The sequence below is a fragment of the Alishewanella sp. HL-SH06 genome (assembly GCF_052656265.1).
In genome coordinates this window covers 197,501-428,186 of sequence record NZ_CP199752.1, presented here as the reverse complement: position 1 = coordinate 428,186, position 230,686 = coordinate 197,501, and the positions used below count along the sequence as shown (strand labels likewise).

Here is a 230,686-nt window from a genome sequence, read left to right as displayed (position 1 = left end):
TCGCGTAATTGGCGTGTCTAAGGTTGTACGCGACATTTCGAAACAGAAAGCCGCCGAAGCGAAGATCCAACAACTTAACGCAGATTTAGAAACACAGGTTGAGCAGCGAACCGCTGATTTGGCCAAAATTAATTTACTCTTTAAAAATGTGCTGTCGGCAGCCTCTGAATTTGCCATTATTGCTACCGATACCTCAGGAGAAATTCAACTATTCAACCATGGCGCTGAGCGCTTATTAGGGTATCAAGCGTCTGAAGTGATCGGCCAAACCACACCTTTATTGTTTCATGATCAAACCGAAATTGCCTCACATGCTACCGCACTATCTAAGATCCACAATACCCATATTAGTGGCTTTCAAACGTTAATTTACACCTCTAATCTTACCGGTGTAGATAAAGGCGAATGGCATTATATTCGTAAAGATGGCCAACGCTTTCCGATCACCATGGTGGTTACCACCATGCGTAACGTGCAAGCTCAAGTTGTCGGCTATCTCTGTATTTCAACGGATATTACTCAACAAAAACAACAACAAGCCGCTTTGCTATCAATTCAAAAGCAATTATTGTCAAAAACTGAACAACTGACGCTGGCCTATGAAGTTGCCCAACTCGGCATTTGGGAATGGTCTATCAGCGATGATGTGCTGCAATGGAATGACAAGATGTATCAGCTATACGAGCAACCCATCACTTTACGCGAACAAGGCTTAAATTATGCACATTGGGAGTCTCGGGTGCATCCAGAAGATCGCGCTTTCACTCTCTCCAGCCTACACAATGCCGTTGCCGGTATTGGTGAATATACCCTGACCTTTCGACTGATTTTACCCAGTGGAAAAACTCGCTACATTCAAGCAGGTGCCTATGTACAGCGCGATGAAAAAGGACGGGCCATTAGAGTCATTGGCGTAAACAGTGATATCACTGCTACACATGAGTTAGAACAATACTTACGAGAGTCTAAAGCCGCTGCAGAAGATGCCAATGCAGCCAAATCGTTATTTTTAGCCAATATGAGCCATGAAATTCGTACCCCGATGAACGCCATATTGGGTATGCTGCAACTGATGAAAACCACCGAACTTTCCATGCAGCAAGATGATTATACCAGTAATGCGCAGATTGCCGCCGAGTCGCTACTGCATTTAATCAATGACATCCTCGATTACTCAAAAATTGAAGCAGGTAAATTAGAATTAGAACAGCATCCTTTTAATCTGGATGAATTGATGCGGGAGTTAGCCGTGGTTCTGGCGCATAACCTCGCGACTAAAACAGTAGAATTGCTGTTCGATATCGATCCCGAACTTCCACAATGGATTATTGGCGACAAACTTCGACTACAACAGATCCTGATTAACCTAGCGAGTAATGCCATTAAATTTACTCACCAGGGTGAAGTCATCATTCAGTTACAACAAGTTCATGCACAAGATCGTGCCTGCCGGATCCGCTTTAGTGTAATCGATACGGGTATCGGTATAAGTCCGGCCCAGCAACAGCGCATCTTTGATGGTTTTACTCAGGCTGAAGCGTCTACCACACGTCAATATGGTGGTAGTGGCTTGGGCTTAGTGATCAGTAAAAATATGGTGCAGATGATGGGCGGGGAATTACAGCTTAAAAGTGCTTTAGGTGAAGGTAGCCACTTTTGGTTTGACATTGACTTAGCGCTAGATACCGACAGAGCCTTAGCTGAAGCAACAACGTTTGAAAAAGATACCAACATTTTAATTATTGATGACAACCCTTCAGCTCTGACGCTCTTAAGCCAAGCGGTCAGTCAGCATGGTGCCAAGGTGCTAACCGCGGCATCGTTAATAGCCGCAAAGGCTGAGCTGACAGGCTGCTATGCCCAGCAGCAAAGCATACAGGCGCTACTGCTGGATTACCCTCTACCCGACTTGAGCGAACTCAGCACATTAAAACAACTCAACACATCTACTGACCACGCCTTGCCGCCGATTATTATGCTGGTAACGGCAAAGGGCCGTGAAGCCCTTTGCACCCTACCGCAAGACCGTCAGATACCCTACGCCGCCATGCTCACGAAACCCGTTACCCCCAAGCAATTAGTTGAACTGATCGCGAGCGTGCTTGCCGGTAAACAACCTGCGCTGAACACACGAGTGAAGCCATCAAAACGCACAAAACAGCTCAAAGGGCTGCGGCTCTTGCTAGTCGAAGATAATGAAATTAACCAGTTCGTGGCCAAAGAATTACTGCAAAACGAAGGCGCCATAGTGGATATTGCGACAGGCGGGCTCGAAGGGGTAAATGCAGTGTTACAAAGCAGCACACCAGAACAAGGCTATGATGCGGTCTTAATGGATGTGCAGATGCCTAACATAGATGGTCTTGAAGCCACTCGGCGCATTCGCGCCGATGGCCGTTTTTCTGATTTACCCATAATCGCAATGACCGCCAATGTGTATGCCGCTGATCAAGCCGCTTGCTTGCAAGCCGGTATGAATGCGCACCTGACCAAGCCCTTTGATATTGATGCCGTCATTAGCACATTACTTCAGTATACGGGCCGAAGCCCAGCAGCGGCAAACAGCAACAACCTAAACAAACTGCCAATTAACCGCCATAAACGTATCGTTATGGAACAAGCAATAAACAGCGCAGAGGCAGATCTGCCAAGCCAGCCTCGCATCATAAAAACGCGTGCCAACTTGCTGCAACGTTTTGCCGATAATGAACAGTTTTTTCAGAGGATCTTGCAAAGTTTCGAATCAAACCTAGCACAGCAATTAATAGACTTGCAGCGAGCCATTACACAGCAAGACTGGGCCCAGATGCTAGCCATTGTGCATACACTAAAAGGCACTTCTGGTACTGTGGGGTTAACCGATCTGCACCAGCTACTTTGTCAGCTGGAACACAACCTAAAGCAGGCCAGCGTGCATGCCGAAGACGTTGCAACCTTTACTATGCTCACTAGTGAACTTGAGCAGCAAATCCGAACTGCCGCTGCTAACGAGTTAAGCATCATTCATCAGCTATTCGCCGAGTAAGATAGTCTTTGCGCATCAAAAGCGTCTAATAAAAAACTTTGCTGTGGATGCATCAATTCACGATGGGTGGTGATAAAGTAAAAGTTCTCATACACCTCTGGCAGCATCAGGTATTTCTCTAAACTGCCATTTTTTAATTCATCTTTTACTACCACCTCGGGGATCACCGACAAGGCGCCACTGTCGCGCGTTAACAGCCGCAGCATCGCCATATCATCTGCCTCTGCTACGACATCGGGTTGCAACTGGTATTGTGCGGCCAAGGCATCAAAGGCAGTGCGGATCGGGCTATGCACTGGTGGTAACACCCAGCGCTGTTGTTGATAGGCTGCCAAGTTTTCGGGTAAGGCTTTACCCGGCGGGCCAATCACTGCCACCGGTTGTCGTGCCAACAAACGACACTGCCACAGTTGATTATCGGTTCCTTGCACCGCAATATTGCTTAATACTAGGTCTAATTGATGTGCGGCCAGTGCATTCAGTAACGCCGTTTGATTCATCGAAAACAAGCTGTAACGCACATTAGAAGACAACAGCAAGGGCGCGATAAAGCTTTCAATAAAGTTTCGCGACATCGTGGCTAAAGTGCCAATGCGCAGAGGGTTGTGTTGCGGTTGCATGCCTTTCAGCAGCAATTGCTCCAGCTCCTCGCCACGGCTAAAAATATCTTCGGCATATTTTAAGGTTTGATAGCCGCTGTCGGTTAACACTAAGCGCCGCCCCTGCCGCGAGAACAGTTGTACCTGCATGCTTTGTTCAAATTGCTTGATTTGTGCCGACAAGGCCGACTGCGAAATATGCAAGCGCTGCGCGGTTTCGGTCAAGTTACCACCACGGGCCACCTGCCAAAAATAATAGAGATGATGGTAATTCAGTCGGCTCATAGTTCTCTTTTAGTGAACAATTTCTAACTTAATATGTATTTTACTTATATTAGTGCATTTCGCAAAATAGCACCACGTTTAATCAGCCTAGGTGTGGCATGCAAACATTATTTCATTTAACCTCTTTAAAGCTGGTACTGCTCTCACTGGTTGTCTTACTGGGTATTGTCATTTGGCGTTACAGCGCCACCGCTTTATATGGTGAAGCCGAAAAAGCACGTTTTATGCGCGCGCTAACCGCAACGCTAGCAGCCGTGATGGTTACGCTACTGAGTAATCATCTGGTGCTATTCTGGCTCGGTTGGGTCGCCATCAGTTTAAGCGTTCAACAATTACTGCTGTTTTATCCCGAGCGGCCACGAGCACAACTGGCTGCGCATAAAAAAGCCCTTAGCGCACGCTTGGGTGAGTTGCTGTTAGCCCTCGCTATGCTATTACTGTATTTAGAGTTTGATACCGCTAGCATCAACGAACTGCTCCTGCAGCTTAGTCAAACGTCTGAAGCCTCAGCCATGCTGCACAGCGCCGCACTCTTGCTGGTAGCAGTAGCCTTACTAAAGTGCGCTCAACTGCCGTTACATGGCTGGCTGATCCAAGTGGTAGAAGCACCAACGCCAGTGTCGGCTCTGCTGCATGCCGGTATTATTAATCTTGGCGGTATCTTGCTGTTATTGTTTGCGCCATTACTCAGCCTGAGCCCTTTAGCCACGGCAGTATTACTGTTTGCCGCGCTAATCAGTACCTTTTTAGCCGCGCTGATAATGACCACTCGCGTTAGCATCAAGGTACGTTTAGCGTGGTCAACCGTGGCGCAAATGGGTTTAATGCTGGTGGAGATTGCACTGGGTTTGTATTCCCTAGCGCTACTGCATCTGCTGGCGCATTCCTGTTACAAAGCCTATTCCTTTTTACACAGTGGCAATGCTGTGAATCATTACCTTGCCGCGCAATTGGCTGATCAGATAGAGCCCAGCGCTAAACACTGGTTTGCCGCTATAATACTGGCAGCCTTGCTCACTGGGCTAACCCATTTCATTGTGCCACTCGCCAGCTTAGCCAGTAGCGTGCTGTTAATCCTCGCCATTACCGTGTTGTTGCTGCCCTCGCTTAGCCGTGCCGATAGCCATCGCCTACAACGTTGCTTGTTAGCCAGCAGCTATGCTCTGGGTTTACTGACACTGTATCTGCTGGGTAAAACCTGCCTCTCTGCAGTTATGCCGACACCGCAAGGGAGCACATTTGTCGCTGATGTGCTAAGCAGCTTGGTATTTATCATCTTGTTTGTGGTGGCCGTTCTATTGCGTTATCACGCCAGCCAACCGGCGCTAAATCAGCTGTTTATTTGGCTGAATGCCGGTGGTTATTTGGATGAATGGGCAACCCGGTTAACCCTTAAAATTTGGCCTTACAAAGCAACAACGCCACAATCGAAAACCGCCTCATCGCAACTAAAGGAGCCATTATGAGTGCGCTGCAAAGCAACGTGGATATTACGCTGGAACAGACTGAACGTTTACTCGCGGCTGCCGCCCGTCAGATTGCACCACAGTGGCCATTAGATCAAATGATCGCGGTTAACCCTTGGTGGCCGAAACGCGCCACGGCCTTTACTGCCGTCTGTGCCGAACAACAGCTATTGGCTGGCACATCTTGCCTAATGCCGGCTGATTGGTATCTGGCACAGTGGCAGCAGCAAATTATGCCGAACCACTTACAGCAGGCACTGTTAGAAGCAGGCTTATCATTCAGCCATGAACAAGCCCTTGCTGGCATGTCGCAGCCCACTGAATTAAGCCAGTGGCAAAGCCTGCCCACACTGTTAGCAGCCCAAAAAAAAGCCACTTCAAGCTTGCCTTGGCCGCAGTTAATTCAACAACAGTTAAGCCAATTTCTGGCGCTCTATTACCAATATCCCGAGCGCTTTAATGCCGATGCCAGCAGCCCCGATCATGCCTATCACAGTTGGCTCAGTGTGGTGCGCCAAGACAAAGGCTTGCAGGTGCTCACCGGGCAAGGTTTAACGGCGTTATTTGTGGCATTGCCGGATTCACCCAAAGCATTATTGCAGCAATTAAGCCACTGGTTTGCAACGTGGCTACCGACTACACAAGCTCAACAAGCTTATTTCGAAAGTTTGTTACAAAGCCTGTCTGGCTGGGCCGGCTGGCAAGCATGGCTCGATTGGCAACAGGCTTTGCAAGGCCAGCAAGGCCAACATGCTGTTTGCCAACTGCTTTATATGTTATTGGGGTGGGATTGGGTGTTATGGCAACACAGCAAACAGCATAACCCGCAGCATCAATCGCTGCTACAAGCACTGCAGCAACAAGCGCAACACTATGCCAAAACGTTAGCACAGACCGAACGCTTATTGCATCTTCGCCAAGTATGGCAACGCGCACTGGAGCTAAGTGTGCAACAACCTCTGCTGCGCCAACTGCAGCAACAGCAAACGGTTGCAACTGAGCCAGCACAGCCCTTACTGCAAGCGGCTTTTTGTATCGATGTAAGGTCTGAGCCAATGCGCCGCGCGCTGGAGCAACAACATAAGCAAATCCAAACTCTCGGTTTTGCTGGCTTTTTCGGCCTGCCTATCGCTTTTAAAGCCACAGACAGTGCCCTTAGTCGGCCACAATTACCGGGGTTGTTAGCCCCTGCGTTACAAGTCACACAAATTCGTGCCAACACACCTACCCTATCACGCCAACCTGACTTGGGCTGGAAACAAAGCTTTGATCTCGCCTCCTCTAGCTTAGGCATGGTAGAAGCGGCTGGCGCGACTAAGCTACTGAGTTTAATCAAACGGGCATTTCTGCGCACCGCAGCACCGCATGCCATTAATAAGCACCTTACCGACAGCCAGTGGCAATTAAGTCAAGCCGACCAACCACTGAGCATCAGCGAGCAAGCACAATTAGCCGCTGACATTTTAACCGCCATGGGCTTACAGCATAATTTGGCGCCCACTGTATTGCTGTTTGGACATGGCAGCGACAGTTGCAATAACCCACATGCTGCTGCCTTAGATTGCGGCGCCTGTGGCGGCCAAACCGGTGAAGTCAACGTCAAAGTGTTAGCGCAAATGCTGAACGATGCGGCAGTACGTACCGCTTTAGCGTCTGAGCAGAATATTGACATCCCTGCTGACACCCAGTTTTATGCCGCGATGCACCATACTACCTCAGACGAGCTGGAAGTATACCGTGCGCCTGAGCAAGCACATTGGCTGCCATGGCTAGCCAAGGCAACTCAACAAGCCCGGCAACAGCGCGCGCCGCAATTTGGATTGAATGGTCAAAGCGATCAGGCGCTAGCGCGCTTTTTCAAACTGCGCACCCGTGACTGGGCACAAGTTCGCCCTGAATGGGGCTTAGCCAATAATGCCGCTTTTATCGTGGCACCACGCAGCCTCACCAAGAACCTCGATTTACAAGGTCGCTGCTTTTTGCATGATTACGATGCGGCACAGGACAGCAATTTTAGTTTATTGCATACCATTATGACGGCACCGATGGTGGTGACTAACTGGATTAACTTACAATATTACGCCTCAGTGGTTGCTCCAGAAAAATACGGCAGCGGTAACAAGTTATTGCATAATGTTGTGGCAGGCCATGTTGGTGTTTTTGAAGGTAACGGCGGTGACTTACGCACTGGCTTAGCCTGGCAATCAGTGCATGATGGTAAAAAATTGATGCACCAACCGGTTCGCTTAAGTGTAGTAATCGCTGCGCCAAAAGACGCCATCGCCAATATTATCCAGAGCGCTCCCGATGTGGCAGCCTTGGTCAATCAGCAATGGTTGTGGCTTTATCAACTGGACAAAGACGGCAGCGTGCACCAGTGGCAGCAGCAAGGCTGGCAAGAGACCCCGCTATGAGTGAAACCGTTGCCATAGCCACATTGCACGGTAAAGGGGCAATTATCCGCCCCATACTGGCCGAACTGGGCTGGCAGGTGCAAGAGCTAAACAGTTTTGATACAGATAGCTTAGGCACCTTTGCCAACGAGCGGGCACGCTTTATGTCACCGGTTGAATGCACCCTACGCAAAGCCGCTATTGCTGCCGATCTCAGTGGTTGCGCTATCGGTCTTGGCAGCGAAGGCAGTTTTTCCGCTGGCCCCTTTGGCCTAGGTACCTTTAACCAAGAACTGATTAGCGCGGTAAACATTGAGGCAGGCTGGGTTGTTACCGGGCGATTTTATGGCCCAAGTGCTGTGCAGCAGTGGACGATATCGGATCACACCGCACTACAGCAGGCGCTAAAACAGCTGCCTGCCGATCAACGTTTGTTGATCCAACAACAGCAACAGATCAGTAAAGGCTTAACATTGGCAGAAGCAGAACAACAAGCCAGACTGCTGTTAGCCAACGACGCGCTACAACTTAGTTATGATTTGCGTGCGCATTGTTGCCCAGAGCGCCAGCAACATATTGCCCATGCAGCCCGCGACTTGCTGCAGCGCTTAAAGCAACATTGCCCTGTGTGTGCCACCCCCGGTTTTTGGCCAGATCACGCCTTACCGGGTTTGCCATGCGAAGACTGTGGTGCCCCTAGCAGCTTAACGCGGCTGCGACGAGCCAGCTGCCAACGCTGTCAGCATACCGAAAGCTACCCGGTCGCAAAATCGTTTGCTGCCGCTCAATATTGTCAGATATGTAACCCATGAACACACTACGATTAAACGCCCAACAGGGCCAAGATATTGCCACCGCCGCTGATTTATTACAACAGGGTAAGTTAGTGGCCGTGCCAACAGAAACCGTCTATGGTTTAGCCGCCGATGCCAGTAACCCTAGCGCGGTAGCTGGCATTTTTACTGCCAAGGGCCGCCCAGCCAATCACCCGTTAATTGTGCATCTGCATGCGAAAACAGCACTAGGTGAGTGGGCAAAAGATATTCCCGCGGCTGCCTGGCAGCTGGCCGAGGCTTTTTGGCCAGGGCCATTAACCCTGTTATTGCCCAAAGCCGATCACGTTAGCCCAGTGATTACCGGTGGCCTAAATAGTATTGGTCTGCGAATGCCGGCACACCCGGCCTTGTTACAAGTATTGCAACTAAACCAACTGGCCGTTGCAGCGCCTTCGGCTAACCGTTATAAAAAGCTGAGCCCGACCAGTGCCGAGCAAGTACTTGCCGGGTTAAATGGCCGTATTGATGCGGTATTGGATGGCGGTGAATGTGAGCATGGTGTGGAGTCAACCATTGTCGATTTAACCGGCGAGCAAATCCGCATTGTGCGCGCAGGCCCCATCACGGCCTCGCAACTGCAAGCTGTACTTAAAACAACTGTACTGCAACCGCAGCAACATCAGATGCAAGTGCCCGGCAATGTTGATGCGCATTATCAACCGAATACGCCACTGCGCTGCTTAGATAGCGCACAACTGCATGCGTTGTTGTTAGAACAGCCAAGCAATATTGCGGTGCTGCATCTCAACGCTTTACCGACAGCACAAGCAGGAATTATCTGCAAACAGATGCCAACCGACGCTGCCGGCTACGCCAGCCAGCTCTATCGCCAGTTATACCAAGCCGATAAGCTAGGCGTAAGCGCGATCTGGTGTGAACTGCCGCCGCAAGGTGAAGCCTGGCTTGCTGTGCATGATCGCTTACGCCGGGCGCAGTTTATTGAGCGCTCATAGCGTCAACACCCTACTAACCTAAACAAAAACCCCGCAATAGCGGGGTGCCATTCAGTTTAACCTTTAGCATGACGCAGTTTGCTCACATCAACACGCCATGAATCATCCCTGAGGCTCGATTCCGGCCATCCATGGCCTTCAACGGTTGATTTAGAGCAAACAGGTCATGCTTAACTGACTTGCATTGCGCAATTGCGGGGTTTTGTTTAAGGCTTTGATTTTATGTAATTTATTGGCAATACATTACAAAGCTACATCTTTAGTGAAAGTCAAAACGGTTATCTGCAACAAAAAAATACAAACTAGGTGCAGTACAGTTGCAAAAACCTTTTCATATTAAGCCTTTAATCATACCGAACCTGCTTGTGATTTCAACTTTTTTAAAAGAATTTGTTTATTTTATACCATTTTTTGCTCTTTACAGGACATATTGCACTCACTTTTCAACATTTCTGCTAATGCAGTCTTTCTGGTATCAGTCGCCCCTTTTCTATCGACAGCGTAGACGAAATCAATTTCTCTGCCAATGATATGAACCGTGCTTTCTGCTCGCGTAATAGCTGTATATAGCCAACTCCTGTCAAGTAACCAGCCACGCTCCAAAATTACAATTATGTTTTTAGCCTGCGACCCTTGCAACTTGTGCAGTGTTAGACAATAGGCAAGATCAAGGTACCCAAACAACTCCCAGTCAACGTTCAATGAACGTCGATATCCGTTCTCATCAAGATCGTCAAGTTCGATCGTGCAGGCAAATTCTTCGTTGGGACAAACCGCTGTTACAACCCCGAGCATTCCATTTTGAACATCATCCGTATACCGGGTTAACGTGATGACAACCGGATCGCCTTTTCTGAACGTGTAATTACCAGCATTCACAGGCATGTCGGTTAAATCCAACAATTCACCATCTGGATTGACCGAAGCCTGTAGTTTTTCATTCAAGGTTCGAACAGTTGCGTTAGTCGCCGCGATTATCATTGCGCTGTCATAATTTGTATAAGCGGCAACTGCATCTTCTATGAGATTATTCACAGGTTCCTGAAACAGTATGTCTCGTGTAGTTAGAGCGGCAGGCAGTTGTCCATTACGGATTGCTAGCGAGTATGCCGGAACCGAACTGGTTGCCGCCTGCCGTCGCACTACGTCAAGGCCTACATGATTTATCACACCACTTTTGATGACATCATTCAGTACGAATCCCGCGTTGATTGGCGGTAACTGATGCGGGTCTCCAATTAAGATTATCCGTGTTCTATTTGAAAATAGCGTCACCAAGCGCCACATCGTGTAGGCATCCAGCATGGATGCTTCATCAACCATAAGAACGCAGTTAGTGTCATTGATATGCTTTTCCTTTAGCAGTCGCGCTATTGTGCTGGTTTTGATACCGATAGATTGCTGGAATCTGCGAGCGGCCTTGCCAGAGAGGGCAACTGGATAAATGGTAAAGCCTAACCGTCGATAGGCATCAACAATAATTCGGGTCGTTGTCGTTTTGCCAGTCCCAGCTCCGCCACTTAGCGCAAAAATGTGGCTTAATAACGCCATCCTGACTGCTTTTTCTTGGGCTTTTTCCAGCACCCAACCATCCGGCATGGCTGCATTATACGCGTCTTCCAAATCTGCCAACCAATATCGCTTTATGGCGCTGAGTGAATGAAACCGTTTGGCTATTGTCTTTTCAAATATGTAGTTGCCGCTAACAAAATAGTTATCGGCCTGTCTAGTGAATCCAATGATATCACCTGTGAGTTGACTCGCCTTCTCTGTGAGTTGATGATCGTTGTTAAGAAGCTTGCTTACCGTCGGTTTAATATCTGCCCAACTAGCAACAGTGTGGCCCTTATCAGCCCACTGTCTCAAAGCATATTCGACAATAGCCGATAACCTAATATCACTGCATTCACTGACCGAAAAATGCTTTTGAGCAACCATGTCGACCTTTTGAAATCGCATACCTAATGAGAACAGGCGGTACGGATTTTCTTTCAAAAAGGTGATCGCATCTTTATTCGCGAATCTGAATAGTTGCCGCTGAATAGGCTCTTCAATCTCCCATTCGACAAGCTGGCTGGCATACTTTAAGTTTCTGTAAGATTCAAACCCCATATACAAGTCCGATACAACCTCCTCCCTTATCAGAACTATCTTGATCGCTTCGAAGTTGGTTATTGTCTTATCATGCTTGTAAGGCGTATCTGGTTTCTCGCAAAGCATTGTAAATATGTCACTGCGAAATGCATCCCACAACAACTGAGCCTTGACTTTGCCTATGCCACGAAACTTTTTCTCTGCACTCAAAAATGCTACAAAACCCGAACCATTGTCAGGCATGACACATTTCAGTTTTGGCTCCATGAATCGCCACACGTTTACGTACACACCAGGACTAACCTCCTGTTGACGGACGGCATAATTTAATTCTTTGGTGATTTCCCATTGCTGACCAACTTTAGGCTCGCAGTTTAGTTTGTTTTGAGTCGTAAGAATGATTATCCGGTGAGCACCGGCACGATGGTTCAAAAATACTGCCCCTAACTGAACATTGTCAGGACTGTATCTGTAGATCTGCGTTAATCTAACCAAAAAGGCATCAGTGCTCATTTCCAAAGACCCATTTCCTCTAACACTTCCTTGAACTCAGACAGCTTTGCAACTTCAGCAGATAGTTTTGCATTTTCTGCCTGCAAACGACGATTGGCACGCTTTAAATCTCTTACCTTGGCAGAGTCTTTTATATCTTCATCATTTTCAGAGGGCAGGGTTACATCCACTTCTTCTTTTTTCAGTCGAGGGATTCTGTTGTGGTAAACACCCATCTGGGTCAACTCGAATTTCAGGTTCTCCAACATTTCGTGTAATAGTGGATTGCGTTTTGCTTTAAATGCATCTGAGCCAAAACCTAACTCGACAGCTATTTTTTTGGGGCTCAGTTTATCCGCATAAAAATAGTCTACCCAGTTTGGAGATTCTTTCGCTTTCATTTCAGCGATCCATCCTGCAAACAACTCCCTGTTCTTCTCTCCGGCCTCCTTAGACATCATCGGTCTCCTCAACAATACGCTTGATCGTTGTTCGGCTAACGCCATACTCCTTTGAAAGTTGGTTTTTTGACTTTTTCTTCGATTGTATTAACCGTCGAATTTTCACTCTGTCGGCATCAGGGATCGTCTTTGGTCTGCCCATGTGCTTGCCTTGAGCAATGGCGCGTTCGCGACCTTCGGTGGTGTTCTTGATAATCAGACTTTTGTTTAGCTCAGCAAAAACAGCGATTACATGAAGCACAGCCTTACCAAACGGCGAATCATCAGCACTGTTAATGACGCCATCCAGCGTCGTTAGCGCTGCGCTTTTGGAGTGAATGCCATCGATGGCGGTCATTATTCCTTTTAAGCTTCTACCTAAACGATCAAGCTTTGTAACGCATACCACATCACCCTCCAGAATATACTCGAGCAATTCATCTAGCTTTTTTGCATTCTCGAAAGAGCTACCGCTTTGCTTACCTGAAAATATCTTCTGGCACCCGTAGCGTTCTAATGCATCAATCTGAGCCTCAAGGTTTTGTTCCTGCGTGCTTACCCGTGCGTAACCTATTAGTGCCATCTAACCAACCATGCATGTACTTATGTTATACCTTTAGTTCACACACTAATTCGGACGAACTTATGTTGCAATTATTTTTTATGTTCATGAACTAATTAAACACTTCATAAATAGTTCGCCTTTTAAAGCGCCGAGTCCATCAGCAGTATCCATTCATCCCTGTATTTTTGCTCAGCACTCATGTCACCCATGCGTGCGACTTATTCCAACAAGTTGGATTATTGCAATATTTGTTACAGCTATTTGCAATAGCATGTTAGCAGAAGGATCAATTTGTGGACCAAGAGAAGTAGAAGTTCAGTTCTTTTTTGGCAAGGAAGATCAACTAAGAAAATGGTTACTGTACTCGGCTCACATGAGTGAGCTAGAAGATTGAGATTTGAGTCAACATAAGATAAGTATATTTAACTCAATTTATTCTGCCTTATTAATCCCGCTTCGGATCTGCTCCAGCAATTTTTCCTGATCAGACTCCGGCAAACTCCCAAAAATCTTCACTATCTCAGCTAACTTATCCGATGAGCAGAAAAAATAGGCTACTGGAACATCAAGTTCTTTTGCGATTTTCTCCAAAGTCTCGAAATCAGGGACTCTGCTACCTTGCTCATATTGGTTCATACGTGAGCTGGCTGTCGTTCCGAAACCAAGTATATGGCCCAGCTTACGTTGAGAAAGTTCTTTAGCGATTCGAGCCTCTTTGAGGCGTTTGGGGAATGGGTTGTTCGACACAAATAATGCATTTTTTAGTCTCTGGATAGCGGCGATTGTGGGTTATTTTCTCCAATTATGTAATACTAACGTTTTGTGAGATGCCTGAGAAGAAAAAACATTCCAATTAGGAAACACCCACTATAAAACCGGAGTTAGCCATGCCCAGAGAGTACAGCGTTAGTGAAGACGTGCTGAAAATCATTTCAACGTTTTTTGTCGATGGTTGCTATGTGTTCCAAGTTGTTGAAAAATTCATGGAAATGCATCCTGAGCTCACAATTAAACAAGCAAGAGTCAAAGCTGATAAATCCATGCGTTTTTTGGAAAGAAAAGGACTTTTGTGGTTATTTGCATTTAACTTACCATGTAAATGCAATTCCTCTTTACCACTTGTTGCATATTTGTCTTACCACTAATTGCAGTAATTTACCATTATCACTATTTAGTGATTGATGATCATTTTGACAACTACTGTGATTGCTAATGTAAGAGTGACTTAGATCTTATTTTGTTAGGATGAGAGTTTGGTAAAGCTTTAATCTACTAATGGCTTATTTTGACTACTGCGTATTTGTTCCAGCAATTTCTCCTGATCAGACTCTGGTAAATTCCCAAAAATCTTCACTAGCTCTGCTAACTTATCCGATGAGCAGAAAAAATAGGCTACTGGAACATCAAGTTCTTTTGCGATTTTCTCCAAAGTCTCGAAATCAGGGACTCTGCTACCTTGCTCATATTGGTTCATACGTGAGCTGGCTGTCGTTCCGAAACCAAGTATATGGCCCAGCTTACGTTGAGAAAGTTCTTTAGCGATTCGAGCCTCTTTGAGGCGTTTGGGGAATGGGTTGTTCGACACAAATAATGCATTTTTTTAGTCTCTGGATAGTGGCGATTGTGGGTTATTTTCTCCAATTATGTAATACTAACGTTTTGTGAGATACCTGAGAAGAAAAAAGATTCCACTTAGGAAACAACCACTTTAAAACCGGAGTTAGCTATGCCAAGAGCGTACAGCGTTAGTGAAGATGTGCAAAAAATAATTTCAGAGTTTTTTAAGGATGGATGCTACGTATACCAAGTTGTTGAAAAATTCATGGAAATGCATCCTGAGCTCACGGTTAAACAGGCAAGAGTTAAATCTGATAAATCCATGCGTTTTTTGGAACGAAAAGGTGTTTTGCAGTCAAAGCTCGATGAGGGTGGTACCCGCAGGTACGAGCTTGCACAAGCCCAAGGGTCTGAAACGCAAAGCAAAAACAACACTTCAGAAAAAGCTATTCAAAAACTGAGAGAACAATGTAAGACACTTGAAGCTGAAGCTCGCGCCGCGCACTTAGAGTGGGAGTATTTGATAAAGCTGAAAAAAAATCCTGAAATCAGTGTCATTAGTGATATTAGAGATATTACAGAGGTGCTGTGTAAAGAGGCCGAGCAGAATACGCTGTTATTAACTGCACAATATTCAGCATTAGAAAAAGTACTTAATAGGTTGAATGTATGCGTCTGAGAAACTGGCAGGCAGATTTTGTTCAGAAAACTATAAACGCTTTTAAACAAGGCCAACGTACTTATTTACTGTCTGCGGCACCTGGTGGAGGTAAAAGTGTAGCGTGCGCAGAGTTAGGCGCCAGAATGCACGATGAAGAAATGATGATAGATCTAATTTTATGTCTGTCTCCCTCGTCTGAAGTGCGCGATGGCATTTACAGAACCTGCAATCAACGTATGCCGACGCTTTTTCATAATGGCCTGGGCTCAATCGGGGAGTCAATGACCTATCAAAAACTGCTAACGCTAAAAGAAGAGTATTTAGAGCCAGCAAAGAAAAAGAGAGTTTTAGTCATCTGTGACGAAATCCACCATTGCGCCGGCGGTTTGGATGCTATCCCTAACGCATGGGGAAATAAGATTTTAAAACTTATATTTGAACTGGCTGATTATACGCTATTAATGTCAGGGACCCCCTGGAGGACAGATAATCTTCCAATAGCTCTTGCTGACTACTGTCATGCTGACGAGCTAGTTATCAACTATCAATATACTCTCGCTCAGGCTGTGGCTGATGGGGTATGCCGACAACCTGTCATCACATTAATTGACAATGATGCCTGTAAAATAAACCAAAAATGTTTTAAATCTATTAATGAGGCGTTGAGCAAAACTGAGTTAATGTATCAACAGATCCTCGAAAATGAGGATGCCTTAAATTTCATTCTAAAATTGTCTGTGAACAAACTATTGTCGCTAAGGTTACTGACACCAGATGCTGGTGGTCTGGTTGTTGCGCATTCTGTTGAACATGCCAGAAAACTCAAGAAGATTTTGGAGACAAATTTTAATCAAACAGCTGTGATTGTTACCTACAAAGAAAAAAATCCACAAGCAATTATTGATAAATTCCGACATGGTTTAACGCATTGGATTGTCAGTGTTGGAATGATTGCAGAAGGTACAGACATTCCTCGGCTTCAGGTGTGCTGCCATTTAACAACTGTGCGGACAGAACTCTATTTCCGTCAAATTTTGGGACGAATTTTAAGGGTTCGTGATAGTGATATATATTCACAGGGGTTTTTGTACACTTTTGCCGAAGCTCAGCTCAAAATGTTTGCAAATCGCATTCAAGATGAGATGCCAAACAGAGGTGTTCTTCGTTCCATCGAGCAGCAACCAAATGAATTGCAACAACATCATACCCAAACAAAAAATGCCACCAATGGAGGCAACTTGAATAATTACCCCTTGTCTTCAGGCCGATTTGTGCAAACTGACCTTATAGGTTTTGAAGACGCATTTTATTCACTGGAGTTTGCTGGAACCTTCCGTGAACAGGTCATTAAAACCTTTGCGAAACAGTTGCTTGGGTAGTTCAGTAAATCAACTTACTTAAGAATGTATTTGGTCAAGATAAGGACAAGCGGACTCCTGATCGATAAATGAATTCAACAAAAAAATTTACCTGCAATTACCAGCTTTTCTAAACCCTGCAGCTATCGCTTCCTGCTCGGTTTTAAACTCGATGGTGTTTGCCGGTGAGATTTGTTGGTATCCCGGGCAGCCTGCAGGGAGATGGTAAACCTTGCTGTTTTTGTTGGCCTTAATCGGCAGGGAGCTTGGCGCACTTGGTGTTTGCTGTGTTTGCTTTGAAGGTAGCTGGGTCACCAAACCCTCAGCGCGGTTTTTATGCCCAAGAGACCAGGTGCGCTCACCGGTTACAAAGGGATTTGAATGCCCCATGCGTTTTGCAATGCGTTTATCTCGCTCTCGCTCCCATTCTGTCACGGGAAACTGCTTATCCCATGCCATCAAAAGCTGCTGTTGTTGGCGAGACATATTGAGGTCATACCGGTCGTGCATGTAGAAGTAAGTTCGTGCAATCTGGCCTTTAATGGCATCGCGTGGCTCTACTGCTCTTGCGCTAAAATCAATTTTAACCGGACACTGACCATGCTGTGGCTTGGCTTGAGTAAGCATGGTGAAATTGAAATTGGAGCGGTCGGCATTGACTTCGCCTATAGCTGGGGTGAGGTTATGTAAATCGGCTTCCATGGCATTGAAGACAGGGTCTGTGTCATTGCAGTTTTTACGCCCACCATTCTGCCAGCATTGTCTGGCACGGCCAAAGTTCGAGGCGGGCACCACATGCTCCCACTCAATACGCTCGGCCCGAGTCTGCTGCGCCCGAACTTGATAGCCACAGCTCTTTAAATCAATGCGCCCACCCGAGCGGCCGACCCATTCCCAGTTACAACCACAGTAAAAATCCCCCTGACGGTTTCGGTCATGGTAGATAAATTGCCGCGCTTCAATTTTAGCGCGGTCAAATGTGGCAGGAGCGGCCAGTAGCGAGGCAGAAAAGACGAGCGCAGCGAAGAGAAAAAACCGTAATAACATCAGCATAATCCATTAATTAAAAGCAGGTTAATAGTACCCAATTTTATCAAGTTGGTCACCATACCAGCTTAAGTAGGATTTGTAGTTTTTAAAGGGCGTTTCAAGCGTATTGATAGTAACGTTATCAAGACTGACAATAGCCACGCTAATGCCATCCTTGGTACGTGTGACCTTGGGCAAGGTAAGCAGGCCCCTCCCTACAGCATGCCATTGCCTTAATAGTGCTCTAAACGTATCTTCATTGATAATGCGTAGCTCCATAATTGCTCCTTGTTGAACAGACGATTAATGAAATGTAGCATTTATTGGTGCACTTTCAATATAAACATGCATTTCATCGCAGCCGCGCTTTTCAAACGCTCGCCATTCGCTATACTGTATAAATATACATATATTGGTGCGTGTTATGTCTGTCGAAATACTTGGAAAGGCGCAATTAAATCAGCCTATCTTTTTACCGCTCTATGGCCACCAAATCTCAGCGGGTTTTCCATCCCCTGCTCAGGACTACATTGAGCAAACGCTCGATTTAAACGAGCTTTGTATCCGTCATCCTGCTGCGACCTTTCTAGTCAGAGTCAGCGGTGACTCCATGAAAGATAAAGGCATATTAGATGGTGATGTCTTAGTAGTAGACCGGTCTGAAACTGCCGTGCATGGCAGTGTGATTGTGGCATCACTAAATCGTGAGTTTACCGTCAAGGAGCTGTGCTTAAAGCCGATTAAGCAGTTGTTGCCGCACAACAAGGCATACAAACCCATTTTGCTGACAGAGCAAGACGAGTTTGAAGTCTTTGGTGTCGTCGTCAGTGTGGTGCGAAGAATGACACGATGAAACCTGTTTTTGCTTTAGTCGATTGCAATAACTTTTATGCCAGCTGTGAAACTCTTTTTCGCCCTGACCTAAGAGGGCGGCCGATTGTGGTGCTATCCAACAATGATGGCTGTGTGGTGGCTCGCTCTAAAGAAGCCAAAGCACTTGGCATTAAAATGGGTGTGCCTGCATTTGAGTTAAAGCACCTACTAGAAAAGCAACAACTGCTCGCCTTTTCATCCAACTATGCGCTGTATGCCGATATTTCAGCCAGAGTCATGTCCACGCTTGAAATGTTAGCGCCGGCGGTTGAGGTCTATTCCATTGATGAAGCGTTTCTCGATTTGACTGGCGTGTCACATTGCATGGATTTGACGGCATTTGGGCAATCTGTGCGAAATACTATCCAGCAAAATATCGGCATCACGGTTTGTGTTGGCATTGCGCCCACCAAAACCTTGGCCAAGTTAGCCAATTACGCCGCAAAAAAATGGCATAAGTCTGGTGGCGTGGTCGATTTAACGGATAAAGCCCGCCAACGCAAACTGATGGCACTGTTACCTGTCGGCGAAGTGTGGGGGATTGGCAGTAAACTCTCAGCAAGGCTTAATAAACTTGGCATTCACACTGCCCTGGATTTGGCTGATGCCAGCCCCTCATTTATCAAGCAGCAATGCTCTGTGGTCGAATCGCGCATTGTGGCAGAGCTTAATGGCAAATCGTGCCTGACGTTAGAGCACGTCACTCCCACCAAAAAGCAAATTATCAGCTCCCGCGCCTTTGGCGAGCGCATCACCTCAAAAGATTTGATGCACGAAGCAATAGCCGAATACATCAGCAGAGCCTGTCAGAAACTGCGTAAAGAAAAGCAACAAGCCAAGCAATTAACGGTGTTTATACGTACCAGTCCGTTTAGCGACCGGCAACGAGACCCATACTATGCCAATAGCATCACCACGGCCTTGACTCATCCCTCGGCTGACACGCGGGATTTTTTGTCAGTAGCAACGAAGCTGCTCGATAAAATCTGGAAAGACGGATACCGCTACGCCAAGGCCGGTGTCATGCTTGCTGATTTTTATGATGAAGGCGTATATCAAGTTGATTTATTTGAGCCTGCGCCTCCTGCCTATCAGAGCAAAGCGCTGATGACGGTGATTGATACCATCAATGTCAAAACGGGCAGCAAGGTCTGGTTTGCAAGCCAAGGCGCATCACAGGCATGGAGTATGAAGCGTGCGATGTTATCGCCGCAATACACAACGAAATGGACGGATTTACCGGTAGCCAAGTAAGTTCTATAAAATCACACATAATTGATTTAAGGCATAATTGCGCATAGTATTTCGGTTGAGGGTCCTGGCATATCACTGCAACCTGCAGACCACCAGGAACATGGGAATGGCCGGTCGATTTGATTGGCCTTTTTCTTTATCAAACTATGCCTACCGAGCTAATCAAAGCAAGACGCTTGTTCTTTTTTTACATAAGGGATGCCATGAGTTATACCGTTGAAATTACCAAGGACAACCTTATCCCAATTCCTGATACGCTCTGTGCTGAGCTAGGATTTACCGTTGGGGATATACTGGTTTGTGCGATGGATAAAGATCGTGCTGAAATCAGCATGAAAAAGCATAGCGACCAAACACTAACTGACGAACAGATCTCTGCTGCAGGAAATTTAACGCGTTTGGTAAGCATTGAAGCTGCCAAGTGATTGCGGATGCAAGGCACTCCCTGTGAGTATTATTAGGTAACTAGATGACAATCAACACAGCTATAAAAAACGATCAAGAATATGAAGCTGCATTAGAAGCCATTGAGCAACTGCTTGAAGCTGAGCCTGGCACGCCTAATGGTGAAAAGTTTGAGGAGTTGGCCAAAATGATCACAGAGTATGATGATATTCATCACAAACTCAACGAGTAATAAGGTGCCAATTTGCTCTGTGAATCTTCACTAAGTGCCAATTGCAGACATTTCACTATACAGTTATTAAAGTCTGCTTTTAGGTGTTAGCAGAACGCACGCCTAAACGGCGAGCAACTTGTTGCGAGTCCAGCGGCCGTAGGCCGCGTTGTTTAAGGCGTTTGTTATAGCGCGAATTTACCAATAAACCCTATAACAACTATCAACATACCAATAAAAAAAATCTTTTGTGAGATTTTATCCATTTGGGTTTGCTTTCTTAATTTGTTTGAAAAGACAAGCTCAGGAATTAATGCGAAAGATAAAAGCACCAATGCAGCACCGAAACTTGAAACATTGCCGAAAGACACTGCTCTATGCTCAGAAACACTTAGCGCTATACCTATAAAAACTATTGCAGCAAACAAAAATAATACACTAGAAAAAATTTTATGCTTCAGTTTGGTGCCAAACATGAATATCCCTTGAAAAGCTATAACGCAAAGCACAGGGGCGACGAGCCGCGCAGCGGGTTGGCGTCCCAGCGGCCAAAGGCCGCGACTGCTGCGCATTGTTAGGTGTTTGTCTTGCCGAAGCATAATATAAAAAAGGTTAATATAGACCACGTACTTATTAATACAATCAAGATACCCCATTCATCTAAAGCCAACTTATTTATAAGAAAAACATTTAAGCTAGCGGCAAACATAACGACGATAACTCCCCACTCACCCAAAGATTTGAAGTTCTTATTGGTTTTACGCTCTAACCATCGCCCAAGACTCAGCAATATAAGCCCGATAACAATTGATGAAATAACCGGTGCTAAATATTCCATGCTCTAGATCACCTAACGCCCGCCTAAACGGCGAGCAACTTGTTGCGAGTCCAGCGGCCGTAGGCCGCGATGTTTAAGGCAATAACATGGACTCCCCCTCACTATCCGGCATCGTTGTGCCACACTGAGAGTGTCAAAACAAACAGTCACAAGTGAGGAGAAGTCGCATGGAACAGTCTATACGTTGTGGGGTCGATATTGCAAAGCTCGTGTTTCAAATTCATGGCGTTAATGCTAAATCAAGTGAAACCACCGTGGTTAAAAAGTTAGCCAGAGGCGAAATGCTGCGCTATTTTGCCAATAAACCACCGATGCTTATCGGCATTGAAGCCTGCGGTGGTGCGCATTATTGGGCGCGTGAGATGACCAAACTCGGCCATACCGTAAAGCTGATGACGCCGCAGTATGTGGCACCTTACCGGCGCGGCGGTAAAAACGATGCCAATGATGCCGAAGCCATTTGTGAAGCGTTAGCCAGACCGAATATGCGCTTTGTTGCGGTTAAATCCGAATCACAACAAGCGGTATTAGTCATGCACCGCATGCGTGACCAATGGGTACGTGAACGCACCTCACTGATGAATCAAATTCGCAGCTACCTGCACGAGTTCGGCATTGTGATTAATCAGGGCCGCGCAGCACTGGCCAGGACGTTGCCTTTGGTGGCTGAATCAGAAACCTTACCGCTGCTGTTTCGCCAGAGTATGGCTGATTTAGCGGACAAGTTAGCTGATTTAGAAACGCGCATTAATTCGTTAAACAAACGGATTGAAGCCTGGAGCAAGCAAGATACCACCGCAAAAGCTTTACTTGAGCTCTGTGGTGTCGGTAGCGTTACCGCCAGTGCCGCTGTGGCAACCGCAGGTGATGTCTCCGTATTTAAAAACGGCAGACAATTCGCCGCTTGGCTCGGTTTAGTGCCTAAACAGAACTCATCCGGTGGTAAAACGCAACTCGGTGCCATTACTAAACGCGGTGACCGCTATTTGCGAACATTACTGGTTCAAGGTGCCAGAACGGTAATGTTAGCAGCCAGCAGAGCCCAAAAATCCACGCAAACAACACCCATGTTCGAGTGGATTTATAAGCTACAAGAGCGGCGGCCAAACAATGTTGTCGCGGTCGCTATCGCCGCAAAACAAGCCAGAATGCTCTGGGCAATCATGGCAAAGCAGCAACGGCAAGATGCTTTAGGTTTAGCAATATGATGTAGCAGAAACATAGTAGTAAAAACAGTAAGTTAACGACAACTCTCAACCAAAGAATTGCACTACAAAGTGGATAAATAAAGCGGCAACGACCGTGCACAGGAAGGGCCTGATAACAATCCCGGTATTCATTACCGTTGATGCGATGAGGCACCTGTGCGCGAAAGTTATCAGGGCTGGAGCATGGTAAAACCATGAAACTCACGAGCCGAATAGACGTATGCAGTCATTCACCGCCAAATTTGATCACTTTGTGCTTGCAATAGAGGGGGAGTCCATAGACGGATTGTTAGGCTACGTCTTCCAGAAGCCAATAATTAAGCCAGCCAACCCAGCTAATACAAAAAAAGTTTGTAAAACTAATATGTCCCATCGACGCGTTGGCAAAGTATGGGCTGGATATGTTACTGCCCAATTTTTAAAATTGGCATATTTCTCAAGAAGTTCCGGTGTAATGATTATTCTACTCACGCGCCGATTAGGCGGAGGAAATATAAAAGCCAAAGGGCTAGAAACCTCTTCACAACAGTGAAAATACCATAAGTAATTATCTAGATTCACGCCGAACTCTTTTGAGTAGGCAGCCATTAAATCATCAAAATCATCACCATACACACCAAAATCTTCGCAAATATCCGAGTCTGGCCTTAGTTTTGCAGCCTTTATTCCACACTCTTTTTCTATCAGATTGTATATGTCGTCGATGGTTACCATTAGTAGCCTAACGCCCCGCGCATGCGCGCGAACGTGTGAGCGTCGCAGGGGCCGTAGGCCCCGAATGACGCGGATTGTTATGTGGCGATGCTGTCATAGGTTGGCCCGATAGCAAATTGAGCTTCACTTAACCGTAACACCACTTCTGATTTTGTATTTTCACCTTTCACATAATCGAATGGTGGAGCCTGAACAAAATAGCCATTCTGCAAAGTACCAAAAGAATGCAAAACAAAATTGGATTGCACGTGTATCGAGCAACTAGGCAACAAATGCGGCAGTGATACACTGGAGCTTGAGCCATTGCAATCGGCTCCAGAGCCATAAATATCGAGCAATCCTGAAATACATTCTGCTTCTTGAAGTCTTGACTCAACAATTACTTCCCAATTTGCCTGAAGCCAATCGCTCAATAAATCTTCGGAAAGCAACTCTTCCATTTTCTGATAATTAAGCAGAAGAAATTGTCTAAAATCTTCTAAAGTATCTTCAAGTTTCACTTCTGAATCCTAGCCACATAACGCCCCGCGCATGCGCGCGAACTTGTGAGCGTCGCAGGGGCCGCAGGCCCCGAATGACGCAATAACATGGACTCCCCCTCACTATCCGGCATCGTTGTGCCACACTGAGAGTGTCAAAACAAACAGTCACAAGTGAGGAGAAGTCGCATGGAACAGTCTATACGTTGTGGGGTCGATATTGCAAAGCTCGTGTTTCAAATTCATGGCGTTAATGCTAAATCAAGTGAAACCACCGTGGTTAAAAAGTTAGCCAGAGGCGAAATGCTGCGCTATTTTGCCAATAAACCACCGATGCTTATCGGCATTGAAGCCTGCGGTGGTGCGCATTATTGGGCGCGTGAGATGACCAAACTCGGCCATACCGTAAAGCTGATGACGCCGCAGTATGTGGCACCTTACCGGCGCGGCGGTAAAAACGATGCCAATGATGCCGAAGCCATTTGTGAAGCGTTAGCCAGACCGAATATGCGCTTTGTTGCGGTTAAATCCGAATCACAACAAGCGGTATTAGTCATGCACCGCATGCGTGACCAATGGGTACGTGAACGCACCTCACTGATGAATCAAATTCGCAGCTACCTGCACGAGTTCGGCATTGTGATTAATCAGGGCCGCGCAGCACTGGCCAGGACGTTGCCTTTGGTGGCTGAATCAGAAACCTTACCGCTGCTGTTTCGCCAGAGTATGGCTGATTTAGCGGACAAGTTAGCTGATTTAGAAACGCGCATTAATTCGTTAAACAAACGGATTGAAGCCTGGAGCAAGCAAGATACCACCGCAAAAGCTTTACTTGAGCTCTGTGGTGTCGGTAGCGTTACCGCCAGTGCCGCTGTGGCAACCGCAGGTGATGTCTCCGTATTTAAAAACGGCAGACAATTCGCCGCTTGGCTCGGTTTAGTGCCTAAACAGAACTCATCCGGTGGTAAAACGCAACTCGGTGCCATTACTAAACGCGGTGACCGCTATTTGCGAACATTACTGGTTCAAGGTGCCAGAACGGTAATGTTAGCAGCCAGCAGAGCCCAAAAATCCACGCAAACAACACCCATGTTCGAGTGGATTTATAAGCTACAAGAGCGGCGGCCAAACAATGTTGTCGCGGTCGCTATCGCCGCAAAACAAGCCAGAATGCTCTGGGCAATCATGGCAAAGCAGCAACGGCAAGATGCTTTAGGTTTAGCAATATGATGTAGCAGAAACATAGTAGTAAAAACAGTAAGTTAACGACAACTCTCAACCAAAGAATTGCACTACAAAGTGGATAAATAAAGCGGCAACGACCGTGCACAGGAAGGGCCTGATAACAATCCCGGTATTCATTACCGTTGATGCGATGAGGCACCTGTGCGCGAAAGTTATCAGGGCTGGAGCATGGTAAAACCATGAAACTCACGAGCCGAATAGACGTATGCAGTCATTCACCGCCAAATTTGATCACTTTGTGCTTGCAATAGAGGGGGAGTCCATAGAGGATTGTTAGGTGCTTAAGTTGCCACCTTAACATCTACCAAACCGATTGACTCAACCAAAACTACGTAATCGGCACCAAAAATTAAATAAGATTCTAATGATGCGTCAGCACGATATGAATCAAGATGAGCATAAAAACTGCGCCTGTAATTGGCTGAAGACTTCCAAATTGGAGATTCTTTTGCCCCCTTTTCCAGCGATACAAAGTCAACTTCACTAGGCATACCCGGTAGCGGCGACAACTCGTAATTACTTTCTTCAACACAATAGAATGCAATCACATGGCGGAAGAGCACTTCTATTACCTGCGAGTGGAATGCTAGCTTTATAACAACACCACTTGCATCTGTTCGTACATCTACTTCAGGGTACAAACCCAAATTTTCATCAGTTAGAAAATACGGAGAAAACATCTGCGATCACCTAACGCCCGCCACAAACGCGAGCAACTTGTTGCGAGTCGAGCGCCCTAAGGGCGCGTTTTTGATGGCGCTTGTTAGGCATTTACAACACCTGAACTAGTTGCTGCTTGCTTGCCTAAGGCAACACCAAACAAAAGCGCAATAAACATACTCACATAATCAATTTGCCAGCCGCCCAAAAGAGCATCACCAACCAGTAAAAACAGAATACATGATGCAATTAAAGAACTGAGTAAAACGACTATAAGTGCATGTATAAATAAAAACTTTGCCTGATTTTTCACTAGAAAATAAATGATCGTTGCTTCAACAAACATAGAAAGAAAAATAAAGCTCCAGTAAATCCAGCTTGGAATAACTTCACCAGCTGAATCATAGCGCCCCATTACATAGCCCAATGGAACGCCTGAAGCAGTAGAACAGATAAAGTAGATCACTGTGTATTTAGCAATTCGTGCCCAGTTCACTTAACATCCTTTTAAATGCCTAACGCAAAGCACATGGGTGACGACCGCATCGCGGTTGGCATCCCAGCGGCCAAAGGCCGCGACTGCTGCGCATTGTTAGGTGTTTGTCTTGCCGAAGCATAATATAAAAAAGGTTAATATAGACCACGTACTTATTAATACAATCAAGATACCCCATTCATCTAAAGCCAACTTATTTATAAGAAAAACATTTAAGCTAGCGGCAAACATAACGACGATAAATCCCCACTCACCCAAAGATTTGAAGTTCTTATTGGTTTTACGCTCTAACCATCGCCCAAGACTCAGCAATATAAGCCCGACAACAATTGATGAAATAACCGGTGCTAAATATTCCATGCTCTAGATCACCTAACGCCCATTTAAGGGGCTGATAATTGTTTGCTAAAATGTGTAGCGAAGCGAAACCGAGCAAACTGTTAGCAGTCCCGCTTTAAATTCTTGTTAGGTAACGCCTGCCACTAACCTGATTTCTGGTGGTTCTGAACTTACAATTCTTAACCACTTACTCGATGTAGCTACCACATACATTTTGGCTTTATCGCAATGCCAGAAGACCTCTGTGTCACTTTTTAAATGTGACAAAAGTGGTGATTCTTCAATGACACCGATAACACCGTTATCATCACACTTTTCTTTTGACATATCGTAGTCAAACTCTTCACAAACTTGGTGATAGAAAACATGTTCAAAACAGATCCTATAGCGAGGGCTATTTTCGTCAGTAATGATTTCGCGGCAACCATCCAATACTTTTTCGATTCTATCTTCCGTTTCATCACCTGACTTAGGTTTAGCTTGGTAAACTTTATCAGCTAGCTTCGCGCAAGAAACTTCAATTTCTAATGATTCCTCATTAACATCGTAATCGATGGCTTCTAAAAATACGTAAAATGAGCCAACTGTGTCTAAGGGTGATTGCATACTTTATTGAGTTACCTAACGCAAAGCACACTGGTGACAGACCGCGCAGCGGGTTGGCATCCCAGCGACCAGCGGGAGCGAGTGATGCGTATTGTTATGTTTTTTTGAGCAATACATCCACGACCTCTATTGCTTCTTTTAAATTTGCACCTGTGATTTTTCGATAAAGCCTAATGGCTTTTAATCTATGGCCTTCATCTAGCGCCTTACGCACTTCAGAAGGGATAAAAGTGGGGTCATTTAACTCAATACCAGCGAGCTTACTGAGTGCACCTAATGTGATCTCCAAGTAACGAATTCTTTTTTGGTACCGAAGAAATTGCGATAACAGTAGAAAAAAACATACAACCGTCAGTACTGGGACAAGAAAAATATCAAAATATATAGCCAAACCATCCATTAATGCTGTCCAAAACGATTCCAAATAAACAGCCAAGTCATCTACTCCTTAAAATACATAACGCTCAAAGCAGCCGCGCGTTAAGCGTCGGCTGCCTTTGCTTGTTAACTTGCATCTGCGTACCAACCGTCATAATCCTCATCGTCCACTAATTGAAGATTATAACCATAACTAACAATTTCATAATTATCTGAAAGCCTGAACACAGTGTGGCCAAACTTATTCAGTTTTACGGACAGCAAAAACCTCCCTGTGACCTGTTGTTTCTTTTTACACCATAGCATGTGCTTCTGTGTATAAAGAGGCCCTTTGTGGTTAGGGTAGTTTGAACTTGATATTACACTTTTCCCTAGGTGAAATAACTCCCAGCAAGGGTCTATCCAGATATATGGTTTTCCACGACCTGAGTTTTTCCGAGTTTGAATTTTCAGTGAGTTAGTCGCAGCAATGATCTGTAAGGGAGAGTTTTTAAACTTTCTTGCATCCTTACCATATTTTTGGAAATCAATTTTCGACATAAGCTCCCTGCAAGTTAACGCACGCCTAAATGGCGAGCAACTTGTTGCGAGTCCAGCGGCCACAGGCCGCGATGTTTAAGGCGCTTGTTAGCATTACTTTTGAGAGGACAAAGCGGCCTTTCTTGCTTCGGTTGCTATTTCTTCGGTTAAGCCATCATCAAATGAAAATGAGTATATTCTCCAACCGCTTTTTACTTTAAAAAATTGAAACTCATAACGAACGGGTTGCCTATCGTAAGTGGCTAGATAAGTAACATGCACAAAATTCTCACCAACTGCGTAAGTGTCAATTTTACCTATATGGTTAATTTCTCCAATAAGCCCTTCAAGCGCATTTAATTGCGTTTTAACATTTTTAATTTGATCTGGAATTGATGATACGTATTTATTTGTTCGATAAATGGAATCAACAGCTTCATCTACTTTCCCAGATTGATACAACTTGAAAAAATCATCAATCTCGGTTTGATAATCTGCAGCTAAAGAATTAAATGACAGCAAAGTAGCTAAAAATATAATCGATAACTTCATGTTTGGTAATTCTCCTGTAATGCTAACGCCCTGTTAAGGGGCAAATTGTAGTTGGCTAAAATGTGAAGCGAAGCGGAACCAGCCAACTGTAATTTGTCCCGTTTGAACAGTTTGTTATGTGTAAATTACTCTAACTCACCGAATTCCCATTCTGCATTTGCATGTATTCTTTGTGCAAAAGAATTTGGTTGCAAACTAGTAAGCTGATTAATAGTTGGATCTTCACTTGTTAAATGACCAGCACCAATAAGATGTGGCTTTGTAGTATCAGGACATTTATCATCTTCGCAAAAAAACTGCCAATAACCGTCAGGATCTCTTATACCAACAAGTACTGGTGATTCTTTTTTAAAAATATGAGGGCAAACATACACCCCATAATTGTCATTAAACTTCATACTTTCCTTTACACATAACGCAAAGCACACGGGCGACGAGCCGCGCAGCGGGTTGGCGTCCCAGCGGCCGCAGGCCGCGAGTGGTGCGTATTGTTAGGGCTGACTTGCATATTGAATCCAAATACTTTCAGTTGGATGATGTTCTTTAATTGTTTCAATTGCATCCTCCAACTTGCCTCTGATTGCCCCACTGATGGGGTGATTAAATCTGGTAACATTTACGCCTTTTGCAACTAACTCTTTGTGATTCAGCTCCGTTAATACATTGCTACCTGCCCAAATGGCAACACCAGGCAATTTAGCGACTTCATCCAGAGCTCGTGCTTCAAGTATCAGATAAACCATGATGAAGCCCTAACGCCCGCCACAAACGCGAGCAACTTGTTGCGAGTCGAGCGCCCTAAGGGCGCGTTTTTGATGGCGCTTGTTAGGCATTTACAACACCTGAACTAGTTGCTGCTTGCTTGCCTAAGGCAACACCAAACAAAAGCGCAATAAACATACTCACATAATCAATTTGCCAGCCGCCCAAAAGAGCATCACCAACCAGTAAAAACAGAATACATGATGCAATTAAAGAACTGAGTAAAACGACTATAAGTGCATGTATAAATAAAAACTTTGCCTGATTTTTCACTAGAAAATAAATGATCGTTGCTTCAACAAACATAGAAAGAAAAATAAAGCTCCAGTAAATCCAGCTTGGAATAACTTCACCAGCTGAATCATAGCGCCCCATTACATAGCCCAATGGAACGCCTGAAGCAGTAGAACAGATAAAGTAGATCACTGTGTATTTAGCAATTCGTGCCCAGTTCACTTAACATCCTTTTAAATGCCTAACAGTTATTATGTAGACCTCTCAGTAACACCCGAGAGGTAAAAATAAATTTATACCTATGAGTTTACCGAAAATCAATAACTTGAGAAGCCAATCAAGCATTTAATTCACTTTAAATTTACCATGTTACTGAGAAGTCTCAGTAACACCCCACATCCAAACAGAGTAAACATACGCAATATCAACAGCCTAGGTTAATTTAGCCCTGTTTATCATGGATATTACTGAGACTTCTCAGTAATACACTCGATATTCAACAGGAGGATTAATATGGCTCGCTCACCTTTCCTTGAAAGTATTAGGCAGGTTATGCGCACTAAACATTACTCAATTCAAACTGAAAAAACGTATCTACTGTGGATAAAACGCTTCATTTTATTCAATAAAAAACGGCACCCAAAAGACATGGGGGAGCAGGAGGTAACTGATTTCTTGACATATTTAGCCGTAAATAGACAAGTGACTGCGTCCACTCAAAACTTGGCGCTCTGCGCTATCGTATTTATGTATAAACATATCCTTAAAAGAGAGCTCACTTTACTGCCTGATACGATAAAAGCCCGCGCGCCTAAAAGAGTACCAACCGTTTTGTCTCATAACGAAGCCATCAGTGTCATTAATCAGCTGTCAGGTAGCTATAAACTGATGTTTTCACTGTTATACGGCTGCGGGCTTAGAAAAGCAGAGCTGCTAAAGTTGCGAGTTAAGGACGTCGATTTTGAATCAAAAAACATCTTTGTGTTTCGTGGTAAAGGAGGAAAAGACCGTGTCACTATGCTGCCTGATAAGCTGGTTATGCCACTTCAATCTCAAATTGAAAAAGTGCGTGAACTTCATGAGAAAGATCTATGCGAAGGAGAAGGAAAAACCAGTCTCCCTGCGGGACTGGCTCGTAAATATCCCTATGCGATATCTGATTTTAAGTGGCAATTTATTTTCCCTTCGTCAGTCAGGTGCAAGCATCCTGTTGATGGGTATTCATGCCGTCATCATTTGCACTGGACGTCTCTTACCAAGAAATTAAGACTTGCTGTAAAAAAGTCAGGCGTTCAAAAGCACATCACTGCGCATACTTTCAGGCATTCTTTTGCTACGCAACTACTCAAAGCAGGCACTGACATACGCACGGTTCAAGAGTTGTTGGGCCATACGGACTTGAAAACCACTCAAATATACACGCATGTCATAGGGCAACATTCATCTGGGACATCGAGCCCGATAGATCGGTAATGTGTAACCAAAACCGGACTCAATGTCCGGTTTTGCAGTAAAGCAGACATTGGCATATGGATTATGGTGCGGTGATGGATCTCTGCTTTTCGCTCTTTGCGGTCTAACTTAGCGTGACTTGTCACGGTATACTGGACTGCTTTTACTTTACCGAATTTAAGAGATCACAAAAGATCCTTCGCGTGCTTTGTATGTAAAGATTGGCTTTGAACTGCCAGCTCACTTTAATACGTTATGGCCAAATATATTGGGATTAGCGAAGGCAGCTTTGTAAGTGAGTTGATATATATCAATAGCTTAATGTAGAGGGGCTTGCTGAGTGCTGTGACCTGTCACATTATTCTACTTTTTTTAAAAAGCTAGTTTTGGTGTAGATCGGAAAAGATCCGTTCGATGCTTTCTTGGGGCAGTGAAAATGAAGTTCTGGGTTGGCCTTTTTATCTTGCTCACGGGCTAAGGGAACATATGCTCCGGCATCACTACCCCAGTAAACTGGTCCCAGTCTGTAGCGACCCATTAATACTAACCTGATAATGCCGCATAAACAACGAAATGAAGTATCGACATTTCTGAAATGACATCAGCAAGGTATACGTCAACCACCACGTTAGTTATCCATATACGACGATAAGAAAACCCTCGTTTGTTGGTCGATTCAATTAAACGTGAAAAACCACATCAAAACACTTGCTTCAACGCCAAGAAACCCGTACAACAATCTATGAACAGATTAGGTACCATTTCTTATGATAATTGGCTATGCCAGAGTTAGCACTCAGGACCAGAATTCAGATTTACAACTCGATGCCCTAAACGCGGCAGGTTGTGAGGAAGTATTCAATGAGTCCCTCACGGGAAAGCATCGTGATCGACCCATATTGTCGCAATGCCTGCGTACACTTCGTGCAGGTGATGTATTAGTGGTATGGAAGCTTGACCGTTTAGCGAGGTCCCTGAAAGATTTGGTGGAGATTATTGATGATCTTCAGAAACGCAGTATTGGATTCAAATCCCTAACGGAATCCATCGATACAACCAATTCTGCAGGGAAACTCATTTTCCATATTTTCGGTGCCTTAGCCGAGTTTGAGCATTCACTTATCGTCGAAAGAACCAAAGCGGGTCTTGCCGCTGCCAGAGCCAGGGGTAGAAAAGGCGGGAGAACGCCATCGCTCACAGAAAATGATGTGAAAAAAGCGGCAGCCATGTTATCCGATCCGATGATAACCAAAGCAGAGGTGGCAAAACATTTTAAAGTCAGTCGTACCACCTTAAATGCTGCGTTAAACAGAAACGGTTTTAAAATATGACGCAGCTCCGAAGATGCAGGGATTTTTTGTCAATTAACCTAAATAACTGTGCCAAATAGTAGATCACTCAGGTAAGGGAACTCAATGCGGTTTGCGCGATCAGATCAGTCGCCAAACAAACCAAACCCACAAACGCATTGAGTATGAACAGGATAGCATTTTTATATGGCGCGGAAACCCGCCGATTGAAGAAGATTATTCATAAAACACGAGATAGAGACCTTTGCCGCCGTGCGAATGCCGTCTTGCTGGTGTTGAAAGGTAAAACCAAGTCAGAGGTTGCGAGCCTACTGCAAGCGGGGCGGTCATCGCTTAACCGCTGGTTGAAATGGTATGACGTTGCCGGTGTTGATGGTCTAAAAACTAAAGGCGTTGGTCGCCCCGTTAGGCTGAATCGGGATTTTATCTGTGGCGTGCTGAAAATTTTGCTGAAGTACACGCCAAGGACGCTTGGATATCAGCGTTCACGCTGGAGTACTGAGTTGTTTGCGCTGTTACTGAACAAGTTATGCAACATTCAGATCCACAGTTCAACAATCAGACGCTGGTTGCCCAAAGCAGGAATTGTCTGGCGGCGAGCTGCGCCAACGCTTTATATCCAAGACCCGGATAAAAAGGAGAAACTGGCGGTTATCCGGGAGGCGTTGGCAGATAACAGTATTGACCACCCGGTGTTTTACCAGGATGAAGTGGACATCCATCTGAATCCTAAAATCGGTGCAGATTGGGGGCACCGTGGCGCGCAGCGTAAAGTGGCAACACCAGGACAGAACAAGAAACATTATCTGGCGGGAGCATTACACGGCCAGACAGGGCAAATCGTTTATGTAGGTGGCGAGCGCAAGACCAGTGACTTATTTATTGAATTGCTGGAAAAGCTTAAAGGTCAGTATCGTCGGGCTAAAAGCATTCGGTTAATCGTGGATAATTACATCATCCACAAGAGCAAGAAAACCCAGAAGTGGCTGAGCGACAACCCAAAGTTCAAATTACTGTTCTTGCCGGTTTATAGCCCATGGCATAACAAAATTGAAAAACTGTGGCATGCACTGCACGAGACGATAACCCGGAATCATCAGTGCAAAAACATGGATGATTTACTGGAGCAGGTTTACTACTTTATGGACACTGCCGCACCGTTTCCGGGCGGCAAGCATGGATTGAAGCAGGTGTATCACAATTAGGATCAGCTATTTAGCTAATTTTGATGAGTATGTGGTAGAAAACTCAATTGTTTTTCGCGAGCATAACAAGTATTCAAGAATGCTGTTAAATGCGTATCTGTTAGTTGATTCTTTTAAGTTGGCATTGGTAAACCAGTTCATTTCCATTTTTTCACCTGATACTAATAAAGTTGATCAATTTTATCCGATCTATTTCTTAACTTTTATTTTCAGTCTATTAAAGTTGCTCCCGTTGAGTGTTGGATTTGTTTTCATTGCTAAAGGATTAAGTATCAGAGCCGAAAGTGTTCAGAAAATATCTGGTCGTGTAATTAGTGATCTTAGGTCGAGATTTAACCAAAGCAAAAGAACGCATGATGATTCAAGTGTATAGCTTTTAGAATAAGGAGCATTATTGTGAAAATTTTTAGATTGATACTGCTAATTTTTATGGCGTCAAACCTTCTTGGCTGCGAATACATAGGCAAGCAACTCGCAAAACAGAAGTTCGACGAATTACAGCAAACTATCAAAAGTCAGGATCTTGAGATCAAGCAGTTAAAAAAGCGGATGGAGCAGCTTCAGGCTGAAGCGTTAATGTATAAAGAGAAAAGCGAAGAAAACGAAAGACGCAAGAAAAACCTGCAATCTATCTTCACCAGCAATTAACCAGTATTGGGATACCTAAAGGTATTAAATGAAAATCTATCAAGTTTATGACGTTTGGATGGCGCTACGAAAATCAGTAACTAACTTGCTGATTTTAAGTATTATCGCGAGTTTTATTTGCTATTTATTCGATTTTTTGCAAATTTTGCCTGTGTTCCTGCTTGCGATCTTAGGCCAAAGTATAATTATCTACCGGGCGAACCATCTCTATAAAATTGACCAAGTAACTCAAACCTTTACTTTTCCAGCTAGTGACCTTGAAAACAGTATTCTGGCTATTGTGCTAATGCAGCCATACTGGAATTTGATGCGACGAAAATCGGTACAACTTTCTACAATTGAAAATCTCTACCTGGATACTCAGCGTTGGAGCACTAAGCAGCAAGTGGTCACTGGAACAACTGTCAAAGGCAAGACAAAATTCAAACAAACTACTCCTATAATTCTATTCAGCTATTGTATATACTGCACAATCCGCGCTTTTTGTGTTCAGCGTTAATGTTACAGCCGCATTATCTAAGGAAAGTCACGCATGAATCTATCCAAAACGACAGTAAAACCTTTGCTGATCGCTGCCGGTGTTATTGTTGCTCTGTTTGTTATCGCTCAGAGATATTTATTATCTGATGAGTTGCCCGCGGATGTTGCTTCGGGTAATGGCCGGATTGAAGCAACCGAAATTGCTATTTCTGCGAAAACCGCTGGGCGGATCCGCGATATTTTGGTTAACGAAGGTGACTTTGTGACAGCGGATCAAGTGGTAGCACATATTGATTCAGAATCACTTACTGCTCAGCTGCAACAAGCTGAAGCGCAAGAGCGCCAAGCGCTAAATGCGGTTAGTGCGGCGTATAGCCAACTGGCACAACGACAAAGTGAAAAAGCGGCACTGGAAGCGGTATTAGCACAGCGCGAAGCCGAATTATCTGCTGCCCAAAACCGCTCGCGGCGTACTAGCACTTTAGCCAAAACTGGCGCGGCCTCGCAACAAACGGCCGATGATGATCAAGCACAATTGCGCAGTGCACAAGCCGCCGTTGCTGCGGCTAAAGCGCAGATAGATGCAGCAGCATCGGGTATTGCCGCGGCCAATGCGCAAATTCAATCGGCAGAGTCGGCCTCGGTTGCGGCGGCTGCCACCGTTAATCGCGTAAAAGTAGAGCTGCAAGATAATGTATTAAAGGCGCCGCGTGCTGGTCGTATTCAGTATCGAGTAGCGCAAGCTGGGGAGATTGTTGGGAGTGGCGGCCGGGTGTTAAATATGATCGATCTGACCGATGTGTATATGACATTCTTTTTACCCGCCGCGCAAGCTGGGCGTATTGCCATTGGTAGTGATGTAAGCATAGTGCTTGATGCGGCACCGCATGTGGCCATTCCAGCTAAAATTTCTTATGTTGCTGATGTGGCGCAATTTACACCTAAAACCGTAGAAACAGCCAGCGAACGTGAAAAACTGATGTTTAGGGTCAAAGCCAAAATTGATCCCGCATTGCTGCAAAAACATATTACGCAGGTGAAAACCGGTTTGCCGGGTGTTGCTTGGGTTAAGTTAAGTGACGACGCCAGCTGGCCTGCACATTTACCTGAGCGGGTTGCTTTATGACGGTAGCCCGCATTCGGCAAGTTAGCTTACGATACGGGAAAACACTGGCGCTAGATAACATCACCTTAGATATTCCCGCGGGTAAAATGGTGGGGTTGTTAGGGCCTGATGGTGTGGGTAAATCTAGCTTATTGTCGTTGTTATCCGGTGCTAAAGCGATTCAAAGCGGTCAAATTGATGTGCTAGATGGCGATATGGCCAGCAAAGCGCATCGTGAATATATTTGTCCACATGTTGCTTATATGCCACAAGGGTTGGGTAAAAACCTCTATCCCACCTTATCTGTTGAAGAAAACCTGCAATTTTTTGCCCGCTTATTTGGTCATTCTGCGCCAGAGCGGCGTCGGCGTATTGACGATTTAACGCAAGCAACGGGGCTGCAAAAATTTTTAAGTCGCCCAGCTGGCAAGCTTTCCGGCGGTATGAAACAAAAGCTGGGGCTGTGCTGTGCGCTAATTCATGATCCGCAATTTTTAATTTTAGATGAACCCACTACTGGCGTGGATCCGCTGGCGCGTAGCCAATTTTGGCAACTGATTAGCCGCATTCGTCAAAGTCGCCCACAAATGAGTGTAATTGTAGCAACCGCCTATATGGACGAAGCACAAGGCTTTGACTGGCTGGTAGCGATGGACGGCGGTAAGGTACTTTCAACTGGCACACCGGCAGAGATTTTACAGCGAACAGCATCGGCATCGTTAGAAGAAGCCTTTATTAAATTATTGCCAGAAGAAAAAAAACGCGGACATCAACCGGTTGAGATTACGCCATTAAGCCAGTTTGGTGCTGATGATATTGCCATTGAGGCGCAACATTTAACCATGCGTTTTGGTGATTTTACCGCGGTTAACGATGTTAGCTTTAAAATTGCTCGTGGTGAAATTTTTGGCTTTTTGGGTTCCAATGGTTGCGGTAAATCCACCACCATGAAAATGCTTACGGGTTTATTACCCGCGACAGAAGGCAAAGCCTGGCTATTTGGTAAAGAAGTTAACCCTGATGATATTAATACCCGTAAGCGTGTGGGGTATATGTCGCAAGCGTTTTCGTTGTACGGTGAGCTTACTGTAGAACAAAACTTAGTACTGCATGCACGGCTATTTCATGTGCCAGAACAGGATATTCCAGCGCGGGTAGCGGAAATGGTTAGCCGCTTTGATTTAGCAGGCGTGTTAGCCGATTTACCTGAAAGTTTGCCACTTGGTATTCGCCAACGTTTATCGCTGGCGGTGGCCATGGTGCATAAACCTGAGTTACTGATTTTAGACGAACCCACCTCGGGCGTGGATCCTGTTGCGCGTGATAACTTCTGGCGCTTACTGATTAGCTTATCGCGCCAAGATAAAGTGACTATTTTTATTTCAACGCACTTTATGAACGAAGCCGAGCGCTGTGATCGAATGTCGATGATGCACGCTGGTAGAGTACTGGATAGCGATAAACCGGCTTTATTAAGGCAAAAGCGTGGCAAGGATACACTGGAAGACGCGTTTATCGATTACTTGATTGAAGCCAGTGGCTCTGAGTCGCAAGCAGCACCCATTGAAGCTGCATTGGTTACTGCCGAGGCTGTGGATACGGTGGCAAACGAGCAAGTGCCATCTAAAAAATCGTTGTTTAGTATGCAGCGTATGTTTAGCTATATGTGGCGCGAATCATTGGAGTTACAACGGGATCCGGTGCGCAGCACTTTGGCATTACTCGGCTCCTTAATTTTGATGTTTGTGATGGGGTTTGGTATCAGCATGGATGTTGAGGATTTACGTTATGCGGTGCTAGACCGAGATCAAACCGCACTTAGCCAAAGCTATACATTAAGCTTATCTGGCTCGCGCTATTTTGTTGAGCAAGCGCCCATTAAAGATTATGCCGATTTGGATAAACGGATGCGAGATGGCGAGTTATCGCTGGTACTGGAAATTCCAGCCGGTTTTGCCCGAGATATTGAACGCGGAACGCCCGTAGCGGTAGGTGCTTGGGTGGATGGCGCTATGCCGCAACGGGCAGAAACAGTAAAAGGTTATGTGCAAGGTATTCATCAGCATTGGTTGGCCGAGCAAGCTAGAATGCGCACTAATACCAGCACCAGTAGTGCTGCCGGTATAGAAACCCGTTATCGTTATAACCCAGATGTGCGCAGTTTACCTGCTATGGTGCCGGCTATTATCCCGCTGCTGTTATTAATGATGCCCGCCATGTTAACGGCACTGGCCGTAGTACGTGAAAAAGAGCTGGGTTCTATTCTTAATTTGTATGTGACACCAGTAACCAAAACCGAGTTTATGTTAGGTAAACAGTTGCCGTATGTGGCACTGGCGATGCTTAATTTTCTACTGATGTGTTTATTGGCGGTAACACTGTTTGATGTCCCTATTACTGGTAGTTTTATCACCTTGTTATTGGCGGCGTTTTTATACTGCATTATCGCAACGGGTATGGGCTTGCTGGCTTCTACTGTGACCAAAAGCCAAATTGCGGCAATGTTTTTTGCGATGTTGGCAACCTTGATCCCTGCAGTACAATTTGCCGGTTTACTTGATCCTGTGTCATCCATGGAAGGTGGTGGTAGGGTGATTGGTGAGATTTATCCGGCTACTTATATGATTAATATTACCCGTGGCGTTTTTAGTAAAGCACTGGGTTTTAGTGATTTATATGATTCTTTTAAACCCTTGCTGTTAGCGGTACCGGTTATTTTGGGCGTAGCAATTGCACTATTGAAAAAGCAGGAGCGTTAAGTATGCAAGCCTTTGCCAATATTTATCGCTTAGGGGTAAAAGAGTTATGGAGCTTACGGCGTGATAAAATCATGCTGTTTTTGATTGTCTATACCTTTACGTTGTCGGTGTATACCGCTGCAACTGCGATGCCAGATACCTTAAATAAAGCGCCAATCGCTATTGTTGATGAAGATGCGTCACCGTTATCGGCCCGAATTGTTGGGGCTTTTTATCCTCCTCAATTTAATTTACCCGAGCTTATTTCATTGCCAGAAATGGATGCCGGAATGGATTCTGGCCGTTATACCTTTGTGGTAAATATTCCGCCTAATTTTCAAAGCGATATCCTTGCGGGCAATATTACCAATATCCAGCTAAGCACCGATGCCACGCGGATGAGCCAAGCATTTAGTGGTAGTGGCTATATTCAGCAAATTATTATGGCCGAGATCAGTGAGTTTTTGCAGCATCAGCGTGGGGTAAGTACTACGCCGGTAGATTTAGCGCTAAGAGTACGCTTTAACCCAACGCTGGAAAAAGCCTGGTTTGGTTCGGTGATGCAAATTATTAATAACGTTACCATGCTGTCTATTATTTTAACTGGCGCGGCACTTATTCGTGAGCGCGAGCATGGCACTATCGAACATTTGTTGGTGATGCCAGTAACGCCTACCGAAATTATGTTGGCAAAGGTGTGGTCGATGGGCTTGGTGGTATTGTGCGCGGCAGCGTTTTCCTTGGTTTTTGTGGTGCAAGGTGCGCTACAAGTGCCGATTGAAGGCTCGGTATTGTTATTTTTAGTGGGTGTGGCGCTGCATTTATTTGCCACAACGTCTATGGGCATATTTTTGGCTACGCTGGCGCGTAATATGCCGCAGTTTGGCATGTTAATGGTATTGATTTTACTGCCGCTGCAAATGCTTTCTGGTGGATCTACCCCGCGAGAAAGTATGCCGCAGTTGGTACAAGATTTAATGCTGGTGGCACCTACCACACACTTTGTCAGTCAGGCACAGGCTATTTTGTATCGTGGCGCTGGCCTTGATGTGGTATGGCCACAGTTTTTATGGTTATTGCTGATAGGCTCGGGGTTATTTGTATTCTCGCTATCACGTTTTCGTAAAACCTTAAGCCAAATGGCGTAAACAGAAAAAATAAAATAGTGATGTTGGAGGGCAACAATGTTTGGGTGGTTAGCGCGGTTATTTTTAGTCGTTGGCGGTGTTATTGCCAGTTGGTTTGTATCACGAGAGGCGAATAATTTTGAAGTGATCCAAATGGTGATTGCGATCTTTTTATTTGTATTGGTGGCTGCCATTGCCGCATTTTGGCCACAACTTGTCCGCTTGGTTAAGCGAAGAAAATCAGCTTAAAACACAAAAAGTGCCGTTGTACTAATGCTGATTTAGTGGGCACTTTTGATGTGAAAATAGCTTAGCATCCTGTAGTGAGTACGGCAGCAGCGGAAAAGGCAGCATACACGATGACACGCCGTAAATATGTCCCTATAGGCTCATCTACGGCATCCCTGCCGTACATGGTCATCTTAGCATGCTACCTTTCCTCGCCTTGTTCCAGATAAGGCTCTCTGTACTGTAAGCGTCCATTTTAGGACGCATTGACGCCTTATTCTGCCAACCAACCTGACTGACTAGACGTCTTTCATGATCTGCACCAGTCCTGGTGGTATTTTCCACTGGCGGTTATCGTCGCTGACCACCATCACTGATTTCTTGTTGATTTTGATAACCACGCCGAACACTTGGCCCTCTTTAGCCTTGAAGTGCACTTTTTGGCCTAAGCGTAGCTGGTTTAGGACATTGATGTCGTTTTGCAAACGCAAGTAATCAATCCGCCTGCAGATCAGCGCGTTCAGGTCATGTAATTCGTCTAAGGTTAGGTCTTCGATGCGCATATCGCCTCCGTCTGGAGGCTATTCTACCGTAGTGGTGGGTAAAGCAAAGAGGTCTGAGCGCAGTGGATTATCAGCGAACTTAGTTTTCCAATACCGTGGCGTCAGTTCGTGTACTAGGCTGGCAGGATGCTGGCTGATACGTAGCAGCACATCGGTCAGATAATCGTTTACATTGATATCATGTAAGCGGCAGGTCACTATCAGGCTTTGGATAACGCCAACATGCTCTGCACCGATTTCTGTCCAACAGAACAACCAATTTTTTCTCCCCATGGGTATGGGCCTGAGCGCCCGCTCCAGATGGTTTGTATCCAGTGGCACATCGGGGTCTTCTAAGAAGACGCGCAGTGCCATTTCTTTGCTTTGTACATAGCCAATCGCTTTGGAGAGGGGGTCTTTGGGCAGCAGCGTCAGGTTATGCAGGGTGTCATCACACCACGTAAAGAAGCGGTCAACCACCGGTTTGCTGTGGGTAAGCCGGTATTGGCGTTTTTTGTCATCCGTGAGCTTTTGATTTCGGATAGTCTCTTCTATCTCATACAGCTTAGCGATTAGGCTTATCGCTTCTTTGGCCGGTTGTGGCCAGCTGTTTTCGGCTTCAATAAATTGCTGGCGGCTGTGCACCCAGCACTGAGCATGGGTTAAGCCTTCATTGGCTTTGATATAACTGGCATAGGCACTGTAGCCATCGCTTAATAAAGTCCCTTTAAAGCGATGCTTTACTATCTCTTCTATATGTTGCCGCCCGCGGCTGGTGGAGAAGGTAAAAACAATTTCATCCTTATCGCCATACACCGGCCAGAAGTAGCTTTGCTTCATTTTGCCTGGCCCGGCTTTGCCTGCTTTAATCGGCGTCTCGTCCATTGCCAACACCTGGCTTTGTAAGATGCTACTTAGCATTGCATCCACAATCGGATACAGTAAATCAATACCGCGCGCCACGATGGTACCCAAGGTGCTGCGGCTTAAAGTAATGCCCGCTGCGGCTAAACGCTGGTGCTGACGATACAGCGGCAAGTGGTATTGGAATTTATCGACCAGCATCCCCACGATAAAGCTCACATCCGCTACGCTTTTATCCAGCACATTAAACGGCGCTGCGCTTGGCAGGAGAGTGTCGCTGCCTTTGTGTTTGATGATTTGCCGGTCATAGCGCAATTTAAAACTTGCCATTTAGATGGTTCAGATTTAACCAACGTTAGATTAAATAATGTTCATTTGTGTCATCCCTGAATTTTTGCTCAGCGCTCATGTCACCCCATGCGTGCGACTTGTTCCAACACGTCGAGTGAGAACGTTGTTAGCGTCATTCGTTTAGCTGGAAGAGTAATTGTTATCAGTAAATACCGTGTTGTCGCCGCATCCATGCGGCTTTGTGAGATAGGCTTATGAATACATCATTTATCGGTTTTTAGCAGGCAATGGGTCATCGATTGTTGCGGCAAGCTTATTCAAATCTACGCCATCCATCTTTTGTAGATTGTGTTGCCATCGGGCGAAGCGCTCCAGCAATATCTCCCGTTGGTCGCCTAGTCGTTTGTTTTCTGAATTGAGCCGTTCGTTCTCGTTTTCGAGTTTTTCAACCCGTTTTATTAGCTCGGCAATGGTTGCATCATCGTTGCTTAAACTCCCAAGGAGCTTACTCAGTTTAACGTCCCTGTCGAATAAAGATTTCGCTTCTTCAATTGCGGCAGACTTTTTGTTTCTCAGCTCTTCTTTTTTCAGGTCAAACGCATGTTTGATTTCATCATGTTTTATGTAGGTGTGGCGAGATGGAAGGCGCTTTAAACCCAACTCCGACTGTAATTTTTCAGATAGCAAATCATACGTCAGTTTACCCGTCCATCCGTCAATAATCGCAAGAATCGTTTCTTTGTTGTCTGTTACAAAAGCCATTACTCCTCCAAATCTGACAATGCTAGGGCTGTGAGATCCCAAATAGGAATAACACTCTGCTCGTCAATATTGAGTGAGCGTTTAACTGGTGAAGGGTCTAACTCGTGAGGGATTCTGATAGGTGTACCGTCCGGACTGTGTGGATCTTCCATCATGGTAATGATGGTTCTTATCTTGGATAGTCGAAAGCCAGAAGCCGTTACCCAACGGTCAGCACCGAATACCTGCTTTTCAGCTTTGAGCTTTGCATCCGCTAACTGTTCTTCATAGAGCTTTTCAAGGCGTTTGAGCTCATCTAACGTGTGAGGGAGTCCTTTCATGCACACATGGTCACTACAGACCGCACAGTCGCCATTTTTAACACAAGGGCTGTCTGCATAGTTATGTACGCAAAAGCCTAACCCCGTAAACTGGGCAACGCCTGTTCTGTCCACGCCTAGCGATTTTAAGGAAACAGGTAAGCCTAAATCATGCAACACAATGGCCGGAGGAGGCGCATCCGATGTATAGGGCTCCAGCAGTTGATTAGTTTTAGCAACCGTCATCACTCCTTCACCCTTGGTCACTTGACCTATACGCTTGGTTAGCCGCAATTTTTGTGTTTCTGTTCTCCCATCGTATGCTTTGTTTTGCTCTATATCCGCTCTCCCTGACCACTTGGCAATTAGCCAATCTTCTTCACCCGCCAGTTTCAACTTGGTATTCAGCCAGTGCCTCGGTTGGTGAGTAGTAATACTCAATGGAGAGCCATCTTCATCGGTAATCGACAACTCATCAAAGATTGATACAGTTCCCTCTCTGGCACTCCCTAAAGCATCACCTAATGGGGTCTTTCTAACCATGAGCCAGGAAAACGGCTTAACAGCAAACTCGCTATGAAATTCGTTTTCTCTGACTAAGGTTATACAATCCCAAACTTTGGTATGTCCAAAATTGGGAAAGTGTTTAGTTTTGTATTTTTGGTCAACCACCGTACGAAGATCTCTATAGCTTGGGAATTTGATACTAATCCCTGTAGACTTATAAGTTATTCTGGTCAGTATTTCATTATCCTGAGACAAAACGCGCCCTTTCAACAAATCTTTCTTCCAGTCAGATACGCAATTTAATTTATTGATGAGTTTATGGAGCCACTTCACATTTGGGTAAGCCCAACTCTCTTGAGATCCGTTACTCTGCTCACCAACCTTAAGCCCCATTGCCTTGGCGAATTGGTTATACGTTAACATCTGATCTTGAGAAAAATCAGCAGATGTAATGCACTCCTCATGAACTAAGAATACATCTGGATTTTCATGAGCAAATTTTGCAGCAGCTCTGGCAGGCGCAGAGATGTCAACCAGCCTTTTAAACGCCTGTTGAACCACATCTTCCATTAACTTCGGGATCCATTTACGAACCGGATCGCCACCTTTGGCCGGATGCCACATTAAATACCATCTGCCCTTATCACTTTTTTGCAATGAATTAACGGTAAGGCCGTTAAGTTCAACACTGCGGCTGGGCTGACACATCAGCATTACACAAAGACTGGAAAAATATTGTTGACGAGGTGTTTTAGCTTGATGAAAGGCATCTGCCACCTGCAACATCTGGTAATCAGAGGGGCATTTGTCTTCCTCTTGTTTACGACTATCCTTATCAAATTTAATGGTTGGATCAGATGGTCGAGGGAAAGGGTTTGACCACTCTTGTAGGTCTAGTTTGAATCGCTTATTCTTTATAAACTTCAATACCTTTTCAAGTGATAACCCAATATTGTGCTTGTAGCCAGTACTCAATTCACTGCTCTTGATCTGCTCCTCAACACGATTAATAACTGTGTTATTGAGGTGCATAATATCAACATCAGATCTATCATTTTGAGTCGCGTTTTCTTCTAGCGCTTTATAGATCCACATTAAAGATAAAGCCCAACAGGTTGAATCTTTATGATTTAGTGACTGCTCATAACGTACATAGGCTTTAGCAAAATCAGCAAATGGTTGCTTGAATGGAATATATTCGAAACTATTTATACTGTTTCCAAATACGATGGTTAATTTCTTTCCGCTCGATGGCACCCAAGACCATTTATCACAGTTCCATCCTCTCTGAATGCCGTCCGAGCTTTCAAATTCATGGTCGGCAAAAAGCGTTAATTCGTTTTTGGCAAACGCTATGAAGTCCGCATAATTCTTCTGGCAATCCTGTTGGTGCTTTGGTGTAAATACTAATGCATCAGCCATTTAGCGCGCCTTCTTTTTCCAATTCTTGTTTTCTGGCCTCACACTTGTCAATAACCACTTTGATAGCGTTAATCGTTCGATTACTGGCTTGCAGTACAAACTCACTTGCGCCCATTTGTCTCTTGCGATCAACCTCGGAAACCAGAGTGTTCAGGACTTCAGTATGCGGTGCGTTTAACCAGGGTTGGAATTTATTGCATGTATAACAATGGATGGTGCCATTGGCACAAAACCCAAATTTTCCGCAGTTCCCGACAGGGTTGCCATCGTTGTTATTAATCCTACTGCGTGGGTCATTGGCTCGAATGGCGTCTTTTTCACTATCAATCAACGTGCCCGAAAATGCTTGCGCTAATGGCGTTAAATCGGATGCCAATGCCGCATCAATTCTGTCTGCCATATCTTCGTTGAACTCTGTGTAGACTTTCACTTGCTGGGTATCTGAATGACCCAACTCTTCAGCGATGGCATAGTCGCTTGCACCCAGCATTGCCATGTTGGTTGCGTGGGTATAACGGAATCGTCTGGGATTGATATGCAAGTCCCCAAACTCACCATCGAGTTTAATCCGTGTTGTTTTTAATGGGCAGAGTTTCGCTATTCTCGACACCAAAGAATCAACATCTGTTTTCCTAATACAAACGGCATCAGGCGTGTTTTTCTGCAATTGTCTAAATGCATTGAAGTCTGATAAATCTGAGATTTCCCGAGCGTTGAGAAAAATAGGGATTTGGCTTTTCTGCTGTGAATTTAGTTCAATGCCAAAGTGCGTTTCAATCGTTTTGATGGATTCCTTGGCTTGCGCAGTTAGCACCAGCATTAAATCTTCACTCACATCCTTTTTGATTTGAAACGAACCTCTAAATCCCTCATTTCGTTTTTTGGCATTGGGAAGCTGCAGGTCAAAATGGTCAATACCTTCCTCATGCCTTGTGATTAAATCGCCACAATACAGGTGAGTAAGCTGTACAGGACGGGCACCTGTTTGCTGCAACGCCATGATAAACGCATAGTCGGTCAACGATATCTGTTTTTCTGTGTAAGCATCGACATACCAGTTGATAAAAGCCGCTTGCTCTTCAAATGTGTACGCACCACTGTAAGGACATCCTAATGCAACGGCCCTGCCTTTTTCACAACCAGAGAGCTTTAGCGAATTAAGTAACTCAACTGCCTTCTTATCTACGCCTTTAATCTCTTTGTCGAACCAATCGAGCAAAAATGCACGGATGTAGCCCAATTTCCACTCCGTGTCTTTAGTCAACGTCGCTTTGTAATTGATGATGTGTGATTCATTAATCGTGTCTTTAACGCCAGTAGTGAAAAGTGCCCTGGTGTAGAGGAAAATTCCGATTGTATAACCAGATGAGAATTCACACGCATAGTCAGCCAGGGCCAGTTTGAAATTAATTTCAAACCTTGAATCCAGGTTCAGCGGAGCGAGTAATTTAAAGTTTAAAGAATGATTAGCATCTAATCTCCAAACATCATCATAAACATCAAACTCGTAGTTAGCTTTGCTGCGTCGCTTATCCGATTTTGTTTTTGCTTTGGCCCTTTTAGCGCCTTGCGATCTGTTTGTTTTAGCTAACATAACCGCCTCTCTCTGCTTTGTGCGTTAACGTGGCTTGCATTTTTTGTCGTATTTCATGCGCTTGCTTTTTCGCAGTTCGTGTCAGATAAATGCGTCCTGACTCAAGGGACGAATGGCCGTTAAGCGCCGCCCGAATTTCAAGCTCTCGTTGTTCGGTGATGGTATTTTCCCTGGCATATTGCTTTGCCGCTTGATGCAAACCTTGCTGTTCTAATCGTTTCACTTCCTCTAAAACCGCTTGCTTTACTTCATCAATACGAGCGGAGAGTTGATCGTTAAAATAGTGTCGGGGGAAGTGTGGTGAAATACCCCAGAATCGCTCCGGATTGACACTCTTTATAGTGTTAAAGAGATGATTAATAGTTCGCTGAATGAGCGGTTGCCCTGACTGATAATGACCATTTTTCTCTTTGTGAGAGACAAATATAAACGGATGGGTTTTCGCCACCTTTGTATTGTTCCGATGAACTTTAATATAGGTATTCAGCAAGTCTCTCAGCTCCTTTGAAATAGCAACCTCTCGGCCAAGTGTCTTTGCTGTGGGCTCTTTTAATCGGGGATCTTCTTTGCTGTCATGTCGCCTTACCACCGACAAGGTAGGTTGATCGATGTCGGTGCCAATATCGCTGATACGAAGCGCAAGCAACTCAGAACAGCGAAATCCGGTTTCATAAAATGTCTGAACAATCAGATAGTTTCTAAATTTAATCACTGGGTTTTTGAAGGGATTGTGTTGTGAGTCCGGTCGGGCAACATTGAGAAAATCCTGAAAGGCATCATCCGAAATACCTGATTTATCTAAAGAGCCTTTTTTTAATCTCCCTTTTGGCATATCGCTTTTAAGTCTCTTTTTCATGTTATCGAGCGCATCAAAGAGCGCTGCCGCAGTGGGCAAATGCTTAACCCGCTCTTGCCCGATGAAATGCAGAAATTCGGCAATATGTGCTATCCGCGATATGTACTGAGACTTCCCGACCGTGGGCTTGTCATCGCCCCTCGATAAATAAAACTGTCCCATGTCGACAACATTACTTGCGGGTCTGTTGATAAGGGCTTTGGCTTGGTATGCGCAGTGCTCTTTGATTTCTTTAATATCATCACGGCTCGGTACGCTGCCGTTGTAGATTTCATCCAGCAGATTTCGGCCGTTAATTTTCTCCCAAACCTTCAAATGCTTGATGGATTTTAGGTATTGCTCGATTGACGTTGCGGCATGATTCATTCGCAGCTTTTGCGTTACAAAATGAGTCACCCAAAAGTCAGGCAATCCGTTATCACCCAACAAAAAAACATATCGCTCACCACTTTTAAATTTCTGGACAGCAACCCTCATTGAACACCTATAAATCAACAATTTTATTTGTTGATTTATAATATATTGATAGTGCAACTACATTTCAACATTTATTTTTGTTATAAAAATAGAAAAGCCAGATAAAATCTGGCTTTAGAGTGCTTCTTCAGATGTTTTTCTACATTTTTATATTTATGTCACGTTAGAACGGAATATCGTCATCAAAGTCGATTGGCGGTTCCATTGGTGCAGCCTGCTGATTGGGCCTAGGTGCTTGATAATTTCCACCGCCCTGCTGAGGAGCTTGTGCAGGTTTTTGATAACCGCCACCGCCTTGCGCTGGTTGCTGATAGTTACTGCCACCTTGCTGTGGCGCTTGCTGGTAATTATTATTACCGCCGCCTTGTTGGCCGCGAGGCTGGTAACCGCCTTGCTGACCGCCACCCATACCGCCACCTTGTTGTTGACCTTCACCACGGCCATCCAACATTTGCAGCTCGTTTGCCACGATCTCCGTAGTGTAACGCTCTACGCCGTCTTTGTCGGTCCATTTACGGGTTTTAAGCTTACCCTCAATGTACACTTTTGAGCCTTTACGCAGATATTCACCGGCAATTTCAGCTAAACGCTGATAAATCACAATACGGTGCCATTCGGTTTGTTCTTTGCGCTCATTGGTCGCTTTGTCGGTCCAACTTTCTGACGTTGCGATAGTCATATTCGCAACAGCACCGCCTTGCGGCATGTAACGCACTTCAGGATCAGCACCTAAGTTACCGATTAAAATGACTTTATTAATTCCACGCGCCATGCGTATCTCTCCTGCAAAAATGTTACTGGTTGCTGTTGGCAACCAAAGACTGAGCTTGCGCTAAATCGAACTGCTGCGAGCTAACTTTCAGATAGCAACGTTGATCTGCTAACAATATCGTGACCTCTTGAACTCCCACCAACGCGGCCAGCTTGCTGGCCAACTGATTGGCTTGCTGCTCAGTCGTTACCGAAACCGGTAACGATAAGCGCTGAGAACGCGCAGGCACCTGCATGGTGCTGGCAATTGCCAGCCATACTAAACCAATCAAGGCTAAACCTGCAAACACTGCACTAAAACCAAATTGCTGTGCCAAGGTGCCGCCTAATAAGCCACCAAAAAAGGCGCCCAAAAATTGACTACTGGAATAAATGCCCATGGCGCTACCGCGTTGTCCTGCTGGCGCAACACGCGAAACCATGGCGGGCAAACTGGCTTCTAAATAGTTAAAACCAATAAAGAAGACCAACAATGCCAAAACAAGACCCCAGAGGGTAGCCGCCTGCCAACTAATTAACATTGCTATAACTAATAATAGAACATTAATTAAAAAATAGCGTTTTTCTTGCTGCCGACGCATCGCAATAATCATCATCGGCACCATAAACACAAACGATAACAACAGCACCGGTAAATAGACCTGCCAATGCTGCTCTGCCGCTAACTGCTGCTTAAGTAATAACGGCGGCAAAGCGACAAACATAGCGGTTAACATTAGATGCAATAGCATTACACCAACATCTAAACGCAACAACTGACCATGCGCCAACATACTGGCTAAGCTTTGCGGTAACGCTATGGTTTCAGCGCCAGCCGAACGGCTCACACTGTGTGGCACTAAAAAAGCCACAATCAGCATCGCCGCACACGCTAACACGGCGGTAAACCAAAATACGCCGCTAAGCCCTGCCCAACGCGCTAAAATTGGCCCCAACACCATCGCCAGCGCAAAGGATAAACCAATACTGCCACCAATAATCGCCATGACTTTAGGGCGCTGTTCTTCTCGGGTTAAATCCGCAGCTAACGCCAACACGGCACCCGCAATAGCACCGGCGCCTTGCAGTACACGCCCAAGTGTTACCATATACACTGACTCAGCCATCGCAGCGACTACCGAGCCAAGCACAAATAATGACAGCCCCAACAACATCACTTTATGCCGGCCAATTCTATCCGATAACCAACCAAAAGGAATTTGTAAAATCGCCTGGGTGAGACCATAAGCGCCAATCGCTAAACCAATCCACAAGGGTGAAAAGCCAACCAGCTCTTTACCATACAGGGCAAATACCGGTAATAGCATAAAGAGCCCGAGCATGCGGGTAGAAAAAACTAAAGCCAGTGCGATGGCCGCGCGTTTTTCAAGAGAATTTAGTTGATGCATTCTGCCAGAGCGTTGCTAGATATTAAATTTCACGAAGGCCGCAGTTTAGCATAAAAAAACTGAGCAGGCGGTATAACTAACGACCGGTTGCCTTAACCAAGCGCTGTTACCCTGCATCAACTTAACTGGCCATATCACGCGCCACAAGGCATGCCAGTAAGCTAACTGAAAAATCACGGTTTACAGATAAATTTCGGCGTTTTAAGCTAAACCCCACTTCAATACGTAAGTAAGCGCTTGATGGGTGTTTTACCTTGCTAAAATAGCTTGAGCAGGGGCAATTCTAGCTCGATACTGGCTATTAACCCTGCCATTAGTGTATATTTGTACAGCAAACAGCACGCCAACCACCACTGGAAGCCTGAATGGACAAAATTGATATCCGGGGTGCCCGCACCCACAACTTAAAAAACATTTCGCTGCAAATTCCCCGAGATAAACTAGTGGTGATTACCGGCCTATCAGGTTCGGGCAAGTCGTCACTGGCATTTGATACCTTGTATGCAGAAGGACAGCGCCGCTATGTTGAGTCATTATCGGCCTATGCCCGGCAGTTTTTAAGCCTGATGGAAAAGCCCGATGTCGATCATATCGAAGGCTTATCGCCGGCTATTTCGATAGAGCAAAAATCGACCTCGCATAACCCGCGTTCTACCGTGGGCACCATTACCGAAATTTACGATTACCTGCGCTTACTGTTTGCACGTGTCGGCGAACCGCGTTGCCCCGAGCATGATTTACCGCTGGCCGCGCAAACCATCAGTGAAATGGTCGACAAAGTGGCCGAGTTTCCTGAAGGCACCAAGCTAATGGTACTGGCGCCGGTGGTACAAGAGCGCAAAGGCGAACATGTCAAAACCTTGGAAGGCTTAGCCGCCCAAGGCTATATTCGCGCCCGGATTGATGGCGAAATCTGTGACTTATCAGATCCACCAAAACTCGATTTACAAAAAAAACACACCATTGAAGTGGTGATCGACCGTATTAAAGTGCGCGACGACATTAAAGTACGTTTAGCCGAATCCTTTGAAACCGCCTTGCAGTTATCTGGCGGCGTGGCCAAAGTGGCGTTAATGGATGATAGTACTGCCCCAGAGCTGGTGTTCTCGGCCAATTATGCCTGCCCAACCTGTGGTTATTCGATGGCCGAGCTAGAACCGCGTTTATTCTCGTTTAACAACCCGGCGGGTGCTTGCCCCAGCTGTGATGGCTTAGGCGTAAAACAATTTTTCGATCCGAAAAAAGTCATCGTCAGTGACGAGTTAAGCCTGGCAGGTGGCGCCATTCGCGGTTGGGATAAACGCAATTTTTATTATTTTCAGATGCTCAAAGCGCTGGCCGATCATTATGGTTTTCAGCTCGATGTCCCCTTCAGTACCCTAAGTAAAAAACACCAAGAAGCCATTTTGCAAGGCAGCGGCAATACCATTGTTGACTTTAAATACTTAAATGATCGCGGTGATATTGTGCAGCGCAGCCATCCGTTTGAAGGTATTTTGCCCAATATGGAGCGGCGTTACCGCGAAACTGAGTCCAATTCAGTTCGCGAAGAACTGAGTAAATACCTCGCCACCCAACCTTGCCCGAGTTGCCACGGCACCCGCTTACGCACCGAGGCCCGGCATGTGTTTATTGGCCAAACCAATTTACCGCAAGTGGTGGAGTTGTCGATTGGTGATTGCTTAAGCTTTTTCCAACAGCTTAGCTTGCTGGGGCAAAAAGCCAAAATTGCTGAAAAAGTATTAAAAGAAATTCAAGACCGCTTAAGCTTTTTGGTCAACGTCGGCTTAAATTACCTTAATTTGTCACGCAGTGCGGAAACCCTCTCGGGCGGTGAAGCACAGCGTATTCGCTTGGCCAGCCAAATTGGTGCGGGTTTAGTGGGGGTGATGTATGTGTTGGATGAGCCGTCGATTGGTTTGCATCAACGTGATAACGATCGCTTATTAGGTACGCTGACCCACCTGCGCGATTTAGGCAATACGGTGATTGTGGTCGAGCACGATGAAGATGCCGTGCGCATGGCAGATCATATTATTGATATTGGCCCGGGCGCAGGCGTGCATGGTGGTTACATCGTGGCGCAAGGCAGCCTTGAGCAGGTAATGGCCGAGCCGGAGTCTCTCACTGGGCAATATATGGCCGGTACGCGCAAAATTGCCGTACCAGAGAAGCGCACAGCATTAACCGATAAATGGTTAGAAGTGACCGGTGCTAGCGGTAATAACCTGAAAAACGTTGATTTAGCAATCCCCTTTGGTGTGATGACCTGTATTACCGGTGTGTCGGGCTCAGGGAAGTCTACGCTGATTAACGACACGCTGTTTCGCGTTGCCCATCGTGTGTTGAATAAAGGCGAAGGTGCCGATCCGGCTCCGCACAAAGACATTAAAGGCTTAGAGCACTTTGATAAAGTGATCGATATCGATCAAAGCCCGATTGGCCGTACCCCGCGCTCGAATGCCGCCACTTATACCGGTATTTTTACGGCGGTACGTGAGCTATTCGCCGGCACCCAAGAAGCCCGCTCTCGCGGTTATCAAGTAGGCCGTTTTAGCTTTAACGTTAAGGGCGGCCGCTGTGAAGCCTGCCAAGGCGATGGCTTAATTAAAGTGGAAATGCACTTTTTACCCGATGTTTATGTGCCGTGCGATGTCTGTAAAAGCAAACGCTATAACCGCGAAACGCTCGAGATCAAATACAAAGGCAAGAACATTCACGAAGTGCTGGATATGACGGTCGAAGACGCCCTGGCGTTTTTTGAAGCGATACCGGCAGTAAACCGTAAACTGCAAACCCTAAAAGATGTAGGGCTTACTTATATTAAACTGGGACAGTCGGCGACCACTTTATCAGGCGGCGAAGCACAACGGGTGAAACTGGCGCGCGAACTGAGCAAACGCGACACCGGTAAAACCCTGTATATTTTGGATGAACCGACTACCGGCTTACATTTTTATGATATTCAGCAACTGCTAAACGTACTGCACCGCTTGCGCGATCATGGCAATACCATTGTCGTGATTGAACATAACCTCGATGTGATTAAAACCGCCGATTGGATTGTCGATCTCGGCCCAGAAGGCGGCAACGGTGGTGGTGAAATTCTGGTAGCCGGCACACCCGAGCAAGTGGCTGCTTGTGACAAGTCGTATACTGGCCAATATTTAAAGCCGTTGTTAGGCAAGTAATCATAAGGCGCTGGCCAATTACAGCCAGCGCCTTACTTGCGTAAAATAAGCCTGATAGTCAGCGCCAAACTTCTGCTGTAAATGGCGCTCTTCCGGCATTATCTGAAACCGATTCATATACAGCACAAACACTGGCAGTAACAGCAATGCCACCCCGCTTTGTAAATAACAGCCCCATGCGATTAGCAGCAGTAAGAACCCCAGATACATAGGGTTACGGCTATAACGATAGATACCCCGATTGACCAAACTAGAGCTTTGCTGCGGTACGCGCGGGTCTACCGTAGTATTCGCTCGTCGAAACGCAAACACGCCCATCAACGCCACAACTACTCCTGCACTAACAAAACCTGCAGCCAAGAAAACACTAAGCGTATGCCACCGCAACCAAGGCGGTGTCAAAGGTACGATCACCCACATCGCCAGCGCAAACAACAACACCAAAATCAACGGCGGGACTTTAAGTTCTAATGCTTGCATCAGTTCTTCCTGTTTTAAGCTAACGGAAACAAGGTGGTCAATAAATCGCGTTCTTTAGCACAACGAAAATGCTGTTACTTGCCACCAAAAATACACTTTTATGCGCATAAAAGTGTAAAAATCACAAGGTGAGCTAACAGGGTCAGGCCTTGAATCTTGCGCAGTTATGTTCAACTGTACAAAAGTAGCTGCGATTTAAAGACTAACAACGACCATGCTAGCGGCTAAACTGTTATAAAATTAAAGCACGTGTTTAAAGTCAGAACAAAAATTATCGGCCGTAAACTTACGTTTGGATTGTTTGCCGTTCAACAGAAAGATTGCTAAATTCAAAGGCTGCCACTACTGCTCGTTCTGTGCTTATAGCTATAACATAAGACGATATGCGATGAACAAAATCACAGAAAAACACATAGCAAACACCATCAAAAAACACCTAGGATTTACATTGCTGTTGGCCGTCGCGCCTGTCATCTTCTTTTTGTTGATTGGCTTTTTTGAAAAAACAATTTACAGCATTATCCCGTTTATTTTGCCCATTAGCACCCTTGGTGCGGTGGCCTACTTTATCAAACAGGTACTGACTGAGTTGTTGGTCGATCGTTAAGACAAACTGCCTAAGCGCAACTGCACTAAATACTGCCGCAGTTGTGCAATACGTTCGCTACGGCCAAACAGCTGGTAAATTTGTAACCAATCGGCGGGGGGCATCCAACAGATGCCGTCTTGCCAGCGGCAGCGTTCAGGATGAAAAGTAAAAGCGCTAACGCCATTGTCTTTACGCACCGCTATACCGGCCATCAGATCAATACTGCGACCACCAGCATAAGTAAAGTGGCTAAACTTCGCGGTGGCATACATTGGATCAGACTTAATGGCCTGTGCTTGGTAGCCTGCATTGGTCAGCAGTGCACTTATCGCGGCAAAATCCGCTTCCGTGCAGACCAGATCAATATCGGTTGGTTTATCGACTAGCCCCAGTTGCCACAACAAACAACTGCCGCCCACGCCAAATTGCTTATCGGCTAACAAGCGGCAAAGCGCGGTCAGTTGCTCGGTTAAAGCATTAGGTTTTAACATGTGGTAACTCACTTATCAGGGTTGCAAGCAGCTGAATTTTTTCGTTATTCAACTGCCGATAATCAAAATAGGGGCAGACTAACACACGTTGCTGCTGGTCGATGGCAAACTCGTTATTAAGCCAGTGTAATTGTGCAGTCAAACCGGCACCTACTAATGTTTTTGCATGGGTGCGGCCAGCAATAATATGGATGCGTTGACTGGTTGGTGTCAGTTGCGGCATGCTAAATAACAACGCCGTGTTACTGCCAGTTTGTAATAACTGCTGCTCTCGAAATTGTTGCCAACTGTCGGCGGTTTCTTGGAAAGTAAACTGCCGCTTATCTAGGGTAAAAAGCAGCTTGGCATACACATTAAACACTTTGCGCCAGCCATTACCACAGGCCTGATTAATGGCAGCAATTTCACCGGTACTTAGCGGCTGTATATGATTAAGTGCCGCATATTCCTGCATCGGTGGCCGCTTTGCAACATACACACAGATTTGTGCCTGCGGATCGCCAAAACCTATGGCGAGTTCGCTCACAAGCAGCGGCGCTGTTGTCACACCAACCAGTGGCATAGATACTCCCGTTTAACGCCTTAGTTCTTGCGGCAGAACGCCTTAACCTAGTAAGGCTTTGTGCTACTATTCTAACGGTAAAGTTTCATAAAAATAACCTAATAATACGGTAATGCCGATCAGTAAAGCATGACCGGTTTGCTTTAAATCACCCCTGACAGGCCGTGCATGATTGTGGCATGTGGATATGAGCAAACCGCGTTTTATAAAAAACCAAACTGATCGGCATTCAATAATACGGAGTCTTACGATGAAAAAATTCGTGTTGCTGTGTTTGTTTTGGCCACTGTTAGCCCTGGCTAACCCGGCTGAAGATAACAGCTTAAGTGTAGAGCGGTTATGGCAATTAGAGCGCATTGGCACTCCGGTTGCCTCCGCCGATGGCAGTATGATTGTCGCGCCCGTGACCCGCTATGATGTACCCGCCGATCAAGGCCATACCCGGCTTTGGCTATTTAGCGCCGATGGTAAAATGCAACGCCCCCTTACCGCTGAAGGCATGCGTGCCAGCGAAGCCACCTTTTCGCCAGATGGTAAAACCTTGGCTTTTATCAGCCAACGGCATAAAGACGATGCCGGACAAATTTATCTGTTACCTCTTTCCAGCCCTGGCGAAGCACAGCGTTTAACACAAGTACCCACTGGCGTTTATGGTATGAAATGGGTCGGGGAGCACCTGTATTTTGTTAGCCGTATTTGGCCAGGCAAAACCTGGGAAGAAATGAGCGGCGAGCTAAAAGCCAATAAAGAGAAAAAAGTGTCAGCGTGGCAGTGGAATGCGCTGCCTTATTCGCAGTTTGACCATTGGATAGATGAAAATCGCCAAGCGCATGTTTTCCGTATTCCTGCTAAAGGCGGTGAAGTAGAAGCTATCACCCAAAAAATCGGCATCGAATTACCGCGCTCTAGCCAAAACGCCAGCAGCTACGATATTGATGCGCAAGAGCGCTATATCGCCTTTAATGCCAATGGTTCAAGTAACAGCGTTGATCCAAAAATTGATTTGTTTTTAGCGGCCATCGGTAGCGATAAAGCTGACAACATTACACCGGATAACCAAGCCCCCGATGCGAACCCCAGCTTTAGCCCTGATGGTAAAAGCTTGGCCTTTAGCCGCCAGCGTATTCAGGGTTTTTATGCCGATACCGCACGTTTAATGGTGTACGACCTAGCGAAGAAAACCACCCGAGAACTCACCACTGAGTGGGATCGTTCGGTGAATGACTTTGTTTGGGCCGCAGACAGTAAAGGCTTTTACGCCAGCGTCGACGATGCTGCCACCCGCCGTTTATTTTATGTCGATGCCAAGAATGGTAAACAACGCGCCATTACCAAAAACACCAGCTTTGGTAGCCCGGTATTAGCGGGTAAAAATACCTTAGTCACCACCAACGACAGCTTTATGTATCCGGCTCGTTTGGTGAAAGTGGATGTGCGCTCGGGTAACACCACGCGTTTGGATAGCTTTAATGATGAATTACTTTCAAAAACAAACTTAGGCACCTATGAATCGGTAACCTATAAAGGTGCTGAAGGCCAAGATATCCAAATGTGGGTGCATTACCCACCGGGCTTTGATAAGAGCAAAAAGTATCCCTTCTTTATGCTGATCCACGGCGGCCCGCACAATGCCATTGGCGATAGCTTTAGCTACCGCTGGAATGCACAAACCTTTGCTTCTTGGGGTTATGTTACGGCCTGGCCTAACTTCCATGGATCTAGCAGTTTTGGCCAAGACTTTGCCGATGCCATTAACCCCGATTGGCGCACGAAACCCTTAGCCGATATTCAAGCCGCGACAGCGTGGTTCCAGCAACAACCCTGGATTGATACCGAGCGAATGGTGGCCGGTGGCGCCAGCTACGGTGGTTACTTAAGTGCTATCTTGTTAGGTACTGAACATCCGTATAAAGCGCTGCTGATCCATGCCGCGGTATACAACATGTATTCGCAAATGGCGGCAGACTTTGCTGTACATTCAACCCGCTTTGGCAATTTCTGGGACAAACCAGAGATATACAAAAGTATTTCGCCGCATTATTTTGCCGGTAACTTTAATACGCCAACCTTAGTTATCCATGGCCAGTTAGATTATCGGGTACCGGTTGGGCAAGGCTTTGAATTATTCCGCACCTTGCAAAGCCGTGGCGTGGAATCGCGAATGATTTACTTCCCCGATGAAAACCACTGGATCTTAAAACCAAACAACTCCATCTATTGGTATAACCAAGTGAAAGATTGGATGACCCAGTTCGCCGAGCCCGGCGCGCGTTAATCCCTCCCAGCACGCAGCACGCGCTGCGTGCTGCAGTTTTTCTCTCGGCATCCAAACTAAAGGCCGACTTTTCAACTCTTTAGCTGTTACTTCTACCCATTAACGCCTAGTATAGAGAAAGAGCGGTTATTCGACAGTGGCTTTGCCCCTGTCTGGTACAGGAACCTTTATGACGCTTGACCAGTTACTGATTTTTTTGATCCTAGGCATCACCATAGTACTGTTTATTTGGGATCGTTGGCGACACGACATTGTAGCGCTGTTTAGCCTACTAGCCTGCGTGTTGGTAGGTTTGATCCCTGCAGAGCTAGCCTTTAATGGCTTTGGTCACCCCGCGGTGATTACCGTTGCCTGTGTATTGGTCTTAAGCCAAGCACTGCAAACGACTGGCGCGATTGATGTCTTAGCACACAAAGTTTTACCCTCTAATGCAGGGCCAACACTCACTATTACTGCTTTAACCGCGTTTGCGGCGGTATTGTCTGGCTTTATGAATAACGTTGGCGTATTAGCGTTATTGATGCCGATGGCCATTCCGCTTGCCAGCCGCATTAATCTGGCACCCGGCCAAGTATTAATGCCACTGGCCTTTGGCTCGATGCTTGGCGGTATGACGACGCTTATTGGTACCCCCCCGAACTTGATCATTTCCAGCTTTAGAGCCGAAGTACATGGCCAAGGCTTTGCCATGTTTGACTTTGCGGGGCCGGGCATCGCAGTAACATTAGCGGGTGTGTTATTTATCGGTTTATTAGGTTGGCGCTTTGTGCCGGTGCGGCAACGGGCTGATCTCAGTAGCTTTGAAACCAGCAAATATTTAACGGAAGTTAGGATCAAAGCGAGTAGTAAATTCTGTGGTAGCCGCTTACGTGAGCTCGAGCGCAGTTTAGATGAACTCGATTCACAAGTAGTGGGTATAGTTCGAAACAAGTACCGGGAGCATGTTCCTTCTAGCTCTTATCAACTAAAAGAAAACGATATTTTAGTGATTGAAGCCGAACCAGAAACACTGGGTAAATTGTTGTCGAGCTTAGAATTAGCGCTGGAAGATAGCGCCGATACGCAGCTGCAAAAAGAACAAGATAAAGCATTAGCCAAAAGCCAAACCGATATTCCCCCCTCTAAAGAAAAAACCTTAGTCAGCCCTGACGTCAGTTTGATTGAGCTAACACTGTTACCCAACTCCGATCTTATTGGCCGCACCGCCGTGCAAATTCAAATGCGCCGGCGCTTTAATATTCACTTGTTAGCGTTATCACGCCACGGTAATCGCTCAGTTAAACGGGTACGCCGTACTCGGTTTCAAGCCGGGGATGTGATCTTAATGCAAGGCAACAGCCAAGCCTTACAAAACTTCGCTACCGATTTTGGCTGTGTGCCTTTGGCTGAGCGGCAAATTCAGGTGCCGGATAAACGCAAAACCTTACTGGCCAGTGGCTTTATGCTCGCGGCCGTACTGTCGGCTTCGGTAGGATTATTACCGGCCGCCGTGGCTTTTGCCGCCGGCATGTTGTTGATCATGGCCTTTCATGTGATTCCGTTGCGCAAGGTCTATAGTGCGATTGATTGGCCGGTGATCGTGTTATTAGGCTGTTTAATCCCCGTTGCCGGGGCCATGAGTTCGACGGGTGCAGGGGATTTATTAGCCGTAAGTATGCTCGATTTAGTCGGTAAAGCAGACCCACAGCTAACGGTAATCAGCTTATTAATCCTCACTATTGTTCTAACGTCCTTTCTAAATAATGCCGCCACAGCCGCGATGATGTGCCCCATTGCCATCAGTTTGGCCACACAACTTGACGTAAACCCCGATACGCTACTGATGACTATTGCTATCGGTGCCTCTTGCGCCTTTTTAACCCCTATTGGCCATCAAAATAATACCTTGATTTTAGGCCCGGGTGGTTTTAGCTTTACAGATTACTGGCAGCTTGGTTTGCCGATGCAAATTGTTGTTCTTGTCGTCGGTGTGCCGGCATTATTGTTCTTTTGGCCTTTGTAGGAAGAAACCATGAAAGCACTTTTCAGCTTAGCGTCACTTTTTTTTGCGGCCAGTTTATCTGCAGCCACTACCTTTGGTGAGAACCTTGATAAAACCGCATTGACCAGTGTAGCCTCGGTATTAGCATCGCCTGCCACCTATCTTGATAAAGAAATTACCATTGAAGGTACTGTCACCGCCGTTTGTACCAAAATGCATTGCTGGATGACACTCGCAAGCGATGAAGCAGAGTCTCGCTTTCGCATCAAAGTAAAAGATGGCGATATGGTGTTTCCATTAAGCGCGAAAGGCAAAACGGCTTATGCAAAAGGTATCGTTAAAGTTTGGCCACAAGCTGAAGGTAAAGCGGAGGCTTATCAGTTAGTCCCTACGGCTGTTGAGATTGCTGATTAAACGCATAGAAAAGGGCCAGCATGCTGTAATGACGATCAGTTTAGTATTTAGCATGACACGGTTTGCTCACATCAACACGCCATGAATCATCCCTGAGGCTCGATTCCGGCCATCCATGGCCTTCAACGGTTGATTTAGAGCAAACAGGTCATGCTTAACTGACTTGCATTATCAGCATGCAGGCCCTTTTTATTAGCAAGATATAACTAGTCTTTCTTTAATAAAAACTCGATAAGGTTTTGCATATCTGTTTGCAGATTGCGTTGATCTAAGTTTTGATTATTGATTTTATATTTACCGTTAACAACCAACATTGGCACACCTGTTAGAACGCGGCTTTCACTTAATTGTTCTTGTTCACGTGCCATTTGGCCTACCGCTCCGCGCACTGGGAAGCTGCGCATGGCTTTATCAAAGGCTTCTGCATCAATGTCATTAATCAGCGCTAGGCTACGCACATCGTCTTCTGCCCGAAATGGTACGCGGCTTTTATGAATTTGATTAAAAATAGCTGTGGCCATTTCATCGCCTTTACCTAGGTTTTTCGCAGAGACATAAGCACGCGCTATGGCATTTTGAACTTCAGGTGAAGCGGCGCGGATAAAGTCGACATGTGATTTTTTGAACTCGGTACCGGCAGGTAAGTTTTTCGATAAACTCTGGGCAATCGGCTCAAAAGCGTAACAACCACCACAATAGAAAGAAAAGTATTCTTTCACTTCTGGCTTAGCTGTTTTTTGTTCTGATATCACTTCGTAATGCTTGCCTTCTTCGTAATTGTTGGCGAATGCCGACAAGGGTAACAAGACGGCAGCGACGGCTGCTACTAACCACTTTTTCATTATTTACCTCTGTTTAGTCATACTGCTGGGTCATTTTGCGCACTAGCTTAGCAAATTGTTAATAGTCTGGCACTAAGCTTAAAGGGGGTTGCTGTAATAATGACAGTTGCTCTTTTAGCGCCAGACACTGCTGTTCCCAGTATTTGTCTGTACCAAACCATGGAAAGTTCATCACAAAAGCTTGATCTTCCCAACGCCGTGCTAACCATGCCATATAATGGATCATACGCATAGCGCGTAATGGCTCGATCAGTTTTAACTCGGCCGGATCAAATTCACAATACTGTTCGTACTCTTCTAGCATTAACTCAAGGGTAAAACGCTGCTGTTGCCGATCACCGGACAGCATCATCCAAATATCCTGCATCGCCGGCCCCATGCGACAATCATCTAAATCGACAAAAAACGGGCCATTGCCCGTGTAAAAGAGATTACCCGCATGACAATCACCATGCAGCCGGATCAGCTGAGCGGGCCGATATTGTCGACTGGCTTCGGCAATCACCTGCGCTAAAGCGCTGTCAAAGGCCGGCCGCAGATAAGTAGGAATTAAACTTAAGCTGGCTAATACTTGCTGGCTTTCAATTAAATGACTTTCGACGGTTAAAGTGGGGCGTTCACGAAAAGGTTGCTGCCGGCCCACCTGGTGCATCCGACCTAAAAACCGCCCCAGCATAGCCAATTGCTCATCATTGTCGATTTCTAAAGTACGGCCTCCACGACTTGGAAAAACCGCAAATAAAAAGCCCTGATAATGCAATAAACTACTGCCAGCAAAACGAAGCGGCGCCACTACGGGAATTTCGGCGTCAACTAAGGCAAAAGCATATTGATGCTCTTCCTCAATCTGCGCAGCGGTCCAACGCTCTGGTCGGTAAAACTTAACCACCAGTTTTTCGGGCTGTGCGGCACCATCACGATAAGCACTAAATTGATAAACACGATTCTCATAACTGTTCAGTGCCAGCAGCCCCGTGCTGACATCTAAACCATAATGGTACAGCGCATCTAAAATAAGGTCGGGCTGCAGCGTTGAAAAATCAAAACGCTGCGTCAGCTCAGCGCCCGGCAAAGAATTTATTCTCCTGAGAAATCGTTAACTCAGGTTGTCCTGCATCCGTCACGGTAAAGCTAACGTCTAGTACAGGCTTTTTCGCATAATAAGGGTCTAAAGCAAGACTAATCACCACATTGCGGCTTTCGCCCCCGGCTAATAACACTTCGGTATCACCAATCCATTTTAACTGCTCAATGCCCGTCACCGACAGGTTCAGCGTTTTAGGTTGCTGCGATTTATTGATAATACTGAGGGTATAGGTATTCTCAATTAAACCTTCTGGCGTTTCACGGTACAAGGCGCCACGATCGCGGATAATGTCGAGCTCCAGCGGTTTACGAATAGTTAAATTCACCACAAAAGCCACACAGACCAAAATTAAGACAAGGAAATACCCCACCAGCTTCGGCCGGAACACCTTGGCCGGTTTACCTTGTAACGTGTGCTCGGTGGTGTAACTGATCAAGCCTTTGGGATAGCCCATTTTGTCCATGGTATCGTCACAAGCATCGATACAGGCGCCACAGTTAATACATTCATATTGTAAGCCGTTGCGAATATCGATGCCCGTAGGGCAGACATGCACACACAAGTTACAGTCGATACAATCGCCTAAGCCCTTTTCTTTATAATCGGTATCTTTGCGGCTTCGAGGTCCACGGTTTTCTCCACGCGCTTCATCGTAGGTTACGGTAAAAGTGTCTTTATCAAACATCGCTGATTGAAAACGCGCATAGGGGCAAATATGCGTACACATAATTTCGCGCATCCAGCCGGCATTACCATAGGTACAAAAGGTAAAAAACAATACTGACACCACCGCCCAAAACCCGGCTTGCAGCGTAAAGAAATCAAGGAATAGTGGGCCAATCGGCGTAAAGTAGCCGACAAAAATTAATGAGGTAAACAATGCAAAAGCCAACCAACAAAAATGCGTTAGGGCTTTCTTCCAAAACTTATTAAAACTCATCGGCGCCTGATCAAGCTTCATGCGCTGATTACGCGTGCCTTGGATCTTCTCTTCAAACCACATAAAGGTAAAAGTCCACACCGATTGCGGACAAAGATAACCACACCAGACCCGCCCATAAAAGGTTGTCACAAAAAACAACGCATAAGCGGCAATCACAAAAATCCAGGCTAATAAGGTAAAGTCTTGTGGCCACAGGGTTAAGGCAAAAATATTAAATTTTTGCTCACCAATATCCAACAAGATGGCTTGCTGACCATGATATGGGATCCATGGCAAAAGAAAAAACAACGACATAAAGATAAAGCCCATATTACGACGCAGGCTTTGGTGTAATCCCTTCACCGAACGAATATAGATCCGATCGCGTGAAGCATATTTCGTTGTGGTATCAGCGGCAGGTCGATGAATTTTCACTTCAACCGGTATGTTTTTCACGTCAATTTTTTGCTTATCCACTGGTCTTCCTCAACAATAACATGGCACTGGGTGACAACTGGTGATGGCCTCAGTATATCAGGCTCTTACCGAAATTATTTGACATAAAATAAGCTAGCGCCATATATCACAACACTTTAATGCGAAAGCGTTTGAATTCCGCTAGAATGAGGCATCGCTTGCAATTATAAGCCTTAACTATGAAAAAGTTTTTTTGGTTTGCCTTTATTATCTTACTTTTAATCACTTTTTCTGGCAGAGAGCCACTTAAAACCTACCGAGATATGTTTTTTAACAAGGTAGAGTCTGTGGTGTCTGAAAGCTGGCAGCAGGAAGATCGTGGAGTGATTGCGGTACAGCGCGAATTTACCGCCTTAACTGAAAACCTTGGGGTTGGCCAACAAAAATTACTAAACAATGCGGCAGCCAGTCGCAGCAGTATTTTGGAATATCGGCAAACCTACTGCGTAAACCAAGAATTTAATTCTTTGCTTTTTGGTGAGGTGCAGCAAAAAAGCTGCCGGATTATCGAAAAACATTTAAACCAATTACAAGATAACTAACAGGAAATTGCCATGCGCGTCTGCGGGATCGAAATAAAAGGCAGTGAAGCCATTTTATGTTTAATGAATTTAGAAGACGGCTTATTTGATCTTCCGGAATGTCGGGTTAATCGAATCGCGCTAAGCCAAGATCAACTAGCTGAAAGCGTACAAAAATTTCAATTTGCGATAAAAAAATTGGTCGAAGATTATAAAATTGAGCATCTGATCATTAAAGAACGACCACAAAAGGGTAAATTTGCGGGCGGTGCGGTAGGGTTTAAAATTGAAGCGGCAATTCAATTAATTTCCACTTGTCCCACCACCATTTTGTCGGGTGCGGCAGTAAAAGATCGCATTAAACGTCATCCTTTACCTGTAGATTTTAAATCAACCGGCCTAAAAGTTTTTCAAGAAACGGCTTATGTAACTGCCTACGCGTTTTTAGTTAACTAGGCGATTATCTCCAACAAAATGCTGATGCAATCGTTAATCTTTTTTTGATGTTGTGGGTTTTAAGCGCGCCAAATCAATTTGCACTGATTGCGTGGCGCGTTTAATTAAGGTGCGGATCAGTTTCGATTTAGATTCACCGGTTAATTCACTTAACTCGGCTAAGGCGGCAATCGCCTCTTCGCTTAACGTAAAAGTCGCATGACGCATCGGCAGTTTAGCCGTTTCATCCTCGTCTGGTAATAGTTGCCGCAAGCTGACAATTTGCGGCAGCCCCAAGGCATAATTATTTGCATCATCAATAAACTCTTCAGTGGTAAAACTGGGTTTATTTGACGGCAAAGACTTTTTCTTCAGGTCGCTTAGCGCCATCTTGTTGTATCGCCCTCATGGATAGCAATTCTTCAATAATCGATTTCATTTCCGAGGCTGCTTTACCTTCATTATCCACATCCATTACCGATAAGCCTTTTTCTTCGCTATCGTCATAAATGTTGCGACTGTAAGTAATGTTGTCGAGCACACGTAAATTAAAGCTCTTACAGACCTCTTTTGCATCTAAAATGCGCCCAGCTTGATTGGGTAGTGACGGACACTGGGTTAAAACACAACCCACAATCATCTCTGGATTAACTACATTACAGGCACTGACCAAATCTTCAAGGTGTTCGAGTGTTTTTAAATCGCGGCGCTTCGGTCTTAGTGGAAATAATACATGACTGGCCACCACCATCGCTGAACGTAAAGCCACACTGTCTTGGCCACCACAATCCACCACAACCACATCGTAATGCATTTCTAAGCTTTTCAGCTCATAACGAATTTTGCCGTACATTTGCACACAATTCAGCCAAGGCAATTCTGGATTCATGTGTCGCTCTTGCACCCAATCTGACGTGGTGCGTTGCGGATCGCAATCGACCAACATCACATTAGCATTTTTCTCGCGGGAAAAGTACACAGCAATATTCTGTGCTAGACAACTTTTGCCGCTGCCACCTTTTTCACCACCAACTAACAAAATCATTTGTGCACCCTCTCTGTTGTACAACAGCGCTGGCTGTCTGATCTGCCATGACACTATTAAAGTGTAGGCAATCTTTGCAATATAGCTAGTGCCAGCCTATAAGCACTGCACTGTTACGGTTATCTTGCTCTATTTATAGCCTAGTGCATCCTTCTTGTTAGCGACACCTGAATTAGCGCTATTGCGCAAAAGCCTTGTTTTACTGTGTTTTATTAGTAAACAGCCTAAGCGGCTATAACTCTTTTGGGTTAGGTTGTAACTGCGGTTTTTTATTGGCTGCTGCGACGAGACCGAGTGCTGCCGGCCGCTTTTTTGGTTGAGGTTGTTTTCCTTGCTGCTTTGCTGCTGGTTTTCTTGGCGGCAAATTTAGCCCGACCGGTTTTACTGCGGCTAAAGCGGTTTTGACCCAGCCCTTTTAATCCCGAAAACTGCCCATGTTGCTGGCTAACTTCGGTAATGAGCTCGACTAAGCCATGTTGTAACGGTTGCATAAACTGGTCGTATCGCAAGCGTTTTTCACAAATCGCTTCAAGCTGCGCTTCCCAGTGTGCCGTCATATCGGGCACCACCATGCGCTGCGGCAAACTTTGAATTAATTGCCGGCCAATGGGTGTGGCGTGGATCTCTTTACCTTGTTTCGTTAAAAACTGTCGTTTAAACAACAATTCAATTATGCCTGCTCGCGTGGCTTCAGTGCCTAAACCGTCAGTATCGCGTAGCACTTTTTTTATTTCTGGATCGGTAACATAACGCGCGATGCCGGTCATAGCGGCCAGTAAGCTAGCGTCGGTAAAATGCTTCGGCGGGCTGGTTTGCTTCTCATCCAGTTGCCCTTCAACACAATTAACCTGATCGCCCTGCTGCACTGCCGGCAAGGCTGTACTGAATTCATTCGTCTCTTCGTCAGTTGAACCGGAACGTGCAAGTAAGGCCTTCCAGCCCAGATCGACGGTCGATTTTTGCTTGGCGACAAATAACCCCCCGGCAACTTCAGTATCAATTTGATGCTCGCTATAACGAAACGCCGGATAAAACTGCATTAAATATTGTCGGGCAATTAACTCATAAATATGTCGCTCATCTAGCGAAAGACGCTGCACATCCAGCACCCGCTCGGTAGGTATAATGGCATGGTGCGCCCCTACCTTGCTGTCATTCCAGGCCTTGCTTTTTAAGTTTAAATCTGCTGTTTTCACGGCCTCACTTAATTGCGAACTACTGCTGGCAATCGCTTGGCTTACCTTTTGCCGCTCAGCATAGTGACCCGCCGGTAAATAACGACAATCAGAACGCGGATAGGTAATTAACTTATGGCGTTCATACAATTGCTGACAAATATCTAAGGTTTTTTGCGCGTTTAAATTAAAGCGTTTAGACGCATCAATTTGTAATGAGGATAAATTGTAAGGCAAGGGTGCAGCCTGACTTTTTTGTTCGCGTTTCACGGCTTTAACTTGGCCCGTTTGGCCCCTCACCTTTGCTAACACGGTGTCGGCCAACTTTTTCAGTAACACCCGGCCATCTTCATCCATGTAAGGCTCGCAGGCGGCACTTGGTTGCCACTTTGCCTTAAATTGCTCACCACTGCGGGTTTGCAGCGTTATCCACACCTCATAAAAGGGTTTCGTTACAAAGTGCTCAATCTCTAGATCGCGGTGCACCACTAACCCCAACACCGGCGTTTGCACACGGCCGATCGACAACACGCCCTGATAACCATGCTCTTGGCCTAGTAAGGTACATAGCCGTGTCATATTAATACCATACAACCAATCGGCCCTTGCCCGCGCTAAGGCTGAAGTGGCTAACGGAATAAAATCAGTGTTTTGGCGCAAATCCTTTAAGGCTTTGCTGATCGCCGCCGGATTCATGTCATTCACTAAACAGCGCTTGGTGGCCGCACGCTTGGCTTGACTGATCCCCGCATAATTAATCACTTCATCCACCAAAATTTGCCCGACACGATCCGGATCGCCCATATTCACTAACACATCGGCTTCTTTGATCAGTTTTTTAACCACATTAAATTGCTGGCGGGTTTGCGACTTAACGTGTTGTTTCCATTCTATTGGAATAATTGGCAGGTGGACTTTGCGCCAACTTTTGTAATCGGCATTGTAGGCTTCAGGTTCTGCCTGTTCCAGTAAATGACCAATACACCAAGTCACCACATCGCCATTGGCGGCTTTAATAAAGCCATCGCCTTTTTGCTGTGGTTTGGGGAGCACATCGGCTACGGCACGGCCAACGCTGGGCTTTTCTGCAATGTATAAAATCATCAGACAATACACTGTACAAATAATCAGTTAATTTACCTTGCCTAACATTAAATAGCAAAAACTTGTGACACTGACTAATACCTAAGGATTATATTGATGGTTAAAACCACAATTTTGACCGTTAACTTAACTCGCCAAATAAAAATTAAAATGAATTATTTTAGTTACTTAGAGGCTTTAATATTTAAAAAGCAATCGCAGCATAATTATTGAGTAGATCGACATTGCTGACAACTTGGCTATTTTCTAAGCTGTGAACATGGGTTCCTTGCCTACTCTGGTTTTGTTGCTTCGCTGTGAGGGCGTAGAAAATGTCGCAATATACTGATGTTAAAAGAATTTGTGATGATCTAGAAAGTACCGGTAAAACCGTGTCGCTAGATTATGTTTTGTCTAAAGTGTCTGACGCACAAGCAACGGTGATAGCACACTATAAAAAGTGGCGATACGAGCAAGCCCAACAGCGACAGCTTGAGCAAGCGCCAATACTCAGTGACGATTTTATGCAAGCGTTTCTGCGTGAAACCGAGCGACAAGGCGCGCAACAAACGGCGCAGTTGCAAAAACAATTAGCCGAAGCACTGCAAGGTGAAGTGGTTGCGGTTGAGCACTTACAACAGGCACAGCAGCAATGGCAGCAGTTGGAACAGCGTAAAACGGCTTTAGAGCAAACATTGCACAGCCAACAACAGAAACTGACCACTCAGGCAGAACACTTTGCCAGCCTGCAACAAGAACGCACCGCTTTGCAACAACAACTGGGCCAGTTAGAACAACAACTGAGCAAGGCAACGGAGCAACTAACCGCCAGCCAAGCGGCCGTGGCTGCCGCCAATGCTCAAGCCTCTGAACACGCAACCGCTCTCGCCTCAAAGCAAGCACAGCTTAACGACACCGAGCAGCAATTGTCTGAGTTACAACAACAGTATCAACAACAACAGCAGTTAATTGCTCAATTAGAGGAAAAGCAGGCGGCACAGCAACAACTGGCTGAGCAATTAAGCACAGCTCAAACGCAACTCGAAGTACTTGAAACAACGTTGCAGCAGACTAAAAGCGCACAGCAAGACACCGAGCAAGCGTTAAGTGCAGCGCAAAACGCGGTGGTGCAGTATCAACAAGAGCAACAGCATTTTTCTGAGCTACAGGCCGAGTATGATGCCTTACAACAACGATTGACAGAGCAGCAACGCCAACACTTTGAAATGAAAAAACAGATCCATCAGCAACTGGCCGAATATTCCGAGCAATGTGCTGAACTCAGCTCTGAGCGCGATACGCTGTTGAGTCAGATACGCCGTCAAAAAACCACAGCAGAGCCATCTGCATTAGCCGACAGCATTCAGTTACAGCAAGAATTAAAACAACTGCAGCAACAGCACCAAGACTTACTGCAACAACTGGCCATGCCACAACACAGTGCCGCCGAGCAGGCCACGGCAACAGAAAACCTTCAGTTACAGCAAGAATTGCAACAACTGCAGCAACAGCACCAAGACTTACTGCAACAACTGGCCTCGCCACAACACAGTGCCACCGAGCAGGCAACGCAAAGCGAGCAACTCAGTGCGTTAACAGCAGAGCGGGATGAGGCGCTAGCCATTAATGCAGCACAAGCGGATCAACTGCATAACGTGCAACACGAATTAGCCGAATTAAAAGCCTTGTTGCAACCGAATAACCCTGAACAATGCGACAATGTGGAACAATTACGCGCTCATTTAGCATTGTTGAAACATCAAAATAGCATTACCTCGCAACATCAGGCCGAGCAACGCGAAACGATCAAACAGTTACGGGAAGAATTAGCACAACAGCGCGAGGCGGTGCAGCAAATTCAACTAGAACGCTTTCAATTTAATAAACAGAAAGTGCAATTTGAAGAACAAGTGAGTTTTGTGAAGAGCAATTCAGCCGCGACCATCGAGCGTTTAACACGCTATCGTGAACAAGCACAGGAGCGTATTGCGCAACTAGAACGGAAACTACAGGAATGTGGCTGTTAAGCGGCGGTGTTTAGCAACGTCATTTAAGCTATTGGTAATGCTCGTTGATATAACCAACCGGTCTGTTCAGGCGTTAAACTAAAGGGGCTATGGTAAGCAAAACCCAACTTGTGTAACAGGGCCTGCGAAGCCGTATTATCTTCATTAACAATGGCATACAACGATGGTATCCGTAGCGTAACCGCCCACTGCAACACGGCCTTGGCAGCTTCATAAGCAAAACCTTGTTGCTGATAAGGTTCGAGCAAGGCATAACCAAGATCGGGCGCATCAAGCTGTTCGCGCTGCAATAAACCACAGATACCAATCAACTGTTTGGTGGCGGTGTGCTCCATTGCCCGCAAGCCAAAACCGTATTGTTGATAACTTTTCAACGGCCCTTGTTGCAAATGCTGCTCAGCGCCAGCCAAATCGCGTACCCCGCGATCGCCAATATGTTGCAAAAAGCCCGGATCATTTAATAACCTCAACATAAAAGGTGCATCAGCAAGGGTCAGTGGCCGAAGTGTCAAACGATGTGTGTAAATCACCAGCAGCCTCCAGGGCTGAGCAACGGTTGCTGTGCCTCATTTAGTACAATAGTGTAATTTGCTCGTGTCGGCAACTGCTGCCAACTGGCTTGAGTCAGCCGCTGAAAGGGCAACATAAAAGCAGCCAATTCAGTAGCCGACATACCTTTACCTCGTTGCTGCCATAATTGCTGCTCTTGCTGAGCTCGCCAACGACAAACACTGGACCAATCAGGCGCTTTTAACCAAATCAGTGGCTGTAGGAAAGCCCATAACTCGGCATAACTACCGGCCAGTTGCTGATTAACATAGCTACGCCACACGCCCTTAGCGTCGGCAGCGGCTTCAAAATCATTTACAGGCTGCGCCAACACCTCAGCAGCTTCGGCTTCCACACCTAAACACCAGCCTTCAACAATCAGCACATCAAACTGTTGTTTGGGTAAGTCAGCTAGCCGAACGTCCATCGCCTTATCAAATTGTGGCAATGCTACAGCCCGCCCAGCGAGTACCGCTTGCACATCCGCTAATGCTTTATGAATGTCATGTGTGCCGGGTACTCCACGTTGGGCCAACAACGGATGCACTTGCGCGGCTAACTGTCGCCGAGCATGTTGCGACAAATAGTAATCGTCTAGCGACACGGTGGCGGCCGAAATACCCTGCTGTTGCAGCAAGCCACACAGCAATTTGGCCAAGGTGCTTTTACCGCTGCCTTGCGCACCGCTAATACCCAGCACTAAAGGCCGTGCCAACGGTATGATTTGCTGCAATAACAATTGCAAAACTTGCCGATAAGCCGGTTGTGTGGCCACAGGTAGTTGTTTGAGAAGGGCAGAAACATCCATCACGTTAAGCCTGCTGTTAGTCGCGCGAGGAAGAGATAAAAAATGGTTTAAGGCCGCAACCCTTTTTTAGTAAACGGCCTGAAAAGCTTAACGCACTCATTTCGCAATCAAAACATCGCCAAACGAACAAAATCTAAACAGCAAACGTCAACAAGCCTTAGCTACGATGAGCGGCACGCAAACGTAAAGCCGCTAATGGCAATAATAACAACACGAGCCAATTAATCGAGCCCGAGCCTGAATCGCCTTCTGAAGCGCCATTACTTGCTAAAGTATTGGCTACAGGGGTTAAACCGGCAGCAGTGTTAACTCGAGTATCAATCACAAACACACTTTCAATCAGCACCAAGTTGTCAGCCGTTAGGGCTTTACCGGCGGCAAAATCGGCTGACGTATAATTACGCAGTGGAATGTTGGTTGCGGCGCCACCAAAATTATAAGTAGGTAATTGTGCCATTTGCTGCAAAATCTCCAAACCTTGCACAGAGATTTGACCGAATACGGTAAAACCGCCATTTTGCGCATCTAAGTTGGTTTGGTTATCCACTAAATTGAAAAACCATTGGCTAGTTGCACTGTTGGGTTGATCGCCAATTTTAGCCATAGCGATAGTGCCACGTCGATTAGACCATTTCGGTTCATTTTGTACTGCAGCCTTAGCAACCACATTCCCAAATGGCACCTGACCGGTGTAAACAAAACCGCCACCTTGCACAATAAAGCCCGGCACCAAACGATGCACCACGTTATTATCGTAGCTTTGGTCTTTAACGTAACTTAAAAAGTTTTCTACGGTTTTTGGCGTGGTTTCGTCGAATAAGTTGACTTCAAAGTTGCCCAACGACGTATTAAATTGCACGATGGTCGCATGTAACGGCGCCATTAAGGTGCTGCCAACTAACAACGCTGTCGTGGCTAATAAACGAGATAATTTCATTAATTTTTCCGGATAGACACAAAACCTAAGCATACGCTAAAGCGACAAGGCGAAGCCAGTGCCTTTACGTTTAATCACTCTTGGCATAAGACTAAAGTGTGCTGCGGCTAACGCCTTGTAGCGGTTGTGTTGTTTGGCTAAGCTGTTTTAAAGTTAAGCCTATTATTATTATAAAAAGAGTTGATGATGCTTAATACCGCTGCGAAACCCTTTGTTCGCTTAGTCGAACGTTATCTACCTGATCCTTATATCTTTGTCTTACTACTCACCATAGTGGTATTTGCTGCCGCAGTGCTGTTTGAACAGCAGTCGCCGCAGCAAGTATTACAACAATGGGGAGATGGCTTTTGGGGCTTACTCAGTTTTGCCATGCAAATGCTGTTGGTGCTGGTTACCGGCTACATGCTGGCCAGTACGCCCTTGGTAAAAGCCATTTTAGATCGCTTAGCTATGCTGGCCAAAACGCCGGGCCAAGCCATTGTGTTAGTTAGCGTGATTTCATTATTCGCCAGTTGGCTTAACTGGGGTTTTGGCCTAGTGGTCGGCGCATTATTTGCCAAAGCATTAGCCCGACAAATCAAAGTGGATTATCGCTTATTGGTAGCCAGTGCTTATTCAGGCTTTATTGTATGGCATGGTGGTTTAGCCGGTTCGGTGCCGCTGACCATTGCGACACCAGGACATTTTGCCGAAGCGCAAATTGGCTTAATCGCAACCAGTGAGACTATCTTCGCGCACTTTAACTTGATATTACTGGCCTTGCTATTTGTTGCAGTGCCGCTGGTAAACTACCTGATGCTACCGTCAGCAAAAGACAGTATCTATGTCGACCCCGCTAAACTCGATGACACGCCTTTACCAGAAATCACCCAGCAGCGCCCGGCAGATAAACTTGAAAATAGCCTACTGTTAGCTTTGATCGTCGGCTTTGCGGGTGTTGCTTATTTAGTCCAGTATTTTGTCAAAGGTGGCAGCCTTAATTTAAACATCGTTAATTACTTATTTCTATTTTTAGCGATAGTGCTGCATGGCACACCACGGCGTTTACTGCATAGCTTGCAACAAGCGGTGCAAGGCGGCGCCGGTATTGTGATCCAATTCCCATTTTACGCTGGCATTATGGCTATTATGATTCAGTCGGGTTTAGCACAAAGCATGTCAGAATGGTTTGTTAGTTTTGCTAGTGCAGAAAGTTTGCCGTTTTTTAGCTTTATCAGTGCCGGTATCGTTAATATTTTTGTGCCCTCTGGTGGGGGTCAGTGGGCAGTGCAAGCCCCAGTAATGTTACCGGCTGCGCTGGAGTTAGGCGCTGATATTAGTCGCGTTGCCATGGCGGTGGCTTGGGGCGATGCTTGGACTAATATGATCCAGCCATTTTGGGCCTTGCCTGTGCTGGCTATTGCCGGTTTAAAAGCCAAAGACATCATGGGGTTTTGTTTAATGCAGCTGCTGATCACCGGCGTGATTATTAGCCTAGTACTCACCTTTGTTTAAGCAACTAAATACCCAACCAGCGACTAAACTCGCTGGTTCGGCTTTGGCTGGTTTTTAACTGCACGCCAGAACGAAGAAAGACCGTGAGCGTATTTTTACAAAAGCGCTCTAACCGCTCAATGTAATGCGTTTGCACTAATTCGCTGCGATTAATTCGAAAAAAACGTTGCGGATCTAAAATCGCCTCTACCGCTTGCAAGCTCGTGTAAGGCAAATAATGCCGCTTTCCTGCTGCATCAAACGCCATAATCAGGCCACCATCAGCTTGGATATAGCTGATATCGGCTATATCCAAAAAGTAAATCTGTTGCTGCTGCCGTATCGCTATGCGCGTGGCATAACTGGCCACGGCAGGGGTTGCAGGCCACTGCGCTAAGAAGGCAGTCAGCTTGGAGAGATCAGGCTGCGCAGTAACGGTTTTGGCACTTAATAAGCGAAATTTCTGCCAAGCCTGCAACAGCTTTTCACTGTTATAGGGTTTAAGTAAATAGGAAATGCCCTGACTATCAAAAGCCGACAACATAAATTGATCATAAGCGGTAATAAAAATCAGCGGGCAGCGAGGCGGAATTTGTTGATAAGTGGTCAGCACATTGCCATCCGCCAGCTCGATATCAGAAAAAATCACATCAACAGCCTGGCCGCTCGTTAAAAAAGCGGCCGTTTCTTTTATTGTCGCCAGTTCAGCGACAACTTCCATCGGATCAGGTAGTTCGGCAATCAACCGCCGTAACTTGCTGCGCGCCAATGGCTCATCTTCCACAATGGCTACCCTAAACACGTGGCTGCTCCTCTAATAATGGCAAGCTCACACTAAAGCGTTGATTTGCATGATTGATATCTAAATTACGGCCGGTTAAAAACAAAAACTGTTTAGCTAAATTTGTGAGACCGATGCCGTTACCGCTGCGTGTTTTTTTGGCGCTCGGCTGTAAGGGGTTACTGACCACCACACGTTGTTGCTGCAGCGAAATATCCACCAGCAACGGCGCTGCAAGGCTGCCTTGGTTATGTAAAAACACATTCTCGAGTAATAACTGCAAACTAAAGGGTGGCAACAAGCTTTGACTGGAGCGCAAAGCCGGATCAATAATCAACTGATAACCGGGCCCGACACGAGTTTGCATTAATTTAAAATAATATTCCGCAAACTCTATCTCTTGTGCCAGCGGCACTAACTGCTGCGTAGCATTGTGCATAGATAACCGATAGAGCGCGGCAAAGTCATGCAAATAGCGGCTGGCCTGTTTTTGATCGACACTGATCAACTCATCTAAAGTGTTTAACGCGTTAAAAATAAAGTGCGGGTTCAGTTGCGCTTTTAATTGCTGAATAGTTAATTGCGCCAGCTGTTGATTATAATCGGCAACTTGTTGTTGATAACGACTGGCCGCCTGCCAATGATATCGCGCCAAATAAATACCGGCGAATAACACCACATCGACAATATCACCTAAATTTTTGCTTAACAGCAAATTCGGTGAAAAATTACGTTCGACAGTGTTAAACATCACGGAAATCAGAACGCTAATGCTGTTATTAGCGGCTAAATAGACTAGCAGAGAGACAAAGATAATCTGCAACATCTTCAACCAACTGAGCTGGCCGTCATCGTTATGTTGAAACCGGTTTAAGCAATAACGCACCAACAAAAAAATAAGCAAAGCGGAAAAAAACGTGACAATGGGCGCTTCGGGCGTAAAGGTATACCAAGACACCATACCCGCTCGCACGCGGTTACTAATGACTAAAAAATAACTAAAGCAGAAAATACCTAGTAAAAAAAGCCGGTCAACTTGTAAGTAGGCGTAAAACCGCTGCAACATAATCAGTTCCTGTCTGTCCTTGGAAAGTGACAAAGGCGGCCATTGCCGCCTTATCCATTATTTAGCCGCAGTACTTGACCATGAACGCGTCACTTCGCCGGCTGCGTCCATAAACTTTAACTGCACTTCATCGTTTTCGTCTACATAAAACATCGCACGTGGCGAACCATCTTTGGCAAAAAGAAACAAACCATTGTTTTGCTGTGCAGTTTTTCCTAATAAGATACGGGGTGCGCCGCCAATTAGTCCGGCATCTTGATATTCTTGTATCTTCTGCCGTTTTAGTGATTGATCGGTAATTTGTGCCAACTCGCGCATAATTTTCCGCACGCCATCTTGGGTTTCTGCTGCAGGACGATCATTAAAAGCCAACCCAGAGCGAACAATACGTTTATCACCTCGCTGTTCATCAACGGTTAGTAGCTGCATGACTTGATCACCATCGTATTTATCGAAAGTCATCGACATGCCCGCGCTATGACCGTTCGCATTTTTCGCACCATCGTAAATAAAACCACCGGCTTCCATACCTTCTTCATTAAAAAACAACATACCGGCGCGCTTTTTACGATCCTCGTTTAACACCTTGCCATTCACTTCTTCGGTAGTAGGAAAGCGTGCAGTGTTCGTTAACAGCATTCTCACGGTACCATCCGCTTCAATAATGTTTAAGCGCTCAACGGTTAAGGTCTCAAAACGCCCGTCATTAGATGATTTCATACCCATCAAACATAAACTTAAAGACAAAACTAAGCTGGTCAAAGCGGTAACGCGCAATACTTTTACTTCGTGTTCAATTTTCATCGTTATTTACCTATTGGTTGTTTGGCTTGCAGTGAGTATTAGCAAAGACCTCAGAGGCAACAAGGCACTTCGGCTTAGCTAAGGAAAGCATCTGATAAACGCAGGAAAATAAAGGATGAAACAAACACTCTCTCGGTAACAACCCGAACTGATTGGCATTGAAATGGTCTATCCCCAATAACGCAACGTAGATTAAAACTCGTCATTGAGGGCAGTAACATGCGTATTTTAAGCAACATCGTTAGCAGCTTTTTGTTCAGTATTTTCTTTTTAACCACGCCATTAATGGCAACTACACCGCAAGCCAGTATGCAGCTTGAAACCATAGTGCTGGGCGCCGGTTGCTTTTGGGGTGTAGAAAAACGCTTCGAAGCGATGCCTGGGGTCACGGATGTACAGTCAGGTTACGCCGGTGGCAATGGTGTGGAACCAAGCTATCGGGTGATTACCCAGCAGCGCAACAAATTTAACCCGAATAACCATGCCGAAGTGGTTCGAGTGACTTTTCAACCTGAATTAGTCAGCCTCGAAACCTTGTTACAGCGCTTTTATGAAATGCATGATCCCACACAGCGCAATCGCCAAGGTAATGATGTGGGTACGCAATATCGCTCGGCCATTTTCTTTCAAAATGAACAGCAACAAAAAATCGCTAAGCAAGTGACGGCGCAATATCAGCCTCTGCTTACGGCAGCCGGTTATGGCGAGATCCAAACGCAAATACAGCCATTAAACCAATTTTTTCCCGCCGAAGATTTTCATCAAGATTACATCGCCAAAAATCCCAATGGCTATTGCCCAGACCACTCAACAGGCGTGCGCTTTGATAGCTCAAATGTTACCGCCGCGCCGGCGGTCGACAACAGCGCTTTATTAAAGGGCAAACACATTGTAATGATTGATGCAGCGGAATATTGCCCATATTGCGAAAAATTCAAAGCCAATGTCAGCAGTAAATATCAGGGTAAGATCCCGCTACATTATCGCTTAGCCAGCCAGTTAGAGGGTTTAACCATCACCACGCCCACTTGGGCAACCCCCACCCTGTTATTTATCGAAAACGGGGTAGAAGTCTTTGGCGTACAAGGCTATATGGAGCCAGAGGTATTTTATAAGGCATTGGGTTTATTCAGTGTCGGTGCTGATAGCGAAAGTTATCAAGTGGCCTTTCAAAGTGATACCGACCGGCCTTTCTGTAAACAATATGAAATATTTAAAAATACCCCTGACGGCGTATTTGTTGATGCGTTTAGCGGCGCACCGTTATTTGACACCCGAGATCGTTTTAACTCGGGCAGCGGTTGGTTATCCTTTAAAAAAGCGATTGATGGCGCGGTAACCACCCGCACTGATTACAGCCATGGCATGATCCGCACCGAAATTGTGGCGGCGGTATCAGGTATTCATTTAGGACATCGCTTTAATGATGGCCCGAATGGCACGACACGCTATTGCATTAATGCTACCGTGCTAGAGTTTGTACCACGCTAACCCGTCGCATTTGGCAGGCTAAGCTAAAATGCTATAGCCTGCTTTTATTTTGCAAAAACACCCCGCAATATTTCTCTGACAAAATGCCGTTGAAAACGCTACACTGCTAAAGCGTTTTACAGCGCTGCGCTTCTGCATATTGCAGCACCTATTAATATGAATTATCAGGAAGATATTATGAAAAAACTTTCCCTAGCATTATTGGCCAGTGTGGTGTTATTAGCAGGTTGTGCCCCTGAAGTGGGTTCAAAGAAATGGTGTGAACAGATGGATACCAAAGCTAAAGGCGATTGGACAGCCAATGAAGCCAAAGATTATGCCAAGCATTGTATTCTGCGCTCTGACGATTAATACTTTAGACCGCTAACCCCTTCATGCGCCAATAACCAAGCTTTTTTATCAACGCCACCGGCATAGCCTGTGAGTGTTTTATTGGCGCCGATAACGCGATGGCAAGGCACAATAATCGAAATCGGGTTTTTACTATTGGCTAAACCCACCGCGCGCATGCCTTTTGGATTACCAATTTGTTTGGCGATATCACCATAACTGGCGGTTTGGCCATAGGGTACGGTGAGAAGCGCCTGCCAAACATGCTGCTGAAAAGGAGTGCCCTCTGCCGCCAGCGGTAATTGAAACACCGTTAACTCACCGGCAAAGTAAGCAGCCAACTGGGCTTTCGCTTCGCGCGTCCATTGCGGCTCAGTGCTCGGCTGCTGTTGTCTTTGGCAAAACGTCACCGCAACCACACCGGCCTCGTTCGCCACAATTTCTACTAAGCCCAGCGGGCTCGCTAAGTAATCAATACCTTGCATCTTTATCTCTCTGCGCCATATTGGCGCTACTCAATGTTCAAACTATGTGCAAACTGTCAGGTTGGATAACCGTGACTGTAGTGGTCTAGTAAAACCCGCCCGCATTGATGTAAAAAAAACCAGTGGCGTGCATAGTGATAACAAACCGCCATGTCGCTGCAGCTGAGTATGTCACGCTGCAAGCTGCATATTGACACGTCACAATTGAAATCCTAACTGATCATTGCTGATTAATATACCGCGATAACGAATGCTGACGCCCGCTTTTCGGCTCAAACACCTCCGACCACACTATATGAACGCCTCCTTTGCAAGGCCTATTAACGTGCGTTGAGTTGGATGGGCTGCGGTACTATATTCGGTCTTATTATGCGAGGCGTGCCCCCGCTGACCCTAATGATTTCCGCGGCTTTAGTCCTGATACTCTGAACGGTATTTAAACCCATGTGGTCCTCAGGATACTAAAGCTTGGTCTTACCAATTTTCATCACACGTCAGGCGCCCTGACAAACGGTTGCGAACCAGGGTGAGATTACGAGTGGTCATTTAATCACCACACTCATGCCAGCTTCCAACACCGCATCAAGATAAGCCTCATTCATCAATGCCTGACGCTGCTTTCTTCTGATACTCATTTTTCGCTTCTCAGCGCGTAACATATTCAAGCCGAAGTGTCGCATCGTGGCAAGATTGGCTGCTGCATTACCACGGTATATCTGGCACGCATCCTCACTTAAGCTCACATCCAGCACCCAGTGCAGCTGGTTTTCAATACACCAATGCTCGCGTACTGCCTGGGACAGCCTTTCTGCGGTAAGGTCGGCTGAGCTGATAAAATAACGTTGCTCTAACACCGCACGCTTGTGCTTTTCCACCCGGTAAGTCGTTGCCATGCCTAAGGTTGTCAGCGCTGGCCAGGCAGCTTTGAGTTTTTCCGGTAATTCGCTGGCCGGACAGACCTGGAATTCACGGTACTCTAGACGCCCACGGTTCTTTTCCAGTGACTGCGCTGCACTATCTTTATGCGCTTTACCCGCAAAGACTTGTTTTACTGCATCGTGCAGATGACCTTGGTTGCCTTTAACCGTCAACAGGTAATCAGCTTTTTTATCTACTATCTGCTGCGCTATCTCTTTCTGGCATCCCATTGCATCCAAACTGACCAGGCATCCTTTAAGCTCCAGCAAGTTAAGTAGCTGAGGTATCGCCGTAATTTCGTTGCTCTTCTCGTCCGTTTTAACCTGGCCCATTACCACACCATTGGCGCTGGCAAAGGCGCTAACCATATGAATAGAAGAGCAGCGGTCTTCCCGGTTGTAGGAGCCGCGAAGCGTTTTGCCGTCGATTGCGACCACCTGACCATCGGTAAGCTCTGTACAAGCCTGCATCCAACTGGCAAAGCAGCGCTGCAAGGCTTCGCTGTCCAGCAGTGACATCACCCGCGCGATGGTGTCGTGTACCGGCAAACCCAGTTTAAAAAAGCCATGTTCTTGCAGCCAGTCAAAGCGGTTTTCGCCGAAATCTTCAATATCTTCCCAGCCCTCACAGCCAGCAATGACTGCGCAAAGCGTTAAAAACACTACGTCAAACAAGGGGTAAACGACCTTAGCGGCTTGCCTTGGGTCTTCTAATTCTGAAAAGTGCTCTGCAAAAATATCGATGTTCATAAACTGGCTCCGCGTAAAAGCCAGTATCTGATCACAGCTGAAGATCGGGGTCAATCAGTTATGCTAAAGTGCGTACTAAATGTTCGTGATCTTGCCCTGGGTTGCGAACGTATTCGCGCTAAACGATGTTACTTATTTTGCTATGAAGCTTCGTGCTTACTCTGCCACACGGTTAACTCACCTGTGCATAGATGGCTTCACTGTAGTCAACTTCTTTACTTAACAAGGCCCACACGACCCGAGCGGTTTTATTGGCCTGTGCCAGTAACACCACATTCTTGGGTCGCCGAATCAATAACTGCTGCAACCACTCGCTCGGCTGTTTGTTATGCGTAATTGCCGAGCGCGCGCCGTGAACTAATAAAGTGCGCAGGTAAGTGTCACCACGTTTACTGATACCATGTAACTTTACCTTTCCGCCTGAGCCTGTTTGTTTAGGTACAAGCCCGAGCCAGGCAGAGAGCTCACGTCCTGATTTAAACTGCTGAACATCACCGACAGTGGCCACCAAGGCGGTTGCGGTTAATACGCCAATACCGGGTATCTTGCTAATCCGCTGGCACTGTGGGCAACGTTTGAACCACGCCGTGATGTGCTGCTCTAAGCCCGCAATGTCCTCGTCCAGTGTGCTGATGTAAGCCACACGCTCGTATAAACGGTCCATAAACTCCGTGGGGACACTTTGAGACAGCTGCTCTAATGCCGGTGCAATATCACGCTTAAAGGCCGTGCGGCTTTTCGGTATCACCAAACCAAACTCCGCTAAGAAGCCCCTAACAGCATTAATGCTGGCCGTGCGGGTTTTAACCAGTTGCGCACGCATGCGATGTGCAGCCAAAGCGGCTTGCTGCTCAATCGTTTTTACTGCAACAAAACGCATTTCAGGTTGTTGAACGGCAGTCCAAATCGCTCTGGCATCGACCATGTCATTCTTATTACCGATAACAAAAGGTTTCACTTTATGTGCGGCTAACAAACGGACCTGATGCCCCATCTTCTGGAAATAGCGTCCCCAGTGATGCGCACCACTGCAGGCTTCCATGGCAATCAGCGAGGGCGTTTTATTGCTAAACCACTCCAGAAAATGCTGTCGCTTAACCTTTTGGGAATGGCTTTTGCCAGCATTATCGACCCAGTGAATTTGGAAAATCTCTTTTGCAATATCAACACCAAATACATTAAGCTTCATATCGGATACCCCTGTTGTCTGTAGAACTTACACTACCATTTTGGCACACGATGCCGTGACCAGGGGTATCCATCCTTTCTAAAAGATGCCCCCTGAAGGTTAAGTGGAGGCGTTCATATTATTCTCTGAGACAGGTTGGACTACACTCAGACACCGGTCTGACCTGTCTCAGAGTGCGGTTGGACCAGTGGGTTAGGTAGGGTAACCGGTGATGTCGCGGATTTTGTTATACAGCGGCTGGAGTTGGCGGTACATTTTCAAATACACTTCCCGATACAGTCGTTGATATTGCGCAGCGTTAACCGGATCAGGCAAATAACGCTGCGGTAAACGGCACATGGCAGCAATAGCGCTGGGGTAACTCGGGTAGCGGCCTAAACCCACCATGGCTGAGATCGCCGCGCCTAGCGCTGACGTTTCGTGGGTGTGCGGGCACTCAACCGGCAGATTAAAGACGTTCGCGGTTATTTGCAGAATTTCAACGCTTTTAGCACCACCACCCGATACACGCAGTGTTTGAATAGGTTGGCCATTTCGCCGTTGCAGCCGCTCGCTGCCTTCTTTTAAGGCATAGACTAACCCTTCAATAATGGCACGATAGACATGGGCCCGCTCATGCACATCACTAAAACCAATCATCGCGCCTTTCGCTTCAGGCCCCGGAAAAGTAATACCCGGTGACCAATATGGCTGGAGCAATAATCCCATACTGCCGGCAGGTACAGCTTTTAACAGCGCATCAAACAGTTGCTCAGGCTCTATCCCTTGCTCTGTAGCCGCTTGTCGCTCCTGCAAACCAAACTGTTCTTTAAACCAACTGACTAGCCAAAACCCGCGATGAATCATCACCTCACTGGTATAAGCATTCCCGTGCGCAGCTGGATAGGCGGGTAACCAGCGTTGCGGTTCGACATAGCGCGAGTTTACTGTGGTGATGGTGGCAGTAGTGCCATAACTGATACAACCGATATCGGGCGTTAACCCGCCACACCCTAACACTTCACAGGCTTTATCCGATCCGGCCGCCAATAGCGATAATCCTGCTGGTAAACCCAAATCAGCCGCAGCCTCTGCACAGAGTTTTCCTATTGGCTCACCCGCTGCGACTAAACGGGGCAGCTGATGGGGTTGTATCGATAATGCTCGCCACTTCCAGCTAAAACGGCTGGCCCAACGTTGTCGTTTAAAATTAAAAGGCAAATAGCCAACTTGTGCTGCTGTGCAATCGGTAAGTTCGCCGGTTAAGCGCCAACTTAAATAACCTGACAGCAATACATAATGCGCGGTCTGCTGCCAAATGGCTGGTTCGTTACTGGCTAGCCAGTTTGAAGGAGCGCGTGTTTGAAATCGGCGTACAATGGCCGCTGCACCAACGAACTTAAACAGTACTCGACGCCACCCCAGAGGAGGCAACTGACTCGCTTGTCGTTGATCAAGCCAAATAATGGCAGGCCGTAAGGGCTTTTTGTCTTTATCTAGACAAAACATCGTGCCTCGTTGGGTAGTTAACGTCATAGCCGCTAAAGCAGAAGCTGGAATAGCACTTACTTGCCATAGCTGCTGACACGCTTGTTGTAACGCTTGCCAATAGCTGGCCGCTGTTAATTCTGCAAAACCAGGCGAGGTAGTTTGATAGGCCGGCATCGGCTGCTGGCCTTTTGCCAAGATGTTGCCATGCTGATCAATAATGATGGCTCGCACACTTTGCGTACCAAAATCAATGCTTAGTATGTAGGTCGGTTTACTAGAGGCTAGTGTGGTCATGATATAGCTTATTACCTTTACGCTTTGCCAAGCAGAGTAACGGATAGCTTCGTGAGATACCATACACAACACAAAGCCTACCGAGTAAAAAGTTGTATCTTTTTTCTGCAAAAAAACCGCGGCTAAATACCGAAAAACATTGCTATCAGCAGTCAATGTGCTATAAATGAAAGCGCTTACATTAAAAAGACGCCAATAGAAAAGACGTCAATTAACAACCCAAAAGACAAGGGAGCCTTTATGGCAGCATCACCTCTATCAAACCCGGCTGAAACGCATATGCAAAACAACCCGGGGAATTACCGTTTTGCACTTACGGCACTGACCACATTGTTCTTTATGTGGGGCTTTATTACCTGTCTGAATGACATTTTAATTCCCTACCTAAAGCAATTATTTGACCTGAGTTATACCCAGGCCATGTTGATCCAATTTTGCTTTTTTAGTGCTTATTTTATTGTCTCTGTACCTGCAGGGATTTTGGTTGGTCGCATTGGCTATCAAGCAGGTATTGTCACTGGCCTACTGATTGCAGGCGCGGGTTGTTTGTTGTTTTATCCCGCCGCTGAAATGCATGTGTATGGGCTGTTCTTATTGGCGCTGTTTGTATTAGCGTCCGGTATTACCATTCTGCAAGTTGCAGCAAACCCCTATGTTAGCGCCCTTGGTAGAGCAGAAACCGCGTCTAGCCGTTTAACGATGACGCAAGCCTTTAACTCGCTAGGTACAACAGTGGCGCCATTCTTTGGTGCCTGGTTAATCTTTGGTGGTAAAGATGCCCCAGCCCCAACCGCTACTGAAGTGACAGAATCAACTGTGCAACTGCCTTACCTATTATTGGCGGCAAGCTTAGTTGTTTTAGCAATTATTTTTGTTTGGTTAAAACTACCCGCCATGGGCAAAAAAGCGCCCAGTGCAGCGGTACCGCTGCAAGGTAGCGCCTGGAAACAACGGCATTTAGTATTAGGCGCGGTGGGTATTTTTGTTTATGTCGGTGCCGAAGTGAGCATTGGTAGCTTTTTAGCTATTTACTTATCGTTACCTGAAATTGGTAACATGACGACGGCCGCCGCCTCACACTATATTTCCTGGTATTTCGGTGGTGCTATGGTAGGCCGCTTTATTGGTGCCGCGGTAATGCAAAAAGTAGATGCGGGTAAAGCGCTGGCATTCAATGCTATCGCTGCCGTGTTATTACTGGCCTTAACTATGCTAAGTGAAGGCCAATTGGCCATGTGGTCATTACTGTTTATTGGCCTATGTAACTCTATTATGTTCCCAACCATTTTTAGTTTGGCGATCAACGGTTTAAAACATATGACCAGTCAAGGCTCTGGTATTTTGTGCCTCGCTATTGTCGGTGGCGCCATTTTACCTTTAGCGCAAGGCGCCTTAGCCGATCGAATTGGCGTACAACCGGCCTTTATCCTGCCACTACTTTGCTACATTTACATTGCTTATTACGGCTTGATTGGTTCAAAACCTCAGGTTGTTACAGACGCAGCTAAGGATTGATGATGAAACTTAAGACCTCCCTTAACCGCCAAACCCTGTTACTTACCTTGACGAGCACCTTAGTGCTAGCTGGGTGTAATAAGGCGGTAACACCACCAGAAACTGAACAACCAGCAAACATCTGGCCGGTACTGAATTTACCCGTGGCACAAGATCCCAACATTGAGCAAGCCATTACTGAGTTAATGGCACAGATGACCTTAGAGCAAAAAATTGCGCAGATGATCCAGCCGGAAATTCGTGATATTACCGTGGAAGATATGCGCAAATATGGTTTCGGTTCATACCTAAATGGCGGCGGCGCTTTTCCTAACGATGATAAATATGCCACGCCAGCCGATTGGACCGCCTTAGCAGAAAAAATGTACCAAGCGTCAATTGATGACAGCTTAGATGGCAGCAAAATCCCAACTATGTGGGGTACTGACGCAGTACATGGTCACAATAACGTGATTGGCGCGACGATTTTCCCACATAACATCGGTTTGGGTGCGGCCAACAACCCAGCGCTAATTGAGCAAATTGCTGAGGCTACGGCACGCGAGGTGATGGCGACGGGCATTGATTGGGTGTTTGCACCCACCGTTGCGGTAGTGCGAGACGATCGTTGGGGCAGAACCTATGAAGGTTATGCTGAAGATCCGACCATCGTACGCAACTATGCTGCAGCCATTGTGCGCGGCTTACAAGGTGCAGCCGATGCTGACTTTCTGGGCGATCGTCGCGTAATCAGCACCGTTAAACACTTTGTTGGCGATGGCGGCACCACCGGCGGTATCGACCAAGGGAATACCGAAGTCAGCGAACAAGAACTGTTTGAAATTCATGCCCAAGGTTATGTGGGCGGTTTACAAGCCGGTGCACAAAGCGTGATGGCCTCCTTTAATAGCTGGAACGGTAGCAAAATTCACGGCAATGGCTATTTGTTAACAGATGTGCTGAAAAAGCGTATGGGTTTTGATGGCTTTATCGTGGGTGATTGGAATGGTCATGGCCAAATTCCTGGTTGTACCAACGATAACTGCCCACAAGCAGCCAATGCCGGTTTAGATATCTACATGGTACCTACCGCAGCGTGGAAGCCGCTTTACTACAATTTGATTGAGCAAGTAAAAAGCGGTGTGATCAGTCAAGAACGTGTGGATGATGCGGTTCGCCGTATCTTACGCGTGAAAAAGCGCGCCGGTCTTTTTGATAAGCCCAGCCCCGCCAATCGCCCATTAGCCGGTCGCATTGAACTGATTGGTGCGGCAGAGCACCGTGCGGTAGCCCGTGATGCGGTGCGTCAGTCCTTGGTGTTATTGAAAAACCAAAATAATCTACTGCCATTAAACCCAACGCAACGCATTTTAGTAACTGGCCCAGGCGCAGATAATATAGGCCAACAATCAGGTGGCTGGACTATTAGCTGGCAAGGCACCGGTAACACCAACGCCGACTTCCCCGGTGGTACCTCCATCTATGCGGGGATCCAGCAACAAGTTAGTGCAGCGGGTGGTAGCACTGAGTTATCAACTGATGGCAGCTTCTTGCAAAAACCCGATGTGGCCATCGTGGTGTTTGGTGAAGAGCCTTATGCAGAAGGTAACGGTGATATCGATAACCTAGAATACCAACGTGGTAATAAAGCTGATTTAGCTTTACTGCAACAGCTTAAAGCACAAGGTATTCCTGTGGTGTCATTGTTTATCAGTGGCCGAGGCATGTGGGTCAACCCAGAGCTTAACGCCTCAGACGCCTTTGTAGCGATATGGTTACCGGGCAGTGAAGGCGCAGGTGTGGCCGATGTGATTTTAGCAAAAGCAGACGGCACACCGCAGTATGACTTCCACGGTAAATTATCGTTCTCATGGCCTGCTAACCCGCAGCAAACGACGGTCAATGTTGGTGATGCCGATTATGCACCTCTGCTGCCATTTGGTTTTGGTTTACGTTATGGCGAAGCAGATGTGTTAGGTAATCAATTGTCTGAAGATGCTGGTGATGCTGCTGGAGAAACCGAAATGGCCATTTTTGAGCGCGCTCCGCGTTCACCATGGCAATTACAATTACGTAGCGGTAATGACACGGTGACCGTTGGCAGTAGCGTACAACAGCTAGGAAGTATCAGCAGCCGTACCTTTGATAATCTGGTACAAGAAGATGCGCGCCGCTTTGAATTTACAGGTGAAGAAACTGCTAGCTTAATTTTTGGTAGTCCGTTTCCACGTGATTTGCGAGCCTTTGGCAGCGCAGAAAGCGTGTTAAGTTTAACTGTGCAGCGCCATGGCGCAGTACCGGATAGCGTATTATTAGGCATGCAGTGTGGTGCAGATTGTACGGCTAGCCAAAATATTGCTGCCGCACTCGCCGCTATGCCAGAAAACGAATGGCAGCAGCTCACTCTTAATATCAGCTGCTTTCAACAGCAGGGCTTAAATTTGGCTCAGGTGTTTGAAGTATTCAGTATCAGTACTTCAGGCAAGCTGCAATTAAGCCTGTCAGACGCACGCATTACCAGTAATGCCAGCACCACTGCGCTGAGTTGTGATATGTAAAGCGCCTTTGCCGTATAAAGCCCAGCTACCTCGCTGGGCTTTTTTATGCTTGCGATTTGCAGCCTATTTTTGCTACTTGATGCACAGAACCGTTTTCGCTCTTTGCTTACTAACCCCTTCGCGCTTTGTTATGGTTATCTCTTAGTTATATCGTCTTATTGCCAAAAGCTTATTCTATGCAACTCATTAGCGCCTTCTCGCCACTCAACCGCTCACTTTAAGGGTACCTCTACTGTGCTGCCTGTTACGCCCTTTGTGTTATTCAATTGCCGCTCAGCGCGTATCCTTGTTAAACCTTACTGACCTATTGCAAGGTGGGCTCTAACTATAAGAGGTGGGTTTACATGTCGCAGGTAACTTCAAGTAGTATTGGCCGTAATGTAAACAAGAGCAGGGGGTTGAGCATGAATAGTAACGGCGCGGATAGCAGCAAGAAAAGATACTCAGCAAACAACGTAGCAGCATGATACGCCAAGCTCATTTGGTTTTAATACAAAGGTTAAGGCAAAAAAAGTGCCCGCAAGCGGGCACTAAAGAAACAACAGGGAGAAGCAACGCTTAGAACCGGTAACGGGCACCTAAGATATAACGTGGACCATATTGACGAGCAAACAGGAACTGCTCTTCGTAACGGCCATAACCTTGCTCGGTTTCATTTGTTAGGTTGATCCCTTCAAAGAACACGGTAAAGTTATCAGTGACATCTTTGTTGATGCTGATGTCCCATTGCGCATAAGCCTTAGCAAACTGCGGTGGTGCATCAGACGAACCTTGGCTCTGGCCTACCCCGATTAAATAACTGTCACGCCAAGCGTAAGTTAATTTTACTGACCAACCATAGTCTTCATAGAATAACTGTAAGTTAGCAGAGTTACTCAGGCCGACCAACGGTGTTTGTTGCGTTAAACTTTCAATATCAAATTCAACGTCACCGTTAACGATGGTACCGTTAACACCAAAACCAAAACCGGTTTCACCCAGCATATGCTGCCAAGCGGCTTCGATACCATCTACCGTCTTAGTATCATCAATGTTTTGTGGTTGGCTAATACTCCAAACAATTAACGGATCAGCACTGGTCGGTGCAATTGCACCGTTAGCATCACCATGGCCATTGGCTAACAACTGATTATAAATAGCCGTGTCGGTAGGTTGTTCTCCGCGCGCCGTAATATCAGCAACCGCTTGTTGATAACGTGGACCATTTAGAATGTCATTTAAACCTTCGATAGTAATATCTGTAATGGTATTACCGATAAAGTTTTTCACGCTCTTCCGATAGTAACCAATGGCGGCATAACTACCCGGTGCGTAATAATACTCTAGGCTTAAATCGAGGTTCGTTGACTCATACGGTTGCAGATTAGTATTACCTTGGCCACCACTACGCGAACCGGGTTTTGGACTGCCACTTAAACTACGACCGCCAGCCAAAGCACCTAAAGGTGCGCGAGTGATACTTTTACCAATTGATAAACGACTGACTAAGTCGTCAGTAATATCAACCCGTAAATCCATCATCGGCAATAACACGTTATGGGAACCGGTCAAGGTTAAGTAGTTGGCATCACCCGGCTCATATTGCATGATCCATTCAGATGGGCTAACCCAATTTACTTGGCGCTCTACATCTTGCAGCACCGTACTTGTCACATCGGTTTGTTCATAGCGTACACCAACATTCAGCTGTACCGGGAAATCTGCCACTTCAAATTCCCATGCAGATTGTAGGTAGATACTGTCTGTTACTTCTTGTACATAACTTTCGCCGTAAGGGCCATAAAAGGCATCTGGCACATACGCATTGTCGCCTAGCAGTGTTTCAGTTAAATAAGCCGTTTGCCGAGCCACGGCTTCATCGTAGCTATAGCTGTAGTAATAATTACTGACTAAGCCATTGCCACCACCGGCAAATTGATCAAGGAAATTACCGGTATCACGCCGAGTAAACATGCCGTCTGGGAAAATAAACGTATAGCTTGGGTTAAAGCCTGGGCCACCACGTAAGCCACTCCAAGCGTTTGAACCACTTAAGTTTTGATCAGTACGAGCAACACCGCCTTTAATTGAAACCAACGGAATATTAAAGCTCGAGTTAAACCAAGTGCTATCCAACTGAAACTGTTGAATATCTGACTCACCTGGTGAATCAAAAAACTGACTAAAGTTAGAATCAATTTCACCTGGGTTTAATACATTGCTACCGTTACGCCATAAAATGTACGCTTGCGGGATCTCACCGGTACGGTAATCATAAAACTTAGTAATAAGTTGATCAGAACCTAAGATCACCTGGCCGCTATTACCGCTGCCTTTATCGGCACCGTTATCGGTTTTATTGTTGGAATCATGAAAGTCGAAACTGACGTTCAAATCATCGGTGATCTGCCAATCCATATTAAAACCGATTGACGCAGCTTTAACTTCAGTGGTGCCTTTACTCGCAGTAAAAGAACCATCATCACCGCTGATATCAGCAAAAATGGCAGTACCACGCTCGTCTAGCTCATAAGCATTGATGTTATCGCCAAAGTTATTCCAAATACCCCAACCAATACTTTCACTTCCAACTAAGGCACGGCTGCCAGTGTAATCAAGGGTAAAGGTAATATCATCAGTAGCCGCATATTGAAAGGTAAGCTGACCGGTCGTTCTTTCCCGTTGAAAATCAGCAATGCCGTAGTTCATATCTTTTGGAAAGAAGTAATTGCCGGTTGGTAAACCATCGGCTCCCAGTGGCCGCCGATCGATAACCTCAGTAGGGTTACTAGGCAGCGGTACGTTTGCTTGCCAGCCTTGAATGTTGGCATTTTGGATTTGGAAATCACGACGGGCCGAAGCAAAAGACACTGCCACACCAAAACGATCATCCGCAAAGGTATTGCTGTATAACGCTGAAAACTCAGGGGTGACATCTTCGCCAACTTCATTAGAGCTGTCATGCACAGCTTTACCCATCATGGCAAATTTCTCGCCTGGGCTTGATAGCGGTTTCGAGGTAACGATATTCACAGTAGCACCTAGGCCACCGCTCGGGTTTTCTGCTCGCGCAGTTTTGTATACTTCCAGGGCGCTAACGCCCTCAGAAGACAGGTTTTCTAAGTTAAAGGAACGGGTAAAACCGGTACCGGGCATCTGACGACCATTTAAGGTGATTAGGTTAAACTCAGGGCCGAAACCCCGAACGGTAATTTGGCTACCTTCACCATTTACTCGGCTTACCGAAACACCCGTAATGCGTTGTAATGATTCAGCTAAGTTCGTGTCTGGGAATTTACCCATCTCTTCAGAAGAAATCGCATCAACGACGCCTGACGATTCACGCTTAACGTCCATTGAACGAGCTAAACTTCCCCGAATACCGCGGACTTCGATTATTTCAACTTGCGGCTCAGCTTCAGCAGCAGTTGCTTCTTGTGCCTGTAATGGCAGCATCATACCGGCAGTCAATACTACAGATACCGCTGCAGCTACTCGACTCTTAGTAAAAGTTATTGGTTTCATAATTATCCTACTCTTGTCGCACTGCTTAGTTATTGGCAATTTTTACGTTATCAATTTGATATACCGCGCCCTGGCCTGTACCCCACGCAGGGAAGACCATTAACACATTGATATCACTGATATCGAGGCCGGCATCAAATAGACTTTGCAGTGAAAAACGATAAGTGGCCCACTCACCCGTAACCGGAGCTTGGTTATTATTACCAGAGGCCAAGGGTAACTCGACCGCGGTCGCTGCACCTGTTGACTCTACTTTGAAGAACCACGTGCTGCTGGTATTGGTTGGCGCAGTTACCACCCGCATATCAAAGCTAATGCTGCCATTGGCTAACAGTGGCGTGGCATTAAAGGCGCCATCGGCTTTTGCTAAGAAGCCCAATACGGTTTCTGGCCAACCCAAAATTTCAAACTGAGCCACATTGCCATACGGCGCACCTGCATCAACCACTTTTGGCGTTGAACCGGCACAACAGTCCCATAGATCCCACTGCGCATTGACGTTATTGCTGAACACATTAAGCGAACCATCACCGTCAGCCGCAGCGTTTGGATTGAAGATTTTTACGTTATCAACACGGAATACCGCACCGTTGCCGGTATCCCAAGCAGGGAAGATCATCAAGACATCGATTGAGCTGATATCTAAACCCGCATCAAACAAACTTTGGATACTAAAGGTGTACGTTGCCCACTGACCTGTTACCGGAGCTTGACCCGCATTACCAGCACTTAATGGCAGTTCTACGGCTGAATCACCCCCTGCAGCTTCAATTTTAAACATCCACGTTGAATTAGCATTTGCTGGTGCATTAACTACTTTCACTTCAAACTGCACCACACCTTCAGCTAACAGGGCTGACGCATCAAAAGCCGTACCTGAACCTAAAGGCGCACGGTTGAAGAAACCTAATACGGTAGGTTGAGGACCCACGGTAAATTCAGCCACAGTACCATGCGCTTCATCGTCCATCACTTCAATTGGGGTGCTACCACCACAACAATCCCATAATGGCCACGCTGGATTCGTTTGATCAGTGAAGATCACTAATTCAGGTGAGCTGCTCGGCTGAGAAATTTTTACATTGTCCATTCGATATACTGCGCCATTGCCCGTATCCCAAGCAGGAAACACCATCAGCACATCAATAGCGGACAAGTCTAAACCTGCTGCATCTAGTGCTTTTAACGGGAAGGTATAAGTTTGCCATTGGCCTGTGACCGGAGCCACACCTTCAGAACTCGCGGTAATCGGTAATTCAACAAAAGTGGTGTTTTCGTTACTTTCTACTTTAAACATCCAAGTAGAAGCCGAGTTAGATGGCGCTGATACCACTTGCATATCAAAACTGATGCTGCCGTTTTCAATTAACGGTGACGCATCAAACGGCGAAGCCTGACCATTTGGATCGGTGATGAAAGCAGAGCGCGTGATAAAGCCATTTACGGTAGGTTGTGGACCCACTAAAAATTCATAAACATTACCACGGTCGGCATCAACAACCAGCGCAGGGGTAGAACCACCACAACAATCCCAAGCCGGCCAGTTTGGATTAGGCGTGCCATCAAAAATAGTCAAATTACGGGCTATGCCGTCTGAAGGTGGCACTGGAATAGGCGCCTTACCTTCAACTAAGGTTTCGGCATCTTTGTAGCCAGCACGAATGGTTTCACAACCTTTACCGGTGTTAGGGTTTTGGTCGCATTGATACACGCGCACCCATTCCACTTCCATAGTTTGACCATTTGCTAAAGCTGCTTCGTCAATACCTAAGTTATTCACGTTTTCTGGCCAGTTGCCACCAACAGCCAAGTTCATAATTAAGTAAAAACGCTGATCAAAGGGTGCATTATTCCACTGAGTTTCTAGCTCACCGGTAACATTATTAAAGTTTTCAACAAACCAGCCACGGTGGCTTAAACCGATAGCTTCACCTTTGCTGTTGGTACGAACCTTTGAGGCCATTTGCGTTTGATACAAATAATCGTTTACATACCAACGAATTTCGCCTTCCTGCCACTCAATGGCATAAGTATTGAAACCATCGGCTGGATTGGCCGAAGGTAAACTGTATTCTTTACCGCTATTCACATTATTAGGTGAGTCTTTACCATAATGCAGCGTGCCGTAGACTTTGTTTTCTACTACACCGTCGCCGTCCACGGTTTTTAAGTTTACCGCTTCAACAATGTCGATTTCGCCTGATTTTGGCCAACCGCCATATACTTCGTCCGTCGACATCATCCACACGGCTGGCCAAGTACCTTGACCCGACGGCATTTTTGCCCGAACTTCAATACGGCCATAACGCCAATCACCCTGATAACGGGTGTTTAGCCGAGCTGAAGTGTAAGGTTGTGGTGCACCCTCTGCTGCAGGTTTAGCCACAATTTTTAAGCTACCGTTAGAAACAAAAACATTTTCTGGGCTATCGGTATAGCATTGTTTTTCCTGGTTTCCGCCGCCCAAACAGTTAATTTCAAAATTCCATTTACGACGATCGATACTAGTGCCATCAAATTCATCGCTCCAGACCAGTTTCCAATCAGATACTGGCTGCTCGGTGTTGACAGCGGTAAAGTCTGAGTTCGTTGTAACGTCTCCGCCACATGCACTTAAACCCGCCAGCAGCGCCAAAGCGGCTAGGGGTTTAGCGTTATTCATTATTTTAGTCATACCCTGAGTTCCTGTTTTTAACCTTGTCACGCCGGCATTTGCCCACAGCAAAGCACCCAATTTCATGTAAGCGCTTACATAAATTAGGCCAATATCATGTAACAGTCAATCAGCTGTTTAAAAAAACCTCAAAAAATATTGGTGAATATGTGCCGAAAAAAGCACGGCTGTGAGCTGATCAAAAATTCAGCAATGCATACAGCACTGGCAAGAAACCTAGTTCAGGGGGCATACGCTGTGTTATGCCGCAGAAAGACGAAAAGTAAAACAAATGGCTAAAAGGCTCAGCAGCGCAAAGAAACACAGTACAGCGGTTACTGACCATGCAGCAAACAAGGCCGCTATTGCGCCTACAAGCAACAATAACACGCCCATCAAGCTATTACTTAAGGCAACATATTCGGTGCGTTGGTTACCGGTGGCGATATCAACCAAATATGTTTTACGCCCCAACCTCACCCCAGCATGACTGATGTTTAACCACACAAAGAGTAAAGGGTAAAACCAACTATTCTCAGCAGCAGGTAAATAAACAATCGGCAACACACACCCCAAGAAGGTGAAAACCGCGGCCAGTTGCAGTACTTGTTTACTGCTTCGATCAGCAGCTTTTCCCCAAAGACTGGCGCTAACAGCACCCGCCACGCTGCTGGCGAGTAACAGTAACATTAAGGTTTGATGGCTATTATTTTGTTGTTGCGCCAATAACACGACAAAGGGTTGCACTAAGGCTGAACTTAACAACAAACCGCGACAGATAATAAAATTACGTAGCACCTTATCGGTTTTTAATTTACGCACATTTTGCCACGCCGCTTGCATTGCATTAACGCCGCCGTCGCTGGCGCCAGCTTGCTCGCGGATCGCTGAAAACAGTGCGCTTGCGCCAAACCATAATAGCGCTGCTGCCAACAAAAAACCGGCATAAAACCAGCTATGGTGGCTATCTTGCTGCAATAACCATAAAGATATGATTGCGGTGATAACACCTGAAACAGACGTAGCTAAGCCACTTAAACGGCCGCGTCGCCCTTTGGGTACGGTTTTACCCAAGACATCTTTTTGCGCCACCGAATTCAAACCCCGCGCCAAACTAAAACAAGCTAGCAGTATTAGAATAGCGACACCCGCTTGACGCCCCTCGAGCCAAAGGGCAACCAGCGCCATCCCTAGCAAACTGCTAGCTTGCAACACACTGCCCAACACCAAAAAAGCTTTACGTTTAGCAAAGCGCCTAACGTAGGCCCCAATCATTAACTGCGGCAACATTGAACCTGACTCGCGCAGCGGCACCAACCAAGCGATAAAACTGGCTGGCGTACCCAGTGAGGTCAGTAACCACGTTAAGATGGTTTTTGGATTAGCTAATAAGTCGGCTAAGGCGGTGCAGCATTGACTGCATAACAACAATAAATAATTGTTCGGTAAGGCAGTACAAACCTCATCAGGGATATCCTTGCAGGCACGGCCATCAGTATCATCGGCCAACAACTGATAGAGCTGTTTGGTCGGTTTTGCTGCTGGCTGATCTGGCATAGACACTCCAAAATCGGACAAAGCCTTTACAAAGGCTAAACCGCGGCCATCGCCAATGATTGACCCCGGTAATGAGATAGAACTAAATGATAAGGTGAGTTGAGTCGCGACTGATTAAATACGGTTCAAACACTTGCTGCACCTCGGTATCCGCTTGCTGATAAACCTGACTAAGCACCCAACGTGCCGCCATATGCCCCATTGCACTGATCGGATAATCAATGGTGGTTAATTTAGGATAGGTGTAATAAGCAAAGTTAACGTTATCAAACCCGACAACAGAAAAATCTTCAGGCACGCGATAACCTAGCTCACGCGCTGTCGTCAGTGCACCAGAAGCCATTTCGTCGTTAGCACAAACCACCGCGGTAAAGGGCTGTTTGCTTGCAATGATACTCTGTAAGCCTTCGCTACCACCCGTTTCTCGAAAGTCGCCTTCAAAAAATAACCCGGTATTTAGCGCGCAGTGAAACTCTTGTAATGCCCGCTGGTGTCCAGCATAACGCTCGCGCGCATCCGTTTTCCACATTGGGCCAGCAATATAGGCAATCTGCCGATGTCCTTGCTCTAATAAATGCTGAGTGGCGAGATACCCACCCAATTCGTTATTTAAACTGATACAGCGATCGGCTAAGGCATCGATATGCCGGTTTAACAACACAAAAGGCGTATCACCTTGCGCCAACTCAATAAGATAGTCATCAGATACCGCTTCGACATGCAAAATAAGTGCGTCGCAATTGCGGCTTTTTAAAAACTCAATACCGTCTTGCTCGGTTTCTCGTTCACTGTGGCCCGCAGCAATAATCACGTGCTTACCCGCAGCACGAAACTCGGCTTCAATACCGGTTAACATCGCACCATAAAAAGGACCATGTAACTCAGAAACTAAAATACCAATACTATTAGAGCAATTAGAAGCCAATGATTGCGCAATACTATTAGGCCGATAACCTAGCTCTGCCATTGCCGCCAATACTTTTGTCCGTGTGGCTTGCCGCACCGGCGTATTATTGTTCATCACACGCGATACCGTCGCCAGCGACACACCCGCCGCTTTTGCCACTTCATAAATGGTTGCCATTTGCGTCCTATTAGCCAAAATTTAACCTCGTTAGCTTAGCACTCGCTAGTGTCGAGCAGCAAGATCAGTGGCGATTTGCTGTACACGGGCATTATACAAGGTATAGCGCGTCATCACGATGGCAACTAACACCGAACAGATGGCTGGCCAGAAGGTAAAGCTAAGTAGTAAGCCGTTCAGCGTTTCGGCAGATTGTGCCTGATTGGCTTGATAACCGTAAACTGCTAACAACCACCCCGCTAAAGCACCACCGACCGCTAAACCTAATTTAATAAAAAATACGATAGAGGAATACACCAAGCCGGTCACTCGAATACCTGTTTTGTAATGACCATAATCAACCGTATCGGCCATTTTTGCCCATAATAACGGCGTAGCCATTTGCAGGAAGAAACTCCAGAAAAAGTGCAGAGCAAACGCCATTTTGATTTGCTCGGGGCTGATAAAGAAACCCAGCACACAGATCACGGCTGAAATAAGTTGCAAGCCAATATAAGCTTTTACTTTATCCACTTTAGTGGACAACCATTGCGCCATCGCCACACCGGCGATATTACCGATCATACCTAGCGTAACAAAGGAGGTGACCAGATCGTCTCGACCTAAAAAATATTTTACGTAATAAATCGCCAGAGTATTTCGCAACACCATACCGGTTAACAAAAATAGCGCAGCAACACATAAAATACGCCACTGATCGTTTTGCCATAAAGTCGACATGCCACTGCGTAATGTGATTTTTTGATTCGCTGGCGCGTGAACTCGTTCACGAGTACCGGCAAAACAGAGCAAAAACAGTATCATGCCTAATAGGCTCATGGCGGCGATGGTCCATTGATAACCCCGCGCCTGATCGCCCTGACCAAAGTATTCTACCAAGGGCAAGGTACAGGCGGTTACTAACAAGCCCCCTAACATACCAAAGATAAAACGATACGTTTGCACCGAAACGCGCTCATTCGGATCGGCCGTTAATACGCCACCCAGTGCTGAGTAGGGAATGTTAATCGCGGTATAGGCCAGCATCAGCAGGGTATATGTGGCAAAGGCGTACCAGACTTTACCGTTTTCAGAAAAATCTGGGGTGGTAAAAGCTAAAACACTACAGAAGGCGAAAGGCAACGCCAGCCAAAGTAAGTAAGGCCGATATTTACCATGTCGACTTTTAGTGTTATCGGCCAGTGCGCCCATTAACGGATCGGTCACGGCATCAATGATCCGCACTAACAAAAACATACTGCCGACGATAGCGGGCGAAATACCAAAAATATCGGTGTAAAAAAACGTTAGAAACAACATCACTGTTTGAAAAATGATGTTACTGGCCGTGTCACCTAGGCCGTAGGCTATTTTTTCTTTTTTACTCAGCATAACCGCTCCTGCAAACAGACCCGAGTTAACGCCGGTTAGCGAACACGTCACGTAACGCTATGGCACTATTCTTTAAGGTACGTTGTTGCGTAACATAATCAACATAAACAATACCAAAGCGTTTCGCATAGCCTTCAGCCCATTCAAAATTGTCCATCAAGCTCCAGGCGAAATAACCCTGTATATCAACACCCGCCTTGATGGCATCTTCCGTAGCTTGTAAGTGTTGCTGAAAATAATCTACCCGATGCTGATCGGCGACTTTATCTTGCAGCAAACTATCCGGCATGGCGGCCCCATTTTCAGTAATATAAATGGGCGGCAACGTATAACGCTGGTGCAACGCCAGCAGAATTTCAGTTAAGCCTTTTGGATATATTTCCCAGCCCATATCCGTTAATGGCGGTGTTGTTGGTGGTACATCACTGAACCAGCCTTTTTCATTGGCCCGATAGACAGTGCGGGTGTAGTAGTTTACGCCGAGGAAATCTATTGGTTCAGCAATAATCGCCATATCACCGTCAACCCTTAAAGGTTGTTCATCAGTAGCTAATTCAGCTAACAAAGGAGGGTAGCTGCCTTCGAGTAGCGGTTGCAGATACCACTGATTATGATACTGATCCGCCATCTCGGCCGCACGCACATCGGCTGCACTGTTAGAAGCCGGGTGACACGGGCTAAAATTAAGCACAATGCCATTTTTAGCATGTGGAGCATTTTTCCGCAGCACGCGCATGGCTAACCCATGCGCTAACAACAAATGATGGGCGGCTTGTCGACCTTGTTGCCGATTTTGAAACCCTGGTGCGTGGATCCCCGCTTCATAACTGAGATAAGCACTACAAAACGGCTCATTTAGCGTGGCATAAGAGTACACCTTATCCCCAAAAGCCTTTGTTACGATATCGGTATACTCGGCAAATTTATAAGCGGTGTTCCGGTTTAACCAACCTCCGTGATCTTCAAGATATTGCGGTAAATCCCAATGATAAAGTGTCACGAAAGCCTTAATTTTTTTGGCTTGCAGCGCATCAAGTAACTGCTGATAAAAAGCTAAGCCAGCCTCGTTAATACTGCCATCACGGTTAATCACCCGCCCCCAAGCAATCGAGAACCGATAGGCATCAACACCTAAACCGGCAATCAGCTCAATATCATCACGCCAACGAGCAACATGATCACAAGCCACTTTGCCGTCGGAATTATCTTTGATCCGACCCGGTGTATCACAGAAGGTATCCCAGATGCACGGCTCACGACTATCAGCCGCACCTTCTATCTGAAAAGAAGAGGTTGCTACGCCAAAAACAAAGTTAGGCTGCAATAAAGGAGAGGTTTTTGCTAGAGTTATCTTCATCAGTTCTGCCAAGGTTCGCTAAAGCCGAAAGTCGCTGCAACAATACAAAGTAGTTACTTGCAGCACGGTATTATGCTATATATGAAAGCGCTTACATCATACTAGACGGCCTAGACACTGTCGTCAAATATAATACGCATAAGCGCTTAACGGCATAAAGAGTCACATCACGGATTGTACCGCATATCAGTACAGCAAGCTTTTTAGTTAGACTTTTCTTTTAAAAATAACCCCAGGTGAACACTGGATACCTAAGAGGCAATAATGCGTTTTAATTTACCTTTACTGGCTATTAGTAGCACGTTGGCGTTAGTCGCTTGCAATCAGCTACCCGAACTCAGCACGCCGTCGGCCAACATCGCTTTTGCAGCCCCAGCGGGTTGGCAATTAGTTTGGCATGATGAATTTGAGGGTAAACAGCTCGATCGAAGCAAATGGACCCCAGAGCAAAATTGCTGGGGCGGCGGTAATGATGAGCAACAATGCTATACCGACCGACCAGAAAACATCATGGTAAAAGATGGCCTGTTACACCTCATCGCGCGAGCAGAAAACTTCTCCGGCCCAGATATTGTTGAAGATGCCGCGAGCTTTGATCCCAAGCGACAACGCACCTTACCTTACACATCTGGCCGCATTCGCAGCAAAGGCCAAGGTGACTGGCGTTATGGCCGCATCGACGTCAGCGCCAAATTACCCGGCGGTCAAGGCAGTTGGCCGGCGATTTGGATGCTACCCACCGATAACGTTTATGGTGCCTGGCCGTTATCAGGCGAAATTGACATTATGGAAGCGGTCAATCTCGGCACCCAATCAGATGAAGAAAATGCGGCAATGGGTGAGCCAGAGCGACGCATCCACGGCACTTTACATTATGGCAAACGCGCGCCGAACAATACTTATTCTGGAGAAAGCTACAAATTACCAGCAGGCGCCAGCCCCACTGACGGCTTTAATACCTACAGCATTGAATGGGAAGAGGGTGAAATCCGCTGGTACATGAATGGTGTGCATTATGCCACCCGCACCAGTGCCGATTGGTTTACCGATGCCGCACAAATTATGCCCGGCATAGGTGAGCATGCGCCCTTTGATCAGCGTTTTCATCTTCTGTTAAATTTAGCGGTGGGCGGCAATTGGGCTGGCAACGTTAATGAAAAAGGTATCGACGCTGGCATATTCCCACAACGCATGCAGGTTGATTTTGTCAGAGTTTATCAAAAACTTTGATTAACAAAACAAAAAGCCGCTACAGACGACTGTAGCGGCTTATTTTAAGATTAACGTTATTTGCTCATCGCGGGGCAATAGCTTTGTAAAAACGTCTGATGACTGGGTAATTGCGCCACTAACCGCTGATTTTGCACTTTGATTTGGTTGAGGAAATGACTCAGTTCCTCTTCACTCATTTGATCCACTATCGGATGATAGTGTTCTGGCAGCAAACCTTGGCCCAACATCACTTGCGTCCATGAGTTCTCACCAAATAACTCATTCGGCACTTTAAATACTCGGCCCGTTTCTTTAAACAAACGAATACGATGGGCAAGTGATTCAGGAATAGGCATGCTTTGACAGTGTCGCCAAAATGCCGTGTCGCGCCGCGCCGTCACATTGTAGTGCAAAATAATAAAATCACGAATATTCAGCACTTCATGTTCAGTTTGCTGATTAAACTCATCAACATCTGCTTGGCTGACACCATTAACTGGGAACATTTGTAACAAACGCACGATACTGCGTTGAACCAAGTGAATACTGGTCGACTCTAGCGGCTCAAGAAAGCCACTGGCCAAACCCAAGGCGATACAGTTTTTGTTCCAGTGCTTACGGCGCATGCCGGTTTTGAATTTGATCAGTCGAGGTTCGGTCAGTAACTCACCACTGACATTGGCCAGCAACAACGCTTTTGCCTCATCATCTGAATAATACTTACTGCAATACACTAAACCATTACCGACACGATGTTGCAGTGGTATTTGCCACTGCCAGCCAGCACCGTGAGCGATAGAACGAGTATAAGGCACCGGCTCACGCGTAGCGCGAGTTTGTACCGCAATCGCTGAGTCGCAAGGCAACCAGTGGCTCCAATCATCAAAGCCCGTATGTAAAGTTTGCTCAATTAACAGTGCGCGAAAGCCCGTACAATCAATAAATAAATCGCCAGCAATGCGCTCACCGCTCGTCATCTGTAACGCTGTAATATTGCCGCTTTGCTCACAGGTTTCAACCTTGGCAATTTTACCTTCAATCCGCGTTGCACCATGTTTCTCAGCCATAGTCCGTAAAAATTTTGCATATAAACCGGCATCGAAATGAAAAGCGTAATTTAGGGAACGATTCGGTAAATGCGCAAACTTTGCCGCTTTTGACGCCAATAACTCCGGACAATAATCGCCGTAATCACTGGCTAAGCCGATTTGCTGACCTTTTAACCAGAAATGCTGAAAGCCCGCAGCCCAGCAATCTTGGCCAGTGGTTCCAAAGGAGTGAATGTAATCTTGGCCTTGATCGCGCCAGTTTTCAAATTGAATACCCAGTTTAAAAGTAGCTTGAGTGGCCGCCATAAACTCTGCTTCGTTAATGCCTAGCAGTTTATGTAACGTCAATAACGGCGGTATGGTCGCCTCACCGACACCAACCGTGCCGATATCTTCACTTTCAACTAAACAAATTTGAAAATGTTTACCCATTAACTTGGCGATAGCGGCAGCCGCCATCCAACCAGCGGTTCCACCACCGGCAATCACCACGCGTTTAATTGCTTGCGACTGCATTTGGACCTCGTTGTTATAGATTGAGTTATCGGTTAAGTTTATTTAACAGTTCAGCACGCACTTGCCGTGCCACAGGCTCAGTTAATGAACTTTGCAAACCACGTAAATGTTCAGGAATATGCGCAATTTCTCCTTCACCAAACACATAATGCTCAAAGTGTGCACGCCATGCCGCCTTTTGCTCTGCTGGTAAAGTGTTAATACTCAGCATCGCCAGCTGCAATGCCAGCTGTGGGCTGGGCAAATAACTAGGGCAGTCGCGCCACCAAAAATTCATTAGTACATTGAGCGAGCTTAGCGCTTCTACATGATGCCACCACATACTGGGAATAATGAGCGCATCACCAGGACCAAGTTCTACCACTTGCGCATGTTTCATCGCTTCGGCGAATTTTGGAAATTGTGTCAGATCGGGGTTGGTAAAATCGACCAAACTAATCGCTCGACCTGCAGGCGAAACATCCAGCGGGCCAATGTACAAATTGGCTAATTGTTCAGGTGGAAACAAGGTGAAACGTCGACGCCCAGCCACTACCACCGCCAAATTTTGCGGAAGATCAGAGTGTGCTGCTACACGACTTTGATTGCCAATCCATAAGCTAACCAGCGGATCTTTGCCCTGTTGCGCCAACGCCGGCACGTGTTGTTGTTGCAACCACTGCGGAAACCAACGCGGTACCAAAGTAGCACCAACATACCAGTGCGCTTTATCCTGTGATGCCGCTAACAATTGCCCAAGTTTGGCATTTACCGGCTGAAAGTTAAAACCACTAAAGTTAGTATTGTAAAATACTCGGCCACCACTACCCGCCTCACTGATATAAGCGGTAAGTGGTTCACCACTATAGTGGCTAAGCAAATAATCATTAATGGCAGGCTGGCCTTGCTTAGCCGCACAAACTGCAGGCCAGTGCGCAGCAAAATCAGGCAAGTGCAGCGGTATCGAACTATTCAGTACATCACTGCTGATGCTATCCGCGGTTACGCCGGTTAAGCTTGCTACCGGTTGCGCTGCAGGCCACATCTTAGTTGCTTGCCAACAGCTGATTCTTAAAACCAATCAACCGCGCAAACTGTGCTTGCGAAGCTAGCATCATGTAAATGGCCTCTAAATAACCCACCTGCTGTAACTGCAACAATTGCTCGCCGCTCAGTTGCGCTAACCGTGGCTCGTTAATCGTATAGAAACCATGCAAACTGTGCTGTTGAGCATTATTTAACGTAACATCCAGTACAAAAGACTCAATCAACTCCAGTGCCAATAGTTGCTGCGTAAAGGCCTTAGCGTCGGTAACGCCATGATGCAAAGTCTCTAATTGTGCCGCCACTTGCTGCAAATACGGCGTTTGACCACCAAACTCTAAAAACAACGGCTCACCCGAAGCGCTATTGACTCTCGGATGCGAGGTATCGATATTGATCACGCGCTCACCCTGTTGCAGGCCAATGGTAAAAGGCTCACGAAGGATATCTAGCGGCACATAACCCGCTTGCCATCCTTGCGGCTGCAAAAATAGGTTTTCACCCGATTGAAAACCGAGCAGTAACACCGGCATAAATTGGCCGCTTTGGCCGTCTTTATAAAATAAGACGGGGTAATAGGCTTGGGCAGCGCGGAATTCAGCTGGAAAACTCAAACAAAACATTTTGTTATCGCCAAGCTCTAGGCTGCGCTCAGTAAGGATTTTCACACCAAGATGGTCAACGTTATTGAGTAATTCGATAGTAGCCATCGGCTCCCCTTTAAATCTTTTGTAAGCCATGAGCTTTAATTTGGTTTAATAATTCGCGATTACTGACCAAGCCCGCTCTGAGTTGTTGTGTTTTTTGTTGCACTTCAGCAAACGCCTGATTAGCCCGTAAGCCTAAGTTTGCTTTGATTGGCCGTTTGCTCGTGGGTAAATGCCGCATACCATACAAAATATACTGATAACTGGCAGCCGGAAACAATTCTTCAGCCATGGGTAAATCATAACGACTTGGCACAAATTGTTGCCACATCAGCAGTTTCTCTTGCAATGCTGCAGGTATCGAACTTTCAGCGCGCTGAGCCAGCCAATACTCGTTATCATCGCGCGTCGACAACACATAATGTAACTTTAAAAACTCGACAATTTGTTGCCAACGATAACTAAAGGTGTGGTTAAAGCGTTCACCCACCACCGCAAGTTGTGCCAAATTGCGTGGCAATTGTTCACTTATAAACCGCGCAGACAACTCAACCATTACCAAAGCCGAGGCTTCTAAGGGTTCAATAAACCCCGCCGCCATACCAACTGCCACACAATTGTGTCGCCAAAACTGTTGTCGGTAACCGGGATTAAACCGGATAAGCCGCGGCTGATAACGCGCTGACAAGTCCTGCACTGACAAATTCAGATACTGCGCCAAGGTATTGAACGCTTGATCTTCATTAGCATGGCCACTGTGGTGCACAAAACCCACGCCACGCCGGGTTGGTAAACCAATATCCCAAATCCAGCCTTGTGCTTGTGCAGTGGCCAGTGTTGCCGAGGCTATCGGTGCGCGTTCATCATCGTAAGGCACTTGCACCGCTAACGCGCTGTCGTTTAATAAATACTGCTGCACACTGTTAAATGGCGTTTGATAATGCTGACCGATCAGTAAACTCGGTAAGCCCGAGCAATCTACAAATAGATCACCGGTTAAAGCGCCATGCGCGGCCGTTTGCAAGGCGGCAACACGGCCATCACTGTGGCTTTGCACCGCAACCACATCATCAACAATGTGTGTGACACCAAGCCGCTTAGCATGGCTGCTTAATAACGCAACAAACTTACCGGCATTCAAGTGATAGCCATAGTTTTGTAAAAAAGCGTATTCTGGGGTAGCGATGCGTTTAGGTGCTAACCCAGCGGCAATCACGGCTGGCTGGCTCGACACCGCAGCGGCAAATTCGACTTGCTGATGGTGACTAAACCAAAAATCAGCAATATCTAGCTCATTGGCCGCTACTGGCGGCGTAAAAGGATGGTAATAACAATCTTGTGGTGATGAGTTACGCCATTGGCGAAACACACTACCTTGTTTAAAGCTGGCATCGCAGCTGAGAATAAATTCTGTTTCAGAAATTCCAATTCGCGCTAATGTCGCGCGCATTGAAGGCCAGGTGCCTTCACCAACACCAATAGTCGGCACTGTGGATGATTCAATCAGGGTAATGTTAACTAGGGGATCAGCTTGGTGATCTGCAGCCAATAACGCGGCAGTAAGCCAACCGGCTGAACCGCCACCGACAACAACGATATTAACCCGACCGTTTGCGAAGGATGGTTCATTTGCAGTTGCAGCTTGGTTATCAGTTACGAATGACTCGGTTGCTTGCATAATAACCACTTATTATAAAAAAGTAGCCATCTTACGATGGCTACTTATTTTAGGACAACAACATCTTAGAACGAATAACGCGCACCGATGGCAAAACGACGACCTGTTTCGGTGTAATTCACTAACTGTAGCTCATTACGCTCATGTGAACGTACCGACTCGTCAGTAAGGTTAATGGCTTCAATAAAGAACGTTAAGTTCTCGGTATAATCGTAGCTGGCACTAGCATCCCATTGCCCGTAAGCTTCTACGTAAATAGGGTTTTGCAAGCCTAAGGTATTCACTGTGGAGGCAAGGAACTTGTCACGCCAGTTATAGGCCAAACGCGCTTGGAAACCGTCTTTATCGTAGAAACCGACGACGTTGTAGGTATCACTCATACCTAATAACGCAAATTGCTCGCCACGACTGAAGTTGTCGTATTTAAAGTCACCATCAACGAAGGTTGCGTTGGCAATCACACCAAAGCCTGTTTCGCCAAATAAATGTTGTAAGGCTAATTCCCAGCCGTCTAAATTCGCATCATCTTGGTTAACCGGAATAGTGATATCAAATGTTGCAGCAGTATCGCCAGGTACACCTAAGATAAAGCCGTTGGCGTCAACCGTATCAGGGTAATTGGTTCTGATGTAGTTACGAATCGCTGTAGCATTATTGCCGACGGCAGCAACGGCTTCAGCATAACGAGGGCCTTGTGCCGGATGCGGTAAATTAAAGGTTTGCTCTTCAACGGTAGTACGACCGATAAAGTTCTTCGCCTTCTTCTTGAAGTAACCCACGGCCATGTAACTGCCTTCGTCGTAATACCACTCTAAAGACAAGTCTAGGTTGGTTGATTCAAACGGGTCTAGATCTGGGTTACCACGTCCGCCGGTACCACCGTCAATCCGCACTAAGGCATTCAGCGTTTGTCCACCTTGGATATCGGCATAGCTTGGACGAGCCAATGTTTTACTGACCGAGGTACGGAAAATTACATCTTCAACCACTTCAATGTTGAAATCGACATTGGGCAGTACGTTAGTGTAATCACCGGTTAGCTCAGTAAAGTCACTTTCACCAGTGCTGATCAAGTTGAATTCGTTATCACCTGCCCAAGCAATACCACTGTAGACCGGTACTAAGGCGTTTGATGTAACGTCGGTTTTCTCGTAACGCACACCCGCGGTTAAGCCATAAAAACGCTCACCAATTTCACCGGAGAAATTTAACTGCACATAAGCAGCTTTTTGTTCTTCCGTAGTACGGCGGTCCGTGGTCATGTTAGACGAAGCACAGAACGAGGTACCGCAATCACCCACTTGACCCAAGGCACCATATTTATCATTGGCTATTTGACGGATAGTATTGAAATCCCAACGGAAAAACTCTTTTAACATATCGCTGCTGGTAGAAGCGTTGAAGTTATCGCCTAACTGGTCAAGCTTGAACACTGACGGGTCGATATCACCCGCCGCGCCTAAACCACCCCAGTTATCCTGTTGCACGTTAGAGAACGCTGAACGGTTTTTGGTTTCTGAACTTGTTACACCAAAATCGATACTGTTTAAGATGCCATCGTCAAACGAATAGTTACCGCGAAGTTGCAGTTGGTCGATGTCACTGCGCATTTGGCTATTGCGGAATGAACTACCCGTTACCCGCATGTCTTCACCGCGAATACCCGTAAAGCCAGCAGGGTAACCAATAACCAATGTAGGCAAGTCGGTGTCAAAACGTGCGGTAGTGAGAGTACGCACGAAAGTCGCCATACCAATAACGTTGTTGCTACCAAAGGGGCTGTTTGGGCTAGAATCAGCTGACGAGCTATGATAGTCCAACTCTAACTTTAAGTTGTCACTTGCTTGCCAGTTAACATTGAAACCTAAAGACTTATTCTCGTTTACGGTTGAGAACTGCCCACCACCCATGGCTAAATCGCCAGGAGCACCAAAAGCTTCAGAATAGACAATGGGTGCTGCTACTGGGCCATCGCTCCACACACCTGAAGAAGGGCCGAAGTTAAACCAGGCAGAAACATCATTGTAACGATCTGACACTTCATTTTTTGCATAAGTGTAATCTAAGGTTGTTCTTACTGAGTCAACCGGTTGATACTGCAGTACTAACTGACCATTAGTACGGGTTCTTTCTACTTCATGAAACGCATAACCTAAGCTTTGTGGTACGGAGTAGATTGAGTCAGCAGCTGGGTAATTTTGATGAGCATTGGCACCATCAGGGATTAAACCACCCCAATCTGCATTACCACCATCCCAGTCAAAACCATTTACGGTGCCAGGAAAAGTTCGCCAGCCGCCGCTATTGGCTTGCTTGTTGCCGCTTTCACGCTGCTGGTATGAGCCGCTAATGGCGACACCAAATTTGTCGTCATTAAAAGTATTGCTGTATAAGCCTGATAGCTCTGGCGTGATGCTGGCGCCTTCGTCAGTTGACTGGTCCATTACACCTTTGATACCAAAGCTGGCTTTCTCGCCGGGAGCATTCAATGGTTTAGTCGTTAAAATGTTAATGGTTGAGCCCATACCACCGGTAGCGATAGTGGCACGACCCGTTTTATACACTTCAACTCCTGAAATACCCTCAGAAGCGATGTTTGCAAAATCATACGAACGAGAAGATGAGGCTGAGGTCGCTTCCAGTGACGAAGCGGGCATTTGCCGGCCATTTAACATCACTAAGTTAAAATCTGGGCCAAAACCTCGCACCGTAACGCGGCTACCTTCACCGTTTGAACGGTCGATAGCCACACCCGTGATCCGTTGCAAGGATTCTGCAAGGTTAGTGTCTGGAAATTTACCAATATCTTCTGCAGAGATGGCATCAACCACGCCGACAGAGCTGCGTTTAACATCCATCGACTTAATTAAACTGCCACGAATGCCCGAAACTTGAATTATTTCAATATCACTGTTTTCGTCCGCAGCGGCTTCTTGCGCGAAACCAGGCGCCATCATGCCGGCGCCTGTAATCAGTGACAAACTCATCGCTATGCGCGACAGCTTGAAACGTGTTTGATTCATACCTTTCTCCCGTGTTTCCTGTATTTTTGCCATTTTATTATATGCTTCGCTTACATTTTAATGACATTTGCAGGCACAAAAATGTAAGCGCTTACACAACTTAGTTGATTAATATTTCTACGTCAAGACAGACCAGTAAAAAGATGCACAAATGTGTGGCAATAAAAGTTCACTTTTAGTGCACTGAGAACAACGAGAATAAAGGTTTCTGGCTAAAAAACTGCTGAAAAAAGGCTTTAATTACCAAATCACGCTAAATTGCCTTATTTTGGTGCACTACAATTTTTAGGGTGCTTAGCTACCACTGTTTTCTACGCACTTACCACTTGATGCAATCTTTACGCATAAAAACTTTCATCCTGCGAACGCACCAACAATTAACTCACTTCAACTATTAGCTGTTTTGCACAAATGGCAAAAATTCAGAACAGGCTCTTTCTAAAAAGATTTACTTTTCCTCAGTTCAAGACACTCTCTTTTCAAGAATGAAGTTCACCATCACACGCCTCGTTTGTTGACCCAGTTCAGTATGCCGCTCCACACCAACACGCTAAATTTGTCATTATTTAGGATAATTGCTAACATAAGCCCTTGTTGGGGAGTAGCCTGCTTTCGAAATTTGGAAGAATTCGTATCAACATAATTGGCCACATGCCATGGTGCGAATACCTCTTGGTTGGCGAGACCATCGATATATCCATGCCCAAGGTCGGGCGTGTGGATATATCGTGGACTTGATATGCCCGACCGGAGCCAACTAAATGAACCCAATTCCGCTTATTTTACTTGCCTTTGCTATGTCCACAGATGCTTTCGCTGCTGCGATTGGTAAAGGTGCAACCCTTAAAAAACCACGATTGATAGAAGCTTTCAAAATCGGACTCATCTTTGGTTTTATCGAAGCAATCACGCCGCTTGTAGGCTGGTTGATAGGAAAGTCAGCCTCAGAATATGTAGAAGCTTGGGATCACTGGATTGCCTTTTCACTCTTGACGATTCTAGGTCTGCATATGATTTATGAAGGTACAAAGCCGGCTGGAAATGATGAAGAACAAGAAACTGGAAAGTCTTTATTTCGAATCTGCCTAACGGCATTTAGTACAAGCATTGACGCAATGGTGGTTGGTGTGAGTCTTGCGTTCATCAACGTCAACATTTGGATAGCAGCAGCTTTGATTGGATTTGCGACGACACTGATGGTGACTATTGGCATAATGCTAGGGCGTGCAATAGGCTCGGTTATAGGGCACAGAGCTGAGATTTTTGGCGGCCTTACGCTAATTGCGGTTGGGTCATTAACATTGTACAGTCATTTGTAATTTTTTTTCGAGGCACCAACCTTTGTGGAGGCCAGCAATCTTTTATTCGGTGCGGCCCCACGTATTATTAACACAGCGCACTGGCTCGACAGTTACTGGTACCCACAACGGGCATCGAGGCATTAGCACTTAACAGCGTTTTTTACTCGTCATATCTTTTAAACTCATACATCGATAATTACATGAATGGGATACTGACTGATAAAAGCGAGAAACAGAAACACCTCGCTGAACCATCACATATATGCGAAAGCCGGCTTTATCTCACAACCGAATATGTTTTCTAGTTTGTTTAAGCTGTAAATTAAAGTTCAATAGGATTAATTTTCTCTGAATAATATTGATTGCATCATAACTGTAAGAGCTGCATATACAACATCGGAGGATGACATGGCAGACGTTCAGAAAGCCTTAGAAACACAAATCAAGAATATTGAAACGCGTACTGGGAAGACGATAGATCAGCTTAAATCGCTTGCTCAGGATTGCGGCCTCACCAAGCACAGCGAAATCGTCAATATGTTAAAAAGCGACCTTGGAGTTGGACATGGCGATGCAAACACCATTGCTCATTTAGCCAAAACATTAACTCAAACAGATAACAGCATTGTCGTCGGTCCAATTGATGCTCTTTATGTTGGCCCCAAAGCAGCTCTTCGCCAGATTCATGAATCGCTCCTTGCGCAAATGGAAAATTTTGGATCATTCGAGTCTGCTCCAAAACAAAAATACGTCAGCTACCGCAGAAAGAAGCAGTTTGCCACGATAGGCCCTGTAACCAAAACGCGAGTGGAACTTGGACTAAACATTAAAGAGCTTCCAGCTTCTCCGCGTCTCGAAAAGCTACCAGATGGGCAGATGTGCAAATTTCGCGTGAAGCTGACAGATGCAACGCAAGTTGATGCGGAGCTTATTGCATGGATAAAGATGGCTTATGACGCAGCAGGTTAGTAGCAGATCTGACAATTAACGAAGCTTTCTTAACCAATCCAGCTTCTCATAGCTTATGCCCATTACTGACCTCAGTAATGAGCATAAACTAATATTTAATTGATACCAAATTTAGAGCAATTTATTTTTTACGTACCAAACACAACTTGCCAAACAAACAAAAATGTAGGCTCAGATTATAGTTTGATAAAAAAATCGGCATTTAACGGATTAATTAATAGCTAATGTTTGATATTTTTTCTCACTTCAAGCACATAATTTTTATAATATAGTTTGATATTTTATAGGGCTTATCCAAAACACTTCGTTGTTTAGACAAATCACCAGATACCACCAATATCCAAGCTACGTTTAAGTCAGCTTTGAGCGCAGGCTGTGTAAAAACTCAAGATTTTCTGACTTTTGATAAGGTTAATCCCGAGCATCGGTAAAACCCTGCTGAATCTAGTTAACTAAGAGCAATTTTGACTTTTAACTTGTTTGATTTGAGGGAATCGACATAATTAAGTGGTTTTGAAACTGGCTAGACGTTAAACGCAATACAACCTGTCTATTGATAAAGCTCCTTGAGCTTCATTTGTAACCCCGCAACACCCCAAATCGATATCATCCGTTTCAGGTTGTATGCCAAGATGTGTAAGCTGATTTCAGTACTGACATTTGTAAATCGCCGCATTAGGAAATGAGTTGCACCCATCCACATTTTTATTGTCCCAAACGGGTGCTCTACGGTTTGCTTTCGTATCGTAGCTGTTTGTGGTCCAGCATCTAACTTAGCCTGCATGTTTTCCATTTCAGATTCATGCACCCAACGCCTGATCCGCCTAGCTGCACTTTTTGACGTGGTGCATTTGGCGCGCTGGCTACAATCCCGACAGGCAATACAATTAAAGTACATTTGCAATTTTAAGCCATCTTCAACTGTAGTAAACCGATTCTGAAGCTCGTTACCCGCAGGGCAAATGTAGATGTCTTTTTCCTGGTTATATTTAAACAGTGCGAGGTTATAAAGCCCTTTGCGGTCAGCACCAGAGGTGTCACCTTTCGGCACTAGTGCTACTGCACCTGAATCTAGGATCTCTTTTATATCACTGCGGGTAATAACCTTTATCTGCAAGGATCGTTATCTCTTTTTGGTCAACGGCTTCCTGTACCAATTTAGCTACCGAACTCAGTTGGCCTCGATCTGTTGTGTTGGTGACTTTGTGCGCAACGATTAAGTGATTATTTGTATCTACAGCAGTTTGCACGTTGTAACAGACTTGCCTGTTCATGTTATTTGTTTTCATCAATCGAGAATCAAGATCGGTTAACGACAGTTGCTTATCTGGCTGCTGTTCAACAATTTTTTGAATACCCTTGAGCTCTTCCAACCGTTTTCTTAACCACGCTAACTTTGTAGCATTTAATTCTGAACTGGCATCATTCTCTGAGTTTTTATCGCTCTCATCGAGTTTACTCAGGTACTTATTAATACTTTGTTCAACGCGTTGAATATGGTCTTTTGCTTTCTGTGGCGTAAAGTTATTAGGCTTGCTGTTTACCGCTTTGAATTTGCTTCCGTCGATAGCGACAATGACGTCAGTAAACATCTGCATCTGGCGACACAAATCAATAAATGCCTTACACGCATTCTTAATGCCTTTGCCATTGGTTTTTCTAAAATCAGCGATGGTTTTAAAATCGGGTGTCAATCTTTCAAGTAACCACATTAGCTCAACGTTGCGATGTGTTTCTTTTTCTAGCCTACGAGAAGATTGGATGCGGTTAAGGTAACCATAAATATAAAGCTTTAATAAGGTTGCTGGGTGATAGCCTGCTCGCCCAGTCTGTTTGGCCGTAACTCTCTCAAAGCCAAGTGAGTCAAGCTGCAATCCATCTACAAATATATCAATTACTCTGACAGGATTATCTTCTGTGACAAAGTCATCCAGCGCTTCAGGTAGTAATGTTATTTGATGCCGGCCCTGACCTTTAATATGATGAGACATAAGTGCACACGTTTATAAATTTACCTATTAGTAATTTTAGTCAAACGGTTGCCGCAAGGATTGTTTTATCAAGAACGATTGATCATAAATCTTGTGCTTAGACCAAAAAGGGATCAGCAGTTTTCACACAGCCTGAGCGAAAAGCGGAAATTTATCTCCGCATCATAGTGCTCATGCGAAAGTCGGCTTTACCGCAAAACCAGAGATGTTTCTAGGTTTCCTTAGTCTTAATAAAGTAACTCCCTTCTCATAACCTGCCTAATGCAACCCAATAATTATTGGGTGGGTCATTTAAAACTCTAGTGTTAATCATCTAGTGATTTACTGAGATGTCTCAGTAATAGCTGATAATAAAGCAAGTAAAAATAGCCTTAGCCACTGATGTATATCGTTTTTATATGGTTTAGTAATGGGGGTGTTACTAAGGCTTCTTAGTAAGATCGTAAATTAAAAGTGAATTAAGTGCTTAATCGACTTCTCAACTCATTGATTTTCGGTAAACTCATTGGTATGAATTAATTTTGCCTTTCGGAAGTTACTGAGAGGTCTACATTATGACTGTTAGCTGAAAAAAGGGCTCAGTAATGGAAACCTACTCTGTGGACATTAAAAAAGACGATGAAGGCTACTTGGGTAGAGAGTGTCCAGAGTGCGAAAAGTACTTCAAGATAAAGCCGGGTTCTGGTATCCCTGATTTCTCCGATTGTTATTGCCCATATTGTCAACACTTGGGGCCACAAGACCATTTTTGGACAAAGCAGCAGATTGAGTATGCTCAGTCGGTTGTTCTAAATAAGGTTTCTGGCGATCTTCTCAAAATGATGAAGAAGATGGAGACGAAACCAAAAAAGAATCAATTGATTTCTATTGGTATAACCGTAAAGGGAAGACCATCTCCCATTACCTACTACTCTGAAAAAGAACTTGAAGAAAAAGTCGAATGCAAAAACTGCACCCTGCAGTATGCTATCTATGGTGCATTCGGATACTGCCCTGATTGTGCAGAGCACAACTCCCAACAGATAGCCGAGGCAAATTTTGATCTCGTCATAAAAATACTTGATCTGGCTAAAGAAGCGCCATCGGATATAAAAAGCAAGCTAATTGAAAATGGGCTGGAGGACTGCATTTCAGCATTTGATGGATTTGCACGAGAGCGTTGTCGTGACCGATATCCTAAGCTGTCCTTTCAGAATATTTATGTAGCCAAGCAAAAACTCTACGAATCCGGAATTAATATTACTGAAGGTCTCGAAAGCTCCGAATGGGGGTTCGTCGTAAATCAGTTTCAAAAACGCCATCTTCTAGCGCATAAGATGGGCGTAGTTGATGAAGAGTACATAGAGAAAACGGGCAGTCATCCAGAACAGTTGGGGAAGAAGGTTTCGATTACTGAAAATGATGTTATGTCATTGATAGGCCATCTAAAAGTAATCGTCTCGAATCTTTCGAAACATGTGCAGCGCAGCTAACAAAGCGTTGCACCGGACGAGCCGGTGAACGCGGCGTTGGTATGACTCCCCACGTCAAGCAGATTGAGTAAAATACTGCTCATTAAAGAACCCTTGTTTTGCTGTTAAAGCGAGTTAATGCATCAGATGAAGCTGGTAATGTTCGTCGGTTGTCATGCTGGTATACGTGGATTATTAGCTTTCGCTAACAGAGCCTACCTTACTTGATCCGCCGTGGCACCTGTCTTCAGTCTATGTACGAGGTTACGAGGTGTGATATGTCAGCAGAAATTCTAGGTAAGGTATAAGCAGTAAGACGCTACCTACCTATACCTTTTTTACAGCAATAAGTTGGCCGCTGGGTTTCACTCCCCAGCACAAGACTATGTTGAAAGGACGCTGGATATGAACGAAATATGCATTAAGCATCCTGCTGCAACGTTTATCGTAAAATTCAGCGGTGATTCGTTGCAGGACACCGGCATAATGCAGTGATCTTTTCGGCAACATAAGGAGGCCAACCTATTGCTCTAATTACTCGGTCTATTGCAACCGAACTAATCCTAGCACTTCTCTCCCCAGCGCGAATTAAACTACGAGTAGCAAAGCTTCTAAAGTGCAGTGACAGCGTCTTCAGGCAAAAGGTATGACCCTATGGGAGCCGCCCTAAAGATAGCCAAGGTAGTAAACGAGGACATTGTGACCACTGCGTCACATGCTTATCGCCCGACAATTGTTCTTGTTTCTAATGAGCAGCCCAATGATAGCGGCCGTTTCACCATGAAAGCATTGCATTTCATGATGAAACGGCCGGAACTTAGATTACTTAATAACGACAGGGTTGATCGGTGACCCTGAACCACGTGCCATCTTCAACGGAGCAGCGGTGAACATAAAAGTGTATTGACCATCTTTAGCGCTGTCAGCCGCCAGATCGTCTAACCAATAAAGCTCGCTTAAAACCACGCCCAAGTCGCGAATCAACGCGCCATGCAATGGAATCACGTAATCAACGCCGTCAATCTTTTGTGGCACCAGCTCGACCGCTAGGTTATCCGCAGCAATCACTGGAATTTCCATCGCATCGACCCATTTCACCAGTTCTTTGCTGTAACAAAGGCCTGGTTCAGTGGTTGCAGTCCATTCCGCATCTGGCGTATCAGTGTAGAAACGACCGACTGAACCTGTACGAATCAACAGGATATCGCGCTTTTCAATGGTCACACCTTGCGCTTTCGCGGTATCTTTCAAATCTTCTAAAGTTACACAGCTACTCGGTGCAAGACGGCCTGATTTGCCACCTTTAAGTTTACCCACATCCAGCAGTATACCGCGACCGACAATACCGTGGCTCGCCAGACTACCGATATCAACGTGGTCATGACCGTGAACGGTACTGTCTGCACTCACGCCACCGTAGACCTTATCGCCGTACCATGCGTGACCCAAGGCATCCATATGGGTGGTACCTTGCAAATACATAAATACCGCGTCGTCGGAATACTTAACTCCACCCGCAAGCGCATCGAGCTTGCCAGTTGAATACATACTTTCGTCTTGCGTCATATAATGCATTGCCGGCACGCGCCCTGGGAAAACGGGACCCACGCCGTGAATCATGGGTAATTGTAAGGTGAATTTTTTACCTTGCTTGACCGCCTTTACACCACGCAATGCCTGCGCATCGTCGAGATAATTCAAGGCACCGATTTGGTCGTTAGCACCCCATTTACCCCAGTTTTTTGGCATGTCTGCTTGCAGCTTTTCAATTGGAGTTTCGCTCGCAACAGCAACGGCAGCGAGGCTAACAAAAGCTGCGGCAAGTGCTGCCGAGATCAGAGTTTTAGTTGTCTTCATGATAAAAGTCCTTCTTGTTATTGGTGTTATTATCAGTTGTTTAGTTTTATGTACTTCATTTCGAGGTATTCCTCGATGCCTTGACGGCCGCCCTCACGGCCCATACCCGACGCTTTGATACCTCCAAATGGCACAGCCGCATCGGAAATCAGGCCGCTATTAATGCCTACCATCCCGACTTCAAGCTGCCTTACAAAGCGTTGAATTTGCTCTAAATTCTGTGTAAATACATAGGCTGCCAAGCCCGCTTGCTGAATGCGCAATTGTTGCAATAGCGCGCTGCTATCAATGAAGCGCACCAGTGGTGCCACTGGCCCAAAAATCTCTTCTTGGACACAACGTGCCGAAGCATCGACCTCGGTGATCACCGTAGGTAAATACCAGTTTCCATGGTCACGCCAGCGTTTTCCGCCGCAACGAATTTGACCACCATGCTGGATCGCGTCTGTAACCATTTGTTCGACTTTGTGCAACGCCGCACGATTGATCAGCGGTCCCACCGTAACCTCAGGTTGATCGCCCGTTCCCAGTTGCAACTGTTCCACACGGGCAGTCAGGCGCTGGGCAAAGTCATCATAGACACTGTCGGCAACATAAAAGGCATTGGCGCAAACACAGGTTTGTCCGGCATTACGGAATTTAGCAGCGATTGCTCCGTCGACAGCAGCATCAAGATCAGCATCAGCACAAACTATAAAAGGAGCGTTGCCACCTAACTCCAGCGATAGGCGCTTCAGCGTCGGTGCACAAGCTGCCATTAAACTGCGTCCTACTGCGGTCGAGCCGGTGAAGCTTAGCTTGCGCACCCTTGACGATTGAGTTAAACGCTCGCCAATCACTTGCGCATCACCGGTCACCACATTGAGCACCCCAGCCGGAATACCTACTTGCGCGGCAAGTTCAGCAAGCGCTAACGCGGTGAAAGGGGTATCGGGCGCAGGTTTGACGATCTTGGTGCAGCCAGCGGCCAAAGCGGGGGCAACCTTACGCGTTATCATTGCCGCCGGAAAATTCCACGGCGTAATGGCGGCGCAGACCCCTACCGGCTCACTTGTAACCAGCATATCTAAAGGTTGCTGACCGTAAGGTAACGCGGCGCCGATATCGAGCAAGGCGGGTTGCGCGAACCACTGGATATAACTAGCCGCATAATCAATCTCACCGAGCGCTTCGGCATAGGGCTTACCTTGTTCGAGGGTGAGGATTCGAGCTAACCGCTTGCGCTCGGCCTTAATACTGTTGAACCAAGCCGTAAGCAGCGCACAGCGCTCGCGCACGGGCACTTCGCGCCAGTGATAAAATGCCGCTTCGGCCGCTTCAATACAGCCATCGATTTGTTGTACGCTGAGCTGCGGCACAGTACCTAAGCGTTCGCCAGTGGCCGGATTGAACACCGACTGAGTGCTCTTATCAAACGCGTCGACCCATTCGCCGTTAACATAGGCCTGCTGGCGTAACTGCGGTATTTCGTTGTGAAACATCTGCACTTCTTTAACTCCTACTATTAATGCGAGCTGCGCTGGCTGAGCCAACGCTTTTGCTTTTTGACCAAGGTCGATTGATCGATGCCGAGAGCCGTCGCTGCTTGCCGCGTGGTACCATACATGGCCATCGCCTGTTCAATCAGTCTCTGTTCCAGCCGTTCAACCTGGTCTTTCAGGCTCAACCCGGGGCGTCCATAACTCTCATTAACTCCTAACTCGGTGGGCAATTGCGCAATCGTTATCAGCGACTGCTCAGCAGTCACCACTAAGCGTTCAGTGAGATTAATCAGTTCACGAATGTTACCCGGCCAGGCATAACGTTGCAGCCGTTCAATCACCTCGCGCTGCCAGCGGCAATCGAACTCATACTTGCAGTTAAAATGATGCAGATAGTGTTCTAACAGAGCTTCGATTTCTTCGGCACGTTCACGCAGCGGGGGTAGTTCCAACGGTACAACTCTGAGGCGATACAACAAATCTTCGCGAAAACGCTGCTGCGCCACCAGTTGATGTAAATCGTGATGGGTAGCAGAAATCAAGCGAAAATTGGTGCGCTTGAATTGCGTACCGCCGACTGGAATAAAGCGATTTTCTGCGATCACCTTGAGCAGTTTGGCCTGCAGACTTAACGGCAAGTCACCAATTTCATCAAGGAATAGCGTGCCATTATTTGCTGCCTCTAAAAGCCCTGTTTTGCCTTTCTGCGAGGCCCCTGTAAACGCCCCCGGAACATAACCGAACAACTCGGCTTCGAGCAGGCTTTCTGGCATTGCCGCACAGTTCAGCTCAATAAAGGGTCCTTTCGCGACGCTACTGTATTCGTGAATGGTGCGTGCCAGAAGCGTCTTACCTGTACCGGTCTCACCTTGAATCAGGATCTTCGCTCCTGTCGGTGCGACGCGCTTAGCTAGATCGTAGCACTGCTGCGTTGCCCGACTAATAATGAAGGGCTCGTGCTCTTGCTCACCGCTATAGTGTTCGCGCACATGTAAGATTTGTTCAAGCTGCTCTTCAGCCCGCTTCGCTTGCAGCAACTCGGTCACGTCGCGCACCGTCGTCAACACATATTCAATGCGCCCTTCGCGATCAAACATGGGCGTTCCCGACACTAGTATCTGGTGGTCTTCGCCAATGGTTTGGGTCAAGGTGACGGGTCCCTGTTCTTTAAGCACTTCCAGTGTCACCGACCGTGAGATATAGCCGCGTTGCACCACTTCCGACATGTGCAAACCCGTCAGTGCCTGCCGTGGAATACCGGTGATCCGTTCATAGGCTTTGTTGACCGTTAACGTGATACCATTACCATCGGTGATGTACACGCCATCGCTCATGGCATCAATGATACGCTGCAAGTTGTCACCGGATATCATGACCGCTGCTCCCGTAAGCGCCAGCCGTATATCAAGAAACACAGCAGTAAGCCGGCAGCGAATGCCCAAGTAGCGCCTTTGACGACTAAGATAGCGGCGATAACGCCGGAGATACCCAGATCACGCTCAGATTGGGCTTCTTGAATGCCGATACGTACACTGACATAGCCTTGAATCAGTAGGGTTAACGCCAACGCGATGCCCAATATGGGTTGTACGAGGCTAACCACGGGCAGCAACAGTAAGCCAGTATTGGTGCCCCAGCGGAACGAACCTGCACCACCGAAAATCGAGTCCATGGCTTGTCGCCCTTTTTTGAAGCGCTCGACAATAACAACATGCATCGCCGCCCACAGCGGACCACACATGGTTACATCCGGTCCAATAAAACTCATTCCCAAGTTCCGTGCGCCAAAAATCATGTGCGCACGGTCGGGGTCATAATCAATTTTTTCATCTTGTCGCACTTCGTCGGCTTCGTCCAGAATCGCCTTGCTTTGCAGGACATCGCCAAACAGCACGATGTATGCCGCAAGTACTGTCGGGATTGCCGTTAAATACATACTCCAAGGTGGCAGGCCAACCCCAAACACGGTGTATTGACTGAACATGGTAACAAAATCGGGCGATGTGAAACCCCATTCGATATCAGGCCATGGTGCTTCTGAGAACAGTGGCGCTAGTACTATCGCCAACGCAATAATCGGGAAAATACCGAGTTTACCGATGGTTGCAAACAGCCAATGACGGCTTTGCAGCGCAGTGAAGTGCTTCGAAAAAATCAAGTAAAATGCGATACCTACGGCAATAGTAATCGTAAACGGGTAGTTCTCGAAACGACCACCATCATCAAACACTACGGCAATGGCTGCCAGACCTGCACCCATGATGATACCTGCCTTCATGGCGCTGGGTATCAATTGCACGACGCATTTAGCTGCTCCCGACGCGCCAAGGGTTATTGCAAACAACCCAAGCATCATTTGGAAGGCAATCAGCGCATGCACCCGCGCCTCACCCTCAGGGAACGCCCCAACATACATCATCAGCAGAGGAATCGCCGGAGTAATCCAACCTGGTACTACTGGGTCTCCGAGCAAATGATGCAGCAAATAAAATAGCCCGTTGATGACCACAATGGCCAACGCTGCCTCAAACGGCATCCCCAACAGCTCGGTCATAAGCGAAATTGCGGCCAAGTCGACCGCACACATCAGTAAACCTTGAAAGTAATCCGGCCATTCAAACCGATAATGAATAAACGGTAACCGCAGTTTAAACGGTCCCAGCGCGAAAAACGGAGCCTCTGCACCAAACGTACGTTGCTTCCATAAAGACATACGGTGCTCCTTAATAGGCTTCTCGATAAATCTCTTCGATATCACTCACGGACAGCTCCCTTGGGTTATTGCGCAGCAATCGGGTGACGCCGCTCGCCGCTAAGGCTAGTTCCGATAACGCCGATTCAGGAATATCAAAAGCTCGCAATTGCGACGGAATATCGACCGCGTCACACAGGCGCTGAATCTCACTAAGTACATATTCGCCCGCCTCCGCAGCGCTGATATCAGGTGCAGCGCCGAAGGCATGTGCAAGTGCGACAAAGCGCCCAGGGCAAGCGGCTTGATTCCAGCGCATCACTGGAACAAACATCACTGCATTACTCATTCCGTGTGACAGGTGGTAGCGTCCGCCCAAGGGGTACGCAAGCGCATGAACCGCACCTACCCCGGCGTTACCAAAGGCAAGGCCCGCCATGAGGCTCGCAGTCGCCATTTCTTCGCGCGCAGTAAGGTCGTCAGGTTGCCGGTAGGCACGCTCGAGCGAGGCACGGATTTTCGTGATCGCCGCTAGCGAATAAGGTTCGGTCAATGCGGTGGCAAAGTTCGACAAATAGCTTTCGACCGCATGCACTAGAGCATCTATGCCACTGGCAGCAGTCACTGAGGGTGGGCAGCTAATAGTCAGTTCCGGCGCTACAATTGCGACATCTGGCAGCAGTTCATTGCTGACTATCCCTTTTTTGAGTTGCGCTTCGGTATCGGCCAGAATTGAGATATTGGTAACTTCCGAGCCTGTTCCCGCCGTGGTAGGTAAGCAGATCAGAGGATAACGACGCGATGCCACTTGATCTTCACCGAAGAGTTCGGCCAGCGGACGCTCATCACCGACAAAAACCGCGACCGCTTTTGCGGTATCCATAGCGCTGCCACCACCCACAGCGATAATGCCGTCGCACTGATTTTGGACGAATAAGTCACGGCAGGCCTCTACCACAGCCATTTCTGGTTCTGCGGTAATGGCATCAAACACCGTTAAATCTGCAATGCCTTGGTCGCGTAATTGTGCGGTGATCTGCGCTGTAATACCCGCGTCACTAACGCCGCGGTCAGTCACAATAAGTGGATGCTGCGTGCCCAACTGACACATTTCCCGATAGAGCTCGCGGCTCGACTGCGCACCGGTTAAAAGCCGCCTTGCAGTTTTGAAGATTTGAACAGATGAAGTATCCATGTGCTTCCTTATTCTTATTTTTGGCCTAGAGCTGCTGCAAACCCCATACCAACTTTAATTAAATGTTTAAATTATTGTTTTTTATGGTTATTTTTAATCTAAATGACTAGATAGAGTGATTGCAATGATGATGCTATTCATCGAATTACCTTAAATTGATGAATAATATCATCATTGCCAGCTCTTTGTTAAAATGATAAATCCAATAAAAACATATAGTTAAGATTGGCTTTCGACTTGGCACAGCCATTGCAAAAAAAATGCAACAGGTCGCAGCACTTGCTGATATCTGTCATCAACAATAACAATTACAAGAGGCAATGGTTATGGCACTCAAAACAACTCATCTATATTATTTACCTGCAGTCGTTGCGGCCGCACTTTCCGCATCCGCTGCGGCTCACGCAGAAACCGCAGCACCTGCATGGGATTTCGAATTTCACGGCTACATAAATGCTCACGCTGTATTCGCTGATTGCGATGACTCCGGCGCCACTGTGGCTGGCAACGCGTTGCTTTGTACCGGCGAAGATGCAACCTCAGTATCGAATGGCTATAGCCCAGCCAGCTTCCAGTTTTCGGCAAATACGCAACGAGATGGTTTCGATCTCAAAGCGTTTCTCGCGATTGAACCTGGCACCACCGACAACAGCGCCTTTAACGGGAACGGCGATAATCGTGCCTATCGCGCCTTTTTCACCGTTGGTAACGCCGACATGGGCACCATTAAAGTGGGGCGTGATTATGGGGTATTTGGTATCGATGTCGTGCTCGAAGACATGGCCTTGGGCGGCGTTGGCGCCACAGCTGCTATTCGGAGTCCGTTGAATACCACTCTTGGTGCCGCAGGTTACGGCTATGTTTTTGCCGACCGACTCTCGCAGATAACTTACAGTCGCCAGTTAGGTGAGCACTTTCAAGCTGATATCGGGATCTTCCAACCGCTCGACCCGGTAAGCTTTGGTGGTAACGGTTACGTCGGCGACTCCGGCTCTGAACGTCCGGGCATCCACGGGCGTCTGCGCTACAATTTCGAGCAAGGCTACATTTCTAGTACCTTTTTCAGCCAAGACGTTGCCACCCCGAACGGTGACTATACCGCACGCGGTATCGATGTAACCGCAGCACTCCAACTCGGCGCTACGCGCTTAGCTGCCTCAGCATTTGATGGCCAAGGTTTAGGCTATTACGGATTATTGATCGACAGCGCAGATATCAATGGCACGCCGCGCGACACCTCAGGCTGGTTCACCCAAGCCTCGCACACTATCGGAGCAACTAAGTTTGGCATTAACTATGGCGTCTCAACCGTAGATTTAGCTGGCGTTGATGCCTTGGTGCAAGTGGAACAGCAAAGGAAACTGAGTGCAGGTGTATGGCACACACTCTGGACCATGTTCACCATTTCTGGAGAAGTCTCGCGGATGGAAGCTGAAAGCCATGCCGGCGAGAGCATTGAAAATACCGCGTTTAGCGTGGGGCTCGCATTAAGTTTCTAAACGTCTCTTAAAAACCACAGGCCCGCACGCAAGGTGTGGGTCGTTACTCTTGGCTTCGTCCTAAGTTCTATTCCGTTTCCGGGCAGCAAGCATGAGTTGATGCGGATGTATCACAATTAGGATCAGTTGTTTTGCTCACAGCTGATTTAGCATTTCCTGAATGCACAGATGGCGGATCTTCTTCAGCATTTGCATTTCGCCAGCTTTACCATCATGGGCGGGCTCTGCAGCAACTTGTTGACAGCAGCCGGCACGATTGTCTTTTTCATTTGCTCAATAATCCTTGCTGAGAGTGCCTCTGGCAATCTAAGAGCCTGACCGAAGTGTAAGACATGCTGTTTTCTCAATTCTCCAAAATGAGCTGCCGCTCCCATTTTCTGGGAGAGTTCTTCAAAATGGTGTTTTCCAACCTCTGCATAGATACTGGTGCTTAAAAGATCATAGTGAGGCATCAACTGATATCCTCGGTTAGTTAAACGAATCGATAAGTTCTTCAAATGTGCATCATAAATACCTACAAAGGAGTTGAACAATACTCATTTGAAAATAGCTAATCGGGCTGGGCCTGGAGCGATAAAGCTAACCGCAAGTTTTTTCAGACTATCGACTGAACTAGCAGTGTATTTTCTTGATGCCTGAAATTGGCATACAGACGGTCTTCACTTTGAGCGAATAGCAGCTATTCAGATAAGGCGCTCTGGAAAAAGCGAATCTCTGCTTTGCCTTAATTGCAGACATTCGATTTTTCGAGAACCCCAGAGTGTTACCTCTTGTTAGGTGGCCAAATTCAGTTAGCCACTACAATCATCCCCAAGACTTAAAAATCATGCAAATGGAGCTTGAGCTAGGCTTACTTGTGCCTGCACGAGGATAAGGCACCTTTCCTTAGCTCGGGTAACTGCATTGTATAAGAGTCGACGCTTTTGATCATCGCTTCCCCTAACAGCCGCAGGCCAGAGTACGATAACGATATCGAATTCTCGGTTTTTAGCGCCATGAACTGACATAGCCTTCCATCCCCCCTCATTGGCTCTCTGTAACAATCGTTTACGAGCAAACGATTGTTTTATGACGCGCTCTAATTCCGCTTTAGTAAAGGTTAGATTACCACGAGTTCGTCTCTGGATGCTCATCCATTCCGTAATTTGATTCCTAACTCGAATGTCGCCAAACTCAGCCAATAACTCCATAACTTCCGCTACGTTATTCTGAGCTTGTAGAGTTACAGATCTGAGAAGTTTATCAGCAGCTTGTGTCTCAGATTCCTCCAATCGAATTGAATACGGGCCATTTCCTTGTTTTGTTGTATTGTTTGCTACCCAATCCAATGTTTGAGTAGCAAACCCACTCACAGTTGGTGCTATCACCGCTACGCTTTTTCCATACCCATACCAGGCCAGTGCATTGCTTAGATACGATCCAGCCCATCCTTGATTGTGGGCGGGGCGAACTTGAAACAACTTTCCATGCTTAGGGGCCTCACCATCTCTAATTGCTCTAGCTGCGTCAAGGAGCTCCGCTATACTGGTCCGCATTGGCCGCTGAAGATCCTCAGCTCCACATACATCCTCTAACCAAGAACAAGCTGGATTTGGTCGCAAAGTTTCATCAAGGCATTGAAACTCATCAGCCGCTACTAATACTTCTAACCTAGCAGCTAAACCCGACACTAACAGCAACCGATTCGAAGTTAAGTCTTGTGCTTCGTCAACCAATAAGACTGGATACGTAGCAGCAACCCAACAGCAAACCTCCTTGATCTGCAAAAGTGCTCCCGCAGCATCACATACACGCTCATAATCATGGACTTCTATGTCCCCAAATCCCAATCTAACAACAAGTGATGACCACCTTCGTATCAGGTGCCATGCAAAACTATCTATCGTCGAACAATTCGTCCGGTTTTTTAGGCCCGGCACTTGTGCCAAGCGTTCCTCTAAGCGACGACGCGAACCGTGCATAAAAGTCAATGCCAGAACCTTCTGCCCTTCGCGTAGAGGATTAGCCTCTATATATTCACGCAGAGTTTGCATCAGCTGATACGTTTTTCCACATCCTGCTCCACCAGAGAAAGCACGAACAGTCACGGTTGAAATACCCATACACCATCAACATTACGAATAAACCGCATAGTAACTGGAGAACCAGCACACACGCAGGCAAGCCCACCAAGCAAATCAGCCGCTCTTGCCCTGCAGCCAGGTGTCGTAGAAATAGCCTCTGCAATACTTTCATAAGCAATTAAATCGACTTTTTTGTCTTTGATGTATTCCACAATGTCGGCTACCGAGTTAGGGGGAACAGCACACAACTCCGCTAGTTTTTCTATTACTATGTCTTCCTCAGCAAGCAAGATCCAGCCAACTGCATCCTCTATCATTTGTCCATCACTCCATCGGATAATTGCAGAAGGAGGAGTCGGTTTTTCTCTGAGCGCTCGAATGTAGCGAAGACCATCAGCATCGCCATCGACAAGACAACATACCTGCTTATGTAATCTATTCATGTCGTCGTAGGTTTCAACAACCTTTGCATCTTCTGTGGGAACCATCCCAACTTCAATTCCAAACTGTCGTGGCATAGTTTCAAGCCAACCGGCTGTTAGCATTAATGGTCGAAGAATACACCGCAACAAATGGAAATCTGCCTTGCCCTCAGGGATCAATAAGGATGGCTGCATAAGCGCACTTAGAACATCAACACGACTATGTTGGAAAAATCTTCGTTTCCAATTTGGTGTATTTGGTGGAAGTGCGTTTTCAAGAAATGGTTCAGCAGTCAATATTCCTGCCTGTTTCCGAAGTATAAGAACAGCCGTGGGGTCAGCCATACTAGCAACAAGCGGTGAGTGAGTTGTCACAAAAGTCTGGGTTGATAATGCCTGAACACGCTGAACTAAGCGCTGCTGTGCTGCAGGAGGAAGATGTAACTCAGGCTCTTCCAACGCCATCAAAAACTTCCCGCCATCCTCAGCTCTTGCTCTACCCAATTCCAATAGCAGTAGCAAACCTTGCATCGAAACCAGGCCGCTACCTTGCCTTGCTGCTGGTATACTGAAACCATCATCTGTTGAAAAATGAGCAGAAACAGATTCCATAACAGAGCGACTATCCGTTGATGTCAGTCGCAGCTGAACTTTTGGTGCACTGGCGAAAGACAATTTAAGTTCCGTATTGATATTTTGTATCAATTGGGCAATGCCACCATCAGCTTCAATCGGAAGTTCAGGATTTCGCAAGCGGTCACGTTCTACCAAAAGAGAATTTGCGGGTTGCGCTGCTGCAGCTAGCACCGTTCTTTTAAACAGTTCATTGCCCCAAGAAAACACTTTGTCCCAAGTACGACTAGCTCGGACAAGGTAATAACCTAATTCATTTATAAGTTTCCCTGGTACAACAGCAGGTAACTCGTCAGAGAATGGATCTGTGTGTTCGTCGTGATCATGAAAATATCTGATCATTTCAACCGTTAAAGATTCACGATCGAACCGAGCCTGAACCGCAATCTGACAACATAATAACCAATTGGGATTATCTCTCAGTGGATGAACCGTCCCAGTACTTTCATCCACCCATTTTACAACAGCTCTTCCGTCCCGAAACCAGTGCCCGTTTAACTCTGGATCATTGCTTTCAAACCCAGTGATTGTAGCAAGTAACTTAATTCGATCTATGGGTTGAGGGTTAGACCCATAAAAGTCATGCTCTGTAAGCTCTCGAACGAGACGATCCCGACCCAGTAAAAGTGAGAGGGCTTCAATTATAGTTGTTTTTCCAGTGTTATTGTCGCCGACAAGAACGGGATGAATTCCAAACCTGACAAAACCGGTACGAATTCCTCGGAAGTTCTCAATTTTCAAACTTGAAACTTTCACTTGTCGGCCACTCCTTTTTTGCTTAAGTTCCGTTTATCGTTCGGAATTCGATATATGTACTAACTATTGAAATCAATGCGAATGCATTATTGAACATAAGCTAACTTCAACTATTTACCGAGATTTGTCCAGTGCCTACTTTCAGCACAGCCCATTCTAAAAAATTGACGAGCACCATCCGTGGATTTCAAAATCATTTGTATCTTTGGCATGAGTCGGCTTTCAGTGAGTTCCTAGTGCTAGGGCTTACTGGAGATAAGGCCAAATTAAGTATGCCAATTTACTTATCCCTAATATCTGGCGAGAATTTTTAATGTTGTGTTGGCCTCAGTACTCACGACGCTATTAGTCACAGTTAAGTTCCTAATTGAAACACGATTCTGATTCAGTTATCTTGACGTTGAACTTATGTGGCAATGAAATTGCTTTTGCCGCACAACTGAGTAAATGGATTTAAAGTTATGTGGCATGACAACGAGACAGCAATTGATTACCTAAATTTTGGCGTTGTGGCTGATGCCTGTGCAAGTATGTTGAGGCTTGCTGATGGAGAGCCTATTTCCATTGGTGTTTCTGGTGGATGGGGAGCAGGCAAATCGTCTTTGGTGAAGATGATTGCATTACGCTTGAAAGCCCTCCACGAAATAGAGAAAAGCGGAGAGTCCCCCAACAAGTTTGTTGTCCTAACTTTCAATCCTTGGCTTTACCAAGACTTCGAATCCGCTCGCAGTGCACTGCTTCAGATTGTGGGTGATGAGATTGTTCGGCTTGCCAAAGAGAATCAGACCATTCAGGACAAGGTCACTGAGCTATGGCGTCGCATCAATCTGCTTCGGATCGCCCAACTGAGTGGTGAGGCCGCATTGACATTGTCTACCGGGATTCCAGTCGGAGCGCTAGGTAAAACATTCAATAGTATTGTAGGCTTCTTTTCCTCGACTGAAAAACTGAGCGAGGCACCACTAGATCCAGAGGTTATTGGTTCCGCAGTCAATGGTTTGTTGAAACCGAGCGAAACGTTTTCCATGCCCTCGCATATCCAAGCTTTCCGAGACACCCTCGAAGAGCTCCTTGCCGAACTCGAAATTACCTTGGTGATTTTTGTTGACGACTTAGATCGATGCCTTCCTCAAACCGCAATTTCAACGCTTGAATCTATTCGCCTGTTGTTATTCATTCGCCGAAGCGCATTCGTTGTTGCAGCTGATAACGACTTTATAAAGGCTGCTGTAAAAGTCCATTTCGATGGTGCAGGCATCTCGAGCGACGTTGCTACAAACTACTTTGATAAGCTGATTCAGGTTCCACTTCATGTTCCGCGACTTGGCCTCAATGAGGCAAAAGCCTATCTTGTGCTACTCCTACTGGAACGAGAGGCAAAGGCTGGTACGTTTACTCGTGAGCAGTTCCAAAATGCGCTAAAGCTTATTCCTGAGCGACTGCGTAACAGTTGGAAAGGTGAGACGATTAATCAAGTATTTCTCTACGAACTGGTTGGAGCAAACGAAACACTTCAAAGCTTAATGAACCTTGCAGAAGGATTAGCCTCACTTCTCCATGGTTCCTCAGCAGTCAATGCCAATCCACGGCTCATGAAACGCTTCCTAAACACAGTTTATCTGCGTGAAGCTCTTTCTGCACCGCAGGGGATTAAACTGGACATTTCCGCACTTGCAAAATGGCACCTTTTAGAGCGCTGTGATGAATCACTTGCAGAGGTTATAGCTGGCCAAGTGCATTCGGACAACGATGGTCGGGTACAGATCCTTGCTGACGCTGAGACTGCAGCCGCAAGCCAATTAGGTTTGCCAGTACAGTTTAGCAACAATAATTTTACAAGGCAGTGGCTCCAATTACCACCTGCACTCGGCACTGAGGATCTTCGACCACTATTGCACCTGAGCCGTGACTCTGGAACTCGCGACTTCGGCGATGACAACATGAATCCAGATTCAAGAAAGCTTCGTGACGCTCTGAGGACTGCAACTAGTGGACACCAATCCCTCACGGATCTAATGAAAAAAGTTGGGCCTGATCAGACTGAACTGGCGATGATTAAGGCCTGGCAGAGCTGCGCTACATTTCGCACCTGGAGGCGCAACGAAGATATTGTGATGCTCATTGAGTGCTGCAAAGTCTTTCCCTTGCTTGGGAAAAAGGCAGCCAGCTTGTTGGAGCAAGCACCTTTAAAGCATGTTGGTCCTGGAATTATTCCAACGCTAGGTGCTCAACAATGGGCGCGTGAAGTCTTAGATCGTTGGAAGGATCTAAACGAATTGTCTAAACAAACTAAAAATGCGATTGAAAATCTAGGGGTGAAGCGTTAATGGGGACTTCAACATCAAGCGGAGGTGGCCGTTCAGGATCTCCTTTCGACCCAGAATGGCTTTCTCCCGATGGAGTGGCATCAGGTGGCGCCAGCAGTGGAAACAGTTCAGATTCTGAGCAGAATGGAACTGGGGATTCAATTGACAGTGAAGCGTCAACGGGCCCTGAGAATGTTCAAGCTCCTGAGCGTCGTTTTGGTCCTGCCCGCACGCAAATGAGCTCGTACCTTGGAAATGGTAGTCGAGGTAATCTTCGTAACGCGACGAAGAGCATGATCTCTAAAGGTATGGGAGGCGCAAGCCGAGCTGCTTCCACGATGAGGAACACAGCTAGGGGCGCTGGTGCTCTTGGTCAGTTTCTGGTTGCTGCTCGTGAGGGTTCCGACCAGGGAGTTAAAGATTGGGTTGCGCATTGTCGATCAGCCAATCTTTCTGCTTCTGACCTTGCACTTGAAGTCCTGAAGGTAGTTTTATCTGACTCGGGCAGCATTGATGAGGACTCATTGCTCGACGCTGGTGCGGAGGCGTTAGCCAAACTCTACGAAAACAATCCTAACGTAGATATCTTTGCTCTAACGGACGCACAAATTGCGGAAGTTATAGGGAGGACAATTGCAATCCAAATCTGTCAGCAAATCGACATGCTGCTCGGACAGACCTATGAAAAACTTGAGCATGATCCAGCATTAATCCAAGAGCGACGAGCAGATATTAGAGAATGGGTTTGGGCAGAGGTTCGGGTAGTCTTAGAACAAAAGCAAACCGGATATATGGACCCAAAGAGTTTGGCTGAGTCAGTTCTTCAATCTGCGTTAGAGGTGTTTGCCGAATGAATAAAGTACTGTGCTCTAAAGTGGAGAATATCCCACAACTTTTACAGACTGACGAGCGAGTGTTTTCATATTTTAAGGGGGCAGGTCGCGATGGCGTCGGCGCAATTGCCAATCGCTGGCATGGGTCCTTAAAACGTGCAGGTTTTCGGCCATCGCCAATAGTGTGGGACTTCGTTCAATTCTGTCTGGCAGTTTGCAGTGCTGATCTGGCTAGTCCAAGAAACACCAGTGCAGATGGATGGACACGCACGATTCAGCTTACCGTCGGACTTTGCGAACCGCTGCGATGGATTCCCCTTAAACATCGTCTTGAGGAAATGCTGAAGGTTCTAACTGGCGATTACTGGACTCTTATTTTTAATGACGCAGGTGTTGAACCGCCTGAGGGGGATGGAGCCCATCTCCAGAACGACTGCGTTTCTTTGCTATCAGGCGGGCTCGATAGCCTGATTGGCGGCATTAATTTGGTTGCAGAACAAAGACGTCCTCTGTTCGTTTCTCAGCTTGCTCATAAAGACTCTGAGCTGCAACGGAACTATGCAAAGTTACTTGCAGGTGCTGGATCTCACTACCAATGGAGCCACGGTATCAGCTTTAAAGGGGCGCGCGAACCTTCGACTCGTGCTCGCTCCTTGGCATTTTATGCGTTTGCAGTGCTGGCCTCAACGAGGATCAATCTGCCCAAGCCACAAATCTATATCCCGGAAAATGGGTTTATTTGCATTAATCCTCCATTGGTGCCCGGCCGAGTATCGAGTCTGAGTACACGAACGACTCACCCTCTTTTCATCGATACGCTTCAAAGCGTGTTAGATGAACTTGGTATAACCGTAGAGTTGATATTGCCTTATCGTTTCCAAACCAAAGGGGAGATGATGCGGAGCTGCCTCGACCAGAAGCGATTGACTGAGCTTGCATCAGGTTCCACAAGTTGCGGACGTTTCAGGACATATAATCGTCAACACTGTGGCCGTTGTGTGCCTTGCCTTATCCGTCGAGCTGCTTTTCTTGCATGGAGACCAGGCTCCGATCAAACCAACTATCGCTTTCCGTCAGTAGTAGGCAGTAATAAGTCCAGCGGTCCTGATGATCCAATGGCAATGGCTCTGGCTGTGCTTGACGCTAGGCAAAGAGGATTGGATCGATTCCTTGGTGGTACTTTGGCATTTGCATCTATTGATGATCGCACGGCATATCGCCGAGTGCTGCAACAGGGTCTTGCTGAATTGGAAGCCGTTCTTGTTAAGGATCAATTGCTTTGATCGACTTTCATTGTCACTTAGATCTCTATCCGAAAGCAAAAGAAGTATATGCCGAGTCTCTGAGACGCAATGCATTCACATGGTTAGTCACTACAAGTCCAAAGGCTTTCCGAGCTACGAGCTCAGTGCTTGGCCGTCATGAAACTGTGTTGATAAGTCCAGGCCTTCACCCAGAGATTGTAAGTGAGCGCTTCGAAGAATTAGACCTGCTGACAGCTCAAATTGATGACGCCATTGCCGTTGGTGAGATCGGTTTGGATGGATCTAAACGTTATGCTGCTAGCTACCTAAAGCAAAAGCAAGTTTTCTCTGCTGCCGTAAAGCGATGCCATGACATGGGGGGGCGGGCGCTTAGCATCCATTCAAGACAGGCGGTTCCGGACGTTTTAGAACTACTCCGTTTGTTCCCTGACCATGGAGTTCCGGTACTGCATTGGTTTACGGGAACGGCATCGGAGCTTAAAACCGCTATTGGGCAGGGTTGCTGGTTCAGTATCGGTCCAGCTGCCTTTATTTCCTCTGCAGGAAAGGCACTAGCCAGAAAGCTTCCGAGGGATAGAGTTCTTCCCGAAAGCGATGGTCCTTTCGCTCAATTAGATGGCCGCTCTGTCATGCCTTGGGATTTCGATATTACGGTAGCTCTTCTTAGTGACGTTTGGTCGTTACCTTTTGAGGAGGTCAGAGCTCAATTACTCAGTAACGCTAGAATGTTTGTGAATAAAATTGGCTATACAAAACTAATTAAAAAATTGATTTGAAGAGTATTTATTTTAATACTGGAATTTTTTGTTTTGGAACCTAGTTGAATTGAGTAATACATTTATATACCGAATAGTCCAGCATCATTAACCTTTATCGGATATGCGCATCTTATTCTAAATATTCGAGAGGTAGAGCTAATTTCCACTTCTGAAATGTCCGCTTTCAGTGAAAAGCGCCGATTTAATCAAATTTCAGTGAATTCCCGCTTTTGGGACAGAGTCACTTTTCGATTAGAGACGGTGACTCAAACTATTGGTCGGCTGCAAGTGCTAACTACCGCAATTGATTAGCACAGGTAAAAATACTCCATCTCAGCGTAATTAAAGTAAAATTGTCAGCTCAGACTTAAGCTTGAGAAACCAAGTTTCCTGGTATTCTTCCTTAGTGAAAATCCGGTCTTTATTTTTTATCCGTGGATGCCGACAAGATTTGTAGTAAAGAGCTCTTCCTTCAATGAACTTTGTTTCCCATTGAGCACCACGATCAGCGAAATTTTGGATAATTTCTTTGAAATGTTTTGTCGCATCCTCTTTCAAACCAAGAATCAATGTGCCAGAGCCTTTTGCTGGCTCTAGGCTAGTGGTGTCAGCTTCTAATATAATAATATTATTTGATTTTATCTCAAAAGTTGCAATAAAGAACCGTAAGCACTTCCCGTCTTTAGTTTTTAAAATAGCCTGATTACCATTAGTTGGCTGCGGAAACTCACCACATTTTACTGATTCAAGCTTGATATCACTTAGGTTACCGAGTTCCTTTACAACCTTTTCAAACATTAGGAATTTATGCGGTAATTCAGTAGCTTCCTTAAAGTCATCATTATTCTGATTAAGCGTTGGATCGAATTCCTGAGCTTTTCCCTCTTTCGCTGGTGGCCCCACTCCGGCTTTTTCTGATTTAGGTTGCGTCCCATTTGAAGTCCTTGATTTACTTGCCTTGGGTTGCCCTTCAGCAAGAGAAACACCATCGATACCTGAGATATTGAATGAAAAATGGCTTGTTCTATCTACATGACGTCTTTTACCAAAACCAGGTATAGCGCCAAGGTCTAGCTTTGGATCGATATCAACAGGTGGAGTCTTACCAGGTTTTCTCTGAACATCTGAACCCTCAGATTCATCAATAAATGCTTTTTTGGGGTGGATAATTTCAACACCATTAAATTTTTCCGTGGCTGGAGCATGAAGAATGCTCTCGATTCGCTTAACCTCGGCCACTGAGCTACTTTCATCCTTAACAATCGCAATCTTTAGCACCCAGCCTTTCAAACTCGGTGGGCTAAAATTGAAACAGACAGACTCAGGATTTTCTCTAAAAAATTGGTAAATTGAAAAAAAACTTTTTCTGGCCTCTGAATCTAAAATTAACCATACAAAATGTGTCCGCGCTTTTTTCGAAGCTAAGTTACTGACAGGAAAAGTAGTTGACTTGGGAAAGCGAATTTTAACTGGCGATACTGTTTCATCTAAGACGGCCAACTCAGTCAAACCATTTGCAGAATAGGCGGCCTTAATCAAGTGCCGATTATGGAAAAAAAGAGTACGGGCTAATTCAAATGCAGGTATTTTTATAACGCCTTGATCTGTTTCGAAAAGGTAGCAATAATGAAGCATTTTCTTGTCTACTGATAACTGCCTAAAAATCTTAACAGTTATAGTCTCGTATTTGTTTTTTATCGAACGTTTTGTATTGTCGAATTGGCAGCCTATTTCCATCATATTTGCCATCTCAATTGGCAGCGAATTGTAGATACTATCTTCCCATTCAACTCCAATGAAAATCTGCTTATTTTTAAATAAATGCTTATTTAGGAAAACGCCGTTTATGTTCTTTACTGCCAGATTTTTCGGCAGCCAACGAATTGTGGGAAAATGCTTTAAGATCCAATTGGAGAACGACTCTGACAGCCTCTCGACAGCGGTTTTTGCTAAGTCCTGCAATACGCTCAATTTCATAAGCCCGTGGGATAGCCTTTCTGTTTTTTACACAGGTTACCATAATAGCCAGAATTCTTCGGATTTGGTACTCATCTATTGATTCTGTGTATTTAACAAAAAAGCTCTTGCAAAGCGGCAACTTATCTAAATGACTTACCACGCCCCAAGAGACGTTTGCCTTGGCGATAAACCACGTTTGCGTCATTCTGGGCAAGCTCAAATCATCATAACTTTGATTACGAATTCGAATAAGCTGTTTAACTAACTTAAGGTCTCTTTTCTGCCAATTTACCAAGCGGCCAACTGAAATACGAACACGAACAGGGAGATGCTTCTGTAACCACGATTTGTCGAACCGAAACAACCAAGAGTAAATTCGCTTACCATCCTGCGTATCTCTAATTTCCTTTAGTACTTTAAATTGATTGATTAACTTTAACCATGCCTGTCGATAGTACTGTACTCTTTCTCCTGCTTTACTATTGTTATAAATATTAACCTTGCGAATAGATTGAGTGGCTGTCGCCGCCTCAGTAATTGCTTGTGCGAGAGAGTATGATGGGAATAGCGCCATAATACACACCAGATGGTGCAAAGCAGAATAGTGACGTCGTTGCTTACGAAAAAAATCTAATAGCCAGTTATTTTCTGCTGTTAAATCTAAACCAATTTCAACTAAAAACGCGGCTCCCCAGAATCGGGTAACGGCCTTTTTAATTTTCAGATGATCCGTCTTGCGCCCAACAAAAAAATGATGGTCAATTAATTGCCGACGATAAAATACTGACCACTGTGCCGGAGCAACATAAGAGTTCTGCGCGTTTAAAACATGCGAGAGGGCTGTTGCAAGCTTTAACAATGGGTTATCTGATTCTACATAAATCACCGCTAGGTTTTGATTTACAACCAGCTCGGAGGCATCTAAAAACCTATGTCGTCTCTCAGGTAGTAATTTAAAGCTATCCTGCAAAAAGCAATGATGTTTTGGGCAGATCATGACACCAGGTAGATGAAATAGTCGACGCCAATAGGAATAAGCCAGTTTTTGGTTATCCTCTTGAGTGCAAACAGGGCAAAAACGGTAAAACCTTGGCCACTTCACGATGGATGCGTTAATACCCATCCTTGTCATCACATGAGATTTATCACTGAGTTTTAAGCTATTTTGAACAACCTCAAACCGTTCAGGCTCCACGAAAGAGCGAAAAAAGGGCAATACAGAATGATGTTCCATGATGTATTCAGCGCTGACAGGCCAGATATGACCAACTTGTAGGAGCAAATCTTGAAGATGCCCGTGCAATAACGCTGAAGGCACAATATTTCTAGAACCAAACAACATTTCTAGAGCTGATTTATCGTCTCTTAGTCCCTGACGCGAAACGAAACGCGCCAGAATACTAACCAGTAATTCATCTTCATGCGGCAAGGGGAATTGGAAGACCATACCGAGACCGACAAGGTATGCTCGGTTGGATGACTTGCTAGCTATTCAGTTTTAGAACGACTAAGAGCTTCAATTAAATGCGTTTTTTGTTCTGCTGTTAAAGCTGCAACTAAAATAGCTAACTCAGCACTCTGCGCATCTTCGCAAAAAAAGTAATTTAGCGGCACTTTCAACTCATCCGCCATTTTTTTTAGCGTCTGAATATCAGGGACGTGTCTACCTTTTTCATAATGATTCATGCGGCCACTAGCTGAGCTTTCATCCATACCGATTCTTATACCAAGCTCTCGCTGGGAGATACCGATTTTGTTTCTTGCCTGCTTAAGGCGCTCTGGGATTGGATTGATATGCAATTTATATTCATCGTAAAACCCTCATGCTTAGATTGTCTAAGTTTTACTTAATTCTGTATACTTAGCAATCCTAAGCATGAGATTTTTTCGGAACCCGAAATGACCGACAAAACGATAACCATAAATCTAAAATTTAAAAACGTACTATTGGAAATTAAAGACAAGACCTTTAGCAGGCTAGAGCTTATAAGCACCACTGAGCAGCTGCTACGGCTTACCAACATTCAGGCAAAACGCTTTGTTTCTAGAAACATCCACGTTCTAACATCACGCAAATTGCTTGTCGCTATTGGTGGTAAAAACAACAGAGGCTATCGCATCACTTCTGAACTAGCGCGGATTTTAAACGAGGAGGATTCACAGCAAGCAGATAACATAACTTTCTTAGCTAAAACCGAACCGGCAAATTTGCTAGCCGAAGAAGTAAAAGTTAATGCTGAACTAAAACTATTACTTGGTGAAATCGATGCTTACCAAGATTTCTTACAACGATTTCCAGAACAGAAAGACGTTATCCATTCTCTTCTTGTTATAACAAGGGACGAGGCGGCGGAATACTACGGGCGACTGAATGCCATCAGAAAAATAATTAACAAAACACAAAGTAATGGTACAAAGTCATGTTAAGAAGTTGGCAAACCCGCTGCAAAATCTGTGCTTTAGAAACCTTTAAATTTCAGCCTCATTATCTACTCTTAGCCTCGCCTGGTGCGGGAAAAACCATTGTTGCAGCTCATATTGCTAAAGCCCTGTATGATGATAATCAAATTGATTACATCGTCTGTTTTGCTCCATCTAAAATTGTTTGCCAAAGCATTGAAACAACCTTTGAAAAGGTTTTGTACCGAAATTTTAACGGGCGTTTAGGTGCTGTTGGCGTATCAAGGACTTACCATTCATTAATCACTGTCGGTGATTTAGTGAATGATCTCAGTAATAGCAGAGTTTTAGTTGTTTTTGATGAAATCCATCATTGCGCCGGAGATGGTGAGTCACCTGCAAATTTCTGGGGATTACAGGTGCTTGCGACTATACAAAACTTAGCAACTTTCACACTATCACTAACAGGCACGCCGTGGCGAACAGATACGTTACCAATACCCTTTGCAAAATATGCCGATCCGAACGGAAACATTCTGTGCGATTTCCAGTACGACATGGTAGATGCAATAAAAGATAACGTCTGCCGTATGCCGCAAATTACCGCCATCGATATTGAGCAAGTTATTGTAAAAATTGATGAAAGCTTTGTTACATACCACAATATAGCCGCCTTATTAAAAGAGGGTGGTATTAGTTATCAAGCCATACTCAGGCACCCTGAGGTCATCAAATATATGCTGGAAAAAAGCATTAACCAACTGAATATGCTTCGAGAAAGCTCAGTCACTGCAGGTGGTTTAATTGTTGCGTCATCGTATTTGCATGCGTTACAAATTCAGTCAATTTTATCAGGCCATTTTAAAAAACAGTCGGTCCTGGTGTCTTGCCGGCAAGACGATTCACCTGAATTAATTGAACACTTTAGACAAAGCTCTTCAGAATGGATTATCAGTATCGCCATGATTAGTGAAGGAACTGATATTCCGAGGTTACAGGTTTGCTGTAACCTCACCGACGTTACTACTGAGCTTTATTTTCGGCAGATTTTAGGCCGAGTAATCAGGGTAACGCAGAATCAAACCAATATTGCCTATATGTTCATGCTGGCAGAACCGAAACTGGTTGAATACGCACAACGTTTAAACAAGGCGATACCTGGCGCTTACAACTACCAAAAAGCTGCCAATTTATTAGAGACAATTGATAACTCTGCACCAGAACAACCTATTAAAAAAACCCATCCACCCACAGAAGTTAACCCTACTTCATTATTAAATATTGAATTAAGTGGTTCAAACTCTCAGAGAAATGACAATGACATAATTAGCACAGAACTAATTTTAGCTAAATTCAAGTCAAAGATAATTTCCAGTTATCTGGCTTAATTAGTTATTTTATATGCCCTTTTTAAATTTAAACGTGCAAGAATTATGCTTTTCATAGCCACAGTTGTTAATATTCAGGTACTATTCTGGAAACGTATTAAAACGCATGGCAGCACAACGTTAATTCAGGGCTGCCAAGGTTTATAGAACAACTTTGGTTGGAAATTACTTTTATGTCTCAATCTTCAAACAACCTGGCTTCAGAATCCTGGGCTATTGCCGACTTACTCCGTGGTGATTTTAGGCAAAGTCAATATGGCCGCATTATTCTGCCGTTTTGTTTATTACGCCGCTTAGAGTGTGTACTCGCACCAACTAAAGATGCCGTACTGGCTAGGTTTGAAGAAATACAGGCTATGAACCTGCCAGAGGAAGCGCAGGAGAAAATGTTACTGCGCGCAACCGGCGGGCTGTCATTTTTCAACACCTCGAAAATGGATCTGTCCAAGCTGGGTGAAACCGGCATTAAAGCCAACTTAGAAAACTACGTTAATGGCTTTTCTAAAGATGCCCGTGAGATTTTTGAGCACTTTAAATTTATGGAGTTTGTTGGCTTACTCAACGATGCCAACCTGCTATACAAAGTGGTGCAGAAAATCCGCACTATCGATTTAAGCCCTAAAGCTATCTCGAATCACGATATGGGCCTGGTGTTTGAAGAGTTAATTCGCCGCTTTGCGGAAAGCTCTAACGACACCGCCGGTGAGCACTTCACCCCGCGGGATATTGTGCGCCTCACCACGTCCTTAGTGTTTATGGAAGACGATGAAGCCCTGACGAAACCAGGCATTATCCGCACCATTTATGACCCAACAGCAGGCACTGGCGGCTTTTTGTCGGCAGGCATGGAATACGTGCATGAACTTAACCCGCAAGCAGTAATGCGTGCCTATGGGCAAGAGCTAAACCCTGAAAGTTATGCCATCTGTAAAGCCGATATGCTGATTAAAGGCCAGGAAGTTAGCAACATCAAACTGGGTAATACGCTGTCTAACGATCACCTGTACGCCGACAAGTTTGACTATATGTTGTCTAACCCGCCTTTTGGCGTGGACTGGAAAAAAATAGAAACTGCTATTCAAGACGAGCATAAACTCAAAGGCTTCGATGGCCGCTTTGGCGCAGGTTTACCACGGGTATCTGACGGCTCGTTACTGTTTTTAATGCACCTGCTGAGCAAGCTGCGTGATGCCTCCGAAGGCGGTGGCCGTATTGGTATTATCCTCAACGGCTCGCCACTGTTTACCGGTGGCGCGGGTAGCGGTGAGAGTGAAATTCGCCGTTATATTCTGGAGGCCGATTTATTAGAGGCCATTGTCGCACTGCCGACCGATATGTTCTACAACACCGGCATATCAACTTACGTGTGGGTGCTATCGAATAAAAAAGCCAGTGAGCGCAAGGGCAAGGTGCAGCTGATTAACGGCACAGATTTATGCAGCAAAATGCGTAAATCGTTAGGCTCTAAGCGCAATGTGATGGATGAAGGTGATATCGCCACCATCACCCGCGCCTTTGGTGATTTTTACGCTGTAGATGCCTACAGTTTAGATAAAGCGGCCGATGTTAAAAGCAACCGTTGCCGTCAAGCGGCATCACCTAAAGCCGATGTGCCCAAAACCTTCGCCAGCAAAATATTTGCCACCCACGAATTTGGCTATCGCCGCATTACCATTGAGCGGCCATTGCGCTTATCCGCCCAATTTACCCATGATGCCATCGCCTCGCTGCGGTTTGCCACGGGCGCATTAAAACCGGTAATGGAATGGATTTATCAACATATTGGCGATGAATGGACAGCAGATACCTATGGCCAACTGGCCAGCCATGAAGATGCTATTCGCAGCAAAATAAAAAAAGACTTTGCCGAGTTAAAAGAAAAACTGATTAAGGACGTGCTCAGTGCAGATATTTGGTTGGCACAAAAAGCCCTGCTGGAAAAAGCGCAAACGCTGCATACAGCAATTGGTGACGCCCAGCATGATGACTTTAACGAGTTTGATAAAACCCTAGCACAAGAGCAAAAAACAACCGGCATAAAGCTGGATGCCAAAGAGCGAAAACAATTGCTCGATGCCATTACCTGGAAGAACCCCGACGCGGAACCCATCGTTAAAAAAGTGCTGAAAGACAAAGCCAACCCGCAGTACGGCAAGTTCAGCTACAAAGGCAAAGTGGTGGAGTTTGAAACCGATGGCGACCTGCGCGATAACGAAAACGTGCCGCTTAACCCAAGCCTAAGCGTGAATGAGATTAATGAGGCTTACTTTCAAAAAGAAGTAGCACCCCATGTGCCAGATGCCTGGATTAACCCAGATAAGCGCGATGCTAAAGATGGCGAAATCGGCATAGTCGGTTATGAAATTCCGTTTAACCGCCATTTCTACGTGTACCAGCCGCCACGCCAATTAGAAGAAATAGATGCAGATCTAGATAAGGTAACAGCGGATATTCTGGCACTGCTGCAAGAGGTGCATTCCTAATGGGCAAGTATCAAGCTTATCCATCTTATAAAGATTCTTGCGTAATTGGTTTGGATAAAATACCAACTGAGTGGTCAATCAGGAAAATTAAGTATTTATTCAATATAGGTAGAGGCCGTGTCATTTCCCAAGAGGAGCTTGTTGACGAAGGCGAATTTCCTGTGTACTCGTCACAAACAGCTAACGATGGCTGCTTGGGATACATCAGCACGTACGATTTTGACTGCGAGCAAATAACATGGACAACTGATGGCGCTAATGCAGGAACTGTTTTTCTTCGCAATGGGAAGCATAACTGCACAAATGTTTGCGGAACCTTACAATCAAAAAACGGAAATCAGCATCTAAGATTTTTTCTGTATTGCCTCCAATATGTAACCCAATTCTACAAGCGTCCTGACACCAACGGCGCAAAAATAATGAATGGTGAAATGGCTGAGATAATGGTCACTGAGCCTTTAAGCGAGGACAAAACTACAATAGCAAACTTCCTCGACCACGAAACCGCAAAAATCGACACGCTGATTGAAAAGCAACAACAGCTGATTCAACTGCTCAAAGAAAAACGTCAAGCCGTGATCAGCCATGCGGTAACTAAAGGTTTAAATCCTAATGCACCCATGAAAAATTCTGGTGTGGAATGGTTGGGAGAAGTGCCGGAGCATTGGGAAGGCAAGTCCTTAAATTATTTAATAGCGCATACAGTGGATAATCGAGGCAGAACTCCTCCTGTAATTGAGGAGGGAATTCCTATGTGTGAGGTAAGTCAGGTGGCAGGTAATGGATTGTATACCTCCAATGACTTTAGCAAATTTATATCTAAAGAGTCGTATGATCAGTTTGTTCGATCTGATGTTGAAGAAAACGATGTGTTGTTTGTAACAGTTGGAGCCACCTTTGGAAAAACATGTTTGGTGCCGCCAACTCCTGATTTTTTTATCGCTCAGAATGTTGTCGGTTTTAGATGTAAAACTGATGTGGATCCAAAATATTTTATGTTTTTATTGTCTTCTGACGTTTTTAAAGAGGCCATAAGCGCAACGAACAAGTCTAGCACTATTGATAACGTAAAGGTGTCTGATCTTGTTAGGACTAAATTGGCTGTACCTCCGCTTATTGAACAAACAGAAATAGCTAATTATATTTTCGCTATGGTAGATAAATATGAAGTATTAATTGGCCAAGCTGTGTTGGTGATTAATTTATTACAAGAACGCCGCACTGCTCTAATCTCAGCGGCAGTTACTGGCAAGATTGATGTACGGAACTTTAGTACGCAATTGACGTGAGGCACCATGCCTCACGCCCTGCGGGCAGCGCAGGCGCTGTCCAAACTAGCTATCCTGCCTGTTTGTGGCAAGTACAACAAAATTAAATATTGAGAACAAAGGGATTCAACATGTCTGATCAGGCCACCGAAAGTGTATTTCAAAATGACATTATTCAGCAATTGTTGGCTAATGGCTGGCAGTTGGGTCAGCCTGAGAAATACAATCGGGAACTGGCGTTATACCCTGAAGACGTAATTGGTTTTGTGCAGCAAACCCAGGATAAACAGTGGCAAAAATTTAAAGCGCTTTACCCGCATAATGCCGAACAAAAGTTGTTAGAATTAGTAGCAGCACAACTGAATAAAGCCGACCCCAACGCTACGCATAAAGATGCCCGCACCTACGGCACCCTTGGTGTGCTGCGCCATGAATTGCGTGACCGCAATGTTCGCATTAGCCTGTGCCAGTTTAAACCGGAGCATGATTTAAACCCCGACACCCTGGCGCGCTACCAGCAAAACCGGCTGCGCATTGTGCCTGAACTAGTTTATAGCCCTTGGGCGACTGAGGCGGAGCTCCTTGAGACTGGCACCAAAGCGAAAGCCTGGCGCATTGATTTGGTGCTATTCGTTAATGGTTTGCCTGTCGCCACGCTGGAATTAAAATCGGAATTTAAACAAGCGGTAGACAATGCGCTAAAGCAATACCGCACCACCCGTTTCCCTATATGCCCAACCACCAAAAAACCAGAGCCGCTGCTCACCTTTAAACGCGGTGCTATTGTGCATTTTGCGGTAAGCCAATATCAGGTGTATATGGCCACGCAATTAAACGGGGCGACCACCTATTTTTTACCGTTTAACAAAGGCACCAAAGAAGGCGCAGCGGGCAATGACGTGCCGGAAGATATTTCACGCTACGCCACAGATTACCTGTGGAATGAAGTGTTATTGCCAGAGAATATTTTAAATATCCTCGCCAGATTTGTGCATTTACACATTGAAGAAAAAGAAGACTGGGAAGGCCGTAAGTATAAAAAAGAAAGTATGATTTTTCCGCGGTATCACCAATGGGATGCCGTTAAGAAGTTACTAAATGCGGCAAAAACCGAAGGCCCAGGCCAAAAGTATTTAATTCAGCATAGCGCAGGATCAGGCAAATCTAACTCGATTGCCTGGGTGGCACACCAGCTTTCCTCGCTTTACGACCAAAAGGGTAATAAGCAATTTCATTCCGTGATTGTCGTCACCGACCGAACGGTACTGGATGCGCAGTTGCAAGATACCATCTACCAGTTTGAACATACCGACGGTGTGGTTGGGCGGATTAACCGCGAAGAGGGCGAAGGCTCAAAATCTGAAAAGCTGGCTGCGGCGCTGCAAAATTCGCAGCCGATTATTATCGTTACTATTCAAACCTTCCCGTTTGTACTGCAAGCCATTGAAAAAAGCGCCACGCTAAAAGAGCGGTGCTACGCCATTATTGCCGATGAAGCGCATTCGTCTCAAACCGGCTCTACCGCACGCAAATTAAAAGAAGTGTTAATGGTAGAAGCGCGTAATGACGGCCAGGATGAAGACGAAGAGCTAAGTGCAGACGATATTATTGCTGCCGCCGTCGCCTCGCGCCGTGTATCCACCAATTTAAGTTACTTTGCCTTTACCGCCACACCCAAAGCAAAAACCTTAGAGCTGTTTGGCCGTGTGCCAAAGCCAGATGAAGCGCCTTCGGAAAACAACAAGCCAGAGGCCTTTCATGTATACAGCATGCGTCAGGCCATTGAGGAAGGCTTTATTCTGGATGTGCTTAAGAACTACACCAACTACAAAGTGGCCTATAACCTGGCGCAAAAAATTAACGATGCCGACCAGCAAGTGGATAGCAAAAAAGCCAAGGTAAAATTAAACCAATGGGTTCGCCTGCATGATCACAATATCTCGCAAAAAGTGATGGTAATTGTTGAACACTTCAAAGATAACGTGATGGGTTTATTAGGCGGCCAGGCTAAAGCCATGGTGGTGACCAGCTCACGCAAAGAAGCCGTGCGTTATAAAACCAGTTTTGATAAGTACATTACGGAAAAGGGTTATCAAAGTATTCGGGCAATGGTCGCGTTTTCCGGCGAAGTAGAATTTAGCGAAAAAGATCCGAACTCAGCCGCACTGATTGGCGAAAAGTTTACTGAAACCAATATGAACCCGCACCTCAAAGGCCGTGATATGCGTAAGGCCTTTGATTCAGATTACTACCAGGTCATGATTGTGGCGAATAAATTTCAAACCGGTTTTGACCAGCCTAAACTCTGTGCCATGTATGTGGATAAAAAGCTTGGCGGTGTGGAATGCGTGCAAACACTCTCCCGTTTGAACCGCACCTACCCCAGTAAAGAAGTAACCGGTACTTTTGTGCTGGACTTTTTCAACGCCCCTGAAGACATTCTGGCGGCGTTCCAGCCTTACTATCAAACCGCAGAACTGGCGGATGTTTCAGATCCTAATTTAATTTTTCAGCTTTACGACAAGCTGCGGGCCCAAAGCATTTTCACCTGGAGTGAAGTAGAGCAATTTTGTCGTTACTTTTATGAGAGCAACAAATCAAACGCTGCCATTGCCAATATCTGTAAGCCTGCGGTAGAGCGTTGGCAAAAGCGTTACAAGTCTGCGGTAGAGGCGTTTAAGCAAGCCAAAGACATGTTTGAGCGCACCAAAAAGACCGGCGATGCGGTATTAATTGCTAATGCTGAAAACAGCTTAAAAGACTGCCAGAAAGAAAAAGATGCCCTGGAAATTTTCAAGAAAGACTTAGGCACCTTTGTACGCTTTTATGAGTTTATGTCGCAAATCGTCGACTACGACGATACCAACCTGGAAAAGCTTTGCCTGTACGCCCGCAACCTGCGCCCGATGCTGCGCGAAGCACTGATCGATGAAGATAACATCGACCTCAACAACGTGATGCTCAGCCATTACCGCGTGTCTAAAATTCGCCAGCAGAATTTACAGCTACTGGAAAACAATGGTGATTATAACCTAGAGCCAAACGAAGCCTTAGGGACTGCAAAGCCAAAAGATAAGAAAGAAGAATTTCTGTCACAAATTATCAGCCGCCTGAATGAGCTGTTCATCACCGATCACCTTACCGATGCGGATATGGTCAACTACGCCTATACCATTCGGGATAAAGTCGGCGAAAATGCCATAGTGATGACCCAAATCGCCAATAACTCACCCGAACAAGCCATGCTAGGTGATTTTTCAAAAGCGATTGATGACGCGATACTCGACAGTAACGAAGCGCAGCAAAACCAAATGATGCAGCTATTAAGTGATCCGAAGAAGTCAGCTGCTTTTGCGAAGGTTGTTTTTGATTTGTTAGTTGGCCGCTAAGAATCGATTTCATTTGCTAGGCATGGAAAATAATAAAGTTGATTCAAATTTTATTGGTACTGCGAGAGGTGATTTCCGAAGATTGATCAAATCACAGCCCAATCTTTTTTGCTAAATGCGCGCTATTATCCTTTTTTAGCAAAGATTTGTCTCGAAAGTTAAATTTAAAATGGCCCTATTTATAAATAATCAGTAATGCGTAATACAACTCCAGATTCCTTCAATCTTTTGTATGTATTGCCCTTTTTATCTAACGCCAACCTTAAATCTCCTACTACATAAGCAGGTTCTAACTTGGCGATTTTTGGTTTTTTGAGTTCTTTATTTTCCGGTTTTTGTTCTTTCAAATTCTTAATATGCGCCACTAAGTCAAAAAGATTACCGTTGGGCAATTCTGAAACAGCTTGCTCAGCCACTATAGGAGCAATATCATCACCAATACCCATATCGATAAGCATATTTATCAGCTTATCTAAAACTGTTGGAGCATCTTCTTTATTTTTTGCTGACAGCAAGGGCTGTGTAGTGTTTGGGAATCTTTCAGCGTTATTAATGAAAACTGACTTTGGAATTTCAAGATCTGTAAATTTTTCAATCTCCCTCTCTAAGCCACTTCGCAAAGCACTAATCATGGGTTTGATCATATGCAATTCTTCATTAAAAACTTGTACCACCAGTTCTTCACTAATGTGTTCGTTTCCTAACGTTATAGCGCGAGTTTGGGATAGATAAAAAAGTGCCACAGCAACATGGGCAATCCCTTGTGAGCAATCCCAGAACAACTCTTGCATCTGTAAAGTTAATGGCTGAGGCGATTTAAACCATTGCAACGACCACAAACGTTCAAAGAAACGCTCCCATTCAGTACCTTTATTTGTTTTATTTGAGTTATTAAATTTTTCCCAATTAAGGCTGCCAACTTGAGCCGATCTCCGAGCTGAGCTCATCAGTGGAGCGAAAAGTTTGTAAGCTTTTGGCGTTCCAATAAACAAAATGGGTAATTTTATTATGTTCGTTAATTTGATAAAAAATTGTAATATTACCTCCGAAGAGTTATTGGTCTTTATATCAAGATGTTGAATTTCATCAATTACCAGTAAGCCAATAGAATGTAATGCCGCAACATGCGCAAAATCACCAAGCAAAAGATCTGTACCTGCTTTTGGCTTAACATATTGACGTTCATATTCGGAGTTATTATCAAGTAAAGAATCGAGTGCTCTGAAAAAATTTATACAAAGACTCTTAACTGAAGCATTATGTGGCGTTTCTACTTTTAACCAAACAATTTGAACATGCTGATAATTAGGATGGACTATCACCTGGTCATAACCAGCCAGAATAGCTTCCACAGCCGTTGATTTGCCAGCACCTGAACAACCAAAAACTGAGCTTATCAGCGCTTCGTTACCTGCATTACGAGCAACACTCTTAGTAATTTCAATCGTTCTATTAATAGTATCCTGATAGCTCCGATCAGCAATGTTCCGACTCAGATACCCCTGCCTGATCATGCAGGAAATGGTCTGCTCTAACTGCAAATGTGCTTTGGTTGGATATAAAAAACCATCCATTATCCGAAGCATTGCATGTCGACGGATATGAGCAGGTAATATTACTTCCTCGGGTCGAATTATAGGCATTCGCTTAATTAAATTTGCCGTATCCTCTGGCGAATTAATCGGCTTCAAGGCGTTGATTAATGGATGTCCTTTATAATCGGCGATTTCAGCCTGAATATAATTTGCAGTTACAAAATCCATTAGCGTCCTCCCTTAAAAATCGTCTAAATCTGGATACGAAAAATCTTGTTTAGAGTTCTTATCTGTATTAATAGGCGTCACGGTTGCAACATGCTTGACTTCTGATTGTGCGGAATGTTCTATCCGGCTTTTATTTCGCTCTAAATTTTTTTCGTTATCACGATTTTCGCCAATACTTTGTAACCGACGGGTTTTCTTAGAAAATTTCGTGTTCTTTTGTCTATCAGTAGCTTGCTGAACTATTTTCTCAATTTCAGCCTGCAAGTCTGGTGCGATATAGTCTTCTTCTTGCTTAAAAGTAGCAGTTGTCTGATTCGATTCTTTGAGGATACTGATAGCTTCGGTAAAAGTCATATTCTGATAACGTCGGCTACGAGGGTGTAATGTGCATACCCAGTAATTTTCAAACTGACTATCTGGCCTCAGATAAATAGTATTAGTATCCAAAGTGTTATAGGCTATTTGGACGTTTGCAGGCCTTGAAATTGCCTTATTGCGGTGAAACCAACCCAATCTTAGAGCCTCTGAGCAAGTGTAAAATAGACCTTTAAAATTTATTCCATTAACAGAAACAGTGGCTTTTTCATATGGGAGTAAATTGACCGTAACTGTCTTTTGCTCCACTCTACGTAAAACACCAGTGCGATTGGAAATGCCCCAGTTCCATAACTTTAGTGGTATCGCAGGCAATTCCGTTGGCATATCAGCTTCGAAATCATAACCTTTAACAGGTGAATTATTATTGCGATTGATCTCAGCGAGGATTACGAGCTTGGTAAATTCGGACAATGTCATATTTGCCTCAAGTTCGTTTCTCTTGCCCGCTTTCTTTTTACCATTTACTGCTTCTACTCTGCCTCTTGCATAGGGCAGAATATCGACGTGGGTAGTTTTAAATGTTCTTTCAATAACCCCTTTATCATTGCCATGGTATGCTCTGGTATTGGTTAAAGTGATACCAAACCTATTAACCAAAATATCACCATGTTTACCCAGCATTTCTCCTCGATCTGCAGTTATTGATGCTGGTATCCCAATACTTGGCCAATCAGAAGCGGATATTTCAATACCGTAGCGACGGCAATATTCTACTTTGTCACAAAACGCATTAGCCAAGGCTATAGTGGCAGTAGCCCAAGATGGATTTTCTAGCCCAACATACAAACCGACTGTCATACGACTAAATACATCCTTGACCTTGTACATGATTGGTCTTCCTATAATGCGATCAGGATCATGCTCGGAAATTAAATAAATATCTGAAATGGTTGCATCAATTTCGTAACGTGCCCCAGGGCCAAAATTATTCACCGTTGCGGTACTTTTTAAGGGCGCAATATCTTTTTCATAAATGATTTGTGAGGTTTTTGCCTGTATTACTTCATGAGTCAGATAATTTCGCTGAAAAAAGTATCTAAATTGAGCATCTGTTGGTAATTCACTTTTATCGATTTTCGGATACTTTGATTTAAGGTAACCAATCGCTTTTATTCTGGCTTTGACCAAATCAATATCATCTTTAAGCAGGTAGAACCCCTCTATTGCTAGGCGGAAAAAATCTGCGACATCTTCAGTAATTACTATTCCTTGCCCTGGAGATACAGTCCGTTTTGCCCCTGCTTTATTTTTAACATTTCTTCTAACTTGTCCTGGAGAGCCGCATTTGCTGTAGTCGGGAGCCAAAGCATCTGGGGACATGCCACGTTGCCAGTAGCGCCTTAATTGACGGGTAATATAAAGACGAGATTCAGACGTAGTGGTTAACAGCGATTTAATGAGAACATTCCGCTGTTTTTTATCAAACAGCTCAAAATAAGTATCAAGCAAGGGAGATATCGTGCTGAAAGCTCTGTTTCTGTATTGTTCAGCAGTTGAGTTTGGTTCTGGGGAATTCAATAGAATAGGATCATCTATCTGAGCTAGACCCAAATTAGCAAACTCGGTTGTACTTACTTTAAACGGCCAAGCATTTTCATCATTGATATCTATAAGCATTAAAAAATCAGCGTGCAAAAAAACTACCCGAAATTGTGCTTTTTCCTCAGCACTTGATTCTTCAAATACTTGGTTAAGATACACTTGATATGCCCTCAGCCAAAATACCAACATCTTCAACCAAAATAAGTTCCGAACAACTCCACTTACTGAACACTTTGTCTAAAGGTACGCTTAAATAATTTGCAGCAATAACTTTGCGGAAAAAACCAATGTGAAAGCCTGGCTCACATGAGTATTCATCATCTAACGCGGCACAACGAGTAGTTAGCCTAATATTAGAGCCGGCAAGTCTTTGAAAAACTAAAGGTATATCTAAATCAGATAGCTCTGTATAAATTTCATCTAAATTTTGGCTTGCAGCATGAATCCATTGAAGGTTTTCTTTTAAAGATGCGCTGATTTCAAACTCAGTGAAAAGTTTCCATTGATGACCTTGCTGTTCCCAAAAATACTTTTCAATTTGTAATTTTTCAAGAACCCTTGGGTCTTGTAACTCCTCAGATCTTTTTACAGCAATAGCTAATTTTGGCTTATTTTTCAGCTCAATAACTAAATCTGTGGTAACGACTTTAAGTTTACCAGCAATCTGAGGGTGCTTAATCCCTAGGTGTTTACAAATGCTTATTGTATCGACAATTGGTAGCGGGAATTGTTCTTTTATATCAATGGTAAATTTATAACAATCGAATATAAGGAAAGCTGAAAGTTCTATGCGAGAGAGAAGATGATGAATTCGAAAGGAGTGGCGACCGAATATCCGAAAACTCTCTCCTGTACTACTTATCTCATGAACCTTAATAAAGGGCTCATATTGACGACCAGAACCCAAACCTCTGGTTTTTAGAAGCTTTTCATCAAATGGGTGGAGTGGTTTTTCGGAATCTAGCATTTTGACCTCCTAACTGTACAAAGTATATTAGGAGGTCAAAAAAATATCAAACTATAATACAAATTATCAAACTATATTATAAATTATCAAACTATATTATAAAACTACAAAAAAACAAACAAAATCAATGACTTATTCAACCGTTACACTTTTGGCTAAATTTCTTGGCTGATCTACGTCGGTACCCTTTATGATTGCCACATAATAGCTCAGCAGCTGCAATGGCAAGGTATACACCACTGGTGCCAACCATTCGTGAGTATGTGGCACATTGATAACTCGCATGGTCGCGTCAGACTTAAACTGCGCATCGGCATCGGCGAACACATACAAGATACCGCCACGGGCGCGTACTTCTTCCACGTTCGACTTCAGCTTTTCTAACAAGTCATTGTTTGGCGCTACCACGATAATCGGCATATCGGCATCAATTAATGCCAGTGGGCCGTGCTTAAGCTCACCCGCCGCATAAGCTTCAGCATGAATGTAAGAGATTTCTTTCAGCTTTAATGCGCCTTCCATCGCAATGGGGTACTGATCACCGCGGCCTAAGAATAACGCATGGTGCTTGTCGGCAAACTCTTCGGCTAAAGCTTCAATTTGTGGCGCCAGCGCTAAGGTTTCTTCTAACTTGGCCGGTAAACTTTTCAGGGCATGAGTTAATTCACGCTGCTTTTCAAGGCTTAAGCCGTTGTATTTACCTACCGCCATGGTCAACATGGCTAAACCCACTAACTGCGTGGTAAATGCCTTAGTAGAGGCAACACCAATTTCTGCGCCAGCACGGGTCATAAAGGCTAAGTCAGATTCACGAACCAGTGATGAACCCGCCACGTTACAAATGGTTAAACTGCCTAAGTAACCGGCTTCTTTCGCTAAGCGCAGCGCGGCTAGAGTATCGGCGGTTTCACCTGATTGCGAGATACTGACCAATAAGCTGTTAGGCTGCACAAAAGATTTGCGGTAACGGAATTCTGAAGCGATTTCGACATTACAAGATACACCGCCTAATGACTCCAACCAATAACGCGCCACCATACCAGAGTGATAACTGGTGCCACAGGCAACAATTTGAATATGCTTAACTTTTTTGAATAGCTCAGCTGCGCCATTACCAAAGGTTTCGTCTAGCACGCTATCATTGCTTAAACGGCCTTCTAAGGTGTTGTTGATCGCTTGTGGCTGCTCATAAGTTTCTTTGAGCATAAAGTGACGATATTGGCCTTTATCACCGGCATCGTAACTGACGTTGGATTCATGCACTTCACGCTCAACCGCGTTACCGTCTTTATCAAAAATACTGACACTTTGCCGAGTAATTTCGGCTACATCGCCTTCTTCCAAAAACATAAAGCGACGGGTTACCGGCAATAAGGCCAGCTGATCAGAGGCAATAAAATTCTCACCGATACCTAAACCAATCACCAAGGGGCTACCTGAACGGGCCACCACTACACGGCTAGGATCGGTTTTATCTAATAACACGGTACCGTAAGCGCCATGCAGTTGTTTTACCGTTGCTTGCACGGCTGCTAACAGTGAACTAGCTTGCTTTAATTCTTCTTCTACTAGGTGGGCAATTACTTCGGTATCGGTGTCTGAGGTAAACACATAACCTTTCGTTTTAAGCGCTTCGCGCAGCGGGTTATGATTTTCAATAATACCGTTGTGTACCACGATGATATTGCTAGAAATATGAGGGTGCGCATTACGTTCACTTGGCTCACCATGCGTTGCCCAGCGCGTATGCGCAATACCCGTACCGCCAAGCACCGGCGCTAATGCCACCGCATCGGCTAGCTCTTTTACTTTACCTAAACGGCGTAAACGCTGTAACTCACCTTGCTGGTTAACAACCGCCACGCCCGCCGAGTCATAACCGCGATATTCTAAACGGCGCAAACCTTCAACTAAAATATCAACCACATCACGCTGCGCTACTGCGCCAACAATGCCACACATATTCTTACTCCGTTAAATAAACTAAAAGGGTTCGCAAAATTGCTACTTAACACGCTGCGCGGATCACGCTAACGCCTTGCTGTTCTATTTCCGCGGCCTGAGCAGCGGATAAACCGGTATCGGTCACCAATACTTTAATCATTGACCAGGGTAATTCTAAATTGTGTATTTTTCGCCCCAGCTTGTCTGATTCCAGCATCACGATGACTTCGCGAGAGACCTCTGCCATAACTCGGCTTAAGCTGTACAACTCATTGTAAGTAGTTGTGCCGCGAGCTAAATCGATGCCATCGGCGCCAATAAAAAGTTGGTCGAAGTCGTAATTACGTAACATTTGCTCGGCTAATTGGCCTTGAAACGCTTCAGACTGCGGATCCCAGGTACCACCGGTTAAAAGTAGCGTCGGCTCGTTTTCCAATTCACGCAAGGCATTGGCGATGGCTAATGAATTAGTCATGACCACAAGGCCACGTTTTTGCACTAGCTCTGGCAATAGTGCCGCCGTGGTACGGCCACTGTCGATAATAATTCGGTAATGATCTTTAATCAGCGTCGCAGCCGCTTTAGCAATTGCTAACTTTCGTTCTGAAACTTTCGCTAAGCTACTATCAGAAATAAAATCTTGTGGTACCGGCACAGCACCACCGTATCGACGTAATAATAAGCCGGCTGCCTCTAGGGCAGTTAAATCTTTGCGGATGGTCACTTCAGACGTGTTAAATTGCTCCGCCAGCTGCTCAACGGTCACTTCGCCCTGTTTTTGCAATTGGGCAACAATCAAATGCCGACGCTGTTGTGTGTTACGTTTGTTCATTTCTTTCACTTGGTTTCGAAACGAAAGATATTCTAACGATTTCTGCTGCTTTTGCAAGCAAAAGCAAAAAACCAAATTTATTAATGATAATTATTTGCATTTGCGTTTGGGTTAATTTATAGTCTGCGCTATCAACGGATGGACGTGAGCTCTTGCTCTGATAAGGATGTTCTGGTCGTTGTTAATGTTGTCCTGCATTTATGGGGAGCTTAGGCTCCCCACTTTTTTACAACCCTCTGCCACCTTGTTCTGTCTTAGCCGAGAAACGATAGCTGTTAACGACTTTTCCCCGCCGGTAAAAAGGCAATTCGACCTTGTTGCACAGTCATATTTATCGGTAGTGCGGTTAATAATTTTACCGTTGGATCGCTGGTATCCAATTTATAAACTGGGTTAGTCGCCAAAAATTGATTCACTATCTGCAATAACTCGTTGGTCACCGGCGTAAGGTTACCGCGGTAGCCTGCAGCTTCAATCGAAGAGTCGAGTAATTTTACTGAGCGCACAAATACCGCTTTTTGTTCCGCATCATAATAAGGAGCCCCTTCAACCTGCAGTTGCATACTGGCAGGATACGTTAAACCGAACAGGCTTAAGGTTGCCGAAGCAGCCGTGTTAATTTGCACCAGATCGCTATTATCCGGGCCAATTTTAACTGCCATACTGTCGACCGCCAGCTTTAAAGGGATCCCGGCAACATTGGCTTGTCGCGTTAACTCAGGGATTTGCTGGCTAATCATCTGCTCTAATTGTGTTTCAGAAACAGAGTAAACCGGCATTTGGCCCAATTGACTGCAACCGACCAGCAAAATCGTTAAAATAAATAACCCTATTTTTCGCATTATCTTGTCCTGTTTATTGAGTTAAGTTGCAGCCTTGCTAATAGGCTTTGATCTAATTAACCTTACCTTAGTTAAACTTAGTATAGGCTGAATGTAAGCAACGCTTACCTGTTAAGGCCTTTTTCTTTGCGTTAGCGCGAATAATCCTCGGTAAACTCCATAATGTTTTCTTTTTTTGCTTGTTTTCAGAAGTAGATCAAACGTATTTTACCACCTTATGCTAGCCTTGAAGCTAAGCTATAAGAATTAGGTGGCTATGACTGCATTACTGCAAAAGGTATTTAATCGCGTTTCACATGCCAATATTTTCGCGATCCCGGCAATAATCGCGTTGATTATTTTAATTTGTTCACCTTTTGTCAGTCGGCTGATCCCTGGTATTAGCGACATAAATTACCTACCGCTGCACTCTATTTTAGAAATTATCTCTGTTAGTTTTGCCTTTATGATTTTTGCCGTCAGTGCTGAGCGCATTCTGATTAGCATGAATATCCGCACCGCGATCTTGGCATGTGCTTTTTTGGCGGTAGTCTGTTTTGATTTATCGCATTTATTATCTTTTACTGGCATGCCCGACTATGTCACCCCTAGCGGCCCACAAAAAACCATTTATTTCTGGCTTGCAGCCCGCTTCACCGCCGCTGTAGCATTATTCTTAGCAGTACTGCCACTGGCCAATCGGCCCATTAAACGAGCCGTCTTTGTAAGTATGCTGGTAATAACCGTAGCGATAATTGCGCTAGTACATATGGTTATTTTTTATCGCGCCAACGCATTACCCACGGTCTATGTGCCACAGCAAGGCCTAACCTTAACCAAAATTGCTGCGGAATATCTGTTTATTAGTTTGAATATTCTGACCATCTTATGGATGCGCTTTGGCTATGCTCAAAACACTCACTATTATGCGCCAGCTTTATATACCGCCATGTGGTGCTTAATTTGCAGTGGCTTTTACTTCACCTTATATCTTGATATGCATGACGCCTATAATGCTGTTGGCCATGTTTTTAAAATCGCCGCTTATTTATTTTTGTACCGTGCACTGCTGCATGAAGTGCTAAGCAAACCTTATTTAACGCTGATAGAACGCGAAGCCGATATCTCTGCCACTTTGGCTGCGATCCCCGATGTGTTATTTGAAGTGGATGATGAAGAGCGCTTTTGTCAGGTTAAAAATACCGATAAAGTCCCCATGTACCTGCCACCTGAGCATTTTTTAGGGAAAACCTTAGCGCAATGCATGCCGAAAGAGGCTTATATTGCGGGTCAAAAAGCTATTGCTCAAGCGCGCCAGTCAGGCCGCTCTGAACCTTGTAGTTATCCTTTACTTATCGAAGGTAAAGTTTTCTGGTTTCAAGTGATTGCCGCACGCCGACAAGCCAAGTCAAATAAGCCTCGCTTTGTCTTAGCGGTACGAGATATCACCCAGCAAATGTTAGCGGAAGCCGAACTGAAGGTAAATGCGTTGGCGTTTTATACCCGTGAAGGCATTATGATTACCGATGCCAATAATCATATTATTAAAGTTAACCCAGCTTTTTCTTTTATTACCGGCTATGAAGCCCATGAGGTCGTTGGCAAATCACCGTCAATATTAAGCTCGGGGCAACATGATGCCGCCTTTTACAAAAAAATGTGGCTAGCTCTAAGTGAAAACGGTTTATGGCAAGGTGAGATTTACAATAAACGCAAAAATGGTGAGATATTTCCTGAGCAAGTCGTTATCAATGCTTTAACCGATCAGCAAGGCACTGTTACTCATTATATCGCCAGCTTTAATGACATTAGCAAAGCAAAAGCAGACCAGCAATATATTCATCAATTGGCGTTTTATGACCCGCTGACCAAATTACCCAATCGACGTTTATTGATCGAGCGCACTGCGCAAGCACAAACGCATAGTGATCGCAGCGGGCATTACGCAGCCTTGTTTTTTATTGATCTCGACCACTTTAAACAACTGAATGATAGCCTTGGCCATTCATATGGTGATGAACTATTGCGGCAACTTAGTGAGCGTTTACAGCAGGCCATTCGGGAACAAGATACTTTAGCAAGACCAGGCGGCGATGAGTTTATTTTGTTAGCGCAATTCAACAGCAGTGAACTAACCAAAGCCACGGAGGATGCCCATCAGTTGGGCCACAAGTTATTAGAGATCATCAACAACCCTTTTGAATTGAAACAACATCACTATCAAATTTCAGCCAGTATTGGGATAGCGTTGTTTAACGATAATAAGAAAAATATTGATGATTTAATGTCTTCAGCTGATCTTGCGATGTATCACTCGAAAGAAATGGGGCGTAATCAACTGTACTTTTTCGAACCGGGAATGCACAAAACACTACGAAAAAAACAACGATTAGAACAATCATTAAAACAAGCAATCAGTAAACAACAACTAAAATTGTTTTATCAACCTAAAGTTAATAGCCAAGGTCAGATCGTCAGCTATGAAGCACTGATCCGCTGGTTTCATCCAGAATTTGGTTTGATTACACCTAACGACTTTATCCCCTTAGCGGAAAACTCATATCTTATTAATGAAATAGGCGAATGGGTGTTAACAACGGCTTGTCAGCAAATACGCGTATTCCAACAACAAGGTACTCCTTTGCCCATTGCCGTTAATGTCAGCGAGCGACAATTAGTGCAGAAAAACTTTGTTGAAATTGTCAGCAGTATTGTGCAAAACAGTGGTATTGATCCCCACCTTTTAGAGCTTGAAATAACCGAAAGCATGCTTAATGAAGATTTGGAAAACACACGAATAAAACTACTGGCGTTAAGCAAGCTGGGCATCACATTTTCACTTGATGATTTTGGTACGGGTTATTCCTCGCTAATTTATTTAAAAAACCTACCGATCACCGTTCTCAAAATTGACCGATCTTTTGTGCATGAGTTTTTAACGCAAGAAACCGATTTGGCCATTGTAAAAACCATTATCGCCATGGCAAAGTCGTTATCATTGCATGTGGTTGCAGAAGGTGTTGAGCAACAAGAGCAATTTGAAATGTTAATGAGTTTAGGTTGCGATTTGTTTCAAGGCTACTTATTTGGTAAACCCGAGCCACTTACACCGCCAGAGCCGACAGAATAAGTCTGGTCGGCTCGCGAGCACATATTAAGTTATGTTATGCTCAGATCGCTACCCCAAGGGATACCTCATAACTAGAACGAGAACACTATGGCACTGATACTAAAACTGATTGCCGGCATTGTGCTGGGTATGTTGTGCGGTCTGTTTGCACCGCACTGGCTAACGCAACTACTGCTGACCTTTAAAGGCCTTTTTGGCCAACTGTTATTTTTCACCATCCCATTATTAATCTTATTTTTTATTACTAGTGGTATTGCGGCCTTGCCTCGCAATTCAGGTAAATTACTGGGCCGCACGCTGGGTATTGCCTATTTGTCGACGATTTGCGCAGGTACCTTAGCCTTTATCGTTGCGGCGTTAGTTGTGCCGATGCTGGCGCCTGCAACTGCCGATTTAGCCAGTATTGATGGCGTAAATTTAACACCTTATATCGAGATGAATATTCCACCGGTGTTTAATGTAATGACCGCTCTTGCACTCGCCTTTGTATTTGGTTTAGGTATTGCTAGTACGCAAGCCACTTCGTTAAAGCAATTATCTGATCAAGGCCGCGATATTATTCAGCTGTTATTGAGCAAAATTATCATTCCCTTTTTACCGCTTTATATCGCAGGCGTTTTCGCGCAAATGGCGGCGGCAGGTACGGTGTTTGTTACCTTAAAAACCTTTGGCATTGTGTTAGTTTTAGCCTTGGTTCTCCATTGGTTATGGATCGTACTGCTATTTACTGTTGCAGGTTTAAAAGCGGGTAAATCACCACTGAGCTTAATCAAAACCATGTTGCCCGCCTACTTTACTGCGCTGGGTACCATGTCGAGTGCAGCCACGATCCCGGTATCACTGCAGGCCACCAAAAATAATGGCGTGAAAGAAGACGTTGCCAATTTTGCAGTACCCTTATGTGCCACGGTGCATTTATCAGGCTCGACCATTACTATCGTCAGTTGCGCTGTGGCAGTGATCATGATGAAGAGCAATCTGGAGATCCCATCTTTATTTACCATGTTGCCGTTTATCCTTACCTTAGGTGTGGTGATGTTGGCGGCGCCAGGTGTTCCCGGCGGTGCAGTGATGTCAGCCGTAGGTTTACTGGGCTCCATGCTTGGTTTTGGCGAAGGTGCTATAGCCCTGATGATTGCCCTGTATATGGCACAAGATAGCTTTGGTACCGCCTGTAATGTCACCGGTGACGGTGCCATTGCCGTGTTAGTCGATCAAGCCGACTAACCGTAAACCGGCATATCGACAAGTGATGTGCCGGTATCAAACACACAATAATTTTTTTAATAAAAGAGCTGTTAATGACCATTTCTTCGCCCTGTGTGGCATGCTGCAAATTAGATGAGCACAAAGTGTGTGTTGGTTGTTACCGACATATCAATGAAATTGTCGACTGGAATCGGCAAAGTGAAGCCGACCTAGTATTAATTATGCAAAAAGTCGCCTTACGCCGCGAACACTATCAGCAACAAGATGCCAACAGTATCGCCACCTCACCGATCACCCAAGCTGAATGGCAAGCGGCAAAAGCCCAGCGTAAATAAGCGTAAAACACCGTGTTGTGTTGCCATCCGTGCAACAACAAAAAAACCATCACAGATATACTGCAACTGACCGCAAGCATCACAACCAAGTATTCAGCTAATCTGTATAGTAAACCTGAGTTGACTCAAACTAGGATCGATTATGTTTACTGCCCGTACTTATCTGGCTGCCTTGTTACTCGCAGCCTTACCCGCACAAGCTCAACAAAATGATAATAAACAACAAATGTTGCATGCGATTGCCGAAGCCCCTTCTGCCGACAATATTAAACGCGATATTGAGAAGCTAGTGAGTTTTGGTACTCGCCATACTTTGTCTGAAACCGAATCGGATACGCGTGGTATTGGCGCAGCACGACGCTGGATCAAAGCTGAATTTGAAAAAATCTCCGCTGAATGTGGAGGCTGTTTAGAAGTATCTTATTCTACAGGGGTGATCAGCGGTGAAGCACGCATCCCCAATGCCACGGAAGTAGTCAGTGTTATTGCCATCCAACGCGGTAAAACCGACCCTAATCGTTTCGTCATTATGTCAGGTGATATTGATTCTCGGGTATCCGATGTGATGGATTTTACCAGTGATGCGCCAGGTGCGAACGATAACGCTTCGGGTGTTGCCGGCACGTTAGAAGCCGCCCGCGTATTAAGCAAATATCAATTTAACGGTAGCATTGTTTATGCGGCTTTAGCTGGTGAAGAACAAGGCTTATTTGGCGGCAAAATCTTAGCACAACAAGCCAAAGACGCAGGCTGGCGCATTAAAGCGGTATTAAACAACGATATGATTGGCAATACCGCCGGAATTAACGGTGTGGTCGACAACACCACGGCGCGCGTGTTTGCTGAAGGCACTCGGGCCAACGAAACCGAAGCCGAAGCGCGCAGTCGCCGCTTTACTGGCGGTGAAAACGACTCACCGACGCGTAACCTTGCCCGTTATATTGATTTGATCGCAGATAACTACATGACTAACTTAGATGTGATGCCAGTCTATCGGTTAGATCGTTTTGCCCGTGGTGGTCATCATCGGCCTTTTAACGATTTAGGCTACCCAGCCGTACGTATTATGGAAACCAATGAGCACTATGATCGCCAGCATCAAGATTTACGCACCGAAAATGGCATCGTTTATGGCGACACCATTGATGGCGTTGATTTTGCGTATGCTGCAAAACTAACGGCCCTGAATGCCGTTAGCTTAGCCAGTTTATCTTGGGCACCTAATCCACCTGCCGACGTAACGATTAAAGGCGCAGTGAGTGCCAATACCACTTTGTCATGGGCCGCTCCCTTGCCGCAAGAAGACAAACTGGTAAAAGGTTATAAGATTTACTGGCGTTATACCGACGCTTCAGCTTGGCAGTTTAGCCGTGAAGTGGGCAAGGTAACCGAATTTACCTTAGAAAACGTAGTCATTGATAACTACTTTTTTGGTGTAGCCAGTGTTAGCCAAGATGGCATTGAAAGCCCTGTGGTCTTTCCAGGCGCAGCGGGTTCCTTTGGTAATTAAACATCAATGAGCCTAAGCATTTACGGTAAGCTTTTACAGTAAGTACCCCAGGCTAAACTAAAACAAAAAAGCCGGTCTTTTCATGACCGGCTTTTTATTAGCGCTTAAGACGCGCGTTTATTTTTTAATTTTAACTGGGCGCTGCCAGTCAGAAATATGCCGCTGTTTAGCACGAGCGACGACTAACTCACCCGCTTCGGCATCACGGGTTAATACGGTTCCGGCACCCACAGTCGCATTTTTACCTACGGTTACCGGTGCAACCAGCGCACTATTTGAACCAATAAAGGCCCCATCTTCGATAGTTGTGACAAACTTATTGGCACCATCGTAGTTACAGGTAATGGTTCCGGCGCCAACATTCACTTTGTCACCAATGACCGCATCACCTAAATATGTTAAGTGATTCGCCTTAGAGCCTTGGCCTAAGGTGGTTTTTTTCATTTCAACAAAGTTACCAACATGGCTGTCATCTAGCATAACCGTGTCTGGTCGTAAACGAGCGAAAGGGCCAACCGAGCAACCACTGCCTACGCGGGCTTTTTCAATCATCGAGTTAGCTTTTATCTCGGTGTTATCGCCGATAACACAGTCTTTTAAAATACAGTTAGCGCCAATGGTTACGCCTTTACCCAATACCACCTTGCCTTCAAAAATAACGTTGATATCAATCATTACGTCATTGCCTACTTCAACACTGCCGCGCACATCAATACGTGCAGGATCCCGCAGGTTAGCGCCAGCTAGCATCAGTTCTTCTGCTTTACGCTGCTGATAGGCCCGTTCTAATGCCGCTAATTGCACGCGGTTATTAGCCCCTTCTACTTCCATCGGATTTTGCGGATGTGCCGTCGTAATGGCGACACCTTCGCTGTGCGCCATGGCAATAATGTCGGTGAGGTAATATTCGCCTTGCGCATTGCTATTCGATAAGCGGCCCAACCAGCCTTTAAGCTGTTTGCCTGGCAGCGCCATAATGCCGCTGTTGACTTCAGTGATCTTAAGCTGCTCGGCTGTGGCATCTTTTTGTTCAACAATACCAACCACTTTGCCATTGTCGCGCACGATACGGCCATAACCGGTTGGGTTAACTAAGTTCACCGTTAAGATAGCCAAACCGTCAGCGGGTTTAACGGCTAACAATTGCTGCAAGGTTTCAATACGGGTTAACGGCACATCGCCGTATAACACCAGTACCGTATCGTCATCGGCGATATTGGGGATGGCTTGCGCCACCGCATGGCCAGTACCCAACTGTTCGGCTTGCAACACCCAATGCAGTGGCTGTTCACCCATGGCCGCTTTTAATGCGTCAGCACCATAGCCATAAACCAGTTGCGGTTTAGCTGCACCAAGCGCACGCGCAGTATCAATAACGTGTTGTACCATTGGCCGCTCAGCCACCTTGTGCAATACCTTAGGTAAGTCTGATTTCATACGGGTGCCTTTACCGGCAGCCAAGATCACTACATTTAATGCCATAACCAATTATCCTTAACGTTTTAATGCGGCTATTCTACCTGAAAACACCATGGCTTGTGGACGTTTGCGGTTTAGATTTTGTTCATCTGGCGCTGCTTAATAAGCAGACACAGGTAAGTACGCCTTTTGCGATGGGTAAATCGTAATAAATAGCCATGGCCGCAGCTGTGGCCTGTGCTCAGTGCTAAGCTATAGCGATGTCGACTAACAAGTCTACAGACTAGTAAACGGGCTATTAACAAATAAAAAGGGCTAACACCAACGGTGCTAACCCTTTTAGTTGCTCATTAAAAAGCGATTTAATTCGCAGCTTGTTTATCGCCAATATATTTATCAAAGAAAGCTAACATCTTTTGCCAGCGCTCAACGTTATTCTCTGGTTTATAAAAGCCATGGCCTTCTTTTTCTTTCACTAACCACTCATAAGGATGATTACGTTTATCCAGTTCTTCCCGTAAGCGGTTCGCGTGAATAATCGGCACGCGTCTATCCTCTTCACCATGAATGATAAATACCGGTGCTTTTAATTTATCCAAATGTTTAATCGGTGATTGCGCATCCAGTTGCTCTTGGTTACGGCCAATTGCCATTTCTAAATAATTAATACCGCTTTTACGTTCTTGAATATCACCATCGGTATACATTAAGTTTAAGTCAAAAACACCGACAAAACCGACGGTACATTTATACAAATCGGGTTCGCGCACTGCACTCATTAAGGCGGCATAACCACCATAAGAACCACCGTAAGCACACACTCGATCTTGATTAACAATACCCTGCTCAACCAAATGCATGACACCATCTGTCATATCATTAATCATTGTTGTGCCCCAATTCTGATAACCGGCTTGTAAAAAGCTCCGTCCAAAACCGCCTGAGCCGCGAAAGTTTGGCTGTAACACCGCATAACCGTGTTGCGCTAACACTTTGGCATCTGGATTAATTTCTAAAAAATCCCTTGGACCATGCGGGCCTCCATGCGGATTCATAATTAAGGGTAAGTTTTTCGCTTCAACGCCACGAGGTAAGGTTAGGATGGCATGAATGTCTAAACCGTCTCGACTTTTATAAATAATGGCCTTAGTTTCAGCCAATAATTCTGACTTCATCCAAGGACGGCCATTTAACAAAAAGCTTAACTGATTGTTTTTGGTGTCAAACAGATAAAACTCTGGCGGATGGTTAGCCGAACGCGTGGTAAGAACCAAAATACTGTTGTCTCGAGTTGCTGAGTTAATAGCAATTTTCTTTCCTGGAAAGGCCGCTTTTAAGCTTTGTAAGTAACCACTGAAGGTTTTATCTTTAACGTCAGCAAAAAACACATCCTCATGCGTGTCATATTCATAAGAAGCGCCTATCACTTCTTTTAAAAACCCGTCTTCGATACTGAAACTCGGTGTAACATCTACTTTAGGATGATGAGCTAGTATTTCTTCTTTACCCGTTTCTGGATCCATAACACTTAACGCTTTGGTATCCGTTTGAGTATCACTTATCCCCACTACTCTTTTATTATCCGCTAAAAACGCGATGGGTAAAAAACTACCATCACGCTGGCCATAACGGCGTAAAGTAACCCAATCTGATTTTTCATCCTTGCGGTACATCATGACCATTTCGTTGTCATTATCTTGGTCTTCACCCACAGCCATCCGTGCTACACCGTTATTGTCAGTAATCATGCCTGAAGAGCGCATTGGTGCTCTGGCCACCTGCCTAGTACGACCATTTTCAATATTTAACCGCTTAACTAAACTAAATGACCCTTTACGGTTTGGTGTGCTGGTTGTAATAAGCACATACTTGTCATCATCTGGTAAATAGTTAATCACTTGTGCGGGATCTTTTTCTGTTTCAGAACGATAACCCGTTAGCATTCGGGCATTAGAGCCATCCGCATTTACCGCAAAGATTTCACCGGTGCCAACCGGTTGCTCTAAAGCACCGATATCACGCACTAAGGTGATCAATAAACGCTCATTATTAGCCCAGTCGATAGAGCCGATAGAATCTCGGCCAGTAAAGTGACGAACGCTGATAATTTTGTTTGATTTAATATCAATAACGTTGAGGTAAACGTTGCCTTCTTCACTGCGGCTAGTCGCCGCTAAGTATTTACCCGATGGCGATATTTCAATTTCAAGAAACTGGGAAGGGCGTGCAAAATCTTCCAAGGTTAACTCTGCTGCCTGCACAGAAACGACCGCAAAAAATAGGCAACTTATTAGTAGTGCTCTCATTTTATTTACCTCAATTTTTATCAAAGCGTAAGGCTAAATCGCTTTATTATTATTTAAATTCGCAAAAACGCGTAAAATATCAAAATAAAAAAGGGCTGTTATATAAGGTATCAGCCCATGTTTAAGATAATAATTTATCTGTTAATTGGCCGCTTGCGTATCACCGATATATTTATCAAAAAAGGCTAACATCTTTTGCCAGCGCTCAACGTTATTCTCTGGTTTATAAAAGCCATGGCCTTCTTTTTCTTTCACTAACCACTCATAAGGGTGGTTACGTTTTTTCAATTCATCACGCAGTACTTCGGCTTGGATCAGCGGCACGCGTTGATCTTCAGTGCCATGAATAATAAAGATAGGGGCTTTTAGCTTATCAAGATTTTTGATGGCCGATTGTGCATCTAAGCGCGCTTTATCACGGCCGATATACATTTCTAACGTATTTAAGCCGCCTTTTGATTCTGTGGTATCACCATGTTCATACATTAAATTCAAATCTGACATACCGACAAAGCTCACCGCACACTTATATAAATCAGGTTCACGCACCACGCTCATTAATGAAGCATAACCACCGTAAGACGCACCGTAAACACAAACGCGATTAGCATCAACCATGCCTTTATCGATCAGATGTTTCACGCCATCGGTCATATCATCGATCATAGTGGTGCCCCAGTTTAAATAGCCCTGCTGCAAAAAGGAACGGCCAAAACCACCTGATCCGCGAAAGTTTGGCTGTAACACCGCATAACCATGTTGAGCTAACACTTTGGCATCAGTATCAATTTCTAAATAATCCCGAATACCATGCGGGCCACCATGAGGTAATAAGATTAATGGTAAATTTTTAGCGGCTTTGTCTTTAGGTAAGGTCAGTACAGCATGAATATCTAAGCCATCACGCGAGGTGTAAAATATCGACGATGTTTGTGCCAACTGTTCAGCTTTCATCCAAGGCTGACCGTTCAAAAGATAACTTAATTGCATATTGCGCGTGTCAAACAGATAAAACTCACGCGGGTGATTGGCCGAATGAACAGTTAACACAGCCAAGCTGTTATCTTTAGTAATCGAGGTAAAGTTAACTTTTTTGTCTGCAAAAGCGGCACGTAAACCTTGTAAATAACCACTAAACGTTTTGTCTTGAATATCTTCAAAGTAAACTTCTTCGTAGATATCATGTTCATACGAAGCACCGATGACTTCATTTATAAAGCCGTTTTTAATACTGTAGATTGCCGAAACATCCACTTTAGGATGATGGGCAATGATTTCCTCTTTGCCGGTTTCAGGATTAAGAATACTAATGGCTTGCGTATCGGTTTGCGTATCACTAACGCCAAGCACATGTAAATTATCAGGCATAAATGACAATGGCGTGAAAGAGCCATCACGTTTACCATAACGACGCAAAGTCTCCCAATCCGCTTTTTCATTTTTGCGGTACATCATGATCATTTCATTATCGTTTTCTTGATCGATACCAATAGCGATCCGTGCAACACCTGTGCGATCAGTCATCATGCCAGAAGAGCGCATCGGCGCGCGCGCCACTTGCCGAGCACGGCCATTTTCGATGTTAAGACGTTTAATTAAACTAAAAGACCCTTTGCGGTTGGGTGTTGAGGTGACGATTAACACGTAATTTTCATCTTCGGGTAAATAGTTAATGACGGAAGCGGGCGTTTTTTCATTATCCGCACGGTAGCCCGTTAACATACGCGCATTAGAGCCATCGGCATTTACGGCAAAAATTTCACCCGTGCCCACCGGAGACTCTAAAGCACCAATATCACGCACTAAGGTAATTAAGATCCGCTCAGCATTAGCCCAATTAATTGAACCAATCGAATCTCGCCCCGTAAAATGACGAACACTAATAATTTGATTGGTTTTTATATCAATAATTTGCAAATAAATATTACCCTCATCACTGCGTGAAGTTGCAGCGAGGTATTTTCCGGTAGGTGATATTTTAATATCCAAAAACTGTGCAGGGCGTGCATAGTCTTCTAAAGTAAGATTTTGTGCCTGCACAACGATAAGGCATGATGCTATCAATAGTAGAAAACTATACAACGAGCGCATAAAACGATGTCCTGTTATTTTTTATTTTTGCCAACAATTTAATATAAATACCTTTCAGAATTGAAACAAGTTTTAAACGAATTTATCTTAGCTGTTAGTCTGCCAATTTTGGTTTATCACGCTATTTTTAGTCTTTGCACAAATTGTAGGCAAAAAAAAACCACCCTTAGGTGGTTTTTTATCATTTATCAATGGAAACTTATTTCTTACGCAGTTTTTGTATCACGCGCAGCTGAGCAATGGCTTCGGCCAATTGCGCGGCTGCTTCGGCGTAATTAAAGTCAGCGCTGGCATGCTGCATTGCTTCTTCTGCACGTTTCTGTGCGTCTAAAGCCGCTTGCTCATCTAAGTCTTCACCGCGTACCGCTATGTCTGCGAGCACCGTGATCATATCGGGTTGTACTTCAAGTACGCCACCGGCAACATAAATCAGGTGTTCTTCGCCAAACTGCTTTACGATACGGACCATGCCAGGTTTCAGGGTGGTCAGTAACGGGGCGTGGAAAGGTAACACACCTAACTCGCCCTCACTGCCTGTGACCTGCACGGATTCGACAAGGCCTGAGAAAATCTTTTCTTCGGCACTTACTACATCCAGTTGCACTGTCATCGCCATCTCGCTCTCCTAAAGCCTGAACTTAAAGTTTCTTCGCTTTTTCGATCGCTTCGTCGATTGAACCAACCATGTAAAACGCCTGTTCTGGCATATGGTCGTATTCACCGGCCAGGATACCTTTAAAGCCACGGATAGTTTCTTTCAGCGGAACGTATTTACCTGGCGAACCAGTGAATACTTCAGCAACGAAGAATGGCTGAGACAAGAAGCGTTGGATTTTACGCGCACGGTATACAGTTGTACGGTCTTCATCAGACAGTTCGTCCATACCTAAGATGGCAATAATATCTTTTAGCTCTTTGTAACGTTGCAATACCGTTTGTACGCCACGTGCCACTTCATAGTGCTCTTTACCGATAACCAATGGATCTAACTGACGAGAAGTTGAATCCAATGGGTCGATGGCTGGGTAAATACCCAGTGAAGCGATGTTACGGCTTAATACTACCGTTGCATCTAAGTGCGAGAACGTTGTTGCTGGTGATGGGTCAGTTAAGTCATCCGCAGGTACGTAAACGGCTTGAATAGACGTGATAGAACCGGTCTTAGTCGACGTGATACGCTCTTGTAGTACACCCATCTCTTCCGCTAGCGTTGGCTGGTAACCTACTGCTGAAGGCATACGACCTAACAACGCAGATACTTCAGTACCCGCTAGGGTATAACGATAGATGTTATCGACGAAAAACAGTACGTCACGGCCTTCATCACGGAATTTCTCAGCCATGGTTAAGCCGGTTAACGCAACGCGTAAACGGTTACCTGGTGGCTCGTTCATCTGACCGTATACCAACGATACTTTATCTAGTACGTTAGAGTCTTTCATTTCGTGATAGAAGTCGTTACCTTCCCGTGTACGCTCACCTACACCGGCGAATACAGAGTAACCGCTGTGCTCGATGGCGATGTTACGGATCAGTTCCATCATGTTTACGGTTTTACCTACACCGGCACCACCGAACAGACCTACTTTACCACCTTTTGCAAACGGACAAACCAAGTCGATAACCTTGATACCGGTTTCCAACAAGGCATTTGACGCTGCTTGATCTTCATATGAAGGCGCAGCGCGGTGAATTGACCAACGCTCTTCTTCACCGATTGGGCCCGCTTCATCGATCGGCTCACCCAATACGTTCATTATACGGCCCAGAGTCGCTGTGCCGACTGGAACCTGAATTGCTTTACCGGTATTACTTACCGCTGAACCGCGACGTAAACCGTCTGTAGTACCCAGCGCGATAGTCCGTACCGTACCGCCACCCAGCTGCTGCTGAACTTCCAGCACTAAACCAGCTAGATCACCGTCGGTCACGTTTAACGCGTCATAGATACCAGGTACCGCATCTTGTGGAAAGTCGATATCCACAACGGCGCCAATGATTTGGACGACCTTACCTTGACTCATGATGTTTCCTCAAATTTGCAAAACTCTTAACCTTAGCCTACAGCTGCCGCACCTGCGACGATCTCGCTGAGCTCTTGGGTAATCGCGGCCTGACGTGCTTTGTTGTACACGAGTTTCAGGTCGTCCATCAGGTTACCGGCGTTGTCGGTTGCGGCTTTCATTGCCACCATCCGCGCTGCATGTTCACTGGCAGCGTTTTCAACAACACCTTGATAAACCTGAGATTCAATATAACGAGACAACAACATATCCAAAATAGGTTTTGGATCTGGCTCGTATAGATAGTCCCAATTATGCTCTTTTTGTGCGATGTCTGCTTTTGGCAGAGGTAACAGTTGATCGATCACTGGCTCTTGCTTCATGGTATTAACAAACTTGTTGTATACCAGGAATAAGCGGTCGATCCGGCCTTCGTTAAATGCTTGCAGCATTACTTGCACCGAACCAATCACATCAGCCAAACGTGGTACGTCACCTGAACCCGATTGTGCAGCGACCACTTTACCACCGAAGCGCTTGAAGAAGGCGGCGGCTTTATTACCGATTACGGCAAATTGAGCATCAACACCTTGCTGTTTCCAGTTCTTCAGTTCGATAGCGACTCGTTTAAACTCGTTGGTATTCAGGCCACCGCAAAGACCACGGTCAGTAGCAATGACGATGTAACCCACCCGTTTCACGTCACGATCCGCTAAATACGGATGACGATATTCGAGCGAACCATTCGCCACATTACCAATCACTTTGCGCATACCTTCAGCGTATGGGCGAGTTGCAGCCACGCGGTCTTGCGCTTTGCGCATTTTGCTGACCGCAACTTTTTCCATAGCACTGGTGATCTTGCGAGTATTATTAATACTCCCAATCTTACTTTTTATCTCTTTACCACCGGCCATGACTGTATCTCCGTTTTTTCAACGAATGGGGTGGCTAAGCCACCCACATTGCTTACCAGGTCTGCGTCGCTTTGAATTTATCAATAGCGGCTTTGAACGTAGACTCGATTTGGTCGTTGTAGTTACCGGTTTTATCGATTTCAGCCATCAGCTCAGCGTGTTCAGCTTTCATAAAGGCGATTAATCCTGCTTCAAAATCAAGGATTTTGGCAACATCAACATCTTTCATAAAGCCTTTTTCGATAGCGAAAATAGACACACCCATCTCAGCAACTGACATCGGGCTGTACTGTAACTGTTTCATCAGCTCAGTCACCTTTTGACCATGCTCTAACTGAGCACGGGTTGCATCATCTAGGTCAGAAGCAAACTGCGCGAACGCGGCTAATTCTGAATACTGAGCTAAGGCTAAACGGATACCGCCACCCAGCTTTTTGATGATTTTAGTTTGCGCTGCACCACCTACCCGCGATACTGAAATACCCGCGTTAACGGCAGGGCGAATACCCGCGTTAAATAAGTCAGTTTCTAAGAAGATCTGACCATCGGTAATTGAGATTACGTTAGTAGGTACGAAAGCAGAAACGTCACCCGCTTGTGTTTCAATGATAGGTAAGGCGGTTAATGAACCGGTTTTACCTGTCACTGCACCTTTAGTGTATTTTTCAACATAATCGGCATTAACACGCGATGCACGCTCAAGTAGACGAGAGTGTAAATAGAATACGTCACCAGGGTAAGCTTCACGACCTGGTGGACGACGTAACAGTAACGAGATTTGACGGTAAGCAACTGCTTGCTTAGATAAATCATCATATACGATTAGCGCATCTTCACCATTGTCACGGAAGTATTCACCCATAGTACAGCCAGAGTATGGCGCTAAGTATTGTAACGCCGCGGCTTCAGAAGCAGAGGCCACAACCACGATAGTGTGAGCTAAAGCACCGTGCTCTTCTAATTTACGTACTACGTTAGCGATAGTAGAGGCTTTTTGACCAATTGCCACATAAACGCATTTAACGCCAGTGGCTTTTTGGTTGATGATAGCATCGATTGCCAGGGCCGTTTTACCGGTCTGACGGTCACCGATCAGCAATTCACGCTGACCACGACCGATCGGGATCATCGCATCAACCGATTTGTAACCGGTTTGCATTGGCTGATCAACTGATTGACGCTCGATTACGCCAGGTGCAATTTTTTCTACTGGCTCAAAACCTGCAGCTTCAATTGGACCTTTACCATCAATTGGCGCACCGAGTGTGTTAACTACACGACCTAATAAGCCTGGGCCTACAGGTACTTCTAAGATACGACCAGTACTTTTAACTTTTGTGCCTTCCGTTAAGTCCGCATACGGACCCATGACTACCGCACCTACTGAATTACGTTCTAAGTTCAGTGCGATTGCATAACGGCTGCCAGGAAGCTCTATCATCTCACCTTGCATACAGTCTGCAAGGCCATTGATACGGATAATACCGTCAGTTACCTGAACGATAGTACCTTCGTTACGAGCTTCACTGACCACGTCGAACTGAGCAATACGACTCTTGATCAGTTCAGATATTTCTGTGGAATTCAGTTGCATTCTCTGTTCCCCATTAAGACTGCAGCGCAGTTGCTAAACGATCCAGCTTACCGCGGACCGAGCCATCAATTACCATGTCACCTGCTTTAATCAGCATTCCGCCGACTACGTCAGGATTGACGCTACAGTGCAATTTAACCTTGCGTGCCAAACGTTGCGATAATGCAGCTATTAGCTTGTCTTGTTGTGCAGTATTCAGCGTGGTGGCAGAAGTTACTTCAACAGTAATTTCTTTTTCATACGCTGCTTTATGCTCAATAAAAGTTGCTAATACTTCAGGCAACGCCAACAAGCGGTGATTTTCAGCCATAACTTTAATAAAGTTGCGACCTTGCTCATTGAGTTGCTCACCACATACCTGGATAAACAGGTCGGCCTGCGTTTCGGCAGTGCCGTTAGTACGCAATATGGCAGCAACCTGTTCGTGTTTAGCTACTTCCGCAGCGAACACCAGCATTTCTAACCATGCGTCCAATGCTTTTTGCTCAACAGCAAAGTCAAAGGCCGCTTTTGCGTAAGGACGAGCAATATTCGTCAAATCAGACATAGCTCACCCTCTTACAGTTCTTGTACCAGTTTTTCCAGGATGTCAGCGTGAGCCGCTTCGTCAATAGAGCGTTGCAGAATTTTCTCTGCGCCGGCTACCGCTAAGGCTGCTACCTGCTTGCGTAAATCTTCACGTAAACGATTGCGTTCAGCTTCAATTTCAGTCTTGGCTTGTGCCAGGATATTGTCGCGCTCAGCAGAAGCTTTCGCTACCGCTTCGTCCAGCATTTTCGCTTCACGCTTTTTCGCTTGCTCGATGATTTCAGCCGCTTGTGCTTTGGCATCTTTTAACTGATCTTTTGCTTTGTCTTGGGCTAAAGCCAAGTCTTTTTCAGCACGATCAGAAGCCGTCAGTCCGTCTGCGATTTTCTTCTGGCGCGCTTCAATTGCATTACTCAGCGGTGGCCAGACGAACTTCATACAAAACAGTACAAAGACGACAAAAGCGATTAATTCTCCGATAAGAGTGGCGTTTAAATTCACGTCCGCTCCTCCTTATTTAGTTGTTCGAGTTTAAAAACCTTAAATTACATTGCGAACAACATGTACATGGCGATACCTACACCGATCATAGCTACGGCGTCGATAAGACCAGCAAGGATGAACATTTTAACCTGTAGTGAAGGGGCTAGTTCTGGTTGACGAGCACAAGCTTCTAAGAACTTACCGCCCATGTTACCGAAACCTAGCGCAGTGCCGATAGCACCGAAACCGATTAACAGCGCAACTGCGATTAATTTGATAGCTACTGCAATTTCCATTTTTATCTCCGATATTTCAAGTTTAAGTTAAAGTTTAAAAAAATTAATGATTGTCCGAACTGGCCATGCTCAGGTAAACAATGGTCAGCATCATAAACACGAACGCCTGCAATACAATTACCAGGATGTGGAACACCGCCCAAACAAAGTGCAGTGGTAACTGCAACAAGCCAATGGCACCAATCAGGATAAAGATCATTTCGCCCGCATACAGGTTACCGAATAAACGTAGTGCCAGCGAGAATGGCTTGGCTACTAAGGCAATCAGTTCAAGTAATAGGTTAAATGGGATCAGTACAATTTGCAGCGGTACGTTTTTGGTGCTGAAAGGATGCAGCGTTAACTCTTTAATAAAGCCAACAACACCTTTAATACGGATTGAATAACCGATCATCAATATGAATACGCCCAATGCTAAAGCGGCGGTCATGTTGATATCAGTTGTGGGTACGATCTTCATGTAAACATCATGCGAGTCCATACCAAAGAAGGTGGCTCCGACCCAACCAGCAAAGGCTGGCAAGAAGTCAACAGGTACTAAATCCATCAAGTTCATTAGGAAAATCCAAACGAAGATGGTCAGTGCCAGCGGGGCAATAAGTTTACTTTTACCGTGGTAGGTATCTTTGACGTTGGCAGCAACGAATTCGATAACCATTTCCACAAAGCATTGAAATTTACCCGGTACGCCGGTTGTCGCTTTTTTAGCGGCGCTACGGAACAATAATATAAATAAGAGGCCTAAGCCAATAGACCAAGCGAGCGTATCAATGTGCCATGTCCAGAACCCGGCCTCGCTACACGCTTTGTTAAATGCGACACTACCGTCAACGGTACACATTTTGGCGTTAGTAAGGTGGTGCTGAATATGACTGGATAGCGTTAACTCTTCACCTGCAGCCATGTTTCATCCCAATGTTAATGTTTAAAGAAAAAAGGTGCTGTCCATTGTGTGAGCAGGGTAAGCAAAAATCCGGTAAGAAAAGGTCCCGCTACCGTTTGCTCTTGTTGAAAAACCACTGCACACAACACTACTGTTAACAATACTTTCATTGATTGGCCGCGCATCATTGAAGCCGCCACCAATTCTGCTTTATCTGCGCCGCTGTGACGAAACGCAAAAAAAGCGAATGCAAAATTCGCTATTACTGCCACTAAACCGCCTTTAAAAGCCGATTTAGCCGCTGCGGCATCTGCCGCAATCAGAAAGAATAACGCCACCAAGGTTGCAAACACTGCTTGAAACAAAACTAACAAATATGCAGCTTTACGACTTTGCTGGCTATTTGGCTCAGCCACTGTAATTCCCTCTGAAAACGCCCGAGAAGGGGTTACAAAAAACATGCGAAAGTATACTTATTTGCCCCTGATTTGCAACTAAAAGCGGCTTAGACGTTAGTCATGTAGCGATCTTGGAGAAAATTTTAGCTATTCTGATTGTTCGTGGCCTAACTTACCTAAAATGCCATCTAATTCATCTAAACTATTATAGGCAATCATTAAACTGCCTTTGCCTTTTTTGTTGTACTGAATTTGCACAGGCGCAGCAAAGCGATCACTTAAGCGTTGTTCAAGTGCAATCACATCGGGATCCTTTACTTTTGGCTCGGGTACAGGTGCTGGTTCAAGTATTTTCCGCACCAAATTTTCAGTATCACGTACCGTCATTTGTTTAGCCGCCACTAAACGGGCAGCATCAGACTGGTCCGCATCTGATAAAGCTAATAAAGCCCGTGCATGCCCCATTTCAATATCGCCATGCTCTAACAACAATTTCACATCATCGTTTAATTGGTTTAAGCGTAAAAGATTGGTGACAGTGGTGCGTGATTTACCGACCGCATCAGCCACTTGTTGATGGGTTAATTCAAATTCAGATAACAAGCGTTGCAGTGCTATGGCTTCTTCCATAGCATTAAGATCTTCGCGCTGAATATTTTCAATCAGCGCGATAGCCACGGCAGCTTCGTCAGGCACATTTTTGATTAGACAAGGCACTTCGGCAAGTTGTGCCAATTGCGCTGCTCGCCAACGGCGTTCACCCGCGATAATTTCATAGCTGTTTTCGGCTAAGGTACGAACAACGATAGGTTGAATAACCCCTTGCGCCTTGATTGAACTGGCCAGATCGTCTAACGCTTCTTGTGACATGTCTTTACGCGGTTGATATTTACCAGGGCGTAGAAACTCTACTGGAATAGTTTGCAGTTCCGATTTAATCGGTGCGACATCTACTGTGTTAGTAGGTTTACTTGCTGTGAGTAATGCATCAAGCCCTCGGCCTAAACCGCGTTTTTTTAAAGACATGCGAAGTGTAATTCCTTTAGAGGCTTTTAGCTGGTTAGGTTAGCTGCTGTGCTACTTTTCTTTTCAGATCGCCGTAATATTTCACCTGCTAAAGCGAGATAAGCTTTAGCGCCTGTCGAGCTTTTATCGTAATACATTACCGGTGTACCAAAACTTGGCGCTTCGGCAAGCCGAACATTACGCGGGATCACCGCACGATACACTTTATCACCAAAATGTTGTTTTAATTGCTCAGACACATCGTTGGCTAAACGATTACGGGGATCATACATGGTCCGTAATATGCCTTCGATTTTCAGATCGCCATTGATTACCGCGGCTAATTTATTAATGGTTTCAACTAAAGCGGTTAAACCTTCTAGCGCAAAATATTCACATTGCATCGGCACTAATACGCTGTCAGCTGCGGCCATTGCGTTAACCGTCAACATATTCAAAGAAGGTGGGCAATCGATAAAAATAAAATCGTAACTGCTTTTGTAAGCTTTCAATGCGTTCTTCAAACGAAGTTCACGAGCAAAAACATCCATCAGGCGTACTTCGGCCGCCGTCACATCAGAATTGGCACCGATCAGATGATAACCGCCGGTCGTTTCTTTTACGACCACTTCTGATAAGGGTTTTTCATCGACTAATAATTCGTAAGCACTGGCGGCTAATTCATATTTATCGACGCCGCTCCCCATAGTGGCATTACCTTGAGGATCAAGGTCAATAAGCAGAACTTTACGTTTTGTTGCGGCCATAGAGGCAGCCAAATTCACCGCTGTGGTTGTTTTACCCACGCCGCCTTTTTGGTTAGCTATTGCGATGATCTTGCCCACAAGGATCCCTCTTTGACGATTAGACTTTTTTTAGAATAACCAAATGACGCTGCGCATCCAGCTCTGGTACTTGTAAGTTTTGAATAGCTGTTACTTTAACAAAATCCGGCAAAGCTGCAATTTCTTCTTGCACTGCAGCGCCCTTCATGGCGAAAAACTGGCCGTTTAGCCCAGGTAAATGCTGACACCAGTTCAGCATATCATTAAGTGAGGCAAATGCGCGGCTTATTACACCATCATAACCGGGTTGGGGTTGATGATCTTCAACTCGGCTTTGTAGTGGGAAAATATTGTTTAAGCCTAACTGTAATTTCACCTGATTTAAAAAACGGATACGTTTTCCTAAGCTGTCTAACAAGAAAAATTGCTTCTGTGGATAGTAAATGGCCAATAACACACCAGGTAAACCAGGACCGGTGCCAACATCAATAAAACGTTCGCCGGTTAAATAGGGTGCAACAACCAGGCTATCCAATACGTGCTTGATGAGCATTTCTTGTGGATCACGTACTGAAGTGAGGTTGTAAGCGCTGTTCCATTTATCCAATAACCGAACATAATCCACGCATTGTTGTAATTGTTGTTCAGTTAATTGCAGATCGGTTTGTGCAACTAGCCGGCGTAAAGGGCTTAATAAATCAGTCATGCTTTTCCTTTAAGCGCTTTTACGCAGTAAACCTTGTTTTTTTAAGTACACCAACAGTAAAGAAATCGCTGCGGGCGTAATGCCTGAAATACGTGATGCTTGGCCAACCGTTTCTGGTTGGGTTTGGTTTAGTTTAACGATAACTTCATTCGATAAACCTTTAACCGAGGCATAGTCGAAGCCTGCAGGCAATTTTGTTGCTTCGTTGCGTTGCTGCTTAGTAATTTCTTCTTGTTGACGGTTAATATAGCCTTCATATTTGATCTGAATTTCAACTTGTTCAGCTGCTATCGGATCAGCTAAACAGGGGCCTAATTCAGCAATGCTAATTAATTGCTGATAAGAAACTTCAGGACGGCGGATCAATTCTTCTAAGCTGGCTTCGCGGGTTAAAGGCGTTTTAAGTAATTGATTAACTTCGTTTAAAGCTGGGTGTTGTTGATGGATCCAGCCTTGACGTAAACGTTGCCGTTCAAGTTCAATTTGCTCCATTTTTTCATTAAATGCAGCCCAACGGATATCGTTTACTAAGCCTAGCTCACGGCCTTTACTGGTTAAGCGAGCATCGGCATTATCTTCACGTAACATCAGCCGGTATTCAGCTCGGCTGGTAAACATGCGGTAAGGTTCTTTAGTACCCAGTGTTGTGAGATCATCCACCAGTACACCTAAATACGCCTGATTACGGCTTGGTGACCAACCGTCTTTTTCTTGGGCATACAATGCGGCATTTATCCCGGCTAGTAAGCCTTGTGCACCGGCTTCTTCATAACCGGTGGTACCGTTAATTTGGCCGGCAAAAAATAAGCCTTTGATAAATTTTGTTTCTAAAGTGGCCTTAAGATCGCGTGGATCGAAGAAGTCATATTCAATAGCATAGCCTGGGCGTGTGATATAGGCGTTTTCCATGCCTTTTATCGATCTTACAATACTGAGTTGTACATCAAACGGTAAACTGGTTGAAATACCGTTAGGGTATAGTTCATGCGTGGTTAAACCTTCTGGTTCAATAAAAATCTGATGTTGATCCTTATCAGCAAAACGCATCACTTTGTCTTCAATTGATGGGCAATAACGTGGGCCAATACCTTCGATCACGCCGGTATACATCGGTGAACGATCCAGGTTGTTACGTATTACATCGTGTGTTTTTTCATTGGTGTAGGTGATGTAACACGGGATTTGCGGTGGTTGATCGCTATGTTTGCCTAAGAATGAAAATACTGGCGTAGGATTATCGCCTGGCTGAGCTTGCATAACAGAAAAATCAACGGTGCGTGCATCGATACGCGGCGGTGTGCCGGTTTTTAAACGATCCACTCTAAAGGGTAAATTGCGTAAGCGTTTAGCCAAGGCGATAGACGGCGGATCGCCTGCTCGACCACCCGAAAATTGCTCTAGGCCAATATGGATTTGACCACCCAAAAAGGTGCCTACTGTTAGCACCACAGTTTTACTATGAAACTTTAAACCCATTTGCGTAACAACGCCTTTGACTTGATCTTGTTCAACAATCAGATCATCACAGGCTTGTTGGAAGATTTTAAGATTTGGTTGGTTTTCTAATATGCTACGAATAGCGGCACGATAGAGTTGCCGATCAGCTTGGGCACGAGTAGCACGAACGGCAGGGCCTTTTGAACTGTTTAAAGTTCTAAATTGAATACCACCTCGGTCTGCTGCCATAGCCATGGCGCCACCCAATGCATCGATTTCTTTAACTAGATGGCCTTTGCCAATACCACCAATAGCTGGGTTACACGACATTTGACCGAGTGTTTCAATGTTATGCGTTAGCAATAAAGTATTTTGACCAGCACGAGCTGCAGCTAAGGCGGCTTCAGTACCTGCATGTCCACCACCTACAACGATAACGTCAAAACTTTCTTGAAACAGCATACTTGCCTCGATCACATACAGATTAAAAACAGGGTGCATATTGTAGCCTGATCTTGGGTTGAGTGAAATGGGCAAAATAGGATCAGGATCGTGCTTAATATATATAAGATCTTTTTAGATCTTTTTTATTATTACTTCTATTAAGCAAGCCATTTGCAGTGGATAAGCCTTTTTACATACGAAGGATCAATGGATTAGATAAGATCAGATCCTGTGATCAAGCTTGGATCTACGTCAGGTGAAGCCGTGTGTAAGATCGTTACTTATCCACGCTGGGCGCAGAAAATAATTTTATTATTGGGATAAATACAGCTTAATAACCGCATAAAAGACTAGTTATCAACATTAGTTATATTAGAAGTGTCAATATGTGTATAAGGTGTGGGGAAGCGGATCATAAGATCGTGGCGGCCATAGCATTGTTAGCATTCAGGGATCCCTTGTTTGGATCCCGCTGCAAAGTTATCCCAGATCAGATCCGGATAAGCTGTGGATAAGCAAAGGTAGCCAAGCTTGGGCAATATCCTCTGGCAAGGCGTCTGTTTGTGCGTCAATATCTAAACCGTCGATAAGGCGTTTTGCACCGCGATTTTCTAATAAAGTGGCAATTTTTTGCCCTGCTAAGCAAAAAGTATCATAACTGGAGTCACCTAAAGTGATCACGGCGTAAGAAAGTGTGTTAAGATCACTGCGATCTTGTGCTAATTGATCCGCAAAGGGTTGAATATTATCAGGCAGATCTCCTGCGCCATAGGTGGATGTGATCACTAACCAGATGTGAGTCGGGTTTAGCTGATCCAAATCGGGTTGAAGATGAAGTTTAGTTTCATATCCCGCTTGTACCAGTGTTTCAGCAACTTGTTCTGCCACATATTCCGCTGCGCCCATTTGGCTGCCAACGAGGATTTCTATCATGGATCTCTTCCAGGTGGTAAATGACTGGCTATACTAATGGAATAAAATCGAGAAAAGCTACGGTTTTTGCTCGTTTTCGTGTTTTTACTGCATTGCAGGCCAAGTAAAAACAACAATAGCACTCCAACAAGCCTGCGTGTGATTTGAGGTTATAACAACGTATGTCTGAAACATTGTCTTTTTCCCAGCTAATGCTGCCGGAACCGCTTGTTCGTGCGGTTACTGAACTTGGTTATGAAACGCCTTCGCCTATCCAAGCGGCGGCTATTCCAAAATTATTGGCTGGCGAAGACGTATTAGGTCAGGCGCAAACGGGTACTGGTAAAACCGGTGCTTTCGCTCTGCCTTTATTGGCACGGCTAGATCCTGCGCAAAATGATCCACAAATTCTGGTATTAGCACCCACTCGCGAATTAGCGATCCAGGTTGCTGAAGCCTTTCAAGCTTATGCTCGCTACATGCCGGCATTTCATGTTTTGCCTTTATACGGCGGTCAAAGCTATACCAATCAACTTAAATCACTCAAGCGTGGTTCACAAGTTATCGTCGGTACGCCGGGTCGCATCTTAGATCACTTAGATCGCGGTACGTTGAAACTCGACAAACTGCGCGCTATCGTGCTGGATGAAGCCGATGAAATGTTACGGATGGGTTTTATCGATGATGTACAAACCATCATGGATGCAACCCCCGCCGGTCGTCAGGTGGCGATGTTCTCTGCTACCATGCCCGCGCAAATTCGCGCTATTGCGCAAAAGCACTTAAAAAATGCTGAAGAAATTAAAATTGCGTCAAAAACCAGTACCGTTGAGCGCATTACTCAGCGTTATGTGATGTTAGATTCTAATCAAAAGTTAGATGCGTTAACCCGTTTATTAGAAGGCGAAGAGTACGATGCCAGCATCGTGTTCGTGCGTACGAAAAGTGCTACCGAAGAAATTGCTGAGAAATTGGGTGCCCGTGGTTATGCCGTTGCCTGTTTAAATGGTGACATGAACCAAGCACACCGTGAGCAAACGATTCGTCGGATGAAAGCCAGTCAGCTGGATATCATTGTGGCAACTGACGTAGCTGCGCGTGGTTTAGACGTTGAGCGTATTAGCTTAGTAGTTAACTACGATATTCCTTACGATAGTGAAGCCTATGTGCACCGGATTGGTCGTACGGGCCGCGCTGGTCGTGAAGGTAAAGCCATTTTATTCGTATCACCCCGTGAACGCCGTTTGCTGCGTACGATTGAACATGCAACTAAGCAGCCGATTGAGCAAATGAGCTTACCAACCGGTCAAGTGATTGAGCAGCGTCGTATCGAGTCTTTCCGTGAGCAATTAGCACAAACGATTGAAACGCAAAATCTGAGCTTCTTCCAAGAGTTAGTGACAGATTGGCGTGAAAAGTTAGAAACGACCGATGTTGATTTAGCGGCAGCCTTATTGTACTTAGCGCAAAAAGATCAGCCGCTAAACGTAGCGAAGCAATTTCCTGAATTACGCCAGCCGCATGCTCGTGGTGAACGTGAAGAGCGGCCACGTCGTGAGCGTAGCGATCGCCCAGCGGGTGATCGTCCAGAACGCGGTCCACGTGTGCGTCGTGAAATGAAAGGCGACTACAACACGTACCGCATTGAAGTGGGTAAAGAACACGGTGTTAGAGCCGGTGATATCGTTGGCGCTATCGCTAATGAAGCGAACATTGATAGCCAATTCATTGGTAATATCAAATTGTTTGACCATTTTAGTACGGTAGAATTACCGGCTACGATCCCAAATGAGATCTTCCAACACCTGAAAAAGGTTTATGTGCGTAAGCAGAAACTGAATATCAGTGTGGATACGGGTGCTGCGGCTTCTGGCGGTGAGCGTCGTCCAAGCACTAGCACAGGCCCTGGTCCGCGTCCTGGTGCGGCACCACGTGCACCACGCAAGCCAAGAGATTAATCTTTATTTGACTAAATTGCCTCGCTTTTGCGGGGCTTTTTTTGGAGACAGAACCCCGGCTTTTCGTGATAGATAGGCCTTGTTTGTTCAGGTAAATTTACCTAGAGTAGATACTTGCCATTTTACTAATAAATAACCAGAGAGACCTGCTGATGTCTGCCATTTTGTCCCGTATTTCAGTCATAAGCCTGGTCACTGTATTGTTGTGTAGCCAATTTGCTACTGCCAGTGCTGTGCGCCAGACAAAAGGTGATTTTGAAGATAAATTTCGTCAATTAGACGAAGTGCTTCCAACACCGAATATCTATCGTAATGCTGCCGGTGAGCCAGGCCAGCAATATTGGCAACAACAAGTCAATTATCAGATGGATGTAACCTTAGACGAAGCCAAGCGCCGTTTAAGTGCAAAACAACAAATTCAATACAAAAACAATTCACCTTACACGTTGAAATATTTATGGCTGCATTTAGACCAAAATATTTTCAAAAACGATTCAATGGCTGAAATGAGCACCGATTTTGGTGGTGTTGGCCGTCGCGGTCCTGCTACTTCGATAGGTGAAGGTGACATTACTGCTCGTTTGAGCCTAGAAGAGTTACGTCGCCAACAATTTATGGCCGATAACGAGCTGGGTTTTCAAATTAATAATGTGAAAAACAGCAAGGGTAAAACCTTAGCTGCCACGGTAGTGGGTACCTTAATGCGCATCGATTTAGACACGCCATTAAAACCCGGTCAGTCGATGGAGTTTAGTTTAGATTTTGCTTTTAACATCGTAGAAGAAGATGCGGTGTCAGCACGTTCAGGTTATGAGCATTTTCCGGATGATGCGAATGAAGGTGGCAATGATATTTTCTTATTAGCTCAGTGGTTCCCGCGGTTAGTGGCTTACACCGATTACGAAGCGTGGACTAATAAAGAATTTTTAGGTCGCGGCGAATTCACCTTAGAGTTTGGTGATTATGATGTGAAATTAACGGTACCAGCCGATCACATAGTGTCTGCGACTGGTGAGTTACAAAACAGCAGTAAAGTGCTGACTAAACAGCAGATTGCACGGTTAGAGCAAGCGAAAACAGCGAAGCGGCCGGTGTTTGTTGTTACTGAAGAAGAAGCCTTAGAAAACGAAAAAGCCGGTACTAATGACAGCAAAACCTGGCATTTTAAAGCCAATAATGTGCGTGATTTTGCTTGGGCGTCATCACGTAAATTTATGTGGGATGCCAAAGGCTATCAACAAGGCGGCAAAGAGCAGCCGTTGGTCATGGCGATGTCGTTTTATCCTAAAGAAGGCGGCGATCTGTGGAAAAAGTATTCTACAGAATCTGTGGTGCATACCATGGAAGTGTATTCACGTTTCTCGTTTGATTATCCATACCCAGTGGCACAGTCGGTAAACGGCCCTGTCGGCGGTATGGAATACCCGATGATCACGTTTAACGGCCCTCGCACTAAGTTACAAGACGATGGCAGCCGCACCTATTCTCAAGCCGAAAAACGCTTTTTAATTGGCGTGGTGATCCATGAGATTGGTCATATTTATTTCCCGATGGTTGTTAACTCGGACGAGCGGCAGTGGACTTGGATGGATGAAGGCTTAAACAGCTTTTTAGACGGCGTTGCCGGTCGTGAGTGGGACCCTACTATTCCTTGGGGCGTTGAGCCTCGTGATATTGTCGATTATATGAAATCGGATGTTCAAGTGCCTATTATGACGCAATCCGACAGCGTATTACGTTTAGGCCCGAATGCTTATACCAAACCCGCTGCAGCATTAAATATACTGCGTGAAGTGATCTTAGGTCGTGAGTTATTCGATTTCGCCTTTAAAGAATATGCACAGCGCTGGAAATTTAAACGGCCAACGCCATCTGATTTTTTCCGTACCATGGAAGAAGCCAGCGGTGTCGACTTAGATTGGTTCTGGCGTGGCTGGTTTTACAGCACTGATCATGTGGATATTTCGTTAGACCGTGTCTATCAGTTACGCATGGATACCAAAGATCCGGATATTGATTTTGCACGTGAGCGCCAGCAAGAGTTAGACAAACCCACCTCATTGTTTGTTGAGCGCAACAAAGCGGCTGGTAAAGTACTTTGGATTGATAAAAACAAAGATATCACCGATTTTTATGATGAAAACGACCGTTTTACCGTAACCAATAAAGAGCGTAATGCCTATAACAAGTTTTTAGCCGATTTAGAGCCGTGGGAGCGCACCGCGTTTGAACGTGCAGTAAAAGAAGATAAAAACTACTATGTACTGCAATTCAGTAATTTAGGTGGGTTAGTGATGCCCATCTTACTGCAACTGCATTATACCGATGGCAGCGTTGAAGATCAGATGATCCCTGCTGAGATTTGGCGTCGTAGCCCGAAAGCGGTGAATAAGATGATTGTGACGGCAAAAGACAAAGTGTTAAAAGAAGTGGTCGTTGATCCGAAGTGGGAAACTGCCGATGTCGACATTGAAAACAACTATTACCCACGTCGTATTATTCCGTCACGCGTAGAGGCTTACAAATCTGATAAGAGTAAAGCCAAAGTAAGCCGCGATATTATGCAAGACAGTAAAACTAAGCTAAAAGATCCGGCTGAAAAAACCGATGAAAAGCTTAAGGAAGGTAACTAATGCGTTATCTGCTTAGCCTGCTGATACTGGCAGGCTTAGTTAGCCCAAGTTTTGCACATGAAATGAACGCGGCGGTCAGTACCGTATTGTTTAACGCGCGAAGCGGTAATATTGAAGTGATGCACCGTTTTTATGTGCATGATGCAGAACATGCGGTAAAACAATTGTTTGATAAACAAGCTGACTTGTTAAATAACGAACAAACCCAGCAAACATTCAGTCAGTATGTGACAGAGCAATTTGCTTTAACGCATTTAAACGGTGAACCGATAGCGTTAACCCTGATTGGCGGCCAGTTAGACGGTCGCTTCTTTTGGGTATACCAAGAGGCTGTGATGCCAGATGACTTGCCAGGATTGCGGGTACGCCACCGCTCTTTACAAGAGATTTGGCCAAAGCAGATTAACACCGTTAATATTGAAAGCATGAATGGCGTTAAAACCCTCAGTTTTGATAAAAACATGGATTGGCTAGACGTTAAATTTTGATCTTAAGGCGATGTTAAAGTAGCAAAGTTGGAGTGACACATGATTATAGCTTGCCCATTTTGTCATGGTTTAAACCGTGTTCCGGCGGACAAAGCGGCCAACACTGCCCGTTGTGGTAAATGTAAGCAAGCTTTATTCACTGGCCAGCCATTAACTTTAACAAGTGCCAACTTTGTCGCCCATGCTGAAAAATCGGAATTACCTCTAGTCATTGATTTTTGGGCCAGTTGGTGTGGCCCTTGTCAAAGTTTTGCGCCGATATTCAGCCAAGCCGCTGCTGAGTTAGAACCACAATTTCGTTTTGGTAAAATTGATACAGAACAGCAGCAAACCTTAGCAGCACGCTTTGCTATTCGTTCTATTCCCACTATTTTAGTGATACGCCAAGGTCAAACATTGGCGCAGCAAGCCGGTGCTTTACCGAAAAGTGCCTTTTATCAATTTTTACAAAAACTCAGTTAACCTTAGTTAGATCATAAAGTTGCCTTTGTTAGGAGTGAAGTATGAGTAAAAACACCTTTACCTTAAGCAGCCCAGATATTGCCGAAGGGCATTTTATGGCAAAGCAGCATGAATTTGATGGCTTTGGTTGTAACGGCCAAAATATTTCACCTGAATTACATTGGCGTAATGCGCCAGCAGAGACCAAAAGTTTTGCATTGACGGTGTTTGATCCTGATGCGCCGACCGGCTCAGGTTTTTGGCATTGGATTGTCACCGATATCCCTGTGGCCGCAACCTGTTTAGCCAAAGGAGCAGGGACGGGCAGTTTACCGCCGGGTTGTCGTAGTTTTACCAATGATTATGGTATGAAAGCCTTTGGTGGTGCTTGTCCACCAGAAGGCCATGGCATGCATCGTTATCAATTTACGATCTGGGCTTTACCAGAAGAAGCATTACCTGCACCAGAGGGCGCCAGCGCCGCAGTAGTGGGGTTTATGCTAAATGCGATGGCCTTAGCAAAGGCTACGTTAACGGCAACTTACGCGCGCGATTAGGCGAGTTACTACTATAGCCGCATAGCAGCGGCGATTTATTTCTCCTAAGCCTATAGGAACGCAGCTTTATGATGTTACCCCTGCGGATTAAAGTGTTGCTAGCTGGCTTTTTTAGCCAGCTACTTTGCTTAGGTATTGCTCGTTTTGCTTACACGCCTTTATTGCCATTAATGCAGCAACATACCGCTTTAGATGATGCCAGTGGTGGATATCTAGCTGCGGTGAATTACCTAGGGTATATGACAGGTGCGTTACTCGCGGCCCGTTTATCTAATTTAACCGTAAAAGATCGCTTATACCGAGCCGGTTTATTGATAGCCGTGCTAAGTACGGTAGGCATGGCGTTCACGGAAAACCTATATCTGTGGTCATTTTGGCGGTTTCTCGCTGGGCTGAGCAGTGCCGGTTCCATGTTAATTGCTTCAGCGCTGATTATGCATTGGTTAATTAGCCATCAGCATCGTGCCGAGCTGGGAGTGCATTTTGCTGGTTTAGGTTTAGGTATCGCCCTGGCCGCTTTTTTAGTGGAAAGCATGGCCCGGTTACAGCTGGATTGGCAGCTACAATGGCAATTATTTGCGCTGTTAGGGCTATTGCTGGCGATCCCAGCATGGCGTTGGCTGCCGAAACCCGTGTTTAGCCCTGTCAGCAATACCTCAGCCAGTGCGGATCGGCCACCGACTAAACGATTTTTACGTTTATTGTTGCTGAGTTATTTTTGTGCGGGTTACGGCTATGTGATTAGTGCGACCTTTATTGTGACTATTGTCGAGCGGATGCCAGGGCTAGCCGGTAGTGGCAACATCAGTTTTATCATCTTAGGTTTGGCGGGTGCGCCCGCCGTATTACTTTGGGATCGGGTCGCCCGTAAAACGGGCTATTTAACGGCGATTATTTTCGCGTTATGGCTGCAAGCTCTCGCCATTTTACTTCCGTTATGGTTTAACAACTTGGCAGTGGTATTAGCCAGTGCGGCTTTATTTGGAGCGACCTTTGTTGCGGTGGTCAGTTTGGTGTTAACCATGGCAGGGCGCTTATACCCGAGTAAACCGGCAAAATTGATGGGGAAAATGACTTTAGCTTATGGCGGTGCGCAAGTTATTGCACCGGCGCTAACCGGTTATTTAGCCCAGTTGACCGGCTACTTTTCGATCGGTTTATATTTAGCCGCGGGTTTTGTTGCTTTTGGTGCTTTGCTGATTACGCTACTCAAGTTTACGGATCGTACGGCACAACAACTTGATAATACGTAAAAAAATGCTATACCCAATACAGTGAATTAGCGTTGCCCTGAATGTTCAGTTTGCCTGCTGGCGATAATAATTAAAATAATTGCATCCAAAAACTCGGCTTATTCGGATTTTAGTATGCTATTAGGCCATAAGGAGTTTTTGTTATGTCTACCCCCCAACTGCTCGAACGCGATTTGCAACAAATTGCTTTGGGCGATACCGCGGCATTTCGTCGTTTATACGAAGCCACCTCTGCTAAGCTGTTTTCGGTCAGTTACACCATGCTGCGCCGGTCAGATTGGGCAGAAGAAGCGCTGCAAGATACCTTTATTAAAGTATGGCATCGTGCCGCAGATTATTCGGTTTCAAAAGGCTCGGTAATGAGTTGGTTGATCAGTATTGTGCGTTATCGCTCCATTGATTTACTGCGTAATCGCGCTAATCAAGAATTGTCAGCTGATGATTTTGATGAGTTACCTGCTGCCGATATGCTTGAGTCAACTATTGAGTCGTTAGGTCAGTCGAAGAACCTGCGGATGTGCATGGACGAATTACAACCTACTACGCGCCAGTGTATTCAATTAGCGTTTGTATGTGGGTTAAGTCATCAAGAAGTCAGTGAGCATATTAGTGAGGCATTAGGTTCGGTGAAAAGCTGGATCCGCCGCGGCCTAGATAGCTTAAAAAGGTGCTTACAACGATGAAGTATCAGTCGACAGAACTACAACATCAATTGGCCGCCCGCTTCGTGCTTGGTAGTATGCGTGGTTTAGCGCGGCGACGATTTCAGCGGCTACTGATGGATATTCCGGCTTTACGTGATGAAGTGGCGTTTTGGGAAGAGCATCTACACGAGTTAACGGATGTGATCCCTTTGCGGCACCCCCCTGCTCAGGTATGGCAACGCATTCAAGAACGTTTAGGCTGGGTGCAAGCGCGCCCGGTGAATCGTTTTAATTGGTCTTGGTTGCTAGGCGCAATGGCCAGTATCGTTTTACTGGTGAATGTGTTCATGCTAGTAAGTCCCGATCCGAGCATCACGCCAAGCCCACAACGTATAGCCGTGATTCAAAACGCGGATGCTCGTACGCTGTGGTTAATTGAGCAGCGCGATCAGCAACTTAAAGTTGCGGCTGTTGGCGCGATTGCACCACTGGCTAATGAAGATTATCAGTTATGGATGTTACCGGCTGATGGAACGGCACCGGTGTCATTAGGGTTATTGCCGCAACAGGGTGAAGTGTTATTAGCATTAACCGATAAAATTGATTTGGCTTTAGTGGGCGCATTGGCGGTCAGTCGTGAACCTTTAGGCGGTTCACCTGAGCCATTCCCAACCGGTCCGGTATTATTTACGACGGATTTATTAATAATTTAAAAATAGTTGCATCTAATACGTCCACTCAATCGTTGCTTGAGCAGACCTAACAAAAATTGTTGGGTGTCATAATCAAAAAACGATTGAGAGGACAACAAGATGAATAGGAAAACCGTTATTGCTACTGCACTATTAGCTGCTTTGGCAACCACCACCACTGCTTTTGCTTCTAGCCACCGTGAAGCGCCCAATGTGACACGCTTACCTACGATTGATTCCACCGATTTTTATATTTTTAATAGTTATGAATCGGGTCGCAGTGATTATGTCACCATTATTGCCAATTATATTCCGTTGCAAGATAGCTACGGTGGCCCGAATTATTTCGCGATGGATCCAGCAGCAGTGTATGCCTTGCATATCGATGCCAACGGCGATGCGATGGAAGATTTTACCTTTGAATTTCGCTTTAATAATAAACTGCCCAATGGCGGTATTAAGTTACCGGTTGGCCCAAATGGTGTGATGGTCAGTGTACCGTTGAAACATGTTGGCCCAATCAGCGCAGGTAATAACGGTGCGTTAAATTACAGTGAAACCTACAGCATGAGCTTAGTGACGGGCTCGCAAAGAACCGGCGCTCGTAGTGCGATTACAGGCGCTAATGGCCAAACAGAGTTTGTGAAGCCTTATGCTTATGTGGGTGAAAAAACCTTTGGTAACACAGCAGAATACTCTGCGTATGCCGATCAGTATATTTATGATGTCTCCATTCCAAATTGTAATGCAATGGGCCGGGTGTTTGTTGGTCAGCGTAAAGATCCCTTCACCGTTAACTTAGGCGAAACCTTTGATTTAGTGAATTATGTTCCCGTGGAAGGTGACAGTACGCCAGGTGCGGGTGATGGTAATGGTTTCCCTGGCGGTATTACCCAATCAACCGCTAATGATGATTTAAACGATAAAAACGTTAATACCATTGCTTTAGAAGTACCTAAGTCGTGTATTACGGGTTCTGGTAACGGTGTTATTGGGGCATGGACGACGGCCAGCTTACCGCAAGCACGTATTTTAAACCCGAATGCCACCTTGGAAAAACCGGAAGTAAACGGTGGTGCTTTAGTACAAGTGTCACGTTTAGGCTCACCACTGGTGAATGAGTTAGTCATTGGTATTGACGATAAAGATCGTTTTTCAAGCGCACATCCGTCGGCTGATGGCCAATTTGCGACTTATGTAACCAATCCAACCTTACCGATTATTCTGGATTTATTGTTTAAAGATGCCGTTAACGCCACTTTAGGTACGTCATTTGACACTATCGCGCCAACACATTACCCACGTACTGACTTGGTTGCCGCCTTCTTAACCGGTTTTGCTGGTGTCAATCAGCAATCGATGGTGACAGCGTCAGAAATGTTGCGCTTAAACACGATGATCCCAGCGACCCCTGCTGAACAGCAATCTAATTTTGGCGTGGCGGGTAATGATTTAGCCGGTTTCCCAAATGGCCGTCGTCCTGGTGATGATGTGGTAGATATTGCACTGCGCGTGGTGATGGGGGCGTTATGTCATGATATTCCGGTAGCCGGTACACCGACTAATCTGGGCTTATGTCAGCCAGAAGATGCCAATGTGGGTACTGCGCCCTTTACTGATGGCGCACCAATAGATGCCAGCTTTATGAACACGAGTTTTCCGTATTTGATCGCGCCATTAGCCGGTTCACCACAATAAGGAGTTCGCAGCATGTTAAGTAAAAAATCTAAGCTGTGTCTGGCCTTAAGCACAGTATTGTTGGTGAGCGCCTGTAATGACTCCGCTGATAAAGCGGTGACACCCCAGGTTAATACGGCGCCACAAGCGGCCGCTTCGTCGATAACCACTCGGACAGATACCGCGGTTACAGCGCGATTAACTGCGGTGGATGCCGAAGGGGATAATCTTCGTTATAGCAGTAATACTGAACCAGCAAATGGTCAGGTGTTGATTGCTATCGATGGTGCCTTTACCTACACACCCAATGCTGAGTTTGTCGGTAGCGACAGTTTCAAATTTACGGTGTCGGATGGCAAGTTGAGCACAACGGCAACCGTTAGTGTGCAAGTCACGACTTTACAAGTGTCGTTAAGAAGCGCAGTGCGGGATGCGTATGCGCAAGATGCGCAAAGTAAGCCGTTGTCGGTCAATGGCCGCGATTTTAACCAAGACGTGTTAGATACCGCAGAGTTTGCCGATCTGGTGGCTGCGGGCGTGGTGGCGAACAATGAGTAAAAGCACCTACTGGCGTTTTGCCATAGGCGTGATGTTTAGCGTGGTGTGCGGCTCTGCCGCCGCCACGGCTGTTAAAGCTGAGCATTATGCTGAGTTAGTAATTCAGGGCAAGCAAGCTGCGCAGCATCAGTTGCATGAAGATGCCGAAATACTATGGCAGTTGGTGGCGCCGCGGTTAGCTTCATTACCGGCAATAGAGCAAGCACAGTGGTGGTTGGCACAAGCCGATTTATTACAGTTCGAACATCGTTTTGCTGAAGCGTTAACGGCTTTAGAGCAGGTATTGGCGTTGCAGCAGTTACACGAGCCGGTGTATTTGATGCAAGCGCGTATTGCGTTAACGCGCGATGATTTAGCGCGAGCAACACAGGCTTGTCGTGCTTTAACCGGTTATAGTCAAATTGATGTCGTGGCAACCTGTTTACTCGAAGTAAAGGGTCGAGCTGGGCAATTAGAAAGCAGTTATACCCGTTTACAACAGTTGCATTGGCGTAATGGCAATTCAACTGAGGCATTACAGCAATGGCGACTACAAATCTTAGCTGAGCAAGCGCATTTGTTAGGGCGTTATAACGAAGCGTTAGAGTGGTTGGATTACCCAAACTATTTTCAGCAACCGGAAGTGATGCAACGGCAAATGCTGGATATTTTGCTGCAAACCGGTCGAGCTGCTGAAGTGTTAGCGCTTTCGGGCGTTTGTCCAAAAGTGGATGCCTTACCCTCTGATAGCCTGTTAGTACGGGTTGCCTATGCTGAAGCTCAACTTGGCGAGCAGCAATGCTGGCGCGAAGTTACTGCGCAGCGTATGCATTTGCGAGAGTTACGCGCCGATGCCTTACATACCGCAGATATTGCTTATTACTTTAGTTATGTTGCGCCAGATGGGGAAAAGGCTCGATATTGGGCTAAACAAAATATGGCTGTGGCACAAGAGCCATTCGATAAACAATTACTTGCAGCAGCACAGGAGCTTGCATTATGAAACAGGCCTTACTTTATTCTGGTTTAATCATTAGCCTTTTGTTTGCTTGGCCCTCGCAGGCACACAAATTTAGCACCAGTTGGGTGCAAATGAGCAGTGGTGCCGATCACCCCGCAGAATTTGATTGGAGTTGGTTGCTAGCCGAACATGACTTGGCCGTATTAGCGCCTTTTATGATGGATAATACTGGGCGCTTACTCGATGCGGATGCGTTGTTAGCCCAACAAGTTTCCTTTAACAATGTGATTAATAACATGCTGCAATTTAATACTGATTGCCCATTAGAAGTGTTACCGGTAGTGCATTTAGAACGCGAGGTGTATGCCGGCCAGCAGTCGGTGCGTATTTATGGTCATGCAGGTTGCCCCTTAGCATCATTACAGCAGGTTAGGGTAGCGCAGTTGTTTGATAAGTTAAAAAATCACAAAGTGATTGTCGAGCTAACTGACACGGCTGAGCGTAGCGTATTAAGCCAGAGCAAAGCACAGTGGCAGTTAGCAAAGTAAGCTTATTTACCGATACAAAATGAGCTAAAAATGCGTCCGAGTAAGTCATCACTACTAAATTCGCCAGTGATTTCATTCAGATGTTGTTGAGTTAGCCTTAATTCTTCGGCCAGGATTTCACCTGCAATATAACTGTGCAGTTGTTCTTGGCCAGTACTCAGATGCTCCGCCGCGCGATCCAGTGCATCTAAATGGCGACGTCGAGCCAGAAAGCTGCCCTCAGTGCTGGCATCAAAGCCAATGCATTGTTTTAAGTGTTCGCGCAGCGCATCAATACCATCACCGGTTTTAGCCGATAAACGATAAACCGGAGCTGCTGCTTGTTGGTCCGGTGTCATGGGCTCGCCGGTAAGATCGGCTTTGTTGCGGATCACCGTTACGCCTAAATTAGCGGGTAAGCGATCAATAAAGTCTGGCCAAATTTCGCGGGGGTCGGTGGCAGTAGTGGTTGTGCCATCCACCATAAACAGTACTCTGTCGGCTTGGGCGATTTCATTCCATGCTCGCTCAATACCAATTTGTTCAACTTGGTCGTTGGCTTCGCGCAGACCAGCGGTATCGATAATATGCAGCGGCATGCCGTCGATATGAATATGTTCGCGTAAAACATCACGGGTCGTACCGGCAATGTCGGTAACAATTGCTGCTTCACGCCCGGCTAAGGCATTTAATAAACTGGATTTTCCGGCATTTGGCCGGCCAGCAATGACCACTTTCATGCCTTCACGAAGAATACTGCCTTGTGCCGCTTGTTTCTTCACGGTGGCTAAAAAGTCGATAATGTCAGCTAAGTCTGTGGCGACTTTGCCGTCTGATAGAAAATCAATTTCTTCATCTGGAAAGTCGATAGCCGCTTCAACATACATTCGCAGATAAATCACTTTTTCAACTAATTCATGAATACGTCGTGAAAACTCACCCTGTAAGGATTGCATGGCGCAGCGAGCGGCTTGTTCACTACTGGCATCAATTAAATCGGCAATGGCTTCGGCTTGAGCCAAGTCGAGTTTATCGTTTAAAAACGCGCGCTCTGAAAATTCGCCAGGGCGAGCAATGCGTACATTGGGTAATTGCAGCACTTGTTTAAGTAACATGTCTAGTAGTACTGGCCCGCCATGCCCTTGTAATTCCAGCACATCTTCGCCGGTAAACGAGTTTGGGCCTGGGAAGAACAACGCTATACCTTGATCCAGTAATTGCTGGTCTTTAGCATAAAAGCCTAAATATTCGGCCGCACGGGGTTTAGGGATTTTATGCAGAATGGCTTGAGCCACCGCTTTGCTATCGGGGCCAGAAATACGAATAATGCCTACTCCGGCTCGACCTGGGGCAGTGGCTAAAGCGGCAATAGTATCAGTGCTAAACATAACATCCTCTGGGATAAAAAAAGCCTGCTGCATAATGCTAACAGGCTTAGTGTAGAACATCTTATCCGCAAGGGATAAGTTGCGCGGTATTAGGTTTTGCGGGTATGCAGACCTTTTTTCTCCATGCCGCGATAAATATACAGCATCTGGCCAAGTGAGATTAAGTTACTGACTAACCAGTATAATACTAAGCCACTTGGGAACCAGAAGAAGAATATGGAGAACGCGACAGGCATCCACATCATCAGCTTCTGTTGTAAAGGATCGGTGACCTGCATTGGCGTGAGTTTCTGCATCATAAACATACTCAAACCAAACAACACCGGTAACACATAGTATGGGTCTTTAGTTGATAAGTCGGTGATCCACAGCATAAATGGCGCATGGCGTAGTTCAATACTTTCAACAAATACCCAGTACAGTGCTAAGAAAATAGGCATTTGGATGAGCATGGGTAAACAGCCACCCATCGGGTTTACTTTCTCTTTGCGATATAATTCCATCATCGCTGGGCCCATTTTCTGCTTATCGTCTTTGTAACGTGCTTGTAGCTCTTCAATTTTCGGCTTCAAGTTACGCATTTTCGCCATCGACTCATATTGGATCTTCGTCAGCGGGAACATTGCGCCTTTAACAATTAACGTAATACAGATAATCGCTAAACCCCAGTTGCTAACAAATAACTGAATTTTAGTCAGTAGCCAGAACAGTAATTGTGAGATAAACCACAGGAAACCGTAATCAACGGTAAGGTCTAAGCCATTGGCTAATTTGGCTAATTCGTCCTGGACTTTAGGGCCAGCATAAAATGTGGCTGTGATGCTGGCGCTTTGGCCCGGATCAATATCAATGGCAGTGCCCAGCGCGCCAATAACGCCTTTGTTCGTGCCGTGGATGCGGCTGTATAACTGGTTAGTGCCTGCTGAGTCTGGGATCCAGGCAGCAACAAAGTAATGCTCTAACATGGCAACCCAACCTGCTTGAGTGCTGACGCTCAGGTTAGTTTTCTGCATGTCTTCAAAGTTATACTTTTTATAGCGTTCTTCGCCGCTACCAAAAGCGGCGCCGCGGTATATCGGCATAAACATGCTGGCGCTTTCGCCACTATCAATGTTTTGTAATAAATGCTGATAAGGCTGAACCGTTTTGATTTCATCGCTGTTGTTGACGATAAAATATTCTACCCGGACATCATATTGTCCTGGGGTAAAGGTAAAGCGTTTTTCGATTTGCATGCCATTGTGCGTTAAGCGCAGTGGCACCACTAAGGGTTCAGTACCCTGAGCTTGATATTGAGTTTTTTCAACTTGATACAATGGCCGTTCAGTGCGGTCTGGGCCGTCACGGGCAATCAAACCAGATTGCGCAACATATTCAAAACCAGGTAGCTGACGCATCAATACATAAGGAGTGTTGCTGTCTTTGGTTAAGTTATGTTCAGGCAATTTAACACTGACAATATCACCACCGCGGCTATCAATCTCAAGTTCAAACACATCAGTACTAACTTTAATGCGACGGTTTTGATCAATGTTGGGCGTGCTGTTGGCTACCGCCGGCGTGTCAGGGCTATCCATTAACATTGATGCCGAGCTGCCATTGTTAGCACTGCCACTTACCGTGCTGCTGACCTGTTGAGTGGCTACCGCCGGTTGCGGACCATAATCTTTTTGCCATTCCTGCCAGAGGAAAAAACTGACGATTGCCAGGGCAATTACTAGAAAACTGCGTTGTGAATCCATGGGTTAGCTTTTCTCATTATGCTTATCAGGAACGGGATCTTCACCACCTTGGTGAAACGGATGACATTTTAATATGCGTTTGCTGGCTAACCAAGCCCCTTTTGCTGCACCAAAGCGACCAATGGCCTCAATAGCATAATTTGAGCAAGTTGGGTGGAATCGGCAGCGTGGCCCCAATAGCGGGCTTATCAATAATTGATAACCTCGGACTAGGCCGAGCATCAACCAAACGATAAAGCGGTGTATTGGCGAGCGATCTTCTGCCATAGCCGTTCCAGTTGTTTCAGTAATTCATCATTAGGGGTGTTGCTAATATCCCCTTTTACCATGAGTACCAGATCCACACCGGGAAGCTGATGCTGATGCAAACGAAAGCTGTCGCGCACACATCGTTTAATACGATTGCGGTGCACGGCTAATTTAACACGTTTTTTGGCGATAGTAAGGCCAATTCGTGGATGAGCTAACTGATTGGGCTTTGCTAGAATGGTAAATAGGGGAGATGCGACCCGAAACGGGTTTTGAAAAACATTATCAAACTGACTGGGAGTTAACAGACGTAACTCCCGGCCGAATCTGAAGCTGGGCACGCAGCGTTTAACGACCAGTTTAGGCTGTTAAACGTTTACGGCCTTTAGCACGACGACGTGCTAACACCTCACGACCATTTTTAGTGGCCATGCGGGCGCGGAAACCGTGGTTACGCTTGCGCTTTAATACGCTTGGTTGAAAGGTTCTTTTACTCATAATTTCATCCGTCCGGTCGAAATATTTACTAAGGTTACCTGTGTTTTAGCAAATACACCAAAACGCAGCTGACAAAAATGAGCGCGAATTTTAAGTACTCTGCGCCCTAAAGTCAATGCGATCCTTGCTTTAATTACGATCCTAGCCAGTCGCGATCCCAGTTTTACTAAAGTTTTCCACAGCCTAGGCGATCTTTTACGAATAAAGTGTGAGTTATTTATTGTTTAAGCCAGATTTAACCCAGTTTTAGCTTGAGTATTCTTAAATAGAATAACAGTATAATAACCAATTAATACAATGGTATAGCGTGTTGGTGGGGGTGTTGTTAGGCTTTTTTAAAAAGTCAATCTTGAAGTTGTGGATAAGATCATACGATAATGCCGTTTGGCATTTCTACACCAGCCTTATCGATCATTATAATTCAGGCTTCAGGAGATCAGGTGTATCAGTCCGTTTGGCAAAATTGTCTGCAAGCTTTGCAAGCAGAACTCCCCGCGCAACACTTTAGTATGTGGATCCGTCCTTTGCAGGCTGACAGCTCGGCTGACGCTTTGACGTTGTATGCACCGAATCGTTTTGTACTGGATTGGGTGCGTGAAAAATACCTAAACCGGATCCTTGAACTGATCCGCGATTACTGTGGTGACAATGCACCGCGTTTACGCTTTGATGTGGGTACTAGCCAAAATAACGTTAAAGCTACTCCCGCGCCACAACCTCATCTGATGCCGTCTGAGGTAGCTGTCGCTTCGCGAGAAATTGCAGAACCGGTTCCTAAAACCATAGTGCGCTCCAATATGCGCGCAAATTACACCTTTACTAACTTTGTTGAGGGTAAATCGAACCAATTGGCTCGGGCGGCAGCCTCACAGGTGGCTGACAACCCTGGCACGGCTTATAACCCATTATTTATCTATGGCGGTACAGGTTTAGGTAAGACGCATTTATTACATGCGGTTGGTAATGGCATTTTAGCGAAGAAACCGGATGCAAAAGTGATATACATGCATTCAGAGCGCTTTGTGCAGGATATGGTAAAAGCGTTACAAAACAATGCTATAGAAGAGTTTAAGCGCTATTATCGTTCAGTTGATGCGTTACTTATTGACGATATTCAATTCTTTGCCAACAAAGAACGTTCCCAAGAAGAATTCTTTCATACCTTTAATGCCTTGTTAGAAGGCAATCAACAGATCATTTTAACCAGCGATCGTTACCCCAAAGAAATTGATGGTGTCGAAGATCGCTTAAAATCACGCTTTGGTTGGGGTCTGACTATCGCTATCGAGCCACCTGAGCTTGAAACCCGGGTGGCGATCTTAATGCGAAAAGCGCAAGAAAATCAGATCCGTCTACCGGAAGAAGTGGCTTTTTTCGTGGCCAAGCGTTTGCGCTCAAATGTTCGCGAACTCGAAGGCGCCTTGAATCGGGTGATTGCTAATGCTAATTTCACCGGCCGGCCCATTACCATTGATTTTGTGCGGGAAGCTTTACGCGATTTATTAGCCCTACAAGATAAGCTGGTGACCATTGAAAATATTCAAAAGACCGTAGCCGAATACTACAAAATCCGTATAGCGGATTTACTGTCGAAACGGCGTTCTCGTTCGGTAGCGCGACCGCGGCAAATGGCGATGGCATTAGCGAAAGAACTCACCAACCATAGTTTGCCAGAAATTGGGGATGCCTTTGGTGGTCGCGATCATACAACTGTGCTTCATGCCTGTCGTAAGATTGAATCGCTAAAAGAAGAAACACATGAAATTAAAGAAGATTTCCAAAATCTTATTCGAACATTATCGTCTTAACAGGGTTTTGTTATGCAATTTGTGATTAACCGTGACGCCTTACTGAAGCCGCTACAAATGGTATCGGGTGCTATTGAACGCCGCCATAATTTGCCAATTTTATCGAATGTGTTATTGGATGTTAGCGCCGATACACTGTCACTGACCGGTACCGATTTAGAAGTGGAGTTGGTTGCTAGCACGGTACAATTGCAAGTACACAGTGCAGGGCGGATTACTGTGCCGGCAAAAAAGCTGTTAGATATTTGCCGCAGCTTACCGGAAAACAGCGATATTGCCGTGCAGGTGCAAGGTGAAAATTGTATTTTAAGCAGTGGCAAAACCAAATTTACGTTATCCACGCTCAATGCTGCTGAATACCCCAATTTAGAAACCTGGCAAGGTGAGGTTGAGTTATCATTGACTCGCCAACAGTTGCGCAAGTTATTAGATGATACGGCCTTTTCGATGGCCAATCAGGACGTACGCTATTACTTAAATGGTTTGTTGTTTGAAGTGGATAACGGCAACTTATCTGCAGTGGCTACTGATGGTCATCGTTTAGCCATGAGTACCTTAGCGTTGCCGTCTTATGCTGGCCAACAAAAGCAGATTATTATTCCACGCAAAGGTGTTTTAGAAATTATGCGCTTGTTGGCGAATGATGAGCAGTTGGTCACCTTGAGCCTTGGCCAAAATCACATTCGTTTAAGTGACAGCAGTTTTAGTTTTAGCAGTAAATTAATTGATGGCCGTTTCCCCGATTACCGTCGTGTGTTGCCGCGCAACAGTACCAAGCAAGTGACCGCGCATCGTACCGTATTAAAAGATGCCTGCACTCGCGCTTCTATTTTATCGAATGAAAAATACCGCGGTGTGCGTTTTACTCTAAGTTCTTCTGAACTGCAGATTGTGGCGAACAACCCTGAGCACGAGCAAGCAGAAGAAGTGATCGAAGTGGAGTACGAAGGGGATAACCTCGAAATTGGTTTTAATGTCGGTTATTTATTGGATGTGTTAAATAGCTTGAATACTGATCTGGTGATCCTGAATTTAAATGATTCCAATTCTAGTGCCTTAATAGAAGGTGTGGGTAATGTTGGTGCTGCCTACGTTGTCATGCCGATGCGCTTATAATTTTGTTGTTGTCTAAAGCATGTCGTTAATCTCGCTGCAGCTTAAGCAGTTCCGTAATTTTTCGGAACTGCAGTTTAATGCGCATGCGCAGTGCAATCTGATTTGCGGTGAGAATGGCAGCGGTAAAACCAGCCTATTAGAAGCAATTTATTATCTGGCTCATGGTCGTTCCTTCAGAAGTAGTCGGCATCAACGTTTAATTCAATACGAGCAAGAGCATTTTGTACTGCATGCCAAGGTTGCCGATGCTGAACAAACCTTTAGCTTAGGCTTGCAACGCGACAAGCAAGCCGAATTGCTATTGCGGTTAAATGCGGCCAGTAACTGCAAGTTAGCCGATTTTGCGGCTTTGTTGCCGGTGCAATTAATTACGCCTGACAGTTTTAAATTATTTTTTGGTGGCCCGAAAGAGCGTCGTCAATATTTTGATATGGGTGTGTTCCACGTGGAACCTACCTTCTATACCGTGTGGTTGCAGTTTAGTCGGGTTCTGAAACAACGTAATGCCTTGTTAAAGCAAAGCCGGGCTTATGATCAGCAATTTGATTATTGGGACCAGCAATTAGTCAGTCTGGCTTGGCAGTTACAATCGTTGCGAGAGCATTATATCGGTCTGCTGCAACATGAATATTTGAAGCTAGTAGAGGGTAATTCCCTGTTAGCTGAAGTGAGTTTGCAATTACAAGCGGGTTGGCCTGAGCGGGTGCAAAGTCCAGCCGATTTGAAGCAACTGTTAGAGCAAAATTTTCAGCAAGATATGCGGCAGGGTTTTACTCAATATGGCCCACAAAAAGCGGATTTAAAACTTCGAAGAAAGCAGTTAGTGGTTGAAGAAGTATTATCCCGTGGACAGCTAAAAGTGTTATTATTTGCGCTTAAAATCGCACAAAACAATGTGATAGGTAGCAGCGGCAAGAAACAGCCCTTGTTATTGATTGATGATTTAGCATCCGAGTTGGATGCCAGTTCCACCCAAACGGTTTTTAATTATTTAAACAATATTAATTCGCAGGTTTTTATAACAGCAATTAATGCTGATCAGGTTTCACCTTTTATACCGGCTTCGCGCCGGCAAATGTTTCACGTGGAACACGGTCAGATAACAAGCACGGACAGATAGAGATGGCCGAAGAGCATAATTACGATTCCTCAAGTATTAAAGTATTAAAAGGTCTGGATGCAGTACGTAAAAGACCCGGTATGTATATTGGTGATACCGATGACGGTACGGGTTTACACCATATGGTATTCGAGGTGGTCGACAATTCCATCGATGAAACTTTAGCAGGCTACTGTACTGACATCTGGGTCACCATTCACAGTGATGGTTCGGTCTCTGTTCGTGATAACGGTCGTGGCGTACCTACAGATATGCACGAAGAAGGCGTCTCAGCCGCTGAAGTTATCATGACCGTGCTGCATGCCGGCGGTAAATTTGACGATAATTCTTATAAAGTGTCTGGTGGTTTGCACGGTGTGGGCGTATCCGTTGTAAATGCCTTATCTGACAAATTAGAACTGACCATTCGCCGTAAAGGCAAAGTGCATAACCAAATTTATCATCTGGGTGTACCACAAGCACCTTTAGCGGTAATCGGTGAAACTGAAGGTTCAGGTACGGCCATTCGTTTTTGGCCAAGCCCAACTATTTTCTCTGACATCAATTATCACTACGATATTTTAGCGAAACGTTTACGTGAACTGTCGTTCTTAAACTCGGGCGTAAGTATTATCTTAACCGACGAGCGTAACGATAAAAGCGACCATTTTAAGTATGAAGGTGGTATCGAAGCCTTTGTACAGTATTTGAATCGTAGTAAAACCAGCGTGCATCCAAAAGCGTTCTATTTTTCTGATCAGCGCGAAGACGGTATTTCAGTTGAAGTGGCGATGCAATGGAACGACAGCTATCAAGAAAACGTATTTTGTTTTACTAACAACATACCGCAACGTGATGGTGGTACTCACTTAGCAGGCTTCCGTGGTGCCTTAACCCGCGTTCTAAATACCTACATTGAGCATGAAGGTTATGCGAAAAAAATGAAGGTACAAGCTTCTGGTGATGATGCCCGTGAAGGTTTAACGGCGGTGATCAGTGTTAAAGTGCCTGATCCAAAATTCAGTTCGCAAACTAAAGACAAATTGGTTTCTTCAGAAGTCCGTTCTGCTGTTGAAAGCGTCATGGGTGAAAAGCTCAACGAGTATTTGTTAGAAAACCCAGGTGATGCCAAAATTATCGTGGGTAAGATTGTTGATGCAGCACGTGCGCGTGATGCCGCGCGTAAAGCGCGTGAAATGACACGCCGTAAAGGGGCGCTAGACATTGCCGGTTTACCGGGTAAATTAGCCGACTGCCAAGAAAAAGATCCGGCGTTATCTGAACTGTACATTGTAGAGGGTGACTCTGCGGGTGGTTCAGCCAAGCAAGGCCGTAACCGTAAAAACCAAGCTATTCTGCCGTTAAAAGGTAAAATCTTAAACGTTGAAAAAGCGCGTTTTGATAAGATGCTATCTTCACAAGAAGTGGGCACCTTAATCACGGCTTTAGGTTGTGGTATTGGTCGCGAAGAATATAACCCAGACAAAACACGTTATCACAGCATCGTATTAATGACGGATGCTGACGTTGACGGTTCGCATATTCGTACCTTATTACTGACGTTCTTCTATCGGCAAATGCCTGAGTTGATCGAACGTGGTTACATCTATATTGCCCAGCCACCGCTGTTTAAAGTGAAAAAAGGCAAGCAAGAGCAGTATATTAAAGATGAGCCCTCATTAGTTGAATACTTAACGACACTGGCTTTAGATGAAGCTTATTTGCATGTTAATGAAAATGCCCCTGGCATTGGTGGTGAAGCACTGGAAAAGCTGGTTCGTCAATATCATAAAGCTACCAGCATCATCCAACGTTTAAGCCGTAAGATCCCACAGAACTTACTAACCGAACTGATTTATATTGCCGGTTTAACCACTGAGACAATGAAAAATCAAACGGCGGTAGAAGAATGGGTAAAAACCTTAGCGAAGCGTTTAGATGAGAAAGAAGGTGACGGCTCAATTTATAAATACGATGTGGTAGAAGATCGCGAGCGGCAGTTATTCCAGCCAAAAGTGATTATTCGTCAGCATGGTATCGATAACGAATACTTGTTACATCACGATTTTATTACCTCTCGTGACTATTTAAGCCTAGCAGCCTTAGGTGATGAGATCCGTGACTTAATCGAAGAAGGCGGTTATATCCGTCGTGGTGAGAAAGTGAAACCAGTAGCTACATTCCGTGAAGCCTTAGATTGGTTAATGTCTGAGTCGAAGCGCGGTTTGTATATTCAGCGTTATAAAGGGCTAGGGGAAATGAACCCCGATCAGCTTTGGGAAACCACCATGGACCCACAAAATCGCCGGATGCTGCAGGTAAGGATCGAGGACGCTATCGGTGCTGATCAACTGTTTTCAACCCTGATGGGGGATCACGTTGAACCACGGCGTGCCTTTATAGAAGAGAATGCTTTATACGTCGCAAACTTAGACGTGTAACCGCACAATACCAAGTAGGGGCTTTTCAGCCCCTCAGTTATTTTAGTGAGTTAGTAGCGCATGCATAAATACGATACGAAAACCTTTCAGGGGCTAATCTTAGCCTTGCAGGATTACTGGGCGCGTCAAGGCTGCGTTATTGTTCAGCCGTTAGACTTGGAAGTGGGCGCAGGTACTTTTCATCCTATGACCTTCCTGCGTTCGTTAGGCCCTGAGCCAACCAACGTTGCCTATGTGCAACCTTGTCGTCGGCCAACGGATGGTCGTTATGGCGAAAATCCAAACCGTTTACAACATTACTATCAGTTCCAAGTTATCCTTAAACCATCACCTGATAATATTCAGGAACTGTACTTAGGCTCTTTGGAAGAGTTAGGATTAGATACCCTGGTACATGATATTCGCTTTGTCGAAGACAACTGGGAATCGCCAACGTTAGGTGCTTGGGGCTTAGGATGGGAAGTGTGGTTAAACGGCATGGAAGTCACACAGTTCACTTATTTCCAGCAAGTCGGTGGCTTAGAGTGTCGTCCGGTGACCGGTGAGATTACCTACGGCCTAGAGCGTCTGGCCATGTATATCCAAGGTGTGGATTCCATCTATGATCTCGTTTGGGCTGATGGCCCCTTAGGTCTTGTGACTTACGGAGACGTATTCCATCAGAATGAAGTTGAACAATCAACTTACAACTTTGAACATGCCGATGTACCTGCTTTGTTTAGCTACTTTGATCAGTGTGAAAAAGAAAGCCAATATCTGATTGAAAAAGGCTTGGCATTGCCAGCCTACGAAAAAGTTATGAAGGCTTCGCATGCCTTTAACTTATTAGATGCACGACATGCCATTTCGGTAACTGAGCGTCAGCGTTATATATTACGAGTGCGGGCTTTAGCGAAAGCCTGTGCTGAAGCCTATTTTGCCGCACGTGAAAAATTAGGTTTTCCGCTTTGCAAAACGCAGCCTGCAGTTCAAAAGGAGGCCAAATAATGAGTGCTCAGGATTTTCTGGTTGAGATTGGTACTGAAGAGTTACCACCAAAAGCACTGACAACCTTAGCCACGGCTTTTGCAGACAACATTACGGCGGAATTAGCCAAGTTAGAATTACAGCATGGTACGGTGCAATGGTACGCTGCACCACGTCGCTTAGCTGTGCGCATTAATCAATTAGCGGCACAACAAGCTGATAAAGTAGTAGAAAAGCGTGGCCCTGCTATTGCAGCCGCCTTTGATAAAGCGGGTGAGCCCACCAAAGCAGCTCAAGGCTGGGCTGCAGGTTGTGGTATTAGCGTGGCCGAAGCCGAACGTTTAGAGACCGATAAAGGCGCATGGTTGTTGTGTAAGCAGTTACAAAAAGGCCAAAGCACCACAGCATTATTACCTGAGATAGTGACTAGCGCTTTAGCGAAGCTACCTATCGCTAAGCCGATGCGCTGGGGTAATTCAGATGCTGAATTTATCCGACCTGTACATACTATTATTATGTTGTTCGGTGAAGCGATTGTTCCTGCAACAATATTAGGTCGACAAAGCGGTAATCAAACGCACGGCCATCGTTTTCATGCACCGGCTAAAGTAACCGTAAAGCATGCTGATGCTTACTTACCCGTGTTAGAACAAGCTTATGTCATTGCTGACTTTAGTCGTCGTAAAGCGTTTATTGCTGAGCATGTAACTGCTGCAGCTAAACAGCTTGATGCACAAGTGCAATGGGATGATGCTCTGCTCGAAGAAGTGACCGCCTTAGTAGAATGGCCGGTTGTGTTAGTGGGAAGCTTTGAAGAAAGTTTCTTGCAAGTGCCAGCCGAACCACTTATTTCAACCATGAAAGACAACCAAAAATACTTCCCATTGCGTGATCAGCAAGGCAAGTTATTAAACAAATTTGTGTTTGTCGCGAACATCGCCAGTAAAGATCCGCAGCAAATTATCTCGGGTAACGAGAAAGTGGTGCGGCCGCGTCTATCAGATGCACAGTTTTTCTTTAATACCGATCGCAAAACTAAGTTAGTGGATCGCTTAGAAAGCTTAGGCACTGTGTTATTCCAACAGCAATTAGGTACCTTAGCGGAAAAATCGGAGCGGATCAGTCAGGTTGCTGCCTATATTGCTAAGCAAATTGGTGCTGATGAAACGGCGGCAGCACGCGCCGGTTTATTATCTAAAACCGATTTAATGACCAACATGGTCGGAGAGTTCCCAGAGGTACAAGGTATTATGGGAATGCACTATGCACGCTTAGATGGTGAAGCGGAAGCCGTAGCATTAGCGCTCAATGAGCAATACATGCCGCGTTTTGCAGGTGATCAATTACCAAGCCGTTTAGAAGGTGCGGCAGTAGCCATTGCCGATAAATTAGATACCTTAGTCGGTATTTTTGGCATTGGCCAAGTGCCGAAAGGCGATAAAGATCCTTTTGCATTGCGTCGTGCAGCTATTGGTGCTTTGCGTATTATGGTCGAAAAGCAACTGCCATTGGATTTAGTCGATTTAATTCGCTTTAGCCAGCAGACTTTTGGCAGTAAATTGACGCATTCAGAGGTGGCTAATGACGTCGTCGACTTTATGCTAGGCCGCTTCCGTGCTTGGTATCAAGACGAAGGTTACAGCATTGATGTGATCCAAGCCGTACTGGCACGCCGTCCAACCAACCCTGCAGACTTTGACCGTAGGGTGAAGGCGGTAGCCGCGTTCCGTAAACTTGAAGCCGCTTTAGCGCTGGCAGCAGCGAATAAACGCGTTGCAAATATTCTTGCTAAGGTGGACACCGCCATTGCGGATACTGTGCATGAAAACTTACTGCAGGAAAACGCGGAACAAGCCTTGTTTAGTGCGATAAAGACAGAGCAAGTGTTTCAGGCGAGTGTCAGTGATTATACCAGCGCGTTAAGCCATCTTGCCGCTTTACGTGAGGTGATTGATCATTTCTTTGATCAAGTAATGGTCAATGCAGATGATGCCGCCGTCAGAGCGAATCGTTTAGCGTTATTAAAACAGCTACGCGAATTATTTTTGCAGGTTGCTGATATCTCAGTATTGCAATAGAACATGAATAACTAAAGAGCCAGCTAAATTGCTGGCTCTTTAGTTTATTTAATAAATGTCGAACGATGAACGCGCAATTTAATAATATATTAAAATGATAAGTTAGCCTCTTGTTTGATCTCGGCCATTGTTTTTTGCTTTGTATAACATCATATCTGCCAACTTTATACTTTCACTAAACTCTTCAGACTTATTGCATAACGCAACTCCCAAACTTGCTGTTACCTTATATTGCGGTGCAGAAGGGACCAATTGTTGTTGGTGAAACTGTTTGCGAATTTTATCAGCTACATTCAACGCATCTTGAACAGAAGTGCGTGGCAAAATTAATAAAAACTCTTCACCACCGATGCGACATGCGAAGTCTTGTTGGCGAATATTTTGTTTGAACATATATGCGACTGATTTAAGTACGTTATCTCCAACATCGTGACCAAAATTATCATTAAGGCGTTTAAAGTAATCTATGTCACACATAATAAGAGAAAGCGGAAAAAAAAGATCCGGTTGTTTTTCGAAGCTTGGTACTAAACAAGCATCAATAAAGCGACGATTCGCTAAATTGGTTAACTGATCAGTGTTTGCTTGTTGGTCTTTAATTTGTTGTAGCTTATCCATTGCTTCGTGACTACGTTCACGGTAATGATCGTTAATCCAACAGACAATAATAACAATGAGCAACGAGGCAATAAAACGACTAGCTTCAGCATCTTTATAGTTTGCCGTAATAAGGTCGGGGATAAAAAGCATTATACTTAGAATAATAAGTAAAACAGCATTCGAGATTAGCGCATTGCGCACACCAAGTAAGCCAAACAAAATTGCGGGAAATGGAAATACCCAAAACAGTGCTGTGTTATTAAAGCCCCCTTGATAAACTAAATAACTGTGCCAAATAGTAGATCACTCAGGTAAGGGAACTCAATGCGGTTTGCGCGATCAGATCAGTCGCCAAACAAACCAAACCCACAAACGCATTGAGTATGAACAGGATAGCATTTTTATATGGCGCGGAAACCCGCCGATTGAAGAAGATTATTCATAAAACACGAGATAGAGACCTTTGCCGCCGTGCGAATGCCGTCTTGCTGGTGTTGAAAGGTAAAACCAAGTCAGAGGTTGCGAGCCTACTGCAAGCGGGGCGGTCATCGCTTAACCGCTGGTTGAAATGGTATGACGTTGCCGGTGTTGATGGTCTAAAAACTAAAGGCGTTGGTCGCCCCGTTAGGCTGAATCGGGATTTTATCTGTGGCGTGCTGAAAATTTTGCTGAAGTACACGCCAAGGACGCTTGGATATCAGCGTTCACGCTGGAGTACTGAGTTGTTTGCGCTGTTACTGAACAAGTTATGCAACATTCAGATCCACAGTTCAACAATCAGACGCTGGTTGCCCAAAGCAGGAATTGTCTGGCGGCGAGCTGCGCCAACGCTTTATATCCAAGACCCGGATAAAAAGGAGAAACTGGCGGTTATCCGGGAGGCGTTGGCAGATAACAGTATTGACCACCCGGTGTTTTACCAGGATGAAGTGGACATCCATCTGAATCCTAAAATCGGTGCAGATTGGGGGCACCGTGGCGCGCAGCGTAAAGTGGCAACACCAGGACAGAACAAGAAACATTATCTGGCGGGAGCATTACACGGCCAGACAGGGCAAATCGTTTATGTAGGTGGCGAGCGCAAGACCAGTGACTTATTTATTGAATTGCTGGAAAAGCTTAAAGGTCAGTATCGTCGGGCTAAAAGCATTCGGTTAATCGTGGATAATTACATCATCCACAAGAGCAAGAAAACCCAGAAGTGGCTGAGCGACAACCCAAAGTTCAAATTACTGTTCTTGCCGGTTTATAGCCCATGGCATAACAAAATTGAAAAACTGTGGCATGCACTGCACGAGACGATAACCCGGAATCATCAGTGCAAAAACATGGATGATTTACTGGAGCAGGTTTACTACTTTATGGACACTGCCGCACCGTTTCCGGGCGGCAAGCATGGATTGAAGCAGGTGTATCACAATTAGGATCAGCTATTTAGGCTAAGAACAAAACTTGCAACAAGTAGCGTTTCAATAACACAGGCTCGATCAAGATTGCGAGTAATATTAAAAACAATTATGTTTAATAAGAACAAACTGCCCGTAGTAAACAAGATAATAGGTAATAATATTTGTTCAGCACTGAGATTTTTTACACCGTAAATAAACATAACGGCAGTGGTGATGTAACTAACAAACCTCAGAATATATAAACGCCGTCGAGCATCAATTTTCTGAGCTTGTTCCGTACTTTGCTTATTAAAAGGCTGATGCAATGTTTTTAATCCTTCAAATTATCTCATCATACTAATGTTAGTCTGCTATTTTTTAAAGCCAAGGGTTAATATTAATTTGCCTGTATAAAAAAGCCAAACATAGCGGCATTTAGTATTAGCTATCAAAAATAGACTAAGTTTCAGAATTAGAGATTCTCGTTCATAAGGTTAATCGTCCAAAACATTAACAGCACTTTATACAGTATAAAATAGGTGGATATCGTTGGCTTGGCGAGGTTTCATCAACATAGGTATATAAGAGCCAAGTTATATTGACGAATAAGCCCAGTAAGTTCGCGGCCAATTACTTGCTACATATTTTAGTCCGTTACTAATAAATTAAACATCTGTTTAAGCAACAGCGTTATTGCTTGTTTAGCATTTTTCCATCAGTGGTATACGAATACCAAGGTGGTTTTTAAGTTAACGGTAAGAAGTCAGAGCTAATCAGCATCGGCTACTAAAAATACTACTCGTAAATTGTATGAATCAACTAGGTAAAGAACAAATTCAGCGGATGAGAACCACTCTATGGCAATATTAAGAGAGTTATTAGCTGCTGTTCGTCAAATGGTTTAGTGAAATCGCCAAGTTAATAATAAGCTGCTCTTTTGGCCTTGCTGCATCTTCAATTGTTTCACTTCAACCGTTTGATATTGTGTTAACAACGCGAGCAACAGGTTGTGGTGTTTTTGCTGTGAGACCAGAGTGGTAAACCAGCCAACTTGTTTAGCAAATAATGCGCTCTCTTTAATCATATTGCTAATAAAAGCGAGCTCGCCGCCGTCACACCATAGCTCATTGTTATTGCCCGAAAAATTGCGACCTTGCTTGGCTTTACCGAGCTTTTGCCATTTTTGTTGGTTAACCGTTTGTGCTTCAGCAGCAGAACGATAAAAAGGGGGATTACACACCACTAAATCAAAATACTCCTGCGCGTGGATAATACTTTGAAAAATCTGCAAAGGTTTGGCTTGTAAGCGCAAACTAATCATCCCTTTTAAGCGATCGTTGGCGTTAATAATAGTGTTGGCGATGTTCAGAGCTTGCTGATCAATATCGCTACCGACAACCTGCCAACCGAAACTGCGTGTCGCCAAAATGGGGTAAATGCAATTCGCGCCACAACCAATATCTAGCATTCGTACTTGTTTACCCTGTGGCACTTGCCCGTGATGTTGTGGCAGTTGACCAAGCAAATCGGCCGCATTATGTAAATAATCAGCACGGCCTGGGATCGGTGGGCAGAGATAACCTGAGGGTAATTGCCAAAAATCAATTTGGTAATAGCTTGCTAAAATGGCCGCATTAAGATGTTGTACCGCCTGACTGTCACTGAAATCTATAGTGGCAGCACCGGTTGGTGTGCGGGTTAAAAATGGCGTTAATGCAGGATATTTGGCACAGAGTGTTGGCAAATCATAACGGCCATGATGCGGATTTCTGGGGTGAAGTTTTGAAGGTTCGCTGGTCATAATCTTTAATAGTAAGCACTTTGCGCTAAGTGTAATAGAATGCCGCTTGGGCTGCGAGTTAAACTCGCCACAATAAGCACAAGCTTCGGCTAAATAACTGTGCCAAATAGTAGATCACTCAGGTAAGGGAACTCAATGCGGTTTGCGCGATCAGATCAGTCGCCAAACAAACCAAACCCACAAACGCATTGAGTATGAACAGGATAGCATTTTTATATGGCGCGGAAACCCGCCGATTGAAGAAGATTATTCATAAAACACGAGATAGAGACCTTTGCCGCCGTGCGAATGCCGTCTTGCTGGTGTTGAAAGGTAAAACCAAGTCAGAGGTTGCGAGCCTACTGCAAGCGGGGCGGTCATCGCTTAACCGCTGGTTGAAATGGTATGACGTTGCCGGTGTTGATGGTCTAAAAACTAAAGGCGTTGGTCGCCCCGTTAGGCTGAATCGGGATTTTATCTGTGGCGTGCTGAAAATTTTGCTGAAGTACACGCCAAGGACGCTTGGATATCAGCGTTCACGCTGGAGTACTGAGTTGTTTGCGCTGTTACTGAACAAGTTATGCAACATTCAGATCCACAGTTCAACAATCAGACGCTGGTTGCCCAAAGCAGGAATTGTCTGGCGGCGAGCTGCGCCAACGCTTTATATCCAAGACCCGGATAAAAAGGAGAAACTGGCGGTTATCCGGGAGGCGTTGGCAGATAACAGTATTGACCACCCGGTGTTTTACCAGGATGAAGTGGACATCCATCTGAATCCTAAAATCGGTGCAGATTGGGGGCACCGTGGCGCGCAGCGTAAAGTGGCAACACCAGGACAGAACAAGAAACATTATCTGGCGGGAGCATTACACGGCCAGACAGGGCAAATCGTTTATGTAGGTGGCGAGCGCAAGACCAGTGACTTATTTATTGAATTGCTGGAAAAGCTTAAAGGTCAGTATCGTCGGGCTAAAAGCATTCGGTTAATCGTGGATAATTACATCATCCACAAGAGCAAGAAAACCCAGAAGTGGCTGAGCGACAACCCAAAGTTCAAATTACTGTTCTTGCCGGTTTATAGCCCATGGCATAACAAAATTGAAAAACTGTGGCATGCACTGCACGAGACGATAACCCGGAATCATCAGTGCAAAAACATGGATGATTTACTGGAGCAGGTTTACTACTTTATGGACACTGCCGCACCGTTTCCGGGCGGCAAGCATGGATTGAAGCAGGTGTATCACAATTAGGATCAGCTATTTAGCGGATGCAATATGACTCATTTAAAAGGAGCTTGCCATGGCGCAGAAATTTATCAGTTGTATCAGTTTATTAGTAACGGATTATGATGCGGCGATTCAATTTTACACGCAGTGTTTAGGTTTTAACTTAATAGAAGATACCATGCTATCCGCCGATAAACGCTGGGTAAAAGTCGGCCCACCAGGCGCACAAACCGCGATCTTGCTGGCTAAAGCAAGTAATGCACAGCAACATGCCTTGGTCGGCTGTCAAACCGCAGATCGGGTAGGACTGTTTTTACAAACAGACAATTTTTGGCCAGACTACGAGAAAATGTGTCAGCAAGGTGTCGTGTTTTTGGAAGCACCTCGCGAGGAAACGTATGCTACCGTAGTGGTGTTTCAAGATTTGTATGGTAATAAATGGGATTTACTACAGCCTAAACAACCTGCCTAGCAACCGTATTAACTTTTAAAACCGTTCACAAACTCAGTATCTGGCAAGGCTTGTTGCAGCAATTGCTGTAACGGTTGCATTTGTTCCAGCCGAAATTTGTATTGCACGCGAAGCTGGCCATTTAAGTCAAAATCGATAAAACCCAGATTATCTTCTTGCCACAGTGTGATTTGTTTAATGCTGCGAAGCGGGGCGCTGTCCATGCCGACACGCAGTTTTTGTTCCTGAACAGCAAAAAGTCTCAGGATGTCTTTGCTATAAGTATACTCGTCATCACTCAGCTGGTTATTTTTGCTGAAAAAAAATAGCTCTAAGCTAAATAGTAAAGCCGTGAAAAACAAACTTTGATAACCAAATAGCCAAAATAAAAGCGCAATACCCAGCAGTATTAGCGCTTTTGCAGTAATAGAGTCTTTAATCAGTGGCCAAAACATAGATAAAAGCTGAATAAGTTAACATTTAGTTACCTTAAATAACCTCGCTAGGCTCGTCAAGCTAGAGACCGTCTGTTAGCGACTCGATTAATTGCTTGGTGCTAATTCTGCTGTTTTAGCTTGTTGTACTAAGTTACGTACATCCTGTAGCAGTTGCTGTGCGTCATAGACAATGCCATCTTTAATGGTATAGCGCACACCTTTAGTGCGTTCTGCTTCATTATTGTCGTTTAATCGATAATGCCCGGTGCCATATAGCACTTTAAAATTGGCTAACGGGTTTTCAGCTACAATGAACATGTCGGCTTTTTTGCCCGGTACGATACTGCCAATGTCTTCGTCTAAACCCAGTGCAATAGCGCCATTAAGCGTTGCCGCTTGAATAACTTCCAGTGCATTAAAGCCGGCTTCACGTAATAGTTCTAACTCTTGAATAAAGCCAAAACCATAGATTTTATAGATATAACCCGCATCTGAACCGGTGGTAATACGACCACCATGGTTTTTAAAGTCTTGTAGAAATTGCATCCACAACCGGTAATTTTCGCGCCAACGTACTTCATGCTCAGTGGTCCAATCAAACCAGTAGGAGCCATGTGCGTAACGGTTTGGCGTAAAGAAACGCGTTAGGGTCGGTAGGGTATACTCTTGATGCCATTCAGCGTTACGCTGCGCGGAGGCATCACGGCTAGCTTCATAGATAGTTAGGGTGGGGTTAATAGTAAAATCGAGTTTAATAAGCTCATCTCGTACCGCAATCCATTTATCTGAGCCGGGTTTAGCTGCTTGCGCCCATAATTCACCGGCAGCCGCGAAGCGATCTTGTTCATTTTGATAGTTATAGTTTGTCGGATAGTTTTGAACAGTTTGTCCATCAAACAATGCTTCAGGCAAACCATACCAATGTTCCATCGAACCCAGCCCCATGCGGGCACTGTCGACGACATTGGTGCGCATCACATTAAGTTGCGCATGATGCATCATGCTGCCAAGATTTTGTTTTTCAGCTTCATCTAAGGCTGCAGCCATAATGCTGGGCGTAGCACCAAAAAATTTAATACCCGCTGCTCCGGCTTTTTTAATGTCTTTAACCCATTTACGTGCCTGATCCGGATTAAATACCGGTTGCGCTAAGCCTTGACCAAAGCCAACATAAGGCACGATCCTTGGGGCAACTATAGTATTCGCGGCGGCTGCTTTTACGTGCTTTAACGTCCATGCTAGGCCGTTAAAACTGCCGGGCTCTCTTACGGTGGTAATGCCATGCGCGAGCCAAAGTTTAAATACATATTCTGCAGGGATACCATTGGCTGAGCCACCAATATGGCCGTGCATGTCAATAAAGCCAGGGAGGATATACATACCGCTGATATCCATTTCTTGATCGCCAGGCGCCGCTTGTGGTCGACTGGCTGGCAATACGGGCACATCAGGATAACCGACAATACTCACTTGTTTAATCCGGTCTTGCTCGATAACGATATCTACAGGCCCAACCGGTGGCGCACCTTCACCACTAATTAAAATCCCTCCTCGAAGAATTAACCGTTTATACGGGCCATCACCTTGGTTGCTGCGCTCAGGCGCTGACGGTGTGCGCTCAGTGGTTTGGGCGAAGGTAATCGGTGTTATTAGAGTGGCTAATAACAATAGCGCGGAGGGAAGTAGCATGTAACGGACCATAACAGTTCCAATAATCATTTATTATGGTATCAGTGTGGATAAAGTTTCGAGATGTCGCAAGCGATTACGTTAGCTCGTCGCTAGGATGCGTTAAAAGGTTATTGGGTTTTACAATGAATGTTAGTGAGCCCCTTTTTTGATTAAGTAACGGTAGGGCGTTTCGTTGGTGCTGCATTGCATTAATTCGTGATCCATAAAGCGACAAAAAGCGGGAATGTCGCGCGTACTGGCTGGATCATCGGCGATAATCAACAAGGTTTCACCATTTTGCATTTTTCGGATCTGTAGTCTTACCATCATCACTGGCTCTGGGCAGCGTAGGCCTAGGGCATCTAAGGTGTGATCGGCATGCTGAAATACATCTGCCATTGATAACTCCAATAATATAAGACGCAAACTAACGACAAGCCATTAAAAAAGGCCGTATCAACGGCCTTATTCTAAGCGATTGTGTTACAAGCTGCCAGTTTAAGGCCGCTCAAACACCGTGGCAATGCCTTGGCCTAACCCAATACACATAGTCGCTAAACCAAATTTACCGCCTTTATCTTCCATTACATTTAGTAAGGTAGTGGCGATACGTGAGCCCGAACAACCTAATGGGTGACCTAGCGCAATGGCACCACCATTAAGATTCACTTTTTGGTCGGCTACTTCAAGTAAGCCAAGATCTTTCATGACGGGCAAGGCTTGTGCAGCAAAGGCTTCGTTCAGTTCTGCATAGTCAATGTCGTTAATGGTTAAGCCAGCCATTTTTAACGCTTTCTTGCTGGCAGGTACTGGGCCATAACCCATGATGGACGGATCACAACCTGCGACACCCATACCGCGTACATAAGCTCGAATGGGTAAGCCTAAGGCTTTAGCTTTCTCTTCGCTCATCACTAACATGCCCGATGCACCGTCAGATAAGGCTGAAGACGTACCGGCCGTTACAGTGCCGTTTGCTGGGTCAAACACCGGGCGTAAAGCTGATAACGCTTCAACCGTGGTTTCAGGACGGATGACTTCATCATAATCCATGAGTTTTAACACGCCGTCGGCATCGTGACCTTCAGTAGGAACAATTTCGTTTTTAAACCGACCCTGCTCTGACGCTTCTTGTGCCAAGCGGTGTGAGCGAGCACCAAATTCATCTTGTTGCTGACGACTGATACCGTGCATTTTACCAAGCAGTTCTGCGGTTAAACCCATCATGCCTGCTGCTTTGGCAACAGATGTTGCTAAGCCTGGATGAAAATCAACACCGTGATTCATTGGCACATGACCCATATGCTCAACACCACCAATTAGATAGACATCGCCCATACCCGTTTGAATAGCACGTACGGCATCATGCAAGGCTTGCATGGATGAACCACAAAGACGGTTAATAGTCACCGCAGGTACAGAATGTGGGATACCGGCTAGTAACGAGGCGTTTCGAGCAATGTTAAAGCCTTGTTCTAGCGTTTGTTGCACACAACCCCAGATCACATCATCAATATCGGCAGCATCTAATGCGGGATTACGAGATAACAACGATGCCATAACATGCGCTGAAAGTTGTTCGGCACGCACATTACGATACATGCCACCTTTAGAGCGACCCATCGGGGTGCGAATACAATCTACTATTACTGCGTTTTTCATTATGCTGTGCTCCTGCGCTTAAACCGGGAAGAAACGCTGGCCGTTGGCAGCCATGGCGCGCGTATGATCTGTAACCTGATAAATTTCACCTAAATGAGCGTATTTATCGGCTAGGGCAACAAAGTTAGCTAAACCTAAGGTGTCGGCGTAACGCAGTGGACCACCGCGGAACGGAGGGAAACCTAAGCCGTAAACAAGGCCCATATCGGCTTCAGCGGCACTGGCAACGATACCTTCTTCTAAGCAGCGAATGGTTTCGTTAATCATCGGTACCATAACGCGAGCAATAATCTCGTCAGCACTAAACTCGTGTTTCTCAGTCGTAAGTTCAGACAGTAAACCTAAGCTTGTTGCATCGATATCTTTCTTCGGTTTACCTTTGGCATCTTTACTGTAAGTATAGAAACCTACACCATTTTTCTGGCCGTAACGTTTCGCGTTATACATCGCGGCTACCGGGTCCTTTGCCAGTTTCGCCATCCGAGTTGGGAAGCCATCCGCCATCACATCGGTACAGTGATAAGCGGTGTCTAAGCCCACTACGTCCAGTAAATAGGCGGGGCCCATTGGCCAACCGAATTGTTTCTCCATCACTTTATCCACTTGCGCAAAATCTGCGCCATCCAGCACTAATTTACTGAAGCCAGCAAAGTAGGGGAACAGTACACGGTTAACGAAAAAACCAGGACAGTCGTTTACAACAATGGGGGATTTCCCCATTTTGGCAGCATAAGCCACGACTGCAGCAACGGTTTCATCACTGGTATCTTTACCGCGGATGACTTCAACTAACGGCATTCTGTGTACGGGGTTAAAGAAATGCATACCGCAGAAGTTTTGTGGCCGACTTAGATTTGCCGCTAATTGATTAATAGAAATAGTAGAGGTGTTCGAGGTTAAAATGGCATCGTCGCTTAATAAGGCTTCAGTTTCTTTTAACACCGCGCCTTTAATTTTTGGATTCTCGACAACCGCTTCGACAACGATATCCACGCCGGCCACTAAATCATTGCTTAACGTGGGAGTAATAGCCGAAATCACTTTAGCCATGCCGACGGCATCTAATTTTTTACGATCGACTTGTTTTGAGAGCAACTTGGTTGCTTCTGACATGCCTAAAGCGAGTGCGTTGTCGGCAATGTCTTTCATGACCACCGGTACACCTTTCAGTGCAGACTGATAAGCAATACCCCCGCCCATAATACCCGCGCCTAATACAGCGGCTTTATTCACGGCTTTAGTCGCGGTCTTCGCGGCTTTTTTCGCTTTACTTTTAATGACTTGGTCATTTAAAAATAGCCCTATTTGCGCCGTCGCCGCGTCGGTCTTGGCTAATTTGGCAAACCCGGCGTTTTCTAAAGCAACGGCACCAGCCCGATCTAACGTGCTAGCGGCTTCTATCGTTTGTACCGCCATCATCGGTGCCGGATAATGTTTACCCGCAGTAGCGAACACCATACCCTTGGCTGTATTAAAGCTCATGGTGGCTTCAATTTTATTCAGTTTTAGAGGCTGTAATTTTACGGCGCGTTTTTTCTGCCAGTTTAGCTGACCCGCGATAGCGTCTTGCAGCATGCTTAAACCGGCTGCCGCTAATTTTTCAGGGGCAACAACGGCATCAATTAAACCTTCTTTTTGGGCTTGCTCTGCACTGCGATCTTTACCGGTGGTGATCCACTCCATGGCATTGTCAGCGCCAATAATCCGTGGTAAACGAACCGTGCCCCCAAAGCCAGGCATTAAACCGAGTTTAACTTCAGGTAAGCCGATGCGCGTGGTCGTGTCAGCTACACGGTAGTCACAAGCGAGCGTCCATTCACAGCCGCCACCTAAGGCGAAGCCTTTAATGGCCACTACGGTAGGAACAGGCAGGTCTTCACAAGCATCAAACACATCAGAAGCTTGTTTAATCCACGGAACTAAATCGGCTTCAGGCCGTTCAAAAATAGGTAAAAACTCAGTAATGTCAGCACCGACCACAAAGTTATCTTTGCCACTAACAAAAAGAACACCTTTTAAAGCGGGATCCGCGTGCAGCTTACTTAGGGCTGCCTTACAATCAGTCAGCGTCTGTTGATCAAATTTGTTGACCGAACCTTGTGCGTTAAAGGTAAACTGGGCAATACCAGGTTGCACATACTCAACCTGAATGCTGTTACTCTGGTAAATCATAAAAATGCTCCTTGGTCGCGTTAGCTATATATCATTATTCGCAACTGGTACGATGAGGTTATCTGATCCAGTGTCTCGTGCTTTTAGAAAAATATCAATAGTTATTTAAACGGGTGTTTTAAATCGTGCTAAGCACAAACATACTTAACTATAGACAGTATTGACTGACTAAGTTTTCATCTGGAGTTGTACAGTGAAACGCCTGATCTTTATATTAAGTTGTACTTTTTTTCTACAATGGCTGTCAGTAATGCTGAACAGATTGAACAGCAACGTGAGTTATTTGTGCAAGCCGAGCGCCAAATTGGCTCTGCACCTCTTAGGCAAGTTGAAGCGTGGTTAGAAGAATTAAAAGATTATCCGTTACAACCCTATCTGCAACAACGCTACTTACAGCGGCGTTTGAATGCTCACACTGATATTGAAAGCTTTTTACAGCAACATAAAGGCTCTCCGCTGGATTGGCCGTTGCGCCGGCCCTTTTTACAAAGTTTAGCTAAAGCAAAGCAATCTGAACGGTTTTTAATGAACTTTCCGGGTAGTTCAGACGCTGAGCTAAATTGTACGGCGTTGGAGCAGCGTTTGCTGGTTAGTCCGGTTGATAAGCAGCAAGTCTGGCAGGAGGTACAAGCGTTATGGACCGTAGGGAAATCACAACCTAAAGACTGCGATGACCTGTTTAAACAATGGCGCCAGGTTAATCCGCTGCAAGCCGATACAGTGTTGCGGCGTATTCAATTGTCTGCAGAAGGCGGTGATGCGAGTTTAATTCGTTATTTAAAAACCTTGCTACCGACTAATCAGCAATATTTAGCGGACATGTGGCTACAAGTAAGAAAGGACCCTAGTGTCATGACGAAAGGTCGCTTCTTTGCTGGCAAACATGTGGTTGAACGCGACATTTTGGCTTACGGTTTAAAGCGTCTAATCTGGCGCTCACCCGATCAGGCCTTAAAAATGTGGCAGCGTTTTGTTAATGATCCTTATTTTACCGCTGCTCAGCGCGTTGATGTGCAGCGTCAATTTGCTATTGCCTTAGCCAGTAAAGGGGATAGTCGCGCCGATGAGTGGATGGCGCAGTTACCCCCCGAGTTATTGGATAGCAGCTTGGCACAATGGCAAGTAGGCCATGCGTTACGAGAGCTAAACTGGCCGAAAGTGCAAAAAGTCATTGAGCAGTTTCCTACAGATCTCGCGGCAGATATCAATTGGCGCTATTGGTTAGCTCGAGCTTTTGAAGAGCAGGGTCAGCAAGCAAAGGCCGATCCCATTTTTCGTGAGCTGGCTTTGCGTAGACACTTTTATGGCTTTATGTCGGCAGCTAAGTTGGGGCTGCCACCGAGTTTAGCGCACAATCCGGTGATGGTATCTGCTGAAGAGTTGTTATTAGTGCAGCAACACCCTGCGGTGCAACGCGCCATTGAATGGCTGGCGCTTGGCCGAATGACCGAAGCGCGACGGGAATGGAATTTCTTACAACGCTCAGTGACTGAATCGCAAAAGTTAGCCGCAGCTAAGCTAGCCGGTCAAATGGAGTGGCATGAGCGCGCCATTTTTACGCTGGCGGATGCCGGTTATTGGGACGATGTAGAATTACGTTTTCCGCTGGCTTATAAAGATGAAATTCAACGCTCGGCGAAAGGCGCAAAAGTAGATTCTGGTTGGGCTATGGCAATAGCTCGGCGCGAAAGCTCTTTTATGGCTGATGCTAATTCTCCGGTGGGTGCGCGAGGTTTAATGCAAATTATGCCAGCTACCGCCAATGATATTGCAAAAAAACGCGTGCCAATAGCGCAACTTTATAACCCCACCACCAATATCGATTATGGTACCGATTACCTTAATTATTTGATGAAGCGTAACGACGGTAATTTAATTATGGCCACCGCAGCTTACAATGCAGGTTACAGTCGTGTTCGGCAATGGATCCCGACAGACCACGCTTTGCCCGTTGATGTATGGGTAGAAACGATCCCTTATCGCGAAACGCGAGAATATGTAAAAGCAGTGATGGCGTATTATCAGATTTACAATATTCGCTTAAATGAACCCATTGATGTGTTTCAACCGCTGGTTGCGATGCAGATTGGGGCGAAGAGTGAATGATGTTATTATCCAAAGCCCTTAACAGCAACCAGTAAGGTGTTTATGAACTCAACATATCAGCAACTTTATCCAGAGCATCTAGCAGAACTGCAGTTGCGTACCCGTAATGTGTTGGCTCGTGAGAATCTCGACGCGCTCGTTATTCATTCAGGTCAAGCAAAGCGCAAGTTCTTGGATGATATGGATTATCCGTTTAAAGCCAATCCACATTTTAAAGCGTGGTTACCGGTAGTCGATAATCCGCATTGCTGGTTAATAGTTGATGGTGTAAATAAACCCAAACTGATTTTTTATCGGCCAAAAGATTTTTGGCACAAAGTGCCTGACGCACCAAGTGATTTTTGGGCTGAGCACTTTGATATTCAGTTGCTTGAAAAAGCTAATACGGTTGAAAAGCTGTTGCCTTATGATAAAGCACGTGTGGCGTATTTAGGTGAGTATCTTGAAGTCGCTATAGCCTTAGGCTTTACCCACATCAACCCTGAGCCCGTGATGAACTACCTGCATTTTTACCGGGCGTATAAAACTGCTTATGAGCATGCCTGTATGCGCAATGCCAACCGTATGGCTGTGACCGGGCATCGTGCGGCAGCCGCGGCCTTTTATGCCGGTGGCAGTGAGTTTGATATTCAGCTCGCTTACTTAGCGGCTGTTGGCCAAACTGAAAATGAAGTGCCTTATGGCAATATTATTGGTTTAAATGAACATGCAGCTATTTTGCACTACACTGCTTTAGAGCGTAAAAAACCTGCGCAGCATCATTCCTTTTTAATTGATGCGGGTGCCGAGTTTCATGGTTATGCGGCAGACATTACTCGTACCTACAGCTTCGATCCGAAAGATGAATTCTCTGCACTGATCCAAGCGGTGCAAAACGTGCATTTACAGGTAGTGGATGCGATTAAACCGGGTAACAAATACACGGATTTACAGTTTTTAACTCATCGCTTGTTAGCACAAGTGCTGATTGATTTTGATTTTGTCCGCAGCAGTGTCGATACTATTGTTGATACCGGTATTAGTAGCACTTTTTTCCCGCACGGCGTGGGCCATCACCTAGGTTTGCAAGTGCATGATGTCGGTGGTTTTATGGCCGATGAGCGTGGCACTCATGTGGCTTCACCAGAACAACATCCGTTCTTACGCTGTACACGGCTGATTGAACCGTCAATGGTATTTACTATTGAGCCAGGCTTATATTTTATCGATAGTCTGTTAGCCGACTGGCAAGACAAAACCGAGAATAAGCTGTTTAACTGGCAAAAAATTGATGCTTTCCGCCAGTTTGGTGGTATTCGTATCGAAGATAACATTATTGTGCACCGTGAGCGCAATGAGAATATGACTCGCGAGTTGCAACTGCCATAAGCGGTCGCTGAAAAGGACATTATGCAATATCGTTCGATTATCCGTATCTTGGGGATGCTGATTGCTATCTTCAGTATCACCATGGTGCCGCCGGCGATGGTGGCGTTCTGGTATAAAGATGGTGCGGGTTTACCCTTTATTTTGTCCTTTTTAATGTGTGTTGCCATCGGTTTTATCACCTGGTATCCCAATCGTAAATACCGTCGCGAACTTAAAGTGCGTGACGGTTTTTTAATTGTAGTGCTGTTTTGGATTGTGCTCGGTGCGGTGGGCGGCATCCCGTTAGTTCTGGCTGAATATCCGAATTTGAATCTCGCTTCCGCGATGTTTGAAGCTTTTTCTGGCTTAACTACGACCGGCGCCACGGTGCTAACCGGCATTGAGTTGTTACCCAAGGCCATTCTCTATTATCGTCAGCAATTACAATGGCTAGGCGGTATGGGGATTATCGTTTTAGCGGTGGCCATTTTGCCACTGCTCGGTGTGGGTGGGATGCAGTTGTTTCGTGCTGAAACACCCGGGCCGGTTAAAGATAACAAAATGACACCGCGTATTGCTGATACCGCAAAGCACCTCTGGTATATCTATTTAGCTTTAACCATTACTTGTGCGTTAGCTTTTTATCTAGCCGGTATGTCGGCGTTCGACGCCATCTGTCATGCGTTTTCAACAGTCGCCATTGGTGGTTTTTCTACTTATGACGCCAGTATGGGCCATTTTAACAGTCCGTTGATCAATCTGATTTGTGTGTTCTTTTTGTTTATTAGCGCGGTAAATTTCACCTTGCATTTTGCTGTCGTGCGCGGCAAAAATTTAAGAACTTATTTTGGCGATCCAGAATTTAATACCTTTTTGGGTATTCAAGTGGCGTTGATTCTCATCTGTTTCTTAGTGTTGCTGCACACCAGTGTCTATCCCGATCAGCTCACTGCGCTAAATCATGCCGTATTTCAAGCCGTGTCTATCTCCACTACCGCCGGTTTTGCTACGGATAGCTTTTCAGCTTGGCCATTGTTTTTGCCTATTTTGCTAATATTTTCGAGTTTTATTGGCGGTTGTGCCGGCTCGACCGGTGGCGGCATGAAAGTTGTGCGTGTGCTGTTGTTGTTTAAGCAGGGTGCGCGTGAGCTCAATCGCTTGGTGCATCCACGCGCGGTATATGCCATTAAGTTAGGTCGTCGTGCTGTAGAAGATCGCATTGTGCAAGCGGTATGGGGCTTCTTTGCGGCTTATGCGTTAGTGTTTGTGGTCATTATGCTGGCGTTGATTTTTACTGGTTTAGATAATATTACGGCGTTTTCGGCAACGGCGGCTTGTTTAAATAACTTGGGGCCCGGTCTGGGCGAAGTGGCCGCTCACTTCGGTAATATCCCCGATGCCAGTAAATGGATTTTGATTGTAGCTATGGTGTTCGGTCGCTTGGAGATTTTCACTTTGCTGGTGCTATTTACCCCTGCCTTTTGGAAAGACTAAGCTTAGCGTGTTAGATAAAAATCGCACTCACTTGGAACAACTTTTCGACTTCCACAATGTGTTTTTTATCGACCATAAATAAGATAACGTGATCATCAGTATTGATGCGCGTATTATCATGGGCAATCATGACTTCATCGCCTCTGACGATGGCGCCGATAGTGGTGCCTGGCGGCAGCTTAATTTCGCCAATGGTTTTACCGACCACCTTGCTGGTGCTGCTGTCACCATGCGCGATGGCTTCAATGGCTTCAGCCGCGCCACGGCGCAGTGAATACACATTTACAATGTCACCGCGGCGAATATGCGTCAATAATGCTGAGATAGTGGCTTGTTGCGGCGACACTGCAATATCCACTTCACCACCTTGCAATAAATCAACATAGGCACTGCGTTTAATCAGCACCATGGTCTTTTGTGCCCCCATACGCTTTGCCAGCATGGCCGACATAATGTTGGCTTCGTCATCGTTTGTTACTGCAATAAAAACATCGATTTGCTCAATGTTTTCTTCTTCTAACAATTCAGGATCTGAAGCATCGCCGACATAGACAACAGTGTTATCTAAGCCACTAGATAAGAATTCAGCCCGTTCTTTACTGCGCTCAATTAATTTTACACTATGAGTTTTTTCTAATGCGCGGGCTAAACCAAATCCGACGTTACCACCACCGGCAATCATGATCCGTCGATAGCTACGTTCTAACTTTTGCAGTTCGCTCATTACCGCGCGGATGTGTTTAGTGGCAGCGACAAAGAACACTTCGTCGTCGGCTTCGATAATGGTTGTGCCCAGCGGTTTTATTGCATTACCACGTCGATAAATGGCGGCCACACGGGTTTCGATATGTGGCATGTGTTCTTTCAGTGCCGATAATGCATGGCCCACTAATAAGCCACCGTAATAGGCTTTCACCGCAACTAAACTGACTTTACCTTCAGCAAATTCAACAACCTGTAGTGCGCCGGGGTAATCAATTAGCCGGCGAATATAATTGGTCACCAACGCTTCCGGTGCAATAAAGTGGTCAACGGGCATATCGTCTTTATGAAAGAGTTCATCGCGGTACTTTAAATACTGATTGGTGCGAATACGGGCAATTTTCAGCGGCGTATTAAACATACTGTAGGCCACCTGACAGGCCACAATGTTAACTTCATCCGAGTTGGTCACGGCAACAACCATGTCGGCATCTTCGGCGCCGGCTTTGCGCAAAATATCAGGATGTGAGCCATGACCAAACACCACCTGCAGGTCAAAACGATCTTGCAATGAGCGCAGTTTATCCAGATTGGTATCAACAATCGTAATATCATTCTGTTCACCGACCAGGTTCTCTGCCAGTGTTGCGCCAACTTGTCCTGCCCCTAGGATGATGATTTTCATAGTCTGTCTCAGTTCGGCGTTGCTTTGTGCAACAAGGCAAAGAAGAAGCCATCCATGTCGGCTGCACCCGGTAAGATTTGCCAACAAGCTTCGGTACCGGCTTGAGTGATAGGCACTAGGCTTGCATCGGCTTGGTGTGCCAAAAATTGCGTGATTTGTAGCTGGTTTTCGGCCGGTAACACGCTACAAGTTGCATAAAGTAAGGTACCGCCTGGTTTTAATAGCTGCCAGGCTTGTTGCAAAATGTCGGTTTGTAAGCTGGCTAAATTAGCGATATCGGCTTTTTTACGTAACCAGCGAATATCAGGATGGCGCCGGATCACACCGGTGGCCGAGCAGGGCACATCTAATAAAATGCGATCAAACAGGTTGCCTTGCCACCAGCGTGCAGTATCCAGCACATCGGCAGCAACGACGCGAGCCTCTAATTGTAGCCGTGCTAAGTTTGCATGCACACGCTCTAATCGCTTTTCATCACGGTCCAGTGCGGTTAAATGCAGGTCAGTGGTCTGTTCCAAAATATGGCACGTTTTGCCACCGGGCGCGCAGCATGCATCCAGTACTTGCTCGCCGGGTTGTGCATTCAGCAATAAAGCGGCATGTTGCGCTGCGGCATCTTGCACAGAGAACCAGCCTTGCTGATAGCCCGGTAAGCTGGTGACATCGCAAGCTTGTTGTAGTTTGATCGCAACCGGTAAATAGCTAAAGGGTTGGCTATAAGCAATATCTTCAGCCGTTAGTGCAGCACAAAATTGCGTTGGGCTGATTTGTTGCTGATTAATGCGCAGCCATAACGGCGCTTTTTGTTGGTTGGCTAACAGGATATCAGTCCAATCTGCAGGGTAGGCTTGTTGCAACGCGCTGATTAGCCAGCCAGGGTGGTTAAATTTCACGGCATCAGGCGCATGACTAAAATCAAATAATGCCGGTTGACGTTGCACACTGCGTAACACCGCGTTAATCAGTTTTGTTAGGCTTTGGCCTTTTAAACTTCGAGCGGCTTCAACCGTTTCGCTGATGGCGGCATGATCAGGAATGCGCATAAACTTTAACTGATAAATGCCCACATACAACAAGAACTGCAACGGCCGCAGTTGTTTCACCAACGGTTTGCTCATCAGTTGTTGGCAAACGGTTTCCAGTTGCGGTAAGTAACGCATGACCCCAAAGCAAATTTCTTGAAGCAAAGCTTTGTCTGCGGGCAAATCTAATTTAAGTTGTGCCCGAGGTAAGGCATCCGATAAAGATTTACCTTGGTCAATCACTTGATAACAGGTATCGGCAGCGAGTGCGCGAAGTTGTGCACTCATAATTGCTGACCCACTGATAACCAGTCACTGCGGCCATTTAAAAAATCAGCCGCTGACATAGGTTTTTTACCGGGAGGCTGCAGTTGCGTAATCACCAAAGTCCCTTGCTGGCAGCTGATATAAATACCGGTTTTATCTGCCCTAATAATGACGCCAACAATTTGTTCGTCACTCGGTACAACATGTGCTTGCCATACTTTGACCGCACCTTGGGGTAGCTCAAGATAGCTGACTGGCCACGGGTTAAAAGCTCGCACTTCACGCTCTAGCGCATCGGCGTTCTTATTAAAATCAAGACAAGCCTCTTCTTTCGATAGTTTTTGTGCATAACTGGCTGCAGCGTCTTGTTGGGCTTCGGCTTGTTGTTGCAACTGAGGTAGTTGAGTCAGTGCAGTGAGCAACGCTTGTGGCCCCAACTCTGCCAATTTGCCATACAAAGTGGCACTGGTGTCGGTTGAAGTGATTGATATCGCGGCTTTACTGAGCATCGCTCCGGTGTCTAACCCTTCGTCCATTTGCATAATGGTGACGCCCGTTTGTTGATCGCCAGCCCAGAGCGCGCGTTGAATAGGTGCTGCGCCACGCCAGCGCGGTAACAACGAACCGTGCACATTGATACAACCCAAGCGCGGGGTGTCTAACACTATCTTAGGTAAAATTAAGCCATAGGCAACGACAATCATCAAATCGGCGTTCAAGGCGGCTAATTCTTGCTGCGCAGCCGCTTTTTTGAGTGATTTAGGTTGATATACCGGGATCTGCTGGCGCTCAGCTAATTGTTTTACTGGGCTTGGTTGCAGTTTTTGACCACGCCCAGCCGGTCGGTCGGGCTGGGTGTAAACCGCTACAATCTGATGTTCGCTTGCTAACAACGCCTGTAAGTGGCAGGCGGCGAAATCCGGTGTACCGGCAAAAATAATTCGAAGAGGTTGGGTCACAGTTTTTCCTGTTTACAGCGCGTGGCGTTCAGCCAGTTTGGCTTCTTTTTCTAGCTTTTTGCGGATACGCTCGCGTTTTAAAGGCGACAGATAATCAATAAACAGCTTGCCAATTAAATGGTCTAGTTCATGCTGTAAGCAAATGGCGAGTAGGCCATCGGCGTGCAGTTCAAAACTATTGCCATCAATATCCTGAGCTTTCAAGGTAATATTTTTGGCTCGCTTCACTGACGCGTAGTTTTGCGGCACAGATAAGCAGCCTTCTTCATAGCTGGTTTCGCCATCGTGTGCGATAATCTCAGGGTTAATAAAAACCATGGGTTCACTGCGATCTTCTGAGTGATCTAACACGACGATGCGTAAATGCTGATTAACTTGAGTCGCCGCTAAGCCGATACCATTTTCATCATACATGGTGTCGAGCATATCGGTGACTAACTGCCGAATTTCCGGCGTAATAGTGGTGACCGGTTTGGCAATAGTGCGCAAACGATCGTCTGGGTAATGTAATACTTTTAAAACAGCCATAACACCTACAAAAATATGCTTTAATTAAATCACTGTGGTATGTTTTAATTTTAGCCATTATTGCGCTGCAATAACAGCTTAGTATGTAATAATTACAAAACAGTATAGTTTTAAAGGAAGCTGGCATGCTGAAAAAAATAACATTGATAATAGCGGCCTCAATATGTTGGTTTTCAGCTAGTGTGTTAGCAGATGTATTAAAGTTGCGCGACAATGCACCGATGACCTACGTGGTTAAAGCGGGGGACACATTATGGGATATTTCTGGTTTATATCTGAATGAGCCTTGGTTGTGGCCGCAATTATGGCAAATGAACCCACAAGTTGATAACCCACACTTAATTTATCCTGGTGATATTTTAACGTTAACCTTTGATAGTGAAGGTCGCCCAGTATTGGCCGTGAATAAGCGGGCGGTGCGTTTAACACCACAAACTCGCACTACGCATAAAAATCCGGATGCAATAGCCACCTTACCCTTGGGTATCATACGTCCTTTCTTAACCTATGATCAGGCCTTGTCGCAAGTTGAGATCGATGCTTTACCTTACATCTTAGGAAGCAATCGCGCCTCTAAAAGTGCGGCTGAAACACAGACGTTATATGTGAATAATGAGCTACTGCAAGGTGCCGCTTATGCAGTATATCGACAAGGCCGTGCTTATGTTGATCCGGATACCGGTGAAACACTGGGTTATGAAACGCGCTTAGTTGCCACCACCCGAGTTATTCGGGGTGGCAGTGCAGCAACAGAAAGTAGTGCTTTTGAGCCCGCCGCCATGCAGGTACTGAATATTACTCGAGAAATTCGCCAAGGCGACAAGGTGATCCAGGCCTACGATTCGCAATCTTTGCCCGTCCATTTTTTAATGACACAGCCAAGTATACCTATCGAAGGGCGCATCATTTCGGCGTCGTCTGATTTACGAGAAGTCGCTAAGATGGATGTGGTTATTCTTAACCGCGGTGAGCAGGAATTAAAAGCCGGTCACATGCTGGGTATTTATCGGCAATCACCAACCGTGGTTGACGGCCGTAATGGTCCTGTGTATTTAGAAGATGCAACCAAGCTGCAAAAACTGATGCGTGATGTTGGTGGTGAAGCCATTGAAATGCCGAAAGAGAAAGTCGGTGAAATGATGGTCTTTAAAACCTCAGAAAAAGTCAGTTTTGCAATTGTCACGCAAACCATTGCTCCGGTTCGCGTTGGAGATAGTATCGGCAACTTATAAGGTAAACTGTCGGGAGCTGTGATGTTATGGAAGCATTACATACATGGCTTGCGTTAGCGAGTGTGCATGGTTTAGACGGCCAGCGCTGTCGCCAGCTAAACGAGCATATTGGTTTGGCAGAGTTATTGGCTTTGCCGGCCAGCACCTTACAACAGCTGGGCCTGACTAAAAAACAGGCCCAACTGCTTTGTTATGAGAGCGCGTCTTGGGTTGAGCAAGCGCTGAATTGGCAGGCCGAAACGCCTGATCAGCATATTATTCCTTTTGACCATCCGTTTTATCCTCCGTTATTAAAAGAAACTCCACATCCACCCGCCGTATTATTTGTTAAAGGCCAAGTAGAGTTATTAGCGTCGGCACAGATTGCCATGGTAGGCAGCCGTTCGCCTACTCCTACCGGCAGAGCGGTTGCTCGACAACTGGCGGCTGAGTTAACTGAACAAGGTATGGTCATTACTTCAGGAATGGCGAAAGGGATTGATAGTGAAAGTCATGTAGGTGCTTTAAACGCTGGTGGGAAAACAGTAGCCGTATTAGGGCACGGGCTGCGACAAGTTTATCCTAGTTGTAATCGTCATTTAGCTACACGTATTGTTCAAGCGGGTGCTCTTATTTCTGAATATTTTCCAGATGTGCGTGCCCGAGCTGAATTTTTCCCGCAACGAAATCGCATTGTTGTTGGTCTAAGTACGGGTACTGTTGTTGTTGAAGCCGCATTAAAGAGTGGTTCGTTAATTAGTGCGAATCTTGCTGCGGATTATAATCGTGAAGTGTTTGCTGTACCGGGCAGTTTTCATAATGCGCAAGCAGCAGGCTGTCATTACCTGATCCAACAAGGCGCTAAACTTGTCAGTTGTGTGGCCGATATACTAGAAGAGCGAACGGTTTTTGCTGATAACGGTTTAGCTGCTGCCCCAGAAATAAATGTCACGCTAGACTTGTGCAGTCAGCAGTTGTTCGATAACGTAGGAGATAGTCCCATACCAGCCGATGTGCTGGCAGAGCGGGCCAACATGTCAGTGGCAGACGTATCCATTACCTTACTTGAGCTTGAATTAGCCGGTAAGGTTGCAGCAGTTCCCGGTGGTTACATTAGATTGAGGAGTACCTGATTATGTTTGATATCCTCGTTTATCTGTTTGAAAATTATATACATAACGAAGCTGATATTTATGTAAATCATGCCGATCTGACCAAAGAGCTCAGTAAAGCCGGTTTTCATGATGATGATATATTTCGTGCCTTAAAATGGTTAGATCGATTATCTGCCTTGCAAGAGAATCAAACTAAACCTTATCTTTCCAAAGTAGCGAGCAACTCGACGCGGATTTTTACTGCAGACGAGTATCGTAAAATTGATACCCCTGGCCAAGGTTTCTTGATGTTTCTTGAGCAAGTTAACGTGCTTGATGCCACAACTCGCGAAATGGTAATTGATCGGGTTATGGATTTAGACAGTGCTAGTATCAGTTTGGATGATCTTAAGTGGGTTGTCTTAATGGTGCTGTTCAATGTACCTGGTCGAGAAAGTGCTTATGCCCAAATGGAAGATTTAATTTTTGACGAAGTTGATGGGCCGCTACACTAGCGCGTAGAATGCACATTAATGCTGGCGAGTGGTTCGTCAGCATTATTCAACTTAGGCTGTTATGACCGATCCTTCACCGTTATTTTCTCTGCCGCAAAAAACCGAACACTGCCCGCTGTGCCAACAGCCCTTACAGATCCGCTCAGGTAAAAATGGGGCTTTTTTAGGTTGCACCGGTTACCCAAGCTGCCATTATATTAAAGCACTACATCAGCATGAAACCAGCGTAGTTAAGGTACTAGAGCAAGAGCATTGTCCAGAATGTTCAAGTACTTTGGCGGTGAAAAATGGTCGTTATGGTATGTTTATAGGCTGCACCAATTATCCTGCGTGTCATTTTATTGTCCATGAAGAACCGGTAACTACTGAGCAGCCAAATGTCAGTTGTCCTAAATGCCAGAAGGGGAGTTTATCCGAGCGGTTAAGTAAGTTTGGTAAAACCTTTTGGGGTTGTGATCGATATCCGCAATGCAAGTTTATTGTTAATGACCAGCCAGTGGTTGGGATCTGTCAATACTGTGCCTTTCCATTATTATTGCAGAAGAAATCGGGGCAGGTCTGTGCCAGTAAAGCTTGCCAACAGAAACAAACTGCCCCGGATCCTAGCTTGGATTAAAGTTGATGTAACATCTGCTCGAGTTCAGGAAAAGCACTTGCCGGTAATTGATCAATCAATTTAGCAAATTGGGCTTTAAGTTCGGCAGTGCTGTTGGCCGATAAATTGATATGACCCATCTTCCGACCCGCACGTTTAGTTTTGCCATACCAATGCAAACCCAGCGCAGGAATATTCAGAATGGCGTTGGGCACTTCATCTTCACCCAAGATATTCACCATCAGCGTTGGCCGCACCAAGGCGGTACTGCCTAACGGCAAACCACAGACTGCACGTAAATGATTGGCAAACTGACAGCAATCAGCACCTTGCTGTGTCCAGTGCCCCGAGTTGTGCACGCGTGGGGCGATTTCGTTCACCAGCAATTGGCCAGCCACATCAAAGAACTCAATTGCTAATACACCAACGTAATCGAGTTGTTCGGCAACGGCAGCAAACATCTGTTCTGCTTGGTGTTGCAGTGCGTGATCCACTGGACGTGCTAACGACACACTGAGTACACCGTTAACATGATGGTTTTCAGTCAGTGGATAAACTTTCACTTCACCTGTTCTACTGCGAGCACCGACCAGCGATACTTCACGTTGAAAGCCAATGAATTGCTCCGCAACGATAGCTTGGCTGCTATCTGCCGCTAAAAAATCGGCCATTTGCTGCCATACGGTGGCAGTTTGCGCGGCCTCTTTTAAACGCCACTGGCCTTTGCCATCATAGCCCGCCAGGGCGCTTTTAAAGATAAGCGGTAAGCCTAAGCGACTCACCGCCTTTTCAAAATCGGCCTGGTTGTTGATCACCTGATATGCGGCATTGGCAACACCCGCGCTGGCCAGTAAGGCTTTCTCTACCCGACGATCCCCCCCTGCACGAATAGCGCTGGCGCCCGGTAAAAATTTACCACTAGCTTGGCATTGCTCTAAGATAGCCAAGGGAATATGTTCAAACTCAGCAGTCACCACATCAGCAGCTTCAAGTGCTTGCGCTAAGCCGCTGCCTAATTGTTGCTGGGTTAACGGGTGCACTAGCGTGTCTGTATTGACATCATAAGCACTGATGGTGATGCTTAACGGTGCTCCAGCAAGCGCCATCATCCGTGCCAATTGGCCGGCACCTAACACTAATACTTTCATAGTGCGACCTGTGATGGATCCGGTTGGCTTAATACCGACTCGGTTTGAGCCGCGCGGAAAGTATCAATTTGGGCCAATAAACTTGCATCGCTGGTGGCTAAAATTTGCGCGGCTAACAAGCCTGCATTGGCGGCACCCGCATCACCAATCGCCAGTGTGCCTACAGCAACACCTTTTGGCATTTGTACAATAGATAATAAAGAGTCGATACCCTTTAAAGCTTTTGACTGCACAGGAACACCCAAAACCGGCAAACTCGTAAAAGCGGCGGCCATACCCGGTAAGTGCGCAGCACCACCAGCACCGGCAATGATCACTTTCAAACCCCGTGCAGCCGCGCCAGTGGCATAATCAGCCAGTAATTGTGGGGTGCGATGAGCCGAAACCACCTTGGTCTCATAGGCAATGCCAAAACGGTCAAGCATATCTGCCGCATGTTTCATGGTAGGCCAATCTGACGTTGAACCCATGATAATACCAACCTGCATAGTGGTTTCCTTGTGAACTTGATGAAGTCGAAGTTTGAAACGGTTATTATACCGCCCATCGTGTTACGAATAAAATGTTTAGTGGCTAGGTCGTCTGTCTGCGGCATTAATTAGGTGAAAAATGGCAACAATTGATACTGCAGTAGAACAATTAATGGCAGGCGAGGTGATTGCATATCCTACCGAAGCGGTTTATGGCCTTGGATGTGATCCGGATAATGAAGAGGCGGTGTTAAAACTGCTCGCGATTAAGCAGCGTCCCGTTGCAAAGGGCTTGATCCTGATTGCCGCAAATTACTCCCAGTTACTGCCTTACATCCACGACAACGCTATTCCGATAGAGCGGCGTTTTCAAATATTTTCATCTTGGCCAGGTCATGTGAGCTGGGTTCTTCCCGCCAGTGCTAAGGCGCCGCGTTGGATAACAGGCAATTTTAATAGTATTGCGGTGCGTGTCAGTGCACATCCTATAGTACAACAGTTATGTCAGGCTTATGGTAAACCTATTGTTTCCACCAGCGCTAATCTTGCAGGTGAAGCGGCCATCAATGATTATCAGCAATTATTAGCCAATATTGGCTTACAAGTAGCGGCGGTGGTTGATGGGCCTTTAGGGGGGGCGACGCAACCTAGCCAAATACGTGATGCCATGACCGGCGAAATCATCAGGAGTTAATATGCCTCATCATTCTGAGCAACTTGCTCAAGTACAAGCCTTTTTAATGGCGTTACAAGATCAACTGTGCCAGCAACTCGCTGATGCCGATGGTGGCGCGCAGTTTGTTGAAGATGCTTGGCAGCGACCAGAAGGCGGTGGTGGTCGCAGTCGGGTATTAACGGGTGGTCAAGTCTTTGAGCAAGCAGGTGTAAATTATTCACATGTGTTTGGTGCACAGATGCCAGCCTCTGCGACTGCGCATCGCCCTGAGTTAGCGGGACGCAACTTTAACGCTTGCGGTGTATCTTTGGTGTTGCATCCTAATAATCCTTATGTGCCAACTACACATGCCAATGTCCGATTTTTTATTGCAGAAAAAGACGGCGAGGAACCGGTATGGTGGTTTGGCGGCGGGTTTGATTTAACGCCTTACTATCCATTTGAAGAAGATGTTGTTCATTGGCATCAAACAGCTAAGGATGCTGTCGATCCTTTTGGTGCAGATTATTACCCTGCTTATAAGAAGTGGTGTGATGATTACTTCTATTTAAAACATCGTGGCGAAACCCGCGGTGTAGGTGGCTTATTTTTTGATGATTTAAATGTTTTAGGTTTTGAGCAAAGCTTTGCGTTAATGCGTGCGGTAGGAGAAGCCTTTATTCCGGCATATCTGCCCATTGTGGCAAAACGTAAAGCCTTGGCATATACCGAGCGTGAGCGCCAATTTCAACTCTATCGGCGTGGCCGCTATGTAGAGTTTAATTTGGTTTATGATCGCGGCACTTTATTTGGTTTGCAAAGTGGCGGGCGTACCGAGTCAATCTTAATGTCGATGCCGCCTTTAGTTCGTTGGCAGTATGCTTATCAACCTGAAGCGGCTAGCCCAGAAGCGTTGTTATATGAGCGTTATTTAAAGCCGCAAGATTGGTTGGGTTTGTTAGCCGCTAACTAACAGTTGATCATATGTGACGCCAGTTGACCAATCGACTGGCGGATCCCTTCGCGTAACATTTTATCGCTGACCACTTCATTTAATGCCTGATTCATACAAAACATCCATTCTTCACGCATTTGCTCATTGACTTCAAAGGGTAAATGCCTGGCACGAAGCCGAGGGTGCCCATATTTTTGTTCGAATAAAGCTGGGCCGCCTAACCAACCAGACAAAAACTCAAAAAACTTCTGCCGAATACCATCTAAAGGTAAAGGATGAATGGCATATAGGGCTTTCGCTTCAGGTGCCGTTTCCATAATGTCGTAAAAACGGTTGGCCAAGTGACGCACTGCCGTTTCGCCGCCCATTAATTGATAAGGTGTTTGCGTAGGAGTGGGATGCGTATTGCTATTTGTGTTACTTTTATTAAAAATCATCTGTATTAACTTCTTAAAAGGCATCATTGTGGACCGTTACGCAGTATTTGGTAATCCAATAGGGCACTCTAAATCCCCTTTTATTCACCAGCAATTTGCATTGCAAACGGCTGAACCTATCAGTTATGAGGCTATTCTAGCACCGGTAGAGGGTTTTGCCGACAGCTGGCAGCACTTCATCAATGCCGGTGGCAAGGGCGCAAATGTCACTATGCCGTTTAAAGAGCAAGCGTTTGCCTTAGCGCAAGTGCGTTCAGAGGGGGCATTACAAGCTGGGGCGGTAAACACCTTATATTTTAACGATGCTGGCCAAATTGTTGGGGATAATACGGATGGTGTGGGCCTACTGCACGACTTGCAGCGATTAGGCGTGGTACTAGCTGAAGCTAAAGTGTTGATCATCGGCGCGGGCGGCGCAACTCGCGGTATAGTGGGGCCTTTATTAAAAGCAGGCGTAGGGCAAATTGTTATTGCTAATCGTACCCAAGCCAAAGCTGAAGCAATTGCGGCAAATTTTAATGCCAAGGTAAGTGCAGCACCGTTAACCGATATACCGATGTTACCTTATCAATTCGTTATTAATGCAACTTCATCAGGTTTAACTGGGCAGCGACCTGAATTTGACAGCGTGCATTTAGCGCATTGTCAATTAGCTTATGACATGTTGTACGGTGCTTCACCCACTGCTTTTCTGATATGGTGCCAGCAACAAGGTGTGCAAAATACTGCAGATGGTTTAGGAATGTTAGTGGGGCAAGCGGCCGCCGCGTTCGCTTTATTCCGTGGCAAGCAACCGGATTTGGCGCCGGTACTGGCGCAGTTAAAGGCACAATTAGCGTTATGAACCAGCAATTAATTTTTAATAACGACTTTCACTATGCAGCGCCCAAACAAGCCATAGCCTTTAGTTGCTTAGTAAGTGGTTTAAAAGTGCAGTGTTATATCGCTATACCGGCAAAGCAAGATGCACAAGACTTCCTCTCCCAAGTAATCGCTGATGCGTTTACTTGGGAAGATCTGACTGAAACCGCTATTGCCGAAGATACCTATATAGAGAGTGGTGAAATTTGGCTTTAACCTTCCGCCAAATACTC

The 230,686-nt window shown here is 45.6% G+C and carries 198 protein-coding genes, 3 pseudogenes and 1 riboswitch (2 of these 202 cut by a window edge); of the genes and pseudogenes, 87 read left to right on the top strand and 114 right to left on the bottom strand.

Annotated features, from left to right (window positions below):
• Window positions 1-3,025, top strand: the 3' portion of a protein-coding gene (locus ACUJFK_RS01940; RefSeq protein ID WP_445425908.1) for a CHASE domain-containing protein. 1,262 nt of this gene lie to the left of the window's left edge; only the last 3,025 of its 4,287 coding nucleotides appear in the window; the start codon falls outside the window, past its left edge; it ends in the stop codon at window positions 3,023-3,025.
• Here the strand turns inward: ACUJFK_RS01940 and ACUJFK_RS01935 are convergent.
• Entirely contained in the window at window positions 3,007-3,909 is a 903-nt protein-coding gene (locus ACUJFK_RS01935; protein WP_445425907.1) for a LysR family transcriptional regulator, read from the bottom strand. The genes ACUJFK_RS01940 and ACUJFK_RS01935 overlap by 19 nt on opposite strands.
• A gap of 98 nt (window positions 3,910-4,007) precedes the next feature.
• On the opposite strand from ACUJFK_RS01935, the gene ACUJFK_RS01930 reads away from it, so the two are divergent.
• The 4 genes from ACUJFK_RS01930 to ACUJFK_RS01915 are packed head-to-tail and all read left to right on the top strand — an operon-like array spanning window position 4,008 to window position 9,557.
• The gene (locus ACUJFK_RS01930; protein WP_445425906.1) at window positions 4,008-5,375 is read left to right on the top strand and encodes an NADH-quinone oxidoreductase subunit L; all 1,368 of its coding nucleotides are present in this window, start codon (window positions 4,008-4,010) and stop codon (window positions 5,373-5,375) included.
• Window positions 5,372-7,789 carry a putative inorganic carbon transporter subunit DabA gene (locus ACUJFK_RS01925; protein WP_445425905.1) on the top strand — a complete coding sequence of 806 codons (2,418 nt, stop codon included), beginning with the start codon at window positions 5,372-5,374 and terminating at the stop codon, window positions 7,787-7,789. The genes ACUJFK_RS01930 and ACUJFK_RS01925 overlap by 4 nt, the downstream gene beginning before the upstream one ends.
• Window positions 7,786-8,580, top strand: a complete 795-nt coding sequence (locus tag ACUJFK_RS01920; RefSeq protein ID WP_445425904.1) for a DUF6671 family protein — start codon at window positions 7,786-7,788, stop codon at window positions 8,578-8,580. Before ACUJFK_RS01925 ends, ACUJFK_RS01920 begins: the two co-directional genes overlap by 4 nt.
• Complete coding sequence (locus tag ACUJFK_RS01915; protein WP_306177427.1) at window positions 8,577-9,557, top strand: L-threonylcarbamoyladenylate synthase; 981 nt, start codon at window positions 8,577-8,579, stop codon at window positions 9,555-9,557. Before ACUJFK_RS01920 ends, ACUJFK_RS01915 begins: the two co-directional genes overlap by 4 nt.
• 399 nt (window positions 9,558-9,956) lie before the next feature.
• On the opposite strand, the gene ACUJFK_RS01910 is transcribed toward ACUJFK_RS01915, so the two are convergent.
• The 4 genes from ACUJFK_RS01910 to ACUJFK_RS01895 form a co-directional block, all read right to left on the bottom strand.
• Window positions 9,957-12,164 carry an AAA family ATPase gene (locus ACUJFK_RS01910; RefSeq protein WP_445425903.1) on the bottom strand — a complete coding sequence of 736 codons (2,208 nt, stop codon included), beginning with the start codon at window positions 12,162-12,164 and terminating at the stop codon, window positions 9,957-9,959.
• Window positions 12,161-12,604, bottom strand: a complete 444-nt coding sequence (locus ACUJFK_RS01905) for a hypothetical protein (protein ID WP_445425902.1) — start codon at window positions 12,602-12,604, stop codon at window positions 12,161-12,163. Before ACUJFK_RS01905 ends, ACUJFK_RS01910 begins: the two co-directional genes overlap by 4 nt.
• On the bottom strand, window positions 12,594-13,166 hold the full coding sequence (locus ACUJFK_RS01900; protein ID WP_445425901.1) for a recombinase family protein: 573 nt from the start codon (window positions 13,164-13,166) through the stop codon (window positions 12,594-12,596). Before ACUJFK_RS01900 ends, ACUJFK_RS01905 begins: the two co-directional genes overlap by 11 nt.
• A 414-nt stretch (window positions 13,167-13,580) precedes the next feature.
• On the bottom strand, window positions 13,581-13,895 hold the full coding sequence (locus ACUJFK_RS01895) for a helix-turn-helix domain-containing protein (protein WP_445425900.1): 315 nt from the start codon (window positions 13,893-13,895) through the stop codon (window positions 13,581-13,583).
• Between the two features lie 140 nt (window positions 13,896-14,035).
• Here ACUJFK_RS01895 and ACUJFK_RS01890 point away from each other — a divergent pair, with 140 nt between their 5' ends.
• On the top strand, window positions 14,036-14,293 hold the full coding sequence (locus tag ACUJFK_RS01890) for a hypothetical protein (RefSeq protein WP_445425899.1): 258 nt from the start codon (window positions 14,036-14,038) through the stop codon (window positions 14,291-14,293).
• A 119-nt stretch (window positions 14,294-14,412) separates the two neighbouring features.
• Here ACUJFK_RS01890 and ACUJFK_RS01885 read toward each other — a convergent pair whose 3' ends face one another.
• Complete coding sequence (locus tag ACUJFK_RS01885; RefSeq protein ID WP_445425898.1) at window positions 14,413-14,733, bottom strand: helix-turn-helix domain-containing protein; 321 nt, start codon at window positions 14,731-14,733, stop codon at window positions 14,413-14,415.
• Window positions 14,734-14,874: 141 nt separating this feature from the next.
• Here ACUJFK_RS01885 and ACUJFK_RS01880 point away from each other — a divergent pair, with 141 nt between their 5' ends.
• Both ACUJFK_RS01880 and ACUJFK_RS01875 read left to right on the top strand, forming a co-directional pair.
• Complete coding sequence (locus ACUJFK_RS01880; RefSeq protein ID WP_445425897.1) at window positions 14,875-15,384, top strand: hypothetical protein; 510 nt, start codon at window positions 14,875-14,877, stop codon at window positions 15,382-15,384.
• Complete coding sequence (locus tag ACUJFK_RS01875) at window positions 15,375-16,745, top strand: DEAD/DEAH box helicase (RefSeq protein ID WP_445425896.1); 1,371 nt, start codon at window positions 15,375-15,377, stop codon at window positions 16,743-16,745. The genes ACUJFK_RS01880 and ACUJFK_RS01875 overlap by 10 nt, the downstream gene beginning before the upstream one ends.
• Window positions 16,746-16,832: 87 nt before the next feature.
• Here ACUJFK_RS01875 and ACUJFK_RS01870 read toward each other — a convergent pair whose 3' ends face one another.
• On the bottom strand, window positions 16,833-17,771 hold the full coding sequence (locus tag ACUJFK_RS01870) for an endonuclease (protein ID WP_445425895.1): 939 nt from the start codon (window positions 17,769-17,771) through the stop codon (window positions 16,833-16,835).
• 27 nt (window positions 17,772-17,798) lie between these two features.
• Window positions 17,799-18,032 carry a hypothetical protein gene (locus ACUJFK_RS01865; protein ID WP_445425894.1) on the bottom strand — a complete coding sequence of 78 codons (234 nt, stop codon included), beginning with the start codon at window positions 18,030-18,032 and terminating at the stop codon, window positions 17,799-17,801.
• A 145-nt stretch (window positions 18,033-18,177) separates the two neighbouring features.
• Between ACUJFK_RS01865 and umuD the strand changes: the two genes are divergently transcribed.
• From umuD to ACUJFK_RS01845, 4 genes are all read left to right on the top strand, one after another.
• Window positions 18,178-18,606 (top strand): translesion error-prone DNA polymerase V autoproteolytic subunit, encoded by a 429-nt coding sequence (gene umuD / locus ACUJFK_RS01860; RefSeq protein WP_445425893.1) that lies wholly within the window; start codon window positions 18,178-18,180, stop codon window positions 18,604-18,606.
• Entirely contained in the window at window positions 18,603-19,880 is a 1,278-nt protein-coding gene (gene umuC, locus ACUJFK_RS01855; protein WP_445425892.1) for a translesion error-prone DNA polymerase V subunit UmuC, read from the top strand. The genes umuD and umuC overlap by 4 nt, the downstream gene beginning before the upstream one ends.
• A gap of 203 nt (window positions 19,881-20,083) precedes the next feature.
• The gene (locus ACUJFK_RS01850) at window positions 20,084-20,305 is read left to right on the top strand and encodes a hypothetical protein (RefSeq protein WP_138984218.1); all 222 of its coding nucleotides are present in this window, start codon (window positions 20,084-20,086) and stop codon (window positions 20,303-20,305) included.
• A gap of 44 nt (window positions 20,306-20,349) precedes the next feature.
• Window positions 20,350-20,517: a hypothetical protein gene (locus ACUJFK_RS01845; protein ID WP_008950464.1), complete on the top strand. Its 168-nt coding sequence runs from the start codon at window positions 20,350-20,352 to the stop codon at window positions 20,515-20,517.
• A 164-nt stretch (window positions 20,518-20,681) separates the two neighbouring features.
• Here ACUJFK_RS01845 and ACUJFK_RS01840 read toward each other — a convergent pair whose 3' ends face one another.
• Window positions 20,682-21,068, bottom strand: a complete 387-nt coding sequence (locus ACUJFK_RS01840) for a hypothetical protein (RefSeq protein ID WP_445425891.1) — start codon at window positions 21,066-21,068, stop codon at window positions 20,682-20,684.
• A 2-nt stretch (window positions 21,069-21,070) separates the two neighbouring features.
• Window positions 21,071-21,334, bottom strand: coding sequence for a hypothetical protein (locus ACUJFK_RS01835; protein ID WP_445425890.1), 264 nt, complete (start codon window positions 21,332-21,334; stop codon window positions 21,071-21,073).
• A 167-nt stretch (window positions 21,335-21,501) separates the two neighbouring features.
• Here ACUJFK_RS01835 and ACUJFK_RS01830 point away from each other — a divergent pair, with 167 nt between their 5' ends.
• Complete coding sequence (locus tag ACUJFK_RS01830; RefSeq protein WP_445425888.1) at window positions 21,502-22,542, top strand: IS110 family transposase; 1,041 nt, start codon at window positions 21,502-21,504, stop codon at window positions 22,540-22,542.
• Window positions 22,543-22,836: 294 nt separating this feature from the next.
• On the opposite strand, the gene ACUJFK_RS01825 is transcribed toward ACUJFK_RS01830, so the two are convergent.
• On the bottom strand, window positions 22,837-23,256 hold the full coding sequence (locus tag ACUJFK_RS01825; RefSeq protein ID WP_306178517.1) for a DUF1493 family protein: 420 nt from the start codon (window positions 23,254-23,256) through the stop codon (window positions 22,837-22,839).
• A gap of 77 nt (window positions 23,257-23,333) precedes the next feature.
• Window positions 23,334-23,756: a hypothetical protein gene (locus tag ACUJFK_RS01820; protein ID WP_445425889.1), complete on the bottom strand. Its 423-nt coding sequence runs from the start codon at window positions 23,754-23,756 to the stop codon at window positions 23,334-23,336.
• 168 nt (window positions 23,757-23,924) lie between these two features.
• On the opposite strand from ACUJFK_RS01820, the gene ACUJFK_RS01815 reads away from it, so the two are divergent.
• Window positions 23,925-24,965 (top strand): IS110 family transposase, encoded by a 1,041-nt coding sequence (locus tag ACUJFK_RS01815; RefSeq protein ID WP_445425888.1) that lies wholly within the window; start codon window positions 23,925-23,927, stop codon window positions 24,963-24,965.
• 296 nt (window positions 24,966-25,261) lie between these two features.
• Here ACUJFK_RS01815 and ACUJFK_RS01810 read toward each other — a convergent pair whose 3' ends face one another.
• From ACUJFK_RS01810 to ACUJFK_RS01765, 10 genes are all read right to left on the bottom strand, one after another.
• Complete coding sequence (locus tag ACUJFK_RS01810; protein ID WP_445425887.1) at window positions 25,262-25,660, bottom strand: hypothetical protein; 399 nt, start codon at window positions 25,658-25,660, stop codon at window positions 25,262-25,264.
• A gap of 83 nt (window positions 25,661-25,743) precedes the next feature.
• The gene (locus ACUJFK_RS01805; RefSeq protein WP_445425881.1) at window positions 25,744-26,136 is read right to left on the bottom strand and encodes a hypothetical protein; all 393 of its coding nucleotides are present in this window, start codon (window positions 26,134-26,136) and stop codon (window positions 25,744-25,746) included.
• 96 nt (window positions 26,137-26,232) lie between these two features.
• Complete coding sequence (locus ACUJFK_RS01800; RefSeq protein ID WP_306178903.1) at window positions 26,233-26,496, bottom strand: hypothetical protein; 264 nt, start codon at window positions 26,494-26,496, stop codon at window positions 26,233-26,235.
• A gap of 105 nt (window positions 26,497-26,601) precedes the next feature.
• On the bottom strand, window positions 26,602-27,081 hold the full coding sequence (locus ACUJFK_RS01795; RefSeq protein ID WP_445425886.1) for a hypothetical protein: 480 nt from the start codon (window positions 27,079-27,081) through the stop codon (window positions 26,602-26,604).
• Window positions 27,082-27,175: 94 nt separating this feature from the next.
• Complete coding sequence (locus ACUJFK_RS01790) at window positions 27,176-27,517, bottom strand: hypothetical protein (protein WP_445425885.1); 342 nt, start codon at window positions 27,515-27,517, stop codon at window positions 27,176-27,178.
• Between the two features lie 68 nt (window positions 27,518-27,585).
• A complete protein-coding gene (locus ACUJFK_RS01785) occupies window positions 27,586-27,999 on the bottom strand; it encodes a hypothetical protein (RefSeq protein WP_445425884.1) in 414 nt (137 codons plus the stop codon).
• A 93-nt stretch (window positions 28,000-28,092) separates the two neighbouring features.
• Window positions 28,093-28,530 (bottom strand): hypothetical protein, encoded by a 438-nt coding sequence (locus ACUJFK_RS01780; RefSeq protein WP_306178541.1) that lies wholly within the window; start codon window positions 28,528-28,530, stop codon window positions 28,093-28,095.
• Between the two features lie 125 nt (window positions 28,531-28,655).
• Window positions 28,656-28,928 carry a hypothetical protein gene (locus tag ACUJFK_RS01775; RefSeq protein WP_445425883.1) on the bottom strand — a complete coding sequence of 91 codons (273 nt, stop codon included), beginning with the start codon at window positions 28,926-28,928 and terminating at the stop codon, window positions 28,656-28,658.
• Between the two features lie 93 nt (window positions 28,929-29,021).
• Window positions 29,022-29,273 (bottom strand): hypothetical protein, encoded by a 252-nt coding sequence (locus ACUJFK_RS01770; RefSeq protein WP_445425882.1) that lies wholly within the window; start codon window positions 29,271-29,273, stop codon window positions 29,022-29,024.
• Window positions 29,274-29,355: 82 nt separating this feature from the next.
• On the bottom strand, window positions 29,356-29,748 hold the full coding sequence (locus ACUJFK_RS01765; protein ID WP_445425881.1) for a hypothetical protein: 393 nt from the start codon (window positions 29,746-29,748) through the stop codon (window positions 29,356-29,358).
• Window positions 29,749-30,039: 291 nt separating this feature from the next.
• On the opposite strand from ACUJFK_RS01765, the gene ACUJFK_RS01760 reads away from it, so the two are divergent.
• The 9 genes from ACUJFK_RS01760 (at window position 30,040) to ACUJFK_RS01720 (ending at window position 39,840) form a co-directional block, all read left to right on the top strand.
• Window positions 30,040-30,999 carry an integron integrase gene (locus ACUJFK_RS01760; protein WP_445425880.1) on the top strand — a complete coding sequence of 320 codons (960 nt, stop codon included), beginning with the start codon at window positions 30,040-30,042 and terminating at the stop codon, window positions 30,997-30,999.
• Between the two features lie 746 nt (window positions 31,000-31,745).
• Window positions 31,746-32,309 carry a recombinase family protein gene (locus ACUJFK_RS01755; RefSeq protein ID WP_445425879.1) on the top strand — a complete coding sequence of 188 codons (564 nt, stop codon included), beginning with the start codon at window positions 31,746-31,748 and terminating at the stop codon, window positions 32,307-32,309.
• A 143-nt stretch (window positions 32,310-32,452) separates the two neighbouring features.
• A complete protein-coding gene (locus ACUJFK_RS01750; RefSeq protein ID WP_206552245.1) occupies window positions 32,453-33,493 on the top strand; it encodes an IS630 family transposase in 1,041 nt (346 codons plus the stop codon).
• A gap of 396 nt (window positions 33,494-33,889) precedes the next feature.
• Complete coding sequence (locus ACUJFK_RS01745; protein ID WP_173483613.1) at window positions 33,890-34,141, top strand: hypothetical protein; 252 nt, start codon at window positions 33,890-33,892, stop codon at window positions 34,139-34,141.
• A 28-nt stretch (window positions 34,142-34,169) separates the two neighbouring features.
• Window positions 34,170-34,640 carry a hypothetical protein gene (locus tag ACUJFK_RS01740; RefSeq protein ID WP_217363743.1) on the top strand — a complete coding sequence of 157 codons (471 nt, stop codon included), beginning with the start codon at window positions 34,170-34,172 and terminating at the stop codon, window positions 34,638-34,640.
• A gap of 33 nt (window positions 34,641-34,673) precedes the next feature.
• The gene (locus tag ACUJFK_RS01735; RefSeq protein ID WP_445425878.1) at window positions 34,674-35,747 is read left to right on the top strand and encodes an HlyD family secretion protein; all 1,074 of its coding nucleotides are present in this window, start codon (window positions 34,674-34,676) and stop codon (window positions 35,745-35,747) included.
• Window positions 35,744-38,485: a ribosome-associated ATPase/putative transporter RbbA gene (rbbA, locus tag ACUJFK_RS01730; RefSeq protein WP_445425877.1), complete on the top strand. Its 2,742-nt coding sequence runs from the start codon at window positions 35,744-35,746 to the stop codon at window positions 38,483-38,485. Before ACUJFK_RS01735 ends, rbbA begins: the two co-directional genes overlap by 4 nt.
• Window positions 38,486-38,487: 2 nt before the next feature.
• Complete coding sequence (locus tag ACUJFK_RS01725) at window positions 38,488-39,612, top strand: ABC transporter permease (RefSeq protein ID WP_445425876.1); 1,125 nt, start codon at window positions 38,488-38,490, stop codon at window positions 39,610-39,612.
• 36 nt (window positions 39,613-39,648) lie between these two features.
• Window positions 39,649-39,840 carry a hypothetical protein gene (locus tag ACUJFK_RS01720; protein WP_445425875.1) on the top strand — a complete coding sequence of 64 codons (192 nt, stop codon included), beginning with the start codon at window positions 39,649-39,651 and terminating at the stop codon, window positions 39,838-39,840.
• Between the two features lie 278 nt (window positions 39,841-40,118).
• Here the strand turns inward: ACUJFK_RS01720 and ACUJFK_RS01715 are convergent, their stop codons facing one another.
• The 8 genes and pseudogenes from ACUJFK_RS01715 to ACUJFK_RS01680 form a co-directional block, all read right to left on the bottom strand.
• Complete coding sequence (locus ACUJFK_RS01715; protein ID WP_445425874.1) at window positions 40,119-40,382, bottom strand: hypothetical protein; 264 nt, start codon at window positions 40,380-40,382, stop codon at window positions 40,119-40,121.
• 18 nt (window positions 40,383-40,400) lie between these two features.
• Window positions 40,401-41,552: pseudogene (gene tnpC, locus ACUJFK_RS01710) on the bottom strand (IS66 family transposase); the annotation flags it as partial.
• Window positions 41,553-41,783: 231 nt separating this feature from the next.
• Window positions 41,784-42,278 carry a hypothetical protein gene (locus ACUJFK_RS01705; protein WP_445425873.1) on the bottom strand — a complete coding sequence of 165 codons (495 nt, stop codon included), beginning with the start codon at window positions 42,276-42,278 and terminating at the stop codon, window positions 41,784-41,786.
• Window positions 42,278-44,506: a hypothetical protein gene (locus tag ACUJFK_RS01700; protein ID WP_445425872.1), complete on the bottom strand. Its 2,229-nt coding sequence runs from the start codon at window positions 44,504-44,506 to the stop codon at window positions 42,278-42,280. Before ACUJFK_RS01700 ends, ACUJFK_RS01705 begins: the two co-directional genes overlap by 1 nt.
• Complete coding sequence (locus ACUJFK_RS01695; RefSeq protein WP_445425871.1) at window positions 44,499-46,100, bottom strand: site-specific integrase; 1,602 nt, start codon at window positions 46,098-46,100, stop codon at window positions 44,499-44,501. The genes ACUJFK_RS01700 and ACUJFK_RS01695 overlap by 8 nt, the downstream gene beginning before the upstream one ends.
• The gene (locus ACUJFK_RS01690) at window positions 46,090-47,433 is read right to left on the bottom strand and encodes a tyrosine-type recombinase/integrase (protein WP_445425870.1); all 1,344 of its coding nucleotides are present in this window, start codon (window positions 47,431-47,433) and stop codon (window positions 46,090-46,092) included. Before ACUJFK_RS01690 ends, ACUJFK_RS01695 begins: the two co-directional genes overlap by 11 nt.
• Window positions 47,434-47,596: 163 nt before the next feature.
• Window positions 47,597-48,205: a single-stranded DNA-binding protein gene (gene ssb, locus ACUJFK_RS01685; RefSeq protein WP_229586221.1), complete on the bottom strand. Its 609-nt coding sequence runs from the start codon at window positions 48,203-48,205 to the stop codon at window positions 47,597-47,599.
• Between the two features lie 22 nt (window positions 48,206-48,227).
• Window positions 48,228-49,592: an MFS transporter gene (locus ACUJFK_RS01680; RefSeq protein ID WP_445425869.1), complete on the bottom strand. Its 1,365-nt coding sequence runs from the start codon at window positions 49,590-49,592 to the stop codon at window positions 48,228-48,230.
• A 365-nt stretch (window positions 49,593-49,957) separates the two neighbouring features.
• Between ACUJFK_RS01680 and uvrA the strand changes: the two genes are divergently transcribed.
• Window positions 49,958-52,783, top strand: coding sequence for an excinuclease ABC subunit UvrA (uvrA, locus tag ACUJFK_RS01675; protein WP_445425868.1), 2,826 nt, complete (start codon window positions 49,958-49,960; stop codon window positions 52,781-52,783).
• A gap of 18 nt (window positions 52,784-52,801) precedes the next feature.
• On the opposite strand, the gene ACUJFK_RS01670 is transcribed toward uvrA, so the two are convergent.
• Window positions 52,802-53,263: a methyltransferase gene (locus ACUJFK_RS01670; protein ID WP_445425867.1), complete on the bottom strand. Its 462-nt coding sequence runs from the start codon at window positions 53,261-53,263 to the stop codon at window positions 52,802-52,804.
• 388 nt (window positions 53,264-53,651) lie between these two features.
• Between ACUJFK_RS01670 and ACUJFK_RS01665 the strand changes: the two genes are divergently transcribed.
• On the top strand, window positions 53,652-53,870 hold the full coding sequence (locus ACUJFK_RS01665; RefSeq protein ID WP_445425866.1) for a hypothetical protein: 219 nt from the start codon (window positions 53,652-53,654) through the stop codon (window positions 53,868-53,870).
• Here ACUJFK_RS01665 and ACUJFK_RS01660 read toward each other — a convergent pair.
• Window positions 53,867-54,343: a hypothetical protein gene (locus ACUJFK_RS01660; protein WP_445425865.1), complete on the bottom strand. Its 477-nt coding sequence runs from the start codon at window positions 54,341-54,343 to the stop codon at window positions 53,867-53,869. The genes ACUJFK_RS01665 and ACUJFK_RS01660 overlap by 4 nt on opposite strands.
• Entirely contained in the window at window positions 54,330-54,905 is a 576-nt protein-coding gene (locus ACUJFK_RS01655) for a DUF6942 family protein (protein WP_445425864.1), read from the bottom strand. The genes ACUJFK_RS01660 and ACUJFK_RS01655 overlap by 14 nt, the downstream gene beginning before the upstream one ends.
• A 250-nt stretch (window positions 54,906-55,155) precedes the next feature.
• Here ACUJFK_RS01655 and ACUJFK_RS01650 point away from each other — a divergent pair, with 250 nt between their 5' ends.
• The 3 genes from ACUJFK_RS01650 (at window position 55,156) to ACUJFK_RS01640 (ending at window position 59,575) form a co-directional block, all read left to right on the top strand.
• Window positions 55,156-57,180 (top strand): prolyl oligopeptidase family serine peptidase, encoded by a 2,025-nt coding sequence (locus tag ACUJFK_RS01650; protein WP_445425863.1) that lies wholly within the window; start codon window positions 55,156-55,158, stop codon window positions 57,178-57,180.
• A 169-nt stretch (window positions 57,181-57,349) separates the two neighbouring features.
• Window positions 57,350-59,182 carry an SLC13 family permease gene (locus ACUJFK_RS01645; protein WP_445425862.1) on the top strand — a complete coding sequence of 611 codons (1,833 nt, stop codon included), beginning with the start codon at window positions 57,350-57,352 and terminating at the stop codon, window positions 59,180-59,182.
• A 9-nt stretch (window positions 59,183-59,191) separates the two neighbouring features.
• Window positions 59,192-59,575, top strand: a complete 384-nt coding sequence (locus ACUJFK_RS01640; RefSeq protein ID WP_445425861.1) for a DUF4920 domain-containing protein — start codon at window positions 59,192-59,194, stop codon at window positions 59,573-59,575.
• 206 nt (window positions 59,576-59,781) lie between these two features.
• Here the strand turns inward: ACUJFK_RS01640 and ACUJFK_RS01635 are convergent, their stop codons facing one another.
• The 3 genes from ACUJFK_RS01635 to ccoG are packed head-to-tail and all read right to left on the bottom strand — an operon-like array spanning window position 59,782 to window position 62,903.
• Entirely contained in the window at window positions 59,782-60,417 is a 636-nt protein-coding gene (locus ACUJFK_RS01635; protein ID WP_445425860.1) for a thiol:disulfide interchange protein DsbA/DsbL, read from the bottom strand.
• A 58-nt stretch (window positions 60,418-60,475) separates the two neighbouring features.
• Entirely contained in the window at window positions 60,476-61,489 is a 1,014-nt protein-coding gene (locus ACUJFK_RS01630; RefSeq protein WP_445425859.1) for a serine/threonine protein kinase, read from the bottom strand.
• Window positions 61,476-62,903, bottom strand: coding sequence for a cytochrome c oxidase accessory protein CcoG (gene ccoG, locus ACUJFK_RS01625; RefSeq protein ID WP_445425858.1), 1,428 nt, complete (start codon window positions 62,901-62,903; stop codon window positions 61,476-61,478). Before ccoG ends, ACUJFK_RS01630 begins: the two co-directional genes overlap by 14 nt.
• A gap of 179 nt (window positions 62,904-63,082) precedes the next feature.
• On the opposite strand from ccoG, the gene ACUJFK_RS01620 reads away from it, so the two are divergent.
• Complete coding sequence (locus ACUJFK_RS01620; protein ID WP_226750607.1) at window positions 63,083-63,445, top strand: hypothetical protein; 363 nt, start codon at window positions 63,083-63,085, stop codon at window positions 63,443-63,445.
• Window positions 63,446-63,457: 12 nt separating this feature from the next.
• The gene (locus ACUJFK_RS01615) at window positions 63,458-63,880 is read left to right on the top strand and encodes a DUF3010 family protein (protein WP_445425857.1); all 423 of its coding nucleotides are present in this window, start codon (window positions 63,458-63,460) and stop codon (window positions 63,878-63,880) included.
• Window positions 63,881-63,913: 33 nt separating this feature from the next.
• Here ACUJFK_RS01615 and ACUJFK_RS01610 read toward each other — a convergent pair whose 3' ends face one another.
• The 3 genes from ACUJFK_RS01610 to ACUJFK_RS01600 form a co-directional block, all read right to left on the bottom strand.
• Window positions 63,914-64,219: a ribbon-helix-helix protein, CopG family gene (locus ACUJFK_RS01610; RefSeq protein WP_226750609.1), complete on the bottom strand. Its 306-nt coding sequence runs from the start codon at window positions 64,217-64,219 to the stop codon at window positions 63,914-63,916.
• Window positions 64,206-64,904: an AAA family ATPase gene (locus ACUJFK_RS01605; protein ID WP_226750610.1), complete on the bottom strand. Its 699-nt coding sequence runs from the start codon at window positions 64,902-64,904 to the stop codon at window positions 64,206-64,208. The genes ACUJFK_RS01610 and ACUJFK_RS01605 overlap by 14 nt, the downstream gene beginning before the upstream one ends.
• Before the next feature lie 269 nt (window positions 64,905-65,173).
• Window positions 65,174-67,183 carry a DNA topoisomerase III gene (locus tag ACUJFK_RS01600; RefSeq protein WP_445425856.1) on the bottom strand — a complete coding sequence of 670 codons (2,010 nt, stop codon included), beginning with the start codon at window positions 67,181-67,183 and terminating at the stop codon, window positions 65,174-65,176.
• A 311-nt stretch (window positions 67,184-67,494) separates the two neighbouring features.
• Between ACUJFK_RS01600 and ACUJFK_RS01595 the strand changes: the two genes are divergently transcribed.
• Window positions 67,495-69,189, top strand: coding sequence for a hypothetical protein (locus ACUJFK_RS01595; protein WP_445425855.1), 1,695 nt, complete (start codon window positions 67,495-67,497; stop codon window positions 69,187-69,189).
• Window positions 69,190-69,212: 23 nt separating this feature from the next.
• Here the strand turns inward: ACUJFK_RS01595 and ACUJFK_RS01590 are convergent, their stop codons facing one another.
• The 3 genes from ACUJFK_RS01590 to ACUJFK_RS01580 form a co-directional block, all read right to left on the bottom strand.
• On the bottom strand, window positions 69,213-69,719 hold the full coding sequence (locus ACUJFK_RS01590; protein ID WP_226750613.1) for a GNAT family N-acetyltransferase: 507 nt from the start codon (window positions 69,717-69,719) through the stop codon (window positions 69,213-69,215).
• Window positions 69,716-70,546: an ATP-binding cassette domain-containing protein gene (locus ACUJFK_RS01585; RefSeq protein WP_445426748.1), complete on the bottom strand. Its 831-nt coding sequence runs from the start codon at window positions 70,544-70,546 to the stop codon at window positions 69,716-69,718. The genes ACUJFK_RS01590 and ACUJFK_RS01585 overlap by 4 nt, the downstream gene beginning before the upstream one ends.
• A gap of 157 nt (window positions 70,547-70,703) precedes the next feature.
• Window positions 70,704-71,483, bottom strand: a complete 780-nt coding sequence (locus ACUJFK_RS01580; RefSeq protein WP_306177443.1) for a peptidylprolyl isomerase — start codon at window positions 71,481-71,483, stop codon at window positions 70,704-70,706.
• A gap of 186 nt (window positions 71,484-71,669) precedes the next feature.
• Between ACUJFK_RS01580 and ACUJFK_RS01575 the strand changes: the two genes are divergently transcribed.
• Window positions 71,670-72,977 (top strand): short-chain fatty acid transporter, encoded by a 1,308-nt coding sequence (locus tag ACUJFK_RS01575; protein WP_226750616.1) that lies wholly within the window; start codon window positions 71,670-71,672, stop codon window positions 72,975-72,977.
• Window positions 72,978-72,981: 4 nt separating this feature from the next.
• On the opposite strand, the gene ACUJFK_RS01570 is transcribed toward ACUJFK_RS01575, so the two are convergent.
• The 3 genes from ACUJFK_RS01570 to ACUJFK_RS01560 are packed head-to-tail and all read right to left on the bottom strand — an operon-like array spanning window position 72,982 to window position 75,607.
• Window positions 72,982-73,758: a LytR/AlgR family response regulator transcription factor gene (locus ACUJFK_RS01570; protein WP_445425854.1), complete on the bottom strand. Its 777-nt coding sequence runs from the start codon at window positions 73,756-73,758 to the stop codon at window positions 72,982-72,984.
• Window positions 73,751-74,803, bottom strand: a complete 1,053-nt coding sequence (locus tag ACUJFK_RS01565) for a sensor histidine kinase (protein ID WP_226750618.1) — start codon at window positions 74,801-74,803, stop codon at window positions 73,751-73,753. The genes ACUJFK_RS01570 and ACUJFK_RS01565 overlap by 8 nt, the downstream gene beginning before the upstream one ends.
• Before the next feature lie 57 nt (window positions 74,804-74,860).
• Window positions 74,861-75,607, bottom strand: coding sequence for a hypothetical protein (locus ACUJFK_RS01560; RefSeq protein WP_226750619.1), 747 nt, complete (start codon window positions 75,605-75,607; stop codon window positions 74,861-74,863).
• A gap of 219 nt (window positions 75,608-75,826) precedes the next feature.
• Between ACUJFK_RS01560 and msrA the strand changes: the two genes are divergently transcribed.
• Window positions 75,827-77,098: a peptide-methionine (S)-S-oxide reductase MsrA gene (gene msrA, locus ACUJFK_RS01555; protein WP_439647501.1), complete on the top strand. Its 1,272-nt coding sequence runs from the start codon at window positions 75,827-75,829 to the stop codon at window positions 77,096-77,098.
• Between the two features lie 177 nt (window positions 77,099-77,275).
• Window positions 77,276-77,449 (top strand): DUF3012 domain-containing protein, encoded by a 174-nt coding sequence (locus ACUJFK_RS01550; protein ID WP_226750620.1) that lies wholly within the window; start codon window positions 77,276-77,278, stop codon window positions 77,447-77,449.
• Here the strand turns inward: ACUJFK_RS01550 and ACUJFK_RS01545 are convergent.
• The 4 genes from ACUJFK_RS01545 to ACUJFK_RS01530 all read right to left on the bottom strand — a co-directional run bounded on the left by ACUJFK_RS01545 (window position 77,446) and on the right by ACUJFK_RS01530 (window position 82,533).
• Window positions 77,446-77,913 carry a methylated-DNA--[protein]-cysteine S-methyltransferase gene (locus ACUJFK_RS01545; RefSeq protein ID WP_226750621.1) on the bottom strand — a complete coding sequence of 156 codons (468 nt, stop codon included), beginning with the start codon at window positions 77,911-77,913 and terminating at the stop codon, window positions 77,446-77,448. The two genes, ACUJFK_RS01550 and ACUJFK_RS01545, sit on opposite strands and share 4 nt — an antisense overlap.
• 542 nt (window positions 77,914-78,455) lie before the next feature.
• Window positions 78,456-79,580, bottom strand: a complete 1,125-nt coding sequence (locus tag ACUJFK_RS01540; RefSeq protein WP_420934092.1) for an ISAs1 family transposase — start codon at window positions 79,578-79,580, stop codon at window positions 78,456-78,458.
• Between the two features lie 172 nt (window positions 79,581-79,752).
• Window positions 79,753-80,769 (bottom strand): IS110 family transposase, encoded by a 1,017-nt coding sequence (locus ACUJFK_RS01535; RefSeq protein WP_445425853.1) that lies wholly within the window; start codon window positions 80,767-80,769, stop codon window positions 79,753-79,755.
• A gap of 192 nt (window positions 80,770-80,961) precedes the next feature.
• A complete protein-coding gene (locus ACUJFK_RS01530; RefSeq protein ID WP_445425852.1) occupies window positions 80,962-82,533 on the bottom strand; it encodes an FGGY-family carbohydrate kinase in 1,572 nt (523 codons plus the stop codon).
• A gap of 240 nt (window positions 82,534-82,773) precedes the next feature.
• Here ACUJFK_RS01530 and ACUJFK_RS01525 point away from each other — a divergent pair, with 240 nt between their 5' ends.
• Both ACUJFK_RS01525 and ACUJFK_RS01520 read left to right on the top strand, forming a co-directional pair.
• On the top strand, window positions 82,774-84,048 hold the full coding sequence (locus ACUJFK_RS01525; RefSeq protein ID WP_306177448.1) for a sugar MFS transporter: 1,275 nt from the start codon (window positions 82,774-82,776) through the stop codon (window positions 84,046-84,048).
• 2 nt (window positions 84,049-84,050) lie between these two features.
• On the top strand, window positions 84,051-86,585 hold the full coding sequence (locus ACUJFK_RS01520; RefSeq protein WP_445425851.1) for a glycoside hydrolase family 3 protein: 2,535 nt from the start codon (window positions 84,051-84,053) through the stop codon (window positions 86,583-86,585).
• Window positions 86,586-87,143: 558 nt separating this feature from the next.
• Here the strand turns inward: ACUJFK_RS01520 and ACUJFK_RS01515 are convergent.
• From ACUJFK_RS01515 to ACUJFK_RS01490, 6 genes are all read right to left on the bottom strand, one after another.
• Window positions 87,144-90,089, bottom strand: coding sequence for a TonB-dependent receptor (locus ACUJFK_RS01515; RefSeq protein ID WP_306177450.1), 2,946 nt, complete (start codon window positions 90,087-90,089; stop codon window positions 87,144-87,146).
• A gap of 25 nt (window positions 90,090-90,114) precedes the next feature.
• Window positions 90,115-92,763 (bottom strand): family 16 glycosylhydrolase, encoded by a 2,649-nt coding sequence (locus ACUJFK_RS01510; protein WP_445425850.1) that lies wholly within the window; start codon window positions 92,761-92,763, stop codon window positions 90,115-90,117.
• A gap of 240 nt (window positions 92,764-93,003) precedes the next feature.
• Entirely contained in the window at window positions 93,004-94,299 is a 1,296-nt protein-coding gene (locus tag ACUJFK_RS01505) for an MFS transporter (protein ID WP_445425849.1), read from the bottom strand.
• 82 nt (window positions 94,300-94,381) lie between these two features.
• Window positions 94,382-95,383, bottom strand: a complete 1,002-nt coding sequence (locus tag ACUJFK_RS01500; protein ID WP_226750628.1) for a LacI family DNA-binding transcriptional regulator — start codon at window positions 95,381-95,383, stop codon at window positions 94,382-94,384.
• 45 nt (window positions 95,384-95,428) lie between these two features.
• A complete protein-coding gene (locus ACUJFK_RS01495) occupies window positions 95,429-96,754 on the bottom strand; it encodes a glycoside-pentoside-hexuronide (GPH):cation symporter (RefSeq protein ID WP_226750629.1) in 1,326 nt (441 codons plus the stop codon).
• A 25-nt stretch (window positions 96,755-96,779) separates the two neighbouring features.
• Entirely contained in the window at window positions 96,780-98,111 is a 1,332-nt protein-coding gene (locus ACUJFK_RS01490; RefSeq protein WP_226750630.1) for a GH1 family beta-glucosidase, read from the bottom strand.
• Window positions 98,112-98,375: 264 nt separating this feature from the next.
• Between ACUJFK_RS01490 and ACUJFK_RS01485 the strand changes: the two genes are divergently transcribed.
• Window positions 98,376-99,341 carry a glycoside hydrolase family 16 protein gene (locus ACUJFK_RS01485; RefSeq protein WP_445425848.1) on the top strand — a complete coding sequence of 322 codons (966 nt, stop codon included), beginning with the start codon at window positions 98,376-98,378 and terminating at the stop codon, window positions 99,339-99,341.
• Window positions 99,342-99,397: 56 nt separating this feature from the next.
• On the opposite strand, the gene ACUJFK_RS01480 is transcribed toward ACUJFK_RS01485, so the two are convergent.
• The 5 genes from ACUJFK_RS01480 to ACUJFK_RS01460 all read right to left on the bottom strand — a co-directional run bounded on the left by ACUJFK_RS01480 (window position 99,398) and on the right by ACUJFK_RS01460 (window position 107,259).
• On the bottom strand, window positions 99,398-100,888 hold the full coding sequence (locus ACUJFK_RS01480) for a tryptophan halogenase family protein (protein WP_445425847.1): 1,491 nt from the start codon (window positions 100,886-100,888) through the stop codon (window positions 99,398-99,400).
• A gap of 25 nt (window positions 100,889-100,913) precedes the next feature.
• Window positions 100,914-101,912: a cupin-like domain-containing protein gene (locus ACUJFK_RS01475; protein WP_445425846.1), complete on the bottom strand. Its 999-nt coding sequence runs from the start codon at window positions 101,910-101,912 to the stop codon at window positions 100,914-100,916.
• A 1-nt stretch (window position 101,913) separates the two neighbouring features.
• Window positions 101,914-102,621 (bottom strand): SapC family protein, encoded by a 708-nt coding sequence (locus ACUJFK_RS01470; protein ID WP_445425845.1) that lies wholly within the window; start codon window positions 102,619-102,621, stop codon window positions 101,914-101,916.
• A 10-nt stretch (window positions 102,622-102,631) separates the two neighbouring features.
• Window positions 102,632-104,236 carry a tryptophan halogenase family protein gene (locus ACUJFK_RS01465; protein ID WP_445425844.1) on the bottom strand — a complete coding sequence of 535 codons (1,605 nt, stop codon included), beginning with the start codon at window positions 104,234-104,236 and terminating at the stop codon, window positions 102,632-102,634.
• Window positions 104,237-104,301: 65 nt separating this feature from the next.
• Entirely contained in the window at window positions 104,302-107,259 is a 2,958-nt protein-coding gene (locus tag ACUJFK_RS01460; protein ID WP_445425843.1) for a TonB-dependent receptor, read from the bottom strand.
• A 584-nt stretch (window positions 107,260-107,843) separates the two neighbouring features.
• Window positions 107,844-108,013, top strand: a riboswitch (yybP-ykoY riboswitch).
• 7 nt (window positions 108,014-108,020) lie between these two features.
• On the opposite strand from ACUJFK_RS01460, the gene ACUJFK_RS01455 reads away from it, so the two are divergent.
• A complete protein-coding gene (locus ACUJFK_RS01455) occupies window positions 108,021-108,578 on the top strand; it encodes a manganese efflux pump MntP (RefSeq protein ID WP_226750637.1) in 558 nt (185 codons plus the stop codon).
• A 390-nt stretch (window positions 108,579-108,968) separates the two neighbouring features.
• Window positions 108,969-109,529 (top strand): DUF4287 domain-containing protein, encoded by a 561-nt coding sequence (locus ACUJFK_RS01450; protein ID WP_226750638.1) that lies wholly within the window; start codon window positions 108,969-108,971, stop codon window positions 109,527-109,529.
• 550 nt (window positions 109,530-110,079) lie between these two features.
• Here the strand turns inward: ACUJFK_RS01450 and ACUJFK_RS01445 are convergent.
• Window positions 110,080-111,520, bottom strand: a pseudogene (locus ACUJFK_RS01445) (IS1182 family transposase).
• Window positions 111,521-112,104: 584 nt separating this feature from the next.
• Here ACUJFK_RS01445 and ACUJFK_RS01440 point away from each other — a divergent pair.
• Together ACUJFK_RS01440 and ACUJFK_RS01435 are read left to right on the top strand one after the other, a co-directional pair.
• Window positions 112,105-112,992: a hypothetical protein gene (locus ACUJFK_RS01440; protein ID WP_445425842.1), complete on the top strand. Its 888-nt coding sequence runs from the start codon at window positions 112,105-112,107 to the stop codon at window positions 112,990-112,992.
• A 308-nt stretch (window positions 112,993-113,300) separates the two neighbouring features.
• Window positions 113,301-113,457, top strand: a pseudogene (locus ACUJFK_RS01435) (S24 family peptidase); the annotation flags it as partial.
• A gap of 336 nt (window positions 113,458-113,793) precedes the next feature.
• Here the strand turns inward: ACUJFK_RS01435 and ACUJFK_RS01430 are convergent.
• The 5 genes from ACUJFK_RS01430 to ACUJFK_RS01410 are packed head-to-tail and all read right to left on the bottom strand — an operon-like array spanning window position 113,794 to window position 120,196.
• Entirely contained in the window at window positions 113,794-114,828 is a 1,035-nt protein-coding gene (locus ACUJFK_RS01430) for a cyclase family protein (protein WP_445425841.1), read from the bottom strand.
• Between the two features lie 32 nt (window positions 114,829-114,860).
• A complete protein-coding gene (locus ACUJFK_RS01425; RefSeq protein ID WP_445425840.1) occupies window positions 114,861-116,309 on the bottom strand; it encodes an NAD-dependent succinate-semialdehyde dehydrogenase in 1,449 nt (482 codons plus the stop codon).
• 23 nt (window positions 116,310-116,332) lie between these two features.
• Entirely contained in the window at window positions 116,333-117,682 is a 1,350-nt protein-coding gene (locus tag ACUJFK_RS01420; RefSeq protein WP_445425839.1) for a sigma-54 interaction domain-containing protein, read from the bottom strand.
• Window positions 117,679-119,022: a hypothetical protein gene (locus ACUJFK_RS01415; protein WP_445425838.1), complete on the bottom strand. Its 1,344-nt coding sequence runs from the start codon at window positions 119,020-119,022 to the stop codon at window positions 117,679-117,681. The genes ACUJFK_RS01420 and ACUJFK_RS01415 overlap by 4 nt, the downstream gene beginning before the upstream one ends.
• A 10-nt stretch (window positions 119,023-119,032) precedes the next feature.
• Window positions 119,033-120,196 (bottom strand): iron-containing alcohol dehydrogenase, encoded by a 1,164-nt coding sequence (locus ACUJFK_RS01410; RefSeq protein WP_445425837.1) that lies wholly within the window; start codon window positions 120,194-120,196, stop codon window positions 119,033-119,035.
• A gap of 497 nt (window positions 120,197-120,693) precedes the next feature.
• On the opposite strand from ACUJFK_RS01410, the gene ACUJFK_RS01405 reads away from it, so the two are divergent.
• Window positions 120,694-121,695 (top strand): porin, encoded by a 1,002-nt coding sequence (locus ACUJFK_RS01405; protein ID WP_445425836.1) that lies wholly within the window; start codon window positions 120,694-120,696, stop codon window positions 121,693-121,695.
• A 182-nt stretch (window positions 121,696-121,877) separates the two neighbouring features.
• On the opposite strand, the gene ACUJFK_RS01400 is transcribed toward ACUJFK_RS01405, so the two are convergent.
• From ACUJFK_RS01400 to ACUJFK_RS01390, 3 genes are all read right to left on the bottom strand, one after another.
• Window positions 121,878-122,192, bottom strand: a complete 315-nt coding sequence (locus ACUJFK_RS01400; protein WP_445425835.1) for a hypothetical protein — start codon at window positions 122,190-122,192, stop codon at window positions 121,878-121,880.
• Between the two features lie 327 nt (window positions 122,193-122,519).
• The gene (locus ACUJFK_RS01395) at window positions 122,520-123,797 is read right to left on the bottom strand and encodes an ATP-binding domain-containing protein (RefSeq protein ID WP_445425834.1); all 1,278 of its coding nucleotides are present in this window, start codon (window positions 123,795-123,797) and stop codon (window positions 122,520-122,522) included.
• Window positions 123,779-125,569, bottom strand: coding sequence for an ATP-dependent nuclease (locus ACUJFK_RS01390; protein ID WP_445425833.1), 1,791 nt, complete (start codon window positions 125,567-125,569; stop codon window positions 123,779-123,781). The genes ACUJFK_RS01395 and ACUJFK_RS01390 overlap by 19 nt, the downstream gene beginning before the upstream one ends.
• Before the next feature lie 461 nt (window positions 125,570-126,030).
• Here ACUJFK_RS01390 and ACUJFK_RS01385 point away from each other — a divergent pair, with 461 nt between their 5' ends.
• From ACUJFK_RS01385 to qatD, 4 genes are read left to right on the top strand one after another with little or no spacing between them, the layout of a single operon-like run.
• The gene (locus ACUJFK_RS01385; protein WP_445425832.1) at window positions 126,031-127,896 is read left to right on the top strand and encodes a KAP family P-loop NTPase fold protein; all 1,866 of its coding nucleotides are present in this window, start codon (window positions 126,031-126,033) and stop codon (window positions 127,894-127,896) included.
• Window positions 127,896-128,729 carry a hypothetical protein gene (locus ACUJFK_RS01380; RefSeq protein WP_445425831.1) on the top strand — a complete coding sequence of 278 codons (834 nt, stop codon included), beginning with the start codon at window positions 127,896-127,898 and terminating at the stop codon, window positions 128,727-128,729. Before ACUJFK_RS01385 ends, ACUJFK_RS01380 begins: the two co-directional genes overlap by 1 nt.
• Window positions 128,726-129,991: a Qat anti-phage system QueC-like protein QatC gene (gene qatC, locus ACUJFK_RS01375; RefSeq protein WP_445425830.1), complete on the top strand. Its 1,266-nt coding sequence runs from the start codon at window positions 128,726-128,728 to the stop codon at window positions 129,989-129,991. Before ACUJFK_RS01380 ends, qatC begins: the two co-directional genes overlap by 4 nt.
• Window positions 129,988-130,749 carry a Qat anti-phage system TatD family nuclease QatD gene (qatD, locus tag ACUJFK_RS01370; protein ID WP_445425829.1) on the top strand — a complete coding sequence of 254 codons (762 nt, stop codon included), beginning with the start codon at window positions 129,988-129,990 and terminating at the stop codon, window positions 130,747-130,749. Before qatC ends, qatD begins: the two co-directional genes overlap by 4 nt.
• A 1,807-nt stretch (window positions 130,750-132,556) precedes the next feature.
• On the opposite strand, the gene ACUJFK_RS01365 is transcribed toward qatD, so the two are convergent.
• Window positions 132,557-134,137, bottom strand: a complete 1,581-nt coding sequence (locus tag ACUJFK_RS01365) for a TnsD family Tn7-like transposition protein (protein WP_445425828.1) — start codon at window positions 134,135-134,137, stop codon at window positions 132,557-132,559.
• Between the two features lie 41 nt (window positions 134,138-134,178).
• Window positions 134,179-134,490: a helix-turn-helix domain-containing protein gene (locus tag ACUJFK_RS01360; RefSeq protein ID WP_445425827.1), complete on the bottom strand. Its 312-nt coding sequence runs from the start codon at window positions 134,488-134,490 to the stop codon at window positions 134,179-134,181.
• Between the two features lie 99 nt (window positions 134,491-134,589).
• On the opposite strand from ACUJFK_RS01360, the gene ACUJFK_RS01355 reads away from it, so the two are divergent.
• The 5 genes from ACUJFK_RS01355 (at window position 134,590) to ACUJFK_RS01335 (ending at window position 143,618) form a co-directional block, all read left to right on the top strand.
• Window positions 134,590-135,117, top strand: a complete 528-nt coding sequence (locus tag ACUJFK_RS01355; protein WP_445425826.1) for a hypothetical protein — start codon at window positions 134,590-134,592, stop codon at window positions 135,115-135,117.
• Window positions 135,111-136,478, top strand: a complete 1,368-nt coding sequence (locus ACUJFK_RS01350) for a DEAD/DEAH box helicase (protein ID WP_445425825.1) — start codon at window positions 135,111-135,113, stop codon at window positions 136,476-136,478. The genes ACUJFK_RS01355 and ACUJFK_RS01350 overlap by 7 nt, the downstream gene beginning before the upstream one ends.
• A 173-nt stretch (window positions 136,479-136,651) precedes the next feature.
• Complete coding sequence (locus tag ACUJFK_RS01345; RefSeq protein ID WP_445425824.1) at window positions 136,652-138,961, top strand: type I restriction-modification system subunit M; 2,310 nt, start codon at window positions 136,652-136,654, stop codon at window positions 138,959-138,961.
• Window positions 138,961-140,250 (top strand): restriction endonuclease subunit S, encoded by a 1,290-nt coding sequence (locus tag ACUJFK_RS01340; RefSeq protein WP_445425823.1) that lies wholly within the window; start codon window positions 138,961-138,963, stop codon window positions 140,248-140,250. The genes ACUJFK_RS01345 and ACUJFK_RS01340 overlap by 1 nt, the downstream gene beginning before the upstream one ends.
• A 110-nt stretch (window positions 140,251-140,360) precedes the next feature.
• Window positions 140,361-143,618, top strand: a complete 3,258-nt coding sequence (locus ACUJFK_RS01335) for a type I restriction endonuclease subunit R (protein ID WP_445425822.1) — start codon at window positions 140,361-140,363, stop codon at window positions 143,616-143,618.
• Window positions 143,619-143,797: 179 nt separating this feature from the next.
• On the opposite strand, the gene ACUJFK_RS01330 is transcribed toward ACUJFK_RS01335, so the two are convergent.
• The 6 genes from ACUJFK_RS01330 to ACUJFK_RS01305 all read right to left on the bottom strand — a co-directional run bounded on the left by ACUJFK_RS01330 (window position 143,798) and on the right by ACUJFK_RS01305 (window position 151,886).
• A complete protein-coding gene (locus ACUJFK_RS01330) occupies window positions 143,798-145,381 on the bottom strand; it encodes an ATP-binding protein (protein WP_445425821.1) in 1,584 nt (527 codons plus the stop codon).
• Between the two features lie 12 nt (window positions 145,382-145,393).
• Window positions 145,394-147,490 (bottom strand): Mu transposase C-terminal domain-containing protein, encoded by a 2,097-nt coding sequence (locus ACUJFK_RS01325; RefSeq protein WP_445425820.1) that lies wholly within the window; start codon window positions 147,488-147,490, stop codon window positions 145,394-145,396.
• The gene (locus ACUJFK_RS01320; protein ID WP_445425819.1) at window positions 147,450-148,268 is read right to left on the bottom strand and encodes a TnsA endonuclease N-terminal domain-containing protein; all 819 of its coding nucleotides are present in this window, start codon (window positions 148,266-148,268) and stop codon (window positions 147,450-147,452) included. Before ACUJFK_RS01320 ends, ACUJFK_RS01325 begins: the two co-directional genes overlap by 41 nt.
• Window positions 148,269-148,400: 132 nt before the next feature.
• The gene (gene glmS, locus ACUJFK_RS01315; RefSeq protein WP_306177463.1) at window positions 148,401-150,230 is read right to left on the bottom strand and encodes a glutamine--fructose-6-phosphate transaminase (isomerizing); all 1,830 of its coding nucleotides are present in this window, start codon (window positions 150,228-150,230) and stop codon (window positions 148,401-148,403) included.
• 46 nt (window positions 150,231-150,276) lie between these two features.
• Entirely contained in the window at window positions 150,277-151,044 is a 768-nt protein-coding gene (locus ACUJFK_RS01310; RefSeq protein WP_445425818.1) for a DeoR/GlpR family DNA-binding transcription regulator, read from the bottom strand.
• Between the two features lie 275 nt (window positions 151,045-151,319).
• A complete protein-coding gene (locus ACUJFK_RS01305) occupies window positions 151,320-151,886 on the bottom strand; it encodes a DUF1439 domain-containing protein (RefSeq protein ID WP_226750641.1) in 567 nt (188 codons plus the stop codon).
• A gap of 256 nt (window positions 151,887-152,142) precedes the next feature.
• On the opposite strand from ACUJFK_RS01305, the gene ACUJFK_RS01300 reads away from it, so the two are divergent.
• The 4 genes from ACUJFK_RS01300 (at window position 152,143) to ACUJFK_RS01285 (ending at window position 158,049) form a co-directional block, all read left to right on the top strand.
• On the top strand, window positions 152,143-154,995 hold the full coding sequence (locus tag ACUJFK_RS01300; protein WP_445425817.1) for an EAL domain-containing protein: 2,853 nt from the start codon (window positions 152,143-152,145) through the stop codon (window positions 154,993-154,995).
• A gap of 87 nt (window positions 154,996-155,082) precedes the next feature.
• Window positions 155,083-156,222: a dicarboxylate/amino acid:cation symporter gene (locus ACUJFK_RS01295; RefSeq protein ID WP_226750643.1), complete on the top strand. Its 1,140-nt coding sequence runs from the start codon at window positions 155,083-155,085 to the stop codon at window positions 156,220-156,222.
• 74 nt (window positions 156,223-156,296) lie between these two features.
• Window positions 156,297-156,539, top strand: a complete 243-nt coding sequence (locus tag ACUJFK_RS01290) for a DUF1289 domain-containing protein (protein ID WP_226750644.1) — start codon at window positions 156,297-156,299, stop codon at window positions 156,537-156,539.
• Window positions 156,540-156,681: 142 nt separating this feature from the next.
• Window positions 156,682-158,049 (top strand): M28 family metallopeptidase, encoded by a 1,368-nt coding sequence (locus ACUJFK_RS01285; protein WP_226750645.1) that lies wholly within the window; start codon window positions 156,682-156,684, stop codon window positions 158,047-158,049.
• Between the two features lie 117 nt (window positions 158,050-158,166).
• Here ACUJFK_RS01285 and glmU read toward each other — a convergent pair whose 3' ends face one another.
• The 17 genes from glmU to mioC form a co-directional block, all read right to left on the bottom strand.
• On the bottom strand, window positions 158,167-159,531 hold the full coding sequence (gene glmU, locus ACUJFK_RS01280; protein WP_445425816.1) for a bifunctional UDP-N-acetylglucosamine diphosphorylase/glucosamine-1-phosphate N-acetyltransferase GlmU: 1,365 nt from the start codon (window positions 159,529-159,531) through the stop codon (window positions 158,167-158,169).
• A gap of 299 nt (window positions 159,532-159,830) precedes the next feature.
• Window positions 159,831-161,774 (bottom strand): alpha/beta hydrolase family protein, encoded by a 1,944-nt coding sequence (locus ACUJFK_RS01275; protein ID WP_306177467.1) that lies wholly within the window; start codon window positions 161,772-161,774, stop codon window positions 159,831-159,833.
• Window positions 161,775-161,915: 141 nt separating this feature from the next.
• Entirely contained in the window at window positions 161,916-163,865 is a 1,950-nt protein-coding gene (locus ACUJFK_RS01270; RefSeq protein ID WP_445425815.1) for an alpha/beta hydrolase family protein, read from the bottom strand.
• A 199-nt stretch (window positions 163,866-164,064) separates the two neighbouring features.
• Window positions 164,065-164,481, bottom strand: coding sequence for a F0F1 ATP synthase subunit epsilon (locus ACUJFK_RS01265; RefSeq protein WP_226750649.1), 417 nt, complete (start codon window positions 164,479-164,481; stop codon window positions 164,065-164,067).
• Between the two features lie 22 nt (window positions 164,482-164,503).
• Complete coding sequence (atpD, locus tag ACUJFK_RS01260) at window positions 164,504-165,889, bottom strand: F0F1 ATP synthase subunit beta (protein WP_226750650.1); 1,386 nt, start codon at window positions 165,887-165,889, stop codon at window positions 164,504-164,506.
• Between the two features lie 32 nt (window positions 165,890-165,921).
• Window positions 165,922-166,785, bottom strand: coding sequence for a F0F1 ATP synthase subunit gamma (atpG, locus tag ACUJFK_RS01255; RefSeq protein WP_226750651.1), 864 nt, complete (start codon window positions 166,783-166,785; stop codon window positions 165,922-165,924).
• Between the two features lie 52 nt (window positions 166,786-166,837).
• On the bottom strand, window positions 166,838-168,379 hold the full coding sequence (gene atpA, locus ACUJFK_RS01250) for a F0F1 ATP synthase subunit alpha (RefSeq protein WP_229586164.1): 1,542 nt from the start codon (window positions 168,377-168,379) through the stop codon (window positions 166,838-166,840).
• A 13-nt stretch (window positions 168,380-168,392) separates the two neighbouring features.
• A complete protein-coding gene (atpH, locus tag ACUJFK_RS01245; protein ID WP_226750653.1) occupies window positions 168,393-168,926 on the bottom strand; it encodes a F0F1 ATP synthase subunit delta in 534 nt (177 codons plus the stop codon).
• An 11-nt stretch (window positions 168,927-168,937) separates the two neighbouring features.
• On the bottom strand, window positions 168,938-169,408 hold the full coding sequence (gene atpF / locus ACUJFK_RS01240) for a F0F1 ATP synthase subunit B (RefSeq protein WP_226750654.1): 471 nt from the start codon (window positions 169,406-169,408) through the stop codon (window positions 168,938-168,940).
• Between the two features lie 44 nt (window positions 169,409-169,452).
• Entirely contained in the window at window positions 169,453-169,686 is a 234-nt protein-coding gene (gene atpE / locus ACUJFK_RS01235; protein WP_062483651.1) for a F0F1 ATP synthase subunit C, read from the bottom strand.
• A 43-nt stretch (window positions 169,687-169,729) separates the two neighbouring features.
• Entirely contained in the window at window positions 169,730-170,590 is an 861-nt protein-coding gene (gene atpB, locus ACUJFK_RS01230) for a F0F1 ATP synthase subunit A (protein ID WP_226750655.1), read from the bottom strand.
• Window positions 170,591-170,604: 14 nt separating this feature from the next.
• A complete protein-coding gene (locus ACUJFK_RS01225) occupies window positions 170,605-171,030 on the bottom strand; it encodes an ATP synthase subunit I (protein WP_267867503.1) in 426 nt (141 codons plus the stop codon).
• 84 nt (window positions 171,031-171,114) lie between these two features.
• Window positions 171,115-171,993, bottom strand: a complete 879-nt coding sequence (locus ACUJFK_RS01220; protein WP_226750657.1) for a ParB/RepB/Spo0J family partition protein — start codon at window positions 171,991-171,993, stop codon at window positions 171,115-171,117.
• 26 nt (window positions 171,994-172,019) lie between these two features.
• Window positions 172,020-172,817, bottom strand: coding sequence for a ParA family protein (locus ACUJFK_RS01215; protein ID WP_236129123.1), 798 nt, complete (start codon window positions 172,815-172,817; stop codon window positions 172,020-172,022).
• A 19-nt stretch (window positions 172,818-172,836) separates the two neighbouring features.
• Window positions 172,837-173,463 (bottom strand): 16S rRNA (guanine(527)-N(7))-methyltransferase RsmG, encoded by a 627-nt coding sequence (rsmG, locus tag ACUJFK_RS01210; protein WP_229586158.1) that lies wholly within the window; start codon window positions 173,461-173,463, stop codon window positions 172,837-172,839.
• 9 nt (window positions 173,464-173,472) lie between these two features.
• Window positions 173,473-175,362, bottom strand: a complete 1,890-nt coding sequence (gene mnmG / locus ACUJFK_RS01205) for a tRNA uridine-5-carboxymethylaminomethyl(34) synthesis enzyme MnmG (protein WP_445425814.1) — start codon at window positions 175,360-175,362, stop codon at window positions 173,473-173,475.
• Between the two features lie 462 nt (window positions 175,363-175,824).
• Window positions 175,825-176,277: an FMN-binding protein MioC gene (mioC, locus tag ACUJFK_RS01200; protein ID WP_445425813.1), complete on the bottom strand. Its 453-nt coding sequence runs from the start codon at window positions 176,275-176,277 to the stop codon at window positions 175,825-175,827.
• A gap of 161 nt (window positions 176,278-176,438) precedes the next feature.
• Here mioC and ACUJFK_RS01195 point away from each other — a divergent pair, with 161 nt between their 5' ends.
• The 12 genes from ACUJFK_RS01195 to ACUJFK_RS01140 all read left to right on the top strand — a co-directional run bounded on the left by ACUJFK_RS01195 (window position 176,439) and on the right by ACUJFK_RS01140 (window position 188,645).
• Entirely contained in the window at window positions 176,439-178,214 is a 1,776-nt protein-coding gene (locus tag ACUJFK_RS01195; RefSeq protein WP_229586157.1) for a DEAD/DEAH box helicase, read from the top strand.
• A 152-nt stretch (window positions 178,215-178,366) separates the two neighbouring features.
• Complete coding sequence (locus ACUJFK_RS01190) at window positions 178,367-180,847, top strand: M1 family metallopeptidase (protein WP_445425812.1); 2,481 nt, start codon at window positions 178,367-178,369, stop codon at window positions 180,845-180,847.
• Window positions 180,847-181,335, top strand: a complete 489-nt coding sequence (locus tag ACUJFK_RS01185) for a DUF6702 family protein (protein WP_306177472.1) — start codon at window positions 180,847-180,849, stop codon at window positions 181,333-181,335. The genes ACUJFK_RS01190 and ACUJFK_RS01185 overlap by 1 nt, the downstream gene beginning before the upstream one ends.
• Before the next feature lie 39 nt (window positions 181,336-181,374).
• On the top strand, window positions 181,375-181,797 hold the full coding sequence (gene trxC, locus ACUJFK_RS01180; protein ID WP_226750664.1) for a thioredoxin TrxC: 423 nt from the start codon (window positions 181,375-181,377) through the stop codon (window positions 181,795-181,797).
• Window positions 181,798-181,838: 41 nt separating this feature from the next.
• Window positions 181,839-182,333, top strand: a complete 495-nt coding sequence (locus tag ACUJFK_RS01175) for a YbhB/YbcL family Raf kinase inhibitor-like protein (RefSeq protein WP_445425811.1) — start codon at window positions 181,839-181,841, stop codon at window positions 182,331-182,333.
• 68 nt (window positions 182,334-182,401) lie between these two features.
• Window positions 182,402-183,586 carry a YbfB/YjiJ family MFS transporter gene (locus ACUJFK_RS01170; RefSeq protein WP_445425810.1) on the top strand — a complete coding sequence of 395 codons (1,185 nt, stop codon included), beginning with the start codon at window positions 182,402-182,404 and terminating at the stop codon, window positions 183,584-183,586.
• Window positions 183,587-183,729: 143 nt separating this feature from the next.
• On the top strand, window positions 183,730-184,269 hold the full coding sequence (locus tag ACUJFK_RS01165; protein ID WP_226750667.1) for a sigma-70 family RNA polymerase sigma factor: 540 nt from the start codon (window positions 183,730-183,732) through the stop codon (window positions 184,267-184,269).
• Entirely contained in the window at window positions 184,266-184,943 is a 678-nt protein-coding gene (locus ACUJFK_RS01160) for an anti-sigma factor (RefSeq protein ID WP_445425809.1), read from the top strand. The genes ACUJFK_RS01165 and ACUJFK_RS01160 overlap by 4 nt, the downstream gene beginning before the upstream one ends.
• Window positions 184,944-185,042: 99 nt before the next feature.
• Window positions 185,043-186,620, top strand: coding sequence for a DUF4331 domain-containing protein (locus ACUJFK_RS01155; protein WP_226750669.1), 1,578 nt, complete (start codon window positions 185,043-185,045; stop codon window positions 186,618-186,620).
• Window positions 186,621-186,632: 12 nt separating this feature from the next.
• Entirely contained in the window at window positions 186,633-187,157 is a 525-nt protein-coding gene (locus tag ACUJFK_RS01150) for an Ig-like domain-containing protein (RefSeq protein ID WP_306177478.1), read from the top strand.
• Window positions 187,150-188,139 (top strand): hypothetical protein, encoded by a 990-nt coding sequence (locus tag ACUJFK_RS01145; protein WP_445425808.1) that lies wholly within the window; start codon window positions 187,150-187,152, stop codon window positions 188,137-188,139. Before ACUJFK_RS01150 ends, ACUJFK_RS01145 begins: the two co-directional genes overlap by 8 nt.
• A complete protein-coding gene (locus ACUJFK_RS01140; RefSeq protein WP_445425807.1) occupies window positions 188,136-188,645 on the top strand; it encodes a hypothetical protein in 510 nt (169 codons plus the stop codon). The genes ACUJFK_RS01145 and ACUJFK_RS01140 overlap by 4 nt, the downstream gene beginning before the upstream one ends.
• 2 nt (window positions 188,646-188,647) lie before the next feature.
• Here ACUJFK_RS01140 and mnmE read toward each other — a convergent pair whose 3' ends face one another.
• From mnmE to rpmH, 5 genes are all read right to left on the bottom strand, one after another.
• On the bottom strand, window positions 188,648-190,012 hold the full coding sequence (gene mnmE, locus ACUJFK_RS01135; RefSeq protein WP_226750673.1) for a tRNA uridine-5-carboxymethylaminomethyl(34) synthesis GTPase MnmE: 1,365 nt from the start codon (window positions 190,010-190,012) through the stop codon (window positions 188,648-188,650).
• Window positions 190,013-190,101: 89 nt separating this feature from the next.
• Complete coding sequence (yidC, locus tag ACUJFK_RS01130; RefSeq protein WP_445425806.1) at window positions 190,102-191,754, bottom strand: membrane protein insertase YidC; 1,653 nt, start codon at window positions 191,752-191,754, stop codon at window positions 190,102-190,104.
• Window positions 191,755-191,757: 3 nt separating this feature from the next.
• Window positions 191,758-192,021, bottom strand: coding sequence for a membrane protein insertion efficiency factor YidD (yidD, locus tag ACUJFK_RS01125; RefSeq protein ID WP_226750675.1), 264 nt, complete (start codon window positions 192,019-192,021; stop codon window positions 191,758-191,760).
• Window positions 191,976-192,344: a ribonuclease P protein component gene (rnpA, locus tag ACUJFK_RS01120; RefSeq protein WP_226750676.1), complete on the bottom strand. Its 369-nt coding sequence runs from the start codon at window positions 192,342-192,344 to the stop codon at window positions 191,976-191,978. The genes yidD and rnpA overlap by 46 nt, the downstream gene beginning before the upstream one ends.
• Before the next feature lie 19 nt (window positions 192,345-192,363).
• A complete protein-coding gene (gene rpmH / locus ACUJFK_RS01115; RefSeq protein ID WP_226750677.1) occupies window positions 192,364-192,501 on the bottom strand; it encodes a 50S ribosomal protein L34 in 138 nt (45 codons plus the stop codon).
• A gap of 440 nt (window positions 192,502-192,941) precedes the next feature.
• Between rpmH and dnaA the strand changes: the two genes are divergently transcribed.
• The 6 genes from dnaA to glyS are packed head-to-tail and all read left to right on the top strand — an operon-like array spanning window position 192,942 to window position 202,009.
• Window positions 192,942-194,309 (top strand): chromosomal replication initiator protein DnaA, encoded by a 1,368-nt coding sequence (dnaA, locus tag ACUJFK_RS01110; protein ID WP_226750678.1) that lies wholly within the window; start codon window positions 192,942-192,944, stop codon window positions 194,307-194,309.
• Window positions 194,310-194,321: 12 nt separating this feature from the next.
• Window positions 194,322-195,425, top strand: a complete 1,104-nt coding sequence (gene dnaN / locus ACUJFK_RS01105; RefSeq protein WP_226750679.1) for a DNA polymerase III subunit beta — start codon at window positions 194,322-194,324, stop codon at window positions 195,423-195,425.
• A 19-nt stretch (window positions 195,426-195,444) separates the two neighbouring features.
• Window positions 195,445-196,545: a DNA replication/repair protein RecF gene (recF, locus tag ACUJFK_RS01100; protein WP_226750680.1), complete on the top strand. Its 1,101-nt coding sequence runs from the start codon at window positions 195,445-195,447 to the stop codon at window positions 196,543-196,545.
• 2 nt (window positions 196,546-196,547) lie between these two features.
• The gene (gyrB, locus tag ACUJFK_RS01095; RefSeq protein ID WP_306177483.1) at window positions 196,548-198,965 is read left to right on the top strand and encodes a DNA topoisomerase (ATP-hydrolyzing) subunit B; all 2,418 of its coding nucleotides are present in this window, start codon (window positions 196,548-196,550) and stop codon (window positions 198,963-198,965) included.
• A gap of 60 nt (window positions 198,966-199,025) precedes the next feature.
• Window positions 199,026-199,952, top strand: a complete 927-nt coding sequence (gene glyQ, locus ACUJFK_RS01090; RefSeq protein ID WP_445425805.1) for a glycine--tRNA ligase subunit alpha — start codon at window positions 199,026-199,028, stop codon at window positions 199,950-199,952.
• On the top strand, window positions 199,952-202,009 hold the full coding sequence (glyS, locus tag ACUJFK_RS01085) for a glycine--tRNA ligase subunit beta (protein ID WP_445425804.1): 2,058 nt from the start codon (window positions 199,952-199,954) through the stop codon (window positions 202,007-202,009). The genes glyQ and glyS overlap by 1 nt, the downstream gene beginning before the upstream one ends.
• Before the next feature lie 102 nt (window positions 202,010-202,111).
• Here glyS and ACUJFK_RS01080 read toward each other — a convergent pair whose 3' ends face one another.
• Window positions 202,112-202,810 (bottom strand): GGDEF domain-containing protein, encoded by a 699-nt coding sequence (locus ACUJFK_RS01080; protein WP_445425803.1) that lies wholly within the window; start codon window positions 202,808-202,810, stop codon window positions 202,112-202,114.
• 182 nt (window positions 202,811-202,992) lie between these two features.
• Between ACUJFK_RS01080 and ACUJFK_RS01075 the strand changes: the two genes are divergently transcribed.
• Entirely contained in the window at window positions 202,993-204,033 is a 1,041-nt protein-coding gene (locus tag ACUJFK_RS01075; protein WP_206552245.1) for an IS630 family transposase, read from the top strand.
• Window positions 204,034-204,898: 865 nt separating this feature from the next.
• On the opposite strand, the gene rlmF is transcribed toward ACUJFK_RS01075, so the two are convergent.
• The gene (gene rlmF, locus ACUJFK_RS01070; RefSeq protein ID WP_445425802.1) at window positions 204,899-205,798 is read right to left on the bottom strand and encodes a 23S rRNA (adenine(1618)-N(6))-methyltransferase RlmF; all 900 of its coding nucleotides are present in this window, start codon (window positions 205,796-205,798) and stop codon (window positions 204,899-204,901) included.
• A gap of 194 nt (window positions 205,799-205,992) precedes the next feature.
• On the opposite strand from rlmF, the gene ACUJFK_RS01065 reads away from it, so the two are divergent.
• Entirely contained in the window at window positions 205,993-207,033 is a 1,041-nt protein-coding gene (locus ACUJFK_RS01065; RefSeq protein ID WP_206552245.1) for an IS630 family transposase, read from the top strand.
• A gap of 49 nt (window positions 207,034-207,082) precedes the next feature.
• Window positions 207,083-207,481: a VOC family protein gene (locus tag ACUJFK_RS01060; RefSeq protein ID WP_445425801.1), complete on the top strand. Its 399-nt coding sequence runs from the start codon at window positions 207,083-207,085 to the stop codon at window positions 207,479-207,481.
• An 8-nt stretch (window positions 207,482-207,489) separates the two neighbouring features.
• Here the strand turns inward: ACUJFK_RS01060 and ACUJFK_RS01055 are convergent, their stop codons facing one another.
• The 5 genes from ACUJFK_RS01055 to fadB all read right to left on the bottom strand — a co-directional run bounded on the left by ACUJFK_RS01055 (window position 207,490) and on the right by fadB (window position 213,402).
• Window positions 207,490-207,915: a hypothetical protein gene (locus tag ACUJFK_RS01055; protein WP_445425800.1), complete on the bottom strand. Its 426-nt coding sequence runs from the start codon at window positions 207,913-207,915 to the stop codon at window positions 207,490-207,492.
• A gap of 87 nt (window positions 207,916-208,002) precedes the next feature.
• Window positions 208,003-209,586, bottom strand: coding sequence for an amidohydrolase family protein (locus tag ACUJFK_RS01050; RefSeq protein WP_445425799.1), 1,584 nt, complete (start codon window positions 209,584-209,586; stop codon window positions 208,003-208,005).
• Between the two features lie 132 nt (window positions 209,587-209,718).
• Entirely contained in the window at window positions 209,719-209,967 is a 249-nt protein-coding gene (gene tusA, locus ACUJFK_RS01045; protein ID WP_445425798.1) for a sulfurtransferase TusA, read from the bottom strand.
• Window positions 209,968-210,066: 99 nt separating this feature from the next.
• Entirely contained in the window at window positions 210,067-211,230 is a 1,164-nt protein-coding gene (gene fadA, locus ACUJFK_RS01040) for an acetyl-CoA C-acyltransferase FadA (protein WP_226750690.1), read from the bottom strand.
• A gap of 18 nt (window positions 211,231-211,248) precedes the next feature.
• Entirely contained in the window at window positions 211,249-213,402 is a 2,154-nt protein-coding gene (fadB, locus tag ACUJFK_RS01035; RefSeq protein WP_445425797.1) for a fatty acid oxidation complex subunit alpha FadB, read from the bottom strand.
• A gap of 237 nt (window positions 213,403-213,639) precedes the next feature.
• Here fadB and ACUJFK_RS01030 point away from each other — a divergent pair, with 237 nt between their 5' ends.
• The 3 genes from ACUJFK_RS01030 to ACUJFK_RS01020 are packed head-to-tail and all read left to right on the top strand — an operon-like array spanning window position 213,640 to window position 218,349.
• Complete coding sequence (locus ACUJFK_RS01030) at window positions 213,640-215,508, top strand: transglycosylase SLT domain-containing protein (protein WP_445425796.1); 1,869 nt, start codon at window positions 213,640-213,642, stop codon at window positions 215,506-215,508.
• A 42-nt stretch (window positions 215,509-215,550) separates the two neighbouring features.
• On the top strand, window positions 215,551-216,876 hold the full coding sequence (gene pepQ, locus ACUJFK_RS01025) for a Xaa-Pro dipeptidase (RefSeq protein WP_445425795.1): 1,326 nt from the start codon (window positions 215,551-215,553) through the stop codon (window positions 216,874-216,876).
• Window positions 216,877-216,897: 21 nt separating this feature from the next.
• On the top strand, window positions 216,898-218,349 hold the full coding sequence (locus ACUJFK_RS01020; protein ID WP_226750694.1) for a TrkH family potassium uptake protein: 1,452 nt from the start codon (window positions 216,898-216,900) through the stop codon (window positions 218,347-218,349).
• A gap of 10 nt (window positions 218,350-218,359) precedes the next feature.
• Here the strand turns inward: ACUJFK_RS01020 and trkA are convergent, their stop codons facing one another.
• From trkA to def, 4 genes are read right to left on the bottom strand one after another with little or no spacing between them, the layout of a single operon-like run.
• Complete coding sequence (trkA, locus tag ACUJFK_RS01015; RefSeq protein ID WP_226750695.1) at window positions 218,360-219,736, bottom strand: Trk system potassium transporter TrkA; 1,377 nt, start codon at window positions 219,734-219,736, stop codon at window positions 218,360-218,362.
• Window positions 219,737-219,744: 8 nt separating this feature from the next.
• Window positions 219,745-221,046 carry a 16S rRNA (cytosine(967)-C(5))-methyltransferase RsmB gene (gene rsmB, locus ACUJFK_RS01010; RefSeq protein ID WP_226750696.1) on the bottom strand — a complete coding sequence of 434 codons (1,302 nt, stop codon included), beginning with the start codon at window positions 221,044-221,046 and terminating at the stop codon, window positions 219,745-219,747.
• Window positions 221,043-221,984, bottom strand: coding sequence for a methionyl-tRNA formyltransferase (fmt, locus tag ACUJFK_RS01005; protein WP_226750697.1), 942 nt, complete (start codon window positions 221,982-221,984; stop codon window positions 221,043-221,045). Before fmt ends, rsmB begins: the two co-directional genes overlap by 4 nt.
• Before the next feature lie 12 nt (window positions 221,985-221,996).
• Window positions 221,997-222,512: a peptide deformylase gene (def, locus tag ACUJFK_RS01000; protein ID WP_226750698.1), complete on the bottom strand. Its 516-nt coding sequence runs from the start codon at window positions 222,510-222,512 to the stop codon at window positions 221,997-221,999.
• Window positions 222,513-222,637: 125 nt separating this feature from the next.
• Here def and ACUJFK_RS00995 point away from each other — a divergent pair, with 125 nt between their 5' ends.
• The 4 genes from ACUJFK_RS00995 (at window position 222,638) to ACUJFK_RS00980 (ending at window position 225,948) form a co-directional block, all read left to right on the top strand.
• Window positions 222,638-223,744 carry a LysM peptidoglycan-binding domain-containing protein gene (locus ACUJFK_RS00995; protein ID WP_306177496.1) on the top strand — a complete coding sequence of 369 codons (1,107 nt, stop codon included), beginning with the start codon at window positions 222,638-222,640 and terminating at the stop codon, window positions 223,742-223,744.
• A 26-nt stretch (window positions 223,745-223,770) separates the two neighbouring features.
• On the top strand, window positions 223,771-224,856 hold the full coding sequence (gene dprA, locus ACUJFK_RS00990) for a DNA-processing protein DprA (protein WP_445425794.1): 1,086 nt from the start codon (window positions 223,771-223,773) through the stop codon (window positions 224,854-224,856).
• A 2-nt stretch (window positions 224,857-224,858) separates the two neighbouring features.
• A complete protein-coding gene (locus tag ACUJFK_RS00985; protein WP_229588406.1) occupies window positions 224,859-225,332 on the top strand; it encodes a DUF494 family protein in 474 nt (157 codons plus the stop codon).
• Between the two features lie 61 nt (window positions 225,333-225,393).
• Window positions 225,394-225,948 (top strand): topoisomerase DNA-binding C4 zinc finger domain-containing protein, encoded by a 555-nt coding sequence (locus ACUJFK_RS00980; RefSeq protein WP_445425793.1) that lies wholly within the window; start codon window positions 225,394-225,396, stop codon window positions 225,946-225,948.
• Here ACUJFK_RS00980 and ACUJFK_RS00975 read toward each other — a convergent pair.
• Window positions 225,945-227,075 (bottom strand): 5-(carboxyamino)imidazole ribonucleotide synthase, encoded by a 1,131-nt coding sequence (locus ACUJFK_RS00975; RefSeq protein ID WP_445425792.1) that lies wholly within the window; start codon window positions 227,073-227,075, stop codon window positions 225,945-225,947. The two genes, ACUJFK_RS00980 and ACUJFK_RS00975, sit on opposite strands and share 4 nt — an antisense overlap.
• Window positions 227,072-227,563 carry a 5-(carboxyamino)imidazole ribonucleotide mutase gene (gene purE, locus ACUJFK_RS00970; protein ID WP_226750704.1) on the bottom strand — a complete coding sequence of 164 codons (492 nt, stop codon included), beginning with the start codon at window positions 227,561-227,563 and terminating at the stop codon, window positions 227,072-227,074. Before purE ends, ACUJFK_RS00975 begins: the two co-directional genes overlap by 4 nt.
• 121 nt (window positions 227,564-227,684) lie before the next feature.
• On the opposite strand from purE, the gene ACUJFK_RS00965 reads away from it, so the two are divergent.
• On the top strand, window positions 227,685-228,239 hold the full coding sequence (locus tag ACUJFK_RS00965) for a Sua5/YciO/YrdC/YwlC family protein (RefSeq protein ID WP_445425791.1): 555 nt from the start codon (window positions 227,685-227,687) through the stop codon (window positions 228,237-228,239).
• Between the two features lies 1 nt (window position 228,240).
• Window positions 228,241-229,173: an oxygen-dependent coproporphyrinogen oxidase gene (hemF, locus tag ACUJFK_RS00960; RefSeq protein ID WP_226750706.1), complete on the top strand. Its 933-nt coding sequence runs from the start codon at window positions 228,241-228,243 to the stop codon at window positions 229,171-229,173.
• Here the strand turns inward: hemF and ACUJFK_RS00955 are convergent.
• Window positions 229,170-229,592 carry a group II truncated hemoglobin gene (locus ACUJFK_RS00955; protein ID WP_445425790.1) on the bottom strand — a complete coding sequence of 141 codons (423 nt, stop codon included), beginning with the start codon at window positions 229,590-229,592 and terminating at the stop codon, window positions 229,170-229,172. The genes hemF and ACUJFK_RS00955 overlap by 4 nt on opposite strands.
• A gap of 28 nt (window positions 229,593-229,620) precedes the next feature.
• On the opposite strand from ACUJFK_RS00955, the gene aroE reads away from it, so the two are divergent.
• Window positions 229,621-230,436: a shikimate dehydrogenase gene (aroE, locus tag ACUJFK_RS00950; RefSeq protein ID WP_445425789.1), complete on the top strand. Its 816-nt coding sequence runs from the start codon at window positions 229,621-229,623 to the stop codon at window positions 230,434-230,436.
• The gene (locus ACUJFK_RS00945; RefSeq protein WP_229588393.1) at window positions 230,433-230,669 is read left to right on the top strand and encodes a DUF1488 family protein; all 237 of its coding nucleotides are present in this window, start codon (window positions 230,433-230,435) and stop codon (window positions 230,667-230,669) included. Before aroE ends, ACUJFK_RS00945 begins: the two co-directional genes overlap by 4 nt.
• Here ACUJFK_RS00945 and ACUJFK_RS00940 read toward each other — a convergent pair.
• On the bottom strand, window positions 230,666-230,686 hold the 3' end of the coding sequence (locus tag ACUJFK_RS00940) for a gamma carbonic anhydrase family protein (RefSeq protein WP_445425788.1). 513 nt of this gene lie beyond the right edge of the window; the window shows 21 of its 534 coding nt (coding positions 514-534); its start codon lies off the right edge, out of view; its stop codon occupies window positions 230,666-230,668. The genes ACUJFK_RS00945 and ACUJFK_RS00940 overlap by 4 nt on opposite strands.

Bases quoted from the DNA above. Each gene is read 5' to 3' on its own strand.
- mnmE (WP_226750673.1), bottom strand. From the start codon at position 190,012: ATGTTTAGCACTGATACTATTGCCGCTTTAGCCACTGCCCCAGGTCGA.
- ACUJFK_RS01690 (WP_445425870.1), bottom strand. From the start codon at position 47,433: ATGAGGGTTGCTGTCCAGAAATTTAAAAGTGGTGAGCGATATGTTTTT.
- ACUJFK_RS01650 (WP_445425863.1), top strand. From the start codon at position 55,156: ATGAAAAAATTCGTGTTGCTGTGTTTGTTTTGGCCACTGTTAGCCCTG.
- msrA (WP_439647501.1), top strand. From the start codon at position 75,827: ATGCGTATTTTAAGCAACATCGTTAGCAGCTTTTTGTTCAGTATTTTC.
- glyQ (WP_445425805.1), top strand. From the start codon at position 199,026: ATGCATAAATACGATACGAAAACCTTTCAGGGGCTAATCTTAGCCTTG.
- ACUJFK_RS01755 (WP_445425879.1), top strand. From the start codon at position 31,746: ATGATAATTGGCTATGCCAGAGTTAGCACTCAGGACCAGAATTCAGAT.
- purE (WP_226750704.1), bottom strand. From the start codon at position 227,563: ATGCAGGTTGGTATTATCATGGGTTCAACGTCAGATTGGCCTACCATG.
- ACUJFK_RS01580 (WP_306177443.1), bottom strand. From the start codon at position 71,483: ATGAAATTATCTCGTTTATTAGCCACGACAGCGTTGTTAGTTGGCAGC.
- atpD (WP_226750650.1), bottom strand. From the start codon at position 165,889: ATGAGTCAAGGTAAGGTCGTCCAAATCATTGGCGCCGTTGTGGATATC.
- ACUJFK_RS01190 (WP_445425812.1), top strand. From the start codon at position 178,367: ATGTCTGCCATTTTGTCCCGTATTTCAGTCATAAGCCTGGTCACTGTA.
- ACUJFK_RS01825 (WP_306178517.1), bottom strand. From the start codon at position 23,256: ATGGTAACCATCGACGACATATACAATCTGATAGAAAAAGAGTGTGGA.
- ACUJFK_RS01925 (WP_445425905.1), top strand. From the start codon at position 5,372: ATGAGTGCGCTGCAAAGCAACGTGGATATTACGCTGGAACAGACTGAA.
- ACUJFK_RS01810 (WP_445425887.1), bottom strand. From the start codon at position 25,660: ATGTTTTCTCCGTATTTTCTAACTGATGAAAATTTGGGTTTGTACCCT.
- ACUJFK_RS01655 (WP_445425864.1), bottom strand. From the start codon at position 54,905: ATGCCACTGGTTGGTGTGACAACAGCGCCGCTGCTTGTGAGCGAACTC.
- ACUJFK_RS01865 (WP_445425894.1), bottom strand. From the start codon at position 18,032: ATGGAGCTACGCATTATCAATGAAGATACGTTTAGAGCACTATTAAGG.
- yidD (WP_226750675.1), bottom strand. From the start codon at position 192,021: ATGGCAGAAGATCGCTCGCCAATACACCGCTTTATCGTTTGGTTGATG.
- atpH (WP_226750653.1), bottom strand. From the start codon at position 168,926: ATGTCTGATTTGACGAATATTGCTCGTCCTTACGCAAAAGCGGCCTTT.
- glyS (WP_445425804.1), top strand. From the start codon at position 199,952: ATGAGTGCTCAGGATTTTCTGGTTGAGATTGGTACTGAAGAGTTACCA.
- ACUJFK_RS01615 (WP_445425857.1), top strand. From the start codon at position 63,458: ATGCGCGTCTGCGGGATCGAAATAAAAGGCAGTGAAGCCATTTTATGT.
- ACUJFK_RS01440 (WP_445425842.1), top strand. From the start codon at position 112,105: ATGGAAACCTACTCTGTGGACATTAAAAAAGACGATGAAGGCTACTTG.
- ACUJFK_RS01350 (WP_445425825.1), top strand. From the start codon at position 135,111: ATGTTAAGAAGTTGGCAAACCCGCTGCAAAATCTGTGCTTTAGAAACC.
- ACUJFK_RS01905 (WP_445425902.1), bottom strand. From the start codon at position 12,604: ATGATGTCTAAGGAGGCCGGAGAGAAGAACAGGGAGTTGTTTGCAGGA.
- qatC (WP_445425830.1), top strand. From the start codon at position 128,726: ATGAATAAAGTACTGTGCTCTAAAGTGGAGAATATCCCACAACTTTTA.
- ACUJFK_RS01760 (WP_445425880.1), top strand. From the start codon at position 30,040: ATGGCTCGCTCACCTTTCCTTGAAAGTATTAGGCAGGTTATGCGCACT.
- ACUJFK_RS00945 (WP_229588393.1), top strand. From the start codon at position 230,433: ATGAACCAGCAATTAATTTTTAATAACGACTTTCACTATGCAGCGCCC.
- ACUJFK_RS01330 (WP_445425821.1), bottom strand. From the start codon at position 145,381: ATGGATTTTGTAACTGCAAATTATATTCAGGCTGAAATCGCCGATTAT.
- ACUJFK_RS01460 (WP_445425843.1), bottom strand. From the start codon at position 107,259: ATGAATCAAACACGTTTCAAGCTGTCGCGCATAGCGATGAGTTTGTCA.
- ACUJFK_RS01410 (WP_445425837.1), bottom strand. From the start codon at position 120,196: ATGGATACTTCATCTGTTCAAATCTTCAAAACTGCAAGGCGGCTTTTA.
- ACUJFK_RS01695 (WP_445425871.1), bottom strand. From the start codon at position 46,100: ATGTTAGCTAAAACAAACAGATCGCAAGGCGCTAAAAGGGCCAAAGCA.
- atpA (WP_229586164.1), bottom strand. From the start codon at position 168,379: ATGCAACTGAATTCCACAGAAATATCTGAACTGATCAAGAGTCGTATT.
- rpmH (WP_226750677.1), bottom strand. From the start codon at position 192,501: ATGAGTAAAAGAACCTTTCAACCAAGCGTATTAAAGCGCAAGCGTAAC.
- ACUJFK_RS01220 (WP_226750657.1), bottom strand. From the start codon at position 171,993: ATGTCTTTAAAAAAACGCGGTTTAGGCCGAGGGCTTGATGCATTACTC.
- ACUJFK_RS01545 (WP_226750621.1), bottom strand. From the start codon at position 77,913: ATGCAAGGTATTGATTACTTAGCGAGCCCGCTGGGCTTAGTAGAAATT.
- ACUJFK_RS00980 (WP_445425793.1), top strand. From the start codon at position 225,394: ATGACCGATCCTTCACCGTTATTTTCTCTGCCGCAAAAAACCGAACAC.
- glmU (WP_445425816.1), bottom strand. From the start codon at position 159,531: ATGGCATTAAATGTAGTGATCTTGGCTGCCGGTAAAGGCACCCGTATG.
- dprA (WP_445425794.1), top strand. From the start codon at position 223,771: ATGGAAGCATTACATACATGGCTTGCGTTAGCGAGTGTGCATGGTTTA.
- uvrA (WP_445425868.1), top strand. From the start codon at position 49,958: ATGGACAAAATTGATATCCGGGGTGCCCGCACCCACAACTTAAAAAAC.
- umuC (WP_445425892.1), top strand. From the start codon at position 18,603: ATGAAACCTGTTTTTGCTTTAGTCGATTGCAATAACTTTTATGCCAGC.
- ACUJFK_RS01920 (WP_445425904.1), top strand. From the start codon at position 7,786: ATGAGTGAAACCGTTGCCATAGCCACATTGCACGGTAAAGGGGCAATT.
- ACUJFK_RS01575 (WP_226750616.1), top strand. From the start codon at position 71,670: ATGCTTAATACCGCTGCGAAACCCTTTGTTCGCTTAGTCGAACGTTAT.
- rlmF (WP_445425802.1), bottom strand. From the start codon at position 205,798: ATGACCAGCGAACCTTCAAAACTTCACCCCAGAAATCCGCATCATGGC.
- mioC (WP_445425813.1), bottom strand. From the start codon at position 176,277: ATGATAGAAATCCTCGTTGGCAGCCAAATGGGCGCAGCGGAATATGTG.
- ACUJFK_RS01060 (WP_445425801.1), top strand. From the start codon at position 207,083: ATGGCGCAGAAATTTATCAGTTGTATCAGTTTATTAGTAACGGATTAT.
- ACUJFK_RS01155 (WP_226750669.1), top strand. From the start codon at position 185,043: ATGAATAGGAAAACCGTTATTGCTACTGCACTATTAGCTGCTTTGGCA.
- ACUJFK_RS01785 (WP_445425884.1), bottom strand. From the start codon at position 27,999: ATGTCGAAAATTGATTTCCAAAAATATGGTAAGGATGCAAGAAAGTTT.
- ACUJFK_RS01840 (WP_445425891.1), bottom strand. From the start codon at position 21,068: ATGCGCAGCAGTCGCGGCCTTTGGCCGCTGGGACGCCAACCCGCTGCG.
- yidC (WP_445425806.1), bottom strand. From the start codon at position 191,754: ATGGATTCACAACGCAGTTTTCTAGTAATTGCCCTGGCAATCGTCAGT.
- ACUJFK_RS01815 (WP_445425888.1), top strand. From the start codon at position 23,925: ATGGAACAGTCTATACGTTGTGGGGTCGATATTGCAAAGCTCGTGTTT.
- ACUJFK_RS01635 (WP_445425860.1), bottom strand. From the start codon at position 60,417: ATGAAAAAGTGGTTAGTAGCAGCCGTCGCTGCCGTCTTGTTACCCTTG.
- ACUJFK_RS01780 (WP_306178541.1), bottom strand. From the start codon at position 28,530: ATGAAGTTATCGATTATATTTTTAGCTACTTTGCTGTCATTTAATTCT.
- ACUJFK_RS01305 (WP_226750641.1), bottom strand. From the start codon at position 151,886: ATGCGAAAAATAGGGTTATTTATTTTAACGATTTTGCTGGTCGGTTGC.
- ACUJFK_RS00995 (WP_306177496.1), top strand. From the start codon at position 222,638: ATGCTGAAAAAAATAACATTGATAATAGCGGCCTCAATATGTTGGTTT.
- ACUJFK_RS01640 (WP_445425861.1), top strand. From the start codon at position 59,192: ATGAAAGCACTTTTCAGCTTAGCGTCACTTTTTTTTGCGGCCAGTTTA.
- ACUJFK_RS01930 (WP_445425906.1), top strand. From the start codon at position 4,008: ATGCAAACATTATTTCATTTAACCTCTTTAAAGCTGGTACTGCTCTCA.
- ACUJFK_RS01065 (WP_206552245.1), top strand. From the start codon at position 205,993: ATGAACAGGATAGCATTTTTATATGGCGCGGAAACCCGCCGATTGAAG.
- ACUJFK_RS01585 (WP_445426748.1), bottom strand. From the start codon at position 70,546: ATGGATGTTTCTGCCCTTCTCAAACAACTACCTGTGGCCACACAACCG.
- ACUJFK_RS01605 (WP_226750610.1), bottom strand. From the start codon at position 64,904: ATGATTTTGTTAGTTGGTGGTGAAAAAGGTGGCAGCGGCAAAAGTTGT.
- ACUJFK_RS01835 (WP_445425890.1), bottom strand. From the start codon at position 21,334: ATGGAATATTTAGCACCGGTTATTTCATCAATTGTTATCGGGCTTATA.
- ACUJFK_RS01475 (WP_445425846.1), bottom strand. From the start codon at position 101,912: ATGTGGCCTGCAGCGCAACCGGTAGCAAGCTTAACCGGCGTAACCGCG.
- ACUJFK_RS01055 (WP_445425800.1), bottom strand. From the start codon at position 207,915: ATGTTTTGGCCACTGATTAAAGACTCTATTACTGCAAAAGCGCTAATA.
- trxC (WP_226750664.1), top strand. From the start codon at position 181,375: ATGATTATAGCTTGCCCATTTTGTCATGGTTTAAACCGTGTTCCGGCG.
- ACUJFK_RS01900 (WP_445425901.1), bottom strand. From the start codon at position 13,166: ATGGCACTAATAGGTTACGCACGGGTAAGCACGCAGGAACAAAACCTT.
- ACUJFK_RS01525 (WP_306177448.1), top strand. From the start codon at position 82,774: ATGGCAGCATCACCTCTATCAAACCCGGCTGAAACGCATATGCAAAAC.
- atpB (WP_226750655.1), bottom strand. From the start codon at position 170,590: ATGGCTGCAGGTGAAGAGTTAACGCTATCCAGTCATATTCAGCACCAC.
- ACUJFK_RS01420 (WP_445425839.1), bottom strand. From the start codon at position 117,682: ATGATATCCGGTGACAACTTGCAGCGTATCATTGATGCCATGAGCGAT.
- ACUJFK_RS01560 (WP_226750619.1), bottom strand. From the start codon at position 75,607: ATGAAAATTGAACACGAAGTAAAAGTATTGCGCGTTACCGCTTTGACC.
- ACUJFK_RS01915 (WP_306177427.1), top strand. From the start codon at position 8,577: ATGAACACACTACGATTAAACGCCCAACAGGGCCAAGATATTGCCACC.
- ACUJFK_RS01830 (WP_445425888.1), top strand. From the start codon at position 21,502: ATGGAACAGTCTATACGTTGTGGGGTCGATATTGCAAAGCTCGTGTTT.
- ACUJFK_RS01285 (WP_226750645.1), top strand. From the start codon at position 156,682: ATGTTTACTGCCCGTACTTATCTGGCTGCCTTGTTACTCGCAGCCTTA.
- ACUJFK_RS01185 (WP_306177472.1), top strand. From the start codon at position 180,847: ATGCGTTATCTGCTTAGCCTGCTGATACTGGCAGGCTTAGTTAGCCCA.
- ACUJFK_RS01535 (WP_445425853.1), bottom strand. From the start codon at position 80,769: ATGAAGCTTAATGTATTTGGTGTTGATATTGCAAAAGAGATTTTCCAA.
- glmS (WP_306177463.1), bottom strand. From the start codon at position 150,230: ATGTGTGGCATTGTTGGCGCAGTAGCGCAGCGTGATGTGGTTGATATT.
- ACUJFK_RS01225 (WP_267867503.1), bottom strand. From the start codon at position 171,030: ATGTTTTTTGTAACCCCTTCTCGGGCGTTTTCAGAGGGAATTACAGTG.
- ACUJFK_RS01265 (WP_226750649.1), bottom strand. From the start codon at position 164,481: ATGGCGATGACAGTGCAACTGGATGTAGTAAGTGCCGAAGAAAAGATT.
- ACUJFK_RS01530 (WP_445425852.1), bottom strand. From the start codon at position 82,533: ATGACCACACTAGCCTCTAGTAAACCGACCTACATACTAAGCATTGAT.
- ACUJFK_RS01550 (WP_226750620.1), top strand. From the start codon at position 77,276: ATGAAAAAACTTTCCCTAGCATTATTGGCCAGTGTGGTGTTATTAGCA.
- atpE (WP_062483651.1), bottom strand. From the start codon at position 169,686: ATGGAAATTGCAGTAGCTATCAAATTAATCGCAGTTGCGCTGTTAATC.
- atpG (WP_226750651.1), bottom strand. From the start codon at position 166,785: ATGGCCGGTGGTAAAGAGATAAAAAGTAAGATTGGGAGTATTAATAAT.
- ACUJFK_RS01670 (WP_445425867.1), bottom strand. From the start codon at position 53,263: ATGCAAGCATTAGAACTTAAAGTCCCGCCGTTGATTTTGGTGTTGTTG.
- rbbA (WP_445425877.1), top strand. From the start codon at position 35,744: ATGACGGTAGCCCGCATTCGGCAAGTTAGCTTACGATACGGGAAAACA.
- ACUJFK_RS01030 (WP_445425796.1), top strand. From the start codon at position 213,640: ATGGCTGTCAGTAATGCTGAACAGATTGAACAGCAACGTGAGTTATTT.
- ACUJFK_RS01290 (WP_226750644.1), top strand. From the start codon at position 156,297: ATGACCATTTCTTCGCCCTGTGTGGCATGCTGCAAATTAGATGAGCAC.
- ACUJFK_RS01470 (WP_445425845.1), bottom strand. From the start codon at position 102,621: ATGGCTACTATCGAATTACTCAATAACGTTGACCATCTTGGTGTGAAA.
- ACUJFK_RS01600 (WP_445425856.1), bottom strand. From the start codon at position 67,183: ATGATTTTATACATTGCAGAAAAGCCCAGCGTTGGCCGTGCCGTAGCC.
- ACUJFK_RS01775 (WP_445425883.1), bottom strand. From the start codon at position 28,928: ATGAAGTTTAATGACAATTATGGGGTGTATGTTTGCCCTCATATTTTT.
- ACUJFK_RS01340 (WP_445425823.1), top strand. From the start codon at position 138,961: ATGGGCAAGTATCAAGCTTATCCATCTTATAAAGATTCTTGCGTAATT.
- ACUJFK_RS01415 (WP_445425838.1), bottom strand. From the start codon at position 119,022: ATGTCTTTATGGAAGCAACGTACGTTTGGTGCAGAGGCTCCGTTTTTC.
- ACUJFK_RS01515 (WP_306177450.1), bottom strand. From the start codon at position 90,089: ATGAAACCAATAACTTTTACTAAGAGTCGAGTAGCTGCAGCGGTATCT.
- ACUJFK_RS01165 (WP_226750667.1), top strand. From the start codon at position 183,730: ATGTCTACCCCCCAACTGCTCGAACGCGATTTGCAACAAATTGCTTTG.
- ACUJFK_RS01520 (WP_445425851.1), top strand. From the start codon at position 84,051: ATGAAACTTAAGACCTCCCTTAACCGCCAAACCCTGTTACTTACCTTG.
- ACUJFK_RS01795 (WP_445425886.1), bottom strand. From the start codon at position 27,081: ATGCAATCACCCTTAGACACAGTTGGCTCATTTTACGTATTTTTAGAA.
- ssb (WP_229586221.1), bottom strand. From the start codon at position 48,205: ATGGCGCGTGGAATTAATAAAGTCATTTTAATCGGTAACTTAGGTGCT.
- ACUJFK_RS01385 (WP_445425832.1), top strand. From the start codon at position 126,031: ATGTGGCATGACAACGAGACAGCAATTGATTACCTAAATTTTGGCGTT.
- tusA (WP_445425798.1), bottom strand. From the start codon at position 209,967: ATGGCAGATGTATTTCAGCATGCCGATCACACCTTAGATGCCCTAGGC.
- ACUJFK_RS01715 (WP_445425874.1), bottom strand. From the start codon at position 40,382: ATGCGCATCGAAGACCTAACCTTAGACGAATTACATGACCTGAACGCG.
- ACUJFK_RS01735 (WP_445425878.1), top strand. From the start codon at position 34,674: ATGAATCTATCCAAAACGACAGTAAAACCTTTGCTGATCGCTGCCGGT.
- ACUJFK_RS01020 (WP_226750694.1), top strand. From the start codon at position 216,898: ATGCAATATCGTTCGATTATCCGTATCTTGGGGATGCTGATTGCTATC.
- ACUJFK_RS01540 (WP_420934092.1), bottom strand. From the start codon at position 79,580: ATGAACATCGATATTTTTGCAGAGCACTTTTCAGAATTAGAAGACCCA.
- ACUJFK_RS01345 (WP_445425824.1), top strand. From the start codon at position 136,652: ATGTCTCAATCTTCAAACAACCTGGCTTCAGAATCCTGGGCTATTGCC.
- ACUJFK_RS01700 (WP_445425872.1), bottom strand. From the start codon at position 44,506: ATGGCTGATGCATTAGTATTTACACCAAAGCACCAACAGGATTGCCAG.
- ACUJFK_RS01195 (WP_229586157.1), top strand. From the start codon at position 176,439: ATGTCTGAAACATTGTCTTTTTCCCAGCTAATGCTGCCGGAACCGCTT.
- ACUJFK_RS01325 (WP_445425820.1), bottom strand. From the start codon at position 147,490: ATGTTGGTATTTTGGCTGAGGGCATATCAAGTGTATCTTAACCAAGTA.
- ACUJFK_RS01875 (WP_445425896.1), top strand. From the start codon at position 15,375: ATGCGTCTGAGAAACTGGCAGGCAGATTTTGTTCAGAAAACTATAAAC.
- ACUJFK_RS01845 (WP_008950464.1), top strand. From the start codon at position 20,350: ATGACAATCAACACAGCTATAAAAAACGATCAAGAATATGAAGCTGCA.
- ACUJFK_RS01310 (WP_445425818.1), bottom strand. From the start codon at position 151,044: ATGAACAAACGTAACACACAACAGCGTCGGCATTTGATTGTTGCCCAA.
- ACUJFK_RS01910 (WP_445425903.1), bottom strand. From the start codon at position 12,164: ATGAGCACTGATGCCTTTTTGGTTAGATTAACGCAGATCTACAGATAC.
- ACUJFK_RS01495 (WP_226750629.1), bottom strand. From the start codon at position 96,754: ATGCTGAGTAAAAAAGAAAAAATAGCCTACGGCCTAGGTGACACGGCC.
- fadA (WP_226750690.1), bottom strand. From the start codon at position 211,230: ATGAAAAACGCAGTAATAGTAGATTGTATTCGCACCCCGATGGGTCGC.
- ACUJFK_RS01565 (WP_226750618.1), bottom strand. From the start codon at position 74,803: ATGTTGCAGCGGTTTTACGCCTACTTACAAGTTGACCGGCTTTTTTTA.
- ACUJFK_RS00965 (WP_445425791.1), top strand. From the start codon at position 227,685: ATGGCAACAATTGATACTGCAGTAGAACAATTAATGGCAGGCGAGGTG.
- ACUJFK_RS01425 (WP_445425840.1), bottom strand. From the start codon at position 116,309: ATGTTTCACAACGAAATACCGCAGTTACGCCAGCAGGCCTATGTTAAC.
- trkA (WP_226750695.1), bottom strand. From the start codon at position 219,736: ATGAAAATCATCATCCTAGGGGCAGGACAAGTTGGCGCAACACTGGCA.
- ACUJFK_RS01850 (WP_138984218.1), top strand. From the start codon at position 20,084: ATGAGTTATACCGTTGAAATTACCAAGGACAACCTTATCCCAATTCCT.
- ACUJFK_RS01380 (WP_445425831.1), top strand. From the start codon at position 127,896: ATGGGGACTTCAACATCAAGCGGAGGTGGCCGTTCAGGATCTCCTTTC.
- ACUJFK_RS01770 (WP_445425882.1), bottom strand. From the start codon at position 29,273: ATGGTTTATCTGATACTTGAAGCACGAGCTCTGGATGAAGTCGCTAAA.
- ACUJFK_RS01510 (WP_445425850.1), bottom strand. From the start codon at position 92,763: ATGACTAAAATAATGAATAACGCTAAACCCCTAGCCGCTTTGGCGCTG.
- ACUJFK_RS01335 (WP_445425822.1), top strand. From the start codon at position 140,361: ATGTCTGATCAGGCCACCGAAAGTGTATTTCAAAATGACATTATTCAG.
- ACUJFK_RS00985 (WP_229588406.1), top strand. From the start codon at position 224,859: ATGTTTGATATCCTCGTTTATCTGTTTGAAAATTATATACATAACGAA.
- ACUJFK_RS01890 (WP_445425899.1), top strand. From the start codon at position 14,036: ATGCCCAGAGAGTACAGCGTTAGTGAAGACGTGCTGAAAATCATTTCA.
- ACUJFK_RS01480 (WP_445425847.1), bottom strand. From the start codon at position 100,888: ATGCAGTCGCAAGCAATTAAACGCGTGGTGATTGCCGGTGGTGGAACC.
- ACUJFK_RS01720 (WP_445425875.1), top strand. From the start codon at position 39,649: ATGTTTGGGTGGTTAGCGCGGTTATTTTTAGTCGTTGGCGGTGTTATT.
- ACUJFK_RS01175 (WP_445425811.1), top strand. From the start codon at position 181,839: ATGAGTAAAAACACCTTTACCTTAAGCAGCCCAGATATTGCCGAAGGG.
- ACUJFK_RS01170 (WP_445425810.1), top strand. From the start codon at position 182,402: ATGATGTTACCCCTGCGGATTAAAGTGTTGCTAGCTGGCTTTTTTAGC.
- recF (WP_226750680.1), top strand. From the start codon at position 195,445: ATGTCGTTAATCTCGCTGCAGCTTAAGCAGTTCCGTAATTTTTCGGAA.
- ACUJFK_RS00975 (WP_445425792.1), bottom strand. From the start codon at position 227,075: ATGAAAGTATTAGTGTTAGGTGCCGGCCAATTGGCACGGATGATGGCG.
- ACUJFK_RS01880 (WP_445425897.1), top strand. From the start codon at position 14,875: ATGCCAAGAGCGTACAGCGTTAGTGAAGATGTGCAAAAAATAATTTCA.
- ACUJFK_RS01430 (WP_445425841.1), bottom strand. From the start codon at position 114,828: ATGAAGACAACTAAAACTCTGATCTCGGCAGCACTTGCCGCAGCTTTT.
- dnaN (WP_226750679.1), top strand. From the start codon at position 194,322: ATGCAATTTGTGATTAACCGTGACGCCTTACTGAAGCCGCTACAAATG.
- ACUJFK_RS01270 (WP_445425815.1), bottom strand. From the start codon at position 163,865: ATGCGCTCGTTGTATAGTTTTCTACTATTGATAGCATCATGCCTTATC.
- ACUJFK_RS01490 (WP_226750630.1), bottom strand. From the start codon at position 98,111: ATGAAGATAACTCTAGCAAAAACCTCTCCTTTATTGCAGCCTAACTTT.
- ACUJFK_RS01705 (WP_445425873.1), bottom strand. From the start codon at position 42,278: ATGGCTTTTGTAACAGACAACAAAGAAACGATTCTTGCGATTATTGAC.
- ACUJFK_RS01275 (WP_306177467.1), bottom strand. From the start codon at position 161,774: ATGAGAGCACTACTAATAAGTTGCCTATTTTTTGCGGTCGTTTCTGTG.
- hemF (WP_226750706.1), top strand. From the start codon at position 228,241: ATGCCTCATCATTCTGAGCAACTTGCTCAAGTACAAGCCTTTTTAATG.
- ACUJFK_RS01320 (WP_445425819.1), bottom strand. From the start codon at position 148,268: ATGCTAGATTCCGAAAAACCACTCCACCCATTTGATGAAAAGCTTCTA.
- umuD (WP_445425893.1), top strand. From the start codon at position 18,178: ATGTCTGTCGAAATACTTGGAAAGGCGCAATTAAATCAGCCTATCTTT.
- ACUJFK_RS01140 (WP_445425807.1), top strand. From the start codon at position 188,136: ATGAAACAGGCCTTACTTTATTCTGGTTTAATCATTAGCCTTTTGTTT.
- ACUJFK_RS01595 (WP_445425855.1), top strand. From the start codon at position 67,495: ATGTCGCAATATACTGATGTTAAAAGAATTTGTGATGATCTAGAAAGT.
- ACUJFK_RS01645 (WP_445425862.1), top strand. From the start codon at position 57,350: ATGACGCTTGACCAGTTACTGATTTTTTTGATCCTAGGCATCACCATA.
- ACUJFK_RS01485 (WP_445425848.1), top strand. From the start codon at position 98,376: ATGCGTTTTAATTTACCTTTACTGGCTATTAGTAGCACGTTGGCGTTA.
- ACUJFK_RS01365 (WP_445425828.1), bottom strand. From the start codon at position 134,137: ATGGTCTTCCAATTCCCCTTGCCGCATGAAGATGAATTACTGGTTAGT.
- ACUJFK_RS01455 (WP_226750637.1), top strand. From the start codon at position 108,021: ATGAACCCAATTCCGCTTATTTTACTTGCCTTTGCTATGTCCACAGAT.
- ACUJFK_RS01620 (WP_226750607.1), top strand. From the start codon at position 63,083: ATGAAAAAGTTTTTTTGGTTTGCCTTTATTATCTTACTTTTAATCACT.
- ACUJFK_RS01725 (WP_445425876.1), top strand. From the start codon at position 38,488: ATGCAAGCCTTTGCCAATATTTATCGCTTAGGGGTAAAAGAGTTATGG.
- rsmB (WP_226750696.1), bottom strand. From the start codon at position 221,046: ATGAGTGCACAACTTCGCGCACTCGCTGCCGATACCTGTTATCAAGTG.
- ACUJFK_RS00955 (WP_445425790.1), bottom strand. From the start codon at position 229,592: ATGATTTTTAATAAAAGTAACACAAATAGCAATACGCATCCCACTCCT.
- gyrB (WP_306177483.1), top strand. From the start codon at position 196,548: ATGGCCGAAGAGCATAATTACGATTCCTCAAGTATTAAAGTATTAAAA.
- ACUJFK_RS01355 (WP_445425826.1), top strand. From the start codon at position 134,590: ATGACCGACAAAACGATAACCATAAATCTAAAATTTAAAAACGTACTA.
- fadB (WP_445425797.1), bottom strand. From the start codon at position 213,402: ATGATTTACCAGAGTAACAGCATTCAGGTTGAGTATGTGCAACCTGGT.
- ACUJFK_RS01300 (WP_445425817.1), top strand. From the start codon at position 152,143: ATGACTGCATTACTGCAAAAGGTATTTAATCGCGTTTCACATGCCAAT.
- ACUJFK_RS01450 (WP_226750638.1), top strand. From the start codon at position 108,969: ATGGCAGACGTTCAGAAAGCCTTAGAAACACAAATCAAGAATATTGAA.
- ACUJFK_RS01660 (WP_445425865.1), bottom strand. From the start codon at position 54,343: ATGTTAAAACCTAATGCTTTAACCGAGCAACTGACCGCGCTTTGCCGC.
- rsmG (WP_229586158.1), bottom strand. From the start codon at position 173,463: ATGACTGATTTATTAAGCCCTTTACGCCGGCTAGTTGCACAAACCGAT.
- ACUJFK_RS01465 (WP_445425844.1), bottom strand. From the start codon at position 104,236: ATGCAAGCAACCGAGTCATTCGTAACTGATAACCAAGCTGCAACTGCA.
- ACUJFK_RS01935 (WP_445425907.1), bottom strand. From the start codon at position 3,909: ATGAGCCGACTGAATTACCATCATCTCTATTATTTTTGGCAGGTGGCC.
- ACUJFK_RS01870 (WP_445425895.1), bottom strand. From the start codon at position 17,771: ATGTTATTACGGTTTTTTCTCTTCGCTGCGCTCGTCTTTTCTGCCTCG.
- ACUJFK_RS01145 (WP_445425808.1), top strand. From the start codon at position 187,150: ATGAGTAAAAGCACCTACTGGCGTTTTGCCATAGGCGTGATGTTTAGC.
- ACUJFK_RS01750 (WP_206552245.1), top strand. From the start codon at position 32,453: ATGAACAGGATAGCATTTTTATATGGCGCGGAAACCCGCCGATTGAAG.
- ACUJFK_RS01295 (WP_226750643.1), top strand. From the start codon at position 155,083: ATGGCACTGATACTAAAACTGATTGCCGGCATTGTGCTGGGTATGTTG.
- ACUJFK_RS01680 (WP_445425869.1), bottom strand. From the start codon at position 49,592: ATGCATCAACTAAATTCTCTTGAAAAACGCGCGGCCATCGCACTGGCT.
- ACUJFK_RS01395 (WP_445425834.1), bottom strand. From the start codon at position 123,797: ATGGGTATTTCAACCGTGACTGTTCGTGCTTTCTCTGGTGGAGCAGGA.
- def (WP_226750698.1), bottom strand. From the start codon at position 222,512: ATGGCTGTTTTAAAAGTATTACATTACCCAGACGATCGTTTGCGCACT.
- ACUJFK_RS01800 (WP_306178903.1), bottom strand. From the start codon at position 26,496: ATGGAATATTTAGCACCGGTTATTTCATCAATTGTTGTCGGGCTTATA.
- ACUJFK_RS01665 (WP_445425866.1), top strand. From the start codon at position 53,652: ATGAACAAAATCACAGAAAAACACATAGCAAACACCATCAAAAAACAC.
- ACUJFK_RS01740 (WP_217363743.1), top strand. From the start codon at position 34,170: ATGAAAATCTATCAAGTTTATGACGTTTGGATGGCGCTACGAAAATCA.
- mnmG (WP_445425814.1), bottom strand. From the start codon at position 175,362: ATGCTGTTTCAAGAAAGTTTTGACGTTATCGTTGTAGGTGGTGGACAT.
- ACUJFK_RS01050 (WP_445425799.1), bottom strand. From the start codon at position 209,586: ATGCTACTTCCCTCCGCGCTATTGTTATTAGCCACTCTAATAACACCG.
- ACUJFK_RS01150 (WP_306177478.1), top strand. From the start codon at position 186,633: ATGTTAAGTAAAAAATCTAAGCTGTGTCTGGCCTTAAGCACAGTATTG.
- ACUJFK_RS01505 (WP_445425849.1), bottom strand. From the start codon at position 94,299: ATGCCAGATCAGCCAGCAGCAAAACCGACCAAACAGCTCTATCAGTTG.
- pepQ (WP_445425795.1), top strand. From the start codon at position 215,551: ATGAACTCAACATATCAGCAACTTTATCCAGAGCATCTAGCAGAACTG.
- ACUJFK_RS01160 (WP_445425809.1), top strand. From the start codon at position 184,266: ATGAAGTATCAGTCGACAGAACTACAACATCAATTGGCCGCCCGCTTC.
- ACUJFK_RS01500 (WP_226750628.1), bottom strand. From the start codon at position 95,383: ATGGCAACCATTTATGAAGTGGCAAAAGCGGCGGGTGTGTCGCTGGCG.
- ACUJFK_RS01075 (WP_206552245.1), top strand. From the start codon at position 202,993: ATGAACAGGATAGCATTTTTATATGGCGCGGAAACCCGCCGATTGAAG.